General features: G+C 44.1%; 182 protein-coding genes, 12 tRNA genes and 1 pseudogene (2 of these 195 only partly in view). 66 read left to right on the top strand and 129 right to left on the bottom strand.

The window, feature by feature from the left end; translation table 11 throughout:
- Positions 1 to 18: the final stretch of an adenosine deaminase gene (locus tag OCV36_RS03500; RefSeq protein WP_135455987.1), read on the top strand. The gene continues 993 nt to the left of window position 1, outside the view; the window shows 18 of its 1,011 coding nt (coding positions 994–1,011); the start codon falls outside the window, past its left edge; its stop codon occupies positions 16 to 18.
- A gap of 77 nt (positions 19 to 95) precedes the next feature.
- On the opposite strand, the gene OCV36_RS03495 is transcribed toward OCV36_RS03500, so the two are convergent.
- Complete coding sequence (locus tag OCV36_RS03495) at positions 96 to 1,280, bottom strand: NnrS family protein (protein ID WP_017076241.1); 1,185 nt, start codon at positions 1,278 to 1,280, stop codon at positions 96 to 98.
- Between the two features lie 306 nt (positions 1,281 to 1,586).
- On the opposite strand from OCV36_RS03495, the gene OCV36_RS03490 reads away from it, so the two are divergent.
- Positions 1,587 to 2,141: a gamma-glutamylcyclotransferase family protein gene (locus OCV36_RS03490; RefSeq protein WP_017076242.1), complete on the top strand. Its 555-nt coding sequence runs from the start codon at positions 1,587 to 1,589 to the stop codon at positions 2,139 to 2,141.
- 196 nt (positions 2,142 to 2,337) lie between these two features.
- Here the strand turns inward: OCV36_RS03490 and OCV36_RS03485 are convergent, their stop codons facing one another.
- The gene (locus tag OCV36_RS03485; protein WP_017076243.1) at positions 2,338 to 2,670 is read right to left on the bottom strand and encodes a tRNA-binding protein; all 333 of its coding nucleotides are present in this window, start codon (positions 2,668 to 2,670) and stop codon (positions 2,338 to 2,340) included.
- Positions 2,671 to 2,867: 197 nt separating this feature from the next.
- Between OCV36_RS03485 and OCV36_RS03480 the strand changes: the two genes are divergently transcribed.
- Positions 2,868 to 3,869, top strand: a complete 1,002-nt coding sequence (locus OCV36_RS03480; RefSeq protein ID WP_135455985.1) for a substrate-binding domain-containing protein — start codon at positions 2,868 to 2,870, stop codon at positions 3,867 to 3,869.
- 293 nt (positions 3,870 to 4,162) lie between these two features.
- Here OCV36_RS03480 and galM read toward each other — a convergent pair whose 3' ends face one another.
- The 4 genes from galM to galE all read right to left on the bottom strand — a co-directional run bounded on the left by galM (position 4,163) and on the right by galE (position 8,876).
- The gene (gene galM / locus OCV36_RS03475) at positions 4,163 to 5,242 is read right to left on the bottom strand and encodes a galactose-1-epimerase (RefSeq protein WP_135455983.1); all 1,080 of its coding nucleotides are present in this window, start codon (positions 5,240 to 5,242) and stop codon (positions 4,163 to 4,165) included.
- Between the two features lie 111 nt (positions 5,243 to 5,353).
- A complete protein-coding gene (galK, locus tag OCV36_RS03470; RefSeq protein ID WP_135455982.1) occupies positions 5,354 to 6,514 on the bottom strand; it encodes a galactokinase in 1,161 nt (386 codons plus the stop codon).
- Positions 6,515 to 6,697: 183 nt separating this feature from the next.
- Complete coding sequence (locus OCV36_RS03465; protein ID WP_135455980.1) at positions 6,698 to 7,753, bottom strand: UDP-glucose--hexose-1-phosphate uridylyltransferase; 1,056 nt, start codon at positions 7,751 to 7,753, stop codon at positions 6,698 to 6,700.
- A gap of 112 nt (positions 7,754 to 7,865) precedes the next feature.
- Entirely contained in the window at positions 7,866 to 8,876 is a 1,011-nt protein-coding gene (gene galE / locus OCV36_RS03460; RefSeq protein WP_135456099.1) for a UDP-glucose 4-epimerase GalE, read from the bottom strand.
- A 396-nt stretch (positions 8,877 to 9,272) separates the two neighbouring features.
- On the opposite strand from galE, the gene ebgR reads away from it, so the two are divergent.
- From ebgR to ygjK, 7 genes are all read left to right on the top strand, one after another.
- Positions 9,273 to 10,256, top strand: coding sequence for a transcriptional regulator EbgR (gene ebgR / locus OCV36_RS03455; RefSeq protein WP_135455978.1), 984 nt, complete (start codon positions 9,273 to 9,275; stop codon positions 10,254 to 10,256).
- A gap of 324 nt (positions 10,257 to 10,580) precedes the next feature.
- Complete coding sequence (ebgA, locus tag OCV36_RS03450) at positions 10,581 to 13,697, top strand: beta-galactosidase subunit alpha (RefSeq protein WP_135455976.1); 3,117 nt, start codon at positions 10,581 to 10,583, stop codon at positions 13,695 to 13,697.
- Between the two features lie 3 nt (positions 13,698 to 13,700).
- Positions 13,701 to 14,153, top strand: coding sequence for a beta-galactosidase subunit beta (locus tag OCV36_RS03445; RefSeq protein WP_076645923.1), 453 nt, complete (start codon positions 13,701 to 13,703; stop codon positions 14,151 to 14,153).
- Between the two features lie 214 nt (positions 14,154 to 14,367).
- Positions 14,368 to 15,792, top strand: a complete 1,425-nt coding sequence (locus OCV36_RS03440; protein WP_135455974.1) for an amino acid permease — start codon at positions 14,368 to 14,370, stop codon at positions 15,790 to 15,792.
- 595 nt (positions 15,793 to 16,387) lie between these two features.
- Complete coding sequence (locus OCV36_RS03435) at positions 16,388 to 17,821, top strand: amino acid permease (RefSeq protein ID WP_135455972.1); 1,434 nt, start codon at positions 16,388 to 16,390, stop codon at positions 17,819 to 17,821.
- 463 nt (positions 17,822 to 18,284) lie between these two features.
- Positions 18,285 to 19,349 carry a protein YgjJ gene (gene ygjJ / locus OCV36_RS03430; protein ID WP_135455970.1) on the top strand — a complete coding sequence of 355 codons (1,065 nt, stop codon included), beginning with the start codon at positions 18,285 to 18,287 and terminating at the stop codon, positions 19,347 to 19,349.
- A gap of 15 nt (positions 19,350 to 19,364) precedes the next feature.
- A complete protein-coding gene (ygjK, locus tag OCV36_RS03425; RefSeq protein WP_135455968.1) occupies positions 19,365 to 21,758 on the top strand; it encodes an alpha-glucosidase in 2,394 nt (797 codons plus the stop codon).
- Between the two features lie 194 nt (positions 21,759 to 21,952).
- Here ygjK and OCV36_RS03420 read toward each other — a convergent pair whose 3' ends face one another.
- The 4 genes from OCV36_RS03420 to OCV36_RS03405 all read right to left on the bottom strand — a co-directional run bounded on the left by OCV36_RS03420 (position 21,953) and on the right by OCV36_RS03405 (position 28,591).
- Positions 21,953 to 25,069 carry a beta-galactosidase gene (locus OCV36_RS03420; protein ID WP_135455966.1) on the bottom strand — a complete coding sequence of 1,039 codons (3,117 nt, stop codon included), beginning with the start codon at positions 25,067 to 25,069 and terminating at the stop codon, positions 21,953 to 21,955.
- Between the two features lie 220 nt (positions 25,070 to 25,289).
- Positions 25,290 to 26,516, bottom strand: coding sequence for an ABC transporter substrate-binding protein (locus OCV36_RS03415; RefSeq protein ID WP_135455964.1), 1,227 nt, complete (start codon positions 26,514 to 26,516; stop codon positions 25,290 to 25,292).
- 303 nt (positions 26,517 to 26,819) lie between these two features.
- Positions 26,820 to 27,671, bottom strand: coding sequence for a carbohydrate ABC transporter permease (locus tag OCV36_RS03410; protein WP_017076258.1), 852 nt, complete (start codon positions 27,669 to 27,671; stop codon positions 26,820 to 26,822).
- Positions 27,671 to 28,591: a carbohydrate ABC transporter permease gene (locus OCV36_RS03405; protein ID WP_017076259.1), complete on the bottom strand. Its 921-nt coding sequence runs from the start codon at positions 28,589 to 28,591 to the stop codon at positions 27,671 to 27,673. The genes OCV36_RS03410 and OCV36_RS03405 overlap by 1 nt, the downstream gene beginning before the upstream one ends.
- A 296-nt stretch (positions 28,592 to 28,887) precedes the next feature.
- Between OCV36_RS03405 and OCV36_RS03400 the strand changes: the two genes are divergently transcribed.
- Together OCV36_RS03400 and OCV36_RS03395 are read left to right on the top strand one after the other, a co-directional pair.
- Positions 28,888 to 29,970, top strand: coding sequence for an ABC transporter ATP-binding protein (locus OCV36_RS03400; protein ID WP_135455962.1), 1,083 nt, complete (start codon positions 28,888 to 28,890; stop codon positions 29,968 to 29,970).
- Between the two features lie 281 nt (positions 29,971 to 30,251).
- The gene (locus OCV36_RS03395) at positions 30,252 to 31,592 is read left to right on the top strand and encodes an MATE family efflux transporter (RefSeq protein ID WP_135455960.1); all 1,341 of its coding nucleotides are present in this window, start codon (positions 30,252 to 30,254) and stop codon (positions 31,590 to 31,592) included.
- A 159-nt stretch (positions 31,593 to 31,751) separates the two neighbouring features.
- On the opposite strand, the gene OCV36_RS03390 is transcribed toward OCV36_RS03395, so the two are convergent.
- Both OCV36_RS03390 and OCV36_RS03385 read right to left on the bottom strand, forming a co-directional pair.
- Positions 31,752 to 33,449: a solute:sodium symporter family transporter gene (locus OCV36_RS03390; protein ID WP_135455958.1), complete on the bottom strand. Its 1,698-nt coding sequence runs from the start codon at positions 33,447 to 33,449 to the stop codon at positions 31,752 to 31,754.
- 101 nt (positions 33,450 to 33,550) lie between these two features.
- Positions 33,551 to 35,653, bottom strand: a complete 2,103-nt coding sequence (locus tag OCV36_RS03385) for an alpha-galactosidase (RefSeq protein WP_135455956.1) — start codon at positions 35,651 to 35,653, stop codon at positions 33,551 to 33,553.
- A 248-nt stretch (positions 35,654 to 35,901) separates the two neighbouring features.
- Here OCV36_RS03385 and OCV36_RS03380 point away from each other — a divergent pair, with 248 nt between their 5' ends.
- Both OCV36_RS03380 and OCV36_RS03375 read left to right on the top strand, forming a co-directional pair.
- Complete coding sequence (locus OCV36_RS03380) at positions 35,902 to 36,969, top strand: LacI family DNA-binding transcriptional regulator (protein ID WP_135455954.1); 1,068 nt, start codon at positions 35,902 to 35,904, stop codon at positions 36,967 to 36,969.
- A 291-nt stretch (positions 36,970 to 37,260) separates the two neighbouring features.
- Positions 37,261 to 38,358, top strand: a complete 1,098-nt coding sequence (locus tag OCV36_RS03375) for a phosphatase PAP2 family protein (protein ID WP_135455952.1) — start codon at positions 37,261 to 37,263, stop codon at positions 38,356 to 38,358.
- A gap of 30 nt (positions 38,359 to 38,388) precedes the next feature.
- Here OCV36_RS03375 and OCV36_RS03370 read toward each other — a convergent pair whose 3' ends face one another.
- Entirely contained in the window at positions 38,389 to 39,318 is a 930-nt protein-coding gene (locus tag OCV36_RS03370) for a LysR family transcriptional regulator (RefSeq protein ID WP_135455950.1), read from the bottom strand.
- A 101-nt stretch (positions 39,319 to 39,419) separates the two neighbouring features.
- Between OCV36_RS03370 and chrA the strand changes: the two genes are divergently transcribed.
- Positions 39,420 to 40,565, top strand: coding sequence for a chromate efflux transporter (gene chrA / locus OCV36_RS03365; protein ID WP_102551131.1), 1,146 nt, complete (start codon positions 39,420 to 39,422; stop codon positions 40,563 to 40,565).
- 117 nt (positions 40,566 to 40,682) lie between these two features.
- On the opposite strand, the gene OCV36_RS03360 is transcribed toward chrA, so the two are convergent.
- The 12 genes from OCV36_RS03360 to OCV36_RS03305 form a co-directional block, all read right to left on the bottom strand.
- Complete coding sequence (locus OCV36_RS03360; RefSeq protein ID WP_135455948.1) at positions 40,683 to 41,699, bottom strand: tetratricopeptide repeat protein; 1,017 nt, start codon at positions 41,697 to 41,699, stop codon at positions 40,683 to 40,685.
- The gene (locus tag OCV36_RS03355; RefSeq protein ID WP_135455946.1) at positions 41,696 to 42,667 is read right to left on the bottom strand and encodes a type II secretion system F family protein; all 972 of its coding nucleotides are present in this window, start codon (positions 42,665 to 42,667) and stop codon (positions 41,696 to 41,698) included. Before OCV36_RS03355 ends, OCV36_RS03360 begins: the two co-directional genes overlap by 4 nt.
- A gap of 3 nt (positions 42,668 to 42,670) precedes the next feature.
- Positions 42,671 to 43,636, bottom strand: coding sequence for a type II secretion system F family protein (locus OCV36_RS03350; protein ID WP_135455944.1), 966 nt, complete (start codon positions 43,634 to 43,636; stop codon positions 42,671 to 42,673).
- Positions 43,637 to 43,646: 10 nt separating this feature from the next.
- Positions 43,647 to 45,098, bottom strand: coding sequence for an ATPase, T2SS/T4P/T4SS family (locus OCV36_RS03345; RefSeq protein WP_076675725.1), 1,452 nt, complete (start codon positions 45,096 to 45,098; stop codon positions 43,647 to 43,649).
- Positions 45,099 to 45,130: 32 nt separating this feature from the next.
- Positions 45,131 to 46,345: an AAA family ATPase gene (locus OCV36_RS03340; protein WP_017088251.1), complete on the bottom strand. Its 1,215-nt coding sequence runs from the start codon at positions 46,343 to 46,345 to the stop codon at positions 45,131 to 45,133.
- Positions 46,346 to 46,549: 204 nt separating this feature from the next.
- Positions 46,550 to 46,819 carry a hypothetical protein gene (locus OCV36_RS03335; protein ID WP_065682810.1) on the bottom strand — a complete coding sequence of 90 codons (270 nt, stop codon included), beginning with the start codon at positions 46,817 to 46,819 and terminating at the stop codon, positions 46,550 to 46,552.
- Positions 46,809 to 48,266, bottom strand: coding sequence for a type II and III secretion system protein family protein (locus OCV36_RS03330; protein ID WP_135455942.1), 1,458 nt, complete (start codon positions 48,264 to 48,266; stop codon positions 46,809 to 46,811). The genes OCV36_RS03335 and OCV36_RS03330 overlap by 11 nt, the downstream gene beginning before the upstream one ends.
- Before the next feature lie 8 nt (positions 48,267 to 48,274).
- Positions 48,275 to 49,024 carry a Flp pilus assembly protein CpaB gene (cpaB, locus tag OCV36_RS03325; RefSeq protein ID WP_017076279.1) on the bottom strand — a complete coding sequence of 250 codons (750 nt, stop codon included), beginning with the start codon at positions 49,022 to 49,024 and terminating at the stop codon, positions 48,275 to 48,277.
- Complete coding sequence (locus OCV36_RS03320; protein WP_135455940.1) at positions 49,017 to 50,366, bottom strand: P-loop NTPase family protein; 1,350 nt, start codon at positions 50,364 to 50,366, stop codon at positions 49,017 to 49,019. The genes cpaB and OCV36_RS03320 overlap by 8 nt, the downstream gene beginning before the upstream one ends.
- Positions 50,367 to 50,405: 39 nt before the next feature.
- On the bottom strand, positions 50,406 to 50,936 hold the full coding sequence (locus OCV36_RS03315) for an A24 family peptidase (RefSeq protein ID WP_135455938.1): 531 nt from the start codon (positions 50,934 to 50,936) through the stop codon (positions 50,406 to 50,408).
- A gap of 4 nt (positions 50,937 to 50,940) precedes the next feature.
- On the bottom strand, positions 50,941 to 51,093 hold the full coding sequence (locus tag OCV36_RS03310) for a hypothetical protein (protein ID WP_017088256.1): 153 nt from the start codon (positions 51,091 to 51,093) through the stop codon (positions 50,941 to 50,943).
- A gap of 12 nt (positions 51,094 to 51,105) precedes the next feature.
- Positions 51,106 to 51,285: a Flp family type IVb pilin gene (locus OCV36_RS03305; RefSeq protein ID WP_017088257.1), complete on the bottom strand. Its 180-nt coding sequence runs from the start codon at positions 51,283 to 51,285 to the stop codon at positions 51,106 to 51,108.
- 192 nt (positions 51,286 to 51,477) lie between these two features.
- On the opposite strand from OCV36_RS03305, the gene OCV36_RS03300 reads away from it, so the two are divergent.
- Positions 51,478 to 52,221: a helix-turn-helix domain-containing protein gene (locus OCV36_RS03300; protein WP_135455937.1), complete on the top strand. Its 744-nt coding sequence runs from the start codon at positions 51,478 to 51,480 to the stop codon at positions 52,219 to 52,221.
- An 83-nt stretch (positions 52,222 to 52,304) separates the two neighbouring features.
- Positions 52,305 to 53,993, top strand: coding sequence for an AMP-binding protein (locus tag OCV36_RS03295; RefSeq protein WP_135455935.1), 1,689 nt, complete (start codon positions 52,305 to 52,307; stop codon positions 53,991 to 53,993).
- A gap of 143 nt (positions 53,994 to 54,136) precedes the next feature.
- Here OCV36_RS03295 and OCV36_RS03290 read toward each other — a convergent pair whose 3' ends face one another.
- From OCV36_RS03290 to OCV36_RS03275, 4 genes are all read right to left on the bottom strand, one after another.
- Positions 54,137 to 55,519 (bottom strand): vWA domain-containing protein, encoded by a 1,383-nt coding sequence (locus OCV36_RS03290; RefSeq protein ID WP_135455933.1) that lies wholly within the window; start codon positions 55,517 to 55,519, stop codon positions 54,137 to 54,139.
- An 11-nt stretch (positions 55,520 to 55,530) separates the two neighbouring features.
- Positions 55,531 to 56,088 (bottom strand): TadE/TadG family type IV pilus assembly protein, encoded by a 558-nt coding sequence (locus OCV36_RS03285; protein ID WP_135455931.1) that lies wholly within the window; start codon positions 56,086 to 56,088, stop codon positions 55,531 to 55,533.
- Positions 56,089 to 56,098: 10 nt separating this feature from the next.
- Complete coding sequence (locus OCV36_RS03280) at positions 56,099 to 56,593, bottom strand: TadE family protein (protein WP_102511173.1); 495 nt, start codon at positions 56,591 to 56,593, stop codon at positions 56,099 to 56,101.
- 522 nt (positions 56,594 to 57,115) lie between these two features.
- Complete coding sequence (locus tag OCV36_RS03275) at positions 57,116 to 57,307, bottom strand: hypothetical protein (RefSeq protein WP_135455929.1); 192 nt, start codon at positions 57,305 to 57,307, stop codon at positions 57,116 to 57,118.
- A gap of 99 nt (positions 57,308 to 57,406) precedes the next feature.
- Here OCV36_RS03275 and OCV36_RS03270 point away from each other — a divergent pair.
- Positions 57,407 to 58,347 (top strand): annotated as a pseudogene (locus tag OCV36_RS03270) (LysR substrate-binding domain-containing protein).
- A gap of 123 nt (positions 58,348 to 58,470) precedes the next feature.
- Here OCV36_RS03270 and OCV36_RS03265 read toward each other — a convergent pair.
- The gene (locus tag OCV36_RS03265; protein ID WP_135455927.1) at positions 58,471 to 58,677 is read right to left on the bottom strand and encodes a DUF1127 domain-containing protein; all 207 of its coding nucleotides are present in this window, start codon (positions 58,675 to 58,677) and stop codon (positions 58,471 to 58,473) included.
- 103 nt (positions 58,678 to 58,780) lie between these two features.
- Between OCV36_RS03265 and OCV36_RS03260 the strand changes: the two genes are divergently transcribed.
- Complete coding sequence (locus OCV36_RS03260; protein ID WP_135455925.1) at positions 58,781 to 59,731, top strand: LysR substrate-binding domain-containing protein; 951 nt, start codon at positions 58,781 to 58,783, stop codon at positions 59,729 to 59,731.
- Positions 59,732 to 59,776: 45 nt separating this feature from the next.
- Positions 59,777 to 59,989, top strand: coding sequence for a VF530 family protein (locus OCV36_RS03255; protein ID WP_017076293.1), 213 nt, complete (start codon positions 59,777 to 59,779; stop codon positions 59,987 to 59,989).
- 201 nt (positions 59,990 to 60,190) lie between these two features.
- On the opposite strand, the gene fusA is transcribed toward OCV36_RS03255, so the two are convergent.
- Together fusA and radA are read right to left on the bottom strand one after the other, a co-directional pair.
- Positions 60,191 to 62,278: an elongation factor G gene (gene fusA, locus OCV36_RS03250; RefSeq protein WP_017072746.1), complete on the bottom strand. Its 2,088-nt coding sequence runs from the start codon at positions 62,276 to 62,278 to the stop codon at positions 60,191 to 60,193.
- A 234-nt stretch (positions 62,279 to 62,512) separates the two neighbouring features.
- Positions 62,513 to 63,895 (bottom strand): DNA repair protein RadA, encoded by a 1,383-nt coding sequence (gene radA, locus OCV36_RS03245; RefSeq protein WP_017072747.1) that lies wholly within the window; start codon positions 63,893 to 63,895, stop codon positions 62,513 to 62,515.
- A 161-nt stretch (positions 63,896 to 64,056) separates the two neighbouring features.
- Here radA and OCV36_RS03240 point away from each other — a divergent pair, with 161 nt between their 5' ends.
- On the top strand, positions 64,057 to 66,405 hold the full coding sequence (locus OCV36_RS03240; RefSeq protein ID WP_135455923.1) for a PilZ domain-containing protein: 2,349 nt from the start codon (positions 64,057 to 64,059) through the stop codon (positions 66,403 to 66,405).
- A gap of 123 nt (positions 66,406 to 66,528) precedes the next feature.
- On the opposite strand, the gene serB is transcribed toward OCV36_RS03240, so the two are convergent.
- The gene (serB, locus tag OCV36_RS03235; RefSeq protein ID WP_135455921.1) at positions 66,529 to 67,509 is read right to left on the bottom strand and encodes a phosphoserine phosphatase; all 981 of its coding nucleotides are present in this window, start codon (positions 67,507 to 67,509) and stop codon (positions 66,529 to 66,531) included.
- Positions 67,510 to 67,618: 109 nt separating this feature from the next.
- Between serB and OCV36_RS03230 the strand changes: the two genes are divergently transcribed.
- Positions 67,619 to 68,230, top strand: a complete 612-nt coding sequence (locus OCV36_RS03230; RefSeq protein WP_017072750.1) for a YtjB family periplasmic protein — start codon at positions 67,619 to 67,621, stop codon at positions 68,228 to 68,230.
- Positions 68,231 to 68,428: 198 nt separating this feature from the next.
- Here the strand turns inward: OCV36_RS03230 and deoD are convergent, their stop codons facing one another.
- The 7 genes from deoD to OCV36_RS03195 form a co-directional block, all read right to left on the bottom strand.
- A complete protein-coding gene (gene deoD / locus OCV36_RS03225; protein ID WP_029224726.1) occupies positions 68,429 to 69,148 on the bottom strand; it encodes a purine-nucleoside phosphorylase in 720 nt (239 codons plus the stop codon).
- Positions 69,149 to 69,211: 63 nt separating this feature from the next.
- Positions 69,212 to 70,432 carry a phosphopentomutase gene (locus tag OCV36_RS03220; RefSeq protein ID WP_135455919.1) on the bottom strand — a complete coding sequence of 407 codons (1,221 nt, stop codon included), beginning with the start codon at positions 70,430 to 70,432 and terminating at the stop codon, positions 69,212 to 69,214.
- Between the two features lie 76 nt (positions 70,433 to 70,508).
- Positions 70,509 to 71,837 carry a thymidine phosphorylase gene (deoA, locus tag OCV36_RS03215; RefSeq protein ID WP_135455917.1) on the bottom strand — a complete coding sequence of 443 codons (1,329 nt, stop codon included), beginning with the start codon at positions 71,835 to 71,837 and terminating at the stop codon, positions 70,509 to 70,511.
- A gap of 111 nt (positions 71,838 to 71,948) precedes the next feature.
- Positions 71,949 to 72,725, bottom strand: a complete 777-nt coding sequence (gene deoC, locus OCV36_RS03210; protein WP_004734477.1) for a deoxyribose-phosphate aldolase — start codon at positions 72,723 to 72,725, stop codon at positions 71,949 to 71,951.
- A 523-nt stretch (positions 72,726 to 73,248) separates the two neighbouring features.
- Positions 73,249 to 74,511, bottom strand: a complete 1,263-nt coding sequence (locus tag OCV36_RS03205; RefSeq protein ID WP_004734478.1) for a NupC/NupG family nucleoside CNT transporter — start codon at positions 74,509 to 74,511, stop codon at positions 73,249 to 73,251.
- A gap of 204 nt (positions 74,512 to 74,715) precedes the next feature.
- The gene (locus tag OCV36_RS03200; protein ID WP_167853025.1) at positions 74,716 to 75,528 is read right to left on the bottom strand and encodes a TatD family hydrolase; all 813 of its coding nucleotides are present in this window, start codon (positions 75,526 to 75,528) and stop codon (positions 74,716 to 74,718) included.
- Complete coding sequence (locus OCV36_RS03195; protein WP_157935302.1) at positions 75,509 to 75,664, bottom strand: DUF5363 family protein; 156 nt, start codon at positions 75,662 to 75,664, stop codon at positions 75,509 to 75,511. Before OCV36_RS03195 ends, OCV36_RS03200 begins: the two co-directional genes overlap by 20 nt.
- A 244-nt stretch (positions 75,665 to 75,908) precedes the next feature.
- Between OCV36_RS03195 and OCV36_RS03190 the strand changes: the two genes are divergently transcribed.
- Positions 75,909 to 78,275 carry a thioredoxin domain-containing protein gene (locus tag OCV36_RS03190; protein ID WP_261887528.1) on the top strand — a complete coding sequence of 789 codons (2,367 nt, stop codon included), beginning with the start codon at positions 75,909 to 75,911 and terminating at the stop codon, positions 78,273 to 78,275.
- A gap of 96 nt (positions 78,276 to 78,371) precedes the next feature.
- Positions 78,372 to 79,061, top strand: coding sequence for a hypothetical protein (locus OCV36_RS03185; protein ID WP_135455911.1), 690 nt, complete (start codon positions 78,372 to 78,374; stop codon positions 79,059 to 79,061).
- Here the strand turns inward: OCV36_RS03185 and OCV36_RS03180 are convergent.
- From OCV36_RS03180 to ubiT, 6 genes are all read right to left on the bottom strand, one after another.
- A complete protein-coding gene (locus tag OCV36_RS03180) occupies positions 79,058 to 79,888 on the bottom strand; it encodes a LysR family transcriptional regulator (protein ID WP_135455909.1) in 831 nt (276 codons plus the stop codon). The two genes, OCV36_RS03185 and OCV36_RS03180, sit on opposite strands and share 4 nt — an antisense overlap.
- A 106-nt stretch (positions 79,889 to 79,994) precedes the next feature.
- Positions 79,995 to 81,575, bottom strand: a complete 1,581-nt coding sequence (prfC, locus tag OCV36_RS03175; protein ID WP_135455906.1) for a peptide chain release factor 3 — start codon at positions 81,573 to 81,575, stop codon at positions 79,995 to 79,997.
- A 174-nt stretch (positions 81,576 to 81,749) separates the two neighbouring features.
- Positions 81,750 to 82,205 (bottom strand): ribosomal protein S18-alanine N-acetyltransferase, encoded by a 456-nt coding sequence (gene rimI / locus OCV36_RS03170; protein ID WP_029224730.1) that lies wholly within the window; start codon positions 82,203 to 82,205, stop codon positions 81,750 to 81,752.
- Entirely contained in the window at positions 82,198 to 82,596 is a 399-nt protein-coding gene (locus tag OCV36_RS03165; protein WP_029224731.1) for a DNA polymerase III subunit psi, read from the bottom strand. The genes rimI and OCV36_RS03165 overlap by 8 nt, the downstream gene beginning before the upstream one ends.
- Before the next feature lie 217 nt (positions 82,597 to 82,813).
- Positions 82,814 to 83,317, bottom strand: coding sequence for a GNAT family N-acetyltransferase (locus OCV36_RS03160; RefSeq protein WP_017072760.1), 504 nt, complete (start codon positions 83,315 to 83,317; stop codon positions 82,814 to 82,816).
- Positions 83,301 to 83,828 (bottom strand): ubiquinone anaerobic biosynthesis accessory factor UbiT, encoded by a 528-nt coding sequence (gene ubiT, locus OCV36_RS03155; RefSeq protein ID WP_032497634.1) that lies wholly within the window; start codon positions 83,826 to 83,828, stop codon positions 83,301 to 83,303. The genes OCV36_RS03160 and ubiT overlap by 17 nt, the downstream gene beginning before the upstream one ends.
- A gap of 258 nt (positions 83,829 to 84,086) precedes the next feature.
- Here ubiT and OCV36_RS03150 point away from each other — a divergent pair, with 258 nt between their 5' ends.
- From OCV36_RS03150 to OCV36_RS03140, 3 genes are all read left to right on the top strand, one after another.
- On the top strand, positions 84,087 to 86,126 hold the full coding sequence (locus OCV36_RS03150) for a sensor domain-containing protein (RefSeq protein WP_135455904.1): 2,040 nt from the start codon (positions 84,087 to 84,089) through the stop codon (positions 86,124 to 86,126).
- Between the two features lie 186 nt (positions 86,127 to 86,312).
- Complete coding sequence (gene ubiU, locus OCV36_RS03145) at positions 86,313 to 87,326, top strand: ubiquinone anaerobic biosynthesis protein UbiU (protein ID WP_135455902.1); 1,014 nt, start codon at positions 86,313 to 86,315, stop codon at positions 87,324 to 87,326.
- 18 nt (positions 87,327 to 87,344) lie between these two features.
- Positions 87,345 to 88,223: a U32 family peptidase gene (locus tag OCV36_RS03140; RefSeq protein WP_167853024.1), complete on the top strand. Its 879-nt coding sequence runs from the start codon at positions 87,345 to 87,347 to the stop codon at positions 88,221 to 88,223.
- 83 nt (positions 88,224 to 88,306) lie between these two features.
- Here the strand turns inward: OCV36_RS03140 and OCV36_RS03135 are convergent, their stop codons facing one another.
- From OCV36_RS03135 to rlmE, 17 genes are all read right to left on the bottom strand, one after another.
- Positions 88,307 to 89,644, bottom strand: coding sequence for an MATE family efflux transporter (locus OCV36_RS03135; protein WP_017072765.1), 1,338 nt, complete (start codon positions 89,642 to 89,644; stop codon positions 88,307 to 88,309).
- Between the two features lie 88 nt (positions 89,645 to 89,732).
- Positions 89,733 to 90,140, bottom strand: coding sequence for a MarR family winged helix-turn-helix transcriptional regulator (locus OCV36_RS03130; protein ID WP_029224732.1), 408 nt, complete (start codon positions 90,138 to 90,140; stop codon positions 89,733 to 89,735).
- Positions 90,141 to 90,310: 170 nt separating this feature from the next.
- Positions 90,311 to 91,261, bottom strand: coding sequence for a lipoprotein NlpI (gene nlpI, locus OCV36_RS03125; protein WP_135455898.1), 951 nt, complete (start codon positions 91,259 to 91,261; stop codon positions 90,311 to 90,313).
- A gap of 124 nt (positions 91,262 to 91,385) precedes the next feature.
- Complete coding sequence (gene pnp, locus OCV36_RS03120) at positions 91,386 to 93,506, bottom strand: polyribonucleotide nucleotidyltransferase (RefSeq protein ID WP_017072768.1); 2,121 nt, start codon at positions 93,504 to 93,506, stop codon at positions 91,386 to 91,388.
- 379 nt (positions 93,507 to 93,885) lie between these two features.
- Positions 93,886 to 94,155, bottom strand: coding sequence for a 30S ribosomal protein S15 (gene rpsO, locus OCV36_RS03115; protein ID WP_004734493.1), 270 nt, complete (start codon positions 94,153 to 94,155; stop codon positions 93,886 to 93,888).
- 217 nt (positions 94,156 to 94,372) lie between these two features.
- A complete protein-coding gene (gene truB, locus OCV36_RS03110) occupies positions 94,373 to 95,326 on the bottom strand; it encodes a tRNA pseudouridine(55) synthase TruB (protein WP_017072769.1) in 954 nt (317 codons plus the stop codon).
- Positions 95,326 to 95,739, bottom strand: coding sequence for a 30S ribosome-binding factor RbfA (gene rbfA / locus OCV36_RS03105; RefSeq protein ID WP_135455895.1), 414 nt, complete (start codon positions 95,737 to 95,739; stop codon positions 95,326 to 95,328). Before rbfA ends, truB begins: the two co-directional genes overlap by 1 nt.
- Positions 95,740 to 95,873: 134 nt before the next feature.
- Positions 95,874 to 98,564, bottom strand: a complete 2,691-nt coding sequence (gene infB / locus OCV36_RS03100) for a translation initiation factor IF-2 (protein ID WP_135455894.1) — start codon at positions 98,562 to 98,564, stop codon at positions 95,874 to 95,876.
- A 22-nt stretch (positions 98,565 to 98,586) separates the two neighbouring features.
- Positions 98,587 to 100,074 carry a transcription termination factor NusA gene (nusA, locus tag OCV36_RS03095; RefSeq protein ID WP_017072772.1) on the bottom strand — a complete coding sequence of 496 codons (1,488 nt, stop codon included), beginning with the start codon at positions 100,072 to 100,074 and terminating at the stop codon, positions 98,587 to 98,589.
- Between the two features lie 35 nt (positions 100,075 to 100,109).
- Entirely contained in the window at positions 100,110 to 100,565 is a 456-nt protein-coding gene (rimP, locus tag OCV36_RS03090) for a ribosome maturation factor RimP (RefSeq protein ID WP_017072773.1), read from the bottom strand.
- Positions 100,566 to 100,799: 234 nt separating this feature from the next.
- Positions 100,800 to 100,876 (bottom strand) — tRNA-Met (locus tag OCV36_RS03085).
- Between the two features lie 53 nt (positions 100,877 to 100,929).
- Positions 100,930 to 101,014, bottom strand: a tRNA-Leu gene (locus tag OCV36_RS03080).
- A gap of 16 nt (positions 101,015 to 101,030) precedes the next feature.
- A complete protein-coding gene (secG, locus tag OCV36_RS03075) occupies positions 101,031 to 101,363 on the bottom strand; it encodes a preprotein translocase subunit SecG (protein WP_029224780.1) in 333 nt (110 codons plus the stop codon).
- Positions 101,364 to 101,641: 278 nt separating this feature from the next.
- Positions 101,642 to 102,982: a phosphoglucosamine mutase gene (gene glmM / locus OCV36_RS03070; RefSeq protein WP_135455892.1), complete on the bottom strand. Its 1,341-nt coding sequence runs from the start codon at positions 102,980 to 102,982 to the stop codon at positions 101,642 to 101,644.
- 18 nt (positions 102,983 to 103,000) lie between these two features.
- Positions 103,001 to 103,831, bottom strand: a complete 831-nt coding sequence (gene folP / locus OCV36_RS03065; protein WP_135455889.1) for a dihydropteroate synthase — start codon at positions 103,829 to 103,831, stop codon at positions 103,001 to 103,003.
- 92 nt (positions 103,832 to 103,923) lie between these two features.
- Entirely contained in the window at positions 103,924 to 105,900 is a 1,977-nt protein-coding gene (gene ftsH, locus OCV36_RS03060; protein ID WP_135455887.1) for an ATP-dependent zinc metalloprotease FtsH, read from the bottom strand.
- A gap of 107 nt (positions 105,901 to 106,007) precedes the next feature.
- Positions 106,008 to 106,637, bottom strand: coding sequence for a 23S rRNA (uridine(2552)-2'-O)-methyltransferase RlmE (gene rlmE, locus OCV36_RS03055; protein ID WP_017073081.1), 630 nt, complete (start codon positions 106,635 to 106,637; stop codon positions 106,008 to 106,010).
- A gap of 114 nt (positions 106,638 to 106,751) precedes the next feature.
- Between rlmE and yhbY the strand changes: the two genes are divergently transcribed.
- Entirely contained in the window at positions 106,752 to 107,048 is a 297-nt protein-coding gene (gene yhbY / locus OCV36_RS03050; protein WP_004734509.1) for a ribosome assembly RNA-binding protein YhbY, read from the top strand.
- A gap of 125 nt (positions 107,049 to 107,173) precedes the next feature.
- Here the strand turns inward: yhbY and greA are convergent, their stop codons facing one another.
- Positions 107,174 to 107,647, bottom strand: coding sequence for a transcription elongation factor GreA (greA, locus tag OCV36_RS03045; protein WP_017073082.1), 474 nt, complete (start codon positions 107,645 to 107,647; stop codon positions 107,174 to 107,176).
- A 513-nt stretch (positions 107,648 to 108,160) separates the two neighbouring features.
- Between greA and OCV36_RS03040 the strand changes: the two genes are divergently transcribed.
- Both OCV36_RS03040 and dacB read left to right on the top strand, forming a co-directional pair.
- Entirely contained in the window at positions 108,161 to 109,165 is a 1,005-nt protein-coding gene (locus OCV36_RS03040; RefSeq protein WP_108086429.1) for a porin, read from the top strand.
- Between the two features lie 104 nt (positions 109,166 to 109,269).
- The gene (gene dacB, locus OCV36_RS03035) at positions 109,270 to 110,703 is read left to right on the top strand and encodes a serine-type D-Ala-D-Ala carboxypeptidase (RefSeq protein ID WP_135455885.1); all 1,434 of its coding nucleotides are present in this window, start codon (positions 109,270 to 109,272) and stop codon (positions 110,701 to 110,703) included.
- 135 nt (positions 110,704 to 110,838) lie between these two features.
- Here the strand turns inward: dacB and OCV36_RS03030 are convergent, their stop codons facing one another.
- Both OCV36_RS03030 and tyrS read right to left on the bottom strand, forming a co-directional pair.
- Positions 110,839 to 111,684, bottom strand: coding sequence for a magnesium transporter (locus tag OCV36_RS03030; protein WP_135455883.1), 846 nt, complete (start codon positions 111,682 to 111,684; stop codon positions 110,839 to 110,841).
- 394 nt (positions 111,685 to 112,078) lie between these two features.
- Positions 112,079 to 113,266 carry a tyrosine--tRNA ligase gene (gene tyrS, locus OCV36_RS03025; protein WP_004734518.1) on the bottom strand — a complete coding sequence of 396 codons (1,188 nt, stop codon included), beginning with the start codon at positions 113,264 to 113,266 and terminating at the stop codon, positions 112,079 to 112,081.
- Between the two features lie 129 nt (positions 113,267 to 113,395).
- Between tyrS and OCV36_RS03020 the strand changes: the two genes are divergently transcribed.
- Positions 113,396 to 114,685, top strand: a complete 1,290-nt coding sequence (locus tag OCV36_RS03020) for a peptidoglycan DD-metalloendopeptidase family protein (protein ID WP_135455880.1) — start codon at positions 113,396 to 113,398, stop codon at positions 114,683 to 114,685.
- A gap of 134 nt (positions 114,686 to 114,819) precedes the next feature.
- Here the strand turns inward: OCV36_RS03020 and OCV36_RS03015 are convergent, their stop codons facing one another.
- Positions 114,820 to 117,927, bottom strand: a complete 3,108-nt coding sequence (locus OCV36_RS03015; RefSeq protein ID WP_135455878.1) for an efflux RND transporter permease subunit — start codon at positions 117,925 to 117,927, stop codon at positions 114,820 to 114,822.
- A gap of 10 nt (positions 117,928 to 117,937) precedes the next feature.
- Positions 117,938 to 119,062: an efflux RND transporter periplasmic adaptor subunit gene (locus tag OCV36_RS03010; protein WP_135455876.1), complete on the bottom strand. Its 1,125-nt coding sequence runs from the start codon at positions 119,060 to 119,062 to the stop codon at positions 117,938 to 117,940.
- Positions 119,063 to 119,399: 337 nt separating this feature from the next.
- On the opposite strand from OCV36_RS03010, the gene OCV36_RS03005 reads away from it, so the two are divergent.
- A complete protein-coding gene (locus OCV36_RS03005; protein ID WP_261887534.1) occupies positions 119,400 to 120,746 on the top strand; it encodes an ISNCY family transposase in 1,347 nt (448 codons plus the stop codon).
- Between the two features lie 178 nt (positions 120,747 to 120,924).
- Here the strand turns inward: OCV36_RS03005 and erpA are convergent, their stop codons facing one another.
- A complete protein-coding gene (gene erpA, locus OCV36_RS03000; RefSeq protein WP_029224783.1) occupies positions 120,925 to 121,266 on the bottom strand; it encodes an iron-sulfur cluster insertion protein ErpA in 342 nt (113 codons plus the stop codon).
- Between the two features lie 296 nt (positions 121,267 to 121,562).
- Here erpA and hemL point away from each other — a divergent pair, with 296 nt between their 5' ends.
- From hemL to OCV36_RS02930, 14 genes are all read left to right on the top strand, one after another.
- Positions 121,563 to 122,858 (top strand): glutamate-1-semialdehyde 2,1-aminomutase, encoded by a 1,296-nt coding sequence (gene hemL / locus OCV36_RS02995; protein WP_017073091.1) that lies wholly within the window; start codon positions 121,563 to 121,565, stop codon positions 122,856 to 122,858.
- Positions 122,859 to 123,189: 331 nt separating this feature from the next.
- On the top strand, positions 123,190 to 124,275 hold the full coding sequence (locus OCV36_RS02990) for an AI-2E family transporter (protein WP_017073093.1): 1,086 nt from the start codon (positions 123,190 to 123,192) through the stop codon (positions 124,273 to 124,275).
- A 110-nt stretch (positions 124,276 to 124,385) separates the two neighbouring features.
- Positions 124,386 to 125,408, top strand: coding sequence for a 16S rRNA (guanine(1207)-N(2))-methyltransferase RsmC (gene rsmC / locus OCV36_RS02985; RefSeq protein ID WP_135457118.1), 1,023 nt, complete (start codon positions 124,386 to 124,388; stop codon positions 125,406 to 125,408).
- Positions 125,409 to 125,624: 216 nt separating this feature from the next.
- Positions 125,625 to 129,014, top strand: coding sequence for a response regulator (locus tag OCV36_RS02980; protein ID WP_135457120.1), 3,390 nt, complete (start codon positions 125,625 to 125,627; stop codon positions 129,012 to 129,014).
- Positions 129,015 to 129,722: 708 nt separating this feature from the next.
- Positions 129,723 to 131,405, top strand: a complete 1,683-nt coding sequence (locus tag OCV36_RS02975) for an ABC transporter substrate-binding protein (RefSeq protein WP_135457122.1) — start codon at positions 129,723 to 129,725, stop codon at positions 131,403 to 131,405.
- A 169-nt stretch (positions 131,406 to 131,574) separates the two neighbouring features.
- The gene (locus OCV36_RS02970; protein WP_017073097.1) at positions 131,575 to 132,561 is read left to right on the top strand and encodes an ABC transporter permease; all 987 of its coding nucleotides are present in this window, start codon (positions 131,575 to 131,577) and stop codon (positions 132,559 to 132,561) included.
- Positions 132,562 to 132,563: 2 nt separating this feature from the next.
- Positions 132,564 to 133,589: an ABC transporter permease gene (locus OCV36_RS02965; protein ID WP_017073098.1), complete on the top strand. Its 1,026-nt coding sequence runs from the start codon at positions 132,564 to 132,566 to the stop codon at positions 133,587 to 133,589.
- A 2-nt stretch (positions 133,590 to 133,591) separates the two neighbouring features.
- Positions 133,592 to 134,575: an ABC transporter ATP-binding protein gene (locus OCV36_RS02960; RefSeq protein ID WP_017073099.1), complete on the top strand. Its 984-nt coding sequence runs from the start codon at positions 133,592 to 133,594 to the stop codon at positions 134,573 to 134,575.
- A gap of 87 nt (positions 134,576 to 134,662) precedes the next feature.
- Complete coding sequence (locus OCV36_RS02955; protein ID WP_017073100.1) at positions 134,663 to 135,658, top strand: ABC transporter ATP-binding protein; 996 nt, start codon at positions 134,663 to 134,665, stop codon at positions 135,656 to 135,658.
- A 98-nt stretch (positions 135,659 to 135,756) separates the two neighbouring features.
- On the top strand, positions 135,757 to 137,478 hold the full coding sequence (locus OCV36_RS02950) for a glycoside hydrolase family 9 protein (RefSeq protein WP_135457124.1): 1,722 nt from the start codon (positions 135,757 to 135,759) through the stop codon (positions 137,476 to 137,478).
- A 2-nt stretch (positions 137,479 to 137,480) separates the two neighbouring features.
- A complete protein-coding gene (locus OCV36_RS02945) occupies positions 137,481 to 138,365 on the top strand; it encodes an N-acetylglucosamine kinase (RefSeq protein ID WP_135457126.1) in 885 nt (294 codons plus the stop codon).
- Positions 138,366 to 138,377: 12 nt separating this feature from the next.
- Complete coding sequence (locus OCV36_RS02940) at positions 138,378 to 140,336, top strand: beta-N-acetylhexosaminidase (protein WP_135457128.1); 1,959 nt, start codon at positions 138,378 to 138,380, stop codon at positions 140,334 to 140,336.
- Between the two features lie 145 nt (positions 140,337 to 140,481).
- The gene (locus OCV36_RS02935) at positions 140,482 to 142,887 is read left to right on the top strand and encodes a GH36-type glycosyl hydrolase domain-containing protein (RefSeq protein WP_135457130.1); all 2,406 of its coding nucleotides are present in this window, start codon (positions 140,482 to 140,484) and stop codon (positions 142,885 to 142,887) included.
- 72 nt (positions 142,888 to 142,959) lie between these two features.
- The gene (locus tag OCV36_RS02930; protein ID WP_135457132.1) at positions 142,960 to 144,372 is read left to right on the top strand and encodes a phosphoglucomutase/phosphomannomutase family protein; all 1,413 of its coding nucleotides are present in this window, start codon (positions 142,960 to 142,962) and stop codon (positions 144,370 to 144,372) included.
- 155 nt (positions 144,373 to 144,527) lie between these two features.
- Here the strand turns inward: OCV36_RS02930 and OCV36_RS02925 are convergent, their stop codons facing one another.
- The 10 genes from OCV36_RS02925 to hrpB all read right to left on the bottom strand — a co-directional run bounded on the left by OCV36_RS02925 (position 144,528) and on the right by hrpB (position 161,341).
- Entirely contained in the window at positions 144,528 to 145,556 is a 1,029-nt protein-coding gene (locus OCV36_RS02925) for an ABC transporter ATP-binding protein (RefSeq protein WP_135457134.1), read from the bottom strand.
- Positions 145,556 to 147,181, bottom strand: a complete 1,626-nt coding sequence (locus OCV36_RS02920; protein WP_017073107.1) for an ABC transporter permease — start codon at positions 147,179 to 147,181, stop codon at positions 145,556 to 145,558. Before OCV36_RS02920 ends, OCV36_RS02925 begins: the two co-directional genes overlap by 1 nt.
- 246 nt (positions 147,182 to 147,427) lie before the next feature.
- Entirely contained in the window at positions 147,428 to 148,441 is a 1,014-nt protein-coding gene (locus OCV36_RS02915; protein ID WP_135457136.1) for a Fe(3+) ABC transporter substrate-binding protein, read from the bottom strand.
- A gap of 295 nt (positions 148,442 to 148,736) precedes the next feature.
- A complete protein-coding gene (locus OCV36_RS02910) occupies positions 148,737 to 149,966 on the bottom strand; it encodes an ammonium transporter (protein ID WP_017073110.1) in 1,230 nt (409 codons plus the stop codon).
- A 27-nt stretch (positions 149,967 to 149,993) separates the two neighbouring features.
- Positions 149,994 to 150,332, bottom strand: coding sequence for a P-II family nitrogen regulator (gene glnK / locus OCV36_RS02905; protein ID WP_004738200.1), 339 nt, complete (start codon positions 150,330 to 150,332; stop codon positions 149,994 to 149,996).
- A 259-nt stretch (positions 150,333 to 150,591) separates the two neighbouring features.
- Complete coding sequence (locus OCV36_RS02900) at positions 150,592 to 150,960, bottom strand: YacL family protein (protein WP_017073111.1); 369 nt, start codon at positions 150,958 to 150,960, stop codon at positions 150,592 to 150,594.
- Positions 150,961 to 151,214: 254 nt separating this feature from the next.
- Entirely contained in the window at positions 151,215 to 153,803 is a 2,589-nt protein-coding gene (acnB, locus tag OCV36_RS02895; RefSeq protein ID WP_135457138.1) for a bifunctional aconitate hydratase 2/2-methylisocitrate dehydratase, read from the bottom strand.
- 272 nt (positions 153,804 to 154,075) lie between these two features.
- Positions 154,076 to 156,409 (bottom strand): patatin-like phospholipase family protein, encoded by a 2,334-nt coding sequence (locus OCV36_RS02890; RefSeq protein WP_135457140.1) that lies wholly within the window; start codon positions 156,407 to 156,409, stop codon positions 154,076 to 154,078.
- A gap of 37 nt (positions 156,410 to 156,446) precedes the next feature.
- Positions 156,447 to 158,846, bottom strand: a complete 2,400-nt coding sequence (gene mrcB, locus OCV36_RS02885) for a penicillin-binding protein 1B (protein WP_135457142.1) — start codon at positions 158,844 to 158,846, stop codon at positions 156,447 to 156,449.
- A complete protein-coding gene (hrpB, locus tag OCV36_RS02880) occupies positions 158,843 to 161,341 on the bottom strand; it encodes an ATP-dependent helicase HrpB (RefSeq protein WP_135457144.1) in 2,499 nt (832 codons plus the stop codon). Before hrpB ends, mrcB begins: the two co-directional genes overlap by 4 nt.
- A gap of 34 nt (positions 161,342 to 161,375) precedes the next feature.
- Here hrpB and sfsA point away from each other — a divergent pair, with 34 nt between their 5' ends.
- From sfsA to panC, 7 genes are all read left to right on the top strand, one after another.
- Positions 161,376 to 162,119 carry a DNA/RNA nuclease SfsA gene (gene sfsA / locus OCV36_RS02875; protein ID WP_135457146.1) on the top strand — a complete coding sequence of 248 codons (744 nt, stop codon included), beginning with the start codon at positions 161,376 to 161,378 and terminating at the stop codon, positions 162,117 to 162,119.
- 135 nt (positions 162,120 to 162,254) lie between these two features.
- Positions 162,255 to 162,701 carry an RNA polymerase-binding protein DksA gene (dksA, locus tag OCV36_RS02870; protein ID WP_017073117.1) on the top strand — a complete coding sequence of 149 codons (447 nt, stop codon included), beginning with the start codon at positions 162,255 to 162,257 and terminating at the stop codon, positions 162,699 to 162,701.
- 212 nt (positions 162,702 to 162,913) lie between these two features.
- Positions 162,914 to 163,789: a tRNA glutamyl-Q(34) synthetase GluQRS gene (gene gluQRS / locus OCV36_RS02865; protein ID WP_135457148.1), complete on the top strand. Its 876-nt coding sequence runs from the start codon at positions 162,914 to 162,916 to the stop codon at positions 163,787 to 163,789.
- Between the two features lie 183 nt (positions 163,790 to 163,972).
- Entirely contained in the window at positions 163,973 to 165,328 is a 1,356-nt protein-coding gene (gene pcnB / locus OCV36_RS02860) for a polynucleotide adenylyltransferase PcnB (protein ID WP_017073118.1), read from the top strand.
- Positions 165,325 to 165,810 (top strand): 2-amino-4-hydroxy-6-hydroxymethyldihydropteridine diphosphokinase, encoded by a 486-nt coding sequence (folK, locus tag OCV36_RS02855; RefSeq protein ID WP_017073119.1) that lies wholly within the window; start codon positions 165,325 to 165,327, stop codon positions 165,808 to 165,810. The genes pcnB and folK overlap by 4 nt, the downstream gene beginning before the upstream one ends.
- Before the next feature lie 22 nt (positions 165,811 to 165,832).
- Entirely contained in the window at positions 165,833 to 166,627 is a 795-nt protein-coding gene (gene panB / locus OCV36_RS02850; protein ID WP_135457150.1) for a 3-methyl-2-oxobutanoate hydroxymethyltransferase, read from the top strand.
- 8 nt (positions 166,628 to 166,635) lie between these two features.
- A complete protein-coding gene (panC, locus tag OCV36_RS02845) occupies positions 166,636 to 167,526 on the top strand; it encodes a pantoate--beta-alanine ligase (RefSeq protein ID WP_102552091.1) in 891 nt (296 codons plus the stop codon).
- A 92-nt stretch (positions 167,527 to 167,618) separates the two neighbouring features.
- On the opposite strand, the gene OCV36_RS02840 is transcribed toward panC, so the two are convergent.
- From OCV36_RS02840 to OCV36_RS02830, 3 genes are all read right to left on the bottom strand, one after another.
- Complete coding sequence (locus OCV36_RS02840) at positions 167,619 to 168,389, bottom strand: ABC transporter permease (protein ID WP_135457152.1); 771 nt, start codon at positions 168,387 to 168,389, stop codon at positions 167,619 to 167,621.
- A gap of 1 nt (position 168,390) precedes the next feature.
- Positions 168,391 to 169,308 carry an ABC transporter ATP-binding protein gene (locus OCV36_RS02835; RefSeq protein ID WP_135457154.1) on the bottom strand — a complete coding sequence of 306 codons (918 nt, stop codon included), beginning with the start codon at positions 169,306 to 169,308 and terminating at the stop codon, positions 168,391 to 168,393.
- Positions 169,309 to 169,638: 330 nt separating this feature from the next.
- On the bottom strand, positions 169,639 to 171,270 hold the full coding sequence (locus tag OCV36_RS02830) for a SulP family inorganic anion transporter (protein WP_210114726.1): 1,632 nt from the start codon (positions 171,268 to 171,270) through the stop codon (positions 169,639 to 169,641).
- 286 nt (positions 171,271 to 171,556) lie between these two features.
- On the opposite strand from OCV36_RS02830, the gene can reads away from it, so the two are divergent.
- Positions 171,557 to 172,216 carry a carbonate dehydratase gene (gene can / locus OCV36_RS02825; protein ID WP_135457158.1) on the top strand — a complete coding sequence of 220 codons (660 nt, stop codon included), beginning with the start codon at positions 171,557 to 171,559 and terminating at the stop codon, positions 172,214 to 172,216.
- A gap of 114 nt (positions 172,217 to 172,330) precedes the next feature.
- Here can and hpt read toward each other — a convergent pair whose 3' ends face one another.
- Positions 172,331 to 172,861, bottom strand: coding sequence for a hypoxanthine phosphoribosyltransferase (hpt, locus tag OCV36_RS02820; RefSeq protein ID WP_017073126.1), 531 nt, complete (start codon positions 172,859 to 172,861; stop codon positions 172,331 to 172,333).
- A 336-nt stretch (positions 172,862 to 173,197) separates the two neighbouring features.
- On the opposite strand from hpt, the gene OCV36_RS02815 reads away from it, so the two are divergent.
- On the top strand, positions 173,198 to 173,803 hold the full coding sequence (locus OCV36_RS02815) for a LuxR/HapR/OpaR family quorum-sensing transcriptional regulator (RefSeq protein WP_017073127.1): 606 nt from the start codon (positions 173,198 to 173,200) through the stop codon (positions 173,801 to 173,803).
- 193 nt (positions 173,804 to 173,996) lie between these two features.
- Here OCV36_RS02815 and lpdA read toward each other — a convergent pair whose 3' ends face one another.
- The 5 genes from lpdA to ampD all read right to left on the bottom strand — a co-directional run bounded on the left by lpdA (position 173,997) and on the right by ampD (position 182,086).
- Entirely contained in the window at positions 173,997 to 175,424 is a 1,428-nt protein-coding gene (gene lpdA / locus OCV36_RS02810; protein ID WP_004735450.1) for a dihydrolipoyl dehydrogenase, read from the bottom strand.
- Between the two features lie 242 nt (positions 175,425 to 175,666).
- Entirely contained in the window at positions 175,667 to 177,541 is a 1,875-nt protein-coding gene (gene aceF / locus OCV36_RS02805; protein ID WP_135457160.1) for a pyruvate dehydrogenase complex dihydrolipoyllysine-residue acetyltransferase, read from the bottom strand.
- Between the two features lie 26 nt (positions 177,542 to 177,567).
- The gene (aceE, locus tag OCV36_RS02800) at positions 177,568 to 180,231 is read right to left on the bottom strand and encodes a pyruvate dehydrogenase (acetyl-transferring), homodimeric type (protein ID WP_017073129.1); all 2,664 of its coding nucleotides are present in this window, start codon (positions 180,229 to 180,231) and stop codon (positions 177,568 to 177,570) included.
- Between the two features lie 62 nt (positions 180,232 to 180,293).
- Complete coding sequence (gene pdhR, locus OCV36_RS02795) at positions 180,294 to 181,055, bottom strand: pyruvate dehydrogenase complex transcriptional repressor PdhR (RefSeq protein ID WP_017629813.1); 762 nt, start codon at positions 181,053 to 181,055, stop codon at positions 180,294 to 180,296.
- Between the two features lie 482 nt (positions 181,056 to 181,537).
- Positions 181,538 to 182,086 carry a 1,6-anhydro-N-acetylmuramyl-L-alanine amidase AmpD gene (gene ampD / locus OCV36_RS02790; protein WP_135457162.1) on the bottom strand — a complete coding sequence of 183 codons (549 nt, stop codon included), beginning with the start codon at positions 182,084 to 182,086 and terminating at the stop codon, positions 181,538 to 181,540.
- A gap of 134 nt (positions 182,087 to 182,220) precedes the next feature.
- On the opposite strand from ampD, the gene nadC reads away from it, so the two are divergent.
- The 8 genes from nadC (at position 182,221) to yacG (ending at position 189,483) form a co-directional block, all read left to right on the top strand.
- The gene (gene nadC, locus OCV36_RS02785) at positions 182,221 to 183,111 is read left to right on the top strand and encodes a carboxylating nicotinate-nucleotide diphosphorylase (protein WP_135457164.1); all 891 of its coding nucleotides are present in this window, start codon (positions 182,221 to 182,223) and stop codon (positions 183,109 to 183,111) included.
- Between the two features lie 255 nt (positions 183,112 to 183,366).
- Positions 183,367 to 183,792, top strand: coding sequence for a pilin (locus OCV36_RS02780; RefSeq protein WP_135457166.1), 426 nt, complete (start codon positions 183,367 to 183,369; stop codon positions 183,790 to 183,792).
- Positions 183,793 to 185,478 carry a type IV-A pilus assembly ATPase PilB gene (gene pilB / locus OCV36_RS02775; RefSeq protein ID WP_135457168.1) on the top strand — a complete coding sequence of 562 codons (1,686 nt, stop codon included), beginning with the start codon at positions 183,793 to 183,795 and terminating at the stop codon, positions 185,476 to 185,478.
- A gap of 14 nt (positions 185,479 to 185,492) precedes the next feature.
- On the top strand, positions 185,493 to 186,722 hold the full coding sequence (locus OCV36_RS02770; protein ID WP_135457170.1) for a type II secretion system F family protein: 1,230 nt from the start codon (positions 185,493 to 185,495) through the stop codon (positions 186,720 to 186,722).
- A 67-nt stretch (positions 186,723 to 186,789) separates the two neighbouring features.
- Positions 186,790 to 187,659 carry a prepilin peptidase gene (locus OCV36_RS02765; protein WP_135457172.1) on the top strand — a complete coding sequence of 290 codons (870 nt, stop codon included), beginning with the start codon at positions 186,790 to 186,792 and terminating at the stop codon, positions 187,657 to 187,659.
- Positions 187,660 to 187,661: 2 nt separating this feature from the next.
- On the top strand, positions 187,662 to 188,276 hold the full coding sequence (gene coaE, locus OCV36_RS02760) for a dephospho-CoA kinase (protein WP_017073295.1): 615 nt from the start codon (positions 187,662 to 187,664) through the stop codon (positions 188,274 to 188,276).
- A gap of 26 nt (positions 188,277 to 188,302) precedes the next feature.
- Positions 188,303 to 189,043 carry a cell division protein ZapD gene (gene zapD / locus OCV36_RS02755; RefSeq protein ID WP_135457175.1) on the top strand — a complete coding sequence of 247 codons (741 nt, stop codon included), beginning with the start codon at positions 188,303 to 188,305 and terminating at the stop codon, positions 189,041 to 189,043.
- Between the two features lie 242 nt (positions 189,044 to 189,285).
- Positions 189,286 to 189,483, top strand: a complete 198-nt coding sequence (gene yacG, locus OCV36_RS02750) for a DNA gyrase inhibitor YacG (RefSeq protein WP_017056605.1) — start codon at positions 189,286 to 189,288, stop codon at positions 189,481 to 189,483.
- Between the two features lie 237 nt (positions 189,484 to 189,720).
- Here the strand turns inward: yacG and rplS are convergent, their stop codons facing one another.
- The 5 genes from rplS to ffh form a co-directional block, all read right to left on the bottom strand.
- Positions 189,721 to 190,074, bottom strand: a complete 354-nt coding sequence (rplS, locus tag OCV36_RS02745; protein WP_017072548.1) for a 50S ribosomal protein L19 — start codon at positions 190,072 to 190,074, stop codon at positions 189,721 to 189,723.
- A 59-nt stretch (positions 190,075 to 190,133) separates the two neighbouring features.
- Complete coding sequence (gene trmD, locus OCV36_RS02740; protein ID WP_135457177.1) at positions 190,134 to 190,874, bottom strand: tRNA (guanosine(37)-N1)-methyltransferase TrmD; 741 nt, start codon at positions 190,872 to 190,874, stop codon at positions 190,134 to 190,136.
- Positions 190,875 to 190,900: 26 nt separating this feature from the next.
- Entirely contained in the window at positions 190,901 to 191,455 is a 555-nt protein-coding gene (rimM, locus tag OCV36_RS02735) for a ribosome maturation factor RimM (RefSeq protein WP_017072550.1), read from the bottom strand.
- A gap of 24 nt (positions 191,456 to 191,479) precedes the next feature.
- A complete protein-coding gene (gene rpsP, locus OCV36_RS02730; protein ID WP_004735508.1) occupies positions 191,480 to 191,728 on the bottom strand; it encodes a 30S ribosomal protein S16 in 249 nt (82 codons plus the stop codon).
- Between the two features lie 211 nt (positions 191,729 to 191,939).
- Positions 191,940 to 193,334 (bottom strand): signal recognition particle protein, encoded by a 1,395-nt coding sequence (ffh, locus tag OCV36_RS02725; protein WP_029224697.1) that lies wholly within the window; start codon positions 193,332 to 193,334, stop codon positions 191,940 to 191,942.
- Positions 193,335 to 193,534: 200 nt separating this feature from the next.
- On the opposite strand from ffh, the gene OCV36_RS02720 reads away from it, so the two are divergent.
- Positions 193,535 to 194,329: a cytochrome C assembly family protein gene (locus OCV36_RS02720; RefSeq protein WP_135457179.1), complete on the top strand. Its 795-nt coding sequence runs from the start codon at positions 193,535 to 193,537 to the stop codon at positions 194,327 to 194,329.
- A 127-nt stretch (positions 194,330 to 194,456) separates the two neighbouring features.
- Positions 194,457 to 195,728 (top strand): HlyC/CorC family transporter, encoded by a 1,272-nt coding sequence (locus OCV36_RS02715; RefSeq protein ID WP_017072553.1) that lies wholly within the window; start codon positions 194,457 to 194,459, stop codon positions 195,726 to 195,728.
- A gap of 167 nt (positions 195,729 to 195,895) precedes the next feature.
- Here the strand turns inward: OCV36_RS02715 and luxS are convergent, their stop codons facing one another.
- The 24 genes from luxS to pncC all read right to left on the bottom strand — a co-directional run bounded on the left by luxS (position 195,896) and on the right by pncC (position 215,128).
- The gene (luxS, locus tag OCV36_RS02710; RefSeq protein WP_017079953.1) at positions 195,896 to 196,414 is read right to left on the bottom strand and encodes an S-ribosylhomocysteine lyase; all 519 of its coding nucleotides are present in this window, start codon (positions 196,412 to 196,414) and stop codon (positions 195,896 to 195,898) included.
- Positions 196,415 to 196,438: 24 nt separating this feature from the next.
- Positions 196,439 to 197,089: a transglycosylase SLT domain-containing protein gene (locus OCV36_RS02705; RefSeq protein WP_029224698.1), complete on the bottom strand. Its 651-nt coding sequence runs from the start codon at positions 197,087 to 197,089 to the stop codon at positions 196,439 to 196,441.
- Positions 197,090 to 197,099: 10 nt separating this feature from the next.
- Positions 197,100 to 198,668: a glutamate--cysteine ligase gene (gene gshA / locus OCV36_RS02700; protein ID WP_135457180.1), complete on the bottom strand. Its 1,569-nt coding sequence runs from the start codon at positions 198,666 to 198,668 to the stop codon at positions 197,100 to 197,102.
- Between the two features lie 99 nt (positions 198,669 to 198,767).
- Entirely contained in the window at positions 198,768 to 201,626 is a 2,859-nt protein-coding gene (locus tag OCV36_RS02695; RefSeq protein WP_135457182.1) for a M16 family metallopeptidase, read from the bottom strand.
- Positions 201,627 to 201,635: 9 nt separating this feature from the next.
- Positions 201,636 to 202,097, bottom strand: a complete 462-nt coding sequence (locus OCV36_RS02690) for a YqaA family protein (protein ID WP_004735497.1) — start codon at positions 202,095 to 202,097, stop codon at positions 201,636 to 201,638.
- Between the two features lie 6 nt (positions 202,098 to 202,103).
- Positions 202,104 to 203,057, bottom strand: coding sequence for an NADP-dependent oxidoreductase (locus OCV36_RS02685; RefSeq protein WP_135457184.1), 954 nt, complete (start codon positions 203,055 to 203,057; stop codon positions 202,104 to 202,106).
- 228 nt (positions 203,058 to 203,285) lie between these two features.
- Positions 203,286 to 204,416, bottom strand: coding sequence for a sodium ion-translocating decarboxylase subunit beta (locus OCV36_RS02680; RefSeq protein ID WP_017072559.1), 1,131 nt, complete (start codon positions 204,414 to 204,416; stop codon positions 203,286 to 203,288).
- 9 nt (positions 204,417 to 204,425) lie between these two features.
- Complete coding sequence (gene oadA / locus OCV36_RS02675; RefSeq protein WP_029224701.1) at positions 204,426 to 206,210, bottom strand: sodium-extruding oxaloacetate decarboxylase subunit alpha; 1,785 nt, start codon at positions 206,208 to 206,210, stop codon at positions 204,426 to 204,428.
- Positions 206,211 to 206,241: 31 nt separating this feature from the next.
- Positions 206,242 to 206,499 carry an oxaloacetate decarboxylase subunit gamma gene (locus OCV36_RS02670; RefSeq protein WP_004741884.1) on the bottom strand — a complete coding sequence of 86 codons (258 nt, stop codon included), beginning with the start codon at positions 206,497 to 206,499 and terminating at the stop codon, positions 206,242 to 206,244.
- A 375-nt stretch (positions 206,500 to 206,874) separates the two neighbouring features.
- A tRNA-Arg gene (locus OCV36_RS02665) sits at positions 206,875 to 206,951 on the bottom strand.
- Positions 206,952 to 207,034: 83 nt separating this feature from the next.
- A tRNA-Arg gene (locus OCV36_RS02660) sits at positions 207,035 to 207,111 on the bottom strand.
- An 84-nt stretch (positions 207,112 to 207,195) separates the two neighbouring features.
- Positions 207,196 to 207,272: transfer RNA gene (locus tag OCV36_RS02655), tRNA-Arg, on the bottom strand.
- Positions 207,273 to 207,356: 84 nt separating this feature from the next.
- A tRNA-Arg gene (locus tag OCV36_RS02650) sits at positions 207,357 to 207,433 on the bottom strand.
- Between the two features lie 100 nt (positions 207,434 to 207,533).
- A tRNA-Arg gene (locus OCV36_RS02645) sits at positions 207,534 to 207,610 on the bottom strand.
- Positions 207,611 to 207,710: 100 nt separating this feature from the next.
- Positions 207,711 to 207,787 (bottom strand) — tRNA-Arg (locus tag OCV36_RS02640).
- Positions 207,788 to 207,870: 83 nt separating this feature from the next.
- Positions 207,871 to 207,947 (bottom strand) — tRNA-Arg (locus OCV36_RS02635).
- An 84-nt stretch (positions 207,948 to 208,031) separates the two neighbouring features.
- Positions 208,032 to 208,124, bottom strand: a tRNA-Ser gene (locus tag OCV36_RS02630).
- A gap of 48 nt (positions 208,125 to 208,172) precedes the next feature.
- Positions 208,173 to 208,249: transfer RNA gene (locus OCV36_RS02625), tRNA-Arg, on the bottom strand.
- Positions 208,250 to 208,295: 46 nt separating this feature from the next.
- A tRNA-Ser gene (locus OCV36_RS02620) sits at positions 208,296 to 208,388 on the bottom strand.
- Between the two features lie 472 nt (positions 208,389 to 208,860).
- Positions 208,861 to 209,058, bottom strand: a complete 198-nt coding sequence (gene csrA, locus OCV36_RS02615; RefSeq protein ID WP_009847619.1) for a carbon storage regulator CsrA — start codon at positions 209,056 to 209,058, stop codon at positions 208,861 to 208,863.
- Between the two features lie 92 nt (positions 209,059 to 209,150).
- Positions 209,151 to 210,332, bottom strand: coding sequence for an aspartate kinase (locus OCV36_RS02610; RefSeq protein WP_135457272.1), 1,182 nt, complete (start codon positions 210,330 to 210,332; stop codon positions 209,151 to 209,153).
- Between the two features lie 220 nt (positions 210,333 to 210,552).
- Positions 210,553 to 213,135 (bottom strand): alanine--tRNA ligase, encoded by a 2,583-nt coding sequence (gene alaS / locus OCV36_RS02605; RefSeq protein ID WP_135457187.1) that lies wholly within the window; start codon positions 213,133 to 213,135, stop codon positions 210,553 to 210,555.
- Positions 213,136 to 213,457: 322 nt separating this feature from the next.
- Complete coding sequence (gene recA, locus OCV36_RS02600) at positions 213,458 to 214,495, bottom strand: recombinase RecA (RefSeq protein ID WP_029225094.1); 1,038 nt, start codon at positions 214,493 to 214,495, stop codon at positions 213,458 to 213,460.
- Between the two features lie 138 nt (positions 214,496 to 214,633).
- A complete protein-coding gene (gene pncC / locus OCV36_RS02595) occupies positions 214,634 to 215,128 on the bottom strand; it encodes a nicotinamide-nucleotide amidase (RefSeq protein WP_135457188.1) in 495 nt (164 codons plus the stop codon).
- A 124-nt stretch (positions 215,129 to 215,252) separates the two neighbouring features.
- Here pncC and mutS point away from each other — a divergent pair, with 124 nt between their 5' ends.
- Positions 215,253 to 217,814, top strand: a complete 2,562-nt coding sequence (mutS, locus tag OCV36_RS02590) for a DNA mismatch repair protein MutS (protein ID WP_017075369.1) — start codon at positions 215,253 to 215,255, stop codon at positions 217,812 to 217,814.
- 143 nt (positions 217,815 to 217,957) lie between these two features.
- Here mutS and rpoS read toward each other — a convergent pair whose 3' ends face one another.
- The 12 genes from rpoS to relA all read right to left on the bottom strand — a co-directional run.
- Positions 217,958 to 218,938, bottom strand: a complete 981-nt coding sequence (gene rpoS, locus OCV36_RS02585) for an RNA polymerase sigma factor RpoS (protein ID WP_029225096.1) — start codon at positions 218,936 to 218,938, stop codon at positions 217,958 to 217,960.
- A gap of 98 nt (positions 218,939 to 219,036) precedes the next feature.
- Positions 219,037 to 219,951, bottom strand: a complete 915-nt coding sequence (gene nlpD, locus OCV36_RS02580) for a murein hydrolase activator NlpD (protein WP_029225097.1) — start codon at positions 219,949 to 219,951, stop codon at positions 219,037 to 219,039.
- A gap of 35 nt (positions 219,952 to 219,986) precedes the next feature.
- Entirely contained in the window at positions 219,987 to 220,613 is a 627-nt protein-coding gene (locus OCV36_RS02575; protein WP_017075372.1) for a protein-L-isoaspartate(D-aspartate) O-methyltransferase, read from the bottom strand.
- The gene (gene surE / locus OCV36_RS02570; RefSeq protein WP_135457190.1) at positions 220,614 to 221,357 is read right to left on the bottom strand and encodes a 5'/3'-nucleotidase SurE; all 744 of its coding nucleotides are present in this window, start codon (positions 221,355 to 221,357) and stop codon (positions 220,614 to 220,616) included.
- 76 nt (positions 221,358 to 221,433) lie between these two features.
- Positions 221,434 to 222,480 (bottom strand): tRNA pseudouridine(13) synthase TruD, encoded by a 1,047-nt coding sequence (gene truD, locus OCV36_RS02565; protein ID WP_135457192.1) that lies wholly within the window; start codon positions 222,478 to 222,480, stop codon positions 221,434 to 221,436.
- Positions 222,481 to 222,502: 22 nt separating this feature from the next.
- Positions 222,503 to 222,982, bottom strand: a complete 480-nt coding sequence (ispF, locus tag OCV36_RS02560) for a 2-C-methyl-D-erythritol 2,4-cyclodiphosphate synthase (RefSeq protein WP_135457274.1) — start codon at positions 222,980 to 222,982, stop codon at positions 222,503 to 222,505.
- 2 nt (positions 222,983 to 222,984) lie between these two features.
- Positions 222,985 to 223,686: a 2-C-methyl-D-erythritol 4-phosphate cytidylyltransferase gene (gene ispD / locus OCV36_RS02555; RefSeq protein ID WP_135457194.1), complete on the bottom strand. Its 702-nt coding sequence runs from the start codon at positions 223,684 to 223,686 to the stop codon at positions 222,985 to 222,987.
- Entirely contained in the window at positions 223,686 to 223,967 is a 282-nt protein-coding gene (ftsB, locus tag OCV36_RS02550; protein ID WP_004735394.1) for a cell division protein FtsB, read from the bottom strand. Before ftsB ends, ispD begins: the two co-directional genes overlap by 1 nt.
- A 587-nt stretch (positions 223,968 to 224,554) precedes the next feature.
- A complete protein-coding gene (eno, locus tag OCV36_RS02545) occupies positions 224,555 to 225,853 on the bottom strand; it encodes a phosphopyruvate hydratase (protein ID WP_029225101.1) in 1,299 nt (432 codons plus the stop codon).
- A gap of 82 nt (positions 225,854 to 225,935) precedes the next feature.
- Positions 225,936 to 227,576: a CTP synthase gene (locus OCV36_RS02540; RefSeq protein ID WP_017075378.1), complete on the bottom strand. Its 1,641-nt coding sequence runs from the start codon at positions 227,574 to 227,576 to the stop codon at positions 225,936 to 225,938.
- 150 nt (positions 227,577 to 227,726) lie between these two features.
- Complete coding sequence (mazG, locus tag OCV36_RS02535; protein WP_135457197.1) at positions 227,727 to 228,524, bottom strand: nucleoside triphosphate pyrophosphohydrolase; 798 nt, start codon at positions 228,522 to 228,524, stop codon at positions 227,727 to 227,729.
- 228 nt (positions 228,525 to 228,752) lie between these two features.
- Positions 228,753 to 230,686, bottom strand: the 3' portion of a protein-coding gene (gene relA / locus OCV36_RS02530) for a GTP diphosphokinase (RefSeq protein ID WP_029225103.1). It continues 292 nt past the right edge of the window; only the last 1,934 of its 2,226 coding nucleotides appear in the window; its start codon lies off the right edge, out of view; its stop codon occupies positions 228,753 to 228,755.

The raw sequence follows: 230,686 nt of genomic DNA, 5'->3' as shown, positions 1-230,686 counted from the left end.
GCCGAAAATACTCACTAAGAGAATGGAGCTTTGCTGCGATCAAAAAAGGGAAGCTCAGTGCTTCCCTTTCAAAATGGGTTCGAAAATCAATACGCTTAGCCTGGGTGACCATCCACTCTTGGCGTTAATAGCATCATGCCGAACTTCCAGATAAACAGCCCAAATGCTAACGTCCATAAACCCGCGCTGATGTTCACCATCTCAAATAAATACGCAGGGAAAAATGTCACACCTACGCTACGAACCAAAGCCGCGATAAAAATAGCCGAGAACGCTAACGCCATACTTGGTCCTTTATAGATTGCACGACCTGTGTGCCCCATTGTCACGCGCGTAATCATCGCAAGAATTAACCCACTCAAACCGCCAATCGCAAACAAGTGCAGCATATTGTGGCTCGCGAACGGGTTGTCTAATAAACCTCGCAGCAGCAAGCTTAAAGGGATACATAGGTAAGCCGCATGCAGCGACCACACCAAGGGCTCAGATAACGTAGTCCAAGGTTTCCAGCGGATAAAGCGCACCAATTGAGTCACACCTGCAAATACCATTAACTCATTGCCAACTTGAGCAAAAGTCAATGGGAAGAAGCTCAATACAAATAAACCAACCAAAGGTAGATTCGCTAACCATTCTAACCAAACGAGTGGCTGTGCTTTTTCAAAATCAAAACGACGCGCCGTAAAGAATGGAATCACTCGTCCACCCATTACAGACAATAACAACGTAAACCACCACAACATCGCGTGCCATACTGCAGACGATGGAAATGGAGGCATGCCCTTAATGGTTGCATAGCTAGCAAAATTCGCCACGATAGCCAGTATAAACAACGGAACAAAGAACAGGTTCTTCCAGCCTTTTGATTTCACAACTCGGAAACCAATCTCGTAAGCGGCAAAAATCAAGAACAGTGCCTCAACCGATGAGATCAGCCACAAAGGCGCAGGAGTCCAAAATAGAATACGCGGTGCAAGCCATAATCCCACTAGGGCAGCTAATCGATAATGCTTAGTGCCATTGACTCCCGTCCACGTTTGCACCGCCGTTAAAACAAAGCCGACAACAATCGCCATAGCAAAGCCAAACAACATTTCATGTACGTGCCACCAAAGTGCAGGGACTTTTAAAATCTCCGGCTGACCATTTTGGAACATGACAACCCAAGCCACGATAGCGATAACAGCATAGAGACTGCCCAGGAAGAAGAAAGGTCGGAAGCCTAAACGAAGGTAGGCTGGAATTGCGTCTTCTACACTTTTATCTGTGATATTTAACAAACTCGTTCCTCATTTCAGATAACGGCCAAGAATGGCTTATATGGAATTGGTATAAATAGCCAAATTCATGATGCAGTCATCATTATTGCAATATTTCCTTAGACAATGCACGAAGTACGCCAAAGATAGAAACCCAATAAAAACAACCATCAACGTGTTATTCAACATCAAAAAAGAGTCAATTAAACACCCCAGAAAGAAGTCTTTTAGACTCATCAGTGTTAAAAATAAAAACTACTGACATTTTAGAAAGCGGAACATATAGTAAGACTAGTCTCAAATACAAAAGAACAGACAGGGAACGCGATGTATATTTTTGGTTATGGTAGCTTGATCAACTCCTCTTCACGTCAACTCACAGGTCAAACAGGACAAGCTATTCCTTCGATAGTGCATGGCTTAGTGCGGCACTGGAGTAAAATTGATGATAGCTACGTATTGTCTCCTCTGATCGTAAACCCAGGTGATGGCCAAGTGAATGGGGTATTGCTTGAAGTTGATGAGGAAGCACTCGCGGAATTTGATCGCCGTGAACGTGGCTATCATAGAATTCAACTTAGCCCTGAACAGATAGCAAGCGAAACAGGATTCAATGCCAATGCGTCGATCTGGGTTTACATCAAAGACGAAATCGAAGCGCCTTGCGAAAACAGTCCGATTGTTCAAACCTACGTGGATACTGTGCTAGCAGGATGTTTAGAAGTGTCTGAAAGCTTTGCCGCGCACTTTGTGAAACACACACAAGGTTGGCACCATCCATTAGAAAATGATCGCCACCAGCCAAAATACGGCAACCTGGCAGGGGTTTCCGATCACCACCACAGTGTCATTGACGGGCTATTATTGACAGTGCGAAGCTGATCGGCGAACTTCATGCGGACGGTGAAATCCAAATAGCTGATGAGATTCAACTCATCGGCGAAATCCAAATAGTCGGTGAAACTTGTGTAGTAAGCGAAACTTATATAGTTAGCAAACCTTGATAGTTAGCGAAATCTTGATAGTGGCAAAACCTAGATAGTCGGTGAACACATGGACTCACCGACATAAAACTGTCTTAAACGACACGAATACCCGCTGGCATCACACGTTCTGGTGTCAGCAGTACACTTTCCGATTCGTCTTCAGTTTCTGCACATAACAACATGCACTCAGAGGTGTGGCCTCTCATCTTCGCTTTCGCTAAATTACACAGCACAACCACCTGTTTGCCCATTAACTCTTCTTCGGTGTAGTAAGGGACAAGGCTGGTTACCGTTTGTAGCGTCTTCTCACCGACATCTACTTGCACGATGTAAAGCTTGTCTGCGTTTTCATGACGCACAACCTCAATGATCTTACCCACACGCATTTCTAACTTAGCAAAGTCACCATAAGAGACAGTATCCATTTCTCACTTCCTATATTGATTTGTTTTTACCCATTAAAGTATTTACTAAAATTAAGTAAAATGTAAATGTTTACACTAGCACTAAGGTCAATAATTACAAGCGGTAAAGATCGCATTAATGGAAGTAAAATGAGAGTTTCATTGCCTTACCTTCATTGTCGGTGTTAAATAGATACAGCAATGAATAGAGGTTAAAAATGGCAACAATTAAAGATGTAGCAAAGGAAGCTGGTGTTTCAGTTGCAACCGTATCTCGAGTCGTAAACAAGTCTCCGAAGGCAAGTGCAAACTCAATTGAGTCTGTGACTAAAGCCATGACAAAGCTCGGCTATCGTCCGAATGCCAATGCTCGTGCGCTTGTAAGCCAAAGCACGAACACGGTTGGTGTGTTAGTGGGTGATATCTCCGATCCCTTTTTTGGCACCTTAGTTAAAGCTGTTGATAATGTCGCACGCGAGAACGGTAAACATATCCTTGTCGGCAATGGTTCTCACGATCGTGAAGAAGAGAGACAAGCCATTGAGTTGCTGATCAATAGTCGCTGTGATGCCTTGGTGATCCATTCTAAGGGATTAACGGATGAAGAACTCATCGCCTACGCAAAAGAAGTCAAAGGCTTAGTGTTGATCAACCGCTATATTGCCGAAATCGCCGAGCGTTGTATTTTCTTAGACAACAAGAAAGGCGCTTACCTTGCTACAGAATATTTGATTCGTCATGGTCACAAGAACATCGCATGTATCGCTTCATCACACAGCATTGAAGATGCCGATGAACGAGTGCAAGGCTATCTAGCAGCACTCTCTGATTACAAAATCGCGCTCTCTGAAAGCTACATTGAATACTCGGCTCCAACCAGTGATGGTGGTGAGTACGCAATGACGAATCTATTGACCAAGTCTCTGCCTATTACAGGCCTTGTCGCTTACAACGACTACATGGCCGCAGGTGCGTTGTCTGTACTTGATGAAAACGGAATCCAAGCGCCAGATAAAGTCTCGATTGTTGGTTTTGATGACGGCTTAATTGCCCGTTATGTACACCCTAAGCTAACCACGATTCGCTACCCTATTCAGATGATGGCAGAGAAAGCCACTCGCCTAGCGCTTGTGCTTGCTAAAGGTCAAGGTACGTCTTCTGAGCCTATGATGTTCTCGCCCACTCTAGTGCGTCGAAATTCAGTAGAGAAAATCAGTTAGCCTTTGATAAAGAACCGTACTTTCGTATAAAGCTGGCTTTTGGTATAAAGCGGTTATTTAAGAACCGCGATGCAAAGTCGGCTCTGTAATCTCAGCAAGCTATAAAATCTATCGCGACCGCTATAATCTACAGTGACCGCTAAAATCTATAGTGCCCCCTACAATCTAAGAAACAGACTTACAAAAAAAGCCCTAACAGAAGCAGTTCTGTTAGGGCTTTCTCACCATACTCTTCCCAACAAAAATCCCTTTGTTGGAGCCAATTGGCATAAACCGTTTTGAGCTAGAATGGACTAGTTTGAATAATCCCCCGAAAATTCAAACTGGTAACAAGTTCGGTAGTGGTATTCCTGTTCAGGCCTAAGAATACAACTTTCTTGCTTCCACTCTGGGTGGTTAGGTGAGTCTGGTAAGAACTGGGTTTCCAATGCAATGCCTGCATAGTCTTCATAACTGCCACCATTTCGATTAGGTGTTCCACCCAACCAATTGCCGGTATACAACTGCATAGCCGGCTTAGTAGAGAAGACTTTCAAGGTGACAAGTGCATCAGGCGACGTCACTGTAGCCGCGCATTTATCGCGCTTACAGCCATCCGCTAAAAGAAAAGAGTGATCATAACCTTTGGCCGCTTTTTGTTGTTCATCACCCAATAGGCGTTCAGAGATCATCATAGGCTGACTGAAATCAAAGCTGGTTGATTTCACCGCCTTCAAGTTACCTAATGGGATACCAACAGCATTAGTCGGCAAATATTGTGAAGCATTGATACTGACAATATGAGACAAACAGTCGTGATCACTGTTTGCGCCAAGTAAATTAAAATAAGCATGGTTAGTTAGATTCACTACCGTCGCTTTATCTGTGGTTGCAAAGTATTCGATAGACACTCGGTTGTCTTCGGTTAATTCATAATGCACTGATACCGTTAGCTGCCCAGGGAAACCTTGGTCGCCATCCGCCGACACCAAACTATAAACCACAGACAGTGGCGTGTGTTCAGTTAACTCCCAACGACGCTTATCAAAGCCATCGGAGCCACCGTGTAAAGTATTACCGGATTGATTACCATCGAGCTTATAACCCATGCCATCGATTTTAAAACGACCATTGGCGATACGATTAGCATAACGCCCTACTGTCGCCCCAAGGTAACTGGCTTGTTTCTCGAAATTCTCCATTGAGTCGACACCCAATAGAACTTCGCGCTTATTTCCTTTTACTGGCAGAATACAGCTCAACCACGTTGCACCAATATCCATGAATGTCACTTCCATGCCATGCGCATTCGACAGCGTTATCAACTGTGCTGGCTGCCCATCATAGGCCGCGGTTTGTGTCATAGATTGATGCAGGTTTTGCTCTTGGGTCATTCTAAATTCCTTTCTAGTGCCAGCAAAAAGCCTCTACATTGGGTAAAGGCTTTACTATTTGGCCTACCATGATCTTTTTACTTGGTAAGCTTTATTTAAATCTCGAAACAGCTAGATTACTTCAACAAGGCCCGCTCCGTCTTTCGCTTGGCACACATAAATCGATTCTTTTAGCCCCGTCGCCGCTTGATATTCCTGCTCAACGGTTGTTTTAATTTCATCAACCAATGCAGGTGGAACCAATGCCACAATACAACCACCGAAACCGCCGCCAGTCATACGCACGCCACCTTGCTCACCGATCACACCTTTCACTAGCTCAACCAGTGTATCGACTTCTTTAACGGTAATTTCGAAATCATCACGCATTGAAGCATGCGATTCAGCCATCAATTCACCCATACGCTTCATATCGTGATTACGCAGAGCCATTGCCGCTTCTTCAGTTCGGTCATTCTCAGTAATTACGTGACGTGCACGTTTGGCAACCATCTCACCCAGTTCAGACTCTTTCGCCTTGAACTGTTCAATCGTCACATCACGCAATGCTGGAACACCAAAAATACGCGCGGCCTCTTCACACTGCTCACGACGCGTATTGTATTCACTGTCGACCAAGCCGCGTTTCTTGTTTGAGTTAATGATAACCACAGCCATATCTTCGGGCATCGAAACCGCGGTCGTTTCTAGACTACGGCAATCTAAAAGCATCGCGTGGTTCGCACGACCTTCGGCTGAAATCATTTGGTCCATGATGCCGCAGTTACAACCTACAAATTCGTTTTCCGCTTGCTGGCCATTTAATGCAACCTCTGCTTGGCTGATCTCTAGGTTGTAAAGTACCTTGAATGTCTGACCAATCACGACTTCCAATGCCGCAGAAGAACTTAGACCCGCGCCTTGAGGAACATTGCCCGTGACAGAGATGTCTGCACCTTTAAATTCAAAACCACGACCTTTTAAACACTTCACCACACCACGAATGTAGTTCGCCCACATCTTGTCTTGTTGAAATGTGATCTCTTGAGTAAGGTCGAATTCATCAACGGCATTGCCGTAATCCACAGACACAACACGAACGATATTGTCGTCACGCTTTGCTGCTGCCACAACGGTTTGGTAGTTAATGGCGCACGGTAGGACAAAACCATCGTTGTAGTCAGTATGTTCACCAATCAGATTCACACGACCTGGTGCTTGAACAATATGAGTCGCTTGGTAGCCAAGGACTTGCTCAAAAGATGCTTTCACGTTTTGGATTAGATCAGACATAAGTAAACTCTCTGGTTAAACTCTTTGTTCAATTGGTAATGGCCCCTATATGGCACCACTTTAATTCTTATCAATTTCCTATCCCACTCGTAGCTCGCGGTAAGAAATGACGAAATAAACCTTCTGGCTTCTAACGTTTCGTCATTTCAGAATCGAGAGGCGAGATATCTGGAATCTCGCTTTTTACGGCTGTTCTTTATAGTGAACATCGCTCAAGTCACGAAGACGTTGCGCCGCTTGTTCTGCGGTTAAATCGCGCTGAGATTCAGCCAACATTTCGTAGCCAACCATGAACTTGCGAACCGAAGCACTGCGCAACAATGGCGGATAAAACAACGCATGCAGTTGCCAATGGTCGATGTCAGTGCCTTCCTCAAAGAATGGCGCATAGTGCCAACCCATTGAGTATGGGAATGAACACTCGAATAAATTGTCGTAACGGCTCGTTAATTTCTTAATTGCGACCGCTAAATCATCACGTTGCTCGTCCGTCAATTCACTCATACGGCGAATATGCGTTTTCGGCAGTAACATCGTTTCGAATGGCCACGCCGCCCAATAAGGCACAACAGCAATCCAGTGTTCCGTTTCAACCACGGTGCGCGAGCCATCTTTCATTTCAGCTTCAACGTAATCGACTAACAGGTTTGAACCTTGTTGATCGAAGTATTCCTTTAACAGCTTTTCTTTACGTTCAATCTCGTTTGGCAGAAAGCTGTTCGCCCAAATTTGACCGTGTGGGTGAGGCTGAGAACAGCCCATGGTCTCACCTTTGTTTTCGAAGGCTTGAACCCATAGGTAATCTTTACCTAGCTCTTCAATTTGCTCGTTCCAGGTATCAATCACACCACGGATTTTATTCACTGGCAGCTCTGGCAGCGTTTTGCTGTGATCCGGAGAGAAACAGATCACGCGGCTCAGCCCACGCACACCTTGAGTCTTAAATAGAGGGTTATCAGACTCTGGAGCGTCAGGTGAATCAGGCATCAACGCCGCGAAATCGTTACTGAATACGTAAGTGCCGTCGTAATCTGGGTTTTCGTCACCCGAGATACGTGTATTAGTTGGGCACAAGAAACACTCTTTCTCATACGCTGGAAGCTGCGCAGTCGATGGCTTTTCATCTTGGCCGCTCCACGGACGTTTTGCGCGGTGCGGTGACACCAAGATCCACTGGCCCGTTAATGGGTTATAACGGCGATGCGGGTGGTCTACTGGGTTAAATTCAACTTTTGACATGCTACTTACTCAACTCTTTAAAATTCTTTTCTTCAGCACTTATCAATGAGAAAAAGTGCCGATACTAGCTACTAGCTATCAGATAAAAGCACTGTGGCTTCAATTACACTGACTAATAACCGTTTGGATTATTCGACTGCCAATTCCACGTATCCGCCGTCATTTCCATCACGCTGCGTGTCGCTTTCCAACCTAACTCGCGTTCCGCTTTTTCAGTGCTTGCCCAACATTCAGCAATATCACCAGCACGGCGTGGACAAACTTCATAAGGAACAGGTTTGCCTGATGCTTGTGCAAAGGCTTCTACCATTTCCAAAACACTTGAACCTTTACCGGTGCCTAGGTTGTAGATATGTAGACCCGCCTTCTCACCAACCGCTTTTAATGCCGCAACGTGACCATCGGCTAAATCCATCACATGAATATAGTCACGAACACCCGTGCCATCGACTGTTGGGTAATCATTGCCAAATACAGCCAATTTTTCACGGCGCCCTACTGCTACTTGAGCAATGAATGGCATTAAGTTATTCGGGATACCTTGTGGGTCTTCACCCATGGTGCCAGATTGATGGGCGCCTACTGGGTTGAAGTAGCGTAATAACGTCACACTCCAATCATTTTCGGCGTTAAATAAATCACTTAAGCACTCTTCAACCATGTACTTACTGCGACCATAAGGGTTAGTCGTTGCTCCCGTTGGCGAATTTTCAGTAATTGGCACGACTTCCGGATCACCGTAGACGGTCGCTGATGAGCTAAATACGATGCTTTTCACACCCGCTTTCTTCATGCTGCGAGCAAGAACCAAAGAACCATTTACGTTGTTATCGTAATATTCCAAAGGCTTAGAGACCGATTCGCCAACCGCCTTAAGTCCAGCAAAGTGAATCACCGCTTGGATGTTATTTTCAGAAAAAACAGTATCTAGAAAAGCTTCATCACGAATGTCGCCAAGATAAAAAGTTGGTCGCTGACCAGTCAACGATTCTATTCGCTCAAGAACCAGCTCTTTACTGTTGCAAAGGTTGTCTACAATGATTGGTTCCATACCAGCTTGCATCATTTGAATGCATGTATGACTTCCGATGTAACCCATGCCGCCTGTAACCAGTACTTTCACAATCAACCTCTCTTTGTTGTCATTCGTGGCGTCACTCGAACCGATATTCAATTCCAATAGCACCCTATGACAGAAATAGTAGCAGCCATTTTGACTATATTTCTGTGATCAAAACCACGAAGTGTAAACGTTTACACTAACGGTTAAAGTTGATGGCGACTGTGATATAGAAAAACATAATAGTTATTCACATCTAATCCATTGAATTTTAATAAGATAATTATAGATAGTTAATTATGAGATACGGACTAGGCGTTGAGAATTTATTTTACTAAAAGTTAATGCAATGAACTCCAGTTTGATTACAATAGGTCTGTAGAATAAAGAGGTGCATTGCTTTTTTACTAAAGATGGTTTGTTTAAAGCAACGCAATGTTCCAACAACAGGAAGTGAGTATGGCAACGTTAAAAGATATCGCAACTGAAGCGAATGTTTCATTGGCTACAGTTTCACGGGTTCTCAATGAAGATCCTACATTAAGCGTCAAGGAAGAGACCAAAAGGCGTATCTTTGAAATTGCAGAGAAGTTGGAATACAAAACCAGCAGCTCACGAAAAGCCGTTAGCAGTAAAAAACAAAATCACCACTTCCTTGCCTTGTATAACTACAAACAAGAAGCAGAGGTTAACGACCCTTATTACCTATCAATTCGCCACGGGATTGAAACCCAATGTGAAAAGATGGAAGTTAAGCTAACCAACTGTTATGAAAGTAAAATAAATATACATTCAAGCCCTATCACTGGCGTATTGCTGGTAGGAAGAATGACACCAGAAGTTATCGAGCAAGCAAAAAAACTCAGCGACAATATCTGTTATGTCGATTTCACGGATCACTCAGAACCTTATGATTCTGTCGATATTGATCTGGCTTTGATCAGTAAAGAGATCACCAACTTCTTCATCAATCAAGGTTATCAGCGAATTGGTTTTATTGGCGGGCAAGATAACGTCAACACACCTGATATTCGTGAAGTCGCTTTTGCTGAATATGGTGGCCTGAAAAATGTCGTCAGTGAGCAAGACATCTACCGTGGAGACTTCTCTAGCTCATCAGGCTACAAGCTTGCAAAGCAGATGTTAGCAACCGGTGACTATCCGAAAGCGATGTTCATTGCATCAGATTCAATCGCAATTGGCGTTTTACGAGCCGTTCATGAACACGGATTAAACATTCCTCAAGATATTGCGCTCATTAGTGTAAACGACATCCCAACGGCTAAGTTTACCTTCCCATCTTTATCTACCGTTCGTATTCATTCTGAACTGATGGGAATTCAAGGCGTTAACCTACTTATTGAGAAAGTTCGTGACGGTCGCACTATCCCGCTACGAGTCTATGTTCCAAGTAAATTAAAACTGCGTGATACGACTAAATAGCGATTTATATCAGATAGATAAATTAAGGCTGCCTTTATTGTAGGTGGCCTTTTTTGTGCCTTTCACATCGCCAGCGTAAGCATCCCCTTCCCTTTCACCTACCTAAGTTAAACACCAAATAGCATTCTTTTAAGTGGATCACACCGCACCGTAAAAAGCCCACAAAAAACGTGATGAAGTTAAAGTAAAACGTTTTCACCAATTTCATTTAGTAAAACTTTTACTAATAATTACCTCAGTCCAAAAATACTCGTATTCACTACGACCCAATTACGCATAAGAACGTCGGTCAGCAAACTGCATTCAGACCGAGAGAGAGGCAACGTGAACAACTGGGAAAACTTCCTGAACTTACATGAGAACCGTATGGCACCGCGTGCATACTTCTTCTCGTACGCATCAGAAAAAAATGCAAAAACGTTTCAGCGTGAACTTAGCAGCCACTTCCAACTATTGAGTGGCCAATGGAATTTCAGCTACTTCACCAATCCATTATTGGTTCCTGAAGAGTTCTACTCTCAGGAAATGAGCGACTGGGGAAACATCACGGTTCCAAACATGTGGCAAATGGAAGGCCACGGCGATCTTCAATACACAGATGAAGGTTTCCCATTCCCAATTGATGTGCCTTTCGTACCATCAGATAACCCTACGGGCGCTTACCAACGTTCTTTCTTCCTAGGCGAAAGCTGGGACGAGAAGCAAACCATCATCAAATTTGATGGCGTAGAGACCTACTTCGAAGTTTACGTAAACGGTGAGTACGTTGGTTTCAGCAAAGGCAGCCGCCTAACCGCTGAGTTCGATATCTCTAGCCACGTAAAAGCAGGGAAAAACCTACTTTCTATTCGTGTGATGCAGTGGGCCGATTCAACCTACATTGAAGACCAAGACATGTGGTGGACAGGCGGTATCTTCCGTGATGTTTACCTTGTGGGCAAAGAACAGCTGCACGTTCAAGACGTAACGGTTCGCACTGATTTCGACGACGCTTACCAAAGCGCTACCCTATCGTGCAAAGTGGAACTAGAAAACTTAGCAACCGCTGCAAACGCGACCCTTGAGTACGCATTGCTTGATGGCGGCCAAGTTATCTCGCAAGGCTCAGTTGATAACCTAGCCGTTCCTAATCGATTGACTGACGGCAATGCGAATACTCAATTCTCTATTGATGTGGTTAACCCTGTTCAATGGAACGCTGAAAACCCTTATCTGTACCAACTGCTGCTTACGCTGAAAGATGCTGATGGCAAGGTGTTGGAAGTGATTCCGCAGCGCGTTGGTTTCCGTGACATAAAAGTTCGCGATGGTCTGTTCTACATCAACAACAAATACGTGATGCTGCACGGCGTGAACCGTCATGACAACGACCACCTAAAAGGTCGTGCTGTCGGCATGGATCGCGTAGAAAAAGACTTGATACTGATGAAGCAGCACAACATCAACTCAGTACGTACAGCGCACTACCCGAACGACCCACGCTTCTACGAACTGTGTGATATCTACGGCCTATTCGTCATGGGCGAAACCGATGTTGAAACACATGGCTTTGCGAACGTTGGCGACCTAAGCCGCATCACTAACGATGCAGCATGGGAGGCGGTGTTTGTTGAACGTATCGAACGTCATATTCACGCTCAAAAGAACCACCCTTCTATCATCATGTGGTCACTGGGTAACGAGTCTGGCTACGGCTGCAACATCCGATCTATGTACGATGCCGCAAAAGCGATTGATGACACGCGTCTGGTTCACTACGAAGAAGACCGTGATGCTGAAGTCGTAGACATCATTTCAACCATGTACTCACGTGCTCAACTGATGAATGCCTTCGGTGAATTTCCACACGAAAAACCGCGCATCATTTGCGAATACGCACATGCAATGGGTAACGGCCCTGGCGGTTTAACCGAATACCAAAACGTGTTCTACAAACATGACGCAATTCAAGGTCACTATGTTTGGGAATGGTGTGACCACGGCATTTTAGCACGTGATGAAGCGGGTACTGAGTTCTACAAGTACGGCGGTGACTACGGTGACTACCCGAACAACTACAACTTCTGCATGGATGGTTTGATCTACCCAGACCAAACCCCAGGCCCTGGCTTGAAAGAGTACAAACAAGTCATCGCGCCTGTGAAGATCCGTGACTTCAACGCAGAAGACGGCACCTTCACCGTTGATAACAAACTGTGGTTCTCAAACATCGATGATTACACCATCACTGCGGAAATCCGTGCTGAAGGTGAAACGGTTGCAGTACAACACATCAAAGTAGAAGAGCTGGCTGAAAACTCTAGCCGTGAACTAACGCTTAACTTACCAAAGCTAGATGAGCGTGAAGTGTTTGTGAACTTTACGGTTCGTAAGGACTCTCGTACTTCATACAGCGAAGCAAACCACGATATCGCGGTTTATCAATTCCAAGCGAAAGAGAACACAGCACAGCTAGAAGCATTCACTAGCAACAATGCAACGACATTGAATGTTGAAGAATCTCGCCTTTCTTACCTAATCAAAGGCCACAACTTCGCTCTGAACTTCTCGAAAGTGAACGGCAAGCTGACGTCATGGTTAGTCAATGGCGAAGAACTGATTGAGTCGGAGCCTAAACTGAACTTCTTCAAGCCAATGATCGATAACCATAAACAAGAGCACGATGGTTACTGGGAGCCTGCGCATCTACAAATTATGCAAGAGCACTTCCGCACGCTAAACGTTGAAGAGAACAACGGCAAGATTGAGATCACCACCACCAGCATCGTTGCTCCACCGGTATTCGATTTCGGCATGCGTTGTGAATATCGCTACCAGATCAGTGCTGAAGGTCAGCTAAACGTTGAGCTAAGTGGCGAACGTTACGGTGATTACCCTCACGTGATTCCAGTGATTGGTTTCGACATGGGCATTAACGGTGATTTCGACCAAGTTCAATACTACGGCCGCGGACCTGAAGAGAACTACCAAGACAGCAAACAAGCCAACATGATTGATGTGTACCAATCAACCGTAGCTGACATGTTCGAGAACTACCCGTTCCCACAAAATAACGGTAACCGTCAGCATGTTCGTTGGGCAGCGCTTTCAAGCCGCGCGGGTAATGGTATTGCAGTAAAACCACAGCAAGAAATCAATTTCAGCGCATGGTTCTACACCAATCAAAATATGCACCAAGCACAACACACGATTGAGCTAGAGAAAAGCGGTTACATCACGCTAAATCTAGACCACCAAGTAATGGGCTTAGGTTCAAACTCTTGGGGCAGCGAAGTGTTGGATTCTTACCGTGTTTACATGGATGAATTCCGCTACGGCCTAACACTCGTTCCATTCCAAGCGGGTGACTGTAATGCGCAGCACCTAATCAATCACAACTTTGGTGATGAGTTCTTCACGGTGAATACGCCAAAAACTCAACCAAAACTGAACGAGGCATAAGCGATGATCGTTTTAGACAACCTAGAGCAGTTTAAAGTCGTTTACCGCGACGGTCGTAAATGGCAACGCTGTGTAGAAGCAATTGAAAACATAGGCAACATCAAAGATGGCGTGATGTATTCGATTGGTGACTCACTGGCTTACATCATTGAAGACGGTGTGGCTCGTAACACAGAAAACTTCACTGGTAACCGCCGTTACTTCGACGTGCATTACTACCTAGAAGGTCGTGAAACCGTCGAGTTCGCAGCCAAATCAGAGTTAGAGCAAACCCAAGCTTACAGCGATGAAACCGACCGTGAACACCTAATGGGTAACGGTGAGACTTGTGAGTTAGTTGAAGGCCAAGTAGCGATATTTGATAACAGTAAAGCTTACCGATTCCACGGTGATAACCGAGTTCGAAAAGTAGTACTGAAAGTGACTATCGAAGACGGTTACTTCCTTAATAAGTAAGTAACCGAAACTAAGTAACTGAACTAAATAAGTAACCGAAACCAAGCTGCCGAAGCTAAACAGCCGAAAGCAGCAACAACAAGATCTATTCACAGTGTGTACTGAGGCTTGCCGTTCAAGGCTCAGTCACACTGCATAAAGCCTCTCTGCTCCTTCCCTACAAAGTAGCCTAGAGAAATAACGACTATAATTATGTGATTCCTCGGAGGACACTATGTCTGAATCTGTACGCGGTAAGTTAGGTAAATTTGCCTTACTCTCCATGACATTTGCAGCGGTATTTAACGTTCGCAACATCGTAAATAACAACATCGAATTGGGATTGAGTTCAGCCCCTATCTTTTTGCTTGCCACTCTTATTTACTTCATTCCATTCGTATTCATTATTGCTGAGTTCGTATCAGCAAATAAAAATTCCGAGTCAGGCATGTACGACTGGCTTAAACAACCGCTGGGTTCAAAAGCGGCCTATTTAGGTTCGTTCCTCTACTGGTTCGTTAACCTATTCTGGTTTGTGTCACTGCTACCCAACGTTATCTCTTATGCGTCTTACGCGATGTTAGGGTACGAATACGCTTTCTCTCCAATTGTCACCTCGGCAATCTCAATTGGTCTATTTGCGGCTGCGACACACATATCAACCAAAGGCGCGAGCTGGTTAGGTAAGATTGCAGAAATCGTAGCATACGGTGTATTTGCGCTGTTCGCGGTTTACGTTATCGGCGCCATGATGGCACTAGGCGGTAACCATGAACCTGTAGAGCCAATCACTCTTGAAGCCATGACACCAACCATCAACTGGGCAACGCTAGGTATTATGTGTTGGATCTTCCAAGCCGCTGGTGGTGCAGAAACCGCAGCCGCTTACCTAAACGATGTTAAAGGTGGTCATAAGTCTTTCATCAAGGTGATCATCAGCGCGGGTATCGCTATCGGCATCATGTACGCAGTGGGCTCTCTATTAGTTAACGTATTCGTTGCTCGTGACGAATTAACTTATGCTGGCGGTATGGTTGAAATCTTTACTGGTATGGCGAACTACTTCGATATTTCACAATCTCTAACAGGTCGCTTCGTCGGTATTATCCTATTCGTTGCGATGTTCGGTTCGATGATGATGTGGACTGCAGCTCCCGTTAAAATTCACTTCTCTGAAATCCCTCAAGGTGTTTACGGTGAGAAGACAACTGAGCTTAACGAACACGGTGTACCTGTGCGTGCAGCATGGTGGCAGTTTGCGTTCGTATTCGTAATGTTAGTGGTTAACGGCTTCGGTTCTGAATCAGTACAAGACATGATGAACACAGCAATCAACCTCACAGCAGGTACAGCAATGCTACCGCCTATCTTCATCATGGTGGCTTACTTTGTGTTCCGCTTGAAGCACGACGATACACCACGTGACTTCCGTATGGGTACTCGAGTTCAAGGTATGTCTGTTGTGTCAGTACTTATCGGTATCTTCGTTGTGAGCATGACTGCATCGGCATTCCCAACAGGTGTTGACCTAATGCAAGCTTTCTTCGTCAACGTATTCATGACTGCGATATTCTCAGCTCTCGCTTGGTGGTGGATCTCTCGCTTTGAAAAGAAGCAAGCAGGTAAAGAAGCAAAATTAGAAGCCGCTAAGCAATCATAGGCTCAGATCTTCACTAGATGATGAATCGATAAAAACAGCACAAATTCACAAGCGCCTTTATGGCGCTTTTTTGTTTTAAATCAGTAAATTAAAAACAATCCATAAGAATAAAAACACCATTCCGTCAAGGTTTCACTTCACTAAAAGCATTAATTAGATCGTAATAAAACCCGAATAAAAACCAAGGTAAAAAATTAACTAAATTTATTTACCTCACATCACATATTTGATCAATTTCGATTAACTTCCCACCGCTTAATCTTTAATCTTCTTGTTGAAGAGACAAGTGAACTCATAGAGAAAAAACGACAAAAAGCCCCTACAAGCCTGATACATCGTCGTACATGAGAAAGCTAGCCTCTTCGATGAACATCTTAGTGTTGCAGTTTTTATATCAGTAATAAATTTACTGAAACTAACAAGCTAAAACGTCTAAAGATTTGTTCGTAAATCAATACAAAAATAATAAATGAGCCAAACCTGACTTCATAGAGCGGGTGTTTGCCAAACCAACATAACAATAAAAACACGGCCTAGATCTTCCTCTCTAGGACCTAGTAATAATGATCATCAACGTGATTCACCGGAGAACATCATGTCCGATAATAAACGCAGTACGATAGGCAAGTTTGCCCTACTGTCTATGACCTTCGCGGCGGTATACAGCTTCAATAACATCATAAACAACAACATCGAGATCGGCCTGTCCTCAGCTCCGATGTTCTTTTTAGCGACCCTCTTTTACTTTGTGCCATTTTGTTTGATCGTGGCAGAGTTCGTATCACTGAATAAAGACTCTGAGGCGGGTGTTTATTCTTGGGTTAAAAGCTCTCTAGGCGGCCGCTGGGCGTTTATTTCAGCTTACACCTATTGGTTTGTTAACCTATTCTTCTTCACCTCTCTATTACCTAGAATCATTGCTTACGCGTCTTATGCCTTCTTAGGGTTTGAGTACATATTCACACCAATAACCACGGCGATCCTGAGTACCATTTTATTTGCTATCGCTACGCATATATCCAATAACGGAGCGAAACTGCTTGGCCCAATCACCTCGCTAACATCATCGTTAATGTTGTTACTGACGCTCTCTTACATCTTGCTTTCTGGCGGTGCACTAATCGGTGGAATAGAACCTGCTGACCCAATCACCATCGAAGCAATGACACCAAGCTTTAACTGGGCATTCCTTGGTGTAATCACTTGGATCTTCATGGCGGCTGGCGGTGCTGAATCGGTCGCGGTTTACGTCAACGACATCAAAGGTGGCCACAAATCTTTCGTTAAGGTGATCATCATCGCGGGTATCTTTATCGGCGCGCTTTACTCGGTTGGCTCAGTACTGGCAAACGTATTCGTTGCTCGTGAAGAACTGAAGTTTACGGGTGGTTCAGTACAAGTATTTGAAGGCTTAGCAAGACATTTTGGCCTGTCTGAAATAATAATGAATCGCTTTGTAGGCGTAGTTTCATTCACAGCAATGCTTGGCTCCCTGCTGATGTGGACGGCTACACCCGTTAAGATTTTCTTCTCTGAAATTCCTAAAGGTATATTCGGTGAGAAAACGGTCGCTCTAAACAAACAAGGCGTTCCAGAGCGTGCAGCATGGATTCAGTTCTTGATTGTGATTCCACTGATGTTCATTCCGACACTGGCGTCCGACACAGTACAAGATCTGATGAGTACGATTATCAACATGACAGCAGCAGCATCGATGTTGCCACCGCTATTCATCATGATCGCGTACCTTAATCTACGTTTGAAGCTGGATCACTTACCTCGCGATTTCAGAATGGGTTCACGTATGACAGGCATTACCGTAGTCTCTATTCTGATCGGCATTTTCACTGTTGGTTTCTTTGCGTCTACTTTCCCGACAGGTGCTGACATCATGACCATCATCTTCTACAACGTGGGCGGGATTGTTATCTTCCTTGGTTACGCGTGGTGGAAGTACGGTAAATACGAGAAAAGCTTATCTCCAGAAGAGAAAAAATTAGAAGCAAAACCTGAGCCGGCGAACGCTTAGTCTCTTATTAACCTTGATTTAAATCTTAGCTTTGATTTTGTTTGAACTATTACAGGCACTCACCACACGGTGAGTGCTTTTTTTTGTCGATACCTTTTTCTAAAAACCTATCTCCGACCAAATACCTCCTACCAAAACACCCCTCTTCCACCAAAACTATCAAGACAGAACATATTCAATTCAACAATCTATCCGCCCAGACAAGGATTCACAAAAGGAATATTTACAGCCCTAGCCATACCTTTGCAAATTCAACATAAAGTCAAAATAAAAACAAAGTAAATATTTACTAAAAATAGATCACATTTTTAAGGTAATTTAATTTTAAACATGAAAATAATCATTAATATCGGTTTTGCGATCGTAAGTGACCTGACCAAATACGCCTTGAAGAGCACCCCATATTAGAAGTCAGAACTACTTACGAATCTTCATTTACAACCCCGACACAGAAGTGAATAAAATGAAACGTAGTTTTACTAAAAAGACTCTTATTACAAGCTGTATTCTTGCTGCTCTAACTGCCAATGCGAACGCTGAAGAATCAGCAGCAAATCATAGTGATACTCAACCCCCACAAACTCAGGCAGACACCCTATTCAATTTTTATGGTGAGCTTGGCCTTGGTGGTCACGTTGCACTAGAAGGCGATGACAAAGGCCGCTATGCAGACGGCACTTACATTGAAGCTGGCTTAGCGATTGAGCATGGTAATTGGTTTGGTCTTGCTTACATGGAAGGCTGGACAGTACAAGCCGACGACGAAGGTAACGCTTGGGCAACGGGTCATGGTTGGGGCGGCTTCGAAGGTGGTTTTAACCGCTTCTACGCTGGCTACCGCACCGACGCAAAAACAGAATTTATTGTCGGCCGTATGGATTCATCATTGGATGACGTTCAATGGTGGGGTGATGCAACCGTTGAGTATGGCTACGCAATCTCCAACACTCGTGACGTAAACGTGGGTGTGAAAATTCAAAACTTAGAAGGCAAGCTACGCTACAGCGTTTCTTTTGCTCCTGAGTCTGATTTCTCTGAAGACGATGCTCTGCTTCACTTTGGTAAATACGACAGTTTTGCAGACCAATGGAAAGACAAAAACGCCATGGTCAATGGTTACCTCCAATACGACCTAACTGACGACCTAACCCTGATGGGTGGTGGTGAAGTCCGCAACAACGATGGTGGCGAACTGTTGCTATTAGGTGCGGAATACAAAAACGTGGCAGCTCGTGTTTGGCACGATACCGACAAAGGCAACCAAGAATCATTCGGTAGCGAATCAGGCCTTCAAACCAGTGCATGGTATGAAGCAGCGCAAGGTGTTTACCTATCAGCAGCCTACAACTACGCAAACTTTGACGGTGACAACGGCGATAAAGAAATCACGTCTTACGTCAATGCTGGTGTTTGGTACGAATACGGCAACGGCGCGTTTGCGACTGCTTTCGACAGCCGCTTTGGCGTTGGTAGCGACACAGAAACTGGCGACGCACAAGTGTTCGCAATGCAATACTTCTACTGGTAATAACAGGAAATCATCATGAAACTGAATAAATCATTCGCAGCTCTCGCTATTGGCACAGCACTTGTTGTTACTGGCTGTACTTCAAACTCAATCTCTGGCTCGGGCTCTGACACAGAGCAACTGCAAGCTAACGAATTTAAGAACGTTATTGACCGTACTGGTTCGCCAGAATACATGCGTGACTACGACTTCGATGACCACCAGCGCTTCAACCCATTTTTCGACCTAGGTGCATGGCATGGTCACTTGCTGCCAGACACTACTGAAGGCATGGGCGGCTTCCCAGGAACGGCGCTGCTTACTGAAGAATACATCAACTTCATGGCAGATAACTTTGATCGCCTAAGCGTGTTCAAAGATGGCAAAAAAGTCGTATTCACCATGGAAGCATACAGCTTACCGGGCGCATTGGTTCAGACGCTAAAATCGGACGATGTAACGGTAGAGATGACAATGCGTTTTGCTTCAAATCGTACCTCTCTGCTAGAAACCAAAATCACTACCGACTCCCCAGTTGAATTGGTGTGGGATGGTGAACTGCTAGAAAAGACCCACGCGAAAGAAGGCGTGGCACAAACCGACAAAACAATCGCTGAAACTTACCCTGAGTATGAGCGTCAAATCGTCGCAACCGACGATGGCCTGAAGGTCACCTTTGGTAAAGTGCGTTCAACTTGGGATCTGCTGACTTCAGGTGAGTCTGAGTACCAAGTTCACAAATCGATTCCAACACAAACCACAGTAGATGGTTTAGCATTTACTTCAACGGCAAACATTGAAGCATCAACCACCATTTACACCACTTACTCGCATGTTCTAACGGCAGAAGAAGCACAAGCTGAACAGCCTGAAATCAAAAAGATCATGGCAAACCCTACTAACTTCTTAGCGGCATCAGCAGAACGTTGGGAAGGCTACCTAGAGATGGGCTTAACCAACCCGAACGCAACGCCAGAACAAGAACGTGTTGCGGTAAAAGCAATGGAAACCCTAAACGGTAACTGGCGTGGCGCAGCCGGCGCGATGGAGTTTGATTCCGTCACACCATCAGTAACCGCCCGTTGGTTCTCGGGCAACCAAACTTGGCCGTGGGACACATGGAAGCAAGCTTACGCAATGGCTCACTTCAACCCAGATGTAGCGAAAGACAACATCCGCGCGATGTTCGCATACCAAATCCAAGCTGACGATGCAGTTCGTCCTTGGGATGAAGGTTACGTGCCAGATTTGCTTGCTTACAACCTAAGCCCTGAACGTGGCGGCGATGGTGGCAACTGGAATGAACGTAATACAAAACCAAGCCTAGCGGCATGGGCAGTAATGGAAGTCTACAAGACCACCAGCGATGAAGCTTGGCTCGAAGAGATGTATCCAAAGCTAGTGGCATACCACGATTGGTGGCTACGCAACCGTGACAACAACGGTAACGGTGTTCCAGAGTACGGCGCAGCACGCGACAAAGCACACAACACACCTGAAGGCGAAATGTACTTCACTGTGGTTCGTGGTGATAAGCACGAGACAGTCGTAGGCCAAGCAGCACTCGATAAAGTCGTGGCTGAAGGTAACTACGATTACATCGAAAGCCCAGCTCAAACGGCCGCGTCTTGGGAGTCAGGTCGTGACGATGCAGCCGCATTTGGTTTCATCGATAAAGATCAGTTAGACGCGTATGTGGCGAATGGCGGCAAGCGCAGCGATTGGGACGTTGAGTTCGCTCAAAACCGCGCTGAAGATGGCACGCTATTGGGCTACTCACTACTGCAAGAGTCTGTCGACCAAGCAAGCTACATGTACAGCGATAACAAGTACCTAGCAGAAATGGCTGACATTCTTGGTAAAGACGCTGAAGCGAAAGAGTTCCGTGAAAAAGCGGAGCACCTATCGAACTACATCAACACCTGTATGTTCGACGAAGGCACTAACTTCTTCTACGACATTCGTATTGAAGACAAACCACTCGCGAATGGCTGTGCGGGTAAACCGATTATAGAACGTGGCAAAGGCCCTGAAGGTTGGTCACCATTGTTCAATGCTGCTGCCACTCAAGCTAACGCTGATGCAGTTGTCTCAGTGATGAAAGATACTGAAGAGTTCAACACCTACGTTCCATTAGGCACAGCAGCGCTTTCTAGCCCTGCATTTGGCCCAGATATTTACTGGCGTGGACGTGTATGGGTCGACCAATTCTACTTCGGCCTAAAAGGCATGGATAGCTACGGCTACCGTGATGATGCGATTGAAATGGCAGGCGCATTCTTCGATCACGCTGATGGTTTGGTACAAGACGGTCCGATCCGTGAAAACTACAACCCACTAACCGGTGAACAACAAGGCGCGCCAAACTTCTCTTGGAGTGCAGCTCACCTGTACATGCTTTACAACGATTTCTTTACTGACGCAGAGTAAATCGAACCTTTTTACCTGTCCTCTGAGATTCATTGATACAACGGATTAACAAGATACAACGGATCAATAAATTTCAGACTTTGGCACTCAGCATTACGTTGAGTGCCTTTTTTATATCTGAAGCCAAATAATCGAACAAACAAACATTTAGACTATTTGGCCTACTATGATCCTTTTACTCTATTCGCAGCACTTTAACCGTTCTCACCACAATAGAAGCGCACCTGATAATGGTAATGCTCTTTCAATAATTTGAATTCATCATGGACGCTTGGCGTCCAAGAATCATCGCCGCCAACCCCCATATGGAGACCATCCACATAGACAAACAGCTGTTCTTGTTCGATTAAGTCACAAGTGTGCTTCGCCTGCTGCAATTGCTGCTGACCAAATCGACTGACAGAAAAATGGAAGTTTCCTTTCACTTCAAATTCACCAATCTTTGCCTCTCGAACATCACAACGTAAGCCGCTGTCTGACGGGAAAATATAAGGGGTATGCATTTGTTCAATGCTCTGCTGATATCGCCCCATCTGCGCGGACATCTTTCGATCTGGGTAGTTTTCGTGAGGTCCGCGACCAAACCACTCCACACTATTTGGAACATTATTTAGCGCGAAAGTTAAACCAACACGTGGCAGAGAAGGCAAACCTTTCGCCGCTTGAACATGCACTTCAATGTTCACTTCACCATCAGCAAACATTTGATATTGCCACGTAGAGAGCAAACGTACTTGCCCCTCAACTAAGTGGGCAATTCTTGCAGTCACTGACACCGAGTTTTGCTGAGTAGAACATGAAAAATCGATGCACTCAGGAGTTAGCCTGTCTAAGCCCATCGCCTGCCAGCGTGCTATCCATGAGTTAGGGTCGACACGGTTTGCTTCACTGACACCGATATCGTTGTCTAGTGGCGCTCGATAAAAGTTATCTCTAATTCCACTTGCAAGTTGTTCTGCGCCCTTCACTTGCCAGCGTTCTAAAGTCCCCGTTAACACCGAGAACTCAACTTGATAGTCGTCACCGATAACCGTTAGCTGTGTGTCAGTTTCAATCACTTGCGGTGGGTATTGTGAAAGGTTGGCGTCCAACATTAATTGCGGCGGTGTTGGCAGAGTGAATTGCTCAATCGCCGTCACATGACCTTTATTTGCCCACGCGGTATCGGCATTTAGTTCTACTTCCAAATTGATATGATTAAGCGCATTAGCAACTTCAGAAACTCTCACACCATCAAGCTCTATCTGCACACTCGATTCAGGCTCAACAAGCAACTCAATACTGCCATTGCATTGAACAATTCCATCTCGAGTGATATTCCAATTCAACGTTTCAACACTGCTCGCCTTGAACAAATACTCACTACGAATGTCGATAATCAAAGGAGATACTGAGACTAATTTGAATTGATAAAACTGCTGCGCTTTTTTCACTTCATGTAACGTAGGATGCACCGTTCTGTCTGGGAAAACCAAACCATTAATGCAGAACTGACGATCGTTAATATCATCACCAAAATCACCACCGTAGCCCCAATATTCTTTGCCGCTCGCATCGGTTTTGGTTATCCCTTGATCGACCCAATCCCAGATAAATCCGCCCTGTAATCTTGGGTTGTCTCTAAACGCTTGCCAGTATTTATCAAAGCTACCCAGACTGTTCCCCATCGCATGGGCGTACTCACAGAGAATAAGAGGACGTTGCTCGTTTGGCAGAGCAATGGCTTTGCGAATACCGACGCGAGGTGTCACTTCAGGCTGACTAGCGAGAACAGGTAAATCCCAATCAACACGTGCGTACATTGGGCATAATATGTCGGTCGCCGCGGTATCTGCTCCGCCTCCTTCGTATTGAACGGGACGTGTTGGATCGGCTTGTTTCACCCATTGGTACATCGCATGGTGATTGCGCCCAATACCTGATTCATTGCCCAACGACCAAATGATCACACTGGCGTGGTTTTTATCTCGCTCGACCAGCCTTGTCATACGGCGCATGTAAGCATTTAACCATGACGCATCATTTGATAAGCGGCACATCGGAAACTGGCCATGAGTTTCTACATTCGCTTCGTCAACCAAATACAAACCAAATTCATCACACAATTCATACCACAATGGATGATTGGGGTAATGAGCGGTTCGTACTGCATTAAAATTATTCTGTTTCAGCAATTTGATGTCTTGAATCATGCCTTCACGAGTCATGGTATGACCCAGTTCAGGGTGATGCTCATGGCGATTCACACCTCGAATCAGCAAAGGTTTACCGTTAACTTTGAGCAAACCATCCGTTATTTCGACACGTCGAAACCCGACATCGTAGGCCTCACAATCGATAAGCTCATCATGTTCATTAAGCAATGACACCACACAACGATACAAATATGGCGATTCGGCACTCCACCTATTCGGATTTAAGACTGAAATTTTGTGCTCGGCAACGTCCGACCAAGGCCCTTTCTCATCGACATACCTTTCACCAAAACCAACAGTTTGAGGTTCACCAATCAAATGCCCTTGAACATCAAATAGTTCAGCCCTTAACTTATAGGAATTTCCTGCACCATTGCTCTGCTTGGTGATTTGCGTAGAAATATTTAAAACAGCATCGCGATAACATGCGTCCAATTGAGTCACGATACAAACATCCTCAATCGCGACCTTGGGTTTTCTCAACAAGGTCACATCACGGAAAATGCCGCTCAGCCACCACATGTCTTGGTCTTCTAGATAAGAACCGTCCGACCAACGCAGTACCATCACCGCAAGTGAATTTTCTCCAGCGTGTAAGAATGGAGACAAGTCGAACTCGGCAGGAAGGCGACTGTCTTGCGAGTACCCAACCCAACGGCCGTTACACCACAAATGAAATGCAGAATTCACGCCGTCGAAGGTCAGCCTATGAGTGTCTAATAGCTCTTGCTCCGAGCAATCAAAACGCGTTCGATAAAGCCCTGTCGGGTTATCATTTGGGACAAACGGTGGGTTATCGACGAAGGGGTATTTCACATTGGTATAGATCGGTTTATCAAAGCCCTGCATTTGCCAGTTTCTTGGCACCACTATCGACTCCCATAACGAGTCATCAAAATGCTCAGACACTAACTCTTCGACAAGCAACTCTGGCGTATCAAACAGTTGAAACTTCCAAATACCATTGAGAGACAAGGTGCGTGACGAGCTTTTTGTCAGCGCTTCAACCAGCGAAGTGTAAGCACTCAAAGGGGCATGAGCCTCGACAACGTTATGATGGGTAATGTGTTGATTTTCCCATTCACGAGCAGAGATGATTTGAGAGAAAGTTCTCATGAAGCGTTCCTTACGATAAACCGAATATAGTGAATCATTGCAAGTAGTACTGGCCGCGTGGTACTCATAAAATGGCACTTAACACGTGAGAATGGTACTTAACACGTGAGAATGGACACCTAAAGCGCTCAAAAACGACGAACACTAATCAAATAACACTGGCAATGACAAACTGAAAAGGAAGAGAGCCGCAGCAAGAGTCGCTGCGGCTGATGAAGTATTATTTAAAGGTGCGCTTGCTTACCTTATCGAGTTTCTTCAAGATTTTTTCGATACGATCAGGGTGAACCATAAACTCTTGGAAACCCTTCATGCCTTCTTTAGCCATCGCAGGATCAGTGTCTCTATCATAGAACTGAGCAGTACCCTCGGTAGAACCGAGCATCGCAACGCCTTTGTCCAAGAACGGATCAGCTTTCGCTTTTGCTTTGTTGTTAGTTGGGATTTGCAACAGCATCTCATTGATTAGCTGCTGATTTTCTGCACGTGCAACAAACTCTAAGAACTTACGAGCGTCTTCTTTGTTCTTCGCTTTTGAAGGAATATGTAGCGTATCCATTGGCGCATCTTCAGACATAGGTACGCTTGAGTCGATCACAGGGAATTGGAAGAAATCCATTTTTCCATCCAACTCTTCAGGGAAGTTTGGCGTGATAAAGTTACCCATTAGGTACATCGCCGCCTTGCCGTTATACAAGAACGGTTGAGCTTCCTGCCAAGAATAAGAGGCGTGGTTTTCTAGGTAGTAACCCGGTTCAACAAGTTCAGCCCAATTAGCAAAGGTTTTCTTAACACGTTCATCAGAATAAGACACCTTGCCTTCCATCAACTGAATATGGAAATCTAGACCATTGGTACGCATGTTGATGTAATCAAACCAACCCGCCGCCGTCCAAAGATACTTGGTACCAATAGCAAACGGTGCCACGCCATTTTCTTTGAGCGTTGCTGATGCGGATTTCAAGTCATCCCACGTTTTCGGTTCGCCGATTCCATATTGTTCAAATATATCTTTACGGTAGTAGATACCCCATTGGTAATACGTGTATGGCACACCATATTGCTTGCCTTTCACCGTCATAGCTGGCGCCGCGGCTGCGAAATCTTGCTGCATGTTGTTGTCAGTCCAGATATCACTCACATCTTCGAATAAGCCACGATCAACGAAGGCTTTCATTCGGTTACCCGCATACCAAAAAACCACATCCGGCGGCGAAGTCACCAACCAATTACGAATCGTTGTTTTGTACGACTCGTGATCGTACAAATTGTACTTAACCGTAATATCAGGATTTTCTTTTTCAAAGCGGTTGATGATCTCACCCCAAGCTTCTTTTGGTGCAGGATCAGAAGCATCAGAGTTTATGACCAAAGTGCCTGCAAACGAGGTTGCAGATACGGAGGCAGCAAGCACTGCAGTAGCAGCGATATGTTTCACGTATTTCATATTGAGGTCCTTGTTATAGAGCTAACGCTCACTAAGTCCAATTATTATTGTTTTGTCTCGTAGGGTTATGCGTGTTTGATTACTCTTTCATTATCAATCCGATCAGGATTTACGTAGCCAAGATGGTTAACTTCAAACCACCTTGGCATCGTTCGTATTCTCTTTTGTTAAGTTGCTTATCTCGTTACATACTTGGCCTGTAAATAGCTGAATCTGTAAATAGCTGAATCTGTAAATAACTAAGTCTGAAAATAGCTAAGCCTGTAAATAACTAAGCTTGAAAATAACGTGCCCGTTAACCTGTTAGCCCTTTGTTGCACCTAAAGTCAGGCCAGCAATAAAGTGTTTCTGCATAGTGAAGAACAGAACCACAGGTGGAATAGCAGCCACTACCGCTCCGGCAGACATAAACTGCCAAGACGCCAACCATTGGCCTTGCAATGAGCTCAAGCCAGCGGTCACAGGGCGAACATCATCACTTTGAACCAATACCAAAGCCCAAAAATAATCATTCCAAATGAAGGTAAACACCAGTACCGCTAATGCCGCGAGTGCAGGACGAACGAGAGGCAATACGACATGCCAGAAAATCTTCCATTCACTGACTCCCTCCACTCTTGCCGCTTCAATTAACGCATCGGGAATGCCAACAATAAAGTTACGCATAAACAAGGTACAAAATCCGGCTTGGAAAGCGATATGGAAGAAAATCAACGCCCAATGGGTATCGTACAAACCCAATCCAATGGTTAAGTCACGTACAGGAATCATCAAAATTTGAAACGGAACAAAGTTGCCCGCAATAAACATCGCAAAGATCCAAACATTGGCCTTGAAATTGTATTTCGCCAAGGCGTATCCAGCCAATGTCGAGAGAGCAACAGCCCCTGCGACCGCTGGCAATGTAATGATCAAGCTATTGATTAAGTACTGCCCCATTGATGTCGAGGTAAAAACTTGGGTGTAATTCTCAATGAACTGAATCTCACTCGGCCAACCCCAGTAGTTACCCTTGTTGATGTCGTCCATCGAACGAATCGATGTCATCATCACTGCGATAAGTGGCAGTAACCACATCACGATCGAGATAGGTAACGCGACTCGGTAACTGATGTTAGTAAAGCGACCAGCTTTTTGAATTGGTTGCGGAAACATTATTTTTCACTCCTTAACATGCGCCACAAGAAGTAAGCGATATAGATATCCATAATCAGAAACAGCACCACAGAAACCGCCGCACCATAACCCATTCGATAGTTAAAAATAGACTCTTCATACATTTGATACGCCAGTACCGTTGAGCTTCCCCAAGGGCCACCCGCAGTCATAGTCGCAACTAAATCGAATGAACGTAAGGCACCAATCACGGTCACTACAACAGCAATAAAAGTCGCAGGCCTTAATTGAGGAAGAACCACATACCAGAGCATGCGCCACTTCTTCGCCCCATCAAGGCGTGCCGCTTCTAACTGTTCTGGGTCTAGGTTATTCAAACCCGTTAAATACAAGATCATGCAGTAAGAAATTTGTGGCCATAAGCCTGCAGCAATAATTCCATAGGTGACATAATCTTCATCGGCGAGAATTGAAATTGGCTCAAAGCCAAAGGCACCTAACGCGATATTAAAAAGACCAAATGACGGGTCATAGAACCAAGCAAATACGAGGCCGACCACCACTTGGGAAATAACAAAGGGAAAGAAAAATAGAGATTTAACGACTCGAATGCCTTTCACTTGTTGGTTTAGAAAAAGGGCAATCGCTAAGCCACAAGGTGGCGCGAGCATAAAAAAGATCAACCAAAGAAAGTTATTCGTCAAAGAGGTATAGAAGGCCTCTGAATCAAACAGTTCACGATAATTGCCCAACCCTACCCACTCTTTTTCCCCTAACCCATCCCATTCAAAGAAGCTCAGCCAAATGCTGTCCAAGATCGGATAAATAACGTAAAGAGAGAAGATGACAATAGCCGGAGCTAAGAACAGCCAAGGAGACACCTTGGAACTGATGCGTCTTTTCTTCTTCGCTGACGGAGTGCGATTTTCTGGGTATATCGTTTTCACAGATTGCTCCATTTCCCGAAATTCCTTGTCTTTAAAGCTTCATTTACGATTCGATTAATTTCCATCTAGATTTATAAATTTAATCTAGCAACTCAGCATTTATAGTGATTACGTTTAAATATTAGGCTTATTGATAATATTACGCACAGTTATGTTTTAATTTTGTAAACGTTTCCACAAAAATCAATATGATTTGTAAAATTTGTATGACGGGGATCAATTATTCATGCGAGGCATCTAACAAAATTCTGATGGAAGCGTATGTTTTAAAGGCAAAGTGATGTAGCCCAATGAGGCAAGGAGAGAGCATGGCTGATATCAGCTTAAAACAGGTCATCAAACGATATGGTGATATCCAAACGATCCATGGTGTTGATCTAGAAATAAATAACGGCGAATTCGTAGTATTCGTTGGGCCTTCTGGTTGTGGTAAATCAACCCTCTTACGCTTAGTTGCTGGCTTGGAAGAAATCACTGAAGGTGAGATACACATTGGCAATGATCTTGTTAACGATGTCGACCCTGCCGAGCGTGGTGTCGCGATGGTATTCCAATCTTACGCACTTTATCCGCACATGACCGTTGAGGAAAATATGGGCTTTGGCCTGAAAATGAACGGATTTGCTAAGGAAATAGTTGAGAAACAGGTCACTAGCGCCGCTAAAACACTTCAACTAGAGCCTTTATTGAAACGTAAGCCTAAAGAGTTGTCAGGTGGGCAGCGTCAACGTGTTGCAATTGGTCGAGCAATTGTTCGCAAACCAAGAGTGTTCTTATTCGATGAGCCCCTATCAAATTTAGATGCTGAACTTCGCGTCGATATGCGCCTACAAATAGCCAAATTGCACCAAGATCTTCAAAACACCATGATCTATGTAACGCACGATCAGGTCGAAGCCATGACGCTTGCCGACAAGATCGTTGTGCTTAGAGATGGTCGTATTGAACAAGTAGGTTCGCCATTAGAGCTGTATCACTCTCCTCAAAATGAATTTGTAGCCGGCTTTATCGGTTCTCCGAAAATGAACTTCCTACCTTGTTTGGTTAATAGCACCTCAGACACTCACGCCCAACTGACGGTTAATGGCCTTAGTAAAATTACTCTACCATTACCAAATGATGGCCTTGCCGAAGGACAAAAGCTTACGCTTGGTATTCGACCTGAGCATTTAAATATTGATGGCACTTCTGATATCACGATTGAGTTCCAGAGTGAGGTAGTAGAACGACTGGGCAACAGTACTTATATGTTTGGTCAATCTTGTGGCGTAGACAGCTTTAAAGTTCATCTGCCCGGAGATCAAGAGGTCACGCGTTATCAGTCTCTGAATCTAAATTTCTCATCAAAAGATTGTCATCTGTTTGATGCGGAAGGTCAGAGAATCAATTAAGCATTTAAAAACGGTAAAGCTTGCTTGATGTCGCTCGCTTTACCGCTTCATTTCAAACTCATTTTTCATGCCACTTCCAGTAGCCAAAAACTTCCATTTTGATCCTCTTCACCTTATGAAACCTCTCTCAAAAATTTCATAACTCACACCTAAATGTTGTGTTCTTAGGCTTATTTTCATTTTCTTTATCCTTAAGCGCTATCCGGACATTAATTTGATAGTCGTTTACTAAATAATCGCTAAACTATAGTGTCGCCTACCCCTTTTTTTGAGAAACCTAAATGCCTAATGCTGATTCCACCCTAAACAAACGTATGGGAATCGTTGCGCTCACCTGGCCAATTTTTATCGAAGTTCTATTAAGAACAGCACTCAACACCAGTGATGTATTCATGTTATCGGGATACTCAGACAAAGCCGTGTCTGCCGTTGGTGTTATCTCTCAAATATCCTTTTTCCTGATCATCGTCTCGACTATGGTCAGCAGCGGCACGGGCATACTAATTGCGCAATACAATGGTGCATCTCGTGATGAGGAAAGCTCCCATGTAGGTGTGGCGAGTATTGTATTAGCCATTATTACTGGCCTACTATTGAGTATTATCGCTGTTCTTGGCGCAGAATATTTTATTCCGCTTTATCAACTTGAACCTCAAGTTGAACAATACGCTCAAGAGTACCTGTTCATCAGTGGCGCCCTCACCTTCAACGTAACGATTGGTGTGGTGTTAACTACAATTTTACGTAGCCATGGTTACTCTAAGTCACCAATGGTCATCAACCTAATAGCCGGCGTTATCAATGTATTCGGTAACTACTGCGCACTGTACCAACCTTTTGGTTTACCAGTATACGGAGTACAAGGCGTGGCAACGGCGACGGTCATTAGCCAGACCATTGGCCTATTAATTTTAATCGGTGTAGTAAGAAGCAAAGGAATTGATTTACCTCTCAAGCAGTTCAAATCAGTGCCTAAAGCTATCTATCAAAAAATCATGAAGATAGGCTCGATGAACGCCGGAGAAGTACTCTCTTACAACATGGCGCAAATCACGATTACCTTCTTTATTGTGCAAATGGGAACCTCATCACTAGCTGCATTTACTTATGCACAAAACATTGCTCGCCTCTCTTTTGCGTTTGCTTTAGCCATCGGCCAAGGGAGCCAAATTCAAACAGGCTACTACATTGGCAAGGGCTGGGTAGATGAAATAACGAGCCGTGTACAACGTTACTTTGTGGTTGGTTTTATCGCCTCGACCAGCATTACTTGTATGGTCTATATCTTCCGCTTTGAAATTTTAGATCTGTTCACTCAAGATCCAGAGATCATTGCCCTTGCCGCATTGCTCATTGCAGGTTCAATCTTGTTAGAAGCTGGCCGTGTATTTAATCTGATCTTCATCTCGTGCTTAAAAGCGACAGGCGATATTAAATTCCCAGTCAAGATGGGCATACTCAGCATGTGGGGGATTGGCGTCGCTATGAGTTACTTGCTTGGCGTACATTGGGGCTACGGTGTATTTGGTGCCTGGATGGCAATCGCGATGGATGAATGGTTCCGCGGGTTGATCATGGTTCGTCGCTGGCGAGCGAAAAAGTGGACTCGATTCTCTTTGTAACGTTGTAAATTGTAAATTGCCAGACAATAACCAATCATAAAGACCATATGTTAGGCATCTCAATCATCACGATTGAGATGCCTTTTAGTTATTGGCCTACGATGATCCTTTTACTTATCAAGCTCATTCTAAAAGAACGAATAGCAGGCTCAGTGAAGGTTATGCAGCAGCTTCAAGCGCTTTCTTACGCTTTGCTAATCGGCCAAAAATACCGACTAACATTACAATGCCGCACACACCGTACACCTGCATGATGGCTGGATCATCCGAGACAAAACCAACATCAGAGAACATCACGTAAGCACCTAATACCATGTAGAGAATGATAGCCGAAGCTTCGAAACGGAACTTCCAAGGTGTGACATCGATATTTTCATTCACAGGCATCACGTAATCATCTTCACGTGGCATGAAGTAGCCAATGATGAACATCAGCGCTGTACATACAACAAACAGAATCGCCAATTGGTGTAAGAAGTGAATAGGTGTTTTGAACACTAGCTGCATCGCAGCGTATGAACTTACAAATACCACCAATGCCACTTTAGCCGCTAGAGCTGGCACACGTTTAGAGATGTAACCCACAAACACGATAGTAAAGATTGGCACGCTGAAGAAGCCCGCTACCATTTGTAAGTATTGGAACAAGCCTTCAGGCGCATACATGATGAACGGTGCGATGCACACAGAGATAATCGCGATCACAACACCGAAGATACGACCTTTACCCACCAGTTCTTCATCCGTTTTACCTTGGCCAAACAGAGGCTTGTAGACATTCAATGCAAACAACGTCGTAGAACTGTTCAGCACACCGTTGAAGGTACTCAGAATCGCACCGAACATAACCGCAACAAAGAAGCCAACTAAAGGCTTAGGTAATACTTCGTTTACCAAGCGCGTGTACATGGTGTCTGGGTTACCGGCATCCGCGCCAAACATATGAAAAGCAATGATACCTGGAATGATTAGGAACAGTGGCGAGATCACCTTAATTGCCCCCGCAAGAATCACCCCTTTTTGACCTTCTTTTAGGTTCTTAGCACCCAATGCACGTTGGATGATCGATTGGTCAGTGCCCCAGTAATAAAGGTTCACAAGTAAAAGACCGGTAAACAAGGTAGAGAACGGCAGTGGATCTGTCTCTGTACCGACCGATTGCAGTTTTTCAGGTGCAGCGTACAACAACGTATCCAAGCCTGCCCCAAAACTACCCTCCCCTAATGCCATCAAGCCAAAAACAGGGATCATCAAGCCGCCAATAATAAGACCAACTCCATTAATAGTATCGGCAATCACGACCGCTTTGAGTCCACCATAAATCGCGTAAAAGAAGCCAAGTAGACCAATCGTCGCCGAAATGAGTGCTATTGAACTAAACTCTGAAATATTTAGCAACGCTTGAACATCAAAGATCTCCCCCAAAACAACGGCACCGGCATAAAGTGTGGTTGGCAAGATATTGATGACGTACTGGCACAAGAAAAGTAACGTCACAAACTTCTTCACCGACATGTCGTAACGGCTCTCTAAGAAGTCTGGTATCGTCGTGATCCCTTGCTTTAGATAACGCGGTACCAGCATCAACGCAATGATCACTAAGGTAACACCAGACGCCACTTCCCAACCCATGACACTCATATTGTGGGTATAAGCTTGTGCACTCATGCCAACAAAGCTAGTTGCGCTTAAGTTGGTTAAAATTAGTGAGCTGGCAATCAAACCACCGGTTAAGCTTCTTCCGCCAAGAAAGAAACCATCTTGTGAGGTGTCCTTGTCATTTTTAACTTTGTTGTAGGTAAACGCGACAACAAAACCAGTAAATAACAAGAATGACAGCAGAACTGTAATAGACATTTTGTTTTCCTTAAGTTTAGTTATTGCGGCAGCAATTCCTCGCTGCCGATTATATTTTTATATTTAGAATTTTATTTGTAGGGGTACGCAGAGCTAGCGGTTCATATCTTTTTAATATGAAGAATCAAGGCGGACTCAGGGTCTAGAATCGGTAAGGTCAATCCAATTTCCTTGAGGTTATCGCCACTCAGGGTCAACGTTTTGCCGAGCCATTGGGGGCGCTGTTTCATCAATTGGAAACTGGTTTTTGGCATGTCCACTAACTTCACTTGATACATCGCGTTGTCTTCCACACAGCTAATACGAAGTGGAGAAGGCAGAGCATATTCAGGCATCGCTAATTGGCACACGGTGATCAGCATTTCATCGTCATTTTCAACGCCATAAATATTCTGATTTTTGTCCGAAGGATCCATTCGGAAACTACGACCAGAATGCAAAACATGACGAAATTGCTTATGCAGTGAAATGTAACGTGAGAATGCTTGTTTCTCTTGCGGTGACTCTTTAACAGGGTCAAGCTCAACACCCATATGCCCCATGAGTGCGGTTACACCACGCATATTGATACTGTGACGACGGTTGGTTGAGTGGCATTCAGCTGGGCCGATGTGCGCCCCCATCACCTCTGGTGGGAAGAAGTAACTCATGCCTTTCTGAATGGCTTGGCGCTCTAAGGCATCATTACAATCCGATGCCCAGAAACGATGCGTTCGTTTTAGAATTTCAAAATCGATACGGCCGCCGCCCGAAGAACAAGATTCAATCTCGACTTCTGGGTGCGCTAGATTCAACTCATCAACAAGGCGATATAGCGCTTTAGTTTGACCATGCACAGCAGCTTTACCTTGATGCCCAGGTTGAACCAACTCTCGGTTCATATCCCACTTTAAATAAGTGATGTTGTACCGAGTCAGCAGCGCATTAAGGCGTTCATACAAGTAGTTAAAACACGCTTCATTTTGTAGGTCTAACACGTATTGCCAACGACCAGACGGTTGATGATATCCTTGTAAACCAAGCACCCAATCCGGGTGATTTCGGTAAAGATTAGAATCTTGGCTTACCATCTCAGGTTCAACCCAAAGGCCAAACTCCATACCCTGTTGGTTTACATGTTCAATCACAGGCTCTAAGCCATTTGGATATTTCACCTCATCCAAATACCAGTCGCCCAGTGCCGTGCGTTCACCATCACGCCCCACAAACCAACCATCATCAATAATGAAACGCTCAACGCCCATCACGCCCGCTTCTGTTGCCATCTTCATGATGTAGTCAGGCTTGTGATCAAAATAGATCCCTTCCCATGTGTTTAAATGAACGGGACGAGGTTTATCGGTTGGGAATTTAATAATGTTGTCGCGAACAAATTGTTGAAAGCGTTGCGCGATGCCATTTAAACCTGAGTTGCTGTAACAACCGAACAGCCAAGGCGTTTGGTAACTTGCTTGAGATTCTAGAATCGATTCACCCGCTAGCAATAACTCTCCCGCTTGAACAAAGCGGCGGCCATCACTACGAACATCCGCGCGCATTTGGTGGTTACCGCTCCAACCCAAATGAAATCCCCACACCAAACCGTTCTGCTCTGAGAACCCTTGAGTGCCTGCAAACATGCCAGGGAAGTTTTCATGTGAAGTACGACCGCGACGGTTCTCTTGCATGAAGCCGCCGTGTTCAAAACGCTGACGTTGCGTTTGAAATTCATGACACCAACGGCCATGGAACGTCATGAGTTCGTTGGCATGATTCGGCAATGGCAACGTAGAAGAAAGCTTATTCAGGTAGTATTTATTGCTGCCTTTATTGGTGACGGTTACACGCTTTTGGACGACGTCAGATTCGGAATCCAGCTTAATCTCTACCTTAAGGTTCAGTTGAGCAACCTTGTCTTCAAGGAAAAAACACGCCTCTTGATCTTGAGCATCGTAACGAACGGTCTTAAAGACAGGAGCCCAATCACGCCCTTCTCTGTGACCTTCAATGCCTGGAGCGTTAAAGTGTCCACTGCCTAACTCAGGGCAAAGAGAAAGTGGCACATCCACATCAAGTCGAGCTTGAGAAATCGGTCTTTCTGTCGAAAGCAGAAGATCTTCATCAATACTTGCGATCTTTGCCCCCCAATGCAAAACCTCTGGAACACGCCCTGATTTAATGATCAAACTATGGTTTTTACTCTTTAAGTGAATAAATTCGTTCATTACTAATCTCTATTGTTTTCGTAAACATAATATAGAAATAATAGTGAACCCATCACACCAAATTAGTATCCAAAACCGACAAAATCGTGATGTAAATTGGCTTTAACATTCGAGAAACTTGTACAAGATCGACTGTTTCCGGAAACATTTTTAATGTTTTAAAAGACATTTATTTGAAAGTGAGCAGAGTTTAGTTTGGTAAATTTCGGTAGGCTTATTTCACTCTAAAATATTCGATGAGCAGAGCGATGAGTATCACCTTCAAAGACGTAGCAAAACTGGCAGGGGTATCCACCCAGACGGTATCTCGAGTAACCAATGGCTCACAAGACGTCGCGGAATCCACCCGTAACAAGGTTAACGCCGCCATAAAGCAACTGGGATATGTACCCAATAAAGGTGCGCAAATGCTCAGTCGAGCCAAGTCCACCAGCATTGGCTTAGTCACGCTCGATATGGCACTGCATGGCGCAGCAATGATCGCAAATGGCGTGCGAATGCAGGCTCACAATATGGGTTACGGCACCACATTTTCTGTCGTCTCTGAATCAACCGTCGACAGTACACGAGAAGCTATTCGTGAATTACTCGCCCAACAGGTCGACAGTATTATCCTCAACGTTCCTCTAACTAAAGTTGAAGCTGAGTATTTGGTCGAGCAGTATCAACACCTGAACCTTATATTCATTGATGTCCCTTCAGACACACACGTCAATTACATATGTGGTGACCATGCTAAAGGCGCAACAATGGCCGCTCAACATTTAATAGAAAGTGGACGTCGAGATTACTTGCTGATCACTGGCCCAAACGAATCCAGTGCCTCAAAGATTCGTCATCAAAGCTGGTTAGCCGCGTTATCAGATGCAGAGAGTAAGGTGCAGTACCAATATCAAGGAAACTGGCAAGCAGAAAGTGGTTATCTTGGCGTTCGAGAAGCTGTCGCTAAACAAGCCGTATTTGATGCCGTGTTAGTGGCAAGTGATCAGATGGCATTAGGCGCTTTACGCGCGCTACAAGAACTGCAGATTCCAGTACCAGAAAAGGTTGCAGTCGTCGGCTTTGATGGCATCGAGGACAGTGCTTTCTTTAACCCACCTCTCACCACAATCAAACAAGATTTCACTACAATAGGTCAACAAGCCGTAGTACTTGCAGAGAAGCTCAGCGCCAACTCACAAGATGCCCTACTGCAACAACATATTGAAACCACACTGATTCCCAGAGAGAGTAGTCAATCTAAGATTACGGCTCACTATGAAAAACAACAGATAGAGCAACTCCTGAAGAAAATTCAGAGCCTATTACCGGAATAGAGATTGAAAGAAGAAAAAAGAAAAAGCGCTAGGGGGAGCTAGCGCTTTAAGACCAACTAAGTCCGTTTAGCCTGGTAGTTTTTTAAGCTATATCATGAGGATATAACCAACTTTTTTACTTAGATAAATCAAAAAGCCTATTCTTTACGACTGCTTTAAGTCGTAAATTAAGTATAGTCGGGTTGTGAAAAATGGAAGGATTTATTTCGTTTATTTTTACCCCTGACACAAGGTTGAAAAGTAGAAAACCAGCTCAAATGAACTAACCTTTAAGCATGATAGGAAATCGTGATGAAGGGCTATATGGATTCAGAGGCGACCACCGACAAACCCGCTCCTCAAAAAGAACAATCAAACTTGTTATCGTCTTTACTTCATGAATTCAGAAGAAACAAACTGATTCTGTATTATGTTGCATTTACGACACCGTTAACGTTAGTTGTTAATTATTTCGTGCCTCATGAAGTTCGATATAACATATATACCTACTTAGAAATCTTAGCCACTGTCTGTTACGTCACTTTTATTTTATGGGCGACATACTATTACTGCCATTTGTTGTTCAATCGAGAAAAAAGACCCACCAAACAATTCATCAAGAAAATTAAAACTCTGTTGTTTCCAGTATCAAAGCCGATCTACTTTATTTTATTAATGCTCGTCTTAAACATCTCATTCTCTAGCTATACCTTCTTAAAATCAGTCATTCCTTATCTCAACCCATATTTTTTAGATCTTGATTTTTACCATTTAGATAAATGGTTGCACTTTGGCATTTCACCTTGGGAAATCACCCACTTTTTTTTACCTAACTCAATAGCTTCGCTCGCCATCAACATCTTGTACAACTTGTGGTTTTTTATCATGTGGGGAATGCTGCTTTATTTTGTCATTTACCGTAAAGATGACCAACTTCGCAACCAGTTCTTACTCACATTCTTAAGTTCGTGGTTTATCATTGGGAACATACTCGCAACTCTTCTGTCATCAGCCGGCCCTGTTTTTATTAGTCACTTCAATGACCAAGATTTGTATCTTCCTTTGATGCAAAGATTAAACATGCAGAGCGCAGAACTCACTGAACGTGGCTTTATGTCTTTGTGGGCACTAAGTACTCAAGATGCGCTTTGGGCAAGCTACGTTGGAGGAGTTGGGGATATAGGGACAGGCATCTCAGCCATGCCCAGCATGCATGTAACCATATCCGTTCTGATTGCGATGACATCATTCAAATTGAATAAGAAACTCGGTTACATAGCGTGGATTTACGCCTTCTTTATTCAGGTTGGGTCGGTGCATTTGGCATGGCATTACGCTATTGACGGTTATGTCGGCGCAATAATGGTAGTCTTTCTTTGGCACTTGATAGGTTACATGCTTAGAAGATAGGCTAGATACTCAGAAGAAGCTCACCATCAATCACTCAACAGCAATGACAATCTCAACAGCTTGAGAAATCACTTTTCTCAAGTGAGTGTTCTTGTCGTCTAATTGCTTTCCCTTACGATAAACAAGCTGTATATCAAAATCAGGGACGTCTATCGGCGGAGTGACGGCTATCAGTGAACTGTCGACATTAGGGGCGTTTCTAGCAACTAACTTAGGCACAATGCACAATAGCTTTCTGCCACTAATCAATCGTTTTACGGTTAAGAAGTTGCTCGATGCGATTGCCACTTTTCTGGTATAGCCCAACTCAGCCAATTTAGTATCAACTGCGGTTTTTAAGGCACCACTAGGAGACACTAAGGCGTGCTCCACAGAGACAAATGATTGTAATGACATAGGTAACTCAACATCCAACACCGATTCATCAAGCAAACAGACATGTTGCTCAGTATAGAGAAGTTCTGTGCCATACAATTTAGGCACTTCACCAAAACTGCCTATCGCAATATCTAACTTAGCCTCTTCAAATACCTGCTGATAATTGGTTCGATTAACGTTGAAAAACGCGACTTGAGAGCTTGGCGAAACTTGCTTAATAAAGTCAAAGATCATTGGGCCAAACATCTGTTCAGCGTAATCGGTCAGCCCTATTTTCCAGCTGCCTCTATAACTATCAACTTCGAACCTTTTGGACAACAGAACTTCAGATTGAATAGTATTAAGCAACGCATCGACGGTGCTTGATAATTCAATGGCTCGGTCGGTCGCTTCCATCTTGCTACCAACTCGCTCAAACAAAGGGTCATCAAACAGCTTTCGCAATCTTTGTAGGCTATGGCTCATTGCAGATTGGCTAACATAGCAACGCTCAGCTGCCTTGCTCACGCTATTCGTTTTATACAATGCCTGTAGTGCAATCAACAAGTTAAGGTCGATCCCTTTCCAGTTAAAATCTGCCATACATACGAACCCATTTCATTAATAGTTATAATTAAAATAATTAATTTGAATCATAGTTCAACTCCACCTAAATTACGCTAAACATTTATCTGGAATCGATCATGCTTTCAATTTTTAAAACCTTTTTCTGGCTTGGCTGGATCAGCTTTGGTGGACCAGCGGCACATATTGGCTACTTCCGCAAAACCTTCGTTGAGAAACTGAATTGGTTATCCGACGAAGAGTACGGGCAAATTGTCGCCCTCAGTCAGTTTTTACCGGGTCCAGGCTCTAGTCAGGTTGGCTTCGCGGTTGGTTACAAAAAAGGTGGCTTAACCGGTGCGATTGCCGCATTTGTAGGCTTCACCTCCCCTTCTGTCATCCTAATGTTGATATTGGCCTTAGTGAGCAACCAGTTGTTGGAAGCACCTCTTTTCATTTCAATCATCCACGGACTTAAGCTACTCGCGGTCGTGGTTGTAGCTGATGCCACTTTCGGCATGTACAAAAACTTTTGCCAATCAAAGATAGCAACAGCACTGTGTGTGATCACCGCGATTGTTCTACTTTTGATTCCTGGGATCTGGCCTCAAGTCTTAGTACTCCTATTTGCAGCAATCATTGGCAGTAAGTTCTTAACCTCACAAGACTTAAAAACAACGCCTTCAACACATAAGATATCCATAACTCCACTTGTGATTTTTGTAGCACTATTGGTTGGCTTACCACTGTTTAGTGCATATTCTCAAGGTATCGAAGTGTTTGGGTTATTTTACCAAGCAGGCAGCTTGGTATTCGGTGGCGGTCACGTGGTACTTCCGTTACTGCAAAATGGTATTGGCGACCAACTGTCTCAAGATGCATTTCTCACGGGCTATGCCGCAGCACAAGCCGTACCAGGACCGATGTTTACGTTAGCCACTTACCTCGGTTATGTATTAATGCCGTCAGCGCCAATTACAGGTGCTCTATTAGCAACGGTTGCCGTGTTCTTACCGGGCTTCTTGCTGCTACTGGGTGTATTGAAAAACTGGCAGGCAATTGCGAGTAAACCTTTGGTGGCTGGTGCTCTTACTGGTGTGAATGCAGCAGTTGTTGGTCTATTACTTGCGGCTCTATATCAACCAATCTTCACAAGCGCAGTGAGCAGCGGCATAGACTTCGCTCTGATCATTGTTGGCGTTTGGTTATTGAAAACAATGAAGATGCCGATAGTAGGTTTAGTTGGCACCTTTATCGCAGCTGGTGTGGTTCTTAACTATTTATAATTAAGTACTTAGATACAAAACTGAGTGACAAATATTAGCCCCTGATAAGGACACTCATCAGGGGCTAATTCATTTGTGCTATTTACCATAAGGAGAGTAACTCTTCACAGAACAACACTATATTGGTGTGCTCGCCTTCATTTCTCTCACCTCTGCTAGGGCTCGATTTAGGTTTTCATTGGCGATTTTGTAATAAGATGGTTTTTTATCTATGGCTTGTTGCAGGTAAGGAATCGCTTCATCAGGTCGACCTTGAATAATTAAAAAGTAGCCGACATTATTCAGAGCTTCTGGCGCATCCATATGGCGCATGAACACATTTATTGCTTTTTTCACATCACCTGACGCCAAATAAATGAGTGCAAGGTTATTCTGAGCCTTCTCATTGTTAGGTTCTATTTCTAAAGCCGAACGAGTGTATTGGTACGCTTCTTTGTAGTTGCCGTACATGTAATGGGAGTAACCCATGTTCAGTAGAGCTTTCACTGATGTTTTATCGATAGTCAGCGACTTTTTAAAATACTCTTGAGCGATCTGATGCTTACCTTGAACATCTTCCAAAACTCCAATGCCCATGAAAGCCAGAGCTGGAGACATACTATCAACCTTCAAACCTGCTACTTCACTTTGACTTAACGCTTGGTAGTTTTTAATCGTACTACTACTTTTTAAGCGAACTTGGTCTGCATTGATCGCTTTAAAGAAATAACTTCGACCTTCGTCTGTACGGCGCTGCTTAGTATATAAAACACCTAACTGCTCTAAAACTTCAGTATGCGCAGGGTTAAAATCTAATGCCGCCAAATACGCTTTTTCAGCGAGTGCGTAATTGCCTCTCGATGAATGAATTCGACCGATAGTAAATAGCGTTTTATCGTGAAACTCTTGTTCAGGAAAAGACAGAGATCGGATGTACTCATAAAGAGCTAAATCGATGTTGTTGTCTCTCAAAGCAACATCACCACGCATGATTGCTTCTTTTTCACTTACCGGCGGATCGTCACTGGTTAAGGTGTCAATTGGCTTACCCGAATACAATTCGGCATCAAACTGATTAGTAGGCTCATCAGAAGAAGCGCAACCGAGAATTACTAACGGTAGTAAAAGTAAAACCATTCTATTCATTCGCATCATAAACTCGCTCCTGGAGATGTCAGTGCATCCATTACGATCATCATTCCGGGCCCAAGAGCAACGATAAAGAAGCAAGGCCAAATGAACAACAACATGGGAAATAGCATTTTGGTGGGGATTTTGGCTGCAATTTCTTCCGCAGCTTGTTGGCGTTTGTCTCGAAAATCTTCGGTATAGTCACGTAAGGTTTGAGCTAAACCGCCCCCCATTCTTGAAGCATGTGAGAGCAAAGAAACAAGTCCTTCCAACTCACGAAGCCCAGTTCGTTCAACGAGTTGACTCAAAGCATCAGGCATAGTGACACCCGCTTGAATTTTAGCAAACACAGTATCTAGCTCATCGGCAAGTTCGGGTTGTGAAATGTATAACTCGTTGGCGACACGCCCTAGTGCGGCATTAAAACCAAGACCTGATTCCGTACATACCACCAAAAGGTCTAAAGCATCAGGGACACCGTTTCTGATTTTTCTCTGTCTCTCTTTTTGCATTTTACTCAATACAAAATTGGGGAAGAATGTCCCGACAAAAATACATGTCACAATCAATAAGTTGTTGTAGCTGCCACCTATAGCCAAGTAAAACACCATAAATGCACAGACAAACCCTATTAATGTTGAAAGTACTTTAAAGGCGTAAAATACTGAAAGTGCGCTCTTTTCATGATATCCAGCATGCATTAATTTTTCTGAATACGTTTCGTTATCTTTTTTGTTCCCTCTCCCAATAAATGGCGTCAGCGACTCCAAGGTATTGGTAAAGTCATAAGGTTTGCGACTACCAGTATGGTTCCCTCCGGAAATCTGTTTTAACTTTTTATCCAACGGGGAACGAGTACCAACAAAAAGAAACCCTAAAGTAAGAGTAAGTAGCATAGTGGTAAGCAGAATCATCCCGTAAAGCAGGGTCTGGCTAGTGATACCGAACTCAGAGAGTGTTTGTTTCCATACTTCTAAATCAAAGAATTCCATAATCTATATCTCGATATTTATTATTTTTCTTATCCATAACGCCCCAATCGCCAACAAAATCACGCCAACACTGACCATAGATATTCCTCTAGGATCACTGTACAAAGGCTCGATGTATTCAGGGTTTACGAATTTGAGACCGAAAAATAGGGCAAAAGGAGAAAGCGTCAGTATCCAAGCAGAAAGTCGACTCTCAGCTGAAAGGGTTTTGATTTTTCTTTCTAGCTTAAAGCGCGCTCTTAATACCTCAGATACTTTTTGCAGATTCTCAGAGAGGTTGCCCCCCGTTTCTTTCTGCAACATGACCGCACTTGAAAAAGCCAACATAGAAACCGTCGGTACTCTTTCTGTCATTTGTAAGATGGCGAGCCGTAAATCATAACCATAATTCAATAAGTTATAGGTGTTCTTAAACTCAACCCCAATAGGCTCTGGCATCTCTTCGCCAACCTCATTAAAAGACTGAACTAATGGCTGACCCGCTTGTAAGGCTCTTCTTATGATGTCCAAGGCGTCTGGTAACTGCTCCTCAAACCGTGCCATTCGATAGGTCACTCTATTTTGAACAAACAGATAAGCAACAACCCAAACAAAGACGAAAGCGGCAACACAAATGAACCAAACTTGATTGAATACCAGAGCAACCAAAGCCAATAGGATTCCGCCCAAGAATACAATCAGCAAAAAGCGGCTTAATGTGATTTTTAGACCTGCTAATTCCAACATACGCTTTAAGTCGGCAAAAAAAGGAACAACAATCAATTTACGATCAAAGGGAGAAAGTTCTTTGTTGTAATGGTCTTTTAAGAGCGACAAACTCTCTTCATCAATATTTCTTTGTGTCTCTTTTAAACGACGGGATAGCTCTTTGTGCTTAGCTTTTTTCCCGGCAGCTGGCAATAACAAAGCTTGCGAAATAAACAATACCGCAACAAACAATAGGGCCAACGATACAGTTACACTATCCATGATCGGCTCCTCAGCTATGTGACTCGGTAAAGATCTCATAAGGCAAATCAAGACCACGTTTAACTAACTGATCATGAGACTGAGGAACGACACCGGTTGCGGTGTAATAACCTAAGATATTGCCATGCTCATCGATACCTTGACGCTGGAAGTGGAAGATCTCAGACATAGTGATGACCTCTCCTTCCATCCCGTTGATCTCTTGGATACTGACCATGCGACGCTTACCGTCTTCTTGTCTTTCCATTTGAACCACCAAATGAATAGCAGAAGCAATCTGCGCTCTTAGATTTTTCGTTGAAATATTCCACCCCGCCATCGAGAACATATTCTCAACACGACTTAGTGCATCACGAGGTGTATTCGCGTGAATCGTGGCAAGTGAACCATCATGGCCCGTGTTCATCGCCGCTAACATATCAACAGCTTCGCTACCACGTACCTCCCCGACAACAATACGGTCAGGTCGCATACGCAAGGTGTTTTTCACCAGCTCTCGCTGACTGATCTCACCTTTACCCTCAAGGTTTGCGGGGCGTGTTTCTAAACGAATCACGTGTGGTTGCTGCAGTTGTAACTCTGCGGAGTCTTCTATGGTAATAATCCGTTTATCTCTAGGAATAAACCCAGAAAAAATATTCAGCGTCGTCGTCTTCCCTGAGCCTGTACCACCAGAAATAAGGATATTAAGCTCACCTTTTACGGCAGCTTCAATGAACTTTGCCATTTGTGGAGAGGCTGACTTGTATTCCAGCAGATTATCCATGGTTAGGCTATCTACAGAAAAACGTCGTATCGAAACAGAAGGGCCATCTAAGGCCAAAGGGGGAATAATGGCATTCACTCGTGAACCATCAACTAATCGAGCATCCACCATCGGCGACGCTTCATCAATCCGGCGTCCAACCTGACTAACGATACGATCAATAATGTTTCTTAAGTGACGATCATCTAAAAACGTATACGGTGTTTTTTCTAATTTGCCTCGGCGTTCGACATAAACACTTTTAGGTCCGTTGACCAAAATATCGGACACCGTTTTATCGGCGAGCAATGGTTCAAGTGGGCCAAGGCCAAATACTTCATCTTCAATTTGCTTGATGACTCGCTTACGCCCCTCAGCACTTAATGCGTGGCTTTGGTCATCCGCCATTAACTGAACGATCGCTTCATGAAGGTCTACTTTGGCGCGCTCTTTATCTAAGCTAGAAAGTAGCCCTAAATCTAATGTTTCGAGTAACTGCTTATGAAAGTAGTGTTTAATCGACAATTCTTGCTCTAAGACTTTTTTCGCCTCATTCATCGACTTTTCTTGCTCTTCACTCGCCTCTAAACTCTTAGCTTCATGGGATACGTTAGCGACTTTCTGAATGAGGGGCGATACAACGCCGTCTTCCTCTTGGGAAAACTGTTCTACTTTCTTTTCAAACTCCGGATTAATATTTTTTCGTTTAAAGAACATAACGATCCCTCATATATGCTGTAACAAACGTGTTATGAAAATATTTTTTTAAGCCAACCTTTCTCTTCTTGTTCTGGCGGAGAAAGGATATGAGACAAATCAATAATCGACCGTGTAATTGAGCTCTTTTTCTTCGATTCAACCAACGGCAAACCTAAATTAGCGCTCTCAAGAGCCACCTTAAAATCATTAGGCATTAAATGGATGTCATGCTTTCCAACGGTTTGTTCTATGTCTGTTAGCTTAATTGTTTGTCGCTTTTCATAACGATTCACAATGATCTCGATTGAGTCCTGCTGCAACCCGTACTCAAACTTGAGTGTTCGAATTAATCGATTGCTATTTTTAACCGAAACCAAGGTTTGTTGAGCAACAAGTAACACCTTAGTCGCAGGGGAGATAGCCGATGCGAAGATATGATCCAACCCTCGAGAAAAGTCGATAATAATGTAGCGATAGAAGCGACGTAATACGGGCAGTAACTTCCCGATTTTCTGAGCATGTTCATAATCATCTGCGTTATTTTCATGCTTGAAACTTAAAACATGTAATCCTGACGAGTGCTTATTCACCAAGCTACTCAAAGACATCTCATCTAAATCATTTGAGCTATCGATGGCATCCGAAATACTGTAGGTCGGCGTGATATTCAAATATTCAGGAATAACACCAAACTGGAGGTCAATATCGAGCAACAGCACCTCATTCGGGTGATAACTTGCTATTTCTACGGCTGTATTAAGCGCTAAGGTCGTCGCTCCCATACCACCTTTAGTGTTGATAAATAGGAACACTTCTCCGTAGCTCGAATTTTCGATTTTCTCCGCCGCTGTTTTTTTAAGTAAGGGGAGAAGACCAGAAATAGAAATATCGTGAGACAAAAAATCCGAAGCACCGAGTCTTAACGCTATTTTTAATGACCCATTGTCACTTTCATCACCAAACACAACCAAAGATAAATCATGCTCTTCTAACTGCAGATTGTAGCTTTGCAAATCCACCATTTTCTGAGCCCAACCACCGCTAGATTCAACAAAGATTAGATCTGGTGCATCGATATTCTTCACATACTCTTCAGTCATACCTAACAAAGAAAAAGATTCAATATGCACGTTTCGACAACGTTTCAATTGCTGTCTCATATGAGCATGAAAATTATCATTGTTATAAATCAGCCATACATTCAAGTTGGTTTTAAGGCGAATCGCATCGTCCTCATTAGGTAAAATATCAATTGCTTCGCCCATATTCCCACCTGTCTTCATTGTGGACATCTTGTCCTAATATCATCAAGCCTTAACGGTAAACACTAAGTTCATTACGATGATGGCTAACCTATTCACGACGCTTCCTATTCAATCTCGCACCACTGTTCAAAAAATCTAATTTGCCCTAATGAGATAGTCTAAACAGTACTTGTAACTCGATGCATCTGTACCTAATCATTTGCGCTAATTAAAACTATTTAAAACCTGGCTGCTACTTCCGGAAAGTTCTTCGTCACCTTTACCCACATACTTATCGTAACCAGCTTGCATGCGCTCTCCGGTACCATCAGGCAAAACCTGTAAGTTCTCCTGTGTCGCATTAGGGTTGTACGTTTGTTCCATCTTTAACGTGGCCACAGATTGCCCTAGTGGTGCATCATTGGCACAACCGACGAGTACAACTATGAGAAAGGCCATCATTGTTCTAATCATATCTATCTCCTTATAAATCATGACCAAATGAACCTTCACTGCCACCATCAGTTGGCGCGATTCCTTTGTCTGAACTTGTCTTGCTGCTGTCTTCAGAATCAGAAGGCTCCGCAATGTATGCGCTTCTACCTAACAAGTAATATTCCAGATCATTCGGATCCACAAAGACATCAGTTGGCAGTGTGACTTTACTTCGGTCCACCGGTTTAGCGAGCCTCGGTGTAACGAGAATGACAAGCTCGGTTTCACCCGATATGTATTCTTGGCTATTGAAAAGCTGACCTAAAATCGGTACATCACCAATACCCGGCATTTTGTTACTGACATCTCGTACGTTCTCACTCAACAACCCTGCAATACCGATAGTTTGGCCATCAGCAAGCTCAAGCGTAGAAGAAGCACTTCGACGTGTGATTGGTGGGATAAAATAAGTCGCATTCGTCGACCCAGGATCGATAGTCAATGAACTGCTGTTAGCTATCTCACTCACATCAACCGCTAGGTTAAGATTGATTTTTTTATCGCTGAGTACGGTAGGTATGAATTTCAAGCCGACACCGTATTCCTTGTACTCTATGGTAATTCCATCGTCGTCGGGAACAGGAATAGGAAATTCACCACCCGCTAAAAACTCAGCCTTAGAACCACTTAATGCGGTTAAGTTTGGCTCTGCTAATACCTTAGCCACACCGTTTTGCTTCGCGACATCAAGAGCAAAAGTAAACAAGGTATTACTATCGATGAAAGAACCTAGAATTCCGTAATCGGTAGAGGTTGGGATATCGAAAATTGGCGTTGCGCCCAATACACCAGCAGGGACTGATGAAGCGCCCCACGAAAAGTTAGAACCACTGGTTTGGAAGAAATGGAAGTTAGCATCGAACTTTCTCACTAAGCTTCGCTGAACCTCGGCTACCGTCACTTCAAGCATAACTTGTTGTGCGCCACCAATAGACATCAAGTTGATCACACCCGTTGCGGCTGCTTGCTCACTACCACTCTCTTTAGCATCATCCGCCGCTTGTCCTGCCGCATAAGTTTCGGCAATTCGCATCGCTACATTCATTTTTTGTTGATTACTGATTTGCCCACTTAACAGCAAACGGTTTTGCGCACTATGAACCTCAATCGTCTCATCAGGAAGAAACTCGTATAGCTTTGACTTTAAGCTATTAAGATCATGGGTAACTTCGATGTTAATCGACTCAATCAACTGACCTTGCGAATCCCAAGCCATCAAATTTGTCGCCCCTAATTTTTTACCAATTAAGAACAACTCATTAGACTTCAAAATCACAATGTCTAAGACTTCAGGATCTCCAAGAGAAACCTTCGCCGCTTTTCCCGACAGCACCACATGCGTAGATTTATGATGCGGCACCGTGACCGTTTTTCCCGTCTGTAGAGCAGCAACACTGGCCGCTGAAAAACAAATCAGGCTAAAAACACACGCTAATAATATTTTCATATCTCACCTCAATCCTTGACGCGCACACTAGATGTTTCTGTACCTTTGATAATGGTGACACTTGGTCTAGGCACATATCGACGAACCACTTTTTTCTCTACTTCATGTGGATTTCTCAAGGTCAGCTGAATACTACCTTTGCTTTTAGCCGTGAGGAGTTTCTCAGCCTCTTTTGGCGTCATCTCAAGTGTTACCGCACGAACGATAATCGGACTGTTTTCTTTCGTTTTAGCCGTTTGGTCGACGGCTAAAACCTTAATGTCTTTTAATACCGTTTGAGTCGCTGCAGAATTTTTTCCGTAAGAAACAGTATTGAGAATATCAACCTTATTCCCCGGTAATAAGAAACCAGCCACACCAATAACATCATCAACACGTATCGTTACCGCACGTTTATTTTCAGGAATAAGAGCAGCAAGTGTTGACCCTTCTCCTGGCACAGTAAAACGTAACTTATGAAGTACCTCTCCGGCATAAATGGTATTGGCGACTACTTTTCCGAGCAGTTCTGTTTTATCCGAATAGTTGTTTTCATTGATCCAATCGACTTCCATCAACTTAGTTGTTAAATATTGCTCTTCAATTATGGTTCCAGCTTCAATTTCTTGAGATGCCACTACAACCGGATGACGCTCAACTTGCTCGACTTCAATCGTCGGTTGAACTTGGTTGTCCATCCATTGTTTAGCGAAAAATACAGCGGCTAAACCGAATACTACGGACAATAAAAACAGTAGGAAAACTTGACTCTTATTCATTATTCTCTTCCTCGTGTCCATCAGAGGTAAAATAGACTTTCCATGCCATGGCTAGAATGTCGAATGTGATAACGGGTGGGAGTTGCTCAAACGAAAGAATGTCTTTGCTAATACCAACAAGGTCTTTCGGTAAACAAGGGAAAAGCGGTACTTTGTGCAGCGTATGCATTTGAGACAAACGCTCAAAGAACCCATCTTGCAGTTCTATCTCTTTATCAACAGTTACGCTCACCCACAGAGCTTCATAATCTTGCTGATTCAGAGGCTTGAATTCTATTTTGTAGCCCAAGCGACGTAGAAAGGCTGGGTCACTGATCTTTTCAGGATTCAAATTGGTAGAAAATGCGAGCGTTAAAACGAATGGCATGGTGATTTGTTGACCATTCGGTAATGACAGGTGATCAAAGAAGTATTCCATTGGTACGATCCAGCGGTTGAGCAAAGCATCCACTGGCATGGGTTGGCGCCCCAGATCATCAATAACAAAAATGCCGTTATTAGCCATCATTTGTAAAGGTGCTAACCAAACGCGATTATGCTCAGAGTGATTCACCTCAAGCATATCCATGGTGAGCTCTCCGCCCACTTGGATATTAGGACGTTCACAATTGAGCCATCGCTTATCGTATTGATCTCGGAGTGAAACAGTTTGCTCACTGCCATTACGATCTAAAGGAGTATGATGTTGCGCTGAGAAAACCTTAATGACATTCCCTAACGCGTAAACGGCATAAGGGATAAAAACTGAAGTATGAAGCGTGTTCACGATACGAGACGCGACAAAAGTTTTACCTGTCCCAGCGTGCCCATACAACAACAGCGCCCTTCCCGAATTTATTGCAGGCCCTAACACCGAGATCATTTTTTGTACGCCGTAAACATCACTCAATGCGGCTTCCACATCAGGGCGAGTAACAAGCTCTGCCCTTAAATCTTGTTGCTCTACAATTTCAGTGTATTGCTTGAGAGAAACAGGAACTGGACCTAAATAAGCATCTCGTTTGAACGCAAGATCGGCTTCTTCTAAGCCTTTCTCTGACAAGGAATAACGGACATGACTATGAGAAGACGATTCCAAAGACAAAGCAGAAGTAGGTTGAAATACTTCGATAAGAGATTTATTTCTGAGTGCGGCTAGTCCATTCTCTATGACATGTGTAACAACACATAAATAGTTAGACAAATCTAACACATCAGATTTAGGGTAAGCTGATAGGTGCTTTAGCAATAGGTTCTCAACAACAACCTCAGGAACACCAAGCATTTCGATGGAAGTCGGTACCACTGGAGCTGATATTTGAGGCTTTAAATTGCTCGGGGAAGGTATCCCTCTCATATCCATATGTCCTCTCCAACACATCGACTAGTGATTTAGTTTGATCTATGTAAAATAACTGTACATCGCTAAACCTATTACAACTGAAGGAGCAAATGGCATGGTTACTTTATTTGAGTAACGAGAATGCACAACAGGTTCACCTTTAATATCAGGAGATATCCCGCTAACTAGCATTAGTTTTTCTTCAAAGTATCGTCTAACTGTTATCTCACTATTATTGGCTCGATTATAAAGTAAATATAATGTTCCAATTATTCCGGCAGCGATGAGTATGTAATAAGACACATCAAGTAATGAGCCCCACCCAATATACAACCCAATAACACCTAATAATTTCACATCCCCTGCAGACATGGCCCTCAGAAAATACAAAATCAAACCTGAACAGAAAAGAACTACAGCACCTATCAATGAAGCAACTAATGCATCTAAAGAAAACCCACTATTTAACACAGATAAAAAGTACAAAAATAAAAATAAAATCAGTATCTTATTTGGTATACGATGTTTCTCAACATCGTATACCGAAACAACAATAAGCAATGCCCAAAACAATAAAGATTCACTTATCATTAATTTAGATACCCGCCACGATAGAAAGAAACTTACTGATTAGAGCCGTCGCTATTCCAGAAAATATTAACCAAGCGAGAATGACAAGTGAAGCAGCTCCAATAACATACTCGACCGTAGTCAACCCTTTCTGATACCCCACCCTTTTAAGGTTCATTACCGTTAGCTCTTATGAAGTACTAATTTGATCAACAATAGTACTTAGTTTCGTTGATAGCGCTGTACCAATCCCAGTAAATATTGTGGTTAGCCCAAGAACAAGCATGGCTGCGCCAATAACATATTCAATAACCGTAAGACCTTCTTCATCATTCATGAATTCTTTACAATTTTTCAAAAACTTACTCATGAGAATCTCTCCTTGATTTACATTACAGGTTTATTTACCTGTAAACTAAATCTAGAGCTGAACAATATATTAGGTTAGGATTTTCTTGCTATTTACTTGCACTTTTTTGTTGTACTTCTAATCTATTTAATAGATGCCATTTTGATATATATTTCTTACTGTTTATTTTGATATGATACAGGTTCAATAACTATGGAAATAATAACACCACTACTTTCTGATATAGACAGTGATTTCAACTCAGTTATTACCAATAAAATTCGTCATTACTTCCCTATTGAGAACTATAAACAGGATATATCTATAATCAGTAACTTAGATGTAAGGTTAGTATTCTATATATTGAATCGAACGGATGAGCTTCAACTACTTACAATGGCACTGTCTATTTGCGAAAATCTGAACAAGCGAATAGTCATTATTTGTTCAGGTCAGATACCTAATATCGTTCGAAATCATAAGAATATATTCTTTATAATAGAAACGAGCAGTAATCATCTGACCAGTAAGTTCGAAGAACTGCAGCGTAAAACCCAACATATCTTCGAGCCTCACTTTGATCTCGACCGAGATACGAATAACAATAATCAGCTACCTGCAAAGTTGTTTACCTCTGAAGTCGTTAACTTTGTTATGGACAACATAAACAAAGAGATCAGAGAAACTGAAATTGCAGAAAAATGTCACTGTTCTACTACCTATTTTTCTAAAAAGTTTCATCTACACTTTGGGGTAAGCTTCAGGGATTTTGTGTGCGATAAACGAATCCTTTTAGCCAAAAAGTTAATCGAAGCCGATACCGAATCAAAAATCGCTGTTATTTCTTACCTATGTGGATACAAGGATGTGTCGTATTTTTCAAGAATCTTTAAGAAAAGGACTGGAGTTACCCCCGCAAGTTACAGACGTGCCTGCACGGATAACAGAAAACGCTAATTTTACTCCCTAAAATAAAAAATCATGGTACATTTAACATGATCTTAACAAAAATAACTTAGCGAAAAACATGGAGTTAGACAATGATTCAGCCTAACGAGTTTAGCCAAGAAAAAGCAACAGCTCTCTCTACACCCAATGACATGATTTTAAAATGGGCAGAAGAACGCCCAGATGAAGTCTATTTAAAACAAATAATTAACCGCCAATTTGTTGAATTCACTTACAAAGAAGTGGCCGACAAAGCACTAAAACTGGCGTCAGCATTAGAAGGACTCGGAGCCCAACCCGGCGATAGAGTCGCTCTCGTTTCAAAAAACTGTGCAGAGTGGTTTATCTGCGATCTTGCCATGATGTTAGGAGATTTTGTCAGCGTCCCAATCTTTCCAACAGCTGGAGCAGACACCATTCAATACTGTATTGAACACAGTGAAAGTAAAATTGTGATTGCAGGCAAGCTTGACGATCCTAAGGCCACTCAAAAAGTACTCGATGATAACCCGAGTCTAGTCAGTATCTCACTGCCCTACGATACTGCCGCTAAGTGCCAACACACTTTTGAGCAGCTTATCGAGACACACGAACCCTCAACCAAACGACCTCAGCATCACGATGATAAGCTGATGTCGCTTGTGTATACATCTGGTACTTCTGGTTTACCGAAAGGCGCAATGCTCACGTATGGTGCCTTTACTTGGTCAGTTCATCGGTTGATCGACCATATTGGTATCCAACCAGGCGATCGCCTATTCTCTTATCTACCACTTGCCCATATTACAGAGCGCGTTTACATCTTTGGTTCATCAGTAATGGGTGGGGTAGTTACGGCTTTCCCTGAATCTTTAGACACGTTTATTGACGATGTGAAAATGCACCGTCCAACTTTGTTTATTTCAGTTCCTCGCTTATGGACTCTATTCCAACAACGAATTCAGGATAAGCTGCCACAGAAAAAACTGAACTTCTTACTTAAAATTCCATTTGTGAATAACATCATTAAGAAGAAACTGGCTGATGGTCTGGGTTTAGACCAAGCTCGTGTTCTTGGTTGTGGTTCAGCGCCTGTATCACCGGCTTTACTCGCATGGTATGAAAGCGTTGGTTTACACATTACCGAGGCTTGGGGGATGACAGAGTCTTTCGCCTACAGCACGATTAACCACCCGTTTAGATCAGACAAAATTGGTACGGTGGGTAATGCAGGTCCAGGCATCGAACTCAAAATTGCAGAAGACGAAGAAATTTTAGTTCGAAGCAAAGGCATGTTCTCTGGTTATTACAAAAATGACATTGCGACTCAAGAGTCTTTTGACTCAGAGGGTTGGCTACATACGGGTGATATTGGTGATATTGACAGCGAAGGCTACTTAACGATTCGTGGACGTAAGAAAGACACCTTTAAAACAGCTAAAGGTAAGTTTGTTGCTCCCGTTCCAATCGAGAACAAACTCTTTGAATACAGCCGCGTAGAAATGATGTGTTTGATAGGCTTAGGCTTGCCAGGCCCTATCCTGCTTGTTGTACCCCATGACTTCCCTAACTTTGATCGAGCTCGTTATGAGAAAACGACCAAGCGTGTTATCGAGAAGATGAACGAACAACTCGCCTCACACGAGAAGATCAAAGGCGTATTAATGATTAAGGAACCGTGGAGTATTGAGAATGGCGTGTTAACACCAACGCTTAAGATCAAACGACATATCCTTGAGCAAAAATATCACGAAGTCGGTCATAACTGGCCGAAAGATAAATTGGTGGTTTGGGAAGAGTAACCATTAAGCCTAACCACCCCGGTTAGCGCTAAAATAACAGACAGAACTAAGAGGGAGCTGAAAAGTTCCCTCTTTATATTTTGTTCTACTTCTTATCAACAGTCTGTGTGCTCAATATTCAAAAGATACAACCCAAAATAACGCTACAAGGTTAAACGTATAATCACGTCCAACATCTCATCGAAACAAGGGCCTAACGCCTCCTCATCGATGGCATGGCAATACACACCTTCTAGTTGAGCAGGATCATAATCCGCACTTAAATCAGGATCATCCAAAAGCGCACTAGAATTTGCCATTCGTAACAGTAAGTCTTCTCCAAACTCACTATCAGGCCCGGTTGCCGATGTTAATGATGAACCTAACCCCAAGGTAAAGACGTAAATATCTTCCCCTCTCGCGGCTTCAGCAATGTCTTCCACTAAATTACGTGCTACACGATTCACTCTGGTATATAGATCATTTGCTGAATGGCTATCAGGGTCATATTGCGCTACCGGGCGTACTGAATGAGTCGGATTCAATATATTAAACTCAGTGGCACTCGAATCATGAGCCGTATAATAGTCCGGCATCTCACTAATATAATCATCAATGTCACGCCCTTCATACCCACCCGATAAAGTGGTTGCGATAGAGTCATGCCTCCAAAGCCCTCTCGGCGTACCACTGTTACCATCACTTGAGCGAATGGAACCGGTATGGGATCCCCCACCTTCAAAATCGAATGTCGTAGCAAAAGTATTTGGAGCCCCATCAGTAAAGAACACGATCACTTTTAAGTTAGCAGGATCAGTAACCGTTCTTAGCTCATTTAAAGCTCGATAGATCCCCTCCGATGCATTGGTATATTGTGCATTAGACGTACTACCAAAATTAAAACTGTCTATCTCCGATTTAATGGTACTTCGACTATGGCCGCGAGTCGCATTGAACCCCACCGGAACCTCGGCTCCGAAAGCAAATTTAACCAATGAAACCCGATCAAATCCTTCGTGAAAGTTTTCAACGAATGACTTAGACCTGTCGATGACGTCTTGTGTCACGTCACCTATGCTGCCGAGCCTCAAAGAAGTGGTGTTATCAATCACTAACACTAAATCTACTGGGCGACGAATAGATTGCGCAGACACTCCAGGATTGAATGTATCTAACCCAATCAAGGGTAAAAAGAGCGTGGGTACTTGTGCCGTAGCTGAAATATCAATCGAAATATTACCGAATGAATCATAGGAGAAATTGACTGCGCCCAAGCTAGGTGTTGCTGAATAAAAGTCGGCCGGGATATTTGCGGCAAAATATTTTTGAGCGGCGGCACGCCCTGCATCTTCGCCATTGGCAACCGCTCTTGCAGCGGCAATACTGGCAGCATCAACTGCTGCAAATAATTTAGACTTAACAATATAAGCTCGTCCAGCATCAACAGAAAGCCCGACAACTAACAGAATAAAAGGCAGTGCGATGACTGACATCAAAGCCACTAACCCACGACTGTAACGATATTTGATTGGGGTTCCCTTATCCATTTTAACCTTCCTTACATATATGTTGTGTCGCTCAGAATATATTCCTCATCGAATACTCGACTAAAAATCGGCGAATAGTCATAGAATACTTCTACGCTGTACACAATCTCTCCATCATCAAGCGCAACGGCTAAATTGTTAATGAGTGGAGGGTCATCAGCATCCACATCAGAACACTCCCCATCATTTGCCCAATTACTGCAGCTCGACCAAATAGCACTATTTTTACTCAGCCCGTGTTGATTCCATCGGTATTGGCTTTTAATGTAGGGCGAAGCATCTTCTTGCCCAACGACCTCGGTGATGTAAATGACACCGTCTTGCGTCAAATCCAATGTTCCCGATGTCGTAGCGATGATGTCCATCACTTCTTGGGGGGTGTCAGTATTACTTCGAGAAATAATATTTCCACCTTCTCGACTTATACTAATAATGATGTGGTTGGCTTGAATGAGGTGCGTGATATCGACAGCCGCAACAATAAGCAACATAAACAATGGTGCTATTAACGTCATTTCGATTGCCGCAAACCCTTTCTCAGCGGCTTTTTTTATCTTAAAAGGAAACATCCTGTCCTCCCTAAAACGCTTCGTTTTTCATTGCTGCGCTAACGGTAAATTTAAACTTCCCGTCATCGAGCAAAACATACATATAGGGGTTTACAGATGGCCACTCGCAATCAAGATGAATAGAAATAATGTCCCCTGAACCACCAAACCCGGTAACAGCGTTGCCGTAAACATCTTCAACACGTATGTTTTGGACATCCATCACTTTGTCGAGCAAGCCACTCGAAGATTGCGAGATTTTTTCTAATATAGCGGCTTCGCGGTCACTCGATGCATCAGGATCCAGATCAGAACGACCAGTGATGGCATATCTTGCACCCTCTCTTGCCGAATGTTGCATGGTCAATTTAACAAACCCGTATATACCAAGATCAACAACCGTTAAAAAAAGCGCAAAAAACAGACTCACCACGATCGTAAACTCGATAATAGCGATGCCTTTTATTTTAGATTTAAAGCCGTTTCGATAACGACTACGCTCCGAACCTCTTGAAATAGATTTCATACAGCCCCCACCCTCTCGTCTTTCTATTCCCTCTATCTGCCCAATAGAAAACCCAAGGAGATATAGAAAGACTGAACATTAAAGATATAGAATTGATAAACGAGTTGTTCAAGTTTTATACACGCAGGGGATTTTAAGTAGTACCATAGAAGGGTAAATCAGACTGAAAGTTAATTAAGTCTTTTATTTTTCTAAAGTTAAATAAATTAAAAATCCAAAAATACAGTAGAGTTGGAACCTTTATTTATTTATCATTAAAATAACTGGTTGTTTTATATCCATTAGAAAAATAAATGAAATATGGAATACAATGCTTGTTTCTAAATAAATCAGAGTTAAAGTCTCAAAAATAAGACAGAATCATTTCAAAGTAAGCATTTAGTTTAATAGTAAATAGAATTATAAAAATACTCGACAATTAATGAGTAAAGTCATATTGAGCCAAACCAATACAGATGAAAATTATGACTGAGATAAAGCCAGCGAGACCCGACTTCACGCTATTGACTACATAAGTCAGAATTATAAGTATTTCGTATAATCAGAAGAATCGTTGTTCTCATATTCTAACCCTATGTCTTCTTTCACTCGTCGGCTCAGTTGTTCTGCACATAAAACCTGATTCTGTTTCGCCTTAACTTCACCTAATTTTATCTTCTTATTTTTAAACAACTTAGCACCATAAAGTCTCGTCCAACTGATTAATACTTCCATAATTACTCTCTTGTATTTGCCATCGTTCTGTCGTTATTATGAAAACAACCTGTTCGATAAGCGAACAACCATTCCTAACAAGAACTATAAGAAGAAGTTATGGACAATAGACTACGCCACCTTTCCGGACTTCGTTACTTCGAAGTCGCAGCTCGCTTGAGTAGCTACAGCAAGGCAGCAGAAGAGCTCTTTGTTAGCCAAGCTGCTGTCAGCCAAAAGAGCTCTTTGTTAGCCAAGCTGCTGTCAGCCAAAAGATCCGTCAGTTAGAGGAACAATTGGAGTGTAAGCTGTTCATCAGGAAAGGGCGTGAAATGGCGCTGACTCAAGAGGGGCGGACTCTCTTCCAGCATGTGTCAGATGGATTTAAAGAGCTTGTTGTCGGATTGAATAAGATTCAGTCTGAACCCCTGCAAGGCGTTATCGTTGTTCGAAGCCCTCCCTCTTTTGCATCGCGTTGGTTATTGCCAAGGCTGTGGAAATTCTCAGTCAGACACCCAGAGATCCCAATTAAGGTGCTAACAGCGTCTGATACCCCAAATTTAAAACATGGTGAGATTGATGTGGCTATTCTGCAAGGCGAAGAGCTATGTGTTGAGGAAGGCTTGACTCTTGAGATGCTAATCAACGAACCCATCTATCCTTTTTGCTCACCTGAACTCGCCAACTCTTTAAAGTTCACGTCACCAGAACAATTACTCAAATGTTGGTTGATTCAATTTAATAGCGGATGCTTCCCTTGGGAGGAGTGGTTCAAACAAGCCAACATATCTACTCAAGGTAGTACCATAGAGTGGATGGAAGTCGGTACCTTTGATATGGGGTTAACCACTGTGATGGCGGGTCATGGAGTTTGCCTCGCAACGGACAGCCTTGCCGGTGATTTCATTGAACGCGGGTTACTCGTTAAACCCTTTAATATTGGGATGACACCTGGCGTTCAAGTTAACTTATGTTTTGATCCTAGCTCGCCAAGAAAAGAGCGTATTGCGGCATTTACTGAATGGTTGCATGAAGAAGTTTCTGAAATATCAAAGATCTAGCTTTGGCTTTGGCTTTGGCTTTGGCTTTGGCTTTGGCTTTGGCAAGAGAATAAACATCATGTTCCTTACTAACCGTAACGTAACTCTTAAAAATCAGAAAGAGTTACGTTACGGTAAGCTTAATCACTCCCAAAATGGTTTTCTCACTTCTTCGTTGGCCTGACCTCGGGTAATACCAACATCTTCAAGTAAATAATCAGATAGTTCAGCTAGGTGCTTTCTCGTTCTACGCTTCTGAAGATAAAGTCTAAATTTAGAATAGAATTTCTTAACTGATAACGATGACAAAAATGAATGGTTGGTATTTTCGGTTGCTGTTATCGTATTCATAGCCTTTCTCCTGTTGATCTCTCGCTTTGTTATGGTCAATAATCGACCAACAACGCACTAACGACAAACGATAGATATTGGCATTCAGTTAAGGAAAACTAATGTGAGAGAGCGAACCCCACCTTTCCAAGGGATCTACTATTTTTATACTGCAGCTGAAACTGGCAGCTTTAAACTCGCGGCTGAGAAGCTGTTTGTCACGGCAGCTGCCGTCAGCCAACAAATTCGTCAACTTGAAGTGTGGTTAGGTGCAGACTTGTTTATTCGTCAGCACCGAAAAATAGTACTCACTCACGAAGGTGAAGTGCTTTACCTGCAAGCTAAGAAAGGCTTTGCCCACATTCAAGATGGCGTGAGGCGAATTAACCAAGATCCAAACCCTACTCAACTGTCTATTTCAACCGTGCCATCATTTGCCCAACACTGGTTGGTACCTCGAATTGGCGACTTTCGCGATCGCCACCCTGATCTATCCATGTTGATTGAACCAACCAATAAGCTAGTGACGTTTGAAGACTCTAATGTCGATGTCTGCGTTCGCTATGGTCATGGTAGTTATCCAAACATTGAATCGCGTTGGTTAATGGACGAGGTGGTTTACCCAGTTTGCCACCCTATTTACCAAGAAAAGCATGGTATTTACGATATCGGTGATCTGCACAAAGCTGAGTTAATTGAAGACCGCTGGCCGGATATGGATTGGAATCTATGGCTAGAAATTGTCGGAGCGAGAGCTGGCCGTACATCGTTGCAATTTGATGGCTCGCACTTTGTTCTAGAAGGCGCACTATCAGTTCAAGGAGTCGCACTCGTTAAGCACAGCTTGGTGTACCGCTATCTACAGGAAGGGAAATTAGTTCGAATAGGCAACATCGCACTCAAGCCTAAATACAATTACTTTTTATGCGCACCTGCTGGTTACTTTCATCGAGAGAAAATAAAACGCTTTGAAGCTTGGATGCAAGGTCAGGTTCAGTTATTTGGAAATAAAGGTCGGGAAGAGCTTTCTATTATCGATACCGATTACGAGCTTAAATGGTCCGATAATTCATAAAGCGAAACTGATATACTGAGCTCAAACAAATGGCGAGAACATCTCATGACACAAGAAAATAACCCACTTCACGGTATCACTCTGCAGAAACTACTGACTGAATTGGTTGAGCATTACGGCTGGGAAGAGTTGAGTTACATGGTAAACATCAACTGTTTCAAAAAAGACCCTAGCATCAAATCCAGCTTAAAATTTTTGCGTAAAACGGACTGGGCACGTATTAAAGTAGAGCAGATCTACATTGATTTGAAACGTTAGTCCCTCTCTGTTTAAGCTGTATCTGAATTTGTCCCGTATCCATTCAGTACGGGGCCACATCAATCTCGCATCTCGCATCTCGCATCTCGCATCTCGCATCTCGCATCTCGCATCTCGCATCTCGCAGTATATGACAAGCAACAAAAAGCCCCGCAAGCTTTCACTTGCGGTGCTTTTTTAGTTAACTTAGAAAAGAGCTAATTACTTACCAGCTGCTTTTTCTGCTTTAACTTTAGCGATTACTTCTTCTGCCACGTTCGTTGGACATGGAGAGTACTGTGCGAATTCCATAGAGAATTGGCCACGGCCTGAAGTAATTGTACGTAGGTGACCGATGTAACCAAACATTTCTGAAAGTGGTACGTCAGCTTTAATACGAACGCCAGTTACGCCAGCTTGTTGATCTTTGATCATGCCACGACGACGGTTAAGGTCACCGATAACATCACCAACGTGATCTTCTGGAGTAAATACGTCAACGTTCATGATTGGCTCAAGAAGTTGCGCGCCAGCTTTAGGCATAGATTGACGGAATGCACCTTTCGCTGCGATTTCAAATGCGATTGCAGATGAATCGACTGCGTGGAAACCACCATCGTAAAGTTCAACTTCAACGTCTAGCGTAGGGAAGCCAGCTAGTACGCCGTTTTCCATCATGCCAGCAAAGCCTTTCTCAACAGCAGGCCAGAATTCTTTAGGTACGTTACCGCCAACAACTTTTGAAGAGAACGTAAAGCCAGAACCAGGTTCGCCAGGCTTGATACGGTAATCGATCTTACCGAATTGACCAGAACCACCAGACTGTTTCTTATGCGTGTAGCTATCTTCAATTGCTTGAGTGATAGTTTCACGGTAAGCAACTTGAGGAGCACCAACTGTTAGGTCAACGCCGTAAGTACGCTTAAGGATATCTACCTTGATGTCTAGGTGAAGCTCACCCATACCTTTCAGGATAGTTTCGCCAGTTTCTTCGTCAGTTTCAACTTGGAAAGATGGATCTTCTGCAACCATTTTACCGATCGCGATACCCATTTTCTCAGAACCGCCTTTATCTTTTGGAGATACAGCGATAGAGATTACTGGAGTTGGGAAAACCATTGGCTCAAGCGTTACTTGATCTTTAGGATCACATAAAGTGTGACCTGTTTGCACGTTCTTCATACCAACGATCGCAATGATGTCACCAGCTTGTGCGCTAGTTAGTTCGTTACGGTCATCAGCTTGCATCTCAACCATACGGCCAACACGCTCAGTTTTACCTGTGAATGAGTTAAGGATCGTGTCGCCTTTGTTCAATTTACCAGAGTAAATACGAACGAAAGTTAGAGCACCGAAACGGTCATCCATGATTTTGAATGCAAGCGCTTTAAATGTTTCTTCAGTAGAAACAACAGCGTGGTTACCAGTTTCTTCACCGTTCTCATCCATTAGAGGTTGAGGATCAACTTCAGTTGGAGAAGGTAGGTAATCTACAACAGCGTCAAGAATGATTTGAACACCCTTGTTCTTGAATGCAGAACCACAGTAAGTTGGGAAGAACGCTAGGTCACGAGTACCTTTACGGATACAACGCTTGACGTCTTCGATAGAAGGCTCTTCACCTTCCATGTAAGCTTCAAGTAGGTCATCGTCTTGCTCTACAGCAGTTTCGATTAGCTCTTCACGGTATTGCTCAACGTCATCAACCATGTCCGCAGGAACATCTTTGATTTCGAAGTTTTCAGGAAGACCAGTGTCATCCCAAACGTATGCTTTACGGCTTAGAAGGTCTACAACACCCACGAATTCATCTTCGCGGCCGATTGGTAGAACCATAACTAGAGGAGTTGCGCCTAGAACGTTTTTAACTTGGTCAACAACGTTGTAGAAATCTGCACCCATACGGTCTAGTTTGTTAACGAAGATCAGACGAGATACTTCTGATTCGTTAGCGTAGCGCCAGTTAGTTTCTGATTGTGGTTCAACACCACCAGAACCACAGAATACACCGATACCGCCATCAAGTACTTTAAGAGAACGGTATACTTCAACTGTGAAGTCAACGTGTCCAGGAGTATCGATAACGTTTAGACGGTGACCGTTCCAGAAACAGCTTACAGCTGCTGATTGGATAGTAATTCCGCGCTCAGCTTCCTGTTCCATGAAGTCAGTAGTTGATTCGCCATCATGTACTTCACCAGTCTTGTGGATCTGACCAGTTAGCTTAAGGATACGCTCAGTGGTAGTTGTTTTACCCGCATCAACGTGCGCGAAAATACCAATGTTTCTGTATTTCGATAAATCTGCCATTGTCTTACTCTGTTAATAGGATATAAAATGCGCGCAGAGTATATCACAATCTGTGAGGACTGATAGCTTTGCATGCATTTGGGACTAAAAAACTTTGCCTTTTCGTAACAAAAACGAAAAGGCAATCTGTAGAAACAATCTAAATGATTGTTAGGTTTAGTGCTAACTTAAAGCGTAATTAACGTTCAAGTTAGACTGATTTTCTGCTGTATAGAGTAGCTGAAGTGAGCTCAATTACAACTCATCAAAAGCATTAATTGCCTCTGATAATTTTTTGACCCCATGGATCTGCATTCCAGGAATGCCGCCCTTAGGCATGTTCGCAGCAGGCACTATCGCTCTCTTGAAACCATGCTTAAACGCCTCATTAAGACGCTCTTGCCCACTCGGTACTGGACGAATCTCACCCGCGAGGCCTACTTCCCCAAATACCACCACATCTTTTGGCAATGCACGGTCTCTGAAACTCGAAAGTAAAGCGATCACTAATGCAAGATCGGCACTGGTTTCGGTTACTTTAACACCACCAACAACATTCACAAACACATCTTGGTCAGCCATTTGTAAGCCGCCATGTTTATGCAGCACTGCTAATAACAATGACAATCGATTTTGCTCAAGACCAACCGCGACACGACGTGGGTTTGCCAACTGGGAATAATCCACTAACGCTTGGATTTCAACAAGAAGCGGACGTGTCCCTTCCCAAACCACCATCACTGAACTGCCTGATGTTTCTTCTTCGCCGCGAGACAAGAAAATAGCAGATGGATTGCTGACTTCTTTAAGGCCTTGGCCTGTCATTGCAAACACGCCTAATTCATTGACCGCACCAAAACGGTTCTTGTGACTACGCAGCGTTCTAAAACGGCTATCCGTTCCGCCATCTAACAGCACGGAACAGTCAATTATGTGTTCAAGTACTTTTGGTCCTGCCAACGTACCATCTTTGGTTACATGTCCAACTAAGAACACAGCAACGTTATTCTGTTTCGCGTAGCGCGTTAATGCTGTTGCTGATTCACGAACTTGTGCAACACTGCCTGGCGATGATTGAACATCGGCGACATGCATAACTTGGATTGAGTCGATGACCATTATTTTAGGTTGTTCCCTTTCGGCAACCTGACAGATCTTATCGACATTGGTTTCAGAGAGCATTTTAAGATGCTCTTTCGGTAATCCTAATCGAGAAGCACGCATCGCGACCTGTTGAAGAGATTCTTCCCCAGTGACATAAAGTGTCGGTAGTTGAGAAGAAAGCTGACACATGGTTTGCAATAACAGCGTTGATTTACCGGCACCAGGGTTACCACCAATCAGGATAGCGGCACCAGGAACAACACCACCGCCTAAAACACGGTCGAGCTCTTTAAAGCCACTGCTGAAACGTGGGACCTCTTGCAAGTTGATTTCAGAGAGAGTTTGAACCGAAGATTCCGTTGCGCCACCCGCGTAGCCACCACTTAATCGTTCATTACGCGCAACTTGAGGTGAAGCAGCTAACCTAACTTCTGTAATCGTGTTCCAAGCACCACATGCATTGCACTGTCCTTGCCAACGTGGAAAGTCAGCGCCACAGTCATTACACACATAAGCTCGTTTTGCCTTAGCCATAAAACCTCAATAATTTGCTTGGTAACTGGTAAATGTTGCGATTCTGTGACCCCGTTGACCGTACGCATGAAAATAAACGTTGCAGTAGGGTCACGAATATCTAAAGATCAAATACAACTTGTCGATAACAATAACGCACCGGCCATTCTAACAAGAAAAGTATGCAGCAATCTGAAATTCTATCTGTAGCAGAACGACTAATCCCGGCTTACCACGCCGAAGATTTCGAATTCCTTCTTTCTCAAATGACAGAAGACGAATCGCCGTCTCTAAAGCTGCTCGTTAAAATGGAACTGAATCGTATCATGGCTCCGTGTACAAAGAGCATTGATTTACGTGGACGTATTGATAATGAATGTCGCCAGTTCACGCTAGATGGTCGTAAACACTGGCTTGATGACATAGCTTTGAACGCATATCAACGTGGCACTAAAAAATTTAAAGGCTATACAGAAGGGGTGTGGGAGTTGGTCATGACGCCACGAACTCAGCCACTTCGTAGTGTCGTTAATACCTCATCTCAAAATAACCACGACATAACTAGCGCGAATAGCCCATACGAAGCAGAGGCTATTAACTTAGGCTACGATTTAAAGCGTAAAGAAAACAGACTTAAGATCAGTTCACAGGTTGAGGTTACAACATCTAAAGGTCAAAGCTTGCATGGTGTTACGGTTGATATCTCTCCTTCGGGTGCAAAATTCAAAGTACCGAGTGCTTTTCGATACAATCTTGGTGAGATCATCAGTGTCAAATTCACAGAGCTTGTTGAGAAGTCACTAGAAATCGATGTTAACCAAGCTGTTGAATTCCGAGTTCTGGGCATTGATGAATCTTATGAGAACAACGCAGTCAAGTTTCTAAGAACCATCAAGATAAGCGATAACAATATTGTGGGTCGCTTACTCGGTGAGTCTTTAAATAGCTCAAGTAAGAAAACTAGCCATGAGAATCAAGATAGGGTTATTCGAACCCGCACTCGAGGCATCGAACACACCTATTTAAAACACACCTGTAACCTTCCTCTGTTCTTCAATGGCAGCGAACTAAAGCTTGCCCTACTCACGGATAACAACCATCCGTTGTGGCAATATTGGCATGATGAACGCAACCAGCAAGCTCTGGGCACCCTGTTCAACGAACAAAGAATGAATTTACTGGCTAAACCTGGGGTGAAAGGAACCAGTAACGTTATTTACTCTTTTACTCACGAGCATCAGAACAAGACTTTGTTCTACTCGATGATGCTACCTGAGGCCTCTCGCGAACAGAGACAATTGTTCTGGCATATCGGTGGTAAACGTAAAAGCTGGAAAGCGTTCAAGTTCTCTGTTTTCGAACTATCCGATACCGAAAGACAAGCACTAGCGAAACATTCGGATACGTTGGCTCAAAGCTCAGAGCAGTTGACTCATTGCGGCATCTTGCAAGAGATCGGTGATCACGAAAGTGCGGCTGATTATCTATTAAGTGAAAAACCTCGCATTCCAAGCAGTGAACTGAACCGATTCCGTCATCCACGAACAGTGGTTGGGAATATTCAGAGTATTTATTTTGATTCTCTTACTCGTCGTAAAGAACCGAGATACCAATTTAAATCTCCGTTACAGCTTACCTCGCAAGATGGTGCGGCAGCGAACGGACATACCTTAGACATCTCGAAACGCGGGCTAAGCATTACCCTTGAGCAGCCAATGGTCCTCAAGATCAATGACCCAGTATTGGTGAATTTTAATGAGCTGCAACTCTATGATAAGAACTTGCCATTAAGCACTGTGCCTTATCTCGTGATTCGAGTAAGCCCTAACGGTCGAAACGTACAATTGGTTATCGCAGAGAACGCTAAGACAATGCGCACCATTGCCTTTCTAAACGGGCTTATCGATCAGAACCAAAGCAAGCTGATTAAAAAGAAAGAAATACTGCCAACGCATTCACTGCTCGAATCACTACACAATATTTTACTTAGCAAGATGGTCAGTAATCCGATATTCATCGATAAGCCAAGTTCAACACTGCGTTGTAAGATTATTGGCGTGAACTTCCCATTGAATAAGCACTTAGCGTTACTCGCGAAACTTGGGCACAACCAAAAGTTCTCACTTGAGCCCATTTTCAAAGGACACTCTAACTCTCTATTGGCTGAACCACTGAAAAGAATTGAAGGTGCAGTACCCAAACACCACGATGTATATATTGCTGCAGTTAAGTTTGGTGACAAGATCCAATCCGTGCACACTAAATTGGTCAAAGATTTCGCTTCTGCAAAAGAGCGAATCTTATTCATCAAGAAAGCCCAGCACTTAGGGGACGTGTACGTACTGCGAGTCACAACCGCTCCCATCTTTAACCCGCTAACGAGTTTATTCCAACTGGATTTAGAAGAGCTTTCAAAAATTAGCATGCACCAAGCGAAGAAGTTAGAGAATGAGGTCACCGCTTTTGTCGGTTATGGTGAGATAGAAGATATTACCGATGAAGTATTGATTCGGTTAGAGCTAACACGCTAGCTAACGCCGTAGATACACCAGAATTAAAAATAAAAAAAGCAGGCTGATTGCCTGCTTTTTTGTGTCTGAACTGTCATTGAAATGAGCAATAAAGCTTAAAAATTCAATATATAAAAAGAACCTTTAAGGTTTCGCTTGCCAACTAATTTTCTGTTGTTTAGCCAACACGCCCGACAGAATACAAAGTACCCCACCTAAACCAGCATAACGCACAGCGGCTTGAGCTTGCTGCTCTACCTTCGGTTTCGCATGGTAGGCAATGCCTAAGCCCGCAGAGCCCATCATAACCAAGTCATTAGCACCATCACCTACGGCTACCGTGTTGTGCAGTTCAAGCTCATACTCTTCAGCCAGTTCAACTAAGATGTCGGCCTTGGTTTGCGCCGAGACAACATCACCTAAAACTTCACCCGTCAATTTACCATCGATAATCTCTAGGGTGTTTGACTGAGCATGGTCAAGATCGAGCGTATCTTTTAGGTAATCGGAGAAATAAGTAAAGCCACCAGACGCGATAGCCGTTTTCCAACCAAGTTTATTCAGCGTGTTAACAAGCCCAACTAAGTCTGGCATGAATGGCAGTGATTGGCGCACTTGCTCAAGAATAGCTTCATCAGCACCTTTAAGCGCCCCAACACGCTGACGCAGGCTCTGTTCAAAATCGAGCTCACCTTGCATTGCGCGCTCTGTAATTTCAGAAACTAACTCACCTACTCCAGCTAACTTGGCTATCTCATCGATACATTCAATCTGAATCGCTGTGGAATCCATATCCATTACGATCAAACCTGGCTTAGATAGGTCAGGAACCTCGCTAAGGCAAGCATAATCAAGTTTCAACGCTTGTAGGATTTCTTCGTGTGCTGGGGTTAAGTTTCCAGACATCAATGCCACTTCGTATTTACCCACTTTCCATGTATCTAGAATAGTGTTGTATGTACCGGTGAAGAAATCGACGTCATCGAAAGATTGTGGTGATAAATACTCACCAAATACAATCCAATTGGCTTTAGCCTTCGCGAGTTGAGAAGCAAAACGAGTCTCGGGGAGTCGGGTTAATAATGTCGTATGCCTTTTAATCGGCAGATATTTATGATCGTCCATGTGTATGATTCCTAATTAACTATGCTAAACGTTAACCTATTGCAATTTGAAAACGCAAGTCTCAATATGTCTTAATCATAACATTTGTTTATTTCAGGCTTCGTGAAACATGAATGAATCATTGTTCTCAATACGTAACGCTTTACGAATGCTAGCCTTAATTTTGTTGGCTACCATGTTCGTCGTAACGATCAAAAATACGGTTGTTATCAGTAAAGGTAACGAAAAAATCCAAGCAAAACAGCTAGAGACACTAACTAAGGTTCTTATCTCTCAGGCATCGCTTTCGGCTAGCAAGATGATCACCCAACAAGACCAAGAACGATTACTTGAGCTGACTAATCAGCTATCTCAAGACCGACTGGTATTTGATACTACGATCTATGATGCAGAGGGTATTCGTCTAGCTTCGAGCGAAAAAGCACTCTCGGTACGCGAAGTTCTTGGCTTAGACACGCCACTTTCAACAGCAAGTATCGGCAGACAGCAGTTAGTCGAACCTATTTACTCGCCCGAAAAAACGATCATCGGCTTTATCCGTGTGACTTTTGAAACAGGTAAAATGACGGCGATTTCTGATCACCATTATCGTAAGAGCGATCGTTACATGATCGGTATGGTCTTAATGGGCTTCATCAGTGGTGTTTTATTCATCATGCTGATTCGAAAAAGACAAACCAAATCTGGCGAGAACTTACTGCTTAAAAATGTGAGCTCATAAGCTAGCCTATCGCGCCTTGGAATCACGAAATAAAAACCTCAGATTAGGCAATATGAATTATTTCGATTGAGATCACGGGGCCTTCTAGAAACCAAGAATAGCGCTCAATAATAAATCATTGCCAATAAAAAGCCCCGACGCTCAGGCAGCGTCAGGGCTTTTTGTTATCTGTTAGCTTATCGAGCTATAGAATAATGATTACTCTTGATCACCAAGAAGAACAGAATCTAAGGCAATTACCATCATGTCGTTAAAAGTCGTTTGACGTTCATCTGATGTGGTTTGATCGCCTGTTTTGATGTGATCAGAAACAGTACAAATAGTCAGAGCTTTTGCGCCATATTCAGCACACACACCATAGATACCTGCCGCTTCCATCTCTACGCCAACAATGCCGTACTTATCCATTACGTCGAACATTTCAGGATCTGGCGTGTAGAACAGTTCAGCTGAGAATAGATTACCGACTTTAACGTCGACACCACGAGCTTTAGCTGCATCTTCAGCAGCGCGTACCATTTTGTAATCTGCGATTGCGGCGAAGTCATGGCCTTTAAAGCGAATACGGTTCACTTTTGAATCCGTACATGCCCCCATACCGATAACGACATCACGAACTTTGATATCTTCACTCACTGCACCACAGCTACCTACACGAATGATCTTTTTAACACCAAAGTCTTTGATCAACTCAGTCGCGTAAATAGAACAAGATGGAATGCCCATACCGTGCCCCATTACAGAGACCTTACGACCTTTGTAAGTACCCGTGTAACCAAACATGTTGCGAACGTCGCACACCTGAACCACGTCTTCTAAGAAGGTTTCAGCGATGTATTTAGCACGTAGCGGATCGCCAGGCATTAGAACTACGTCAGCGAAATCACCCATTTCAGCATTAATATGTGGAGTAGCCATTGAAAATATCCTTAATCTCAAACAAAAAAGAAGAGAGAGGTTTCCCTCTCTCTTCGTTAACTATTATAGAAAGCTTGTACCGTGTCCCATTGGCGATGTGCCAAAGTATGACGCTAAGCTTTGACCGATATCAGCGAAGGTATCACGACGGCCTAGAGAGCCTGCTGGAACCTTGTTACCGTAAACAATCACAGGGATATGCTCACGAGTATGGTCGGAACCTGGCCATGTTGGGTCACAACCGTGGTCTGCTGTCAGGATAAGCACGTCATCTTCTTTCATCATATCGATGATTTCATTGATACGGCCATCGAAGTACTCAAGCGCAGCTGCGTAACCGGCAACATCACGACGGTGGCCGTATGCTGAGTCGAAATCAACGAAGTTAGTGAACACGATAGTGTTGTCGCCCGCTTCAGTGATCGCTTCTTTGGTTGCTTCAAATAGCGCTGGAATACCTGTTGCTTTCGTTTTCTGAGTGATACCACAACCTGCGTAGATATCAGATATCTTACCGATTGAGTGAACGTTGCCGCCCTTCTCATCAACCAGCTTCTGAAGTACCGTCGCCGCTGGTGGCTCAACAGAAAGGTCACGACGGTTACCAGTACGTTCGAATTGACCTTTACCTGCACCAATAAACGGACGAGCGATAACACGACCAATGTTGTAGTCAGCTAGCTCTTCACGAGCAATCTGACAAAGGTCTAATAGGTTTTGTAGGCCGAATGTCTCTTCATGACATGCGATCTGGAAAACAGAGTCTGCAGAAGTGTAGAAGATTGGCAGGCCAGTCTTCATGTGTTCTTCACCTAGGTTATCTAGGATTTCTGTACCCGATGAGTGGCAGTTACCTAAGAAGTCAGACAGACCAGCACGCTCAAGGATGCGGTCAGTCAGTTCTTTTGGAAAGCTGTTCTCTTTGTCAGTGAAGTAGCCCCAGTCAAACAATACCGGCACACCTGCGATTTCCCAGTGACCTGATGGCGTGTCTTTACCAGAAGACAGCTCAGCAGCATGACCGTAAGCGCCAATGATCTCAGCGTCTGCGTCCATACCAGGAGCAAAGCGACCTGTCGACTCTTTGTGAGCCATCGCTAAACCTAGCTTAGACAGGTTTGGCAGCGTTAGTGGACCTTTACGATCCGCGTTGTCTGCAAGGCCTTGATCACAATGGTCAGCAATGTGACCCATTGTATCCGAACCTACATCGCCGAATGTGTCAGCATCCGCTGTTTCACCGATACCGAATGAATCTAAAACTAAAATAAATGCTCTTTTCATTTTCTTCACCAACTTATTGCTCTTTGCACCAGAACTCTGTTTATCGGTATACACGAGGTATACCGATATCTGTTATTTACACGTCTTCAGAACGAATCTGACGGTAAACATCTGGCGTTGCTGTATATTCTCCGCCCACAGTGATTGCATTTTGTAATGCCGTCGCAGCTTCTTGCCACTGTTGTTCATTGCGAGCATGAATCATTGCTAATGGTTTATCGTCGCTTGCTACTTCGCCAAGGCGAATGAAGCTATCAAAACCGACTGCGTAATCAATGCTGTCTGTTGCTACGCGGCGACCACCACCCATACCAACGACAGCCATACCAATTGCACGCGTATCCATCGCTGATACTACACCGCTTTCGAGGGCGTACACTGGTTTAACAATTTCTGCTTTTTCTAGGTAGTTATCGTAGTTCGTTACGAAATCTGCTGGACCACCAAGGCCCGCAACCATCTTACCGAAGCACTCTGCTGCTTTACCGTTATCCAGTACTGTCATCAGTTTTTCACGCGCTTCATCTGAATCTTTTGTTAGGTTACCCAGCACCAACATTTCCGCACACGATGCTAGCGTGATTTCCAACAAACGTGGGTTACGGTATTCACCAGTTAGGAATTGAACCGCTTCACGGACTTCAACTGCGTTACCCGCTGAAGAAGCCAGAACTTGGTTCATGTCCGTTAGGATTGCTGTTGTTTTAGTGCCTGCACCGTTTGCTACTGCAACGATAGATTTTGCTAGTTCTTCAGAAGCTTCATACGTTGGCATGAATGCGCCTGAACCGACTTTTACGTCCATCACTAGAGAATCAAGGCCAGCAGCCAGTTTCTTAGATAGGATTGAAGCGGTGATTAGCGAGATGTTATCTACTGTTGCTGTGATATCACGAGTCGCGTAAACACGCTTGTCAGCCGGTGCTAGGTCGCCGGTTTGGCCGATGATCGCCACGCCAGCTTCTTTGGTTACGGCACCAAACACATCGTTGGTTGGTGTAATGTTGTAACCAGGGATAGATTCTAGCTTGTCTAGCGTACCGCCAGTGTGGCCTAAACCACGACCAGAGATCATTGGAACGAAACCGCCGCATGCTGCCACCATAGGGCCAAGCATCAAAGAAGTTACGTCACCAACACCACCAGTGGAGTGTTTATCAACGATTGGGCCATCAAAGTTCATGTGGCTCCAGTCAATCACCATGCCTGAATCACGCATTGCACATGTTAGTGCGATACGTTCTGGCATCGTCATTTCATTAAAAAAGATAGCCATTGCGAATGCGGCAATTTGGCCTTCAGAAACCGTGTTTTTAGCGACACCTTGGATGAAAAAGTTAATTTCTTCTGTGGTCAGTACTTCGTTATCACGTTTTCTGCGAATAATTTCTTGAGGTAGATACATTAGTGCCTCCCAAACTCTAGTGAGTATGGTGTGTAGGGAAAGAGGTAATATGGAGTGACTTAACGCCACTCCATCAAACAGACTTAATTGTTATATACCCGAATGGGTAAATTAGTATGCTGCTGGATCAGCAGTCTGGTCTGTCACTTCTAATGTATTAAGAAGGTTAGTTAGTAGGCTTGAAGCACCAAAACGGTAGTGCATGTTGTCTGCCCATTCAGCGCCTAGTAGCTCATCAGCCATTGCTAGGTAAGCTTGAGCATCTTCAGCTGTACGTACGCCACCAGCTGGTTTGAAACCAACAGTTTTAGCCACGCCCATGTCACGAATAACTTCAAGCATCATGCGCGCGAATTCAGGAGTCGCGTTTACTGGCACTTTACCTGTTGAAGTTTTGATGAAGTCTGCACCTGCTTCGATACAGATCTGAGAAGCTTTCTTGATCAGTGCTTCTTCTTTTAGCTCACCAGTTTCGATGATCACTTTAAGCGTGATGTCACCACAAGCGGCTTTACATTGCTTAACTAGCTCAAAGCCAACTTCTTCGTTGCCAGCAATAAGAGCACGGTATGGGAATACTACGTCAACTTCGTCTGCTCCGTACGCTACCGCTGCTTTCGTTTCTGCAACAGCAATTTCGATGTCGTCATTACCATGAGGGAAGTTAGTTACAGTCGCGATGCGTACTTCTGGAGTACCTTGCTCACGCAACGCCTTCTTAGCGGCTGGGATGAAGCGAGGGTAAATACAGATTGCAGCGGTGTTACCAACTGCAGTCTTCGCGTCATGACAAAGCGCCACTACTTTTTCAGTAGTATCGTCATCATTTAGCGTCGTTAGGTCCATAAGTTTAAGTGCACGTAGAGCTGCTGCTTTTAAATCGCTCATTTCTATCTCCGATCAATATATTCAAATAGTTAACTACTTCGCCACCCATCCAGTATAGATGGATATTTTAGTAATGCTCAGTAGTCACAAATGAACGGACTTGGTTCCCTGAAGACTTGATAACTTTCGCTATCAATTGCAATCCTTGTCACCGCACAGTACCAGTTTGGTCTATGGCACAACAAATCAGTCATGTTGTGTCTAACATCTATAGCGTATCGCTAAGTTTGGCTTAATCCCAGAAGAATAACCTTTAGATAAATCCAAGCAGTTACTTTCTTGCCAACAAGAGACATCCTGTCCCTTAAGCTTATACATTATAGGTATCCATCAATAAATTGTAGTGCTCCTTAGAACGCAAACGGTTTGTATCTCAAAAAAACATTCTAGACCCATTTTCGACTCCAAGCATTCACTCATGCTAATGCTCAAAATCACTAGGCCCAAAAACAAAAAAGCCCCGCAGCAATTTCTTGCTACGGGGCGATATTATTATGGCGTCTATATATCGATTTCTAACTGATTAGAAAGACAGGAAGAAGCCAGCAATTGTTGCTGCCATCAGGTTAGATAGAGTACCAGCTACAACCGCTTTAACACCCATACGTGCGATGTCGTGACGACGGTTTGGAGCAATACCACCTAGACCACCTAGAAGAATCGCAATTGAAGAAAGGTTTGCGAAACCACATAGAGCGAACGAGATAATTGCTTGAGTCTTAACAGACATTACTTGACCAGTCGCTTCAACGATTTGAGCGTTGTCACCGATGTATGGTACGAAGTTTAGGTATGCAACGAATTCGTTAACAACTGTCTTCTGACCAATGAAAGAACCAGCAATAGTTGCTTCTTCCCATGGAACACCAATGATGAATGCTAACGGTGCGAAGATCCAACCTAGAAGAAGTTCTAGAGTTAGGTTTTCCATACCGAACCAACCACCGATGCCACCTAGGATACCGTTGATAAGAGCGATTAGACCGATGAATGCTAGTAGCATTGCACCAACGTTAAGTGCTAGTTGTAGACCAACTGACGCACCGCCAGCAGCTGCATCGATAACGTTAGCAGGCTTGTCGTCGCCACCGTCGATGTCTGAACCTAGGTTCTCGTCAACTTCATCAGTTTCAGGTTTGATGATTTTAGCGAATAGTAGACCACCAGGTGCTGCCATGAATGACGCTGCTACTAGGTACTCTAGAGGTACACCCATAGATGCGTAACCCGCTAGTACACCACCAGCAACAGATGCTAAACCACCACACATTACTGCGAATAGTTCAGAGTTAGTCATTTTAGGAACAAATGGACGAACTACTAGAGGTGCTTCAGTTTGACCAACGAAAATGTTTGCTGCTGCAGACATTGACTCGGCGCGAGAAGTACCTAGAGCTTTCTGAAGACCACCACCAAGAACCTTGATTACAACTTGCATCGCACCAATGTAGTAAAGTACAGAGATAAGAGCAGAGAAGAAGATTAGTGTTGGTAGAACTTGGAATGCAAAGATGAAACCGATACCGTCAACTGAGAAGTTAACAAGGCTACCAAATAGGAAGCCAGTACCATCTTTACCGTAGTCGATCACGTTTGCTACACCAGCAGAGAAACCTGCAAGTAGATCACGACCCCAAGGGATGTAAAGTACGAATGCACCAAGTGCGAATTGGATAGCGAAAGCGCCACCCACTGTTCTGATATTAATTGCTTTGCGGTTGTCGGATAGTAGTACTGCGATTGCAATCAGTGCAACCATTCCGACGAGGCTCATAAACAGGCTCATAGTTTATGACTTCCTTATTAGTTATTTATTGGCGTGTTACAAAATGGGGCTATAAAGCGGAGGCAATTATACTCATGCGACCACTAATAAAGTAATGCCGTCCTCACACTTTCGTACAAGATTCATGTACCATTCACACGCAAATGTGAACCAAATCACAAGCTCAGTGCAATTTACGCAAACGATAAACAAAAACCTTCGATTTTATTCACATATACCGAATGCACGATGGCTATTTTGCCAAATTTGCGCTGCAACCGATTGCTTTGGCTCTTTTCTAAGCAAAAATAGTTCATTTAAGATCGTAACTAAATGTTTGGAATGATTAACATTTCCTTGGTTTCCATACATGGGCATGTCCGGAGCATCCGTTTCCAATACCAAGCATTCAAGAGGCAGTTTTGCGATGGTTGTGCGTGTTTTTTGTGCTCTTGGGTAAGTAATCGTTCCACCGACACCAATATAGAAACCGAGCTTGATCCACGCCAAAGCTTGCTGCTCACTCCCAGAAAAACCGTGAATCACCCCACCAAAAGTGAACTTGTGCTGCTTTAATAGTTCAATGAGTCGGTTATAAGACTTCCTCTCATGGATGATCAAAGGCAGCTCAAATGCCTTCGCTAGCTCCATTTGTTGGATAAAAAAGCGCTCTTGCTTCTCCCGCTCGACATCGACAAAAAAGTCGAGACCACACTCTCCTATCGCAACGCATTGACTGTTTTTTGATGAGAGTAATTGGCGAAGATCTGAGAATTGCTCGTCATTGGCTTGCTCTAAAAAGTAAGGATGGAAACCTAAGGCGTAGTAAACATTAGAGTAAGATTTGGCGATTTTATCGAGCTTCCTCCAGTTACTTTGGCCAATAGAAGGGATGATTAACTTTTCGACTTGCGCTTGTTTCGCTTCTTTAAGATAGCTATCAATACTTTGATCCGGTGTATAACCTTGCTCAAAAGCCTCAAAATCCGCATGGCAATGAGTATCAAACAGCGGAAAGTCATTTATTTGCTGTGTCATCTTCCCTACTCTCTGTTTGTTTACCTTGAGGATCACGACGATAAGCAACACAACTGCGCTTGTTCTCAGGCGTTAAACCAAGCTCTTCACACCACTTATCGTATTTCTTAATCCAAGCTTTTATCCAACCCAACATACTTACCTCAAGTCTTGTCTTAACGCTCACAAAAAAAAATACATAAAACAAAGCATCAAAACTACACATACAAATTACATTAAAGCTCAACAAACAACCTTAAAACCGTAAAAACATAAATTAGATTTATACATCAACACTAGCTGGCTTGCTTGTAGAAAATCTCACCACAGCGAATAATAAACGCACTTGCCAAGGAGGCATTGATAGCAAGACGCTCCATTCAATAACGAGATCCTACTTTATGAAAGCATCACTCTTAGCCATTTCAATTTCTAGCATATTAGCAGCACCTGTTTTTGCTTCTGCACCTCAAGTTGACGTAGAACTAGCTAACCAGCAAACACTTCAACTTATTGACGGGCAGATAAGCGCTATCGATGCTTCTGTCCAGTATAAGTTAAACGAACAATATGCCAATGCAACTCCAGGCACGACAGCTACTGTCGATGACGTGACCTACGAGAAACAATCGAATGGTACTTGGGCAGCTGTTGGTGCAGCTTCCGCAGCATTAGTAGCGGGGTTGTTTTCAAGTAGTTCGAGTTCATCTTCTGATACTGACGAAGCTACTCCTTCATTCCCCGTATACATTACCCCAGACAATGACCTCCCTGAATACGGCGAAGGTGACTGGGGGCAAAATGCAGTGGCTGTTATTGGCGACCAAGTTATCGTTAACGGCGAAACGGTCGGCACAATTTCTAAAGTAAACAACGGTTATGTCATTACTGGTAATGATGGGCAAGTAATGTCTGGCATTCAAATGGGTGGCACTGAGTACTACGTTATCAGTAATGGTGGTGAGCTCTCTCTAGTTCATATCGCTGAAAACGGCATGGCTCAAATCATCTCTGGCGACCGTGTTGCTGATGCTATCAAGTCTGCTGACTTGGGTTGGGGCAAACCAGGCACACCAGACAATGACCTTCCTGAATACGGCGAAGGTGACTGGGGGCAAAATGCAGTGGCTGTTATTGGCGACCAAGTTATCGTTAACGGCGAAACGGTCGGCACAATTTCTAAAGTAAACAACGGTTATGTCATTACTGGTAATGATGGGCAAGTAATGTCTGGCATTCAAATGGGTGGCACTGAGTACTACGTTATCAGTAATGGTGGTGAGCTCTCTCTAGTTCATATCGCTGAAAACGGCATGGCTCAAATCATCTCTGGCGACCGTGTTGCTGATGCTATCAAGTCTGCTGACTTGGGTTGGGGCAAACCAGGCACACCAGACAATGACCTTCCTGAATACGGCGAAGGTGACTGGGGGCAAAATGCAGTGGCTGTTATTGGCGACCAAGTTATCGTTAACGGCGAAACGGTCGGCACAATTTCTAAAGTAAACAACGGTTATGTCATTACTGGTAATGATGGGCAAGTAATGTCTGGCATTCAAATGGGTGGCACTGAGTACTACGTTATCAGTAATGGTGGTGAGCTCTCTCTAGTTCATATCGCTGAAAACGGCATGGCTCAAATCATCTCTGGCGACCGTGTTGCTGATGCTATCAAGTCTGCTGACTTGGGTTGGGGCAAACCAGGCACACCAGACAATGACCTTCCTGAATACGGCGAAGGTGACTGGGGGCAAAATGCAGTGGCTGTTATTGGCGACCAAGTTATCGTTAACGGCGAAACGGTCGGCACAATTTCTAAAGTAAACAACGGTTATGTCATTACTGGTAATGATGGGCAAGTAATGTCTGGCATTCAAATGGGTGGCACTGAGTACTACGTTATCAGTAATGGTGGTGAGCTCTCTCTAGTTCATATCGCTGAAAACGGCATGGCTCAAATCATCTCTGGCGACCGTGTTGCTGATGCTATCAAGTCTGCTGACTTGGGTTGGGGCAAACCAGGCACACCAGACAATGACCTTCCTGAATACGGCGAAGGTGACTGGGGGCAAAATGCAGTGGCTGTTATTGGCGATCAAGTTATCGTTAACGGCGAAACGGTCGGCACAATTTCTAAAGTAAACAACGGTTATGTCATTACTGGTAATGATGGGCAAGTAATGTCTGGCATTCAAATGGGTGGCACTGAGTACTACGTTATCAGTAATGGTGGTGAGCTCTCTCTAGTTCATATCGCTGAAAACGGCATGGCTCAAATCATCTCTGGCGACCGTGTTGCTGATGCTATCAAGTCTGCTGACTTAGGTTGGGGCAAACCTGGCACTCCAGATAATGAACTGCCAAGCATCGATGGTGGTATGGAAAACAATCACTACCAAGTATCTGGTGTTCGTGAAGAAGAACAAGGTCATTACGGATACTTCTCTGTTAACGGTGAAGAAGTTGCATATCTAGAATACAAAGATGGTCAACTTACTGTGAACCCTTATAACTCAGAGGCTGGTAAAAAGTTTGATGTAAAAGTTATCGATAATGAAACTGATGGCAGCAAAATTGTACGAATAGGTGGTGACACAGCAACAGAAGGAAAATTAGTACATATCAACGCTAATGGTGTGGTGACACCAATTGATGGCAACGAAATCAAGTCTCGTATCAAGTCTATCGACCGTAACAAGCTCAAAAACATTGACCCAGCTAAACTACAAAAAGCTAAATCCGCCATTCAACAACGCTTACGCGGTTAATCTAAAACCAAGTTAAATCCTCTCACCCGATAATAGTAAACGCTATTATCGGGTGTTTTTACTCACTAGCTAAGGAAAGCGATTCGGAATTTAATTATGAAACGCCTTCTACTAATACTTGCTTCCACCTTTCCTTTTCATTCATCTGCAAATGACACCCTTGTTGAATCTATTGAGCGTTTTACAGATATCTTTTCCGTCAGCTTATCTCAAAGCCCAGACAATGATAAGACAGTCGCCACACTTGATATAAACTATCAAATCAATGATAAATTGCGTGTTTTTGGAGAGGTTGATACTCAAGACTACTGGCAAGCAGGGTTGGGATATTCATTCTGGCAAGGGGACACGTACTACACTGAAAACACATTAAAAGTCAGTGAAGATGAGATTACAACCGGTATTTTCGTAGCAAAGCTAATCCACGATAATTGGACTTTAATCGGAGATATCAATTACAACTACGCTTTTGATCAAGAGTATTGTAAGTCAAATGTATGCGTAGAAAAAATAGCTGCAGATTCTATAGACTATAGTGCTGGCTTTCTGTGGAGCCCTATTAGCTATGCTGACTTTCTTGTTAAGTACAATCAAGAAATAGGCATTAAAGACGATGAGTGGCACTGGCAAGATAGAAGCCTCGATAGGTTGAGTTCAAGACAAAACTCCCACTACTACGAAGTCGCTACATTCATAAACCTAAAATACATAAAGCCTTCCGTCACTTACACCATAAGACCTGAAGCCGATAATTACGTTGAATTCGGATTAGCCTTCGATTTCTAATTGTTTAATAACTCTTTTATCTTCTCTCGTAATTCTTGGTGTTGCCCATTAGTTTGATACTTTTTGTGGTAGAACAATTCGAATTCCACCGGGCGCATCGCAAATGGAGGTTCGTGGATTTGTAAACCGAAAGTTTTCGCTAAATGGATCATGCTAACCGGGATAGCTGCAATATAGTCGGTCCCTTTTACTGCTAAGATTAAGTTCGTTAGGTTTCGAACTTCAATCGCCACATCACGAGTAAAGCTCTTTTCAGAAAGGAAGTCGACAATTTGAGTATCTTGTCGCAGTAGCTTCAAGGTTACATGCCGTGCTGCAAGAAACTCTTCCATGGAAATTCGTTCACCAAATTTACTCACTTCAGGGTCACTCATAAGAATAATCCTGTCAGTAGTCGCAAATTCAGACTCTAGACTCGCCTGCTTTGGTAAACCAGTATCCACAACTAGGTCGACCCGATTCAATCGAATATCTTCAATTATATGATCGACAGATATGGGTGATTCAACTAATTGAACGCCATTGAGCATAGGTAGTTTATGGAGAAGGTTAACAGGGATGTAAACCGTAAAGTCTCGCTTCCTAGATACAGCACCTTCCATCAACTCTAACGCACTTGACAGTTGGCCTGCTAATTTGTGCGCCATCGAGGTTGGTTCTATTGAGCGACCCACTCTAACAAATAATGCATAGCCTACGACCGCTTCAAACCTTTTGATTGCAGCACTGACTGCAGGTTGAGTTAGCCCTAATGATTCAGCAGCTTTGGTGATCGATCTTTGTTGATATACAGAGAGAAATGGCTTTACTAAATTGAGGTCAAACACGCTTTACTCCATCAAAACGGTGTACTCTTAGTGTAACAAAAAAGCCGAATGCTAGAAGCAATTCGGCTTTAATATTATCCAACTGTGTTATGTGGAACTGTCACTATTAGTGCTCGCGCGTCGCTCGGAACTGAACGTCAGGGAAACGTTCAGAAGCCAGGTTCAAGTTCACCATTGTAGGTGCGATGTAAGACAGGTTATCACCACCATCTAACGCTAGGTTAGCTTGGTTCTTACGTTTGAACTCTTCTAGTTTCTTCACGTCATCACATTCAACCCAGCGAGCTGTTGCAACGTTAACACCTTCGTAGATAGCTTCTACGTTGTATTCCGCTTTCAAGCGCGCTACAACCACGTCAAACTGAAGTACACCAACCGCACCAACGATCAAATCGTTGTTCTGCATAGGACGGAATACTTGTACTGCGCCCTCTTCAGAAAGCTGAACCAAACCTTTTAGAAGTTGCTTCTGCTTTAGTGGATCGCGTAGACGAATACGACGGAATAGCTCAGGCGCGAAGTTTGGAATACCAGCGAACTTCAAGCTTTCGCCTTGAGTAAAGGTATCACCAATCTGGATTGTGCCATGGTTATGCAAGCCAATGATGTCACCAGCATACGCTTTTTCAGCTCGCGCACGGTCGCCCGCCATGAAAGTTACCGCATCCGAAATACTTACGTTCTTGCCAGTACGAACATGATTCATCTTCATACCTTGGTTGTAAGTACCCGAAACGATACGCATGAATGCGATACGGTCACGGTGTTTTGGATCCATGTTTGCTTGGATCTTGAAGACGAAGCCAGAGAACTTCTCTTCTGTCGCTTCAACATCACGCTCGTTAGCTTGACGAGTTTGAGGGCCCGGAGCCCACTTAGTCAAATCATCTAGCATGTGGTCAACACCAAAGTTACCCAATGCCGTACCGAAGTAAACAGGCGTTAGTTCACCAGCAAGGAACAAATCGAGATCAAACTCAGGACATGCGCCAATAACCAATTCAAGCTCTTCACGAACACTGCTCGCCAGATCTTCGCCAACAGCTTCGTCTAGTTCAGGGTTATCTAAACCTTTAATGATGCGAACTTCTTGGATCTCATGGCCGTGGCCAGATTCGTACAAGATCGTTTCATCACGATGAATGTGATAAACACCTTTAAACTCTTTACCACAACCGATTGGCCATGAGATTGGAGCACAAGCCATACCTAGCTCGCTTTCCACTTCATCAAGCACTTCCATTGGGTCACGAACATCACGGTCAAGTTTGTTCATAAACGTTACGATTGGAGTATCACGTAGGCGCGTTACTTCCATCAGTTTACGAGTACGATCCTCGACACCTTTCGCAGCATCGATAACCATCAAACAAGAGTCAACCGCTGTTAGTGTACGGTACGTATCTTCCGAGAAATCTTCGTGTCCTGGAGTATCGAGTAGGTTTACTAGGCAATCATTGTATGGGAATTGCATTACCGACGTGGTTACCGAAATACCACGTTCTTTTTCCATCTCCATCCAGTCAGATTTAGCGTGCTGGTTAGAGCCACGGCCTTTTACGGTACCCGCTTTTTGAATTGCGTTTCCGAATAAAAGAACTTTTTCAGTAATCGTGGTTTTACCCGCATCCGGGTGAGAGATAATCGCAAACGTTCTACGTTTGCTCACTTCTTGTTGGAAAGACATAGTCGCCCTTTGCTGATCTAAAGCGTAAAAAGGGCAAGTAGATAATACTTGCCCTTGAATTCTGTGTGCGGATTATACAGAAAGCGAGTCACTTTCTAAAGGGTCAGTTTACACCCAATTTCATCGCTGATTCTGTGGTTAGCTATCTAGGGTTAGCCAAAAGACATAATATGACTAGCTAAACGACATAAAAAGATAGCTCATAATGATCGCATCTTCATTGCCTTGCTTGGTTGGATAATAGTTACGACGGCGGTCGACTTCATTAAAGCCAGCCTTCTCGTAAAGATGAAAAGCATTAACGTTACTTTCTCGAACTTCCAACCAAGCACTTTCAGCGTCAGCTTGCTCACACATATCGAGAAAGTGCTCCACCAAAGCTTTACCATAACCTTTACCTTGATGCTTCGGATCAACCGCTATCGTAAGCAAGGTCACTTCACCAACAATATTTTGTGCGTAGAAATAACCGACAACCTCTCCACCCACCTCTAAAACACGGTGGCTGCCTCCACGGCTATTAAGATCACGGATCATGTTTTCGGACCAAGGATGAGAATGCGCGCTCTGCTCAATCTTCCAAATAGCGTCAAGGTGTTGTTCTGAAGTCGGTAATAATTGATTAGTCATAAGCACAAATTTGTTGCCATAAGTCGCGGCGATGTTGGTTGTTTCCGTTAATGTCAGACAGTAATGGAGATTGAAGTGTCTTTGCATTCAGTTCATGACTGGAGTCACAACCAGCAAACCACACCCATTCAACCGCGCCTAGATCAAGGGAAGATAAATGTTGAGGTTGAATATGTAATGCTTGAGATAAGTCGAGCTTAATACTTTTGAGAACTCGCTCAAACATCACGGCGAGATCTTCCTGCGGTTTTTCAGGAGAAACTAGTAATAACTTGCAGTCATTAGAGAGCGGAGTCAGTTCAGACTCGTAACCAGCCAAACGTTCAGGGTGACTAAGCTCCCATTGGCTGATGCCCATCTCTTGCAGGTATTGCGCGTGTGTTTGTGACATATCTAGCGGTTGTAACCTTAAGTTTGTTAGATCTGAGTTTGTTGAAGCTGTATTTATTGGTACTGAACTAATTGAAAGAAGCTTATTAGAACGGGCTGATACTAACAAAAAATAAAGGAGCATCAAGCTCCTTTATTTATACTGAATCAGTTCATGTAGTTTAGCGCTATCTTCTGATGCGCATGGCTACTTTAGCACTGCATCTAAGTGTCGTTGGTTATAAGTCATCAAACTCTGGGCTATAAGCAATCTCACCCGAATGACCAGCCAACGTACCTTCGACCAGTTCAATGGCTTGGAACGCCCCTTCAGGCACATCCCAAACACAACTAAGGCCAAATTCATTCGCTGCTTTGAACCCAAAGCGACCATAGTAAGCAGGGTTACCTAGCACAACACAGGCTGGATAACCAAAATCAACTAAAGTAGAGAAAGCTTCTTCGACCAAAGACTTCGCAATACCTTGATTACGATACTCTTCTTTCACAGCTAGAGGCGCAAGGCCCTGCCAGTTATGATCGTCACCGTCGAGGGTGATAGGGCTAAACATCAGGTGACCAACCACCTCACCGTCATCAGAACAAGCCACCAGCGATAGCGTTAAATGACTATTCTCACGCAAGCTCATAACCAAATTAGCTTCTGCATCCGTATCAAAAACAGATTTCAATAAACGATCAATGACAAGTATATCTGCCGGTGCTTCAGTTCGAATAAGCATTCATTACCTCACTTTGTGTATCTGGGGATTGTACCCCCTTCTGCACAAAATCAGCTAATTGATTTAACAAAGTTTTCATAGGAGTCGGCAATAAGTCCAAATCTACGCTATCCATCAAGTTTTTGACTTCTAAACCTAGCTCAGTATCACCCTCAATAGACAGTCTACGTTGGAAGAAAAGCGTATCAGGGTCTTCTTTACGGCCCGCAATGAGTACAAGATCGTTCAGATTACCGCTGAAGCTTACATCTTCATCAACATCTTTATCAGCTACAACTAGTTGCTCATTTTGGTAGCTAATACACCAACTTAATCCCATATCTTTTATTGAGACCTTAAGCCACTTGTCTTCTAAGAACTCAAAGTCACCGTCTTCTAAAGCTTCCTTAAAAACATTTTTCAGTGCTTCTAATAAGGCTCTTTTTTGTACTGTTTTAGGCAATAACTGGACTGGAGATCGCAAAATTGATGCGGCATTTTGAACTAGTTGAGTGCGAATCTTGTTTATCACGTGACTTATCCGTAACTTTGTCAATAATATGGAATGCATCATAGATGATGTTGAAATCTCAGTTACTGTTATGTATCAAATTAACTTCTCTTTGATACTCGACCTTTAATATCCTGAAAATCACAGTTATAGTAACTCAGGTAATGAGAATTACAGCGGATCGCTGCACTCACAGGTAAATATCGATAGCCACACAAAAAGTAATAAATATTTATCGATAGTGAATATTCAAGCTCTTGGAGAATTGGTAGTACTTTGATGCCACCCCAACAACTACAACATTGGTTTACCCAGCTAACGGCAAACAGTCCGTTTTTTTTTGCTGTCCTTGATGCTCAACATAATTATTTTATGGTTAATGAGCGTTATTGCGATATTGCTGGTTTAAGTCAAACAGAGCTTGCTGGCATGAATGACCGCCAAACACTGGGCGAACAATTCTACCAACACCTTAAACCGTATTATGAGCGTGCGTTCAATGGCGAAGCGATTGAGGCCGAAGTCACCCTCAACGAAACCGATCTCGATACCAGTCTGCATTTCAGCATATCCCCTCTTACTCACGGCAACAAAACCGACTACATCGTCTTTCACGCCTTCGACACCTCAGAGAACCAAGTGCTTGTCCGTTCTTTAGAGGAATCCGAAGCAAAATTCCACAAGCTATCTCAACTGCTCCCAGACGGGTTACTCCTAGTCGAAAGCGACTACATCTTGTCGTCAAACCCGGCCGCAGCACGATTGCTCGGGTTCAACTCGACCACTGAATTAATTGGCGAAGAATTAGGTCGCTTATTTATCGATGAACAAACCAAAACAGTCTTCAATAATAACCTGAGTTCTATTATTTCTGAGTCTGGTTTAGTTTGCTTAACGGGCGCCAGATGTGGTTTTGAACGTAAAGTTCAATTGCATATCGACTCAACTTCCATTCTTGGAAGTAATACGCAACTTGTTCTTATCCAAGACGCGCAAGAGACTGCAAAGCAGTTTACACCGGCTAACAGTGAAGACGCCTACATTGATGCGCTGACGAAGCTTTATAATCGAGTAGGATTTACCAAGCGCCTTGAGCAGTTCATTCAGAATGACACTCCTGTTGTGATGCTCTATTTGGACATTGATAACTTTAAAAATATCAATGACTCACTGGGCCATCACATCGGTGACAAGGTGATTAAAGAGGTCGCTTCTCGCTTAAAACGCCTACTACCTCGACAAGCTGTTATTGGTCACTTAGGTGGCGATGAATTTGGTATCATTCTGCCAGAACCAGAACACCCTCGAACGCCAGAGACGCTCTCAGAAAAGATCATCGCGTTGATCAATCAGCCCTTCGATCTTCATCACTTTAGTAAGCGCTTGGCCTGCTCGATTGGCAGCGTGAGCTTTCCTCAAGATGGTACAGACGCACGTATCTTGCTGCAAAATGCAGACACTGCGATGTATGAAGCCAAAGATCGTGGTCGTAACCGCTTGATTAAGTTCAACGAACAGATGAACAAAGAAGCGCGTATGCGCCTATGGCTTGAGATAGAACTACAAAAAGCACTTCAACAGAACGGACTCGAAGTTTGGTATCAACCGAAGGTGAATGCGCGTGACTTCACCATCAATGGCGCTGAAGCTCTGGTACGTTGGAAGCACCCTGTAGAAGGCTATATCAGCCCTGCGGCATTCATCCCAGTAGCAGAACGTGCCGGCCTTATCGAGCAGCTTGGTCGTGTGGTTATGCGTGAGGTATTTGCTACGGTTAAACGCTGGAAGATGCAAGGTATCCTTCCAGGCCGCGTAGCGATCAACCTTTCGCCAGAGCAATTTGGCAACCCAAAACTGATTGATTACGTTGAAAAACTACTGCGTTCTACTGAGTTAGATCCAAGTGCAATTACGTTTGAGTTAACAGAAAGTGCAGTAATGAGTGATAGTGAGCACACACTTCAAATGCTCAATGCTATTAAAAAGCTGGGCTTTGCTCTGTCCATCGATGATTTTGGTACGGGTTACTCTTCTCTGTCTTATTTGGCTCGCTTCCCAATTGATGAGCTTAAAATTGACCGAGCTTTTATCTCTGATATCGATACGCTACCAAAGCAAATCACAGTAATCGAAAACATCATCAACCTTGGTAAATCTCTCGATTTAACAGTGGTTGCGGAAGGTGTCGAAACCAGTGAACAAGCGACGCTACTGTCCAACCTCAACTGTAGCTCCATTCAGGGATTCCATTTCTACCGCCCTCAGCCAAAACAAGATGTTGAAGAGCTATTTGCCCAGAATCGCCGTCATAAAAACTAGTTAAGTAATTCGACTCAAACTCCCCTTATAAATCAAACCCACAAAACCAAGCAAAATGGTCACGAGTCAGTACCTCAAACGGAGTAAAAGTAGATTTATCCATCTAAACCTGCCTTACATCAATTCTGTCATTCATAATTCTTCATAAAATGCTCGCCTCAACTTATTTCTACTGGTAGTGAGCAAATGGAACTCTTATGCCCAGCGGGTAACTTACCTGCTTTGAAAACCGCCATTGATTGCGGTGCGGATGCTGTCTATATCGGATTCAAAGACGATACCAATGCCCGACACTTTGCAGGCCTAAACTTTGCGGGTAAAAAGCTCGATCGTGCTGTGCAGTATGTGCATGACCGCAACAAGAAAATTCATGTTGCCTTAAATACTTTTGCTCACCCAAATGGCTTCGAACGCTGGACCAATGCCGTAGACAACGCAGCTGCACTTGGGGTTGATGCCTTAATCATCGCTGATATTGCGGTTCTCGAATACGCAGCAAATAAGTATCCAGATTTAGAACTGCACCTCTCGGTACAAGCTTCTGCAACCAATGCAGCAGCAATCGACTTCTATCACAAAAACTTCAACGTTAAACGTGTGGTATTGCCTCGCGTATTATCGATTCATCAGGTCAAACAGCTTTCTCGTAATATCACTTCTGACGTTGACCTTGAAGTATTCGCTTTTGGTAGTTTGTGCATTATGGCTGAAGGTCGTTGTTACCTCTCTTCATACATGACAGGTGAATCACCCAATACGGTTGGCGCATGCTCTCCAGCAAAATACGTCCGCTGGCAAGAAACAGAAACTGGCCTAGAATCGCGATTGAATGAGATCCTTATCGACAAATATGTAGCCGGTGAGAACGCAGGCTACCCAACACTGTGCAAAGGTCGCTTTGAAGCGAACATTGATGGTGAACGTAAACGCTACCACGCACTTGAAGAGCCAACTAGTCTCAATACGCTGTCAATGTTACCAGAGCTTTTTGCCGCTGATGTAGCCTCAGTTAAAATTGAAGGTCGCCAGCGTAGCCCAGCTTATGTTGAACAAGTAACTAAAACTTGGCGAGCAGCTATCGACCGCTACTTAGCCAATCCAGAACAATACCAGGTGGAACAAGCTTGGAATGCGACACTGGCGAATGTATCGGAAGGTACACAAACTACGCTTGGCGCTTATCACCGTAAATGGCAATAGAGCCACATGGAGAACTCAATGAAATACGCATTAGGCCCTCTGCTTTATTTTTGGCCAAAACAAGACGTTGAAAGTTTCTATGAGCAAGCGAAATCAAGCTCTGCTGATATCATCTATCTAGGTGAATCGGTTTGCTCAAAACGTCGTGAGATGAAAGCCAAGCATTGGATGGATATCGCCAAAGAGCTGTCGGCCTCAGGTAAGCAGGTGGTGTTATCGACCATGGCCTTGCTGGAAGCATCAAGCGAAGTCAACATCATGAAGAAGTACATTGATAACGGCGACTTCGCCATTGAAGCCAATGACGTGTCTGCGATTCAGCTAGCAAGCGAAAGCAAAGTACCGTTTATTGTCGGCCCAGCAGTCAATACCTACAACGCTCGAACTCTGAACCTATTCTTAAAGCAAGGCATGACCCGTTGGTGTATGCCTGTTGAGCTTTCTCGTGATTGGTTAAACAACGTGATGACCCAATGCGAAGAGTTGAACATCCGTAATAAGTTTGAAGTGGAAGTGTTTAGCCACGGCTATCTGCCTCTTGCTTATTCAGCACGCTGCTTTACCGCTCGTGCAGAAAACAAAGCTAAAGACGACTGCGAAACTTGCTGCATCAAGTATCCAACAGGGCTACAAGTAGATAGCCAAGAAGGCCAGTCTGTATTTAACCTTAATGGTATCCAGACACAATCAGGCTACTGCTACAACCTAGTGAATGACTTACCCAACATGCATGACTTAGTTGATGTTGTACGTTTAAGCCCACTCGGTATCGATACTTTCTCTGAGATCAACAACTTCAAAGCCAATGAGCACGGCCAAAAGCCAATGCCAATCGAAAGCCGTCAATGCAACGGTTACTGGCATCAACTCGCAGGCCTAGACGTTAAGAACATCTAGCACAGCGATTAAGCCAACAAATTACGCATACAAAAAGGTCTAGCATGCGCTAGACCTTTTTAATTCAATTCAAGAAAAATGCCCTACGCTGCTGCCGCTTCCAGCGTCGAGGGTTCGAGCTTTTTTACATCTTTATACAACATCACCATCACGACTACACTCAACGCAATATTCGATAGCGGATACGCAATCCATATTCCCGGAACACCATATAACTTAGGCATGATGTACAAGAAAGGTAACTGGATAAGCATGTTACCTATCGTCACAAACATCGCCTTACTGCCCTTATTCACTGCCTGATAATAAGCACCAGCCACAACCAAGAAACCATCTAGAGCCAATGCAAACATATGAAGTCGAATACCCAGTACCGTGTATTCAATCAGTTGTGGTTCATCAGAACTAAACACTGAGACAAACTCTCTCGGGAATAGGTTCAAGAGCAACACAAAAGCGATACCAATCAATACTGAACTCACCATCGCAATCTTTAACAACTTACGAATATTGGCTTGATTACGAGCACCATGATTGTAGCTTACTAATGGCTGCATCCCGTTCGCGATACCTTCAGCTGTGAGGTAATAAACCGTCACGATGTAGCCTAATATAGCGTACGCACCAATCATCAATTGGTTACCATACTGTGCAAATAAAGCATTATGCAGAGCGACCATCATCGAGCCATAGGCATACATAAAGAAGCTTGAAGTACCGATAGCAAAAATTTGAGGAATCACATCGAGCTTCAGCCTTAGTTCACTCCAACGTAAACGAAGGTTTGCTCTACGAGAGAAGAAATACGCTAAGCCTAAACCTGTTACCACAAATTGAGCAATGGCAGTCGCCACTGCTGCGCCCATCAACTCCCAACCAAACAATGCGATAAACAAGTAATCAAGAACGATGTTAATCACCGCACCGACGATCATCAGTATTGTAGCTAAGTTGGGGCTGTCATCGTTCCGCAGCAAAAACGGCATAGCGATAGAACCTAAGGTAAATACACTCGCTCCAATAAGAATGTGTAGATACTGCAACCCAAGATCAAACACCCTGCCTTCAGCACCCTGCCATAACAGGAAATTATCAGCAAACAAGAACAGCACTATAGAGACAATTGGTGTTATCGCTAACAACAAAGTTAAACCCGTCGCTAAGATTTGCTTAGCACCTTGGGTGTCCTTTTCTCCTTGACGAATAGAGACAAGCGCACCAGTACCAACACCCACGAGCATGCCAATACCCAAGATCGAACCAATCACAGGCCACGCGACATTAATACCCGCAAGTCCATCGGCACCAACATAACGACCAATGAAAATACCATCCACCACTTGGTAGAGGCCATTCACTAACATAGCCGCAACAGTAGGAATTGTGTATCGCCAAAACTGACGACTAATTGAGTTACTCATTTCTTACTCTACTTTCATCTGTGAGCCACCTATCATTAAGATGCGGCTCGAAAATTAGTTAACAAGGCTAATTAAATATCTAAATTGTTTACTTCAAAGCTTTATCTAACAGCTGGTTTAATTGTAAGGATTCCTGCTCAGACAAACGACTTTCTAATATTTGTGCCATTACCTGATAGATCTTACTTTCTTCTTCCAACCCCACTTCTGCCTTATCGGTCAAAATTACCAATTTGGATCTCGCATCTTCTAGAGAAGCTTTACGTTCAACGAGACCTTTTCTTTCTAACCTTTGAACCATGGTAGTCGCTGAAGGCTTAGTCACTTGCATCTCAATGGCAAGGTCGGTCAACCTAATTGGCTCTGGCGCAGCCTGAATGACCTTCAAATAATCATACTCATTGAAACTCAACTGGCAGATAGGATCTTCATTAGTTTGAGTTCGCCATATCTTAGAAGCAAAGCGTTCAATTTTTTCTAGATTTTGGTCCAGCATAGATTTCCAACCACAGAATTCACATTTAATTAGCAAGGCTAACTATTTTAATGTTGTTTAAATAAAAAGCAATCAAAAACGAGCTCCCCGTTTATAAAAAAGGAGCATAAAAAAGGGCCATAAAAAAACCGCTGACAGGCAGCGGCTTTTCGGAATCAAAATGTATCGCTTTACTTAGCGTTAGCTTCTTCTTCAGCTTCTTCTTCAGCTTCTGCCAATTTAGCGGCCGCTAATTTAGATTGCGCCAAATGTTCGGCTTTAAGCGTAGTGAAGATACGGCTTAACTCTAAGAAAGAGTAACGGTGTTCTACGTATTCATACACGTTAAAAGAAACCGCTAACTTGTACAAAGAGATAGCATTCGCGTAATCACCATTCATGTGGTGACGCTTAGCAAGGTAGAAGTACGTCTCTGTTAAGCGTTGAGCAAGAAGCGTGTTATCACGAGTACCAGTTAGGATAGCTTTGAAAGCCTGTTCTTCAGTAATGTCGTCAAGCATGATTGCAACTAACACCCAACCCCATTGCTCATCACGACTCTCATAACGGGTTTGCAAATCAATCTTAGCTTGTTCAGGCGTGAGTTCATGCTGGATGATGTAAAGCCAAAGCGCACGGAATGGATCACTTGGATCATCGGCGTAATGTTTCATCATCTCTTCGTTAGCTAAGTCGTAACGCTCACCATAATAGAGTGCGATAGAGCGGTTTCTTTCTGCGTACGAGTTTGCAGGATCAAGCTCTAACGTAGAATCAAAAGATTCATAAGCGGCATCAAACTCCCCTACTTGCGTAAAGTAAACACCCAAAAGGTTGAAGATATTAGGTTGAGCGGGGTTCAATGAAAGAGACTGATTGAAATCAAGACGCGCTAAATCACGCAGGCCAACGCTGTCGTAATAGTTACCGCGCTCGAACAACATTTTAGCTCTAACTTCATCGTTCAAATCTGGACGCTGCAGTAACTGACTAAGGCGTGCAATTTGAACTTCTTGTTGAACGCTTGGTTGCAGTGGCACAGCCATTGGTGGATACACCCAACGTGAGGTGTTATCTGATGTTGTCGCACAACCAGTTAGTACAAGCAGTAAACACATACTCGCGGTTTGAAACCATTTCACAAATAATTACTCCTGTTATGACCGCAATAAAAAAGGGGAGCGATATGCTCCCCTTTATAACATGCTTTTTTACCAATGGGTTAGAAATCACTAAAAAGCGATATTCCCATTAATACACTAAGAATTACTCAGCAGCAGGTGCTTCGCCTTCAACAGGCGTTTCAACTGCTTCTTTCATGCTTAGACGTACACGGCCTTGACGGTCAATTTCAAGAACCTTAACAGGAACTTCTTGACCTTCAGTTAGGTAGTCAGACACTTTCTCAACACGCTTGTCAGCGATTTGAGAGATGTGTACTAGACCATCTTTACCTGGAAGGATAGTAACGAATGCACCGAAGTCAGCTAGACGAGCAACTTTACCTTGGTAGATGCGGCCAACTTCAACTTCAGCTGTGATCTCTTCGATACGACGGATAGCTTCTTTAGCAGCTGCGCCTTCAGTAGCAGCAATCTTGATTGTGCCATCGTCTTCGATTTCAATCGTAGTACCCGTTTCTTCACAAAGAGCACGGATAACTGCACCGCCTTTACCGATAACATCTTTGATCTTATCAGAGCTGATTTTCATTGTGTGGATACGTGGAGCGAATTCAGAGATATCGTCACGAGCACCAGAGATAGCTTCATCCATTACAGAAAGGATGTGCTTACGTGCACCTTGCGCTTGGTTAAGAGCAATTTGCATGATCTCTTTAGTGATACCTTCGATCTTGATGTCCATTTGAAGTGCAGTGATACCAGCGTTAGTACCTGCTACTTTAAAGTCCATGTCACCTAGGTGATCTTCATCGCCAAGGATGTCAGAAAGAACAACGAAGTCGTCGCCTTCTTTAACAAGACCCATTGCGATACCCGCAACAGAAGCTTTGATTGGAACACCAGCATCCATAAGCGCTAGAGATGTACCACATACAGAAGCCATTGAAGAAGAACCGTTAGATTCAGTGATTTCCGATACAACACGAACTGTGTATGGGAATTCATCAACAGAAGGCATTACTGCTTGGATACCACGTTTAGCAAGCTTACCGTGACCAATTTCACGACGCTTAGGAGAACCAACGAAACCAGTCTCACCTACACAGTATGGAGGGAAGTTGTAGTGTAGAAGGAAGTTGTCTTTCTTCTCACCCATTAGGCTATCGATGATTTGTGCATCACGTTGTGTACCAAGCGTTGCAGTAACAAGTGCTTGAGTTTCACCACGAGTAAATAGAGAAGAACCGTGTGTACGAGGAAGAACACCAGTACGTACGTCTAGCGCACGAATCATGTCTTTTTCACGGCCATCGATACGTGGGTTGCCAGCAATGATGCGGCTACGTACTACGTTTTTCTCTAGAGAACCAAGCATGCCGCGGATTTCGCGCTCATCTAGGTTTTCATCTTGTGCAATTAGAGTTTCAACAACGTCGCTCTTGATTGCTCCAACTTGCTCGTAACGAGCCATTTTCTCAGTGATCTGGTACGCGTCAGATAGACGAGTTTCAGCTTGCTCAGCAACTTTAGCTTTAAGCTCAGTGTTAACTGCAGGTGCTTCCCAGTTCCAAGATGGTGTTGCAACTTCAGCTGCAAACTCGTTGATCGCTTTGATTACAACTTGTTGTTGGTCGTGACCGTAAACAACAGCTGCAAGCATTTCTTCTTCAGATAGGTTATCTGCTTCAGATTCAACCATTAGTACTGCGCCTTCTGTACCAGACACAACTAGGTCTAGTTTAGAACTTTCAAGCTCAGTATTTGATGGGTTAAGAACAAGTTCGCCGTCGATGTGACCAACACGTGCAGCACCGATAGGACCATTGAATGGAGCACCAGAGATAGCAAGAGCAGCAGACGTTGCGATCATAGTGATCATGTCTGGGTTTACGTCAGGGTTGATAGAAACAACCGTAGCGATAACTTGAACTTCGTTTTTAAACGCACTTGGGAAAAGTGGACGAATTGGACGGTCAATCAGACGAGCTGTTAGCGTTTCGCCTTCAGAAGGACGACCTTCACGCTTGAAGAAACCACCTGGGATTTTACCCGCAGCGTATGTACGCTCTTGGTAGTTAACTGTTAGAGGGAAGAAATCTTGACCCGCAACAGCTTCTTTCTTAGCAACAACAGAAACGAATACTGATGTATCGTCCATAGTTGCCATTACAGCAGCAGTAGCTTGACGTGCCATTACGCCCGTTTCTAGAGTAACGGTGTGGTTACCGTACTGGAACGATTTTACAACTGGTTTTTCAAACATTGTATATCCTTAGCTCTAAAGTCATGACTTTAGATTAAGTGAATAATGACTCAAGATATTACCAATCGCGACTAGTAAAAAGGGACTCGGGAATGATGCTTCTTTGTATGAGTTCATACGCCGAATTAAGACCAAATCCGCCTTTGAATAGTCGCGACCTATTGGCCGACATCTGTGACTGTAACGTCTTGAGAGGTTGATTGCCCAGCGTTGAAAACGCATAGGCGGGCGTAGTATAAACTATTTTTATTAGGAGAGATATTTCCTATCAGAAAAAGCCAGATGATATTCTGAGCATCCGGTCAAACATTTTCTTACAGGCACAAAAAAAGGAGCATAAATGCTCCTTTTCTTCAAACTGTCTTTGCAGACATCGCTATTAGCGACGTAGGCCTAGACGCTTGATTAGGTCTTGGTAACGAGTAAGGTTTTTGCCTTTCAAGTAATCAAGAAGCTTACGACGGCTAGAAACCATGCGTAATAGACCACGACGGCTGTGGTGATCGTGTTTGTGTGCTTTGAAGTGACCTTGTAGGTGGTTGATAGAAGCAGTAAGTAGTGCTACTTGTACTTCTGGTGAACCTGTGTCGCCTTCAGATTGTGCGTATTCTGCAACGATTGCTGCTTTAGTTTCTGCATTCAGAGACATAAATCTCTCCTGATAAGAGTAAGTTTATATTTGTAGCAGCCAATCTCTGATTCAGCCGCTACGCGAGCCGAGGATTATAGGGAAGTTTATGAATTGGTGCAATAACAATCGAACACCTTAAAAACTAAAAAAGCGAGCCACTTAATTTAAGAGCCCGCTTTCTGAATTATTTGATCGCTTTAAACACGAACAGCTACTACCTGATTCGACTTAAGCGCTAAGCTTGTGGTTCTTCATCTCTGAAAACAACCAAACGCTTAGGTGCGACACGGCCATCATCAGCAATATGAGCAACACCAACAAACAGCTTTTCTTCACCACTTGTCATGCGAACCGTACCTTCAGTTGGAGCACCAGAAACCTGAACTGGCATACCGTGCTGAACTAGGTCAGTCAGTTCCGCATTCAGATTAACTTCCGGTAGATCTTCCACTGCGGTATCCATTGCCATAAGCAGAGGATCAAGCAACTCTTTAGGCGCAATTTCTTGCTCCTGTGCTTGTTCTAAGATCTCATTTAGTTGCTCTAAAGTGACCATACGCTCGTATGGATACTTTGCAACGCCAGTACGACGAAGCATGGTAACGTGAGCACCACAGCCAAGCATTTCACCAAGATCGTCAGTGATTGTGCGAATGTAGGTACCTTTAGAACAATGTACTTCCATCTCAACTTCATCACCTTCAAAGCGAAGTAGCTCAATAGAATACACGGTGATCTTGCGAGACTCACGAGGAACCTCGATACCTGCACGTGCATATTCATACAAAGGTTTACCTTGATACTTCAATGCAGAGAACATTGATGGAATCTGATCCGTTTCACCTTTGAAGCTTGCAATGCAGCGTTCAAGTTGTTCTTGAGTCACATTAATATCACGCGTTTCAACCACTTCACCATCAGAGTCAGAGGTGTTGGTACGCTCACCAAGCTTCGCGATCACAACGTAGCGCTTATCAGAATCCAATAGAAACTGAGAAAACTTCGTTGCTTCACCAAGACAAATTGGCAGCATGCCAGTCGCAAGAGGATCCAGAGCACCGGTGTGCCCAGCCTTCTCTGCAAAGTAAATACGTTTTACTTTTTGCAGTGCATCATTAGATGAAATGCCCGTAGGCTTATCTAATAAAATTACCCCATTTATAGGGCGACCTTTACGACGGCGAGCCATTACTCTTCGTCCTTAGACTGAGTTTCGTCAGTACGGCCTGCTTCTTCTTGCTTACGCTTGTCGTCGCTTAGTACTTCGCTTACTAGGTTAGACATACGCATGCCTTCTACCAAAGTGTTGTCATAAGTAAAACGAACCTCAGGCGTTAGGCGGTGACGAATACGCTTACCAAGAGCCATACGAACTGGTACTTCATGCTCTTTAAGAGCAGCAAGACATGATTGAGGTGTTTGCTCACCGATACATAGGAAAGTCACAAACACTTTTGCGTATGCAAGATCACGAGACACTTCCACGTCTGAGATAGTTACCATACCAATGCGTGAGTCACGAACTTCACGTTGTAAGATAAGTGCTAGCTCTTTTTGAAGCTGCTGAGACACACGTTGTGTGCGGCTAAATTCTTTTGACATTTTCTTTTCTCACTTAGAAAGATGGGGGGCTTGGTAATAACCAGCCCCCCATGGTGTATTCAACAACCGATTACTTATTACCTATACGAGTAATGTTAGTAACTTTAGTCAATATGTCGAGTCGTACAGACTGGTTAGTCTAGAGTACGTTGAACCTCAACGATTTCGAATACTTCGATCTGGTCACCAACGCGAACGTCGTTGTAGTTCTTAACGCCAACACCACACTCGTAACCATTCTTAACTTCTTGTACGTCATCTTTAAAGCGACGAAGTGACTCAAGTTCACCTTCGTAGATAACAACGTTTTCACGAAGAACGCGGATTGGGTTGTTACGCTTAATGATACCTTCAGTCACGATACAACCAGCGATTGCGCCGATCTTAGGTGACTTGAACACGTCACGAACTTGAGCAAGACCAATGATTTCTTGACGGAATTCAGGAGCAAGCATACCGCCCATCGCCTGTTTCACTTCGTCGATCAGTTGGTAGATGATTGAGTAGTAACGTAGATCTAGGTTTTCATTCTGAACAGTACCACGCGCAGTTGCGTCAGCACGAACGTTGAAACCAAGGATGATAGCGTTAGAAGCTGCTGCAAGAGTTGCATCAGTTTCAGTAATACCACCAACACCAGAACCTACGATGTTCACTTTAACTTCGTCAGTTGACAGTTTCAGTAGAGAGTCAGCAATAGCTTCTACAGAACCTTGAACGTCAGCTTTAAGTACAACGTTAAGCTCAGCAACTTCGCCAGCCGTCATGTTCGCGAACATGTTCTCTAGCTTCGCTTTTTGTTGACGAGCTAGTTTAACATCACGGAATTTACCTTGACGGTAGTTCGCAACTTCACGAGCTTTACGCTCATCACGTACAACCGTTGCTTCGTCACCTGAAGCAGGAACGCCAGAAAGACCTAGAATTTCTACAGGAATAGATGGACCTGCAGTTTCAATGTCTTGACCATTTTCATCGCGCATTGCACGAACACGGCCGTACTCTTGACCACAAAGAACGATATCGCCTTTGTTTAGAGTACCAGACTGTACTAGTACTGTTGCAACTGGACCGCGACCTTTATCAAGACGAGATTCAACAACAACACCAGATGCCATGCCTTCTTTAATCGCTGTAAGCTCAAGAACTTCAGACTGAAGAAGGATAGCTTCTAGAAGACCATCGATGTTTGTACCCTGTTTTGCAGAGATGTGAACGAAGATGTTCTCACCGCCCCATTCTTCAGGGATAACGTCGTATTGAGCTAGCTCATTCTTAACGTTGTCTGGGTTTGCACCCTCTTTATCGATCTTGTTCACAGCAACAATCAGAGGAACACCTGCCGCTTTCGCGTGCTGGATTGCTTCGATTGTTTGTGGCATTACGCCATCGTCTGCTGCAACTACAAGTACAACGATATCTGTCGCTTGAGCACCACGAGCACGCATAGCGGTAAACGCCGCGTGTCCAGGAGTATCAAGGAAAGTGATCATACCGTTGTCAGTATCTACGTGGTAAGCACCAATGTGCTGCGTGATACCGCCAGCTTCGCCAGAAGCAACGTGTGCTTTACGAATGTAGTCAAGTGTTGAAGTTTTACCGTGGTCAACGTGACCCATGATAGTAACAACAGGAGCACGACCTTCAGCAACTGCATCGTTATCACGGTCAGCTAGTACTGCTTCTTCAAGTTCGTTTTCTTTACGTAGGATTACCTTGTGACCCATTTCTTCAGCAACAAGTTGTGCTGTTTCTTGGTCAATCACTTGGTTGATAGTCGCCATAGCGCCCATCTTCATCATTACTTTGATAACTTCAGTTGCTTTAACTGACATTTTGTTAGCCAGTTCAGAAACAACAATAGTCTCACCGATAGCAACGTCAGATTTAGCAACAGTCGCTGACTTATCAAAGCCTTGCTGCATTGAAGTTGGTTTAGCAAGCTTACCTTTACCGCCACGACCACGTTGGTTACGACCACCACGGTTATTGCTAGGTTGAGTTGCTGGAGCAGGTTTCTTCTTGCGACGACGAGGAGCTTTCTCATCTTTTTTATCAGCCGCATCTTCTGCTTCACGAGCGTAAGTAGAAGTAGTCACATGGTAATCCGCAGATTTCTCTTGCTCTTTCTTCTTCTTCTCTTCTTCAGACCAACGTTCTTGGTTCTCTTCTGCTAACTTACGAGCCTCTTCAACAAGCTTAGCTGCTTCAGCTTCTGCTTTACGAGTTGCTTCTTGCTCTTGACGAGCTTTTAGTTCATCCGCTTCTTTTTTCGCTTGTGCGTTAGCGTCTGCATTTTTTGAATTCATGTCTTTTTTAGCCTTTTCAGCTTGTGCGCGTTGAGTCTTCTCTTCAGCATCACGTTTTGCATCCGCTTCACGTGTTACTTTTTCTTCGACTTCGCGCTGTGCTTTCTCTGCAGCATCACGTTTCGCTTGCTCTTCAGCATCGCGTTGTGCATTCTCTTCCGCTTCACGATTAGCTACTTCCTCAGCTTCACGTTTCGCTTCATCTTCAATAGTGCTGCGCTTCACGTACGTACGCTTTTTACGTACCTCTACTTGAACATCCTTACTCTTACCGCCTCCAGCAGCAACACTTAACGTGCTGCGGGTTTTGCGCTGAAGAGTTAAACGAGTCGGTTCTGCTTCACCAGAAGTATCGCCATGCTCCTTTTTAAGGTGCGTTAGCAATGATTGCTTCTCTGAATCAGTAACTTGATCCGAATCTGTTTTCTTCATGCCTGCATCAGCAAGTTGTTCAATTAAGCGGTCAACTGGCGTACCAATCTCTTCACTCAGTGCTTTAACTGTTAATTGTGTCATACCGCTCTCTCTCCTTGCTGAGTTATTCTTCGTCGCCGAACCAACAGATGTTACGCGCAGCCATAATTAGCTCGCCCGCACGCTCTGTAGTTAGGTCTTCAATGCCTTCTAGTTCATCAACGCCTTGGTCAGCTAGGTCTTCCAATGTTGCCACGCCTTTTGCCGCTAGTTTGTAAGCCATTTCACGCTCTAGGCCTTCAAGTGCTAGCAAATCTTCAGCAGGTTCAACACCGTCGAAAGCTTCTTCTTTCGCTAGCGCGAGAGTAGTTAGTGCATCTTTTGCACGGCCACGTAATTCTTCAACGATACCTTCATCTAGACCATCTACTTCAAGTAGTTCGTTTACTGGTACGTAAGCGACTTCTTCTAGCGTAGAGAAACCTTCTTCAACAAGCAGTTGAGCAAAGTCTTCTTCGATGTCTAGGTGCTTCATGAAGTTTTCAATAGAAGCAACTGCTTCTTCTTGGTGTTTCTTCTGAAGGTCAGCAACCGTCATTACGTTTAGTTCCCAACCAGTAAGTTGAGATGCTAGACGTACGTTTTGACCACTACGGCCGATCGCTTGTGCTAGGTTGTCCGCTTCAACAGCGATATCCATAGAGTGTGCGTCTTCATCAACGATGATAGAAGCAACATCAGCAGGAGCCATTGCGTTGATTACGAACTGAGCCGGGTTATCGTCCCAAAGAACGATATCAATACGCTCACCGCCAAGATCGTTAGAAACCGCTTGTACACGTGCACCACGCATACCAACACACGCACCAACTGGGTCAATACGTCTATCGTTTGTTTTAACAGCGATTTTAGCACGAGAACCCGCGTCACGTGCAGCACCTTTAAGTTCGATTAGCTCTTCGCCAATTTCAGGTACTTCAACACGGAATAGCTCAGCTAGCATTTCAGGCTTAGAACGAGTAACGAAAAGCTGGAAACCACGAGCTTCTGGTTTAACTGCGTATAGAAGGCCACGAACACGGTCACCTGGACGGAAGTTTTCACGAGGAAGTTGATCATCACGAAGGATTACTGCTTCAGCGTTGTTACCTAGGTCTAGAATAACGGTATCACGGTTAACTTTCTTAACTGCGCCAGTGACTAGCTCGCCTTCGTTATCAATAAACTGTTCAACGATTTGAGCGCGTTCAGCTTCACGTACTTTTTGTACGATAACTTGCTTAGCCGTTTGAGTCGTAATACGGTCAAACGTTACTGATTCGATATCATCTTCGATGAAACCGCCAAGTTCGATCTCTGGGTCATCGTACTTTGCAGCTTCAATAGAGATTTCTTTTGTTGGGAATTCAACTTCCTCAACAGCTTCCCAACGGCGGAAAGTTTCGAAATTACCCGTTTTACGGTCAATCTCAACACGAACTTCAATTTCTAGTTCGCTTTTCTTTTTTGTTGCCGTTGCAAGCGCGATTTCAAGCGCTTCAAAAATACGCTCACGAGGAACTGCTTTCTCATTAGAAACAGCTTCTACTACCGCCAAAATTTCTTTGTTCATTAATCTAGCCTCTTAAGCTCATCTCTCTAGGAGAACTAAAATTTAGGGATCAGGTTAGCTTTCGCAATATTGCTAAGGACGAATTCTTCTTCTTGTCCTTCAACCAATACTTTTACTGTCTCGCCTTCAATAGATTGGATATCACCTTTCCATTTACGACGGTTGCCGACAGCCATTTTCAAAACGATGCTTACCTCGTGACCAATAAATTGTTGGTAATGCTCTGCTTTGAACAGTGGTCTCTCTAAACCTGGTGAAGACACTTCAAGGTGATAAGCCACTGAAATTGGATCTTCAACGTCCATTACGGCACTTACTTGGTGACTAACTTCAGAGCAATCATCTACATTGATACCATTTGGTGAATCGATGTAAATACGTAGCGTTGAGTGCTCACCAGCACGAATAAATTCTAATCCAACTAACTCATAACCTGATGCTGCTACTGGAGCGTCAAGCATTTCAGTAAGTTGTCTTTCTAAACCAGTCATTTAACCACTCCAGAAACAAAAAAAGGGCTCAAAGCCCAATTTAAATTCCAAGCAAACATTATCTAAACGCATTTACAAATGCTTAGATAACAAAAAACCCCGTATAAACCGGGGTTTTTGTTGCTGGACCCTTATATGTTAAGTGCCATCACATTGGATATCACACTTAACTCACAGTGAGGTTCACACTGTGCAAACTTGCTACCAATACAAGCTATATAATAGCATTGAAATTGGTTGCGGGAGCCGGATTTGAACCGACGACCTTCGGGTTATGAGCCCGACGAGCTACCAAACTGCTCCATCCCGCGTCCGACTTGCGAGCATTATACGCCCAACAAGATGTTTTACAAGTTTGTAAACATGGTGCCGAGAGAGGGACTCGAACCCTCACACCCTAAGGCACTAGCACCTCATGCTAGCGTGTCTACCAATTTCACCATCTCGGCATCAAATCTTTACAGATTATTGTGGAATTTCGTCGCCTTGCGCCGGAACTTCACTCACTGCATCATCAGCTTGCTGAATTACCTGACCTTGAGTCGGGTCAATCCATTGTGACTCAGTTTTATGTGTAGACATATTACCAAGCACTAAGCTAAGAATAAAAAATGTAGTTGCAAAAACTGCAGTCATTCGGGTAAGGAAATTTCCTGAGCCACCAGCACCAAACACAGTGTTTGAAGCGCCAGCACCGAAAGAGGCTCCCATATCTGCGCCTTTACCTTGTTGAATCAACACTAGGCCAATTACACCAAGCGCTGCCAACAGGTAAATCACAAGTAGAACTGTAAACATTTTTCCACCTATGTTCCTAATTGTTGAGCCAGCGCCGTTCAAAAAACTATTTTTAAGAACAAGGCTAGCGACCTCCTAACTGAAGGCCGAGCAATACTAGCGAATGAGGCGAAGGCTGACAAGGAGAATTTGCTAAAAAATAAGCCTTTACCAAGTGAATGGTCAAAAAAAGGTCAAAAGCGACACAAAACTCATTTGGGCCTCTTTTAACCTTCATATAACTCAACCACTTCTGATAACAGACGCAATTCATTGTGTCCGTTAAAGTTAAGGCTAAATTAACAGTTCGCTTTTACCGCATCTGCAATCTTAAGTGCCGACGCTTGAACAAGCTCTGCATCTTCACCTTCTACCATCACACGCAGTAATGGCTCAGTGCCAGACTTACGTAATAGCACACGGCCTTTATCACCAAGATCAGCTTCTACTTCAACAACGGCAGCTTTAACTGCTTCTGCTTCTAGTGGGTTTGAATCACCACTGAAACGAATGTTTTCTAGAACTTGAGGGTATAAAGTCATACCTTGAGAAAGTTCGTTTAGTGTCATTTCACTATCAACGACTGAAGCCAGCACTTGAAGCGCAGCAACAATTGCATCGCCCGTCGTTACTTTGTCCAATAGAATAACGTGACCAGAGTTTTCAGCACCGATCTTCCAACCTTTAGCCTGCAGTTGTTCCATAACATAACGGTCACCAACAGCGGCACGAACAAATGGAATACCCAATTGCTTAAGCCCGTTTTCCATACCAAGGTTCGTCATTAATGTACCAACAACACCGCCTTTCAATTCACCACGACGTAATGCATCACGAGCAATGATATAAGCGATTTGGTCGCCATCAACCTTGTTACCTAACTCATCAACCATAATGATGCGGTCACCGTCACCATCAAAGCCAAGACCTAATGCTGCTTTTTCTTCAACGACTTTCACTTGCAGAGCACGTACATCTGTCGCGCCTACTTCGTGGTTAATATTAGTACCATTAGGTTCAACGCCCATAGCAATCACTTCTGCACCCAACTCTTTAAATACAGCAGGAGCAATGTGGTAAGTTGCGCCATGTGCACAATCGACAACAATCTTCATTCCCGCTAACGTCATTTTGTGTGGGAATGTACTTTTACAAAATTCAATATAACGGCCTGCTGCATCATTTAAACGTACGGCTTTACCTAATGCTGAAGATTCCACGCACTCGATATCTTTGTCTAATTCCGCTTCGATAGCCAATTCAATTTCATCTGACAATTTAGTACCTTCAGAAGAGAAGAACTTGATGCCGTTATCGTAATATGGGTTATGCGACGCAGAGATAACGATCCCGGCTTCCGCACGAAATGTTTGTGTTAGGTAAGCAACAGCAGGTGTTGGCATCGGGCCAGTAAAAGTAGCCTGAAGACCAGCAGCAGCAAGACCGGCTTCTAACGCAGATTCCAGCATGTAGCCTGAGATACGAGTATCCTTGCCAATAATCACTTTCTTCGTGCCTTGTTTCGCAAGAACACGGCCCGCGGCCCAGCCAAGCTTCAGAACAAAATCAGGTGTAATCGGGTACTGGCCTACTTTGCCACGCACACCATCTGTGCCGAAGTAACGTCTTTTATCAGACATATTGATTTTCCTTAATTATTAGTGATTGTTATTCATCACTTCGATTATTTTCATCGCTTCCAACGTATCTTCAACATCGTGGACGCGAATAATTTGGGCACCTTTCATTGCGGCGATCGTGGCGCAAGTGACACTTGCTACCATGCAGTCAGCCGGTGCTTTGTCCAACAGCTTAAAGATCATCGATTTTCTCGACATCCCAGCTAAAATTGGCAACCCAAGCTTATGAAATTTATCAAGTTGTGCTAATAGGTGGTAATTGTGTTCAATGGTTTTACCAAAACCAAAACCGGGGTCAAGAATCAGTTTCTCTTTAGAGATACCTACAGTTTCACAAGCTTCAACTCTTTCTTTCAAAAAGCCTTCCACATCTGTTAGCACATCATCGTAACTTGGGTTAGCTTGCATGGTTCTTGGTTGGCCTTTCATGTGCATCAGGCAAACAGGAACATCAGCATTTGCGGCAGCTTCTAAGGCTCCGGGCTCTTGTAAAGCGCGCACATCATTGATCAGATCTGCGCCGACCTCAACAGCTTGGCGCATCACTTCCGCTTTACTGGTATCAATAGAGATCCAGACATCAAACTTAGCACGAATTGCTTTAATCGCAGGAATCACTCGGGATAGCTCTTCTTCTAAGGTAACTTCCGGAGCACCAGGACGGGTCGATTCGCCACCAATGTCAATAATGCTAACGCCAGCTTGAATCATTCGTTCAGCTCGCAGTAAGGCATTATCTAATGAACTGAATTCCCCACCATCAGAAAAAGAATCAGGGGTGACATTGAGGATACCCATTACATGTGGGCGGTCTAAAACGAGCGTTTTATTGTTTGCTTTTAATATCATGAAAGGCAGGTCTTAAAGAGTAAAAAAAACACCTTGAGCTATAAACAGAAAAACCCTGAGCGTACTCAGGGTTTTAATTTATAGCTTAGCGATTAAGAATCTTTGTTTTGAGTATCATCTGATTCAGATTTAACGTCTTCAACTTTCGACTCTTCAGCTTCTGGTTCGGCTTTAGCTTGTTCTTCAGATTTAACTTCAGCTTCAGGCTTGGCTTCTTCCTTTACAGGTTCTGCTTTTACTTGTTCACCCCAACCAGCAGGCTCACGGATCTCGGTTTTACGATCCATCAAATCATCAATTTGACCCGCATCAATCGTTTCATACTTCATTAATGCATCTTTCATTGAGTGCATTAAATCCATATTGTCTTCGAGTATTTGTTTCGCTCGAGCGTAATTACGATCAATTAAGATACGAATCTCTTCATCGATAAGTCGAGTGGTTTCATCCGATACGTGTTTAGCTTTGCTCATTCCGCGACCTAAGAAAACTTCACCTTCTTCTTCTGCATAAAGAAGAGGGCCTAGTTTTTCAGAGAAGCCCCATTGAGTCACCATCTTACGAGCAATATCAGTGGCACGTTCAATATCGTTTGATGCACCTGTCGATACCTTGTCTGAACCGTAAATCAATTCCTCAGCAAGACGACCACCGTATAGGCTAGAAATCATCGATTCTAGGTGTTGACGGTTCATACTTACACGATCTTGTTCTGGTAAATACATAGTAACACCAAGCGCTCGACCACGAGGGATGATAGATACTTTGTACACTGGATCGTGCTCAGGCACTAAACGACCAACAATTGCATGACCAGCTTCATGGTAAGCCGTCGATTCTTTCGTTTCTTCAGTTAGAACCATTGAACGGCGCTCAGCACCCATCATAATTTTGTCTTTCGCTAATTCAAACTCAACCATAGAAACATTGCGCTTGTTACCGCGAGCAGCGAATAGAGCGGCTTCGTTCACAAGGTTCGCAAGGTCTGCACCAGAGAAACCTGGTGTACCACGAGCAATCAGAGATGGTTCAACATCACCTGATAGTGGAACCTTACGCATGTGTACTTTAAGAATCTGTTCACGACCACGTACATCCGGTAGACCAACCACTACTTGACGGTCAAAACGGCCTGGACGAAGCAATGCTGGGTCAAGTACGTCTGGACGGTTAGTCGCAGCGATAACGATAATACCTTCGTTACCTTCGAAACCATCCATCTCAACCAGCATTTGGTTTAGTGTTTGTTCACGCTCATCGTGACCACCACCAACACCAGCGCCACGCTGACGACCAACAGCATCGATTTCATCGATAAAGATAATACAAGGTGCTGCTTTCTTCGCTTGTTCGAACATGTCACGCACACGAGATGCACCGACACCAACAAACATTTCAACAAAGTCAGAACCTGAGATAGTAAAGAACGGTACTTTCGCTTCACCGGCAATCGCTTTTGCAAGCAATGTTTTACCAGTACCAGGAGGACCAACCAACAGGATACCTGTCGGGATCTTACCACCTAGCTTTTGGAAACGACTTGGGTCACGAAGATAATCAACAAGCTCTTTAACGTCTTCTTTTGCTTCGTCACAACCAGCAACATCAGCAAACATCGTTTTGATTTGTTCTTCGCTCATCATTCGAGCTTTACTCTTACCGAAAGACATCGCGCCTTTACCGCCGCCGCCGCCTTGCATTTGACGCATGAAGAAAATCCACACACCAATCAGTAAGATCATTGGGAACCAAGAGATGAAGATAGTGCCAAGCAGGCTCTGCTCTTCAGGTGGTGTACCCTGAACTTTTACGTTTTGATTAATTAAGTCATCAAGTAGCTTTTGATCATAAACAGGCATGTAAGTTACATACTTAGAACCACCGCCACGACGTGTGAAAGTAATTTCGCTGTTATTGAACTGTGCGTCTTGAATCTGGCCTTGGCCAACTTCCTGTACAAACGTGGTGTAATCTACTGCTCTGCCGTTACTTTCCCCAGGGCCAAAGCTCTGGAATACCGACATCAACACAACCGCGATAACAAGCCACAGAATTAAATTTTTTGCCATGTCACTCAAGGTGTAAGCCTCTCGATAACTAATTGTAATTAAAGGTAGGGTACTACAGTTTGTAACCTGTAGCCATGTTGTTAACTCTCACTCTTGGAAGAGAATCGTTAACCTTTGTAACCAGTTGCTACGATAAACACTTCACGAGATCGAGCTCGAGAAGAGTCGGGTTTTCTCACTTTGACTGTTTTAAACATCTCACGGACGTCCTTAACATATTGGTCAAACCCTTCGCCTTGGAATACTTTTACAACAAAACTACCATTGGTAGCTAGAACTTGTCGACACATATCCAAAGCTAATTCAACTAAATACATAGCTCTTGGCTGATCCACAGAATTATTGCCAGCTATGTTAGGCGCCATATCAGACATCACTACATCAACCATGTTTGGTTGTATACGTTCCAATAAAGCTTCTAGCACAGCTTCTTCACGGAAATCGCCTTGCAGAAAGCTCACTCCTGCAATCGGGTCCATTGGCAACAAATCACAAGCAATGATTTGTCCGTTGTCTCCAATAATCTTAGCAGCATATTGAGACCAACCGCCAGGCGCTGCCCCTAAATCCACAATGGTCATTCCAGGAGTCAGCAATTTATCTTTAGTTTGAATCTCTTCCATTTTGAAATAAGCACGCGAACGATAACCTTTTTTTCTAGCTTCGTTTGCATACTTGTCGTCGAAGTGTTCCTTCAACCAACGGCCTGAACTGGCCGAGTGTTTCTGTTTACTCATTGGATACCTAAATTGGAGGAAAGTACTAATTGCTGAATAAATTATAGTCTTCAGCTTTAGATGGCGTTAAAATAGGTTTTTTCAACCCTAATACTAAATAAAATTGGCCGCGTAATGAACCTAAGTACCAAACAAAAGCAGCATCTAAAGGGCCTAGCTCACAGTTTAAAACCTGTCGTGCTAATGGGCGCAAATGGACTTACTGAAGCTGTTCTAGCGGAAATCGAATTGGCTCTAGACCACCATGAACTGATCAAGATTAAAGTTGCATCAGAAGACCGTGAGACTAAGCAACTGATTATCGATGCAATTGTACGTGAATCTAAAGCTGAGAAAGTACAGACTATCGGTAAAGTTCTAGTACTGTTCCGTCAGTCAGAAGCACGTAAAATCGAGATTCCACGCAAATAAGCGAGCTTAATAATAAGCTAACTTCACTTAGAGAAAACCATAGCGTTTGTCTTTTAGTGTAGCGTGAGAAACGAAAAAGGTCGCATTAGCGACCTTTTTACTTATCAGAAACAAAGCAAATTCAATTAGATGTATTCAACTTTGTCAATTTCGAAATCTTTATCGCCGCCAGGGGTAGAGATGTGAACTTCGTCGCCTTCCATCTTACCGATAAGACCGCGAGCAATGGGTGATTTCACAGAAATACGACCCGTTTTAATCTCGGCTTCATCTTCAGAAACGATTTGGTAACGGAATTCTTCGTCCGTATCCACATCAACCAAAGTCACTGTCGTACCAAAGATAATCTTACCCGTGTTGTCCATCTGGGTTACATCGATGATCTGAGCCAGTGATAGCTTATATTCGATATCTCGAATTTGAGCTTCACAGATACCCTGCTCTTCACGAGCTGCGTGGTATTCAGCATTCTCTTTCAAGTCACCTAGTTCACGTGCTTCACCGATAGCTGCTGAGATAACAGGGCGTAGCTTAAGTAGGCGATCTAATTCGTCACGTAGCTTTTGAGCGCCACGTACTGTCATTGGAACCTTTTCCATTTTTTACCTCTATGCCAAAGCTTTCTTTGGCCAACATAAATCCACCCAACATAGTTATTGGGTGATAGAAACAAAACGATTTGGCTTAGTGTAAACAAACTTTATGGCTAAATCACCTTTATTCCACTTTGCGTTATAAAAGCTTTATCTAGGTCTAAATTACAGACATCACAAAAATGAATAATAACTCCCTCACCAATAAGTAGAGAGTTAAATACCTAAAAAAACAAAAAACAAACAAAATAAACACAGATCACACTTTTGTAAAAACCAACTTAAAACATACACTTAAACAACAATAGATATAATAAAACAGTGTTCATTTTTTAGTTTTATATCATTTTACTAACTGACTATGGAACTTTAGAGGTAAAAAGTAACCCATGGATTGCACTGGCATTTTTCAGACTTCTGTTCTAATCATGATTATGAAGCTTGATTAATACAGGCAATACGCAAAAGGGTTCAAATCCTTGATAAAACTTCTATGGACAGTAATTAGGAATTAATAACATGAACAACAAGACTCTGATCGCTCTAGCAGTAGCGGCAACAGTATCAGCTGGCGCAAATGCAGCAAACGTATACAGCCAAGATGGCACTGAACTAAACGTTGGTGGTCGCGCGGAATTCCGTGGCGATTTCATTGGTAACGGTGGTGAAGAAATTGAAGGCACAATGGCTAACAACAGCCGTTTCCGTCTTAACGTTGGTGGTACTACAGAAATTAATGAATCACTAAGCGGCTTTGGTTTCTACGAAGCTGAGCAAACAGTGAACTCTTCAAGCGACAACACTGCTAATGAAGACTTCAAACAGCGTTACATGTTTGCGGGTCTTCAAGGTGATTTCGGTGCAGTATCATTTGGTCGCCAAGATACAGCAGCAGTACAAATCTCTCAAATGTCTGATGTAACGACATTTACTGGTGCTCAAAAAGAATTCATCAACGCTGGTAACGAGCAAATCAACAATACAATCCTTTATACTGGTAACTTTGTTGATGCTCTAACAGTTAAAGCAAGTTTGGTTGCTGGTGAAGATAAAGACACTGATGCTTACGGTGTATCTGCTATCTACACTCTTCCTATGGGTCTAGGCTTCGGTCTTGGTTACTCAGCAGGTGACAATGGTGAAAACGCAGGTACTGGTAACGCTATCATCGCTGGTGTTAACTACACACTAGACTCTCTATACCTAGCTGGTACATACACTACTGGTGAAGCAGACGATAAATACAACTCTGACTTCAGCGGTATGGAATTTGCTGCAACTTACGGCTTTGGTAACGGCTTCACTCTAATGGGTGCATACCAGAAAACTGAAGAAGATAACCTCCTAGGCAAATCTCAAGATAAAAGTGATTTCTTCGAAATCACAGGTGACTACGCATTCAACAAAAACCTAAACGCTTATGTTGCTTACGCACTGAACAATCTTGATAGCGTATCAAATGCTCAAGGTGTTAAAGTCGAAGGCGAAGACACTATGCGTCTAGGTCTAAAATACGCATTCTAATGTGTTAACAAGTTTCCTTGTTATATAGAATCAAAACGCCCGCTATCTAGCGGGCGTTTTTTATATCTGTATACTGAAAACATCAGCCATCCAAGAAATCTTCTATGCGCCTTCTACCCACCCTACTTCTATGTGGCTTATCACTTAGTAGCTACTCACTTACCGCTTTCGCTTACGCCCCTTTAAATAAACTACCCGATGGCAGTAGTACAAGTTTAATCTTGCAGTCACTGAGTGGCGATTCAAATGAAATGGACACTAATAGTGATGGCTTTTATCCACCCGCCAGTACTTTAAAACTAGTTACAGCTTTGGCGGCTAAATTGGAGTTAGGGGATAGCTTCCACTACACGACTAGCATTGCTCGTTCTGGTAATGATTCAATCATTTCATTTAGTGGCGACCCGACGCTACAACGAGAGCAGCTAAAAAGGCTTTTAGCTCGATATGCTAAATCGCAATCAAGAACTATCAAAGGCAACTTATACCTAGATAACTCGACTTTTACGGGCTATCAGCGAGCGGTGGGTTGGCCTTGGGACATTCTAGGGGTTTGTTACAGCGCGCCTTCGAGTGCGATGACCTTAGACAGCAACTGCGCACAAGCCTCTATTTATACAAAAGATAACGGCAGCACTCGTGTCTATATTCCCGCTCACTATCCGATAGACGTGACAACCACCGCAGCCACCGTAACTCGATCAGGGCAGAAGGCGACACAATGCGACTTAGAGCTCATTACCACTCCAGACAACGCTTACAAGCTCTCTGGTTGCTTAGTAGAGCGTAAGAAGCCACTACCACTCAAGTTCGCGATTCAAAATCCAGAGCTTTACACTTATCAAGTCGTTGCATCGCTTCTCAAAGAACTGAAAATAGAAGTAAAAGGTGATGTGATTATTGGTAAAAAAGCGAAAGCAGACAAAACCACGTTAGTCGCTAGTCACAACTCAGAAAAGCTTCCTGAACTGCTCGATATCATGCTGAAGAAGTCGGATAACCTTATCGCAGATAATCTAACTAAAACGCTAGGAGCGACATTTTATGTTCAACCAGGCAGTTTCAATAACGGTACTGAAGCGATAAAACAGATATTGCTGACCAAGGCTAATATTGACCTCAGTAAAGCGCAGCTCGTCGATGGTTCAGGACTATCCAGAAATAACCGAATGAGGTCACAGACCATGGCTCAGGTTCTGCGTTATATCTGGGAAAACGATCAACAGCTCAACCTGATTGAGGCTATGCCTACATCTGGCACTAATGGAACGCTCAAATACCGTCAGAGCATGAGAAAAGCACCAATCCAAGGTAATATTATTGCGAAAAGTGGGTCTTTGTACGGTAGCTACAATATGGCAGGTTTTGGTTTAGATAAAGCGGGCAATCCAAACTCTCTGTTTGTGCAGTTTGTGCGTGATTACTTCCCAGAAGAGCAAGATCCAGACAAACCTGTAGAAGCACCAATCACCCAATTTGAACGTGCTTTCTACACAGATGTAGTCGAATTCAGTCAAATACAAAGCAAACCTAAGTAATGTTTGGCTCTCTGTAAGCTTCTACTTAAAAAATAAAAATGGCGCTGAAGATTTAAGATCTTCAGAGCCATTTTTCTTTCTAAGATGTTTTTCTTCGACGATGCTTTTTATTTTCAGAGTCTTTATTTAAAAGCGTTAAGCAATACCCAAGAATGAATTCACTACCGTAAAGTAAATCCACATCCCTGAAATATCGACAATTGAAGCCAGTACAGGGCTCACCAGCACCGCAGGATCTAACTTGAATAACCGAGCAACAATCGGCAATCCAGCGCCAAGCACGGTTGATATTGTCACTTGAATAAACAGAGCGACAGCAATCGCGTAAGCAATCATATTAATGTCGTAACCACCCGTTGATTGGTTGTCACTGAACAGTAAGATGCGGCCTATCATCACCAAGGCAATCGCAAGTGCTAAGCAAATCGCGACTCTAAGCTCTTTCCATAGAACGTTGGCCCACTGGCGTTTCTTCAACTCGCCTGTGGCTAAGGCCCGAATGACCAAAGTCGCAGCTTGTGTTCCTGTATTGCCACCCGCAGCAGCGATCACCGGCATATAGATCGCCAGAAGTACTAGCTGACTAAGAATGTCTTCATACTGAGCAATGATAAGCCCAGAGACAATACCCAACAGCGCTAAGGCAATAATCCAACCGATACGCTGCCTAACATGACTCATTACCCCTGTTGAAAGGTAACCCTGTTGAGGTTCAACCTCTGAGTAGATCAGCCCTAGTTGGTGAGCTAGATGTCGAGAGCGCTTCTCAAAACCCTGCACCTCTAACTCACTAAGTAAAGTCTGAATCGTACTAAGAGAACATTGCCCAAGTACTAGCACCGCATCTTCAAGCGGCATGCGGTTCAAAAGGTTAATTTGTTGCTCACGTCCGTACTGTTGAAATGCATTCGATACAGCTTGGATGTCTTGATCTGAGTATAGAGCTTCAATAGATAAAAAAGTGTTGTTCATTACCGTCATGGCGAATCTCCCGATTGGCAAAGGTAACGACCATCAAAACAAATAGCATAAGTTTATAGATTTATGCGCACCAAGAGCTGAAGCTACTGGTGTGTCTATTTGTTAGAATCTAGTGTGTGGAAAAGAATGAGGGGGAAAAACAAAGATACCCTACCCGAACGGCAGGACAATAGATCAATACCGAGACGGGTTATTCTTCTCCATTCAAACTAGGAGGATGGTCGGTATTGTTCATAAAAATCTCCAGAATTACTGTCAATATGACAGCGCGCATAGTGTAGCAATGCACGTTCAAAAACTTCGTCAACTTTCTGTCAATAAATAGGGGGCAATAAAAAAGGCATCCGTAGATGCCTTTCGGTATAACTATCACAATTTAATATATAGATTGATATTATTTGATAGTGATACGAGCAAACTTACGTTTACCAACTTGGTAAACCGCAGTACCTGCTTCAGGTACGAATTTGCTGTCTTCAATTTTTTCGCCTTCAAGCTTAGCCGCACCTTGCTTGATCATACGCATCGCATCAGAAGTAGAGTTTACTAGACCCGCTTCTTTTAGAACGTTGGCAATTGGCAGGCCTGCTTCGAACTCGAATTCAGGCATTTCGTCTGGTACTTGATTCTTAGCAAAACGGTTAACGAACTCTTGCTCAGCAGCTTCAGCATCTGCTTCACTGTGGAAACGAGCAATGATTTCTTTAGCTAAAAGTACTTTAACGTCACGAGGGTTTTTGCCCGCCTCAACGCCAGCTTTCAGTTCCGCAACTTCTTCAAGTGGACGGAAAGACAGTAGCTCGTAGTAGCTCCACATTAGATCATCAGAAATAGACATGATCTTACCAAACATCTCGCTTGGTGCTTCGCTGATACCAATGTAGTTATGCGCAGACTTAGACATCTTCTTAACGCCGTCTAGACCAACAAGTAGTGGCATCATTAGTACCGCTTGTGGCTTTTGACCTGCTGCTTTTTGCAGTTCACGACCCATTAGAAGGTTAAACTTCTGGTCAGTACCGCCCAGCTCTACATCACTCTCTAGTGCAACAGAGTCGTGGCCTTGAAGAAGTGGGTACATGAATTCGTGGATTGCGATCGGTTGACCACCAGCGTAACGCTTTTTAAAGTCATCACGCTCAAGCATACGAGCAACTGTTTGGTTAGAAGCAAGACGAATCATGCCTTCAGCACCAAGCTCAGATAGCCACTCAGAGTTGAAACGAATTTGAGTTTTCGCAGGGTCTAAAATTTTGAATACTTGTTCTTTGTAAGTTTCAGCATTCTTCAATACGTCTTCACGGCTTAGCGGCGGGCGTGTTGAGTTCTTACCTGATGGATCACCAACCATTGCAGTGAAATCACCAATAAGGAATGTCACTTCATGACCAAGCTCTTGGAAAGCACGAAGCTTGTTAAAGATAACCGTATGGCCTAGGTGGATATCTGGAGCAGTTGGATCGGCACCCAGCTTAATGCGTAAAGGACGACCTTCTTTTAATTTAGCAATCAGTTCGTCTTCTGGAATTAGTTCTTCTACGCCACGTTTGATCTCGGCTAGTGCAGCTTCAATACTCGCCATTCTTGTTCACTCCCACAGATTTGGCAAAAATATAATAATTAGACATCTTACTTGAATAGCGATGTATTTTGAAACCAGTTACACTATTCCGTCGCCTATTTTCATAATATTTACAGAACGAACCGGAACATGTTGTCTATTTTTGCACGCCTTCCTATTTTGCACCGGGCTTTTATCGCATTTTTTAGTGCCGTAATTTTCGTCGCGATCTTCTTACTCCCCGATGTCAGCAGTTTGCGTGACGATACGGGCGCTTTAGTGGTGGGGAAACATTACCCACTGACTATTAATGCATCCGCGCTTGTTAGTTCAAGTGACGCGCCGCCAACAGCTGTGCTCAATTGGGAGAAATACACCGTTCGCTCAGGCGAAAGTACCTCTGTTTTATTCGAACGTATTGGGCTCTCATATCGCCTGCTAATCACGCTACTCAATACCAATAACGATATTAAGAAACAGCTATCGAATCTAAGACCTGGCGATGTATTGCAATTCGGTTTTGATGAAAACAACGACCTCATTCAGTTAAAACGACAACTTAGTGCGTTTGAGAACTTTAAAATTACTAAATCTGGTGATTCATTCTCTTCCAGTTTCGACAAAAAAGAAGTGGCCTACCAGTACAACTATGCCGAAGCCAACATCACGTCTAACTTCTGGAATGCAGGCGTCAATGCAGGCCTAACTGCAAACCAAATCATGGAACTGGCGGGTATATTCGGTTGGGATATCGACTTTGCGTTAGATATTCGCAACAACGACAGCTTCAAAATCTTGTACCAAGAGAAAGTGGTTGAAGGCGAAGTTGTTGGTCGCGGTAAGATTATGGTGGCCGTATTCAAGAACCAAGGTGATTCATTTACCGCGGTATTGGATGATAAGAGTGGCAACTATTTCGATGAGAACGGTCGCGCAATGAAGAAAGCCTTCCTGCGCTCACCGATTGATTTCCGTCGTGTGACATCCAACTTTAACCCTAACAGAAAACACCCAGTAACCGGTAAAGTTCGAGCTCACCGAGGCACTGACTACGCAGCCCCTGTTGGCACACCTATATGGGCAGCCGGTGACGGTATTGTCCAGAAGTCTGGTTATAACCAATTTAACGGTAATTACGTGTTCATTCGACACAGCAACACCTACATCACCAAGTACCTGCACATGAAGCGACGCATGGTGAAAACGGGTCAACGCGTAAAACAAGGTCAAACCATTGGTACTCTAGGTGGTACAGGCCGAGTGACAGGCCCTCACTTACACTATGAATTCTTAGTAAATGGCGTACATAAAAATGCGCGTACCGTGAAATTACCTCAATCTAAGTCGTTAACGGGTAAAGCAAAAGCAACCTTCATAGCCAACTCGGAAATTCGACTCAATAACCTTGAGCGGTATGGCCAGTTACTAGCAACTAATTAGGTTGCTAGCGACTAATTAGATAGTGCATAGGTTTCAGGCATTTCACAACGAAGCCGCTCTATGAAAGAAAATGCTATATAAAAAGAGCGCCCACCTAGGCGCTCTTTTTATTTCCGTCGAATTAGGACTTATCTTTAACCGTCGTTGCTTGGGAGCACATCGGGCTTCTTATCTCGCCCTAACATCAACAGACAAGGTGTCAGGACCAAGGTTAGTACCGTTGCAAAGGCCAAACCTCCCGCAATTGCCGTAGCGAGTTGCGACCACCACTGCGTGCTCGGCGCTCCGAATTCTATCTTTTGATTAATCAGATCGATGTTCATTTCTAACACCATCGGCATCAAGCCTAAAATGGTGGTAACCGTAGTGAGCATTACTGGTCTTAAACGCTGAACACCTGTCCTGAGAATCGCATCTCGCTTGTCCAAGCCGCGTTTTATCAGTTGGTTATAGGTATCAATCAGCACAATATTGTTGTTTACCACAATTCCTGCCAGCGCTATCACTCCAATACCGGACATCACAATGCCAAACGGACGCTGGAAGATAAGCAAACCAACAAACACACCAACCGTTGAGAACAGCACCGCACTAAGAATCAAAAACGCTTGATAGAAGCTATTGAACTGAGTAATCAGAATCAGCGCCATCACCGCCAGTGCAACCAAAAACGCACTTTGCAAAAAAGCTGACGAGTTCTCTTGCTCTTCATTTTGACCTCGGATACGGAACTCCACGCTACTTGGTAAGCCCAACTCACTTAACGCTTGCTCAATCTTTGGCAGTTCGAGCGCAAGGTTATAGCCCTCTTCCATATCTGCCATTATGTTCACCACACGCTTGCCATCAAGGCGCTTAATCGTGTCTTGCTTATGGTCAGGAACAATCTGCGCAAAGTTGGTAATCGGAACCAAGCCAGCCGGTGTTTTGACTCTTAACTGGTCAAAGCGGCCAATGTCTCTCTTATCATTCGGGTAACGCACTAAGATATCGACCTCTTCTGATGAGTCATCAGGGAGGTAGTCACCAATCTTTAACCCGTTAGTCACGAATTGGACGGTATTACCCACCAAAGTCGCGTCTGCTGCAAAACGCGCGGCATCGTCTCGGCGAATATCCACCTTCCAATCAATACCATCTTTGCTCGCAGTATCGCTGATGTTAGTCAGTGCCTGATTACCATCCGCCCAGTTTCTGACGATCTTGGCCGCTTGACTAAGTTGCTCTGGCGTTCTTGCTGACAGTTCAATAACTAGGTCATTCTCAACCGGAGGCCCTGCATCTGGAAACTTATATTCAATCTCAACCCCAGCATATTGATCGGTTTGCACCTTTAACTCTTCAATGATCGCCTTAACACTGCGGCGATATTGCCAATCAACGGGAGTAATTGATATCAAACCAATTTGGTCGTCACCACCTGTTCGCGTGTAAACCGTATCGAACTCATCATGATTGAGCATCGTTAGTTCAATATCACGCATGATCAGGTCTTTTTCTTGGATAGATAAATCACCATGAGAACGAACTTTTACATTGAAAAATGGAGGATCAACCTCAGGGAAGAACTCTGCACCGAGCCCTGCCTTTGAGTAGGTAAAACCAACTGCGATAGACAATACAATCGCACTGATCAGAATTTTAAATGGATGCTTAATCGCAATCGACAGTGTCTGGTAATACGCTTTCGTTAAACCTGTTGCTTGTGAGAAGTCACCATTGTGCAGTGCTACCATTCGAGCTTGGTTTTTAGGCGAAACGTATTGAGGTTTACCGATCAAGCCACCTAAAACTGGAACAAACAGCAACGCCATAATCAATGAAGCCGTTAACGTGGCAATCAGTGTTAATGGCAGGAATTTCATGAACTCCCCTGTCACATCAGGCCAAAAAAGTAACGGAGCAAACGCAGCTAATGTCGTTGCCGTTGATGCCGTTATCGGCCATGCCATACGCTTGGCGGCATCTCGGTAAGCGGCTTTTCGATTTTCCCCTTCTTGCATTCTCCGGTCGGCAAATTCGGTCACCACAATCGCACCATCGACCAACATACCCACAGCCATGATCAGAGAGAACAAGACCACGATGTTGACGGTTAAGCCAAACACCGACAGCACCAGCAGCCCTGTCAGGAATGAGCCGGGAATTGAAATGCCCACCAACAAGGCGGTGCGAACACCAAGAATCGCGATGATAACAATCACCACTAAAATAATGGCTGATAAGATATTATTTTGAAGATCATTAAGCATGATCTTCACATCTTTAGATTCATCCCACGTGTACTTAACTAGCAAATTATTTGGCCAGCCCTCTTGCTGCTGAGCACCCGCCATCACGGCTTTCACTAGCTCAACGGTTTCGATGATATTTTCACCCGCTCGTTTCTTGATATCCAAGACAACCGCTGATTTACCGTCCAAACGAGCAAAACTCTCAGGATCTCGAAACGCTCGACGAACGGTGGCCACATCACCAAAAGTCACTACCTGTTTGCCATCCACTTTAATAGGCAATTCAAGTACGTCTTTTAAGGAGTTAAACACCGAAGGGACCTTGACCGAGAAACGTCCGTAGCCTGTATCAACAAAGCCTGCGGCCACCACTCGGTTATTCAAAGCAATCAGGTTATAGATGTCCGCTTGATCTAGGCTGTAACTCTCCATCAATAATGGATCAACGATGATTTCCACGATGTCATCGCGATCGCCTGCAATGTCGACTTCAAGGATCTGACGATAGCTTTCGAGCTTATCTCCGAGCTCTCGAGCTATTTGTACTATGGTGCGTTCAGGGACAGTTCCGAATAAAACCACCGAAAGTACCGGTTGTTCCGATGCGAGCGTCACCTCATTCACGGTTGGCTCATCGCTATCTTCTGGAAGCTTGGGTTTAGCCAGATCAACGGCGTCGCGAACATCAGCCATTGCTTTGGTGAGGTCAACACCGACATTAAATTCCAACACAACAGAGGCATGGCCTTCTGCCGCCGTTGCCGTCATTTCTTTTACGCCTTCAATAGACCTAAGCTCTTGTTCTATTGGTCGAACCAATAAACGCTCGGCATCAGTAGGAGAGATACCTTGATGCCCTACAGAAACATAGATAATAGGAATCGTGATGTCAGGGCTCGACTCCTTAGGGATCGTAATATAAGTCACAGCACCCGCGACAAGGATCAACGCTAGAAGGGAAAGCATTGTTCGAGCGCGAGACAAGGCTGCATCAATAATTGAATACATCGGCTATCTCCTACTCAGCTTTCGCTTTAGAAAGTTCAGTATTTTGCTCAACAGCAATCACCGCATCACCATCGCGTACAAAACCTTGCCCGACGGTGATGATATCGACTTGTTGACCTAATCCAGTAAGCCATACTCCGTCTTGCTCAGCTTTGACTAATTGAATACCGACAAACTTCACGGTTGGAGAGTCATCAATAGAGATTAAGGTTTTGACCCCAAGATTACCTGCCTCATCCAGTGCCAGCATTGCAGGTGTAATCTTGATTGCATCGCTTGTTTCTAGGTTGAGTGTTACTTCTGCACTGACCCCCGCAGGTAAGAAACCTTCGGAGTTATCAATTTCAATCTCTATTGGGAAGGTGTTCGTAGAAGTAGAAGAAATTCGAGATACATAACGCAAACGACCTTGAGCTTCTTCTCTCCCTAGCAGGCGAACCGACGCAGATTGATCAACTAATAAATGTTGAATATGGCGCTCGCTAACATCGGCTTCGATGACTAAAGGATCGAGATCGATCACTCCCGCAACTGGGTCTCCAACGCCAACAAAATCTCCGAGTTCAACCATCAAGTCTTGAACCACACCAGAAAAAGGCGATGTAATAACCGTATTTTTTAAGGCCAGTTCAGCATTGCGCTTCATGGCTTTGGCTTCGGTTAGGGAAGCCTCTGCGGTGGTATAAGCGATTTCTCCTTGAAGCCCTCTTTTCTTCAATGATTGCGCGGCCTTAAATTCTTTTTGTTTTAATCGATATAAAGCAGAGGCTCGTTCCAGTTGAATCTCTAAGTCGCCTTTGTCGATTTGAGCAATGGCCTGCCCTGCTTTGACCATATCGCCTTTAACCACGTTTAATTTGACCACTTTACCAGCCACTTCAGCCCCCAAACGAGCATGCCTATCTGGCGCAGTTCGTCCGTAGAGATCAATCGTTTTAAAGGTCGGTGAAGACGTGAACGCTTGAAAGGAGACTTTTGCCATCGGGATTTCTGTCGACTTTTTTACAGGCGATTCTTCAGCTTTCCCTACACCTAAGCCAAGCCAGATCGACAATAAAATGACGAGAACGAGTGAAACTAACCAAGGCTGCTTAAATTTCTGAGAAAGCGATGAGCCAGAAAATTGAGTAGGCATAACAAATCCTTTTGTGCAGTGTGGTTGAAGCGTGCGATTTTATTGCACAACGTAATGTACAACATCCTGATGCACAAAGAGTTACCTTAACAGAGCAACACCGATCGAAGTTGGACGCTCTCGACAATTTAAAAAATATGGCGTCTACTATAATTAAAGTAAATAAAACAAACGCAATACATCACAATTCAACATAACCCATAAGATGCGCGAATAGAATGTAAGCGCAAAGTTGTAATGTCACTATTTTCCAAAGTTAAAATGTCCCTTTAGCTCATCACCACTAGGCTTAATTGATATTGGTAAACGCTATGGACATAACAACATGCTGGTGACTATGAGTGATTCAGAGATCAATCGTTTTAAAGTAATTGAAGATGTGTGTCAGCGACGGATACGTCGGGCCGATGCTGCCGAGATCCTCAGCTTGAGTGTCCGTCACATCCAACGCCTGATGAACCGACTTCGTAAATACGGTGCGAACGGATTGGCTCATCGCGCTCGCGGTAAGCCTAGCAATCATCGTTATTCAAGTGGTTATCGAAACTCGGTGCTAAGCCTTGTCCGTGAAAACTACAGCGACTTCTCACCAACACTCGCTCAAGAAAAGTTATCTGAGCTGCACAACTTGCCCATATCAAACGAAACTTTACGTCAATGGATGATCGCCGACGGACTGTGGCTTCCACATTCACAACGCAAACCTCGGGTCTATCAGCCTCGTTACCGTCGTGATTGCTTGGGTGAACTTATCCAAATTGACGGCTCCCATCATGACTGGTTTGAAGGCCGCTGTGACAAATGCTGCCTATTGGTGTTCATTGATGATGCGACTAGCCGTCTGATGAACCTAAGATTCAGCGAGACAGAATCCGCGTTTGACTACATGATGACCACGCGTGAATACCTCAATGAGCACGGTAAGCCCATCGCATTTTACAGTGACAAGCACTCTATTTTTCGAGTGAATCAGGAGAAACACAAACAAGTTGGCCAAACTCAATACGGGCGCGTGTTGAAAGAACTGGCGATAGAACTCATCTGTGCCAACAGCTCCCAAGCCAAAGGCCGCGTTGAGCGAGCCAACCTCACGCTGCAAGACCGACTGGTTAAAGAGATGCGCTTACAAGGTATCGACACCATCGAACAAGCCAACGCCTGGCTTCCCTACTTCATCGCCGATTTTAACCATCGCTTTGCTAAGCCCGCTCAATACCCAAAAAACATGCATCGTCCGGTTCGAGAGTCCAAGCAAGAACTCGACGATATTTTCAGTTGGCAAGAAACCCGCAAGCTCTCAAAGTCGCTGACATTTCAATACGATAAAGTGATTTATCTCATTGAACCTACTGAAGAAAACAGCCGACTAGCGCACGAACATGTCAAGGTACTCGACTACCCAAACGGTGAAATCGCCATCCAATACGGGCATCGAAAACTCGAATTCAAAACCTTCGACAAACTCGAGCACGTTCAACAAACCCAAATCGTCGACAACAAACGCCTCGGCCAAGTTTTAAAATTTGCTCAGCAACAACAAGAAGAATTCGAACAACAACAGCAACGAACCCGCAGTAAGAAAGCGCCCAAGCGCCGTGCACAACAAAGAGCCCTTCAAACAGCCCCTCGAGCCATCAACCCAGTGCTCACCGAACCATTCAAAACCTCCAGTCGAAAGACCTAACAACGGGACATTTCTATTTGGGACAAATGAGGACATTTTAAAATGGGATTGACATAGAAGAAATGAACTTACCCTCTGTTTTATATGATGTATTCATAAAAAAAAACGCCGAACATAAGTTCGGCGTTTAACAGTATTTCTAAGATAGCTTTCAACTCAAGCTATCTTTCGGTCCAAGCTATACGCTAAATGATGCGCCACAACCACATGTTGTCGTTGCATTCGGGTTATTTACAAAGAAACGTGCGCCTTCTAGGCCTTCTGTGTAATCAACCATGCCGCCCATTAAGTATTGCAGGCTCATTGGGTCAACAACCAGCGTTACGCCGCTGTTGATAATAGTAGTGTCGCCATCATTTACTTTTTCATCAAATGTGAAGCCGTATTGGAAACCACTACAACCACCACCTGTAATGTATACACGTAGTTTTAGTTCTGGATTTTCTTCTTCTGCAATCAACGTTTTTACACGGATGGCAGCAGCATCAGAAAATGACAATGGGATATTTACTTCGCTCACAACAACCTCTCTTACCTGTGTCAAAAACAACATGATACAAATCTAATTCGAGACCATAGTTGTTGAGTATTTTCTTATATTCTGATGATTATCTAATACCTGACTGAAACGTTCAAGTATTCACCACAGGATCATTACTTTTACTGCCGTAAACTCGTCAATATCTGAGCATTAAAACGTGTAACCACACAAAACAACCAGATTCGGGGGATTATATCAGCGAAAGCATTCCTAGTTGGATTGTGGATAGGTACAATGCGTGCCAATTGGTCCGACAGTCAAAAGAGGATATATCAATGACCAAATCAGCAGAACTGTATCAAAAGGCACAGCAAACTATTCCGGGTGGCGTTAACTCTCCAGTGCGCGCTTTTAACGGTGTAGGTGGCTCTCCAATCTTCGTTGAGCGAGCTGACGGCCCACTTATTTTTGATGCTGATGGTAAAGCATATATCGATTACGTTGGCTCTTGGGGCCCAATGATCCTAGGTCATAACCACGGAGTTATCCGTGAGGCTGTGATTGATGCAGCACAACGTGGCCTAAGTTTCGGTGCACCAACAGAAACTGAAATCAAAATGGCTGAACTTGTCTCTGAAATGGTTCCTTCTATGGAACAACTTCGTATGGTGAGCTCAGGTACAGAAGCGACAATGAGTGCAATTCGCTTAGCTCGTGGCTTCACTGGTCGTGACAAAATTCTTAAGTTTGAAGGTTGTTACCATGGCCACGCAGACAGCCTACTAGTAAAAGCAGGTTCTGGTGCATTGACTCTAGGTCAACCAAGCTCTCCAGGTGTTCCTGCTGATTTTGCTAAGCTGACGCTAACAGCAACGTTCAACAATCTAGACTCAGTACGTGAAATCTTCGCTGCAAACAAAGGTGAAATCGCATGTATCATCGTTGAGCCAGTAGCAGGCAACATGAACTGTATCCCACCAGTAGAAGGCTTCCACGAAGGCCTACGTGAAATCTGTGACCAAGAAGGTGCATTGCTAATCTTTGATGAAGTAATGACCGGCTTCCGTGTTGCAGAAGGTTGCGCTCAGGCTTATTACAACATCAAACCCGATCTAACGTGTCTTGGTAAAGTTATCGGTGGTGGTATGCCAGTGGGTGCTTTTGGTGGCCGTAAAGACGTGATGCAATACATCGCACCAACAGGTCCAGTTTATCAAGCAGGTACGCTTTCAGGTAACCCGGTAGCAATGGCTGCAGGTTACGCGTGTCTGAGCCTTTTAAGAGAAGAAGGCAACGAGAAGCGTCTTGCTGCGAAAACCAAACAGCTCGCAAGCGGTTTCAAATACCTAGCTGAAAAGCACGGCATCCCGATGCTTGTACACCAAGTTGGTGGCATGTTCGGTTTCTTCTTTACTGATCAAGAATCAGTAACGTGCTACGAAGATGTAACTAAGTGTGATGTAGAACGCTTCAAGCGCTTCTTCCACCTAATGCTTAAGCATGGTGTTTACCTTGCACCATCAGCATTCGAAGCAAGCTTTACTTCTCTTGCTCATGGTTCAAAAGAAATTGATGCAACATTAGAAGCCGCTGACCGTTGTTTCGCTATCATTGCTTCTGAAAGCAACTAATCAAACCACGAGCATTTAAGCTAAGCGTTTGAATTTAGGGCTGCATTACTGCAGCCCTTTTTAATACATCGCACTCATCAATCACGCATATTGTCGCTTGGGTTCTCCTGCCTTTCGACTCAGAAACGCTTAACGTTCCCAAAAAAGAAAAACCAACAACATGATTGTACCGAGGAACATTCTGAACCAAGGGATCTCTTTTTTTGTTTGCTGTTCTTCGTCTTGGCATTTCTTATCTTTATTACAGCATCCCATAATCAAAACTCCTCATTGCTAACTCTCTGTTTTGCAGCCATTATAAACTCAGAATGCCAATATAGAGACCATTACCGTGTCAGAAAAACTTAAAATTAATTCCAGTCACTGGGTGATCATCATTGCCCTGCTCGCGGCGGCTTATGCTTGTTATTTACTTATCGAGCCGTACGTTAACTCAATCGTGATGGCATTTATCATTTCACTATTGATGTTCCCGATCCATGAATGGCTTGAAAAAAAACTCCCTAATAAAGAAAACATCGTATCCCTACTATCATGTGTGATCCTGACCTTTATTATTGTTATTCCTTTATTAGCCGTATTTGCAGCCATTGTTCAACAAGGGTCTCTATTCTCTCAAAACACCTATCAATGGGTGACACATGGCGGTATTCAAACTCTATTTGCGCATCCTCTGGTTGTTAAAGCCCTGTCGTTTGTAAATAACTACCTACCTTTTGACAACATTGAACCACAAGCTATCGCACAGAAAGTGGGCGAGTTCGCGACGAGCTTCGGTTCGAAACTTGTCGGTATCAGTGCAAAAATTCTTGGTGATGCGACCAATTTCTTAATGGACTTCTTCTTGATGTTGTTTGTTCTGTTCTTCTTATTAAGAGATCACGACAAAATCATCAGCGCAGCTCGTCACATTCTTCCACTATCTCGAAGCCAAGAAGACAAGCTTCTAACTGAAATTGAGCAGGTATCGAAGTCAGCTGTAATGGGGTCATTCTTAACGGCAATCGCGCAAGGTTTTGCTGGCGGTTTAGGTATGTGGATAGCAGGCTTCCCTGGTCTATTCTGGGGCACCATGATGGGCTTCGCCTCTTTCATTCCTGTAGTGGGTACCGCATTAATCTGGATTCCAGCGGCAACGTACTTGTTCCTAACAGGTGATACAACGTGGGCGATTTTCCTAACGGTTTACTGTGTAGCGATTGTAGGTTCAATTGACAACCTTCTACGTCCACTGCTGATGCAAGGCAGCGCTGGCATGAATACCCTAATGATTTTCTTCTCGCTATTAGGTGGTATTCAACTGTTTGGCTTAATTGGTCTTATCTACGGTCCATTGATTTTTGCTATTACCATTGTCCTATTCAACATCTACGATGAAGAGTTTAAGGACTTTTTGAACCAGCAAGACAAGAGTTAAGCAACTCTTCAGCAACTTGGTTGCCGAACGAGTATTAAACACTTCAAGCTTTGGGCGGATTGTGCGAAAATCCGCCCTCATTTTTTGCTAACGATTCAATAGAGTGTCCTATGTCAGCTTATATTGCACCAAGCCAGATTGCTCAACGTCAACTCGCCTACTTTGAAGGCAAACATGTTTTAGTTGCTGGTGAGGCAGAAGACTTATTCCCTGTTGAATTAGCGAAACATTGTGAATCAGTCACAGTGTTTACTTCTAATTACAGCTACTACCGTCAATTAGAAGGCTGCAACACAATTCAACGTTTTTATGGTGCTGAATTTACAGACGAAACGAAAGCAGACCTAGTGATGCTTTACTGGCCAAAAGCAAAAGCTGAAGCTGAGTTTCTGTTGGCGATGTTATTTGCCAAGCTAGGCAAGGATACAGAGATCGTCGTTGTTGGTGAGAACCGTTCAGGTGTGAAAAGCATCGAAAAGATGTTCGCTCCTTACGGCAAAGTCGTGAAATACGATTCGGCGCGTCGTTGTTCTTTCTACTGGGGTCAATGTTTCGAACAACCTGAAACTTTCAACCTGCAAGACTGGTTTAAAACCTACACGGTTAATATTGATGAGCAATCACTTACCGTAAAAAGCCTTCCTGGCGTGTTCAGCCATGGCGCATTCGATGTGGGTAGCCAACTTCTGCTTGATACTTTACCGAAACTAAAAGGTAAGGTGCTGGACTTTGGTTGTGGAGCCGGTGTTTTAGGTGCTGTTATGGCGTCTCGCAACCCTGATATCGACCTGGAGATGTGTGATATTAGTGCCTTCGCAGTAGCGTCAAGCCAAGCCACTTTAGAAGCGAACGGTTTGACAGGTAATGTGTTCGCCTCTGACGTCTATTCTGACACCTCAAAAGACTATCAGTTTATCATTAGCAACCCACCATTCCACTCAGGGTTAGATACCAGCTATAGCGCCACTGAGACCTTGCTTACACAAGCGCCTAAGCATTTAAAGCGAGCGGGTGAGATGATTATTGTCGCAAACAGTTTCTTAAAATACGTTCCAATTATTGAACAAGCTTTTGGAAAATGCGCGACTCTAAATAAGACCACTAAATTCGCGATATACCACACAAGTAAATAGCCTATCTAGCACAGCGCAGGGTCATTATCTGCGCTGTCTGTTCATATTTTTATCAAAAGCCTATAAAAGTGAGCTTTTGCACACGCTTTAAATACCACTTACTTGTCAAAGTAAAAAAACTCGTTAATTTCGTTAAATTGGAACCCGTTAATTCTATTCTCTGTACTTGTTTTCGCCCCTTTTAGCAGTACATCAAAGGAAAGTAGTACCCAATTTATGTTTAGATTCTATCGTAAGCAGAAGTTTAAGCGCCTTCAAAATACCCTAATGCTGGCATTTCTTGTCCTCAGTATTACCCCAGTGACACTTATCGCGATATTTTTCCTCCAATCGCACAGTCAGGACCTTCAGGAACAAAGTACCTCACACCTTGTTTCCGTTCGTGATACTAAGCAACAGCAAATTGTCGATTATCTACAAGCTCAAGAGTCTCAAGTGATGGGCTTTGTGCGTTCAGAACTCGCCAATGCCAGTGGTGGGCGATTTTACGGCTTAATCAATGCCTTCCAACGACTTGGTTTAGATATTGACGAAGCACGCAGTAATGCGCAGCAGCGCTACATTCAAGGTTCTGGCGATCAAATAAAAACATCGATTCTTCCAGAGTCCACCAGTTTTATTGGCAGCGAGCGTTATCGTCTACTGCACAAGCGCTACCATAATGCCTACTTAGAGCTGCTTAAACGCTCCGATTTTGACGATATTTTATTAGTCGATATCAATGGCAATATCGCTTACTCAGTCTTTAAGCATGATGACTACGGCACCAACTTATTAACCGGCAAATACAAAGATTCAAACCTAGGCCTGACGTTTCAACGACTAGCAAAAGACGTGACCGATAGACGTAGATCTAACGAAGATTACACGCCCGTTATTGTCTCTGACTTCAAAGACGAAGACGGAAAACAAACCGCATGGCTTGGTGCGCCAATCGTACAACAAGGTTACTTACACAGTTATGCGATGTTTAGACTTCCGATTAACGGCATTACTAAGCTGATTGCCGACGTAAATAAGCGTTCAAACATTCAGACGTTATTGGTCGGTGACGATCACTTGCCCCGTAGCCTCGCGCATTCACAAGAGTCGATCAATTTAAGCTTAGATGTTGTTAATAAAGCACTTGCAGGTGAAACAGCCGTTGGGACATTCAACAACACTCAAGATCAAGCGATCATCGCGGCATACACTCCTATTGAACTAAAATATGCGACATGGGCTTTGGTCGTGGAGCTTCCAGAGAAAGAAGCTTTTGCTCGTATTCATCAGCTAGAAAAGATCTTCGTGATCGTAATGCTAACAGCGATCATTCTTGTGTTTGTCGCATCACATTATCTGTCCAATTTCATCACTTCCCCTCTCCTCAAGCTCACGTGGGCTGCCGAGAAAGTCTCTGCAGGTGATCTTGACGAAACCATGATTAATACCGAACGCAAAGACGAAATAGGCCGCTTAGCCGTCAGCTTTGAACGGATGCAGCGTTCGATTCGCGAAAAAATGCAGCTAATTAGAAGCCAAAATGATGAGCTTGAGGACAACCTAAAGACCATTCAAAAGCAAAACGAAGAGCTGCAGTTGGCCAACAAGCTTAAAGATGAGTTCTTAGCAACGACCTCACATGAACTAAGAACACCGCTACATGGCATGGTTGGTATTGCTGAAGCGCTAATATCCGGCGCAAATGGCCCTATTCCTGCTAATCAGAAATACCAACTGGATATCATCATCAATAGTGGACAGAGATTGGCAACACTGGTTGATGACCTGCTTGATTACCATAAAATGCGTTATGGCAGCTTGGACATTAAAAAGTCTGCCGTTGATTTGTCTGCCGCCACCAACTTGGTTCTTGAGCTTTCTCATCACCTATTAGGTAACAAGCCAATCCGCATCATTAACCAAGTGCCAAGTGATTTAGGCCTAGTTTCATCGGACCCTCAACGACTTGAGCAAGTGATGTATAACTTGGTTGGTAATGCCATCAAGTACACATCCGAAGGTAAGATTGTTATCTCAGCAAGCGTTATCGACGACAACATTCGTGTACAAGTTGTCGATACAGGCCAAGGAATACCGGCAGAGTACCTTGAACATATCTTTGAACCACTGATTCAAGCTGGCCAAGATGCCAGTAACTACCGCCAAGGTGCAGGGCTTGGGTTATCTATTAGCCGTCAGCTGATTGAGCTAATGGGAGGTTCACTGTACGTGAGTAGCCAGCCAATGCTAGGCACGACTTTCAGCTTTACTCTGCCTGTAGCTACCCAACAAGAACTGGATAGCTATAACGAGTCTGGAAACTACTCACACTTCCAAGCGCCAGATTTGATAGATAATAGCCAACAAGAAAACAGCATTATCAGTGAAGATCCTAATGGTCCATTATTAGTTATCGCTGATGATGAGCCAGTCAACCTGCGCGTATTAGACAGCTTCTTGAAATTAGAAGGTTATCGAGTTCGTACCGCATGTGATGGCCCAGAAACCATTGAACTGATTGAAAAAGAGAAACCAGAATTACTGTTACTCGACATCATGATGCCAGGTATGAGTGGTTATCAGGTTTGTGAAGCGCTACGTAAGCAATATGATCACGCACAATTGCCAATCATCATGCTTACGGCATTGAACCAAGCAGAAGACCGAGTACGAGGCTTCGAAGCGGGTGCCAATGACTACTTATCCAAGCCATTTAATAAACAAGAACTTGCAGCTCGAATCACAGCGCACTTATCGGCAAGTAAAGCCGAGCAAAGGCGTCTTGAGAATGACCAACTGCAATTAGAGCTCAAACATAGAGCCATGGTTGAGGCCAACCTGTTAGAAACTCAAGGACGCTTGCTAGAACAGTTGGAGTCAGCTCCAGAGGCGATCATCTGTATTCGAGATGACCAACGTATTCGATTTGCAAACGAAGCGGCTGCTAAGCTATTTAGACGCGGACAAGAACAACTTAAGCGTTCAATGGCCGACGAGATCATCGCACCTAAATACCTTAAAGTGGAACAAGCCCACTACTGTGGTGATATTGATATCTACATAGATGACACACGTCAGCGCATTCCAAGTGACATCCTCAAGCTACCTGAAGGCTCAGGGCTCGATACCATGTATATCTTCAATGTGGGTGGTGGCGTTAACTCAAACCGAGTTAATAACCTTGAAACGGCGGTTGAGGCACTTTCAAGCTACGCCTTTGAAGGTGACAAAGATAAGCTGCAACAACTGAAGGAGCTTGGTGGTGAATTTACTCGTCTTGCTGATAAGGCAACCGGTGAAGGTAAAAACAAACAAGAGCTGATGCGTGAAGTATTAGTCGATGTCATGACCAATGCCATTATCTACTGGGAGTCTGTTACAGGGGAAACCAAGTTTGCTTTCGCAGAGAAAAGTGGCTTGTGGCGAGTCTATTTAGACCGCAGCACACTTCAAACTCGAACCTTAGATAAGTACCTTCGTGTAGAAACACTACCAAGAACGCCTCGCTGGAGAACGGTATTGAGCTCTATTGAGTTTATTCTCGAACATTGTAAAGAGCAGACCCCCGAAAGAACTCATATCGAGATGCTAAGGGATAAACTGCAGAAATTACTGACCAGCTAACCCCGAAGAAATATCACGATACAGTGAGTAATGCAGCCCACCTTGAGTGGGCTTTTTCATGCCTAATCGTTCAATAAAAGCACAACATTTAGTCTACGCTATTACTTTTTTTTTCTAGTTAAACAAGCCAAATCATACGTCACGTAAGCTTAAACAATCACCTGTTCAATCGATACTTAAGAGCTTATTCTTGGCTGAATTTCACATTCCTCCGACTCTTTGTTGCAGTTTGAGAAGCGAGTCACAACAGAACGGCAGATTTAATTTTCTAGGGAAATTTAACGTAGAACCAGTAAGTGATAGAGATCTACAATTACATTAAAATGGAATAACCCATTACAATTAAAAGCCAGAAAAGTAAGTAACCACTAACGTACCGGTACTACTACAAAATCAATTGCGAGTCACATCACCTTAACAACTGCGCGCAAAAAACCATCAAAGCGCCATGTTTTGACGTTAATGACGTGTCGATGTGTGTTTTTAACGTTTTTGACGGGAAACGAGTTTGATTAATTCATCGATAAGGTGTTTTCTTACTCCTGCCAAAGGCCTACAGGCCACTCTTACCACTTCTCAGAAGAAGCAACAAATCTGGAGCAATGAAGAAGAGGTAGGCCTTTAACTAGAGTGTGTATCTACTAAACAATTAGCGACAGATAACATTCAATCCATTAGTGAAATGAAAGCAAATAGTAAGGAACAGCTATGCTTGCCAATATAAAAAAAACAGCAATAGCAACAGCAATTATTGCAACTGCTACAACAGGTTTTGCATCAGTAGCAACCGCTGCAGAACGCAGTGAGTTGACTATTCACCCGAAAGAGTACACTACATTCGTACGTAACTTTAACCCGTACCTTGGTGCTACTAACCTACATACTACAACCGACTTCCTTTATGAGCCGCTAGTAGTATTTAACGAAATGCACGGTAACACTCCAGTGTTCCGTCTAGCTGAAAACTTCACAATGTCAGATGACCTGATGAGCGTAGTTTTTGACATTCGTAAGGGTGTTAAATGGTCTGACGGAGAAACTTTCTCTGCTGATGATGTTGTTTTTTCTTTCAACCTTGTAAAAGAGAAGCCAGAACTTGACCAATCTGGTATCAACTCTTGGGTAACTTCTGTAGAAAAACTGAACGACAACCAAGTTAAGTTTACCCTAACAGAAGCTAACTCAAACGTACCTTATGAGATTGCTAAAGTACCAGTAGTACCTAAGCACATCTGGAAAGACGTACAAAATCCATCTACGTTCACCAATGAGAACCCTGTAGGTTCAGGTCCGTTTACAGAAATCGATACGTTTACAGCGCAACTATACATCCAGTGTGCAAACCCGAACTACTGGGATGCAGACAACCTAGATGTTGACTGTCTGCGCGTTCCACAAATTGCTAACAACGACCAGTTCCTAGGTAAAGTTGTAAACAGTGAAATGGATTGGACGTCTTCTTTCGTTCCTGATATCGACCGTACCTACGCAGCAGCGAGCCCGAAACACCACTACTGGTACCCGCCAGCAGGTACGCAAGCATTCATCGTTAACTTCAAGCACCCTGATGCTGCGAAGCATGAAGCATTGAGCAACGTTGAATTCCGCCGTGCTTTCTCAATGGCTCTTGATCGTCAAACTATCATCGACATCGCATTCTACGGCGGTGGTACTGTGAACGATTTCGCATCAGGTCTTGGCTACGCGTTTGAAGCTTGGTCTGATGAAAAGACTCACAACAAGTACAAAGGCTTCAACACATACAATGCTGAAGGTGCTAAAAAGCTTCTTGCTGACGCAGGCTTCAAAGATGTAAACAAAGATGGTTTTGTTGATACTCCATCAGGCAAGTCTTTCGAACTAATGATTCAATCGCCAAATGGCTGGACTGACTTTAACAACACAGTTCAACTTGCGGTAGAACAGCTAAACGAGATCGGTATTAAAGCGAAAGCTCGTACACCTGATTTCTCAGTGTACAACCAAGCAATGCTTGAAGGTACATACGACGTAGCATACACAAACTACTTCCATGGTGCGGATCCATACACATACTGGAACAGTGCTTACAACTCGTCACTACAATCTGGTGATGGTATGCCTCGTTTCGCAATGCACTACTACCAAAATGATAAGCTAGATGGTCTTCTAAACAGCTTCTACAAAACAGCTGATAAGAACGAACAACTAGATATTGCACATGGTATCCAGCAAATCATCGCTGCGGACCAAGTGACAATTCCGGTGATGTCTGGTGCTTACATGTACCAATACAACACAACTCGCTTCACTGGTTGGTGGAACGAAGAAAATCCAAAAGGCCGTCCAAACATTTGGGCTGGTATTCCAGAGCGTCTACTTCATGTACTGGACCTAAAACCAGTTAAATAAGTAATCGTTCAATTTTTGCGGCGTAACTTCTTACGCCGCTTATAAAAATCCCCACACTATCAATTGAAAGTATGGCGCTAGTCGTCAGGGGATTTTTCGTTCCAAATTTCGCTAGGAGCGACCTGAATCCAGAAACAGGGAAACAATCTGGGTGAGTAAGGTGTGAGTTATGGGTTATTTTTTTAGACGTTTGTCATTCTATTTTGTCGCGCTATTAGTTGCTGCGACGTTAAACTTTATTATTCCAAGAGCAATGCCTGGTGACCCAGTTACCATGATGTTTGCGAACGCTTCTGTACAAGTTACTCCAGAGCGTATAGCTGCAATGAAAGAACTATTAGGCTTCGTTGATGGTGGCTTACTCGTTCAATATGTAGCGTATATGAAAAACATTCTTAGCTGGGAGCTTGGTACATCAATCCAATTCTACCCACTCTCAGTAAATACATTGTTGGGCGGAGCATTTGGCTGGTCGCTTTTCTTAGCTGGGACCGCAGTTGTTCTTTCTTTCTCTATTGGTTCAATCCTAGGTATTTTTGCAGCATGGAAACGTGGCAGCAAATACGATGCATTTGTTACACCGGGGATGCTTATTCTACAAGCCGTTCCTCAGGTAGTTATTGCGATGATTGCACTATTCACCTTCGCCATTGGCTTAAAGTGGTTCCCGACAGGCTACGCCTATACCGCAGGTACGATACCTGACTGGACAAGTTGGGCATTCATAAAAGACGTTGCGTACCACGCTTTCTTACCCTTGGTGTGTGCATCCATAGTTCAAATTGGTGGCTTCCTAGTAAACATGCGTAACAACATGATCAACCTGCTAGCAGAAGACTACATAACTATGGCTAAAGGCAAAGGCCTTAGCGAGAACCGAGTGGTATTCAACTACGCAGCTCGTAACGCGATGCTACCAAGTGTTACAGCCCTTTCAATGTCTTTAGGCATGGCAATCGGTGGTCAATTAATCATCGAAATCATCTTTAACTACCCAGGCCTTGGCAGCGTACTTTTCAACGCAATTAACGCTCGTGACTACCAAGTATTGCAAGGCCAACTGCTTATTATGACGCTATTCATGCTGTTCTTTAACCTAGTTGCCGACATGCTTTACGTTGTTCTTGACCCTCGTCTTCGTAAGGGTGGTAAATAATCATGAAAGACATTCTAAAACTCATTTGGCGTAACCCGATGGCCCTAACTGGCGTCATCATCCTAAGTATTTTTATTCTTGGCGCTATTGCTGCCCCTTTAATTACCAAACATGTACCAGACAAACGTACAGGTAACCCGCACGAATACCCAGGTTTCATCGTGAAGTCTGCACAAACTAACCCTGACGGCTGGGTTGCTCAAAACTTAGCAGACGACCGTCGTACATTAATTATGTCTAAGAAGGCAGACCACGTACTCGGTACAACTCGTATGGGGCGTGATGTTTGGTCACAAGTGGTATACGGCGCACGTGTATCTCTTGCGGTAGGTTTTGGGGCTGGTCTAACCGTATGTTTATTAGCAACTGTTATCGGTGTTTCGGCTGGTTACTTTGGTGGCCGTGTGGATGACATACTGACCGCAGCGATGAACATCATGCTGGTTATTCCTCAATACCCATTATTGTTCGTAGTCGCGGCCTTTATCGGTGAGGCAGGGCCACTCACCATCACCTTAGTTATCGGCTTTATGTCCTGGGCTTGGGGGGCCCGTGTTGTTCGCTCCCAAACTTTAGCACTGCGTGAAAAAGAGTTTGTAAAAGCAGCTGAAGTTTTGGGTGAATCTTCATTCCGCATCATCTTCGTAGAGATTCTACCAAACCTTATCTCTATTGTCGGCGCAAGCTTCATCGGTTCGGTGATGTACGCAATCATGATGGAAGCAACAATTTCATTCCTAGGTCTTGGTGACTCAAACACAATCAGTTGGGGCATCATGCTTTACAACGTTCAAACGTCTTCATCTATGCTGATTGGCGCTTGGTGGGAACTGTTGGCTCCTTGTATCGCACTGACACTACTAGTAACAGGCCTTGCTTTGCTTAACTTTGCTGTCGATGAAATTGCTAACCCTCAATTGCGTTCTCACAAAGGTATGAAACGTTGGAAGAAACTAGCGGCTCAAGACAAAGAAGAACGTGAACCAGAACTACCACCACAAAATGCACTTTGGAGCGGAGATAAATAATCATGTCTGAACCACTAATTTCTATCCGCAACTTATGCGTGGATTACATCACAGAGTCAGGCGATGTTCGTGCTTGTAACAATGTAAGTTTCGATATCGCTCCGGGTGAAGTATTCGGCCTAGCTGGAGAATCTGGCTGTGGTAAATCAACGGTAGCTTTCTCTCTTATGCGTCTTCATAAGCCGCCAGCTTATATCAGTGGTGGGGAGGTTATCTTCAACGGTGAAAACATCCTTGAATACAGTGATGAACGCATGCAATCGTTCCGTTGGAGCGAGATGTCCATGGTATTCCAGAGTGCGATGAACGCACTCAACCCAGTACTACCAATGGAAGAGCAGTTCTGTGACGTAATTATGCGTCACACTAATATGACCCGTGAGCAAGCTAAACAACGAGCTGAAGGTCTACTTGAAATCGTCGATATTCATCCAAGTCGATTAACTGACTACCCTCACCAATTCTCTGGTGGCATGCGTCAACGTTTGGTTATTGCTATCGCACTAGCGCTGAATCCAAAGCTGATCATTATGGATGAGCCAACGACAGCACTGGATGTGGTCGTTCAACGTGAAATCCTACAAAAGATTTATGCATTAAAAGAAGAGTTTGGCTTCTCGATTTTGTTCATCACCCACGACTTATCATTGATGGTCGAGTTCTCTGACCGAATCGGCATCATGTACTCAGGTGAGCTTATTGAAGTTGCTAACTCTCAAGATATTCTAGAAAACCCTTACCACCCTTACACCAAAGGGTTGGGTAGTTCTTTCCCTCCACTGACAGGGCCAAAGACAAAGTTAGCAGGAATTCCAGGCAACCCCTTAAATCTATTAGAAATACCTGAAGGATGTCGTTTCCAAGCTCGTTGTGACCGTGTACATGAAACCTGTACAAAAGTACCAACCAAGTTGCGTTCTATCGAACCGGGACACTTGTCTAACTGCCACCTGTACGGTGACCCAATAGTACAAAGGAAGCTATAGCTTGCACGTTGACACAGCGTGAATAACTAACAAGGCGGTTCGACTGCCCAAAAGCAAGCAAAGCGAACAAGGATTCTGGAGACAATTATGAGCAAAGATTTCGGTCAATTATTGGTAGAAGGTAAGAATGTCGTAAAAGACTTCCCGATAAGCAGTACCACTATTCAAACCCCAATGATGCGTGCGATTAACGACGTGTCATTCAAAATGTACAAGAGCCGTGGCCTAGCGGTGGTTGGTGAATCAGGTTCAGGTAAATCAACGACAGCAAAAATGATCGCAAAAATGTATGCGCCTTCGGGCGGTAGCATTGAATACAAAGGCCGTGATATCCAAGAGATTTCAAGCCGAAAAGATCTTATGCATTACCGTGAAGGTGTGCAGATGGTATGGCAAGACCCGTTTGGTTCGCTAAACCCTACTCACAATATCTTCCACCATATTGCTCGACCATTGTTGATCCATAAAAAGGTCGCTCCGGGCAACAAGAAAGAGCTTGAAGAACGAGTTTATGATCTATTGGAACAAGTAGGCTTAGTTCCGCCGAAAGAGACTTCGCAAAAGTATCCTCACCAACTTTCTGGTGGCCAACGTCAACGTGTCAATCTAGCACGCAATATCGCGGTAGGTGCTGAAGTCGTTTTAGCGGACGAACCAACCTCAATGCTAGACGTTTCGATTCGTGCTGGTGTTTTAAACCTGATGGAAGAGATGAAGTTTGAGAAACAAATGTCTCTGCTATATATCACCCACGACATCGCAACCGCTCGCTACATAGCTGAAGATCTTTCAGTGATGTACGTGGGACACATGGTCGAATGGGGCGATACCGATGATGTAATTGCTAACCCTCAACACCCTTACACGCAACTTCTTGTTTCTGCGGTTCCAGACCCTAAGAAATCGATCCACGAAAAACTAGCAGGTAACAAAGGCGAGATCCCGCTCTGGACTCCGGCATCAGTAGGTTGTCCATTTGCGGGGCGTTGCACTCAAGCGATGGACAAGTGTAAAGAACAGCTTCCAGGAGTTACACAATTAGCTGATAACCACTTTGTACGTTGTTACCTACACGAAAGCTAAGCAATAAAGTCCAAGTTAGGGTCTGCGGACCCTAACTATTTATATCCAAAACATTCAAGTACCTAGCCAATAGAAACTAGGACCTTTGGAGAACATTGATGTTGTTATTGACCAACCATATTGGCTACGAATCCACCGCTCCAAAGCAGGCTATCTTACAAACAAAGAAAGCTCGTCTATCGAGCACTACGGCTTTACTCGTCTGTGCAGACAATCATATGACTGTCGGAAGCTTTGATGTGGTTAAACAAGGCCGCGTAGCAAATTGGCATCAAGGGCAATTCTTCACTATCGATTTCAGTTCAGTTACTGAATCTGGTCGCTACTACCTACGTTTTGACAACCTGCGTTCAGAAGTATTTGAGATTGGTAGCAACCTATTAATGAACCACACATTCTCTGATGTGCTTCATTACTTTAAGTCACAACGCTGTGGCGGTATTTTCGACAAAAAAGATCGACAAGCACAAATTCTAGGTACCGACAGATACGTCGATGTCCACGGAGGATGGTATGACGCATCAGGAGATGTCAGTAAGTATTTTAGCCACCTGTCTTATGGTAACTACCTAAACCCACAACAAATTCCAATGGTCGTTTGGAACATGCTAAAAAGCGTGCGCTTGACTAGCCATAATCCAGACTTCCCTAAATTCTCCATGACTCGTCTAACGGAAGAGGCTCTGTTCGGTGCCGACTTCTTAGTGCGTATGCAAGACGCCGACGGATACTTCTATATGACGGTATTCGACAAATGGAGCAAAGATATCAATCAGCGCGACATCTGCGCTTATGCGACTCAAGACGGTCATAAATCAACAGACTTACAGGCGGGCTACCGACAAGGTGCAGGCGTTGCTATTGCAGCACTGGCTGCTGCATCTGAGCTTGAAACCTCTGGCAGTTACTCGAGCCACACCTACCTTGAAACGGCTGTTAAGGGTTACTGGCACCTAAAAGAGTACAACCTCCAGTACCTAAACGATGGTGAAGAGAACATCATTGATGAGTATTGTGCCCTACTCGCAGCCAATGAACTTTACCGAGTAACGCAAGACGAACAATATCTTTTAGAAGCAAGAATTTGGACTGCTCGTTTAACCTCTCGTCAGCAGTCCGATGAATCTTTCGAAAACTTTTGGTCAGCGAACTCTGACGGCAGTCGACCGTACTTTCATGCTGCGGAAGCTGGCCTTCCGGTGATTGCGCTATGCGAATACATCGACAATGAAACTGACCTTAAGTTGAAAGAACAAGCTCGAGTTGTGGTTGAGCAAGCTTGTCAGTTCGAAACCAACATTACCGACAAAGTCACCAACCCATTTGGCTACCCAAGACAGTACGTTAAGTCTGTCGACGGTGATAAGCGTGATGCCTTTTTTGTCGCTCAACAGAACGAAACTGGTTACTGGTGGCAAGGTGAAAATGCACGCCTCGGCTCATTGGCTACTATGGCTTACTTAGTTCAACCTCATATTAAAAATGTAGACCTTCAAAAACGCCTAATTCAACTTTCACAAAACAGCCTTGATTGGATTTTGGGTCTCAACCCATACCATATGTGCATGCTCGATGGCCACGGCCATAACAACCCAGACTACCTGCCACAGCTTGGTTTCTTTAATGCGAAAGGCGGAGTTTGTAACGGCATCACAGCGGGCTTTGACGATGAGCAAGACATCGCGTTCAACCCACCAGCACAAAAAGATGACATGCTTCAAAATTGGCGCTGGGGCGAACAATGGATCCCTCATGGCGCATGGTACTTACTGGCCACAGCTGCGCAGTTCAACTTCCTAACACAACGTAAGGAGCAATAACGATGGCTCTTTACTACGTAGGTATTGATGGCGGCGGTACATCTTGCCGAGCTCGAATTCGAGATGACCAAGGCAAACTCATTGGCGAAGCAAAGAGTGGCAGCGCCAACATTCTGCTCGGTGTTGATGTTGCGATGGTATCCATTGTTGATGCGATTACGTCAGCAGCAAGACAAGGTAATCTCGACTCAAATCACTTTTCTGATATGCATATTGGATTGGCATTAGCTGGTGCTGAGCAAAAGTCGGCATGGCTCGAATTCATGGCACAAACCCATCCTTTTGCAAGCATGACGCTAAACACAGACGCTTATGGGGCATGTGTTGGTGCCCACAATGGCCAAGACGGCGCAATCATGATTGGTGGTACAGGCTCATGTGGCATCTACTTAAACAACGGCGAGCAACATGTTGTTGGCGGTCGTGAATTCCCAATTTCAGATCAAGGCGGCGGCGCAGTGATGGGCCTTCGTTTAATTCAGCAAGTTCTACTCGCTGAAGATGGCATTCGTAACAAAACACCACTGACTCAACATGTAATGGCGCATTTTAATCACAATGTTGATGCGATCGTGGCGTGGTCGAAAGTCGCAATCCCAAAAGATTACGGTCAATTTTCCCCTGTCATTTTTCAACTGGCTAATGAAGGTGACGAACTGGCTATCGAAATGCTCAAACTAACCGCAGCAGATATCGAAATGTTTGTCTTAGCTCTTCATCGAAAAGGCGCTGACAAGGTGTGCTTAATGGGCAGTATTGCAGAACGTATTCTCAATTGGTTGTCACCACCAGTACAGCAATGGATCGTTAAACCTCAATTTGATGCTATCGAAGGTGCATTGATGTTTGCTGGTCAATCACAACACAACCTGTACCAACAGGCTTAGCAGGGAAGTTATATGAATTATCGCATCGACTTAGCCGTTCTTTCCGAACAAAAAAATAACTGCCGATTTGGCCTTACGGTACATAACTTAAGTGACCTCGACGTACAAGATTGGTCACTGCATTTTGCCTTTGACCGATTCATTCTTCCAGAGAGTTTATCGCAAGGTGAATTGGCTCAAGTTGGGAGCTATTGTTCGTTCAAACCAAGCTCGCCTGTATTAATGGCGAACAACCACTACTACCTTGAGTTCAGTATTCAAAGCGCCCCGTTCCGCTTCTATTCGGATGGCCTTAATGATGCCTTTATCCAATCGCATCACGAGGGCGAAACATCGGTACTGCCAGTGGCGATATCTCCGATAGTTTTGGCTTCGCCATATCGTGAACGTAATCAAATACCACAAGTAAGTGCGGCTGAAGTGGCTTTGATCCCTCAAGCGAATAAGATCGAACTGACACAAGATAGCTTCGAGCTAGGCAGCGCATGCAAGATTGAGGTTCAATCTCACCTTGCAGATAAAGCCGTATCTTGGCTGCAACAAGAATTACTTTCTTCCTTTGAAATATCTCTTTCGAATGAGCTTTCAACTAAACGTTCACCAGGACTTCTAACAGAAGAGAACAGCGACATTCTATTTCGCAGTAATCCGACGTTAGACGAAGCCGAGTACAAGCTCACCGTCACGTTACAACAGATAATGGTTGAATCAGGCAGCCAGTCTGGCTTCACACACGCCGTGGCAAGCTTGATTCAGTTGGTACAGCAACTGGATGCAGAGAACTTCTCTGTTCCATGTTGCAAAATCGCTGATCAGCCTCGCTTCAAATACCGCGGCATGATGTTGGACTGCGCTCGCCATTTCCACTCAGTGGAGCAAGTTAAGCGTTTAATCAACCAGTTGGCGCACTACAAATTCAACGTTTTTCATTGGCATCTAACCGATGATGAAGGCTGGAGAATTGAGATAAAAAGCCTCCCTCAACTGACTAAAATCGGTGCTTGGCGTGGACCTGACCATCCGTTAGAACCACAATACACACACCTTGCTGAGAACTATGGTGGCTTCTACACGCAGCAACAGATTCGCGAAGTGATTGAATATGCGGAGCAGCGCAGCATCACAGTCATCCCTGAGATCGATATCCCGGGACACTGCCGCGCTGCAATAAAGTCACTGCCTGACCTGCTGGTAGAGCAAGCAGACACCACACAATACAAGAGTATTCAGCACTACAACGACAACGTGCTAAATCCAGGTTTACCGGGTACTTACCAATTCCTAGATGCCGTTATTGAAGAAGTGGTAGAGCTGTTCCCTAGCGAATTGATCCACATGGGCGCAGATGAAGTACCACCAGGAGTGTGGAGCAACAGCCCTGCCGCTCAAGCACTGATGAAAGAGCACCAGTACCAAGACAGCAAAGACTTGCAAGGTCACCTATTCCGCTATGCCGAAAACAAACTCAAGCAGTTAGGCAAGCGCATGGTGGGCTGGGAAGAAGCGCAACATGGCGACAAAGTCAGTAAAGAGACCATCATCTACTCGTGGCTAAGTGAAGAAGCTGCTATCAATTGCGCTCGCCAAGGCTTTGATGTGGTGCTGCAACCTGCACAGTTTACTTATCTTGACATGACCCAAGATTATGCACCGGAAGAACCGGGCGTAGATTGGGCTGCCGTTATCCCATTAGAACAAGCTTATACCTACGAAGCGCTTGCTGAGATATCCGACACCGACCCAATTCGTAAGCGGATTCGCGGAATTCAGTGTGCTCTCTGGTGTGAGATCGTCACCAATCAAAAGCGTATGGATTACATGGTATTTCCAAGAATTAGCGCTTTAGCTGAAGGATGTTGGACACATAAAAACAACCGAAACTGGCTAGATTACCTATCTCGCCTAAAGGGCCACCTGCCATTACTCGACAGACTCAATGTTGATTATCGCAACCCTTGGAAAGCTCAATAAAACAAAACCAAAGCAACACTCATATAGAGCGGTTACTGCTCAAATTAAGTTGCTGACTCAAATTAAGGTACTCAGTTAGATAAGACTCAGCATCACTATTTAAAAATTAGCTGCATAGATGCAGTTTGTTAAAAAGGAAATGACAATGAAATACGGCTATTTCGATAACGACAATCGCGAATACGTCATCACTCGCCCTGATGTACCAGCACCTTGGACCAACTACCTAGGTACTGAAAAGTTTTGTACCGTAATTTCGCACAATGCGGGCGGTTACTCGTTCTACAATTCTCCGGAATACAACCGTGTTACTAAGTTCCGTCCAAACGGCACATTCGATCGTCCAGGGCACTATGTTTACCTACGTGATGATGAGACGGGTGATTACTGGTCTATCTCTTGGCAGCCAGTGGCAAAAAGTCTAGATGAAGCGAACTACGAAGTTCGTCATGGCTTGTCATACTCAAAGTTCAAATGTGAATACAGCGGTATTACGGCAACTAAAACACTATTCGTTCCTAAGGGTGAAGATGCGGAAGTTTGGGATGTCGTACTGAAGAACAACACAGATAAGCCAAGAACCATCAGCACTTTCTCATTTGTTGAGTTCTCTTTCAGTCACATTCAATCAGATAACCAAAACCATCAGATGTCTTTGTACTCTGCGGGCACGTCTTACCAAGAAGGTGTTCTGGAATACGACCTGTACTACAACACCAACGACTTTGAAGGCTTCTACTACCTAGCATCCACCTTCTCGCCAGACAGCTACGACGGACAACGTGACAACTTCCTTGGCATGTACCGTGACGAAGCCAACCCAATTGCGGTTGAAAATGGCAAGTGTTCTAACAGTGCGCAAACTTGTTACAACCACTGTGGTTCTCTGCATAAGCAATTTACGATTCAGCCGGGTGAAGAGGCTCGCTTTGCGTACGTACTAGGTATCGGCAAAGGCAACGGCGAGCGTCTACGTGAGAAATACCAAGACACAGCCAACGTAGACGCAGCATTCCAAGGAATCAAAGATCACTGGGACGAACGCTGCAACAAGTTCCAAGTTAAGTCTCCAAACGAAGGCTTAGACACCATGATCAACACGTGGACGCTTTACCAAGCGGAAACCTGTGTGGTTTGGTCACGCTTTGCTTCATTCATCGAAGTTGGTGGTCGTACTGGCCTTGGTTACCGTGATACGGCGCAAGATGCTATCTCAGTACCTCATGCCAACCCACAAATGACCAAGAAACGTATTATCGACCTGCTTCGCGGCCAAGTTAAAGCGGGCTACGGTCTACACTTGTTCGATCCTGACTGGTTCGATCCAGAGAAAGCTGACGTTGAACCTTCAAAATCGCCAACGGTTGTTCCAACACCGTCAGACGACGACAAGATCCACGGCATTGACGATACCTGTTCTGATGATCACTTGTGGATCGTACCAACCATCATCAAGTACGTGATGGAAACGGGTGAACACGATTTCTTTGACGAAGTGATTCCATACGCAGATGGTGGCGAAGCAACGGTTTACGAACACATGAAAGCGGCACTGAACTTCTCTGCAGAATACGTAGGTCAAACGGGTATCTGTAAGGGTCTTCGCGCAGACTGGAATGACTGTTTAAACCTAGGTGGTGGTGAATCTTCAATGGTTTCATTCCTACACTTCTGGGCGCTACAAGAATTTTTAGACCTAGCTAAGTTCCGTAATAACGATGCTGACGTTACTAAATACACTGAAATGGCAGCGAACGTTCGCGAAGCGTGTGAAACGCACCTTTGGGATGACGAGGGTGGCTGGTACATCCGTGGTCTGACTAAAAATGGCGACAAGATCGGTACCGCTCAACAAGCTGAAGGTCGAGTTCACCTTGAGTCAAACACGCTAGCGGTTCTATCTGGCGCGGTATCTCAAGAGCGTGGCGAGAAAGCGATGGACGCAGTTGATGAGAACTTATTCTCTGAGTACGGCTTACACCTAAACTCTCCATCATTTGCTACACCAAACGACGATATCGGCTTTGTGACTCGTGTTTACCAAGGCGTTAAAGAGAACGGCGCTATCTTCTCTCACCCGAATCCATGGGCTTGGGTAGCAGAAGCGAAGCTAGGTCGTGGTGACCGTGCTATGAAGTTCTACGACGCACTTAACCCGTACAACCAAAACGACATGATTGAAACGCGTTACGCAGAACCATACTCGTACGTGCAGTTCATCATGGGTAAAGATCACAAAGACCATGGTCGTGCAAACCACCCTTGGTTAACAGGTACCTCTGGTTGGGCTTACTTCGCGGTAACCAACTTCATTCTTGGTGTTCGTACAGGCTTTGAAGGCTTAACAGTTGATCCATGTATCCCGACTGATTGGCCAGAGTTCGAGGTTACTCGTCAATGGCGTGGCGCGACTTACAACATCACAGTGCAGAACCCGAATGCAGTAAGCAAAGGCGTTGCCTCTATCACTATCAATGGTGAACAGGTTGAAGGTGCAATTCCAGTGCAAGCAGAAGGCAGCGTGAACGATGTTGTCGTTGTTCTAGGCTAGTCACTCAATTTGACGAACAGCTCCTGTCTCAAGCCTTCCGGTTTGAGACAATGAGACTAAAAGGATTTTCTAATGATTAAATTTGGTACAGGTGGCTGGCGCGCGTTTATTGGTGAAGAGTTCACTAGAGAAAACGTGCGCTTAGTAGCGCAAGCACTAGCAAACATCATCAACAATGAAGGAGCGGCAAAGAACGGATTTGTGATCGGCTATGACCGCCGCTTCCTTTCAGATAAAGCCGCGTGTTGGTTTGCTGAAGTGTTGGCCGCTAACAATATCAAAGTAAGCTTTATCGACAAATTCGTTCCTACTCCTATCGTGATGTTCCAAGCGAAAGAGATGGGGTGTGTCTACTCAGCCTGTATTACCGCTTCTCACAACCCTGCTGATTACAACGGAATCAAGGTTTTCATTGAAGGTGGCCGTGATGCTGATGAGATCATCACAGAGAAGATTGAACAGCAAATCGCATCACTGACCAGCGAAGACGTTATCCGAGTCGACTTCGAACAAGCATTAAACGACAAAGAAATCGAGATCATCAATCCGATGAACGCCTTTGTTGACTCGATTATCAACGCCATTGATATCGAATCGATTAAGAAAGCGAACCTACGTGTACTGATTGACCCGATGTTTGGTGTGGCGAAAAACGCACTTCAAACCGTTCTAATCAGTGCCCGCTGTGATGTCGACGTAATCAACGATGGTAAGAACCCAGATTTCGGGGGCCTAATGCCATCTCCTAATGCAGCTACGCTCTACCGATTGAAGCATTTGGTAGCAGCAGAAGGCTATGACATTGGTATTGGTACCGATGGCGATGCCGACCGTTTAGGCATCATCGATGAGAAAGGTCACTTCATTCACCCTAACGAAGTGTTACTGCTTCTTTACTACTACTTATTGGAATACAAAGGCTGGAAAGGCTCTGTAGTGCGTAACATCGCCACCACACATCTGCTCGACAAAGTAGCGGCAGATCATGGTGAAAAGAGCTTTGAGGTTCCTGTAGGCTTTAAGCATATCAGCTCTCAAATGGAAGCCGATGATTCACTGATTGGTGGTGAAAGCTCGGGCGGTTTAACCATTCGAGGTCACATCAAAGGTAAAGATGGTGTCTTCGCATCAAGCTTGTTGGTTGAGATGATCAGCGTAACAGGTAAGAAGCTCTCAGAGCTGCTTGATGAGATCTACTCTAAATATGGTTATGCGTATACGGCTGAAGGGGATTGCAAGTTTAAGCCTTCAGAGAAGGAAGCTCTCTACACCAAGATTTACGTCGAAAAACAACTGCCTGAATTTGAATACGAAATTGAAAAAGTCAGCTATGAAGATGGTGCCAAGGTGTACTTCAAAAATGGCGGCTGGGTGATTGCTCGTTTCTCAGGAACAGAGCCGTTACTACGAATCTTCGCAGAAATGGAAGATAAAGATACTGCAGAACATGTTCTTCAAAAAGTGAAAGACTTCCTCTCTCTATAGGCTTATAGAGTGCAGCAGTCTTGTATGGGATTTAATAAATCACTGCCTTGTTAAACCTATAGATGAAGAGCTTTTGCCCAGTACTTTCGATTAAGTGCTGGGCTTTTTTATAACTGCGTTTTATTTTTTGGCAAAACTGTTTTGGCGGCTCGTCGTTAAAACGCTAATACGCCTTTGGTATCCACTTTTACAGTTACCGGCATGCCCACTTCAAGAGCTTCTGAAGAAGTCGCTAATAACTTCTGACCATTAGCTTCAATTACATAGCGACAATGGTCACCCATGAACTGCTGCTCCAATACAGATAGGTTACTATCTACATCATGAGTGGCTACGATATGTTGAGGCCTTAACAACAACGCACATTGAGCACCAACTTCTATTTCAGTTTGCGCCTTCGCTTCGATCGAACCTAAGCTTGTTTCAAATTCAATATCTGAAATACGCCGTGCATTCAAGTAGCTACCGCCACCCAAGAAGTCAGCCACAAACTTGCTTGATGGGTGGAAGTACAATTCCGATGCCGAGCCATATTGCTCAATCACACCGTGATTCATTACTGCCATTTTATCAGCAAAGGCAAAAGCCTCTTCACGGCTGTGAGTAACAAAAATAGCCGTCACACCCTGCTTCTTAAAGATTTTACGAATCTGAGAAATCAGTTCGTGACGTACTTGGGTATCAATGTTGGAAAACGGTTCATCCAATAACAGTAGGTCTGGCTTATAAGCTAAAGAACGCGCAATCGCGACACGTTGCTGTTGTCCACCAGAGAGCTGATGAGGATAACGATCACCAAATTGATCAAGATGAACAAGCTCAAGCATCTCTTGAACTTTCTCTGCCTTATCTTGCTCAGACATATCACGCAGACCAAATGCCACGTTCTGATTCACCGTAAGGTGTGGAAACAAAGCATAGTCTTGAAAGATCATACCAATGTTACGCTGCTCTGGCGGCAACCAATTTGCAGCATCATCAATGACTTGGCAATTCAAGCTCATAACGCCACTGCTCAATGGAAGCAGGCCGGCAATCGCTTTAAGCAGCGTTGTCTTACCACAACCACTGGCACCAAGCAGACAAACAATTTCACCATGCTCGACTTCTAAAGAAAGAGATTCCAAAATAGTTTGGGACTCATACTTACAAGTCAGATCTTTAATTGATAATGCACAACTCATTAGTGTTTCTGCTCCAAGGAACGGTTTACGATGATCAGCGGAATTAAACCCACCAAAACTAACAACACAGCAGGCATGGCTGCTAATTCAAGATGCTCATCTGACGCATAGTTATAAACATAAGTCGCGAGCGTTTCGAAATTAAAAGGACGCAGCAGCAATGCCGCGTTTAACTCTTTCATTGATTCAATAAACACCAATAAGCCTGCAATCAGTGCACCACGCTTAATCAAAGGTAAGTGTACCCGACGCAACATCTGGTTGGCATTGCAACCCATGGTTTTAGAAGCCATATCCAATGAAGGTGATACCTTACTTAAGCTACTTTCGATACTACCAATAGCAACAGCTGAAAAACGCACGACCATGGCAAATATGAGCGCAAACATAGAACCAGAGAAAATTAAACCTGGTCGTCCCCACTCCATCGCTTTCGCTATGTCATTAACTAAATGGTCCATAAACAGCACAGGTACCATCACGCCAATCGCTAACACGGTTCCAGGAACGGCGTAGCCCATTGAAGCGAACCTCATGTAAGCCAAGTTTTTCTTACCAGGACTAACACGTTGATTAAAATTGACAATCAACGCAACAATCACACCAATAATCGCAGCGACAACAGAGACGTAAAGACTATTAAGTGCATACTCTCTGAATTCTGGGGTCCAGCTTTGAGCAAAATACTTGTAGGCATAAATGATCAACTGCGCGAGAGGGAATAAGAACGCAATACACACTAATCCCCAACACCAAAAGAGTGCCAACCACTTTTTCCAGCCGATGAGTTCATAACGAAAGTCTTCACGGCTACTGAATTGATTCTGAAACAATTTCTGTTTACGACGGCTGTATCGCTCGGTACTCAATAATAGAATGACGATCACCAGCATTATTGCCGATATTTTTGCTGCGGCCGTTAAGCTTGAATAGCCCAACCAAGTATCGTATACCGCTGTCGTCAACGTGCTTACGGCAAAATAACTTACCGTACCAAAGTCACCAATAGTTTCCATCGCAACAAGAGACAAACCTACCGCCATCGAGGGGCGAACAAGTGGTAATGAAATACGACGAAAGCTTTCCCAAGGAGAGCACTTTAATAAGCGAGCAGATTGTAATAGAGATACGTTTTGCTCCATGAACGCCGCACGGCAGAGCAAATAAATATAAGGGTAAAGAACGAGAGACAGAACAATAATAGCGCCCGATAAGGTTCTAATATCGGGGAACCAATACTCACCAGGTCCCCAGCCAGTTAGATCTCGTAACAGGATTTGAACAGGGCCAGCGAAGTCAAACCAGTCGGTAAAAATATAGCCCACGATATAACCAGGCATTGCCAATGGCAGCACCAAAGCCCATTGCAAAACGCGTTCTCCAGGGACACGACACATTGCCATGATCCATGCAGATGGAATACCAAAAATCAAAGACAGGAACATAGTTCCTATGACTAAAACCACCGTATTGTAGGCATAGGTGGGCATTACTGTGGACATAAGATGAGAAAAGAGCTCATCTGTTTCTCCAACAGCAGTCGTAAAAATCGCCAAGATTGGTAAAACAAGCAGTACAGCGATTATTCCGCTACTGGTGTTCCATAAATAATTCTTTTCTTTCATCAACTAACTACAACGAGGCTTAATGAAACACAAATACATTTGCAAATACATCTCATATCCTTTTAATGGTGGGGGTATTTATACCCATATACCGTAATGACTTCAAGGTGAGATGCGAATAACTCAATGGTTCAAGAGAGAGCTTTGTATCAAAAAGTGATTTATCCAAAAACAAACAACCCCAAGAAGCCTAAAATAGCTACTTGGGGTTGTAATTTTATGTGGGCCGAAGCCTACAATAATAAATTAAAGATCAAATTTAACTTCGTCTAATAGCTTGATTGCAGCAGCATGGTGATCTGCAATTTCATCTAGAGAAATCGTATCCGCTTTGAACTCACCCCAAGATGCAACAAGCTCTGAAGGCTTAACGTCTGCTTTAACTGGGTATTCGTAGTTCACTTCTGCATACATGCCTTGTGCAGTATTGCCTGATAGGAACTCCATTAGCTTAACCGCGTTCTCTTTGTTTGGAGAGAATTTAGCCATAGCCATACCAGAGATGTTTACGTGAGTACCCGTTGTTTCTTGGTTCGGGAAGTTAATGTAAACAGAGTCAGCCCAAGCTTTTTGCTCTTTATCATTAATCATCTTACCTAGGTAGTAGCTGTTACCTAGAGCAACATCACATAGACCTTCTTTAATCGCTTTAACTTGTGCACGATCGTTGCCTTGAGGCTTACGCGCTAGGTTTGCTTTTACGCCTTCTAGCCACTCTTTCGTTTCAGCTTCACCTTTGTGAGCAATCATCGAAGATACTAGAGAAACATTGTATGGGTGCTTACCGCTACGAGTACAGATTTTGCCTTTGAATTCTGGTTTAGTTAGATCGGCATAAGTGAACTCTTCACCTAGACGACCAACACGGTCACGTGAAGAATAAACACTACGTGTACGAGTTGTTAGAGCAAACCACTCATTAGCGGAATCTTGGTACTGAGCTGGAATGTTCTTTTCAAGTACATCACTCTCGACAGATTGAACTAGATCTTGTTTTGTTAGCTCAGATAAACGACTGATATCTACAGTTAAGACAACATCCGCAGGGCTGTATTCACCCTCTTGAGCTAATTTTTCTGCTAAACCTTTTTTAGCAAACTTAACGTTTACTTTAATGCCAGTCTCTTTCGTGAATTCCTTGAACATTGGCTCAACTAGGAAAGGTTGACGGTAAGAGTATACGTTTACTTCTTCCGCAGCCATTGCTGTCGGGGCAATTACACCACACGCTAGAGCTGAAAGTGTTAGCAGTTTCTTCATTGTAAAATCCTTTATATCGAAATGATAATGTCTATCAGTTGCGTTATTATATTCATCATTAACATAATTACAATGACGAGCGACAAAAAATCCGTCTACTCAGACCATTAAAACCCTCACATTTGTAACAAAGCATTTCCAAAAAAACACCTTGTCTTCGCTTTAAATGAAACCTGTTTACCCCTTATTCCCTCTTGCAATGTTCGACCATAAATACAACAAAACCCCACAACCATGAGCTGTAGGGTTTTGTTTTTATGGCCTGATTTTTATCAGGTCAAAAGATTACTGCTGATTATTTTACTGATACAAACTCAGGGTAAGCGCCTACACCACAATCGTGCATGTCCATACCTTCAAGTTCTTCATCTTCAGTTACACGAATACCGATTGTCGCTTTAAGCACAGCCCATACAACTAAGCTAGCACCGAATACCCATGCGAAGATTACCGCAGCACCCAATAGTTGAGCACCAAATGTTGCATCAGCGTTACTTAGTGGCACAGCCATTAGACCAAAGAAGCCACATACACCGTGTACCGAGATAGCACCTACTGGATCATCAATCTTAGCTTTGTCTAGAGCAATGATACTGAACACAACAAGTGCACCAGATACCGAACCAATTGCAACAGCAAATAGAGGTGATGGTGATAGAGGATCTGCAGTGATTGCTACTAGACCAGCTAACGCGCCGTTAAGGATCATTGTTAAGTCAGCTTTACCCCACGTTGTTTTACATACTAGTAGTGCTGCAATCGCACCTGCTGCTGCTGCTGCGTTAGTGTTCAGGAAAATTTGGCCCACCGCTGTTGCGTTCTCAAAATCTGAAACCATAAGTTGAGAACCACCGTTGAAACCGAACCAACCGAACCAAAGGATAAATGTACCTAACGTTGCAAGTGGCATGTTTGAACCAGGAATCGGGTAAATTTCACCGTTCTTACCATATTTACCTTTACGAGCACCCAGTAATAGAACACCCGCTAATGCTGCTGAAGCGCCTGCCATGTGTACAATACCAGAACCGGCAAAGTCACTGAAACCAGCTTCTGATAGGAAACCACCACCCCAAGTCCAGTAACCTTCCATTGGGTAAATAAACGCTGTTAGTACCACAGAGAAGATAAGGAATGACCAAAGCTTCATACGCTCAGCAACTGCGCCAGAAACGACCGACATTGCTGTTGCAACAAATACTACTTGGAAAAAGAAATCTGATTCTAATGAGTGGTCTGCACCTTCACCTTGAGTACCAATTAGGGCACCAAATGATGGTAGCCATCCACCTTCACCGTTATCGACATACATGATGTTGTAGCCAACCACTAAGAAAGTCGTACAAGCAATCGCGTACAAACAGATGTTCTTAGTTAAAATTTCTGTGGTGTTCTTTGAGCGAACTAAACCAGCTTCTAACATTGCGAAGCCTGCTGCCATCCACATGACCAACGCACCTGAAATGAGGAAGAAAAAAGTGTCTAGTGCGTAACGTAGTTCCATTACTGTTGTTGTAAGTTCCATATTAAAGTCTCCAGTCCTTGTAATTCTTTAAAGTGCTTCAGCATCCATTTCACCGGTACGAATTCGTACGGCTTGGCTTAGGTCATACACAAAAATTTTGCCATCGCCGATTTTTCCGGTGTGTGCCGCTTGGCTAATCGCTTCAACAACTCGGTCAACATTTTCAGCTTGGGTAGCAATCTCTAGCTTCACTTTTGGTAGGAAATCAACTTGATACTCCGCACCACGATACAATTCCGTGTGTCCCTTCTGACGACCAAAACCTTTCACTTCAGAAACTGTCATACCTTCAATACCCACATCAGAGAGCGCTTCGCGTACATCGTCTAATTTGAATGGCTTAACAATGGCATTTATTAATTTCATATTCGTTCCTTAAATTCTTCACTTAATCCGTTAATTCTCTTAATACAATCCAAGTAGCGTGCCAAAAAGTTAAGATGTTGATTTTAAACAATATACTATTCAATCGACCGTAAAAACGAAAAAGGCCGCACCAATGTGGTGCGGCCTTTTCACTATCTTAATGCGTTGCGCTATTGTTGCTCCAGTTTTGGGCAACCGAGCCTTCAAGGCTCTAGATTACTCAAGAATAGGGGCTAACTAAAGATTAGAAAGTTAAACTTTAATAGCCTAAAAAATCCATCCAGCGTTCGATGAGTCGCTCGAAGTCATCGATTCCACAGCTTGCTTGGCTCTCACAGTTATAGAAGTCGAACTCGCTGCCCTCTTCCATCTCTTGCTCATGCGCTAGCACGTTTTCTTGAATCGTTACGTCATCTTCATTGATAGCAAGACTGATCTCTTTGCCAAGTAGCGTCACTTCATTGCTCAGATCTTGTCGAGATTGATCAATCAACGCCATCACATGATCCAGCTTCTGCTTATCTTTCCCGATCTCTTCTTGAAGCCAGCGGCCAACAATCTCATGGCCCATGCTACATTTCACATAGTATTCACCCATTAGAGTGTTTCTAGTAAATTCGAATTCCATAAGGCTCCAAAGCTCTAATAAAAAGAAGGTTCAATAAATAGGTAGTAGCAAAAATGAGGCGAGAGTATATAGCTAAGTCTACGAGAGATCGAGTGTGTTGAATGCTGCACTAAACCACCAATAACAAATCACTAAGAACAAGCCACCAGCAACACGCATAAACAAAAACGCCCTCTCGTATAGAGAAGGCGTTGTATTAACAGTGAGTACGTTACCGCAATGCAGTAAGTACTGACTTACTATCTATAAAGTGCTTATGCGGGCTCTTGGAAGATAACAGTGTCTGCTTTTTCCGTGTACTGACCCATTTTATGGAAATTCAGGTAACGGTATGTATCTGCAGCTGTTGCATTAATCTTCTCAGCGTACGCTAAGTACTCTTCTTTAGTTGGAATACGACCAAGAATCGCACCAACAGCAGAAAGCTCAGCAGAAGCTAGATAAACGTTCGCACCATTACCCAAACGGTTCGGGAAGTTACGAGTAGACGTAGACATAACCGTCGAAGCATCAGCAACACGAGCTTGGTTACCCATACATAATGAACAACCCGGGGTTTCAATACGAACCCCAGCACGACCGAAGATGCCGTAGTAGCCTTCTTCTGTCAGTTGGTCTTTATCCATCTTAGTTGGCGGAGCAACCCATAGGCGAGTATTCAAAGAGCCATTAAACTCTTCAAGCATCTTACCTGCAGCACGGAAGTGACCGATGTTCGTCATACAAGAACCGATGAACACTTCTTGAATCTCAGTACCTTGAACGTCAGAAAGAAGACGAGCATCATCTGGATCATTCGGTGCACATAGGATTGGTTGGTCAATGTCAGCAAGATCAATCTCGATAACATGAGCGTATTCAGCATCTGAATCAGCAGCAAGCAACTCAGGGTTCGCTAGCCACTCTTCCATTGCCGTAATACGACGTTCGATAGTACGAACATCACCGTAACCTTCCGCGATCATCCACTTAAGCATAACGACGTTCGAGTTCAGATACTCTTCGATAGACTCTTGAGACAGCTTAACGGTACAACCCGCAGCAGAACGCTCAGCAGATGCATCTGAAAGTTCAAATGCTTGCTCAACAGACAGGTGGTCAACACCTTCAATCTCTAGTACACGACCAGAGAATTCATTGATCTTACCGGCTTTTTCAACGGTCAGTAAACCTTGCTTGATACCGTAAAGAGGAATTGCATGTACAAGGTCACGTAGCGTGATACCCGGCTGCATTTCACCTTTAAAGCGAACCAAGATTGATTCAGGCATATCAAGAGGCATAACACCTGTTGCTGCAGCAAATGCTACTAAGCCAGAACCTGCTGGGAACGAAATACCTAGAGGGAAACGAGTATGCGAATCACCACCTGTACCAACAGTATCAGGCAGAAGCATACGGTTTAGCCATGAGTGAATAACACCATCACCCGGGCGAAGTGAAACACCTGCACGGTTCATGATGAAATCAGGCAGCGTATGGTGAGTGTTTACATCAACTGGTTTAGGGTATGCAGATGTGTGACAGAAAGACTGCATAACAAGGTCAGCAGAGAAACCAAGACAAGCCAGATCTTTCAGCTCATCACGCGTCATAGGACCCGTAGTATCTTGAGAGCCTACTGTTGTCATTTTAGGTTCACAGTACTGACCAGCACGTACGCCTTCAACGCCACATGCTTTACCTACCATTTTCTGAGCTAGCGTGTAGCCTTTGTCAGAAGCTGAAGGGTCGATTGGTTTAGCAAACAAATCAGTTTCAGCTAGACCTAGAGCGTCACGAGCACGACCCGTTAAGCCACGACCAATGATCAGTGGAATACGACCACCAGCACGAACTTCATCTAGCAATACTTTGCTTAGTTCAAAGTTTGAAATCACAGAACCGTTTTTATGCACAACACCTTCATATGGGTAGATATCAATGATATCGCCCATGTTCATGTCTTGAACGTTTAGTTCAATTGGTAGTGCGCCAGAATCTTCCATTGTGTTGTAGAAGATTGGGGCAATTTTACCACCTAGGCAAACACCACCCGTGCGCTTGTTTGGTACGAATGGGATATCTTCACCCATAAACCAAAGCACTGAGTTAGTTGCCGACTTACGTGAAGACCCGGTACCAACAACATCACCAACGTATGCCAGTGGAATGCCGTCTTTTTGCATTTCTTCAATTTGATTGATTGGACCAACGTTGCCCTGCTCATCAGGATTGATACCTTCACGTTCCATCTTCAGCATCGCTTTTGCGTGTACTGGGATATCTGGGCGTGACCATGCATCAGGAGCTGGAGATAGGTCATCGGTGTTCGTTTCACCCGTGACTTTAAATACTTTAACGGTGATTTTTTCAGCTACTTTGTTTTTCGCTGTAAACCATTCCGCATCAGCCCAAGATTGAAGTACTTGTTGTGCTGAAGCGTTACCTGCTTTCGCTTTCTCTTCTACATCGTAGAAAGCATCGAACATAAGCAGAGTATGAGAAAGAGCTTTAACAGCAATTGGAGCAAGCTCTGCATCTTCTAGTAGAGATACTAGAGATTCGATGTTGTAGCCACCTTGCATAGTACCAAGCAGCTGAGCCGCTTTTACTTTGCTCACTAGTGGAGAGGCTACTTCACCTTTCGTAATCGCCGTCAAGAAGCCAGCTTTTACATAAGCAGCTTCATCAACGCCTGGTGGAATTCGGTTTTCTAGTAGGTCAAGAAGGTATTCTTCTTCACCTTGAGGTGGGTTCTTTAGAAGTTCAACTAGGCCAGCGACTTGCTCAGCATCTAGTGGTCTTGGAACAACTCCCTCGGCAGCACGTTCTTCGACGTGTTTACGGTAGGCTTCAAGCACGACTTTTTTCCTCTCATTGCGGTTCACTTCTTATCTTCATAATTATTAGTAAAATAAAGAAGTGAACATCCTTGGAAACTTGGCTCTCCATTGCCATTTTTGTCATTCAATTTGTATTGATGAGCGGCATCATAGAGGCCAAACTGTGGGCGGTAGAATAGCAAATTTAACGTTAAATTAAAATCTTATCATTTTGACCAACATAGCAAGTTAAGACGAAAGTCCTACGATTTTTGCCTATTTAGTCGGAAAAAGAGCTATCCCACGCATGTTTATTTGTAAGATGTTCCGATAATTAAGTAAACCGAGTCGTAGTTATCTTCGGTTCTACCATAAGCCAAAATAATTGGTCCTACAGGGGAGTCGACTCCGGCAAAGACCGAGCCAGCGGTGAACATTGGCGCTTCGTCAATGCTCAGATCATTGTTCGACCATACACCACCATGCTCAATGGACGCACCCACGTAGAATGGCGACTTAAAGAGGCCAAAGTCATTTTCAAACCACTTATAACGATAGATCAAACTCGTATAGGCTAAGTTCTGGCCTATCATGCTGTTTCTTGGGATACCGGACAAGTTAAGGAAACCACCGAGCTCTTTAGGGTCGATTGGAAAGATAGAGTTCTTACTTTCAACAATACCGTAATCCAACTTTGCGACTAAAGTATGCTTCTCAATACTTTGTGCCGCCATAAAATTAGCTGAAAACTCATAGACGGTATCGCTTTCTGTCGTCAACGCCGTATCAGAGATCGTTGTATCTGAATCAAATTCATCATGGGTAATCAGGTATTCCAGGTCAACAAAGTAACCTTCCGTCGGCAAGCTAAAGTTATCGAGGGTATCTAATCGATAACTCATAAAAGCACCGGTACGTTTATAAGAACCACCGCCAAGTGACGGCAAAGATGCAACTTCAATATCACCATCCGTATATCGAAGACCTACTTTCAACTCTTGCCATAGCGTTGGTTGATAACCTAATGCTAACTCGCTAATAAACTCTTTATACGTCATCGGCAAATAATCTTGAGTTACTTCAAGACCCGGCTCTTCGATATCGTCAATATTGGCAGGCAGGTTTCGTTTTTGATTGCTATAGACCAGTGATGCCGAGGTAAATAGCTTATGGCTTGAGAAAAAAGGAGAAAACAGCTCTGCCTCGATGAGCTTATCTGTGCCCATTTCTACATTCGTTCTTAGCTCCGCACCATGTGAATTAATATCCGTAAAGTTCGCAGACATCCCTATTGAATACTGGCTCTCGGTAGCAAAATCATCTTCAAGATAAAATCGAAAGTTAAGGTAATTAGGGCCCCATGATTTTTCATTCACATCAACCTGCAGTTGATCTTCACCATCGACATTTTCAAACTCATAAGTAATCAATTCAAAACGATCTAATGCATAAAGATCTTTAACCTGAGATTCAATTTCACTGGTTTTAAGGATCTTTCCAGGGTCGAGGTGCAAACGATTTTCAATCAATTTATCGGAATAGTGGCTGTTATTATTGATAACTACCTTATCGACGACGGTTTGATCACCGTGTTTTAATTGTTTTCGAGCTTGTTGTTTATGCTCGATATACTTCTGATAATCCGCGTTAGAGAGTGATAGCTTAGAAAGCTCAGAGCTGTACTCGCGCGCTGCATCATAACCCGCTTGATAGGCACCCGGCATTTTATCAAATTCCGTGGTGTCCATTTGCCCAACATCAGGGCGTAAGAACACATCGTCGTCTGTTAATGTCTCAGCTTGCTCTTGAGTGCTACGACGAACCAGGTAGTTGGAGAGTTGGTCAGCCGCAGATAGGAAGGTCGTGAAGTCTTCTTTGTCTTTGTAGTTCGAACTGATATCGACCGCAATAACGATATCGGCTCCCATTGCTCTGGCAACATCAACCGGCATGTTGTTGGTTACACCACCATCGACCAGCATTCGTCCATCAACTTCATAAGGCGGCAAAGCACCTGGCACAGACATACTTGCCATCATGGCATCAACTAGATGGCCATGGTCGATAACGACTTCTTCGAGTTTGATAATATCGGTGGCAACCGAACGGTAAGGAATTGCAAGTTGATCAAAGGAATCAAATGGAGATAAGTTACCTGTAGTTTCACGTAGAATACGCAACATATTCTGACCTTGAACCACACCTTTCCTTGCTTTGATTTCTCCCCAACCTAAACCAAGGTCGGTATTCAGTTGATAGCGGTCTTCATATTCTTTGTCACGCACACGACGATCACTACGGTTAACGCGGTCACGGTAGCCGCGATTCCAATCAACCGTATAAATAAAGCTCTCGATCTCGTCTGCGCTCATACCTGTCGCATAAAGCCCACCAACATAGGAGCCCATACTAGTGCCAGTAATATAATCGACAGGGATTTGCATCTCTTCTAGGGCTTTAAGAACGCCAATATGAGCAGCACCTTTTGCTCCGCCACCGGCAAGAACAACGGCAACCGTTGGTCTTTTATGAGCTTGTTCAGCCTGTTGAGATTGATCAACTTTTGTCACGGTAGATGCAAACAGCTGGAAACTGATCACCGTACCGACAATACCTAAGCCGCTCACTAACCAACGAGAAATCATTATTTAACTATCCTTGTCATTCTTTTCTGTTATGACTTTACCACTGAAAAAGCTTTTTTAGCCACTGTTTTGGTTGACTTTCACAACCCTTTTTAATATTTCCACTCTCATCCCACACCGGCAATTTAACGGCGCCATCGCAGTCTAATTCTAAAGCGCCTTCCGGCGTTCGAGTAAAGTGGGCTGTCGCGATTCCGGTCGGCCAAGGCAATAGTAGTTGCTCTGGCGTTCTCTGTTTCAAGTAATCAGCATAAACACGTAATGCACCACTAGAGCCTGTCAATTTGGTCGGTTTATTGTCATCACGTCCTAACCAAATTGTGGTTACTTCACGTCCATCCACACCAACAAACCAACTGTCTCGGCTATCGTTACTGGTTCCCGTTTTACCGGCTAATCCAGCCCATGCAAACTGACCTTGTAAGAAACGACCAGTACCTTCCGACACACCACGCTTCATCGCATAGGTTGTTAGCCAAGCGGCTTGCTGATCAACGCTTTGTGACACGCGAGGAATCGACTGATACAAAACCTCACCTTCATTATCAACCACAGAACGAAGCGCAGACAAAGGCGCAATACGGCCAGAATTGGTAATCGTCTGATACATCTGTGCTACCTGAAACGGTGTTAGTGAAAATGAACCCAAAAACATCGATGGCACCGGACGAATCTCGTTTTTATCTACACCCAATTTTCCGATCGTTTCTGAAACACTATCAATGCCTAACTGCATCCCTAAGCGAACGGTTGGCACGTTATAAGACTTAGAAAGCGCCACATATAATGGTACTTCGCCACGGAACTTACGGTCGAAGTTCCTAGGGCTCCATACACTGCCTTTACTGCCTTTCAAACTCAATGGCGTATCCATCAAGGTTGTCGCCAATGTGTACTTCTGTGGTTGTTCTAATGCTGTCAGGTAGATTGCAGGCTTAACTAATGAACCAATAGGACGACTTGCATTTAAAGCGCGATTAAAGCCATCGTAACCGGTACGTTTACCGCCTACCATAGCTCGGATTTCACCGGTATTTCGATCAACTGCAATTGCAGCTGCTTCAAGCTTATTACCCGCCGTTTTTGACAAGTCAGGCACTTTACGCGCTATCGATTTCTCTAGCTTGTCTTGGGAGACCGGATCGAGAGAAGTAAAGACTCTGATACCTTTTTGAGCCTCAAATCGATCGCCAACATATTTCTTAAGTTCAATATTAACTTGTTGGAAGTAAGCTGGCTGACGGCTGGCAATACGAGGGTTATCTTGAATGTCCAGGTCGCGACTTGCCGCTTCTTCATACTGTTTAGATGTCAGTATGTCTTGTTGCATCAACAGACGCAGAACCAAATCACGTCGTGCTTTTGCGCGTTCAGGGTAACGAACTGGGTTGTAATACGAAGGTCCTTTCACCATACCGACAAGCAGTGCTAGTTGGTCGATTCGGAGTTCTTGAATGGGTTGTCCGAAGTACAAGCGAGATGCTAAACCAAAACCATGAATCGCTTGTCCACCATTTTGCCCAAGATAAACCTCGTTTAAGTAGGCTTCTAAGATGCGGTCTTTGCTGTAACGATGATCCAAGATAAGTGCAATATAGGCTTCGCGAACCTTACGCCACAGTGTGCGCTCACTGGATAAGAACAGGTTTTTTGCCAACTGTTGAGTCAGCGTACTGCCACCTTGCACCGTTCTCCCTGCTTTAACGTTAACCACCATCGCACGTGCTATCGCGAGCGGTGATACACCATCATGTTGATAGAAGTTTCGGTCTTCGGTGGCCAATAATGCATCGACCATCACTTCAGGGAACTGGTTGCGTTTTAAGAACAAACGCTGCTCATCATTACTTTTTTCAAGCATTCCAAGCATTTTCGGTTCAACACGCAGGTAACCCATGTCGCCTGTTTTCTCTAGCGACTGAATACGAGTTAATTCGTTGCCATTGAAATGCAGCATCACATGGCGGTCCGCTTCTGGCCCATCAACAAACTCGAACGGTCGACGAATCATTTCAATCTTGGTTGAGGATGAAGAGTACTCTCCTGGATGACGAGGAGAATTCACCTTCCGATAGTTAAGTACATCCAGCTCATTCTTCACTTGTATCAAGTTAACTTGAGTACCCGGAGATAGATCCAACACACGAGCATACACAATGGTTGGCAGGTCAAATAACTGGCCTTCAAAGCGTTGCTTAACCACGGAATCTAAATAAATTCCGACGAACAACAGCAATGCAGCAAGTGCCAAACCTGCTTTCCAAGAAATGCCCCACAGGATCTTCAACCAACCTCTCTTGCCAGACGGCTTAGCTTTAGGTTTAGTCTTTTTCGCTGCTGCTCTTGGCTTTCTAGGCTTGGTTTTGGTCGCTGGTGACTTCTTTGCTGGCGCTTTTTTAGGTGGTGCCTTTTTTGGCGTTAACATTTTGGTCATCATCGATTCAACTGTCGTTTGGTTTTAGTGGTTGCTACATGGTTAGCAGGGTCATCTGGCCAAGGATGTTTTGGGTAACGGCCTTTCATTTCTTTTTGTACTTCTTTGTACGCACCAGCCCAAAAGCCAGCTAAATCTTGAGTGATTTGCAATGGTCGTTGAGCTGGAGAAAGTAGCTCAAGCACCACTTTCTTACGCCCTTGCGCTATCAATGGCGAGTCTTGTTCACCAAAGACTTCCTGCATTCGAACTGAGATCACAGGCTCAGACTGATACTGGTAGCGAATCGCCTTTTTACTGCCTGTTGGCATCAGGTGGTTCGTTGGCAGCCATTGGTCGATTTCTTGATTCAAAGGCCATCCAAGGTATGCCGACAGTGCTTGTTCAATCGATACATTCGACAGCCCTTTGGCAGACTTAATGCCATTCAAATACGGCGAAAGCCACTCATCAATATGTTCAATTAAGCTCGCATCATCCATCGCTGGCCAATCATGTTCAGACATCCAAAGATCTGCACAGCGTACACGCTCAACGAGCTGCCTAGCCGAAGGTGTCCAATGTAAGCGATCTAGTCCGCATCGAGCGATATAATTGAGTAGCGCTTTGCTCGCCTGATTAGCATCTGGCTCAGGTAAAGCTTTGGTGCTGATAATCAACTTACCCAAAGACACTCGCTGCTCTGCCACTAAGCGGCCACGTTTCTCATCCCAATCGGCGTAATCTGAACGCACAAACAGTTTTGGGAATTCAGCTTCTAGCTGCGAAATATCAACGGCAGTGGCTAAGAAAATCTGGCTGGCTCGCCCTGTGCTACGCATCAAATCAATCACTACGATATAGTCATTGTTCGCCAATGGGTCATCATCACGAACCTCAGCACCGTGGCCGTTAGCAAGAAGAAAAGCATTACCAGTTACACTTCTTGATTGAGCTATACGATCTGGAAATGCAAAACAAAGCACTAATGGTAGCAATGATTCGTCAAGTTGTGACAAATCTAAGTGATGTTTGAGTTTGCTGGCGAGACTTTTCGCTCGCTGCATCACAACGCTATTTTTTGAGTGTTTTCTTTGCTTCAGTCGGTGCAACGAATGCTGAATATTCGTCACGTTGCGTTCTGGCTCTTCAAGTAAAGCGGCAGCAACAATCGCGACATTCAATAGTTCTTGGCTGCTTTGCTGCGCTTTAACCAACATACTGGCGATGCGAGGTTCAAGCCCTAAGCGTTGAGCCTGTTTTCCTAATGCCGTAAATTGACCATTACCGTCTAACAGTTCCAGGTTTTGTAAGAGTTGCTTGGCTTGTTCTGTTGAGGCTTTCGGTGGGAGGTCTAACCATTGTAATTCATCAGCACTTGAGGCTCCCCATTGCGTCAATTCAGACACCAACGAAGACAAATCAGAATGAAGAATCTCAGGTTCTGGCACAGCAGGTTGCTGCATCAGCTGTGTTTCGCTGTACAAACGTACACACAGCCCCTCTTCAATTCGTCCCGCTCGCCCTGCTCTTTGTTCAGCAGAAGACTGCGAGATTTTCACTTGTTCAAGCTTAGTAATACCCGTTTTCAAATCAAACTTTGCAACTCGTTCTAACCCTGAATCGACGACTAATCGAATGCCTTCAATCGTCAAAGAGGTTTCAGCAATGTTAGTGGCCAACACCACTTTTCGACGCCCTTGTTTCGATGGCGCGATCGCTTTTTGTTGTTGAGGAAAGCTGAGTTGCCCATACAGAGGGCACACATCGATATCTCTGGCGAGTTGTTCTAGTTGAGATTCGACCTGTTTAATCGCCGAGACACCCGGCAAGAAAGCCAAAAGTGAGCCGGACTGTTTCTCCATCAGAGAGCGAATCACGTTGGCCATCTTAGGGGCCAAGTAATCATTTGAGTTAAGAGGTTGATAGCGAAAATCAACAGGAAAGGTGCGTCCTTTAGATTCAACGTATTTGGCGTTGGGTAACAATGATTGCAAAGCTTGTTGATCTAACGTCGCCGACATCACCACCACTTTTAGATCATCACGCAGTGCTTCTTGGATCTCGAGACTAAAGGCCAGCGCGGTATCTGCATGGATACTGCGCTCATGAAACTCATCAAAGATCACCATATCAACCCCAGTCAATTCAGGGTCGGTTTGGATCATTCTCGTCATGATTCCTTCGGTAACGATTTCCAAGCGCGTCGAGCTGCTGGTTTTAGATTCACCACGAACTCTAAAACCAATGCTTTTCCCCACCTTCTCTCCCAATTGGCTCGCTAAGTAAGTCGCAATATTCCTTGCGGCTAAACGCCTTGGTTCAAGCATGATAATTTTGCCTTGAACGGCATTGGTCTTAACAAGCTGTAAGGGAAAGAATGTTGACTTACCTGCACCGGGAGCGGCCTTTAGAATAAGTTGAGTGTGTGTTTTTATACCAGCGAGCAGATCTGGTATCACAGCTTCAATGGGCAGTTGTGGCAATGGGAGAACCTTGTGGTGTAATGTTGGCAACATTGTACATAAAAACCTACCTGTCTAAATAAGTAATATGCACTTCAATCCTCCATTAGAGCCAGCGACTCTTATCAAACGCTATAAACGTTTTCTCACTGACATCAAACTTCCAGACGGCAGCGAGCGTACTATTCACTGTGCTAACACCGGAGCGATGACGGGATGCGCTACCCCAGGCAACACGGTGTGGTACTCAACATCAGATAACGCAAAAAGAAAATACCCAAACAGCTGGGAGATCTCAGAAACAGACAAAGGTCACCGTATTTGTGTAAATACTGCGCGAGCAAACCAGCTTGCAGTGGAAGCAATTGAAAATGGGACTATAGTTGAACTCTTAGGATACAACGCGTTACGGACTGAAGTTAAGTATGGCAGTGAGAATAGTCGAATTGATATTCTGCTTGAAGATAACGAAAAGCCGCCTTGTTATATTGAAGTAAAAAGCGTCACTTTGCTCGACGAGCAACAAACGTCAACTAAACAAGAAACGTCTACGAAGGGGCAAGGTTTTTTCCCTGATGCAGTGACAACCAGAGGCCAAAAACATCTGCGTGAACTCACAGAAATGGTCGAATCTGGAAATAGAGCCGTACTTTTATTCACTGTTTTGCATTCAGGCATTGAAAAAGTGTCCGCGGCACACCATATAGACGCCAAATATTCGTTATTACTAAAACAAGCACAAGACGCTGGAGTTGAAGTGCTTTGCTATAAAGCAGAGCTCAGCAGTACTCAAATACAACTAAAACAAGCCGTTGAATTTATCAATAGCTAAGCAAAGATGCTGAACTAATCACATTGATTGCAAGTTTGTATAAGAGTATTTGCCACCATTCGTTCTTTCTGCTATAGATACCCGCCTTAAAATTAGCTGCTTTGCAGTTGACTAGGTGTAAATAGGAGATGCTGTATGCCAGAATCTAAGAAAAAAGCGCTAGGCATCCTAGCCATCGCAGGTGTTGAACCGTACCAAGCAAAGCCAGGTGAAGAGTACATGTCACCTGAGCAAACGGAACATTTTACAAAAATTTTAGCAGCTTGGCGCAACCAGCTCAGGGAAGAAGTTGATCGTACTGTGCACCATATGCAGGACGAAGCAGCGAATTTCCCAGACCCAGTTGACCGTGCTTCTCAAGAAGAAGAATTCAGCCTAGAGTTACGTAACCGTGACCGTGAGCGTCGTCTTATCAAGAAAATTGAGAAGACACTAGACAAGATCGAAGAAGACGATTTCGGCTTCTGTGACTCTTGCGGTGTCGAGATTGGCATTCGTCGTCTTGAAGCTCGTCCAACTGCTGATCTTTGTATTGACTGTAAAACACTTGCAGAGATCAAAGAGAAACAGATGCAAGGTTAATTCTTGCGGATGTAAAGAAAGGGAGCTTTGGCTCCCTTTTTTGTTTGCTATCTAAGCGAAAGATTTCACGCTACTAGTAACAAATAAACGATTTAACTTCGTTTATTACTGCGATTGTTAAGCGTATTAAACGATAGCTAAACGTACTACCCAATAGTTAAACGTCTTAAGAATCGGCTACTGCGGTACCCTCTAGATTAGGTTGTTCACTCATGAATTATATCGGGCGCTTTGCACCATCACCGTCAGGTCCTCTTCATTTTGGTTCACTTGTTGCTGCGCTTGGTAGCTACTTTCAAGCGAAATCTAACCAAGGACAATGGCTCGTTCGTATGGAGGATCTAGATCCTCCAAGAGAAATGGCCGGAGCTGCAGACCTTATTCTTAAGACGCTTGAGGCTTACCACCTATTTTGGGATGGCACAGTCGTTTATCAAAGCCAGCGTCATGAATTTTATCAGGCGCAAATCAACCAATGGGTCGCGGACAGCCAGGCTTATTACTGCCAATGCACCCGCAAACAGATAAAGTCCTTAGGAGGGTTTTATACTGGCCGTTGTCGACATGCCGGTTTGATTGATTCAGGCGAACAAGCCGTGCGCTTGTGCATGGACTTTCCAGTCGAGTCTTTTGACGATGTTCGTCACGGCAAGATTGAAATCCCTAAAGCGTTGGCTGAAGAAGATTTCATTATCAAACGCAGGGATGGATTGTTTGCCTATAACTTGGCCGTGGTTCTTGATGACGTAGAACAAGGAATTACTGAGGTAGTGAGAGGCGCAGACTTAATAGAACCAACAGGTCGACAAATTAGTTTGTATAAAACACTCAAACAAAAAACCGTGAGTTACTTGCACTTACCATTGGCAACCGATGACTTGGGGAATAAACTGTCAAAACAGAACCATGCCACCGCGATAGACCTCGACAATCCAAAACCAACGTTAATCAACGCCATGCGATTCTTGGGTTTTGATATACCGGAAGCCCTAAATGAGGCCTCAATGGATGATATTTTATCGTGGGGCAGTCAACAATGGAACGTCAGTCAATTACCTGATAGTTTACAAAAAGAGCACTGTAATTAGCTCGAAATGAACGGCAAATAGTAAAAACGACACATAAAAATGCCATAACCAACAGCAGCGGTTAAGCAGACGATGTTCTCAAATGGCTCGCGCTAAGTTATTATTAGCCGCAATTACACCCTGCACTACCACTTTGGACTAAGAGAAAAACAGAGTTGGCGATACCTACTTTGTTCTAAACTAATGAATACAAACGACAATACCCCAAGCGAACAACGCGGATTCCACGAATTAGCACTGAATATTTATACTCGTCAAGAGCACAGTATTTCACGCAAGCAGATCAGTGATAACGCACTAAAAGTGTTATATCGCTTAAATGGTGCGGGTTTTGACGCGTTTTTAGTTGGTGGTGGTGTACGCGATATCTTATTAGGCTCTCAGCCAAAAGATTTTGATATAGCGACCAACGCAACGCCAGAACAAATCAAGCACCTCTTCAGAAACTGCCGCCTCATCGGCCGCCGTTTCCGCTTGGCGCATATCATGTTTGGTCGTGACATCATTGAAGTAGCCACTTTCCGTGGTCACCATCAAGAGCCATCAAAAAACGAGTCTGCGCAATCTAAAGAAGGCATGCTGTTACGCGATAATGTGTACGGCAGTGTTGATGAAGATGCAGAGCGTCGTGATTTCACGATCAATGCCATGTACTACAACATTGCAGACTACAGCATTCACGATTACGCGGGTGGTGTTGAAGATTTAGAAGATAAACTGATCCGCTTAATTGGCGATCCAGAAACTCGCTACCGCGAAGACCCTGTACGTATGTTACGTGCGATGCGCTTTGCCGCAAAACTGGATTTCGATATTGAAGAAGACACAGCTGACCCTATCGAAGAGCTTGCACACCTGCTAAAAGATATCCCAGCAGCGCGCCTTTACGAGGAATCTCTGAAGTTACTTCAATCAGGTCATGGTTTAGAAACCTACCACCTGATGCGTGAATACAACCTGTTCCAACAGATGTTCCCGTCTATCGCTGAGCACTTCACTGAAAGTTACGATTCTCATACCGAACAGATGCTTGATTTGGTCCTCGACTCAACCGATCTTCGTATTGAAGAGGGTAAGCGAGTAAATCCAGCATTTATGTTTGCAGCAATTCTTTGGTACCCAATGAATAAGCTCGCTGACAAACTTGTTGATGAACAAGGTATGGCTCATTACGATGCGATCATGGAAGCGAGCAACATCATCCTTGATCAACAAGTAAAATCGATTGCGATTCCTCGTCGTCACACTGCAACCATTCGTGAAATTTGGCAACTGCAACTGAGACTGCCTCGCCGTAACGGTAAACGTGCCGTTCGCCTGATGGAACTCAACAAGTTCCGTGCTGGCTACGATTTCCTAGAAATGCGTGGCGAGATAGAGGGTGGCGAAACCAAAGAGCTAGCAAAATGGTGGGAGCGTTATCAAACCGCAGGTCGCAACATGCGTCAAGCGATGGCTAACGACGTTGCTGCACCATCAAAATCAGGTCATCGTCGCCGTAAGACTTACCGAAATAAAAAAAGTAAGCCATCCGAATGATAACGGCTTATATTGCGGTCGGCAGCAACCTTGCCGACCCTGTTAGCCAAGCGAATTTGGCTATCGAAACGCTAAAAAGCCTACCGCGATCAACGTTTATTGCGACCTCTCAGCTATATAGTAGCACTCCAATGGGACCGCAAAACCAACCTGACTACATCAACGCGGTAGTCGCAATCCAAACCGAATTAACGCCAATTGAACTACTTGATTGCACTCAAACAATCGAATTAGAGCAAGGGCGCGTCCGTAAAGACGAACGTTGGGGACCAAGAACCTTGGATCTCGACATTGTATTGTACGGCAATGAGGTGATCGATTCAGAGCGCTTAACCGTTCCTCATTATGGAATGAAAGAACGAGAGTTTGTACTCTACCCGCTTGCTGAAATCGCACCAAGTTTACAACTCCCTGATGGGACTGAGCTGTCGGACTTACTCAAGTTAGTTGATAAGAACGGGCTCAATGTTTGGCAACAATAGCCAAACGCATTAAGGAAAACCAATGAAAAAAGTAACCATTAACGACCTTATCAAATGTAAACGAGAAGGCCGTAAATTCGCGACTTCGACAGCTTATGATGCGAGCTTTGCTCAATTATTCGAAAGCCAAGAAATGCCAGTACTGCTTGTCGGTGACTCACTGGGTATGGTTCTACAAGGCCATAACGACACACTGCCAGTAACCGTTGAAGAGATTGCTTACCATACGCGCTCAGTGCGTGCGGGTAGCCCAAACTGTCTTCTTATGGCTGACATGCCTTTCATGAGCTATGCAACGCCAGAGCAAGCCTGTGAGAGCGCAGCAACCTTGATGCGTGCTGGTGCGAACATGGTAAAAATCGAAGGCGGAAGCTGGTTGGTTGATACTGTGAAGATGCTTACAGAACGCGCAGTACCAGTATGTGCACACTTAGGTTTAACGCCTCAATCTGTGAACATTTTTGGTGGTTACAAAGTACAAGGTCGTGACGACGAGCAAGCTGACAAAATGGTTGCTGACGCTCTAGCACTGCAAAACGCAGGAGCTCAGATCGTACTGCTTGAATGTGTGCCGGCTTCATTGGCAAAAAGAATTACAGAAGCTTGTGACGTACCGGTTATCGGTATAGGCGCAGGTAATGTTACCGATGGTCAGATCTTGGTTATGCATGACATGTTCGGTATTTCTGCGAACTACATGCCGAAATTCTCTAAGAATTTCCTAGCTGAAACAGGTGATATACGTAAAGCCGTCGCTCTATACAAAGAAGAAGTAGAGAGCGCACGTTTCCCTGATGATGCTCATACAATCGCTTAGGAGTAACTATGCAAACTTTTGCTGAAATAGCGGCTCTTCGTGAGCAGATTAAACAGTTTAAGCGTGATGGACGTACGGTTGCTTTTGTCCCTACAATGGGAAACCTGCATGAAGGTCACCTGACTCTGGTCAAAAAAGCTCGTGAACTGGCTGATATTGTTGTGGTAAGCATCTTTGTTAACCCAATGCAGTTCGAGCGTGCCGATGACTTGAACAACTACCCTCGTACGTTAGAAGCTGACCTAAACAAACTCACAGGTGAAGGCGTTGAGCTAGTGTTTACACCGACGCCAGAAGTCATGTACCCAGATGGGTTAGACAAACAGACGTTTGTTGAAGTCCCTGGTATATCTCACATGCTTGAAGGCGCGTCTCGTCCGGGTCACTTCCGCGGCGTATCAACGATTGTCACTAAGCTGTTTAATATCGTTCAGCCAAACTTTGCATGCTTCGGTGAGAAAGATTTCCAGCAACTTGCTGTTATTCGCCAGATGACAACAGATTTAGCGTTAGACATTGAAGTTATCGGCGTAGCGACCGTTCGTGAAATGGATGGCTTGGCAATGAGCTCTCGCAATAGCAATTTGACAATTGATGAGCGTCAACGAGCACCTGTTCTAGCGCGTACTATGCGTTGGGTCAGCAGCGCAATTCGTGGCGGTCGTGATGACTACGCATCTGTTATTGAAGATGCGACAGACCAGCTTCGTGCAGCCGATCTTCAACCCGATGAAATCTTCATTTGCGATGCTAAAACGTTGCAAGCTATCACTTCAGAATCCACGCAAGCCGTGATTCTGATGTCAGCTTTCCTAGGTAAGACGCGTCTTATCGACAACCAAGTTCTCGATTTGGTAACGGAAACTAAAGAAGAAGTGAAAGAAGAAACGGCGGAGTAATCAGCCTCTAGCTTGAACGCAAGACATAAAAAAGGTCGATGTAATATCGACCTTTTTCTTTGTCTGTCATTCAGAGCTTAATCCGCTATTTATTAACTACGCAAGCCGATACCTTTTGTCACCAAGTAGTGTGCAATGCCATACAGCAAGACGATAAACACACCCAGTACACCAAACGACGTGGCAATACCGACATCAGACACGCCTAAGAAGCCATATCTGAACGCGTTTACCATATAAACGATAGGGTTCAACTTCGATACACTCTGCCAAACTTCAGGCAGCAGACTGATTGAGTAAAACACACCACCAAGATACGTCAACGGCGTTAAAATAAAGGTCGGGATAATAGAGATATCATCAAACGTACGTGCAAATACCGCGTTAATTAGACCACCCAATGAGAACACAACTGAAGTCAGGAACACTGTTGCAATAATCACACCCCAGTGATCAACTTGTAGATCGACAAAAAACAGTGATACAAACGTTACGATCATACCGACCAACAAGCCACGCACCACACCACCCATTACGAAACCAGCGATAATCACATAGTTAGGAACTGGCGCTACAAGTAGCTCTTCAATATTTTTTTGGAACTTGGCACTAAAGAACGATGAGGCCACGTTGGAATATGAGTTAGTGATAACCGACATCATGATCAAGCCGGGAACAATGTATTCCATGTAGCTAAAGCCGTTCATTTCACCAATACGCGCACCGATAAGGTTGCCAAAGATGATGAAATACAGCGTCATGGTAATCGCTGGCGGGACAAGCGTTTGCACCCAGATACGAGTAAAGCGATTGATCTCTTTGGTCAACAAGCTACAGAAAGCGGTCCAATATAGGCTGTACATATTATTTACTCCCCTCACGGACAATACTCACAAATAGCTCTTCTAAACGGTTTGCTTTGTTACGCATAGAGCGAACTTTCACCTGCTGTTCACTCAATTGAGCAAAAATCGTGTTCAAACCTAGGTTCTTGTCGATTTCGATTTCCAAAGAGCCATTCACCATCACTTGGCTATTTACACCTTCAAGCTTGGGCTCAGGCGTACCCTCTTCAAGATCAAGAATAAAGGTCTCTGCACTCAACTTACCCAGCAACGACTTCATTGTCGTATTCTCAATCAGCTCACCGCGGTTGATGATACCAATGTTGCGACACAGCATTTCCGCTTCTTCTAGGTAATGCGTAGTCAAGATAATGGTAATGCCCTGCTCCTCATTGATCTCTTTAAGAAACCCCCACATTGAGCGGCGCAGTTCTATATCAACACCAGCAGTTGGTTCATCAAGAATCAACAACTGTGGTTCATGCATCAGTGCACGAGCGATCATCAAACGACGCTTCATACCACCAGACAAGTTACGTGCACGTTCGCCACGTTTTTCCCACAAATCGAGTTGAGATAAGTATTTTTTCGCTCGCTCTTTCGCCAGTGATTTTGACACACCGTAGTAGCCAGCTTGTTGCAATACAATCTGCTCAACCGTTTCGAACGGATTAAAGTTAAACTCTTGAGGTACTAAGCCTAAATTCTGTTTTGCCAACTCCAAATCGGTATCAATGTCGAAACCGAACACTTTAACCTTGCCTGAAGTTTTGTTAACCAGTGAAGAGATAACACCAATGGTGGTTGATTTACCTGCACCATTTGGACCAAGCAGTGCGTAAAAATCGCCTTTTTCTACTTGTAAACTAACGCCTTTAAGAGCCTCAAAGCCCCCAGCATAAATTTTTCTTAATTGCTCAATTTCTAATGCATACATAGAGATAGACTGCCATTGCTATAGATAGGTGTTGTTAGCCGCGCATGAGGAAGGGTGTGAAGCTTTAAGCGAACAGGTTGAAAGCACCAACCCATACTTATCTGCACGGCCATTTTGCAAACAAGTCTATCGTTGAATTACGATTAATACAAATAGCGATTACCAGTTTATTTTGATGGAACATCATCATTTAAACTCTCTAATAACAAAAAATGCCGTCAAGTCATTAACTTAACGGCATTATTCACCTATTAATAGAATCGGTTCAACAACTTAAATCTATTGCGCGACCAATTCAGTTAAAGCGAATAGGTCAATTTAGGCTAAAGGTTAGACCGAGCCAAACTGATGCTCATCTCTATCCACATAACTTGTTGCCGCGGTCAGCGCTTCATATCTAAATCGATAGGTATTGGACTCAGGTACGAGATCAAGCACGTGGAATTTCTCTAATTGTTGACGAGTATTCTCATTAGGACAAAGCAGGTACACTTCGCACTCTGCATCTAAAGCATCTTTAATGGCATTTTCTAATGCAAGCCCAACCGTCACATCAATCATCGGCACATCAGTCAGATCCAAGATCATGGCTTCATAGTCAGAGATACTTGAGTGCTGGCGTGAAATCGCCTTTGAAACACTGAAAATCATCGGGCCAGAAAGATAAAAGAACAACACCTTGCCATTGGCACTATCTAACAATTGACGTTCACTATCGGTCAAAGGGATATCGTCTTCATCATCACCATCACTAATCGCTTTAACTTGTCTGGCTTGTTCTCTGCTTAATCGTTCAATAATCAGAATGTTAGAAATAAAAACACCCAGTCCGACAGCTATAATCAAATCAACAAATACGGTCAGCAGCATCACGCCATACATAACGCCCATGCCTGCATAGCTCACCTTATGCGCACGTTGGATGAAACTCCAATCAAGAATATTGAAACCAACATACATCGCTATGCCAGCCAAAACCGCCATAGGAATAGGTTCGGTTAAGCCACCAGCAACCAATACTACTAATGCCAGCACCAAGGCTCGAATGACACCAGAAAGCGGAGAGCGAGCACCCACCTGAATATTGGTCACGGTGCCCATAGTCGCACCAGCACCGGGGAGCGCACCAAACAAACCGGAAATCATATTCGCGATACCCTGCCCGCGAAGTTCTTTGTCCGAGTCGTGTTCCTTACGAGTTAATGAGTCTCCAATCACAGCGGTAAGAAGCGTATCAATACAACCAAGCGTACCCAGCACCAAAGCGTCGATAACCATGGTAGTAAATTGCTCAGAGCTAATAGTAGGAATAACAAGAGAAGGTAAACCCGCTGGGATTTCCCCAATACGGCGAATAGAATCGGTATCAAAAATGATGACTGATAACAGAGTAACGGTAACCAAAGCAACGAGCTGAGCTGGCACATACTTGCGGTATTTAGCTGGAAAACCGAAAAGAATGCCTAACGTTAATGCTCCTAAGAACAACTCACTTATTTTCAAGTTGGCCAACGTATCAGGTAGCGCAGAAAGCGTGCCCATCACCACGCCAGCTGGAGCTGCATGACCTAATAATGGAGACAATTGCAAGATAATAAGAATAACGCCGATACCGGACATAAATCCGGAGATCACGCTATATGGCATCAAAGTGACGTACTTTCCGAGCTTTAATGTACCGAGTAATATCTGAAAAGCACCCGCCATCATTACCACGGTAAAGGTCATTGCCATTCCGGTTTCAGGGTACTTCGCCACCATGCTCGTCATCACTGCCGTCATGATCACCGTCATTGGCCCGGTAGGTTCTGATATCAGACTGCTCGAACCGCCAAACAACGCCGCAAATAGACCGACCATGATAGCGCCCCATAAGCCTGCTTCAGCACCCGCCCCAGAAGCGACACCAAATGCCAACGCTAAAGGCAATGAAATGATGGCTGTAGTCACACCGCCAAACATGTCACCTTTGAGATTGATATCCGCAAAACGACTTCCAAACAAAACACACCTTCCTGATGATGAAATGACAAACCGTATAACTTTAACAAATGAGTTGGTCAGACAGAAAGTGTTAATTCAATCACATTATTCATGACTTATAACCAGATAGTAGCTTCTGTGCTAAGTTAATGATTTTAACGACTAGAACACGTCAGATGAGTGCGTGTTGACGCAGTTTTTACGGGATTGAATTTGTAACATTGTGTATAGTTACAGTTCTTAATAAAGGGATGTAAGACGCAAAATGCCAGAGATTAAACAGCTTTTTGAAAACAACTCTAAATGGTCTGAAGAAATTCGCTCTCAAAGACCTGAGTATTTTACAACGCTTGAAGAGGGTCAAAGCCCTGGTTTTTTATGGATAGGCTGCTCAGATAGCCGTGTACCGGCCGAGCGTCTCACTGGTTTATATTCTGGAGAATTGTTTGTTCACCGAAATGTGGCTAACCAAGTAGTTCATACCGACCTCAACTGCTTATCGGTTGTGCAATACGCGGTTGACGTCCTCAAAGTTAAACACATCATTGTGTGCGGCCACTATGGTTGTGGTGGTGTGAATGCGGCCATTGATAATCCTAAGCTAGGCCTAATCAATAACTGGCTGCTCCACATTCGTGATAACTACCTTAAGTACCGCAAACAGATCGAATCTCTACCTCGTGAACAATGGGGTGACAAGCTGTGCGAAATTAACGTTGCGGAGCAAGTCTACAACCTCGGTAACTCAACCATCATGCAAACCGCATGGGAACGTGGACAAGATATTGAAATCCACGGTGTTGTTTATGGTATTGGCAATGGAAAACTACAAGACCTTGGCGTTCGTTGCTCAAGCAATGACACGTTAGAAAACAGTCATTTAGAAGCGCTGCATAACATCCTATCATCCCCAATCCTTGGTTAACTGTTAGCTCTTAGATCCAATATATAATGCTAAATCGCAGATAACGCTTAAGCACAGATATAGAAAGGCTCGCATTATGCGAGCCTTTTTTGTTCGAGTTCAACAGAGCGATAATTACTCTTGAGGCACAACTTTACCGATGTATGGTAGGTGACGATATTTTTGTGCGTAGTCGATACCCACACCAACAACGAATTCGTCAGGAATTGCAAAACCAATCCACTTAGTATCAACAATCACTTCACGGCGAGAAGGCTTGTCGAGTAGCGTACAAATTTCGATAGATTTAGGACCACGTAGGCTCAGAATCTCTTTCACTTTAGTCAGAGTATTACCTGTATCGATAATGTCTTCTACAAGTAGAACGTCTTTGCCTTGAATATCATCATCAAGATCTTTCAGAATACGTACATCACGCGAGCTTTCCATGCCATTGCCGTAGCTAGACGCGGTCATGAAATCAACTTGGTGAGTTAAATCGATAGCACGAGCAAGATCTGCCATAAAGACAAAAGATCCACGTAATAAGCCAACTAAAACAAGATCTTCACTACCTTTGTAGTGCTCCGTGATCTGTTTACCTAGTTCGTTCACTCGATCCTGAACTTCTTGCTCAGAGATCATGACTTCAACTGTATGCTTCATACTGCTCTCATTTTATTTGGTGATTGCGACAAGTTTAGACAGTTCTGCCATTGGTGCCGCTCATTTCGTGCGTAAGTCTAGCATTGCTCAAATACCCACACCACCTTATGGTTCGAATTTACTGTTAGATTCTCAGTGAAATGTGCACAGATGCCTTATCCAATACTCGCTTTCTTTCTCATCCATACTGATCACGCTTTATGTATCAAGTTTGACGTAACTGTCTATAAAAGAAGCTCAAAGGATTGACCATTTGCATATGCACCATTACACTCATCTTGGCTTAAATAATAATAAAATCATTAATATAAAAAATTCGTTGGCAAGGAAAACAAAATGGACTCAATATCTAAGAGACCTAGAACTAGGCTTTCACCCTTAAAAAGAAAACTTCAATTGATGGAAATCGCACTTGAGGTGTTCTCTCGTCGTGGCATTGGCCGCGGTGGACATGCTGATATAGCAGACATTGCTCAGGTATCAGTGGCAACCGTATTTAACTACTTCCCAACTCGTGAAGATCTTGTTGATGAAGTGCTTAATCACGTGGTTCGCCAATTCTCGAACTTCCTTTCAGACAATATCGATCTCGATATTCACGCAAAAGAGAACTTACATAATATTGCGACTGAAATGGTGACTTTGGTGGCTCACGATTGCCATTGGCTGAATGTGTGGTTCGAATGGAGTGCGTCTACTCGTGATGAAGTATGGCCTCTATTCGTAACAACCAACCGCACTAACCAAATGTTAGTACAAAACATGTTTAGCAAAGCGATTGAGCGTGGCGAAGTTTGTGACGATCACGATCCTAAGCATCTTGCGAATCTGTTCCACGGCATTTGCTACTCACTATTCATTCAAGCGAAACGTGTAGAAACAAATGAAGAGCTGTCTAACCTGACAGACAGCTACCTGAACATGTTGTGTATTTATAAGTAGATTCGAATAAAACTAAAGGATTGACGTACTGCGTCAATCCTTTTTTATTTCCGTCCACCTTGATGTGTTGTCCTTTCGTATCCCGATGCGAGCACACTCTAATCTCAGAGCGTAGTGCCCTTCCCAACAGATACAAAAAAGCCGCTGACGAATCAACGGCTTTTAGAAACATTAGCGAGTGGCTAAAAAAGAATTACTTCTTCTTTTTCACTGCTTTTTTGTTTGGAAGGTCAGTGATTGAACCTTCGAATACTTCCGCAGCTAGACCAACAGACTCATGTAGAGTTGGGTGAGCGTGGATAGTCAGTGCGATATCTTCTGCATCACAACCCATTTCGATTGCTAGGCCGATTTCGCCAAGAAGTTCACCACCGTTAGTACCAACAACAGCACCACCGATTACGCGATGAGTATCTTTATCGAAGATCATCTTAGTCATACCGTCTGCACAGTCTGAAGCGATTGCACGACCAGAAGCAGCCCAAGGGAAAGTAGCAACTTCGTAGTTCAGGCCTTCCGCTTTCGCTTCTTTCTCAGTCTTACCTACCCAAGCAACTTCTGGCTCAGTGTACGCAATTGATGGAATTACTTTAGGATCGAAGTAATGCTTCTTACCAGAGATAACTTCAGCAGCTACGTGACCTTCATGCACACCTTTGTGAGCAAGCATTGGTTGACCAACAACGTCACCGATCGCGTGGATGTGAGGAACGTTAGTACGCATTTGCTTATCAACATTGATGAAACCACGCTCATCAACTTCGATACCCGCTTTTTCAGCGTCGATAAGTGCACCGTTTGGAACACGACCGATAGCAACAAGAACAGCGTCGTAGCGCTCAGCTTCAGCTGGTGCTTTTTTGCCTTCCATTGAAACGTAGATGCCGTCTTCTTTCGCTTCAACAGCAGTCACTTTAGTTTCAAGCATTAGCTTGAACTTGTTCTTGATGCGTTTAGTGAAGACTTTAACGATGTCTTTATCCGCAGCTGGGATAACTTGATCGAACATCTCAACAACTTCAACTTTAGAACCTAGAGAGTGGTAAACCGTACCCATCTCAAGACCGATGATACCGCCGCCCATGATAAGCAGTTTTTCTGGTACTTCGTTTAGTTCTAGTGCATCCGTAGAATCCCAAATACGTGGGTCTTCATGTGGAATGAACGGAAGTTTGATTGGGCGAGAACCCGCTGCAATGATTGCATTATCAAAGTTAATTGTTGTCGTTTCTTCGCCAACAACTTCGATGCTGTTAGGACCAGTAAACTTACCGAAACCGTTAACAACAGTAACATTACGCATCTTAGCCATACCGCCAAGACCGCCAGTCAGTTGATCAACTACTTTATCTTTCCAGATACGAACTTTGTTGATGTCCGTTTGTGGCTCGCCGAATACAACGCCGTGCTCTGCCATCGCTTTTGCTTCTTCAATTACTTTAGAAACGTGAAGAAGTGCTTTTGATGGAATACAACCAACGTTTAGACATACACCACCAAGAGTGCTGTAACGTTCAACTAGTACTGTTTCTAGACCTAAATCCGCACAACGGAATGCCGCTGAGTAGCCAGCAGGACCTGAACCAAGTACAACAACTTGGGCTTTAATTTCTTTGCTCATTGTGACCTCTTGTAGTCATTATCCCTAACAGGCTGAGTAGATGTTCTTAAAATTATTGGGCTTTCAAACAGGAAACATTTTACAGAGATGTTAACAGTGTGAAAGTAGCTTTAAGTTAGCCTGTGAGCTAGACAACAATTCCCCCGCAGTTTATGAGAAATGCCGGAAACTGTTCTCTAAAAATAGTCTTTATATAAAGAATTAAGGTGACCCGAAAGTCACCTTAATAATTACTTTCTCAATTACAGTACTAGACGACGAATGTCAGATAGTGCGCTGTTTAGGAAAGTAATGAAGCGTGCACCTTCAGCACCATCGATCACGCGGTGATCGTATGATAGAGAAAGTGGAAGCTGTAGACGTGGTTGGAACTCTTTACCATTCCAAACTGGCTTAATCTCAGACTTAGATACACCTAGGATACCTACTTCTGGAGCATTTACGATTGGAGTAAATGCAGTACCGCCAATACCACCAAGGCTAGAGATTGTGAAACAACCGCCTTGCATGTCTGCCGCTGTCAGCTTGCCTGAACGCGCTTTCTTAGAAATAACCATTAGTTCTTCAGATAGCTCGTAAATGCCTTTCTTGTTCACGTCTTTGAAGACAGGAACAACTAGACCATTTGGTGTATCAACAGCGATACCCACGTTTACGTACTTCTTAAGAATGATGCTTTCGCCATCGTCAGAAAGAGAAGAGTTAAATGCTGGGAATGCTTCTAGTGCTTTCGCAACAGCTTTCATGATGAACACAAGTGGAGTGATCTTCATGCCAGTGTCTTTCTTCGCTTCGATTGCGTTCTGTTCTTTACGGAATGCTTCTAGCTCAGTGATGTCTGCGTTGTCCCACTGTGTAACGTGCGGGATCATTACCCAGTTACGGTGTAGGTTAGCGCCAGAAATTTTCTTAATTTTAGAAAGCTTCTTAATTTCAGTTTCGCCGAACTTACTGAAGTCAACTTTTGGCCATGGTAGTAGACCAAGAGCAGAACCGTCGCCGCCTTTGCCAGATGCTGCAGCACCAGACTCTAAACGCTTAAGTGCATCTTTAACGTAAGACTGAACGTCTTCTTTAAGGATACGGCTCTTACGACCAGTACCTTTAATCTTAGAAAGGTTAACGCCAAATTCACGAGCAAGACGACGAACGACTGGAGATGCGTGCGCGTAGTCACCGTTCTCTTGGAAGTCGCCAGCTGCTGGAGCTACTGCTTCAGCTTTAGGAGCCGATGCCGCCGCTGGAGCTGCTGCTTGTGCTGGAGCTGAAACAGCTACCGCTACAGGCGCTGCGCCTTCAACAACGAAAGTCATGATTAGAGAGCCAGTTGACACTGTATCACCAGCTGCAATCTTGATTTCTTTCACTGTACCAGCGAAGGGTGCAGGAACTTCCATTGAAGCTTTGTCGCCTTCAACAGTAATTAGAGATTGCTCTTCTTCTACTGTATCGCCAACCGCTACCATGATTTCAGTAACTTCTACTTCGTCGCCGCCGATATCAGGAACGTTCACTTCTTTCTCAGCAGATGCTGCTGGAGCGGCTGCAACTGGTGCGCCAGAACCTGCCACTTCAAATACCATTACTAGAGAACCAGTAGATACTGAATCACCAGAAGCGATCTTGATTTCTTTAACGATACCAGCGAATGGTGCAGGTACTTCCATTGAAGCCTTGTCACCTTCAACAGTAAGAAGAGATTGCTCTTCTTCTACTGCGTCACCAATAGCTACCATGATTTCAGTTACTTCAACTTCATCACCGCCGATATCAGGAACGTGAACTTCTTTCAGTTCGTTCGCAACAGAAGGGGCCGCCGCTGCAGGAGCAGCTGCAACTGGTGCCGCCGCTTCAACTGCTGGCGCAGCCGGTGCTGCTGCAGCACCTTCCGCTTCGAAGATCATGATAAGAGAACCAGTAGAAACAGAATCACCTTCTGAAATCTTGATTTCTTTAACGATACCCGCTTGAGACGCAGGAACTTCCATTGAAGCTTTGTCGCCTTCAACAGTGATCAGTGACTGCTCTTCTTCAACCTTGTCGCCAACGTTTACAAGAATCTCAGTTACTTCAACCTCGTCAGCACCGATGTCTGGTACATTAATTTCGATTGTCATTGTATTTACCTACCTTAATGCCAGTCTTATGCGTATTGCGGGTTAGTTTTTTCAGTGTCGATATCGAACTTAGCAATTGCTTGTGCAACTACAGACTTCTCGATATCACCACGTTTAGCCAGTTCAGTTAGAGCTGCAACTACGATGTAGCCAGCGTTAACTTCGAAGTGACGACGTAGGTTTGCACGGCTGTCAGAACGGCCGAAACCATCTGTACCAAGTACTTTGTAAGACTCAGTTGGCATGTACGCACGTACTTGCTCAGCATAGTTCTTCATGTAGTCAGTCACTGCGATTGCAGGTTCTGCACCAAGAACAGTCGTGATGTACGGTACTTTATCTTCAGCTTCTGGGTGAAGCATGTTGTCACGCTCTACCGCTTGGCCGTCACGAGTTAGTTCGTTGAACGACGTTACAGAGAATACGTCAGAGGCTACGCCGTACTCTTCGCTTAGAATTTCAGCGGCTTTACGCGCTTCGTTCATGATAGTACCAGAGCTCATTAGTTGAACTTTGCCCTTAGCACCAGCGTGAGATTCAAGCTTGTAGATACCCTTACGAATGCCTTCTTCAGCGCCTTCTGGCATTGCTGGCATTGCGTAGTTCTCGTTCATTACTGTTAGGTAGTAGTAAACGTTCTCTTGATTCTCACCGTACATGCGACGGATACCGTCTTGCATGATAACCGCTAGCTCGTAAGCAAACGTTGGGTCGTAAGAGATACAGTTAGGGATCGTATTCGCTTGAATGTGCGAGTGACCATCTTCGTGCTGTAGACCTTCGCCGTTCAGTGTTGTACGACCCGCAGTAGCACCTAGTAGGAAGCCACGAGCTTGTTGGTCGCCTGCTAGCCATGCCATGTCACCAATACGTTGGAAACCGAACATTGAGTAGTAGATGTAGAACGGGATCATCGGTAGATCGTTTGTGCTGTATGAAGTTGCAGCAGCAACCCATGAAGCCATAGAACCTAGTTCGTTGATACCTTCTTGAAGAACTTGACCAGACGTTGCTTCTTTGTAGTAAGAAACGATGCCTTTATCTTCAGGTGTGTATTCTTGACCGTGTGGGTTGTAGATACCAACCTGACGGAATAGACCTTCCATACCGAATGTACGAGCTTCATCACAGATGATAGGAACAATGTTCTTACCAATGTTCTTATCTTTAAGAAGGATGTTTAGCGTACGTACATAAGCCATAGTTGTAGAGATATCACGCTTCTGCTCACCGAGTAGAGGTGCGAATGCGTCTAGCTCTGGAACCTTGAACTCTTGAGTAAACTTAGGAAGACGCTTAGGCGTGTAGCCGTGTAGCGCGTTACGACGAGCATGCATGTATTCATACTCAGGCGTACCTTCTTCCAGTTTCAGATAAGGAAGCTCAACGATCTTCTCATCTGAAAGGATGTCTTCTAGGCCTAGGCGATCACGTAGGTGTTGAACATGAGTCATGTCCATTTTCTTAACACCGTGTGCAATGTTCTTACCTTCAGCTGCATCACCCATACCGTAACCTTTAACAGTCTTAGCTAGGATTACAGTTGGCTTACCGTTTGTCTCTTGGGCATTGTTGAATGCAGCAAACAGTTTAGAAGAATCGTGACCACCACGCTTAAGAGCGAAGATTTCGTCATCAGTCATGTCTGCAACTAGTGCAGCTGTTTCTGGGTACTTACCAAAGAAGTGCTCACGTACGTATGCGCCATCTTTAGATTTAAATGTCTGGTAGTCACCATCGATAGTTTCGTTCATTAGTTGAAGAAGCTTCCCAGTCGTGTCTTTAGCCAGTAGTGAATCCCAGTTGCTACCCCAGATAACTTTAACAACGTTCCAACCTGCGCCTTTGAATAGGCCTTCAAGTTCTTGAATGATGCTACCGTTACCCATTACAGGGCCGTCTAGACGCTGTAGGTTACAGTTGATTAGGAAACATAGGTTATCTAGCTTCTCACGCGCAGCGAAAGAGATAGCACCGCGTGATTCTGGCTCATCCATCTCACCGTCACCTAGGAACGCGTATACGCGTTGCGCTGAAGTTTCTTTCAGGCCACGGCCGTCAAGATACTTAAGGAAGCGCGCTTGATAGATAGCAGAGATAGGGCCAAGACCCATAGATACTGTCGGGAACTGCCAGAACTCAGGCATCAGTTTCGGGTGCGGGTAAGAAGGGATACCTTTACCATCAACTTCTTGACGGAAGTTATCTAGCTGTTCTTCAGTTAGACGACCTTCAACGAATGCACGAGAGTAGATACCTGGAGAGATGTGACCTTGGTAATAAACTAGATCGCCACCGTCCGTCTCATTTGGAGCACGGAAGAAGTGGTTGAAACATACTTCGTAGAACGCAGCAGCTGACTGGTAAGAAGCCATGTGACCACCAAGGTCTAGGTCTTTCTTAGAAGCACGCAATACAATCATGATTGCGTTCCAGCGAATAATCGAACGAATACGACGCTCAAGAGTTACGTCACCAGGGTAAGCTGGCTCTTGTGCTGCTGGAATTGTGTTGATGTAGTTTGTGTTGATGCCTGTAGCCATATCAACACCATCTAAACGCGCTTTATCTAGAACTTGTTCTAGTAAATACTGTGCACGTTCTACACCTTCTTCACGTACTACTGACTCAAGAGCTTCTAACCAATCTTGAGTTTCCAGAGCATCAACGTCATGCTTCATGTCAGACATGGCGATCTATCCTTTTTGTTAGTTGGATTCTACTAAACACGTAAAAAGCCGAAGTATTACGGCTATTTACCCTGTTGAATTCGACGTAAAGAACGTTCGCGACGCGATTCTTCTTTGGTCAAATCCAGCAATGTTTCTTCGATGTAAGCTAAATGAGAATGTGACATTTCACGTGCCTGTTCTGGCTGCCCTGAAACGATCGCATCTACAATGTTAGCTCGATGTATACTCACTTTCTCCACAACGTCTTTACGACGATGCAACAGCTTTAAATTTTCTAAGACGTTTTGTTCGAGTAACGGAGCCAAACTACGAACAATGTGCAATAACACCACATTGTGCGCTGCCTCTGTCAAAGCAATAAGAAAAGCCATCACCGCTGCAGATTCGGCTTCAATATCACCTTTATCTTGCGCACCATGAATCTTATCTTGGCATGCTTGAATTCGAGCAAAGTCTTCATCAGTACCACGCAATGCCGCGAAGTAAGCCGAAATCCCTTCCATCGCATGACGCGATTCCAACAAGTCTAGTTGGGTTTCAGAATGGGATGACAACAAATTAAGCAAAGGATCTGAAAAGCTTTTCCAGATATTTTCGCTAACAAACGTACCTCCACCTTGACGGCGAGTAAGCAAGCGTTTTGCTTCTAAACGTTGTATTGCTTCTCGGATTGAAGGACGAGACACATCGAACTGTTTCGCCAGTTCGCGCTCTGGCGGCAGTTGCTGCCCAGGAGCCAGTGTTCCTTCCACTATCAACCTTTCTAACTCTTGCTCGATAACATCGGAGAGTTTTGGCTGACGAATCCTTTGATAAGCCATAGTTTGTTGTTCTTCTTTTTCTTCGCTGACAATTGGTAATACCAATTTTAAGTTGCGCAGAAATTAACATAATTAAAACGCCACTGTCCAGTCTAAAATTGACCTGCATCATAGAACACAGCGTGAATTAACCGTGATTTAACAAATGAAATTTAAAACAGCAACCAAATTGGTCTTACCATTTACAGGGGTAATACTTTTGGGGAGGTTTCGTGCTAGAAAGTTTCAGGATAAAAATGAATTGTTTCAGAAAGATTAGTCAAAGTCGGTTAAAAATCGAACCAAGCGCACATTAGAGGTAGAAATCCTGTTCATAAGTTTTAATATTTAAGCGTTTGATAAGCTCGTCACACTCTCTATTTATTGATGCTCCTCTCTCAACCGCTTTCTTTACATAGCAACAACAAAAATTCACAAGTCATTATGCCAAGCGTTGACTATTCAGGCTCTGCAACAAGCAAAGCCATATTCAAATTTCAGTTCTAGGCGTTGAGTTTTTCTTTAAACTTGTGCCAATCGAAAACTAAACCGGGATCCGTTTTTCGTAAAGGGGCTATATATTGATGTCCAGTGATGCGTTGGCTTGTAATCTCTGGGAAGTTCAACATTAGAGCCTCCGTCAGTTGCGACAAAGATTGATATTGTTGCTCGGTATACGCGACAAAGTCGCTGCCCTCTAGCTCAATACCGATCGAGTAATCATTGCACCTTTCACGCCCAGCAAAACTCGACTGGCCAGCATGCCAGGCTCGATCAAAAAACGAAACAAACTGCACCACCTCACCATCGCGCCGAATCAAGCAATGTGCTGAAACACCCATTTGATGTATCACCTTGAAAAAGGGATGCTCAGCAGCATTCAATTTTCCAGTAAAAAATTGTTCGATATACGGCCCTCCAAATTCACCGGGAGGCAAACTGATGTTATGAACCACCAGCAAAGAAACATCTGCGGCATCCGGCCTAGTATCAAAATACGAGGAAGGAACATGCCGAGCATTGTCATACCATCCGTTGGAGCTGATCGTCATCTTAATCTCACTTTATTTTCCGCTAGCACAATAGATTGTGACTTTGCCCATAGAGCAGTCACGCTAGCCTCTTTAATTTGAAGTTAAGCAAGAGTATCATTCCATTCCCACTCCCTTTCAAGATTAGATTTGCGATGAAAAACACACATAACAGCCACCAACGCCTTGATTACTTAAAAGAGCAGTTGCCTCTAGAGATCACTCGTGCAGTCGCTGAGACCATCCGAGAAGATCTAGGTGGAACGTTAGATCCGGCGGCTGATATTACAGCAAGTCTAATCCCAGTTGATGCAATCAACAGCGCAACCATCATTACTCGTGAGCACGGCGTGTTCTGTGGTAAAGCTTGGGCTGATGAAGTGTTTAAACAATTGGGCGGTGAAGTCACTATCGAGTGGAACGTAGAAGATGGCGACAAGGTTGAACCCAACCAAACGCTTTGTACCCTTACAGGCCCTGCACGCGCACTATTAACCGGTGAGCGTAATGCAATGAACTTCATTCAAACGCTATCTGGCTGCGCGACGGCAACTGCAATCTATGCAGACAAAATCAAACATACGGAATGTCGCCTGTTAGATACACGTAAAACAATTCCTGGCCTGCGCAGCGCACTAAAATACGCTGTCGCTTGTGGTGGCGGTTTCAACCACCGTATTGGCGTTTTCGATGCGTACCTAATCAAAGAAAACCACATCATCGCCTGTGGTGGTATTGAGAAAGCTATCTCGACAGCAAAAGAACTTAACCCGGGTAAACCTGTGGAAGTTGAAACGGAAAGCCTAGCAGAGCTGGAGCAAGCGATCAGCGCTGGTGCAGACATCATCATGCTAGACAACTTCACCACAGACATGATGCGTGAAGCCGTGAAAATCAACGCTGGCCGCGCAGCATTAGAAAATTCAGGCAATGTAACTTTAAACACGATTGCAGAGTTCGCTGAAACGGGTGTTGATTACATCTCAGTAGGCGCACTAACTAAGCACTTAAAAGCAATGGATCTTTCAATGAGATTCAAAGCGTAATTCACTGAATAGTAAATAACTTATTGCGAAGGCACTGTTAATGACAGTGCCTTTTTTATTGCTTGTTTTATCAGTATATCAAGTGGTTAATTTAAGTTGATCGCATAATTTTGCTCGCCATATGAAACACCACACTAATAAATACCAAACCGCTCGCGACCACACCTGAACACCATTCCACTTCCCCATTCCGACTTCTATTCTTTCCATCAACCAGTGCTTGCGCTGAAACAAACTAAACAATGGAATAGAACAATGAATAACAAACACAAAAGAACAAGTCAGAAAGGCTTTACGTTGATTGAGCTGATGATTGTAGTGGCCATTATCGGGGTATTATCAGCGATTGCTGTACCTGCGTACAAAGATTACGTATCTAAAAGTGAGGCATCGTCTGCTCTTGCCACTTTAAAATCACTGCAAACACCAGCAGAACTTACCTTTCAAGAAGAGGGAGCTCTTAGTAGCGCAATCTCAGCTCTTGGAGTTTCTTCGGGATCAAACACATTAGGAACTTTAAGCATTAGCAACGTAGGTTCATCAACAGTTTCTCCTACAATTCTATTTACATTTAACGGTGGTTCATTAAACAGTGCCACATTAACATTATCTCGTGATGCGACAACTGGTTGGGCTTGTGCTAAATCAACAACAGTCCCCGATTTAGATGGTTGTCGATAAGTGCTAACCAACCTCCCAGCAATTCTCCGTCAGGCTAATTTACTTAGCCTGACTCAAGAACAAGCTGTTACAGATCACATGCAATCTTCAGGTGTATCTACACCTGAAGCTTTGCTCGCTCTTAATTTCTTCAGCGGAGATTCCTTAGCAAGCAATATCAAAACCATTTTCGGTTTACCGTTAGTACAACTAGCCAGTACTGACTATGAAGTATTGTGTGAACAACTAGGGCTTCGTGAGCTGATCACCAAGTATCGCGCTATCCCGATTTCAGTATCTAGTTCAACTCTCACACTCGCTTCGGCCGACCCAACCGACTTACAGGCTGAAGACGATTTCCGCTTTGCTACTGGATTGCAGATTGAGTTGGTTGTCGCTAACTACTCAGAACTAGAAGGTGCAATACGAAAGCTGTATGGCCGTTCGATTTCCGGGCAAGATTCGAAACGCAAAGAGATCACCCAAGATGAACTCGCCAATCTCGTACAAGTATCTGACGACGAGATAACTTCGATTGAAGACCTCAGCCAAGATGACTCCCCTGTCAGTCGCTTTATCAATCAAATCCTGGTTGATGCTGTACGTAAAGGCGCATCGGATATCCACTTCGAACCTTATGAAGAAAACTACCGCGTACGTCTACGTTGCGATGGCATCCTTGTCGAAATTCAACAGCCAGCCTATCATTTAAGTCGTCGCTTATCGGCTCGCCTAAAAATCCTCGCCAAGCTCGATATCGCCGAGCGTCGCTTACCTCAAGATGGTCGTATTAAATTACGTTTAAACGACGAACTGGCGATTGATATGCGTGTATCGACGCTGCCAACATTATGGGGAGAAAAGATCGTTCTTCGACTTCTAGACAGCAGCGCTGCCAATCTCGATATCGATAAGCTCGGTTACAGCGAGGATCAAAAAGCACTCTACCTTAATGCATTGAAACGCCCGCAAGGGATGATCTTAATGACAGGGCCAACCGGCAGCGGTAAAACGGTTTCTCTTTATACTGGCCTTCGAATTCTTAACACCACTGAACGCAACATCTCAACAGCCGAAGATCCTGTTGAAATTAACTTGTGTGGCATCAATCAGGTACAAGTGAAGCCTAAAATCGGCTTTGGTTTCGCTGAAGCGTTGCGATCATTTTTACGACAAGATCCTGATGTGGTGATGGTCGGAGAGATCCGTGATTTGGAAACCGCCGAGATCGCGATCAAAGCCTCGCAAACAGGTCACTTAGTACTTTCAACTATCCACACCAACTCCGCAGCAGAAACCGTCACCCGGCTTGCTCATATGGGGATAGAGCCCTTTAACCTCGCCTCATCACTGAGCCTGATCATTGCGCAGCGCCTCGCGAGACGTCTATGTAATCACTGCAAAACAAAAGACGACTCACCGGACATATTTCTGCGTCACTCGATTCCCAATAGCCAAATCATCTACAAAGCCAGCTCACAAGGATGTATTGAGTGTAACCAGGGATACTCTGGGCGAGTCGGTATCTATGAAGTCATGCCGTTTAGCGACCAACTGAAAAATAGCCTGATAGACAAACCGAACGCGTTAGCCATTGAAAACTTGGCACGTCGAGAAGGCATGCGAACACTACAAGAGTCAGGGCTAGATAAACTGCTTGAAGGCACCACCAGCTATCAAGAGCTACAACGTGTTCTATACCTATAATTCACGGAGCGAAAATGAGTAGCAAAAGCAAACAATCACAACTAAAAAACTACCATTGGAAGGGAATCAATAGTTCTGGCAAGAAAGTATCAGGGCAGAGCTTAGCGCTCACCGAATTAGAAGTGCGAGAGAAGCTCAAAGAGCAGCACATTCAGATTAAGAAGATCAAAAAGAAAAGCATCTCAGCAATCACTCGTTTAACTCATCGAGTCAAAGCCAAAGATATCACTATTTTGACTCGCCAACTGGCTACCATGTTGGCTACTGGTGTGCCGATCGTGCAGGCCATCAAGTTAGTGTCAGACAATCACCGCAAAGCAGAAATGAAATCGATTTTATCGCACATCTGCAAAGGTGTAGAAGCCGGCACGCCAATCTCAAAAGCGATGCGAACCGCAAGCCGCCACTTTGATGACCTCTATACCGACTTGGTCGCGACAGGCGAACTCTCCGGCAACCTTGCACAAGTATTTGAACGCTTGGCGACCTATCGAGAAAAGAGTGAGCAACTAAAATCCAAGGTTATAAAGGCTCTCATCTACCCAGCAATGGTTGTAGCAGTCGCCCTTACCGTTTCCTATTTAATGCTGACCATGGTCATCCCTGAATTTGAATCGATGTTTTCTGGTTTCGGAGCAGACTTACCTTGGTTCACCCAGCAAGTGCTTTATCTTTCCCATTGGATGCAGGCTTATAGTTTCTATAGTGCCATCGGTATTGGTTTATTAATTCTGTCTTTTCAGCAGCTGCGTCAGCTATCCTACTCGATTCGACTTTCAACCAGTCGTCTTGGTTTACGCTTCCCTATCTTGGGTGCTGTCATCACTAAGGCATCAATTGCAAAGTTCAGCCGAACGCTATCAACCAGTTTTAGTTCTGGGATTCCTATCTTAACCAGCCTTAAAACAACGGCTAAAACGGCGGGTAATCTACATTATGAATCGGCAATCATCGAGGTTCACCGTGAAACAGCTGCTGGTATGCCTATGTATATCGCGATGCGCAATACCAACGCCTTCCCTGAAATGGTTTTACAAATGGTTATGATCGGGGAAGAGTCAGGCAATCTTGATGACATGCTCAATAAAGTGGCCTCTATTTACGAATTTGAAGTAGACAATACCGTCGATAACTTAGGCAAGATTTTAGAGCCACTGATCATCGTCTTTCTAGGCACAGTTGTAGGGGGGCTAGTTGTCGCGATGTACTTACCGATCTTTAACCTTATGAGTGTGTTAGGATAGCAAAAGCAACTAAACACCCCTGAGTAGCAAACCTCTGCTCATATTGATCAAGTGGTAAAAAAACACTATGGAAGTATTTCACTACTATCCTTGGCTATTCCCTGTATTAGCTTTCATTTTTAGCCTTCTTATTGGCAGCTTTCTCAACGTTGTGATTCATCGACTGCCTATTATGATGGAACGCGAATGGCAACAAGAGTGCTCGGAATATTTTTCTCAATATAAAATCCCAGCACCTGAAGGTACATTCAATCTCAGTGTTCCGCGATCTACCTGCCCGAAGTGCAAAACTCAATTAAGAGTCATCGACAACATCCCGGTATTAAGCTGGTTACTATTAAAAGGTAAGTGCCACAGTTGTACTAATCCGATCAGTGCTCGCTACCCTTTAGTCGAACTGCTTACCGCAACACTTTGCACCGTCGTCGCTAGTCACTTTGGTTTCAGCTATTACGCTATTGCTCTGATATTTTTCACATTCGCATTGATCACTGCGACCTTTATCGATCTCGATACTATGCTGCTGCCGGATCAAATTACCTTACCTTTGGTTTGGTCTGGTATCGCATTAGCTCTGTTTAATATCAGCCCGATATCCCTTCAAAACTCCGTAGTAGGTGCAATGGCAGGCTACCTAGCTCTTTGGTCTGTTTACTGGCTATTCAAGCTACTCACGGGAAAAGAGGGGATGGGTTACGGTGACTTTAAATTATTAGCAGCACTTGGGGCGTGGCTTGGTTGGCAGCATCTGCCTATGATCATTCTCTTGTCTTCGCTTGTCGGCCTTGTTTTTGGGTTGATTCAGCTTCGATTGAAACAACAAGGCATTGATAAAGCGTTCCCATTTGGGCCGTACCTCGCCATTGCTGGTTGGGTAAGCTTGATGTGGGGCAACGACATCATGGGTTGGTATTTCACTTCTGTACTAGGAATTTAACCATGGCAACGATTATCGGATTAAGTGGTGGTATCGCAAGTGGCAAAACCACAGTGGCTAACCTCTTCAATGAACATTTTAATATTGATATTGTCGATGCTGATATCGTGGCACGTGAAGTTGTGGCACTAGGCAGCGAAGGCTTGAAACAAATTGCGGCTCATTTTGGGGACGCTATCTTACTTGAAAATGGGACTCTAAATCGAAGTCAGTTACGTGAACTAATCTTCTCTAATCCCAAAGAGAAACAGTGGCTCAATGATCTTCTTCACCCAATGATCCGCGACAAAATTGACAGTGACCTGTCTAAAGTCACATCTCCTTATGCTTTATTAGTAGCGCCTCTATTGGTTGAAAACCAGATGCAAGGCATGGCCGATCGCGTATTAATCGTTGATGTGCCAGCTGAAGTGCAAATAGAACGCACAATGAGTCGTGACAATGTCTCTAGAGAACAAGTTACATCAATTTTAAAATCACAAGCATCAAGAGAACAACGCTTAGCAGTTGCAGATGACGTGATTAAAAACCATACTAAAAACCAAGAACTTTTGCTTCAAATCACAGATTTACATCAAAAGTATCTGGCAATCAGTACAGTAGATAGGTCAGAATAGAACTATGTTGAATGAAGGTTTGCTCGATGATCACCCACAAATTTGAACATCCTCTAAATGAGAAAACACGAATCTACTTAAGAGTTGAGTCACTCTTGAGGCAGTTACACTTGTCTTCTACATTTTCTGATGCTCAACAGTATCAACTCTTTTTCCGTTCGATCTTCGATCTGATTGAAATCTTTGAGCAGATCCAACTCAAAAGCGAACTCGCAAAAGACATTGAGAAGCAACGTGTAACCTACAAAAGCTGGTTAGATGTTGAAGGTGTCGATCAAGAGATGCTTACATCACTGCTCAACGATATTGGTAATATCTATCGTGAATTGATGCAGGCAGAGCGTTTTGGTCAGTCACTTAAGGAAGACCGTTTCCTAAGTGCTATTCGTCAACGTTTTAATCTACCAGGCGGTTCATGCTGCTTTGATTTACCCGCACTGCATTATTGGCTACACCTTCCTCTAGATAAGAGAATGAGAGATGCCAAAGCGTGGATGGATAGCCTACAGCCTTTGTATGAAGCGCTAACGCTATGGTTAAAGCTAACCAGAGAGACTGGGCACTTTAAAGAGAAAATTGCTCGGGCTGGCTTCTTCCAGAGCGATGCTGATGAAGCGAATATCCTTCGCCTATCTATTCCAATGCAATACGGTGCCTACCCGATGATCTCGGGACATAAAAACCGTTTTGCCGTCAAATTCATGAGCTTTGAAACAGGGCAAGCCTGTACTCAAGATATCGAATTTGAATTGGCTATCTGCACCTAAAATTTCCTTTTATAGTTTGGCTTGAGTACCTACTCGAGCCTAAACGAACTCTTATGCCAATCACAGTAAGTAAGTGTTCATAAATAGCGTAGGAAAAAGGTTTGAGAACAAGACAGAAATTTTCGATAAGTAGTTATTCTACAATCAAAATTTCTAACGAAGTTATCGAGCGTTTTAACAAGCTAGGATGACCAGTTATTTACTACGATTGGTATTATTACACCTTCAAATTAAGAATCACTATGTCGAAAAAAATCACCATCGTTAAATGCCCTCAATGTAATACTGACGTTGAATGGGGTGAACAAAGCCCACATCGCCCGTTTTGCAGCAAACAATGTCAGATGATTGACTTTGGTGAATGGGCAGATGAAGAAAACAGCATCGCTGGCGCACCAGATATGTCTGATAGCGATGGTTGGTCAGAAGACCCACACTAAGTGGTTCGAGATTCGAGTAAAATGAAAGGGTTGGCGTTTAACGTCAATCCTTTTTTATTGGATTAAGGATCTTAAAGGTTTAACAACCCCGAGGTCAGAGGTTCCGATTCCTTACTCCGTCATCCTCAAGAATGATGAACGAGCGAGTTGAGGAGCTATTGTCTGCGAAACTCTAAATAACAGGCACAAAAAAGCGGAGCCAATGGCTCCGCTTTTATCGATAGAATGCAAAAAGAATTACTTTCTAGTAAGTTTCTCTTTAATACGAGCTGACTTACCAGAACGCTCACGTAGGTAGTACAACTTGGCACGACGTACTGCACCACGGCGTTTAACTTCGATGCTATCAACCATTGGAGAGTGAGTTTGGAACGCACGCTCTACGCCTTCACCGTTCGAGATCTTACGAACTGTGAATGCAGAGTGTAGACCACGGTTACGAATAGCGATTACAACGCCTTCGAAAGCCTGTAGACGCTCACGGTCACCTTCTTTTACCTTAACCTGAACTACAACAGTGTCACCTGGTGCGAATTTAGGAAGGTCTGATTTTAGTTGCTCTTCTTCAAGAGCCTTGATGATGTTGCTCATTTGTATAAATTCCTAGAATAAACTGATACTAAATTTAATAGGTTACTGCTTGCTTTTCGTTAAGAGCGATGCTCTTTAATGAATTCAGCCAGTAATTGTTCCTGTTCGTCAGTCAGAGCTAGGTTTTCCAGGAGTTCTGGTCTTCTTAGCCAAGTTCGGCCCAACGATTGTTTCAATCGCCAGAGACGAATATCCTTGTGGTTTCCAGATTTCAGTACACTAGGTACATCTTTTCCATCTAACACTTCAGGACGCGTATAATGAGGGCAATCTAACAAGCCATTAGCAAAAGAATCTTCTTCTGCTGACGCGAAATCGCCAAGTACACCCGGAACAAACCGAGAGACTGAATCAATCAACGTCATGGCTGGCAGTTCACCACCCGTCATCACAAAATCCCCAATTGACCATTCTTCGTCAACTTCAGATTGAATGATACGCTCATCTACCCCTTCATAGCGCCCACAAATTAGAACGATGTTCTCGTTTGTAGCCAGCTCTTCAACACCTTTCTGATCGAGTTTACGACCTTGAGGTGAAAGATAGATAACTTTCGTCTTACCCGGTGCTGCTTGCTTGGCTGTTTTGATAGCATCGCGCAAAGGCTGAACCATCATTAACATGCCAGGACCACCACCGTAAGGTCTGTCATCAACAGTGCGATGTTTATCATGAGTGAAATCGCGAGGATTCCATGTCTCAATAGATAAAAGACCATTCTTAACCGCTTGACCTGTTACTCCAAAATCAGTAACAGAACGGAACATTTCAGGAAACAGGCTAATTACGCCAACCCACATGTGTTCTCTCGCTCTGTAATTTGGAGTTAGAATCCAGGATCCCAGTCAACTTCGATCCGGCGAGCTTCGCGATCAACTTTCTTGATCACTTGCTCTTCAAGGTACGGTACTAACCGTTCCTTTTGGCCAAAAGCATCTTTAAGATTTGCTTTGATTACTAGAACATCGTTCGAGCCAGTTTCTAATAGGTCAGTGACCTCACCAAGGTCGTAACCTTTAGTGGTAAAAACTTGCATACCGAACAATTCGCGCCAGTAGAATTCATCTTCTGACAATTCAGGTAACGAAGCAGGGTCAATAGCAATTTCAAAGTTAGTCATCAGTTGTGCGTCTTCACGAACATCTAATCCCGCTAGCTTACATACATAACCTTGGCCATGACGTTTCCAGCTTTCAACTTTGTACTCAACCCACTTGCCCTTTTGGTTTAAATACCAAGGGCTGTAATCAAATATGCTTTCAGCATTGTCTGTGTAGGAGAACACTTTAAGCCAGCCACGAATACCATAGGTAGACCCAAGTTTACCCATGACAATTCTATTGTTTTGCTCGCTCATAGTTTCTGTACCCTTCATCGACATAAGCTATTTCTCTTTAAAAAAGAATTAAGCCGCTTTTTGAGCGTCTTTAACTAGCTTAGCTACACGATCAGATAGAGATGCGCCTTGACCAACCCAGTGGTTAACACGATCTAGGTCTAGACGTAGACCTTCTTCTTGACCTTGAGCTGTAGGGTTAAAGAAACCTACTTTCTCGATGAAACGGCCAGTTACAGAGTTACGGCTATCCGCAACTACGATTTGATAAAATGGGCGCTTCTTTGCACCGTGACGTGCCAAACGAATGGTTACCATGTCGTCCTCTTTGCTTTCTTAATAAAATAATTAACCCCAAGTATAGTAAATAGCTTGGGGTCTCGTGCCAAATTAAAGCCCCGGAATTTTACTCTTATTCCGGTGCAATGCAAGGGCTTTAGCTATTTTTTCACCAACATAGCAACCGTACACTTTCTGTGACACGGCTAACACTATGAAAAGTAACGTAGCTAAAGCTTACATTTGTAGATTATCGACCAAACGGGTTAAAACCACCACCCATTCCGCCCATACCTCCACCGCCGCCCATCATGCCTTGCATGTTGCGCATCATGCCTTTCATTCCACCTTTCTGCATTTTCTTCATCATCTTCTGCATTTGGGTGAACTGCTTAAGCATACGGTTTACATCTTGTACCTGCGTACCAGAACCTGCAGCAATACGCTTTTTGCGTGAGCCTTTAATTAGGTCTGGGCGCTGACGCTCTTTCATTGTCATAGAGTTGATGATCGCTTCCATTTGCTTGAACATCTTGTCATCAACTTTATCTTTAACGTTGTCTGGTAGCTGAGACATGCCTGGAAGCTTATCCATCATGCCCATCATGCCACCCATGTTTTGCATCTGACCAAGCTGTTCACGGAAGTCTTCAAGGTCAAAACCTTTCTTCTCTTTAAACTTCTTAGCCAGCTTCTCTGCTTTTTCGGTATCAACGTTTTTCTGTAGGTCTTCAATAAGAGACAGTACGTCGCCCATACCTAGAATACGAGAAGCAACACGATCTGGGTGGAATGGTTCTAGTGCGTCAGTCTTTTCACCCACACCTAAGAATTTAATCGGCTTGCCTGTGATATGACGAACAGATAGTGCAGCACCACCTCGCGCATCACCATCAACTTTCGTCAAGATAACACCGGTTAGTGGTAGCGTATCACCAAAGGCTTTAGCCGTATTCGCGGCATCTTGACCAGTCATTGCATCAACAACGAACAGAGTCTCTACTGGTTTAATAGCAGTATGAAGCTCTTTGATCTCGCCCATCATCTCTTCATCGATAGCCAAACGACCGGCAGTATCGACAATTAGCACGTCGTAGAATTTCTTCTTCGCGTGGTCGATTGCAGCGTTGGCAATATCAAGAGGCTTTTGGTCAGCTGAAGATGGGAAGAAATCAACGCCAACATCACTAGCTAACATTTCAAGCTGTTTAATCGCGGCTGGACGATAAACATCGGCAGACACAACCAAAACTTTTTTCTTGTCACGCTCAGTCAGGAGCTTAGATAGCTTACCTACCGATGTGGTTTTACCCGCACCTTGTAGACCGGCCATTAAGATGACTGCTGGCGGCTGTGCTGCTAGGTCAAGAGCCTCGTTAGACTCACCCATCACCGCTTCAAGTTCAGCTTGAACGATCTTAATGAATTCTTGGCCAGGTGTTAGAGATTTAGACACCTCAACACCCACAGCGCCTTCTTTTACGCGCTTAACAAAATCGCGGACAACTGGCAGTGCAACGTCGGCTTCAAGCAGCGCCATACGTACTTCACGCAGCGTCTCTTTAATATTGTCTTCGGTCAGGCGACCTTTACCGCTGATATTCTTCAGCGTTTTGGATAGACGATCCGTTAAATTATCAAACATAGTTTTCTCTTCGCTCAATCCTGCGACTATTACTGTGAGTATACATTAGCGTGGATTAGAGTCATACCCGTTGTAGAGCGTTAATCATCCGCGCTTGTGATGTGAGACATTGTTCACTTGGAATTGAGTGAGGTTCACCATAGCCCCAAAGAGCGATGCGAGGTATAATTCGTCAATTAGTAATCATTTAAATGGATACCATGGACAGTCTTATTGCGATCGCAGCAGCCTTTCTTTATTCAATGGCGATTTCCACGATCATTCCAGGTCTCGTGCACCAAACAGGAATCCGTGTAAAAACGGTGTTTATCAGCGCATTACTTGCTTTAGCTTTCCATGCTTGGTTGCTAGGCGATTTAATCTTTAATGCCAGTGGTCAAAACCTCAGTATTTTGAACGTTGCTTCATTAATCAGTTTAATCATATCTCTGGTGATGAGCGGTGCTATGCTCAAAACCCGACTATGGTTCATTTTACCCGTCGTTTACAGCTTCGCTGCCCTGAATTTAATGGCTGCCACATTTCTTTCAAGCACCTTCATCAAGCACCTAGAAAACGATCCAAAACTGCTAGTGCACATCTCTTTGGCGTTGTTCTCATACGCGACGTTGACTATCGGCGCACTATACGCGCTGCAACTTGCGTGGCTAGATCACAAACTTAAAAAGAAGAAAGCGTTAGTAATCAACCCTAACCTACCTCCATTAATGATGGTGGAAAGACAGCTTTTCAAGACCATTCTTATTGGTAATGGCTTATTAACCGGCACCTTGTTGACTGGCCTTATCTTCGTGCAAGATATGTTTGCTCAAGGGAAGGCACACAAAGCTGTGCTATCTTTTATTGCTTGGGTTATCTACTCCATCCTTCTATGGGGTCACTATCAAAAAGGTTGGCGTGGACAAAAAGTCACTTGGTTTGCCCTTGCTGGCGCCAGCATGCTCACATTAGCCTACTTCGGTAGTCGCTTCGTTCAGGAAATCATCCTGAGCTAATCGGTAAAATAAAGGCAAGGTCTCACATACCTTGCCTTTAAAATATTGAGTGCGATACATTCAATTGACATCTCGACCATGTTCGGTCATAAATTAATCAAGATACACAAATAGGAAAAGAATAGTTTTGGACGACATATCAACGGGTATCTTATTTGCGCTACTCGCGTGTCTCATTGTAATTTCTGGTTATTTCTCGGGTTCAGAAACGGGCATGATGTCCCTGAACCGCTACCGTTTAAAGCACTTGGCCCAAACGGGTCATAAAGGTGCCAAACGCGTAGAAAAACTTCTGAACCGCCCAGACAGATTGATTGGCCTCATTCTAATCGGCAACAATCTTGTCAACATTCTTGCATCTGCGATCGCGACCATTCTTGGTATGCGCATTTACGGGGATATCGGTGTAGCTATCGCTACCGGTGTCCTAACTCTCGTGATCCTCGTGTTTGCCGAAGTAACGCCAAAAACCATCGCCTCTCTATTTCCAGAACGCGTCTCCTACGCCAGCAGTATTTTATTAATAATACTGATGAAGGTATTGTCGCCATTAGTGATTTTGGTTAACTTTATTACCAACGGTTTCATTCGGATATTAGGTGTCAAAGCCAGCCATAATGCGACTGATCACTTAAGCTCAGAAGAACTTAGAACGGTAGTAAATGAAGCAGGAAGCCTGATACCGCAGCGTCACCAAGATATGTTGGTCTCTATTCTAGATTTAGAACATGTCACCGTGAATGACATCATGGTCCCACGTAATGAAATCACCGGCATCGACATCAATGATGACTGGAAATCTATCGTCCGCCAGCTCACCCACTCACCTCATGGCCGTATCGTATTATACCGAGACCAAATAGATGAAGTGGTTGGTATGCTTAGGCTACGAGAAGCTTACCGTTTGATGCTTGAAAAAAATGAGTTCAATAAAGAGACACTTTTACGTGCGGCAGATGAGATCTACTTTATCCCTGAAGCGACACCACTCAACATTCAACTACTTAAATTCCAGCGCAATAAACAACGAATCGGTTTAATTGTCGATGAGTACGGCGATATCAATGGCTTGGTTACACTCGAAGATATTTTGGAAGAAATTGTCGGTGAATTTACGACCTCAATCACACCAAGTTTATCTGAAGAGATCACACCTCAAAGCGATGGCAGCTTCTTAATTGAAGGCAGCGCCAACATCCGAGATATTAACAAAGGCCTGCAGTGGGCACTGCCTACCGATGGCCCAAGAACACTTAACGGCTTGATATTAGAGTACCTTGAGGAAATCCCCGAGAGTCACCTTAGTGTTCAAGTAGCCAGCCATCCGATGGAAATCGTTGAGCTAGAAGAAAACCGTATCAAATTGGTACGCGTATTTCCGCAGGTTGCTAACGGTTAATCGCGAATGGTTAAGTGATTATTGACTAAATGAGTCATACCACCGACTCACTTAACGACGAAAGAAAAGGCCCGGTTCATTGAACCGGGCCTTTTAGTATCTAAAGCGCTTTGTCTCTAGAGTGATATGTATCTGAGTGAAGCGTATTCAAGGTGAACTAACAATGGCTAGTCGATTTTAAGCTCTTGAAGCATCGACTCTGGCAGTGCCAGTTCATCATTTTTGTTTACAGAGATACCTGCAGCGATGATCGCGTTGGCGATATCTTTCGCTTCATCCAAAGAGTGCATTGCCGCAGTACCACATTGGTATTCGTTCAGTTCAGGGATCTTATTTTGATTCTCAACTTTCAGCACATCTTGCATTGCAGCCAACCAACCGTCTGCCACTTGTTGCTCTGAAGGCGTACCAATCAAGCTCATGTAGAAACCAGTACGACAGCCCATCGGTGAAATATCGATGATCTCTACATCGGAACCGTTCAGTTGATTACGCATAAATCCTGCGTATAGGTGCTCTAGAGTATGAATACCTTTCTCAGATAGGATATCTTTGTTTGGCGCAGTAAAACGCAGGTCAAACACAGTGATGGTATCCCCTTTAGGGGTTTGCATTGTTTTAGCAACACGAACGGCTGGTGCGTTCATGCGTGTGTGATCAACAGTGAAACTATCTAATAAAGGCATTGCTATTCTCCATGACGGTTGGCTTTAAAAAAACCAACTTCGATTGTCTTCTAGTTCTTTGCGGCACTGTTTAAGTTGCCAGCCATAATCTTTTGCTTGTTGTTCGACTTTGCGTGCCACCTTAATCAAAGATGGTTTGCTGTTGTATGATTTGCGCTTATAGCCACCACGACCTTCGTGATAAGCCAAGTATTGGTTATATGGGTCCCATAAAGAGACCCCAAGCTGACGACGCGTCTCACTGGTGTACCAACCGATAAACATCAATGCATCATCAAAGTTGGTTCTTGAACCACCGTTATTCGTCGCCTTTTGGAAATCTTCCCAAGCAGGGTCTTGAGCTTGTGCATAGCCGTAGGCACTACTGACACGTCCCCACGGAATAAAGCCCAGAATGTAATCTTTAGGTGGGCGGGCATCATGACGAAAGCTACTCTCTTGCTTAACAAAAGCCATCGCTACGTTGATCGGAGTGCCCCACTTTTCTTGCATATCTAATGCATCGTCATACCACGACGGGTGTTCTCTGAAGATGCTACACAGATTATCTTGCTGTTTAGGCGGTGGCGTTGCACATCCAACCAAAAGGCTAGAGACAACACCAACAGTCACTACAGGTAACCACTTACCACTCGTATGAGTAGGTTGACCTAATAAGGCTTGCTTCCTTTCCACCAAAGTCTCGCTATGCTTTTAGATACGAAAAATAATCCGCTAAGAAACCATCAAAATCTTGAGTGCTGGCTTCTTCACTTTGTTGCTGAGCGATCATAGAACGTTGGACTTCTGCTTCCATCAACTCAGCTGAATAAACTTTATATTGGTGCGCTTTATGCTGTTGAGCGTAAGTTGTTCCTAACGCACAGCCTACTTTACCCAAACCACCTAATTTTTTGGTCTCTTCAAGCAACTGGCCTGAAATAGTCAGCTCTGGGTTGTCGATCCAAGTTTCAAGCGTATCGCAAGTCTCTTGGTAAGCTCGGCCACCTTGCTCATCATCCATCATTTCAGCAATAGAGCGAAGGTCTTTAAATACGCGTTTAGCCCAATTTTGTAATGATAATCTCTCGCCGTCACAACCAATTTTTAGCTCTAAACCAACCTGGCGACCTTCTAAGATTACCTTGTTCCAGTTATCACGCCAGCATTCCAGCTCACAATTATCCATCTCAGCAGAGTCAGTTAACACACTCCACGTTAGGAAGAGATCAAGGAAACGAACTTGCTGTTCATTGATACCAACTGAACTGAATGGGTTTACATCTAAAGAACGAACTTCAATGTACTCGACACCACTGCGAGCTAATGCTTCAGACGGTTTCTCACCGTTTTTAGCTACACGCTTAGGGCGGATTGGCGCGTAAAGTTCGTTCTCGATTTGAAGAACGTTAGTATTAAGCTGACGGTATTCGCCATCAACCTTAGTACCAATCTCAGCAAACTCTTCTGACGGCGTGCGAATCGCCTCGTTCAAGCCTTCAAGGTACTGTTCGAGACTGTTAAAGCCAATTTTCAATACACTTTGAGCGCTGTTGGTGTAGCCAAGATCGCTCAGACGGAGTGCTGTTGCTTTTGGTAGGTATAAAGTTTCACCAATCTTTTCAAAAGGTAGATTTGTTTCTCTTCCTTTAATGAAAGAAGGGCACAACGCCGGTGATGCACCGAAGAAGTATGGGATTAGCCAACCAAAACGGTAATAGTTACGAATCAAACCAAAATAAGCATCGGACTTAGCTTCACAACGCGCTTCTTCTGTTTGCTCTCCAAACAGGCTATCCCAAAAACTTTCTGGGAAAGAGAAGTTGAAGTGAACACCAGAAATAATTTGCATCAGGCTACCGTAACGGCGCTTTAGGCCTTCACGATATAGCGTCTTCATCTTACCGTTGTTAGACGAACCGTATTGCGCTAGCTGAATGTAATCTTCACTGCCTACGTAGCAAGGCATAGAAAGCGGCCACATTTTTTCGCCATCTAACTTGGTTTGAGTGAAATGATGGATATCAGACAACTGATTCAAAAGAGTCGGGACATCGTTAGAAACCGGTGTGATAAATTCCAGTAACGACTCAGAGAAATCGGTCGTTACCCATCCGTTCATTAACGCCGATCCCAAAGCCTTAGGGTGCGGCCCAGTAGCAAGGTGCCCATCTTCCGTGTAGCGTAACGTTTCCCTTTCAACACCACGACCAAATTGAGAGAAGGTCTTAGGGTTGGTTGCAACTTGCTTTAGTCGCGCAGCAAAATCAGTCAAAATTCAGTTCACTTATCTTATATCGTTCTGATTAGAACTATCATAAATTAGGTTGGAGGAGAAAAGTAGAGTCTCTTCCCTCCCCCTTTAATGTGTACTCTAACGAATGATTTCAAGCTCTTCTATTGGAATATCTAACTTTTCTAATTGAGGACGAAGCGAAGTCGCATCGCCAACAACGATTATTTGATAATCATTCGGGTCAAACCATTTCTTCGATAGCTCGTTTAACGTCTCTTTCGAGACGGTTTCAACTATCTGATTACGTTGTTGTAAGTAATCTTCATCAAGGCTCAATGCGACAATGTTACTCAACAAACCAGCCTTTTGACTTGGCGTTTCGTATTTAAGCGCATCTTGTTGACCGACCGCAAGGCGCATAAATTTCACCTCTTCGTCAGTTAATCCACTCTGACTAAACTCATTCAGTTCATTAATAAACTCTTGAATCGATGGAACCGTCGCATTTGCCCTTACTTGGGCGCTAAATACCACGGCACCGGTTTCTCGAGTACTCGCAAAGTAACCGCTTGCACCGTAAGTGTACGCCTTGTCTTCACGTAGGTTTTGGTTAATACGACTATTGAAGTTGCCCGCTAAGTTAAAGTTAGCAAGTTGGCTCAAATACAATTCACCAGTGGCATCAAAAGGTAAACCTTTACGAACTAAACGAACAATACTTTGTGGCGCACCTGGCTTGTCCACTAGATACAAGCGTTGCTCAGAAAGCTCTTTGATGATCTGAGGGCGCGTTAATGGTGCTGCGTCGCCTTGCCATTGCTCAAAGAACTGGAGCTGTTTGCTAACCTCTTTCTTCGAGATGTCCCCTACAGTAACAATATTAGCCCCCTCAGGAGTATAGTGCTGACTGTAAAACAGTTTTACATCGTCTAGGGTCAATGACTCCAGGGAGGTCTTAGTACCATCACTCGCTCGACCAAAGATGCTGTTACCGAACAACACTTCGCGAGTTGCTTGAGAGGCCATCCAGCTTGGTTGTTGATGTTGGTAAACAATGCCTTCTAGCATTTGTTTCTTAACACGTTCGAAATCTTGACTATCAAACTTAGGCTTAAACAGAACCTCTTGCACTATCGCTAAGGTTTGAGGCAGATTTTTCTCTAACGTTGAGATAGAAATATCCGTGGTATAGCTACCCGCGCTAATGCTAACGCTACTGCCAAGCTTATCTAAGGTAGCCTGCAACTCTTCCACCGTTCGTTGAGTGGAGCCTTCTTCCATCATCGCTGCGGTTAAGTTTGCTAAGCCTTCTTGACCTTGACGAACATAACGCTCACCTGCAGGAAGTTGAATCTGTAACTGCACTGTCGGCGTTTCGTTGGTCACAGTACCAATCAAGTCGATGCCATTTGCATAATGCATGCGATACAACTCAGGCATAGTCGCTTCAACACCAAAGCTCACCTCTGGCATCACGCTTCGATCAAAGGTGTTCGGTGCTTTTCTGAAATTCAGTTGGTCTTCCGTCACCTTACTGTACTCAGGAAGCGTGCGAGCAGGCGTGCTGAAAGTAGCTTCACGTACCGCTAAATCTAACTGTTTTTTAGGAACAACACTCAAAATAACCTTATTCTTGCCTTCAATAAAATCTTGATAGGCCTTGCTCACACTTTCAGGTGTTACTGCTCTAATTTGATCCAGTTGTGATTCAATGCGATCCGGTTGACCATAGAAGGTTTGGTTAGACGCAAGTTGGGAAACCTTACCCTTTACGCTTTGCAGTGCAAACACCGCATTTGCTTCCGCCATACCGGTAATCTGATCTAAACGTTCTTGCTCAACACCCTCTTTCGAGAATTGCTCTAAGGTATCCATTAGCTCTTTGTTCAGAACCGTTAAATCGCCTTTTTCACCCGAGTTACCCATCGCATAAACATACATGGTACAAGCCAGTTCAGCACAATCATGGAAAGATCCTGCACTCACCGCTTTTTGAGTTTTGACTAAGTATTGATACAAGTAACTGTTGGTACCTGAGCCTAGAACATTGGACAGCGCATTTAATGAAGCTTGTGTCTCTTCACCGCGATACGTTGTTGGCCAACCAACTAGCACCATTGGTTGACGAATATTATCTTCTAAGGTGATGTACTTATCTTCAGTCAGTACCGCTGGCTGTTTCTCAGCAGCATCAACTTCCGGGCCTTTAGGGATAGGGCCAAAGTACTTGTTAATCCACTCTAGCGTGTCATCAACATCGATATCACCACCGATAGTTAATACCGCATTATTTGGGCCATACCAACGCAAGAAGAACGCCTTAAGATCATTAACGTCAACACGATCAAGATCTTCAATATAACCAATTGGCTGCCATGAGTACGGATGACCTTCTGGATACAGTGCTTCACCCATGCGTTCCCACATCAAGCCGTAAGGGCGGTTTTCATAACTTTGAGCTCGTTCGTTTTTAACCGTGCCTCTTTGAACCTCAAACTTCTTCTGAGATACAGCGTCCAATAGAAAGCCCATTCGGTCTGATTCTAGCCACAACATTTTCTCGAGTTGGTTAGAAGGAACGGTTTCAAAGTAGTTAGTACGGTCGCGGTTAGTGGTGCCATTTAACGAACCACCCGCTTCAGTAATGATCTTAAAGTGTTGCTGGTCTCCGACATTCTCAGAACCTTGGAACATCATGTGTTCAAAGAAGTGAGCAAAGCCTGATTTGCCAATCTGTTCACGAGCAGAACCGACGTGATAGGTCACATCTACATGAACAAGTGGATCAGAATCATCAGGAGAAAGAATAACGGTCAAGCCGTTTTCAAGCTGATATTTCGCATAAGGAATCACGACTTTATCTTTAGAAGGCTTAACCTCTTCTAACAGAGTGACGCCTTCCGGTAACGAGGAAAAGAAGGGTGTTGAGCTAGGTACATTGTAAGAACAGCCAGCAATGGCGATAAGAGAAAATGTACCAAGTAAAACCTTTTTCATAGGTTCTCCTTAGAAAAAACCGAAGTAGATAGCAGCAAGTAAGCTGTAGCGAGCGGCTTTGCCAATCGCTATCAAAATAACGCTAGGGATAAATTTCATTCTCAGCCAACCCGCAGCCAGACATAAAGGATCACCAATGATGGGTAACCAACTGAATAACAATGTCCAGTAACCATAACGGCTCAGCCAAGCCATAGCCTTATGACCATGCTTTTCAGATTGAGTTCGATTAGGCAACCACAAACCAATCCAATAGTTGGTAAGGCCCCCCAAAGTATTACCGAGTGTCGCCAGAAGAATGATCGATGATGTTGAGAACTGATCTAAGCTCAAGGCAGCCACAAGGCTCGCTTCTGATCCCCCGGGCAACAATGTGGCACTCAAGAAGCCACTGATGAAGAGTACCCACAGCGCCGAGTCAGAGAACCACAGCGCTATATTTTCGAAAAGAGAATTAAAAAACTCTAGCACTGCATATCAACCTTCTTGCATCTTAAGCAGTACCTTGCCTCTGGTGTGCCCGGTTTCAACCTGTAGATGAGCTGACTGCGCTTCATCTAGCGGGTAGATACCTTGAATTTCTGTTTTGAGCAATCCGACGCTGACCATGTAAAGCATGGTGTCCATTTGCTCTGGGTTTGGCGCAACCAGCATACCTGATGCAGTAAAACCCAGTAGTGTGGCTTTTTCACAGATCAGTTCTGCAGACAAGGTTGGGACTGTCACGACTCTCGCGCCATCTTTCAGGCACTTCAATGCATCAAGTGCCGTATCGCCACCGACCAAATCAATCAGTACATCAACATCGGATACTCTTTCTGATGCTGGAGCAAACCTATAGTTAATCGCATGAGCGCCTAACGTTGCTAAGTAATCAAGATTGGCTTCGCTACAAGTAGTGTAAACCTCGGCTTTCGCTGCCACGGCAATTTGAACCGCTAGATGACCAACGCCGCCTGCGCCCGCCAAGATGAGTACGCGATCGCCCTCTTTCACTTCAGCTTTGTTGAGCGCTTGCGCTGCCGTTTGGCTGGCTAGTGGTAATGCAGCTGCCGCTTCTAGAGTGACCGAATCAGGAACCATGCTTAATGCCGTTTCTGGGACACACACATATTGGCTGTAACCGCCGCCTTGCAATGGAAAGCCAATAAAGCCGGCAACGTTATCACCAACAGTAAAACACTCTGCCTGTTCGCCTAGGGTGACAATTTGCCCTGAAATGTCATAACCAGGTACCCAAGGCAGGTTATCTTTGTTCTGTGCTGCAGCCCAACCAAGGCCAGCACGGGTTTTGACATCAATCGGATTAATGCCTGAAAAAGAAACTTTAACCACGACCTCCCCGGCTTTAGGCTCAGGAATAGCACTGGTTTGAATACTTAGGTTTTCGACGCCGCCGAATTGAGTAATCGCTATCTGTTTATTTTCCATTTCCACATTTCCTTGATTGATAAAAGCCCTAGTGAGCAAACACCCTAATTGATAAAAAGAAAGGGATGCGAAAGCATCCCTTTGACTATAAACCATTTAATAAGGCGAAGTTAACCGCTCATTCGTAAATTGACGACCAATTAACGTAACGACTAATTAACGTAACGAGTAACGAGCTAAAACCTAAAATAAACAATAAGTCCATTTGGCCATTAACTCGTTATCCTGTTAACCCACTAAGGCTAAAAGGATACCCGCCGCAACGGCACTACCAAGTACACCAGCCACGTTCGGGCCCATCGCATGCATCAACAAGAAGTTCTGAGGGTTTGCCTCTAAACCAACCTTGTTCACAACACGAGCCGCCATCGGAACCGCTGATACACCAGCAGCGCCAATAAGTGGGTTAATGTCTTCTTCCGAGAAGCGATTCAGTACTTTCGCCATCAATACACCACCCGCAGTACCAATACTGAACGCTACCGCACCTAAACCTAAGATACCTAGGGTTTCTAAGTTCAAGAATTGTTCAGCCTGCAACTTAGAACCAACACCGAGGCCTAAGAAGATAGTCACAATATTAATCAGCTCGTTTTGCGCTGTTTTCGACAGTCGATCAACCACACCAGCTTCACGCATTAAGTTACCCAGACAGAACATACCTACTAGAGGTGTCGCTGAAGGTAGGAACAAAATCGTCATCAATAGTACAGCCAGCGGGAAAAGAATCTTCTCCGCTTTGCTAACATGACGAAGTTGAGCCATCTTAATTTTGCGTTCTTCCGGAGTCGTCAGCGCTTTCATGATTGGCGGCTGAATAATAGGAACCAAAGCCATGTAGCTATATGCCGCTACTGCAATTGCACCTAATAAATCAGGAGATAACTTACTCGCCAAGAAGATCGCGGTTGGGCCATCGGCACCACCAATAATCGCAATTGACGAAGCATCTGCCATTGAGAATTCCATTCCTGGAACATAATTCAACAATATCGCACCAAACAGCGTTGCGAAAATACCAAATTGAGCCGCAGCCCCTAACCATAATGTTTTAGGGTTAGCAATCAACGCACCAAAGTCCGTCATTGCACCAACACCCATAAAGATCAGTAGCGGGAAAACACCTGTCTCAATACCTATGTAATACACGTAGTAAAGCAATCCACCTGGATCGGTAAATCCTGCATTTGGAATATTCGCCAACACAGCACCGAAACCAATCGGTAATAGCAGCAATGGTTCAAATCCTTTGCGAATTGCCAAAAATAACAATAAGCAACCAACCAACATCATACAGATCTGGCCGAACTCAAAGTTCGCAATCCCAGTTTCAGACCATAAGGTCATCAATCCTTCCATGGTACTCCCTTACGCTAAGCTTAGTAGTGGAGCGCCTACAGTAACTGCATCGCCTTCTTTAACATTCAGTTCTTGCACGATGCCACTGCGAGCAGCACGAACTTCCGTTTCCATCTTCATCGCTTCCAAGATAAGTAGCACATCGCCTTCAGCAACTTCAGAGCCTGCTTGAACTATTACTTTGAAGATATTACCTGCCAACGGTGCTGGAACAGCTTCTGCGTCAGACGCAGCCACAGGTGCAGCTTGAGTTGCTTGAGCAGGCTTTGCCGATGGTGCTACAGATGTGAGTTCACCTTGAGGACCAACTTCGACATCATAAACTTGCCCGTCAACCTTCACGCTGTAGCTTTCAATGCTACCAGAAGCTTGTACCGGAGCTGCTGCAACTGGAGCCGCTGTTTCTAACGTTGGTGCAGGCTCAAATGCTTCAGGGTTACGGCGATTCTTAAGGAACTTAAGACCGACCTGTGGGAACAGCGCGTAAGTCAGTATGTCATCAACGGTGTCTTCAGCTAAAGAAATGCCATCTGATTTAGCTTTCTCTAAAAGATCTGTCGTTAACGTATCCATCTCTGATTTAAGTAAATCAGCAGGACGACAAGTAATTGGCTCTGCACCATTTAGAACTTTTGCTTGTAGTTCAGCATCAACCTCAGCAGGAGCTTGACCGTATTCGCCTTTCAGTAGACCCGCCGTCTCTTTAGTGATGCTCTTATAGCGCTCACCAGTTAAAACGTTGATAACCGCTTGAGTACCGACAATCTGAGAAGTTGGCGTTACCAAAGGGATGTAACCGAGCTCTTTACGTACGCGAGGGATCTCTTCCAGAACTTCGTCCATACGATCCGCTGCGCCTTGCTCTTTGAGCTGGCCTTCCATGTTCGTCAACATGCCACCAGGAACTTGAGCAATCAAGATACGTGAATCCACACCTTTAAGTTGGCCTTCCCACTTCGCATACTTTTTACGTACATTACGGAAGTAAGCGGCGATCGGTTCGATCTGATCAAGCTTAAGATTAGTGTCACGCTCTGTACCTTCTAACATCGCTACAACCGTTTCGGTTGGCGTGTGCCCGTAAGTACAGCTCATTGAAGAAATTGCGGTGTCTAAAATATCGATCCCGGCTTCAACTGCTTTAACCGCAGTCGCTGTCGATAGACCCGTTGTTGCGTGGCTATGTAGCGCTAGAGGCACGTCACACGATGCTTTGATACGTGTAATCAACTCTTCCGCTTCATAGGGCTTTAATAAACCAGACATATCTTTGATACATAGAGAATGACAACCTAAATCCTCTAGGCGCTTAGCCAAATCAACCCACGTATCTGAGTTGTGTACCGGACTGGTTGTGTAAGACAACGTACCTTGAGCGTGGCCACCAACGTCAATCGTTGCTTTCACTGCTGTTTCAAAGTTACGTACGTCATTCATCGCATCAAAAATACGGAAGACGTCCATGCCATTCTTGTGGGCACGTTCAACAAACTTTTCTACTACATCATCCGCGTAGTGACGGTAACCTAACAGGTTTTGACCACGCAGTAGCATCTGCATTGGTGTATTTGGCATCGCTTTTTTCAGTTCACGCAAACGCTCCCAAGGATCTTCTCCAAGAAAACGGATACACGAATCAAACGTCGCGCCGCCCCAAGTCTCTAATGACCAGTAACCGACTTTATCCAGTTCTGCCGCAATAGGCAGCATATCTTCGATACGCATACGAGTAGCAAATAGTGACTGGTGCGCGTCACGAAGTACCACATCTGTGATAGCTAGTGGTTTAGACATGCTCATAAACTCCTTTTTAATCCTTTAAATGCTACTTAGCAGTAGACGCACGGTATTGATGAACCGCGGCCGAAATTGCTGCCACAACTTGTGGACTAACAGCAGAAGGGTTTGATTGTGATTTTTGAATTTTTTTAGGTGCTGCGATCGGTTCAGGTACTTCTTCTGGTACCAGTTTTGACATCAACCGAACGAGGTAAACTAGAATAGTTAGGAAAATAAAGACAACGGACATTCCCGTTATCATTAGAGTTGCTGCATCTCCTAGCAGGCTTCCAATATTAGTCATGTTGCTTCCTTTCTTCGTCATCCTGACATAAGTGCAGGATTTCAGCGAATAGTGATCCCGACCCATGGATTATCTCGATTGGTAAAAGTTTGTCAATTTTGTTTAAGGTTCTGTTACGGATAACGCACACATAAGGTTAATTATTCGCCTATCAGATCACATAAATCTGTCAAATACGTCATTTTTAGATATTTAAACTGTGACTTAAACGGAGCTTTTCTTGGAAATGATATGAGAAAGGTGGAATAACAAAGAAGCAATCAAGAATCACTTTAAATACAACAAGTTAAACAACGACAAAATTTAACATTATCGCAACAAATTTACAGCAGACATAAAAAAAGCCTCGTATAAACGAGGCTTTTTTTAATAAGGTGGTGCGCCCTGGAGGATTCGAACCTCCGACCGCCTGGTTCGTAGCCAGGTACTCTATCCAGCTGAGCTAAGGGCGCAACGGTTTCGATATTAATTATAAAGTAAGGCAGTTAAGCCAAACTAAACCATCAACATCAGGGTTAGTGAAAACCCTAAATAGTGGTGCGCCCTGGAGGATTCGAACCTCCGACCGCCTGGTTCGTAGCCAGGTACTCTATCCAGCTGAGCTAAGGGCGCAACGGTTTCGATATTAAGCTTTCAGTTAAGGCAATAAAGCAAAACTAAACGTTCAACATCAGGATTAATGAAAACCCTAAATAGTGGTGCGCCCTGGAGGATTCGAACCTCCGACCGCCTGGTTCGTAGCCAGGTACTCTATCCAGCTGAGCTAAGGGCGCAACGGTTTCGATATTAAGCTTTCAGTTAAGGCAATAAAGCAAAACTAAACGTTCAACATCAGGATTAATGAAAACCCTAAATAGTGGTGCGCCCTGGAGGATTCGAACCTCCGACCGCCTGGTTCGTAGCCAGGTACTCTATCCAGCTGAGCTAAGGGCGCAACGGTTTCGATATTAAGCTGTTAATTAAAGCAATAAAGCCGTTAAGACAATAAAGCCAAACTAAACGTTCAATATCAGGGTTAGTGAAAACCCTAAAAGTGGTGCGCCCTGGAGGATTCGAACCTCCGACCGCCTGGTTCGTAGCCAGGTACTCTATCCAGCTGAGCTAAGGGCGCAACGGTTTCGATATTAAGCTGTTAATTAAAGCAATAAAGCCGTTAAGACAATAAAGCCAAACTAAACGTTCAATATCAGGGTTAGTGAAAACCCTAAAAGTGGTGCGCCCTGGAGGATTCGAACCTCCGACCGCCTGGTTCGTAGCCAGGTACTCTATCCAGCTGAGCTAAGGGCGCAACGGTTTCGATATTAATTATGAAGTAAGGTAATTGAGCCAAACTAAATCATCAACATCAGGGTTAGTGAAAACCCTAAATAGTGGTGCGCCCTGGAGGATTCGAACCTCCGACCGCCTGGTTCGTAGCCAGGTACTCTATCCAGCTGAGCTAAGGGCGCACGGTGTCTTCAAAAGAAGAAGTTGTGAAATATATCACATTCTGTTTCTACGAAACAAAAAAAAGGCCATAGGCCTGTAATGAATGGCGGTGAGGGAGGGATTCGAACCCTCGATGCGGCTACAAACCACATACTCCCTTAGCAGGGGAGCGCCTTCGGCCACTCGGCCACCTCACCTAATTCATTATTCTAATCTATCACTTCTTAACAAAGTAATATTAAGAATGGTGCGCCCTGGAGGATTCGAACCTCCGACCGCCTGGTTCGTAGCCAGGTACTCTATCCAGCTGAGCTAAGGGCGCACATTGTTACTTCTGTGTTTGCGTGCAAATTCAAACGTGCAAGAAATGGCGGTGAGGGAGGGATTCGAACCCTCGATGCGGCTATAAACCACATACTCCCTTAGCAGGGGAGCGCCTTCGGCCTCTCGGCCACCTCACCGTCTTGCGGAGGCACATATTACGTTTTACCGAAAATATGTCAAACACTTTATTGAAAAAAATAGGACAAAAACATCCAACCGTTTGCTATTTAATCAAAGCGCTTGCAAATTGAACTTATAAGATCAATTTAACGCTTTTTCCCTTAAAAATTAAGGTGAAAGATTAGCCATAATAAACAACCGAAAACAATTATCTAATTTATCCAGCAGCAAGTGCTACCGCTGTTTGCACAATACTACGGGATGCGTAATTGCGCCATAGGGTAAGCTAACAAATCTTGAACTTTGGCAAACAAAAACAGATAAACGATCGTACTCAGCATGTTTGCATTTCACCGATTAATGAAACCGGCGCTTCGCCAGTTCAAAACAAAGCAGTTATACAACCAATGTATATCCAAACGTTCTTTTCTGTTCCTCAAGATCAAAAAAGGCTAGCAACAATGCTAGCCCTTTCTCTACGCAAAAGTATTAGTAGTTGCCAGGTGCAACGTTACCATTACCTTTTTCAGCTTGAATGCGCATGTAGATCTCTTCACGGTGAACAGATACTTCTTTAGGTGCGTTAACACCAATACGTACTTGGTTACCTTTAACGCCAAGTACAGTAACTGTTACTTCATCACCAATCATCAGTGTTTCGCCAACGCGGCGAGTCAAAATTAGCATTCTTTGCTCCTTGAGTAATCTCTAAATTTATCTAGCTACGAGAGCATTATCCAACAAAAGTTATATTTTCGTAAACTATCGATTGAGTTTATTTAACCAAAATGCACTTCTTTTTTAGGATAACCCTGTGTTTCACGCGCTACGATGTATGCATTGTGTAATATGTTAGCAGCCATATCGACTTGCGTTGGTGATATCACCAAAGTTAAAGACTGCTGCTGCAATAAGTGATGTTGTACATCAATTTCGCCTTCAGACAACAATCCATGTGAACTGACCACAATATCTTGTGTTCGGCTTCCTACCACAGTTAACAAACTAACCTGTTCACTATTACGGATTTTTTCTGCAAAAACTAGTTTTAATTTAGCACTTATGTCTTGTTTAATAATGAGTGCTGCTCGTTCTGTTTCCTCGATCACACTACAGACTTCGATCCCTAACAGTTGGCAATGCGATATGAAAGATGGTAAATCTTCATTCAAACACTCAATACGCACCATATCTCTTTGAATGGCGATACCAGCAATATCATTCAAACACTGGTGACCCGCGATCAACGTGCCCTCACCTTCTTCAAAACTTGAAAGCACTCTCAGTGGTACATTGTGGTGCCACGCAAACTGAACACACGGCAGGTGTAATACCTTTGCGCCTCTACGAGCCATTTCTTCCATAGACGGAAAGTCCAAGGTATCTAATTTTTTCGAATGCTTCACGACTCTGGGGTCGCAAGAGTAAACACCATCAACATCAGTATAGATCTGACACTCTTTCGCTTGAAGTGCTCCAGCCAACGCAACCGCAGTGGTATCTGAACCACCTCGGCCTAATGTCGTGATATCGCCTTTTGCATTAACGCCTTGAAAGCCTGCAACAATCACAATCTGGTCGTCATCTAACAGCGCTTTAATAGGAGCGGTATCAATACGCTCAATCGTCGCATTATTATGATTCGCATCGGTGTGTATTTTGGCTTGATAGCCAGTCATCGATGTCGCTTCATAACCCAACTTGTGCAACGTCATCGCCAACAAAGCCATAGAAACTTGCTCTCCAGCCGTTAACAACACATCCAATTCTCTAGCGTTTGGTACGCTATCAATTTGTGAGGCCAAGTTAACTAACCGATTTGTTTCACCTGACATAGCAGAAACGACAACCAGGATCTGGTTCCCTTCATTTTTCGCTTCAATGATTTTCTCTGCTACATGATGGATTCGTTCTATTGAACCCACCGACGTTCCACCAAATTTCTGCACGATAAGAGGCATTTTCACCCTTCCTCACCTTCCCAAGACCAATGTCTATATATGACAAAAAAACACATGCTCCGCGTCATGGCGAAGCAATAAAAAATTAACCAAGGAGTCTAACGTTATCACTAGACTTCTTGGTTAATCTCAATCAAACCTTATTAAGACAAGCTTCCAATAGGCAAAATAAAAGATGCCCAATCAACGGATTGGGCATCTTTATATCAGTTACTTAAGCTTAAAGACGCTCTTCTAGCCAAGTACGTACCGATTTTAAAGCTTCAGGTAGCGCTTCAACGTCTGTACCGCCCGCTTGAGCCATATCTGGACGACCGCCGCCTTTACCGCCAACTTGCTCAGCAACCATCTTAACGAGGTCACCCGCTTTTACTTTACCGATAAGATCTTTCGTTACGCCAGCAATTAAGCCAACTTTTCCGTCCGCTATATTGGCAATAAGGATGATACCGCTACCCACTTGGTTTTTAGCGTTATCAACCATAGTACGTAGGTTCTTGTTGTCTGCGCCTTCAATTGCAGCAACCAGTACTTTAGTACCTGAGATATCTTCCACTTTACCCATGATGTTTGCGCCTTCAGCAGCAGCCATCTTTTCTTTAAGTAGTTGGATTTCTTTCTCTAGCGATTTCGCTTTCTTAGCCGATTCAGCCAATTTCTCTTCGTAAGCGTTATTCTGTGCATCCACAGCATCTAAAGCAGCTTCACCGGTTACCGCTTCAATACGACGAATACCCGCAGCAATACCACCTTCAGAAGTGATCTTGAATAGACCAATATCACCTGTGTTGCTCGCGTGAATACCACCACAAAGCTCAGTAGAAAAATCGCCCATAGACAGAACGCGAACTTCATCATCGTACTTCTCGCCAAACAGTGCCATCGCACCTTTTTCTTTCGCTGACTCGATGTCCATGATGTTCGTTTCAATCACATGGTTCTGACGAACTTGTGCGTTAACTAGACGCTCTACTTCTTTAATCTGTGCTGGTGTTACCGCTTCAAGGTTAGAGAAGTCAAAACGTAGGTTGTCTGGCTTAACTAAAGAACCTTTCTGAGCAACGTGCTCACCTAGCACTTCGCGCAATGCAGAGTGAAGTAAGTGAGTTGCAGAGTGGTTTAATGAGATAGCAGAACGACGCTCAGCATCAACGCGCGCTTCTACTTTATCGCCTTGAGCAAATACACCTTCAACGAGCTCGCCATGGTGTGCAAATGCGCTACCTAGCTTCTGAGTGTCTTGCACTTTGAATAGACCCGACGCAGTGCTTAGCGTACCAGCGTCACCACATTGACCGCCTGATTCAGCGTAGAATGGTGTCTCTTCAAGGATGATGATTGCTTTGTCGCCCGCCGATAGTGAAGATACTTCTTCGCCGTCAACAAATAGCGCAGAGATTTCACCAGCACCTTCAGTAGTGGTGTAACCACAGAACTCAGTGTTCGTGTCTACTTTGATAGTCGCGTTGTAATCCGTACCGAATTGACCTGCTTCACGTGCACGCTTACGCTGTGCTTCCATCGCTTTTTCAAAGCCTTCTTCATCGATAGTAAAGTCGCGTTCACGAGCTACATCGTTAGTAAGGTCAGCTGGGAAACCGTATGTGTCGTAAAGTTTGAATACTGTTTCACCATCAAGCTCTTTGCCTTCAAGTGCGTCTAGCGCATCATTCAAGATAACCATGCCGCGCTCTAGAGTTCGACCAAAGTTCTCTTCTTCAATGCGAAGTACTTTTTCAACAAGCTCTTGTTGTTTCTTAAGTTCTTCAGCGGCAGAGCCCATCACTTCAGCCAGTACACCCACAAGTTTGTGGAAGAACACGCCTTGAGCGCCGATCTTGTTGCCGTGACGAACTGCACGACGAATAATACGACGTAGAACGTAACCACGACCTTCGTTTGAAGGCATAACGCCATCAGCGATCAGGAATGAACAAGAACGGATGTGGTCAGCAATAACGCGCAGCGATTGGTTAGATAGGTCATCATGACCAACCACTTCTGCTGTTGCTTTGATTAGCTTTTGGAATACATCAATTTCGTAGTTAGAGTGAACGCCCTGCATGATTGCAGAAATACGCTCAATACCCATACCAGTATCTACAGCTGGTTTAGGTAGCGGTTCCATTGTGCCGTCAGCGTGACGGTTGAACTGCATGAATACGTTGTTCCAGATCTCGATGAAACGGTCACCATCTTCTTCAGGTGTTCCAGGACGGCCGCCCCAAATATGCTCACCGTGATCGTAGAAGATTTCAGTACATGGACCACAAGGACCTGTGTCACCCATTGTCCAGAAGTTATCAGACTCAAACTTCTTGCCGCCTTCTTTGTCGCCGATGCGAACAATCTTGTCAGCTGGGATGCCTACTTTCTTGTTCCAGATTTCGAATGCTTCGTCATCTGTCTCGTAAACCGTTACTAACAGGCGATCTTTTGGCAGACCTAGTGTTTCAGTCAGGAATTCCCAAGCAAATCCAATCGCTTCTTCTTTGAAGTAATCGCCAAAGCTGAAGTTACCTAGCATTTCGAAGAATGTGTGGTGACGAGCCGTGAAACCTACGTTTTCAAGGTCATTGTGTTTACCACCCGCACGTACACAACGCTGAGCCGTAGTTGCTCGTGTGTAGGCACGCTTTTCGGCGCCTAAAAAGCAATCTTTGAATTGGTTCATACCTGCGTTAGTAAATAGCAGGGTTGGATCGTTATGTGGAACTAACGATGAACTGTCTACGATTTGGTGTTCTTTGCTCTCAAAGAACTTAAGGAACGCGTTGCGAACCTCGTCAGTGCTCATGTACATGCAGCTCTTCCTGAAAATAGTCGAGTTAGAATTTTGCCGTATTGTAGATCATGGTTAAGGCTTCGACTAGTTTTCTTGTAGAAAAGACACCCTTGGGTAGGATTTTAGTTGGAATTAGATAAAACGAAGAATATTCCACTAGCTCAGATAGGAACAAACAAAAAATTGGCAAGCTACCTCAAACAACCAAATAGATCTAGCAAGGCGCTGCAAGGATGGGGACAGATACTTTGACAAAAAAAGCCCCGCATAAAATATGCGAGGCTTCCTATTCTTTCAAAGCGGATGTTCCTTTCAAACACCCGCTCTATAAACCGTTAGCTTATAGCTCTTCGCTTTCTTCTTTCTCTGCGCCTTTTTCTTCAAGAACGGCAGGAGTCAAAAGCAATTCACGTAGCTTAGTGTCAAGTTCCAGAGCGATCTCTGGGTTTTCACGTAGGTGCTTACAAGAGTTCGACTTACCTTGGCCAATCTTGTCGCCTTTGTAGCTGTACCAAGCGCCCGCTTTTTCTACCAACTTATTCTTAACACCTAAATCGATAAGCTCGCCTTCGCGGTTGAAGCCTTTACCGTAAAGAATTTGAGTCTCAGCTTGCTTAAATGGCGCTGCAATCTTGTTCTTAACAACCTTAATGCGAGTCTCGTTACCAACAACTTCATCACCATCTTTGATCGCACCCGTACGACGGATATCTAAGCGAACAGATGCGTAGAACTTAAGTGCATTACCACCGGTTGTTGTTTCTGGATTACCGAACATCACACCAATTTTCATACGAATTTGGTTAATGAAGATAGCCATACAGTTAGACTGCTTAAGGTTACCTGTCAGTTTACGCATCGCTTGAGAAAGCATACGAGCCTGAAGACCCATGTGGCTATCGCCCATTTCGCCTTCGATCTCAGCTTTAGGTGTTAGTGCAGCAACCGAGTCAATAACAAGAACATCGATAGCACCTGAACGAGCCAGTGCATCACAGATTTCTAGAGCTTGTTCACCGGTATCAGGTTGAGATACAAGCAAAGCATCGATATCAACACCAAGCTTTTGAGCGTAGATAGGATCAAGTGCGTGTTCCGCATCAATGAATGCACACGTTTTGCCCACTTTCTGAGCTGCGGAAATAAGCTCAAGAGTTAGCGTTGTTTTACCTGATGATTCTGGACCGTAAACTTCAACGATACGTCCCATAGGTAAGCCACCAGCACCCAGTGCGATATCTAGAGATAGAGAACCTGTAGAAATAGTTTCTACGTCCATTGTACGGTTATCACCAAGACGCATGATCGAACCTTTACCAAATTGCTTTTCAATCTGACCAAGGGCTGCAGCTAACGCTTTCTGTTTATTATCGTCCATTTCTATCTCCACATAATCGGTTGTCTAACAAGCGATTTAGAATCTATTTCTAACCCACAAAGGGGTGACTAATTGACTTTTATTATACTGTTGATTCATACAGTGTCTATACCTGTATGAAAATAATTTGTACAAATGTTACTTGTCTTCCATTGAGAGGTAATCATAAATAACTTGCAAGGCATGATGCGTGGCTTGTTGACGTACTTGTGATCTATCGCCTGCAAATACATTCGTTTCTACTTTATTCCACCCACTTGACGCCTTCCAAGCAAAACACACAGTACCTACGGGTTTATCTTCAGTGCCACCACCAGGACCAGCGATGCCGCTGATCGAGACAGAAATCGTGCCATTGGAATTCTGTAACGCACCATCGGCCATTTCAATTACCACAGGCTCACTCACAGCACCAAATTTGGCTAAGGTTTCAAGCTGAACTCCGATCATCTCTTGTTTGGCTTCGTTACTGTAAGTCACAAAGGCACGATCAAACCACGCAGAGCTACCTGCAATATCTGTCACAGCACTCGCTACGCCCCCGCCAGTGCAGGATTCAGCCGTTACTAGCATGTGTTGGTGTTTCGCAAGTAAATGTCCAAGCTGCTCACTAAGTTCTTGAGTCGTATGCATTGTCGGCTTCCCTTTATTCACAGTCATATCATTTGGATTTGCATCTTTTCGCATGTGTCGCTTTTCGCACGAAACGCTTTCACGTATCCTAAGCCGCAATAGAAATAAACGAAAGAAGTTAACTGTGAAAGCCGATCAAAAACATACTCCCATGATGCAGCAGTATCTAAAACTCAAAGCAGAAAACCCAGAAATTCTGTTGTTCTACCGCATGGGCGATTTCTATGAGCTTTTCTACGATGACGCTAAAAAAGCCTCTCAACTCCTAGATATTTCACTGACTAAGCGTGGTTCTTCGAATGGCGAGCCAATTCCTATGGCAGGTGTTCCGTACCACGCCGTCGAAGGTTACCTTGCGAAATTAGTGCAGTTGGGAGAATCCGTAGCGATTTGTGAACAGATTGGCAATCCAGCGACTTCAAAAGGCCCCGTTGATCGCGCTGTCGTGAGAATTGTGACACCAGGAACCGTGACAGATGAAGCATTGCTTTCTGAGCGTGTTGATAACCTGATTGCCGCTATTTACCACCATAACGGTAAGTTTGGCTACGCAACACTTGATATAACCTCTGGTCGATTCCAGCTATGTGAGCCTGAAACTGAAGAAGCGATGGCCGCGGAGCTACAAAGGACATCACCACGTGAGTTGTTGTTCCCTGAAGATTTCGAACCTGTAACCTTAATGGCAAGCCGCAATGGTAATCGCCGTCGTCCAGTATGGGAATTTGAATTAGATACAGCGAAACAGCAGCTAAACCAACAATTTGGTACTCGTGACCTCGTTGGCTTTGGCGTTGAGGGCGCGAAACTAGGCCTCTGCGCAGCTGGCTGTCTAATCCAATACGTGAAAGATACGCAACGTACTGCCCTTCCGCACATCCGTTCACTCACAATGGATAAACAAGATCACTCAGTGATCCTTGATGCGGCGACCCGTCGAAATCTAGAGATAACTCAGAACTTATCTGGTGGCACTGACAACACCCTTGCCGAAGTACTTGATCACACTGCAACAGCTATGGGCAGCCGTATGTTGAAGCGTTGGTTACATCAACCAATGCGTAATATCTCAGCACTTGATCAACGCTTAGATGCAATTGGCGAAATGAAAGACTTGTCTCTGTTTACGGAGTTACAGCCAACACTGAAACAGATTGGTGATATCGAACGTATTCTTGCTCGCCTTGCACTTCGTTCAGCTCGCCCTCGTGATATGGCGCGACTTCGCCAAGCAATGGAATACTTACCAGAGTTAGCAGAAACACTTACGCAACTTAAGCATCCTTACCTTACTCAGCTTGCTCAGTATGCATCACCTGTGGATGAAGTTTCAGAACTGCTTGAGCGTGCGATCAAAGAGAATCCACCCGTCGTGATTCGAGACGGTGGCGTGATAGCAGAAGGCTACAACGCTGAACTAGATGAATGGCGCGATCTTGCAGCCGGTGCAACCGAGTTTCTTGATAAGCTAGAGAAAGAAGAGCGTGAACGTCATGGTATCGACACGCTTAAAGTTGGCTACAACAACGTACACGGTTTCTTTATTCAAGTAAGCCGCGGACAAAGCCACCTTGTGCCGCCACACTATGTTCGCCGCCAAACGCTAAAAAATGCTGAGCGTTACATCATTCCAGAACTGAAAGAGCACGAAGACAAAGTTCTCAGCTCTAAATCGAAAGCCCTAGCTATTGAGAAGAAGTTATGGGAAGAGTTGTTTGATTTGTTACTGCCTTATCTAGAGCAACTACAAAACATCGCTTCTTCAGTGTCTCAACTTGATGTTCTACAAAACTTAGCGGAACGTGCAGACACTCTTGATTACTGTCGTCCAACGATGACAGAGTCGGCAGGCGTGCAAATTCAAGCGGGTCGTCACCCCGTTGTTGAGCAAGTGATGGACGAACCTTTCATTGCTAACCCAATTGATCTGAATGACCAACGTAAGATGCTGATCATCACAGGTCCAAACATGGGCGGTAAGTCGACCTACATGCGCCAAACAGCGCTCATCGCATTGATGGCTCATATTGGTTGTTATGTACCAGCAGAAAGCGCAACAATTGGCTCTATCGATCGTATTTTTACTCGTATTGGTGCGTCCGATGATTTGGCGTCTGGTCGCTCAACTTTCATGGTCGAAATGACAGAAACTGCGAATATTCTGCACAATGCGACACCAAATAGTCTTGTGTTGATGGATGAGATCGGCCGCGGCACCAGCACTTATGATGGCCTATCACTGGCTTGGGCAAGTGCTGAATGGCTAGCTAATCAAATCAATGCGATGACACTGTTTGCAACGCACTACTTTGAACTAACTGAATTACCAAACCAAATTCCAACCTTAGCGAACGTACATTTAGATGCGGTTGAACACGGCGATAGCATTGCATTTATGCACGCAGTTCAAGAAGGTGCTGCCAGTAAATCTTACGGCCTCGCGGTAGCTGGATTGGCTGGTGTACCTAAAGCGGTAATCAAAAATGCACGCGCTAAACTAACCCAGTTAGAAGCACTCAGTATCGATTCACCGACGTCAAAGCCAAGCGGCGTTGATATCGCGAACCAACTGAGCCTGATACCTGAACCGAGTGAAGTGGAACAAGCACTAGCGAATGTAGACCCAGATGATTTAACACCTCGCCAAGCATTAGAAGAGCTCTACCGTTTAAAGAAACTGCTTTAGTCTTTTCCAAGTAGCTTCTTTCTGTCGTTTGGCAATGTCGTGTTGATTAGGCGACATAAAATACAAAAGCCACAAACAAAAAAACGCTGACTTAAGTCAGCGTTTTTATTTGTCTTCTATTCAAAGAAACGTCATCAGTTCATTTAGTCGTTTTCTACGTTGAACAGATTTTCCATGTTCAAGCCTTGCTTGATTAGAATCTCACGTAGACGACGAAGACCTTCAACTTGGATTTGACGAACACGTTCACGAGTCAGGCTGATTTCACGGCCCACTTCTTCTAATGTTGACGGTTCATACCCTAGTAGTCCAAATCGACGTGCCAATACCTCTTTCTGCTTAGGATTCAGTTCATCAAGCCAGAAAATCAACGAGTTCTTAATATCATTATCTTGAGTTGAAACCTCAGGATCTGAATTGTTGATGTCTGGAATAATATCCAACAGTGCTTTTTCACCGTCACCACCTATTGGCGTATCGACAGAACTCACTCTTTCGTTTAGACGAAGCATCTTGCTCACATCACCAACAGGTTTATCTAACTTAGAGGCAATCTCTTCAGCTGTTGGTTCATGGTCAAGCTTTTGAGATAGCTCTCTTGCCGTACGTAGGTAGATGTTCAGCTCTTTCACAACATGGATTGGCAAACGGATGGTGCGAGTCTGATTCATTAAAGCACGTTCAATGGTTTGACGAATCCACCATGTCGCGTAAGTTGAAAAGCGGAAGCCACGTTCAGGATCAAACTTCTCTACGGCGCGAATCAAACCTAGGTTGCCTTCTTCAATTAGATCGAGAAGTGCAAGGCCACGATTGCTGTAACGACGAGAAATTTTCACTACCAAACGCAGGTTACTTTCGATCATGCGTTTGCGTGCTGCTTCATCACCGCGTAGAGCTCGACGTGCATAAAGCACTTCTTCTTCAGCGGTAAGTAATGGTGAGAAACCGATTTCACCCAAGTAGAGTTGAGTAGCATCTAAACTTTTAGATGTAACTTCGGTCTCTTCTTTCGTTTCGGTTTTCTTAGTGACAGCTCGTTTTGCTTTTCCAAGTTTTTCCGGTTCCGTGGTTGCTTGGTTAAGATCGAACTCTTGTTTGGTTACTGCATTGCTTATACTCATAACGCCTCCCCCTGGCGAAATTAGCATGACATTTCAACTTCATATGTCGCTAAATGACTATGTCACTCAATACAATACGTTATTAATTCATATTGTATTTAAGGCAAATACCGTTTTGGATTAACTGATTTGCCTTGGTAACGAATCTCAAAGTGCAGCCTAACACTGCTGGCTCCAGAGCTTCCCATTGTTGCAATTTTCTGCCCTGGTTTCACACTTTGCCCTTCAGATACTAATAGTCGGTCGTTGTGCGCGTATGCACTTAAGTAATTATCATTGTGCTTCACAATCACTAGATTGCCGTAGCCTCTTAATGCATTACCCGAATAAACAACCGTTCCCCCTGCAGTCGATACTATTGGCTGACCTCGCTGTCCTGCTATGTCGATGCCTTTATTTCCTTGTTCGCCTACAGAGAAATTCTTAATCACTCTCCCTTTCGTTGGCCATAACCATTTGGATACTTTATCACTTGTTGGTTTGGTGGACGGTGTAACATTCTGTTTACCTTTAGAACCAACATACTCCTTTGATTTGGATTGTTCAACCTTCTTTGGTGGATCTTTTTTAACCACTTTAGTCGTAGTTTGAGCTTGTGCAGATTTAGAGTTTTTACTCTTTTGTGGAGTGGTTTTAGGTTTACTTGCTGTAGATGAAGTTGTGGATGCCGCGACAGGAGCAGCAACGGCTGCTACCGCTACCGTTGATTTACCATACGCTGGTGCGTTGTAACTCGGACGCCATAACTTAAGCTTCTGCCCTGGATGGATAGTGTAAGGAGCAGCAAGCTTGTTATAACTCACAAGATCGTTAACGTCTTTATTCGTTACATAAGCAATAAAATAAAGTGTATCGCCTTTTTTCACTTCGTAGTAACTACCGCGATAGCTGCCACGATCAATCGAGGAATATTTTTTATTTAGGCTTGAAACTGGCGCAGGCGAATTAGCTGCACACCCAATAAGTGCACAGCTAAGCAGTAAAGTACTTACTTTTAACAACTTCGAACGCATCGACTCTCTATCCACCTACACCATTAGTCTTTTTATTAAGCTAGCTCACCAGGAACAAGAGGTACAAATCTCACCATCTCGATAACACTGGATAGGAACTCATCTCCATGGCGAACGATCTTCAATAACTGTTGTTCATCATCACCGACAGGAATTAATAAACGACCGCCATCTTTCAACTGCTGCAAAAGCGCTTGAGGAATCGACTCCGCGGCGGCGGTTACAATAATGGCATCAAAAGGCGCTTTGGACGACCATCCTTGCCAGCCATCACCGTGCTTAGTTGAAATATTATAGAAATCGAGTTGTTTTAGGCGGCGTTTAGCATCCCATTGCAGCGATTTTATTCTTTCAACCGAATAAACATGATCAACCAGTTGAGCCAATACTGCGGTTTGGTAGCCAGAGCCGGTTCCAATTTCCAAAACACGACTACCCTGTTGCAACTCAAGTAACTCTGTCATTTTAGCAACAATATACGGCTGAGATATTGTCTGGCCCTGCCCAATCGGCAGCGCATTATTATCATAGGCTTGATGATACATTGCCTGTGATAAAAAACTCTCTCTTGGCAGTTGGTAAATAGCATCAAGAACCTTTTGGTCCTGAATACCATTTTCAATCAGAAAAGTGACTAAGCGTTCTGCTTGTGGATTACTCACTTACTTCTCTCCTAACCACGTTGCCATCGCACCCAACGACTCATGTGCCGTAAGATCAACTTGTAATGGTGTTACCGATACAAAGCCACGTTCTATCGCACAGAAGTCAGTGCCTTCGCCAGCATCTTGCTCTTTACCCGGAGGGCCAAGCCAATAGATATCATGACCACGAGGGTCTTTTTGCTTAATCATATCTTCAGCATGATGCCGCGCACCTAAGCGTGTCACCTGAGTATCAGACAGTTGTTCCAAGGCTAAATCAGGAACATTAACGTTTAATAGACGATTAGTAGGGATTGGATTTGCTAAATGTTGTTCGACGATACGACGAGCTATAGTCGCCGCTGTCTTAAAATGTTTTTTTCCAACCAGAGAAAACGCCACCGATTGAACACCTAAAAAGTGCCCTTCCATTGCCGCAGCTACCGTACCCGAATAAAGCACGTCATCACCAAGATTTGCACCGTGATTAATGCCCGTTAAAACTAGGTCAGGCATGTCATTTTTTAGAAGTTCATTTAACGCAAAATGTACACAGTCGGTTGGTGTCCCTTGTACCGAATAAGTATTTTTAGCAATCTCTTGAACACGCAGAGGTTGTTCTAAAGTTAATGAATTTGAAGCACCCGAGCGATTACGATCAGGTGCAACAATGATAACTTCAGCAAGATCACATAGTTCATTTGCAAGCTCATGAATACCTTGAGCATGCACACCATCATCGTTGCTGAGTAAAATCTTCATCTTTTATCCTTTCTTTTGTTCCAATTCCAAGTGACTTAAATTCCAATATCAAGTCACTTAGATCCAAGCAGAGTCGTTATTGATCGTAGCTTCTCTCTACGTGTACTTCTTCAACCAGTTCACGAACAATAGCGGTAGCGAAACAACCAGCATCTAAAGAGAACTTGAGAGTCACGTTATCTTCGCTCACTTCCCACGTTAAGCCAGTAGGTTTAAGCGACGCTTCACGGCGGTCATGACGCATACGATTACCGCAAATCAGAGCCATAAGATCAGGTTCAGAATCAAGATGCTTCTGCTCTAAAGCTTGAGGTTCACCCGCTGTTGGCAAAGCATTATCACCAGCTAAAGCGACAGTAACAAATGCAGAGTCGTTCGCAATATCTTGGTTTAACGCTTCAATGTTGTCAGCTGTCACAATAAGTTGAGCACCGTCTTTAAACACGATGTCACCAACCAATGCTGATGCAAAAACACCTTGTTCAATACGGTCTGAAAGGATCAGGTTGTAAATCCACGAGCGTGCTGAAGAAAGATACAAGCTACGCTTATTTTGGTTACGAGTACGTACATTCTCTCGGCCCCAACGGCGAGCCTCAGTAAGGTTATTACCTTCATTACCAAAACGCTGAGCACCGAAGTAATTTGGCACACCTACTTGAGCGACTTTTTCTAAACGTTTTACCACATCATCGCAATCTGTTACTTCAGACAAGGTCAGCTCAAATTGGTTGCCAACTAAATCACCTGGACGTAATTTTTTGTTATGACGTGCAGTCGCTAAAATATCAATGCTTGGGTACTGTGCTAAGAAAGCTGAAAAGTCAGGTTCACCTTTAGGTAAGTGCACACTCAACCACTGTTCTGTAACAGCGTGACGGTCTTTCAAACCCGCCCAGCTCACGTCTTTCGACTTAACACCGCATGCTTTAGCCAGTTCGTTTGCAACGAAACTCGTATTTTCACCCGTTTTACGAATACGAACCATTAGGTGTTCGCCTTCACCAGTGAACTCAAAACCCAAGTCTTCATTAACGACAAAGTGTTCGGCTTTTGCTTTTAGTTTTGCTTTCGCAGTTGGTTTACCGTTTAGGTAAACCAATGAAGATAAAATATCTGACATGCTGTTCTTTTCGTGTTGGTGCTTACGCACTTTTGGTAATTAGGACCACCGCTTCACACGCGATGCCCTCTTTGCGACCTGTAAAACCTAAACGCTCGGTAGTCGTCGCTTTTACATTCACATTACTAATGCTAGTTTCTAAATCTTGTGCAATAGCTTGGCACATAGAGTCTATATGAGGTGCCATTTTAGGAGCTTGCGCCATGATAGTAATATCAGCATTACCGATCTCATAACCTTGCTCTTTGACTCGACGATATACATCTTTAAGCAGTTCACGGCTATCCGCACCTTTCCACTCATCATCAGTATCGGGGAAATGACGACCAATATCACCCGCAGCAATAGCACCTAGCAAAGCGTCACACAACGCATGAAGGGCGACATCTCCGTCTGAATGTGCCATAAGCCCTTGCTCGTAAGGAATGCTCACGCCACCAATAATTACTGGGCCTTCACCGCCAAACTTATGCACATCAAAGCCATGACCAATACGAATCATCATTATTCCTTATTCTGACTTAAATAAAACTCAGCCAAAGCTAAATCTTCAGGCTGAGTAATCTTAAAATTATCTGAACGCCCAGCAATCAATGCTGGTGATAAACCCTTCCACTCAAATGCAGAGGCCTCATCGGTAATCGAAACGCCTTGTTGCAAGGCTTCACTCAAGACTTTCCTTAAAGGCTTAGATCGAAACATCTGAGGGGTAAGCGCATGCCAAAGATCGACACGATCGACCGTGTGTTCAATTTGTCCTTGCACACCACGTTTCATTGTATCGCGAACCGGCGCAGCTAAAATCGCGCCCACATCATGGGTCATGGCCCCAGAGATCAGTTTGTCGATATCGCTCAGCTGGATACAAGGCCTAGCGGCATCATGCACCATCACCCAGTCACTGAGTTGCTGTTGAGCAATATAATCCAGAGCAGAAAGCACCGAATCGGCTCTTTCCGTTCCGCCTGAAACTCTGATCACCTGCGGGTTAAGGTTAAGCGGTAATTCAGGGTAGTAAGGATCATCGTCGCTGACCGCTACCACAACTTTAGACACCTGAGGGTGAGACAACAGTTTTTCAACGGTGTGCTCTAAAATCGTTTTACCGTGAATCTGAAGATATTGTTTGGGACGGTCTGCCTTCATTCGGCTGCCGACGCCCGCAGCGGGGACCACTGCAATAATGCTTTGAAGTTGGTTCGACATTAATGAGATTCCTCACCAATAATACGATAAAACGTTTCGCCTTCTTTCACCATTCCCAGCTCATGACGTGCGCGCTCTTCAATCGCGTCTAAGCCTTGGCGTAGATCGTCGATTTCCGCAAACATCTCAGCATTACGAAGATGAAGCTTTTCATTTACTTGCTGCTGAACTTGGATTTCATTGTTCACACCGTAGTAATCAGAAATACCATTTTTACCGAGCCACAGTGTGTGTTGTAGCCAGCCAAACACTATGAGCAGTACTAAAGCAAAAATTCGCATAACACCTTTCGCCGGTTGAAAAAGAAGGAACTAGAATAAGGCACATATATACCATAATGCGCTTATTGGTGCGAGATATGTGGTGTCAGGGAATCAATAAGTCGAAGAATTATTCGGCAGAATAGTGGGTTGTAAGAATGAGATTCCCACGAACCTCCTCCGTAAAACTAAAAGAATGATAGAACAATCGAAGATAGAGCACTTATCCGCTCGGCTGTTATATCGTCATTCTCAAGAAGGAGGAACGACTGAGTTGGGCATCTATAACGACAAACGTTAATAAGGGATTCCCTACTCCTTCTTTCGTCAGCCAGGGGAATCACGAATTTCAGGCAAAAAAACGCCCTACCGGAGTAGAGCGTTTTTCAAAAGCTTAAGTTAACAATTCGCTAGGCTTTAAGTCTTGAAGAAAGTGCTGAAGAAAGTGCTGACCTTTAACTTCCTTGAGACCGCTTTTGTTGTAAAAGGAGGAACTTTAGAACCTAGAGCTTCTTTCCCTCAGTTTTCTACAGACAAAAAAATGCCCCGCATTAGCGAGGCATTCAAAGCTTAGATTAACAATTCCTTTGGTTTAAAAACCAGAGAGATTATTGACCTTTAACTTCTTTAAGACCGTTGAAAGGAGCTTTAGAACCTAGAGCTTCTTCGATACGGATTAGTTGGTTGTACTTAGCAACACGGTCAGAACGGCTCATAGAACCAGTTTTGATTTGACCTGCAGCTGTACCTACCGCTAGATCAGCGATAGTTGCATCTTCAGTTTCGCCAGAACGGTGAGAGATTACTGCAGTGTAGCCAGCGTCTTTAGCCATCTTGATAGCAGCTAGAGTCTCTGTTAGAGAACCGATTTGGTTGAACTTGATAAGGATAGAGTTAGCTACGCCTTTCTCGATACCTTCAGCAAGAATCTTAGTGTTTGTAACGAATAGATCGTCACCAACGATTTGAAGCTTGTCGCCTAGAAGTTCAGTTTGGTGCTTGAAGCCATCCCAATCTGACTCGTCAAGACCGTCTTCGATAGAAACGATTGGGAAGTTGTTCGCTAGGTCAGCTAGGTAGTGGTTGAACTCTTCAGAAGTGAAAGTTTTACCTTCGCCCTTCATGTTGTAGATACCAGCTTCTTTGTCGAAGAACTCAGATGCAGCACAGTCCATAGCAAGAGTAACGTCTTTACCTAGTTCGTAACCAGCAGCTGCAACAGCTTCTGCGATAACTTCTAGAGCTTCAGCGTTAGACTTAAGGTTAGGAGCGAAACCACCTTCATCACCAACTGCAGTGCTGTAGCCTTTAGACTTAAGTACTTTAGCTAGGTTGTGGAATACTTCAGCGCCGATACGTAGACCTTCTTTAAGAGTTTTAGCGCCAACTGGTTGGATCATGAACTCTTGGATGTCAACGTTGTTATCAGCGTGCTCGCCACCGTTGATGATGTTCATCATTGGTAGAGGCATAGAGAACTGACCAGCAGTACCGTTTAGCTCAGCAATGTGCTCGTATAGAGGCATGCCTTTCGCAGCAGCAGCAGCTTTTGCGTTAGCTAGAGAAACAGCAAGGATAGCGTTAGCGCCAAACTTAGACTTGTTCTCAGTACCGTCTAGATCAAGCATAACTTGGTCAACGTCAGCTTGTGCTTTAGCGTCAGAACCAATTAGAGCTTCAGCGATTGGGCCGTTTACAGCTTCAATAGCTTTAAGAACACCTTTACCTAGGAAACGTGATTTGTCGCCGTCACGTAGCTCAAGAGCTTCGCGAGAACCAGTAGATGCGCCAGATGGAGCAGCAGCCATACCTACGAAACCGCCTTCTAGGTGTACTTCAGCTTCTACAGTTGGGTTACCACGTGAATCGATGATTTCACGACCTAGAACTTTAACGATCTTAGACATTGAATGTTTCCTTCTCGTTGAATATATAAATGTCAAATTTAAAAGGTAGCAGCACAACTTACGCTACTACCTGTATTCCTTTTTACTTTTCTAATTCGCCGCGCTGATATTCACCAGCTGCTTTAACGAAACCTGCAAACAATGGGTGACCATCGCGAGGTGTTGAAGTGAACTCTGGGTGGAATTGAGCAGCAATGAACCATGGGTGGTTAGGGTTCTCAATAACTTCAACCAGTTTCTTGTCCGCAGATAGACCCGATACTTTTAGGCCCGCTTTTTCAATTTGTGGACGAAGATTGTTGTTCACTTCGTAACGGTGACGGTGACGTTCGTGGATCGTCGCACTACCGTATAATTCGTAAGCTTTTGTCCCCTTAGTTAGGTGACAAAGTTGCGAACCTAGGCGCATAGTACCACCTAGATCAGATTTTTCAGTACGCTCTTCAACTTTACCTTCACCGTCAATCCACTCAGTGATTAGGCCAACAACCGGGTATTTAGTTTCTTTGCAGAATTCAGAAGAGTGTGCACCTTCCATTTTCGCAACATTACGAGCGTACTCAATAAGAGCAACTTGCATACCTAGACAGATACCTAAGTAAGGTACTTTGTTTTCACGAGCGTATTGTGCAGCAAGGATCTTACCTTCAACACCACGATCGCCAAAGCCACCAGGAACTAGGATTGCATCTAGGCCTTCTAAAATCTCTACGCCTTTTGACTCAACATCTTGAGAGTCTACGTATTTAATTGTGACGCTTAGGCGGTTTTTCAAGCCTGCGTGCTTAAGTGCTTCATTTACTGATTTGTATGCATCTGGTAGTTCAATGTACTTACCAACCATACCAATCGTTACTTCACCCGTTGGGTTAGCTTCTTCGTAAATTACTTGTTCCCATTCAGACAGATCAGCTTCTGGAGCATCGATACCGAAACGCTTACATACAAGATCATCAGTACCCTGTGCACGGATTAACTGTGGAATCTTGTAGATTGAATCTACGTCTTTCATAGAGATAACTGCTTTTTCTTGTACATTACAAAAAAGAGCAATTTTCTTACGTTCGTTTGCTGGGATAACACGATCTGAACGACAAACTAGAATGTCAGGTTGGATACCAATAGACAGTAGCTCTTTTACAGAGTGTTGCGTTGGCTTAGTTTTAAGCTCACCCGCTGCACCTAAATAAGGAACGAGAGTTAAGTGCATAAACATCGCGCGTTCACGACCTAATTCTACAGCTAACTGACGAATCGCTTCCATGAATGGTAGAGATTCGATATCACCAACAGTACCACCAACTTCAACAAGCGCGATATCGTGGCCTTTAGCACCAGAGATTACGCGTTCTTTAATAGAGTTAGTAATATGTGGAATAACCTGGATAGTTGCACCTAGGTAATCACCGCGACGTTCATTACGTAGAACGTCAGCATAAACACGACCTGCAGTGAAGTTGTTACGCTTGGTCATCTTGGTGCGAATGAATCGCTCATAGTGACCAAGGTCAAGGTCAGTTTCAGCGCCATCTTCCGTAACGAACACTTCACCGTGCTGAGTCGGGCTCATAGTGCCTGGATCAACGTTGATGTAAGGGTCAAGCTTCATCATAGTCACTTTAAGACCACGAGCTTCTAAAATAGCCGCAAGAGATGCTGCTGCAATACCTTTACCTAGAGAGGATACAACCCCGCCAGTAACAAAAATGTAATTTGTCGTCATGTTTAACCTGAAATTGGTTGAATGAGGGAAATGGATTACTTCTGGACGGGATGAAAATATACCAGAAGCCCCTTATCGCCACAACGTGAAATCTATCACACTGCTATTTTTTATTTTTTGCTTCAAATCAATTCATGATAAATGCTTTGGTTATCTTTTCTCCGCCACTTTGACCTCATCCCACATGGAATCAAGCTGTTGTAGAGAAAAATCGGTTAAATTCTTATCTTGTTGGCGAACTATTTGTTCCACCCCTTTAAAACGACGTGAAAATTTCAAGTTCGCTTTTGTCAGAGCCGATTCCGGATTTTTGCCCAGATGTCGAACCAAATTTACCGTTGCAAACAGTAAATCACCCAGTTCTTCTTCAACTAACTCTTCGTTTGGTGTTACTTGAAGCGCTTCTTCTAGCACCTCATCCACTTCCTCTAAAACCTTATCCGCTACTGGTCCAATAGAGTCCCAATCAAAGCCAAATTTTGCGACTTGTTTCTGGATCTTTGTAGCACGCGAAAGTGCAGGCAGAGAGTTTGGTATTGAGTCTAGAATACTTTCCTGAGTTTTTCCTGCCTCTGCTTTTTCTTTGGCTTTTTCAGCTTCCCAATTAGCATTAATTTCTTCGTCGTTAGTAAACTCGGCATCAGAGAATACATGCGGATGGCGGCGTGTCAGTTTCTCATTGATACCGTCTACCACATCAGAAAACTCAAACAAGCCCTGCTCTTTCGCCAATTGGCTATAGAAAATCACTTGAAACAACAGGTCACCTAACTCTTCTTGTAAGTTTGGCCAATCTTTATTGTGAATCGCGTCCACCACCTCATAGGTCTCTTCGATAGTATGCGGCACAATTGTTTCAAAATTTTGTTTTAAATCCCTAGGACAGCCACCTTCTGGATCGCGCAGCTTAGCCATAATCTGTTCAAGTTGTTCAATCGGGTGATTCATCGTTTTCTTCCTATTCACTGTCTTTGATTTTAAATTTATAACGTCTTCTAAAACTAAAAAAGGTGAGTAGCCAAAACCACTCACCTTTGTTGATACTGTCTAATTCTCTAAATAATTGAAACTGTGGCTAGGCGACAAGCAAACGAGACTCCTGAGCATAGCTTGTCTATGTGATTGAGCGAGTGCGCGCAGGCAACAACGCCATCAGCTTCAAGTATGACGAGAATTTTAGCCTAGGCGTTTTACGCTCATTACATCTTTGATTTGTTCTACTCGGCTGGTCACTCGACTCAGAATCTCAATATTGGTCACTTCCAAATCGAAATCCATAACCGACAGCTGACGTTTATAGTCAATACGGCTCTTCATTGTCGTTACACTGACTTTTTCGTTCAAGAACAATGATGTGATGTCTTTTAACAAACCGTTGCGCTCTAGCGCTTCTACACGCAGTGTTAGGATATATGAGCCTACAAAACCATGTCCCCAGACTGTATCGATAATACGCTCAGGTGCATGTAAATTAAGCTCACTTAACTGCTCACAATCGCTGCGGTGTACCGATATACCACGACCTTGAGTAATGTAACCTTTGATCACATCGCCCGGGATCGGCTGACAACAACGAGCCAAGTGGGTCATTAGGTTATCGACCCCTTCTACGACCACGGCATCTTTTTTCGGGCGGCTCTGATGAGCGGGCTTATTATCAGATTCAAGCAACTTCTCTAGCGCTTTCTTATCTTCTTCTTCCGCCGTCGGCTTATTAACTAGGGCATTGATGTGATTCACGACTTGGTTAATACGCAAATCGCCACTACCAATACCCGCATACAACTCATCGGGCGTGTTGACGTTGAATCGTTTCAGCGCATATTGCTCAGCATCTTTCAATGTTGCACCGACTCTGCCGAGTTCGACTTCTAAGATATCTCGTCCGGCTTCAAGGTTTTTCTCTCGACTCTGAGCTCGGAACCATGCATTAATCTTTGCTCTTGCACGGCTAGAGTGAACAAATCCTGTGGTCGGATTTAGCCAATCACGTGATGGGTTCGGTTCTTTTTGAGTGATGATCTCAACTTGATCGCCCATTGCGAGCTTATGAGTAAACGGAACTATTCGACCCGCTACTTTTGCACCGATACAACGGTGCCCGACCATCGAGTGGATGTGGTAAGCAAAATCCAACGGTGTTGCACCCATTGGTAGATCAACGACATCACCGCGCGGTGTAAAGGCATAGACACGGTCATCAAAGACTTGGCTGCGCACTTCATCCAGCATTTCGCCAGAATCCGACATCTCTTCTTGCCAGTCGATAAGCTTACGCAACCAAGTGATTTTTTCGTCGTAGCCGCTACGTACGTTGCTAGATGCACCTTCTTTGTATTTCCAGTGCGCAGCAACACCAAGTTCAGAGTCTTCATGCATCTGCTTGGTACGGATCTGAATCTCAATGGTCTTGCCTTCAGGGCCAAGAACCACGGTATGAATTGATTGGTAACCATTTGGCTTGGGATTCGCCACATAGTCATCAAATTCACTGGGTAGGTGTTTGTATTTGGTATGAACCACGCCCAACCCGGCATAACAGTCTTGCAGTTGGTCGGCGATAATACGCACCGCACGTACATCAAAAAGCTCATCAAACTCTAAGCCTTTTTTCTGCATTTTACGCCAAATGCTGTAGATGTGTTTTGGTCGGCCGCTGACTTCAGCATTGATGCTTGAACGCTTCATTTCTGCCGTTAAATCATCAACGAAATCTGTAATGTATTGTTCGCGCACGATACGACGCTCAGACAGCTGTTTTGCAATCTGTTTATACGTATCAGGTTGTTGGTAGCGGAAAGCGTAATCTTCAATTTCCCACTTTAGCTGACCAATACCCAAACGATTTGCAAGCGGAGCATAGATGTTGGCACACTCTTTTGCTGCCGCACGGCGCACAGCATCAGGAGCCTTTTTCACTTCTATAAGGTTACAAATTCGTTCAGCTAGCTTGATGACTACGCAGCGGAAGTCATCCACCATTGCGAGTAGCATTCGACGAACATTATCGACTTGACCCGAGGCTGCACTGCCTTCAAGGGTAATATTTAGCTGGCCCAAAGCCGCCATTTCTTCCACGCCATCAATCAGCTTTACGGTTTCTTTCCCGT

Source organism: Vibrio echinoideorum (assembly GCF_024347455.1).
Lineage (GTDB): Bacteria > Pseudomonadota > Gammaproteobacteria > Enterobacterales > Vibrionaceae > Vibrio > Vibrio echinoideorum.
The sequence above is the reverse complement of the archived record's forward strand: the minus strand, read 5'-3'. Positions and strand labels throughout refer to the sequence as shown.

What these genes read in the sequence shown, in the direction of transcription:
- OCV36_RS03490 (WP_017076242.1), top strand. Translation starts at nt 1,587, where the DNA reads ATGTATATTTTTGGTTATGGTAGCTTGATCAACTCCTCTTCACGTCAA.
- OCV36_RS03485 (WP_017076243.1), bottom strand. Translation starts at nt 2,670, where the DNA reads ATGGATACTGTCTCTTATGGTGACTTTGCTAAGTTAGAAATGCGTGTG.
- OCV36_RS03480 (WP_135455985.1), top strand. Translation starts at nt 2,868, where the DNA reads ATGGCAACAATTAAAGATGTAGCAAAGGAAGCTGGTGTTTCAGTTGCA.
- galM (WP_135455983.1), bottom strand. Translation starts at nt 5,242, where the DNA reads ATGACCCAAGAGCAAAACCTGCATCAATCTATGACACAAACCGCGGCC.
- galK (WP_135455982.1), bottom strand. Translation starts at nt 6,514, where the DNA reads ATGTCTGATCTAATCCAAAACGTGAAAGCATCTTTTGAGCAAGTCCTT.
- OCV36_RS03465 (WP_135455980.1), bottom strand. Translation starts at nt 7,753, where the DNA reads ATGTCAAAAGTTGAATTTAACCCAGTAGACCACCCGCATCGCCGTTAT.
- ebgR (WP_135455978.1), top strand. Translation starts at nt 9,273, where the DNA reads ATGGCAACGTTAAAAGATATCGCAACTGAAGCGAATGTTTCATTGGCT.
- OCV36_RS03445 (WP_076645923.1), top strand. Translation starts at nt 13,701, where the DNA reads ATGATCGTTTTAGACAACCTAGAGCAGTTTAAAGTCGTTTACCGCGAC.
- OCV36_RS03440 (WP_135455974.1), top strand. Translation starts at nt 14,368, where the DNA reads ATGTCTGAATCTGTACGCGGTAAGTTAGGTAAATTTGCCTTACTCTCC.
- OCV36_RS03435 (WP_135455972.1), top strand. Translation starts at nt 16,388, where the DNA reads ATGTCCGATAATAAACGCAGTACGATAGGCAAGTTTGCCCTACTGTCT.
- ygjJ (WP_135455970.1), top strand. Translation starts at nt 18,285, where the DNA reads ATGAAACGTAGTTTTACTAAAAAGACTCTTATTACAAGCTGTATTCTT.
- ygjK (WP_135455968.1), top strand. Translation starts at nt 19,365, where the DNA reads ATGAAACTGAATAAATCATTCGCAGCTCTCGCTATTGGCACAGCACTT.
- OCV36_RS03420 (WP_135455966.1), bottom strand. Translation starts at nt 25,069, where the DNA reads ATGAGAACTTTCTCTCAAATCATCTCTGCTCGTGAATGGGAAAATCAA.
- OCV36_RS03415 (WP_135455964.1), bottom strand. Translation starts at nt 26,516, where the DNA reads ATGAAATACGTGAAACATATCGCTGCTACTGCAGTGCTTGCTGCCTCC.
- OCV36_RS03410 (WP_017076258.1), bottom strand. Translation starts at nt 27,671, where the DNA reads ATGTTTCCGCAACCAATTCAAAAAGCTGGTCGCTTTACTAACATCAGT.
- OCV36_RS03405 (WP_017076259.1), bottom strand. Translation starts at nt 28,591, where the DNA reads ATGGAGCAATCTGTGAAAACGATATACCCAGAAAATCGCACTCCGTCA.
- OCV36_RS03400 (WP_135455962.1), top strand. Translation starts at nt 28,888, where the DNA reads ATGGCTGATATCAGCTTAAAACAGGTCATCAAACGATATGGTGATATC.
- OCV36_RS03395 (WP_135455960.1), top strand. Translation starts at nt 30,252, where the DNA reads ATGCCTAATGCTGATTCCACCCTAAACAAACGTATGGGAATCGTTGCG.
- OCV36_RS03390 (WP_135455958.1), bottom strand. Translation starts at nt 33,449, where the DNA reads ATGTCTATTACAGTTCTGCTGTCATTCTTGTTATTTACTGGTTTTGTT.
- OCV36_RS03385 (WP_135455956.1), bottom strand. Translation starts at nt 35,653, where the DNA reads ATGAACGAATTTATTCACTTAAAGAGTAAAAACCATAGTTTGATCATT.
- OCV36_RS03380 (WP_135455954.1), top strand. Translation starts at nt 35,902, where the DNA reads ATGAGTATCACCTTCAAAGACGTAGCAAAACTGGCAGGGGTATCCACC.
- OCV36_RS03375 (WP_135455952.1), top strand. Translation starts at nt 37,261, where the DNA reads ATGAAGGGCTATATGGATTCAGAGGCGACCACCGACAAACCCGCTCCT.
- OCV36_RS03370 (WP_135455950.1), bottom strand. Translation starts at nt 39,318, where the DNA reads ATGGCAGATTTTAACTGGAAAGGGATCGACCTTAACTTGTTGATTGCA.
- chrA (WP_102551131.1), top strand. Translation starts at nt 39,420, where the DNA reads ATGCTTTCAATTTTTAAAACCTTTTTCTGGCTTGGCTGGATCAGCTTT.
- OCV36_RS03360 (WP_135455948.1), bottom strand. Translation starts at nt 41,699, where the DNA reads ATGATGCGAATGAATAGAATGGTTTTACTTTTACTACCGTTAGTAATT.
- OCV36_RS03355 (WP_135455946.1), bottom strand. Translation starts at nt 42,667, where the DNA reads ATGGAATTCTTTGATTTAGAAGTATGGAAACAAACACTCTCTGAGTTC.
- OCV36_RS03350 (WP_135455944.1), bottom strand. Translation starts at nt 43,636, where the DNA reads ATGGATAGTGTAACTGTATCGTTGGCCCTATTGTTTGTTGCGGTATTG.
- OCV36_RS03345 (WP_076675725.1), bottom strand. Translation starts at nt 45,098, where the DNA reads ATGTTCTTTAAACGAAAAAATATTAATCCGGAGTTTGAAAAGAAAGTA.
- OCV36_RS03340 (WP_017088251.1), bottom strand. Translation starts at nt 46,345, where the DNA reads ATGGGCGAAGCAATTGATATTTTACCTAATGAGGACGATGCGATTCGC.
- OCV36_RS03335 (WP_065682810.1), bottom strand. Translation starts at nt 46,819, where the DNA reads ATGATTTATAAGGAGATAGATATGATTAGAACAATGATGGCCTTTCTC.
- OCV36_RS03330 (WP_135455942.1), bottom strand. Translation starts at nt 48,266, where the DNA reads ATGAAAATATTATTAGCGTGTGTTTTTAGCCTGATTTGTTTTTCAGCG.
- cpaB (WP_017076279.1), bottom strand. Translation starts at nt 49,024, where the DNA reads ATGAATAAGAGTCAAGTTTTCCTACTGTTTTTATTGTCCGTAGTATTC.
- OCV36_RS03320 (WP_135455940.1), bottom strand. Translation starts at nt 50,366, where the DNA reads ATGGATATGAGAGGGATACCTTCCCCGAGCAATTTAAAGCCTCAAATA.
- OCV36_RS03315 (WP_135455938.1), bottom strand. Translation starts at nt 50,936, where the DNA reads ATGATAAGTGAATCTTTATTGTTTTGGGCATTGCTTATTGTTGTTTCG.
- OCV36_RS03310 (WP_017088256.1), bottom strand. Translation starts at nt 51,093, where the DNA reads ATGAACCTTAAAAGGGTGGGGTATCAGAAAGGGTTGACTACGGTCGAG.
- OCV36_RS03305 (WP_017088257.1), bottom strand. Translation starts at nt 51,285, where the DNA reads ATGAGTAAGTTTTTGAAAAATTGTAAAGAATTCATGAATGATGAAGAA.
- OCV36_RS03300 (WP_135455937.1), top strand. Translation starts at nt 51,478, where the DNA reads ATGGAAATAATAACACCACTACTTTCTGATATAGACAGTGATTTCAAC.
- OCV36_RS03295 (WP_135455935.1), top strand. Translation starts at nt 52,305, where the DNA reads ATGATTCAGCCTAACGAGTTTAGCCAAGAAAAAGCAACAGCTCTCTCT.
- OCV36_RS03290 (WP_135455933.1), bottom strand. Translation starts at nt 55,519, where the DNA reads ATGGATAAGGGAACCCCAATCAAATATCGTTACAGTCGTGGGTTAGTG.
- OCV36_RS03285 (WP_135455931.1), bottom strand. Translation starts at nt 56,088, where the DNA reads ATGTTTCCTTTTAAGATAAAAAAAGCCGCTGAGAAAGGGTTTGCGGCA.
- OCV36_RS03280 (WP_102511173.1), bottom strand. Translation starts at nt 56,593, where the DNA reads ATGAAATCTATTTCAAGAGGTTCGGAGCGTAGTCGTTATCGAAACGGC.
- OCV36_RS03275 (WP_135455929.1), bottom strand. Translation starts at nt 57,307, where the DNA reads ATGGAAGTATTAATCAGTTGGACGAGACTTTATGGTGCTAAGTTGTTT.
- OCV36_RS03265 (WP_135455927.1), bottom strand. Translation starts at nt 58,677, where the DNA reads ATGAATACGATAACAGCAACCGAAAATACCAACCATTCATTTTTGTCA.
- OCV36_RS03255 (WP_017076293.1), top strand. Translation starts at nt 59,777, where the DNA reads ATGACACAAGAAAATAACCCACTTCACGGTATCACTCTGCAGAAACTA.
- fusA (WP_017072746.1), bottom strand. Translation starts at nt 62,278, where the DNA reads ATGGCAGATTTATCGAAATACAGAAACATTGGTATTTTCGCGCACGTT.
- radA (WP_017072747.1), bottom strand. Translation starts at nt 63,895, where the DNA reads ATGGCTAAGGCAAAACGAGCTTATGTGTGTAATGACTGTGGCGCTGAC.
- OCV36_RS03240 (WP_135455923.1), top strand. Translation starts at nt 64,057, where the DNA reads ATGCAGCAATCTGAAATTCTATCTGTAGCAGAACGACTAATCCCGGCT.
- serB (WP_135455921.1), bottom strand. Translation starts at nt 67,509, where the DNA reads ATGGACGATCATAAATATCTGCCGATTAAAAGGCATACGACATTATTA.
- OCV36_RS03230 (WP_017072750.1), top strand. Translation starts at nt 67,619, where the DNA reads ATGAATGAATCATTGTTCTCAATACGTAACGCTTTACGAATGCTAGCC.
- deoD (WP_029224726.1), bottom strand. Translation starts at nt 69,148, where the DNA reads ATGGCTACTCCACATATTAATGCTGAAATGGGTGATTTCGCTGACGTA.
- OCV36_RS03220 (WP_135455919.1), bottom strand. Translation starts at nt 70,432, where the DNA reads ATGAAAAGAGCATTTATTTTAGTTTTAGATTCATTCGGTATCGGTGAA.
- deoA (WP_135455917.1), bottom strand. Translation starts at nt 71,837, where the DNA reads ATGTATCTACCTCAAGAAATTATTCGCAGAAAACGTGATAACGAAGTA.
- deoC (WP_004734477.1), bottom strand. Translation starts at nt 72,725, where the DNA reads ATGAGCGATTTAAAAGCAGCAGCTCTACGTGCACTTAAACTTATGGAC.
- OCV36_RS03205 (WP_004734478.1), bottom strand. Translation starts at nt 74,511, where the DNA reads ATGAGCCTGTTTATGAGCCTCGTCGGAATGGTTGCACTGATTGCAATC.
- OCV36_RS03200 (WP_167853025.1), bottom strand. Translation starts at nt 75,528, where the DNA reads ATGACACAGCAAATAAATGACTTTCCGCTGTTTGATACTCATTGCCAT.
- OCV36_RS03195 (WP_157935302.1), bottom strand. Translation starts at nt 75,664, where the DNA reads ATGTTGGGTTGGATAAAAGCTTGGATTAAGAAATACGATAAGTGGTGT.
- OCV36_RS03190 (WP_261887528.1), top strand. Translation starts at nt 75,909, where the DNA reads ATGAAAGCATCACTCTTAGCCATTTCAATTTCTAGCATATTAGCAGCA.
- OCV36_RS03185 (WP_135455911.1), top strand. Translation starts at nt 78,372, where the DNA reads ATGAAACGCCTTCTACTAATACTTGCTTCCACCTTTCCTTTTCATTCA.
- prfC (WP_135455906.1), bottom strand. Translation starts at nt 81,575, where the DNA reads ATGTCTTTCCAACAAGAAGTGAGCAAACGTAGAACGTTTGCGATTATC.
- rimI (WP_029224730.1), bottom strand. Translation starts at nt 82,205, where the DNA reads ATGACTAATCAATTATTACCGACTTCAGAACAACACCTTGACGCTATT.
- OCV36_RS03165 (WP_029224731.1), bottom strand. Translation starts at nt 82,596, where the DNA reads ATGTCACAAACACACGCGCAATACCTGCAAGAGATGGGCATCAGCCAA.
- OCV36_RS03160 (WP_017072760.1), bottom strand. Translation starts at nt 83,317, where the DNA reads ATGCTTATTCGAACTGAAGCACCGGCAGATATACTTGTCATTGATCGT.
- OCV36_RS03150 (WP_135455904.1), top strand. Translation starts at nt 84,087, where the DNA reads ATGCCACCCCAACAACTACAACATTGGTTTACCCAGCTAACGGCAAAC.
- ubiU (WP_135455902.1), top strand. Translation starts at nt 86,313, where the DNA reads ATGGAACTCTTATGCCCAGCGGGTAACTTACCTGCTTTGAAAACCGCC.
- OCV36_RS03140 (WP_167853024.1), top strand. Translation starts at nt 87,345, where the DNA reads ATGAAATACGCATTAGGCCCTCTGCTTTATTTTTGGCCAAAACAAGAC.
- OCV36_RS03135 (WP_017072765.1), bottom strand. Translation starts at nt 89,644, where the DNA reads ATGAGTAACTCAATTAGTCGTCAGTTTTGGCGATACACAATTCCTACT.
- OCV36_RS03130 (WP_029224732.1), bottom strand. Translation starts at nt 90,140, where the DNA reads ATGCTGGACCAAAATCTAGAAAAAATTGAACGCTTTGCTTCTAAGATA.
- pnp (WP_017072768.1), bottom strand. Translation starts at nt 93,506, where the DNA reads ATGTTTGAAAAACCAGTTGTAAAATCGTTCCAGTACGGTAACCACACC.
- rpsO (WP_004734493.1), bottom strand. Translation starts at nt 94,155, where the DNA reads ATGTCTCTGAATGCAGAAACTAAAGCAGCAATCGTTGCAGAATACGCA.
- truB (WP_017072769.1), bottom strand. Translation starts at nt 95,326, where the DNA reads ATGGCTCGCCGTCGTAAAGGTCGCCCTATAAATGGGGTAATTTTATTA.
- rbfA (WP_135455895.1), bottom strand. Translation starts at nt 95,739, where the DNA reads ATGTCAAAAGAATTTAGCCGCACACAACGTGTGTCTCAGCAGCTTCAA.
- infB (WP_135455894.1), bottom strand. Translation starts at nt 98,564, where the DNA reads ATGACACAATTAACAGTTAAAGCACTGAGTGAAGAGATTGGTACGCCA.
- nusA (WP_017072772.1), bottom strand. Translation starts at nt 100,074, where the DNA reads ATGAACAAAGAAATTTTGGCGGTAGTAGAAGCTGTTTCTAATGAGAAA.
- rimP (WP_017072773.1), bottom strand. Translation starts at nt 100,565, where the DNA reads ATGACTGGTTTAGAAAGACAACTTACTGAAATGCTTGACGCTCCAGTA.
- secG (WP_029224780.1), bottom strand. Translation starts at nt 101,363, where the DNA reads ATGTTTACAGTTCTACTTGTGATTTACCTGTTGGCAGCGCTTGGTGTA.
- glmM (WP_135455892.1), bottom strand. Translation starts at nt 102,982, where the DNA reads ATGTCTGATAAAAGACGTTACTTCGGCACAGATGGTGTGCGTGGCAAA.
- folP (WP_135455889.1), bottom strand. Translation starts at nt 103,831, where the DNA reads ATGATATTAAAAGCAAACAATAAAACGCTCGTTTTAGACCGCCCACAT.
- ftsH (WP_135455887.1), bottom strand. Translation starts at nt 105,900, where the DNA reads ATGGCAAAAAATTTAATTCTGTGGCTTGTTATCGCGGTTGTGTTGATG.
- rlmE (WP_017073081.1), bottom strand. Translation starts at nt 106,637, where the DNA reads ATGAGTAAACAGAAACACTCGGCCAGTTCAGGCCGTTGGTTGAAGGAA.
- yhbY (WP_004734509.1), top strand. Translation starts at nt 106,752, where the DNA reads ATGAACCTAAGTACCAAACAAAAGCAGCATCTAAAGGGCCTAGCTCAC.
- greA (WP_017073082.1), bottom strand. Translation starts at nt 107,647, where the DNA reads ATGGAAAAGGTTCCAATGACAGTACGTGGCGCTCAAAAGCTACGTGAC.
- OCV36_RS03040 (WP_108086429.1), top strand. Translation starts at nt 108,161, where the DNA reads ATGAACAACAAGACTCTGATCGCTCTAGCAGTAGCGGCAACAGTATCA.
- dacB (WP_135455885.1), top strand. Translation starts at nt 109,270, where the DNA reads ATGCGCCTTCTACCCACCCTACTTCTATGTGGCTTATCACTTAGTAGC.
- OCV36_RS03030 (WP_135455883.1), bottom strand. Translation starts at nt 111,684, where the DNA reads ATGACGGTAATGAACAACACTTTTTTATCTATTGAAGCTCTATACTCA.
- tyrS (WP_004734518.1), bottom strand. Translation starts at nt 113,266, where the DNA reads ATGGCGAGTATTGAAGCTGCACTAGCCGAGATCAAACGTGGCGTAGAA.
- OCV36_RS03020 (WP_135455880.1), top strand. Translation starts at nt 113,396, where the DNA reads ATGTTGTCTATTTTTGCACGCCTTCCTATTTTGCACCGGGCTTTTATC.
- OCV36_RS03015 (WP_135455878.1), bottom strand. Translation starts at nt 117,927, where the DNA reads ATGTATTCAATTATTGATGCAGCCTTGTCTCGCGCTCGAACAATGCTT.
- OCV36_RS03010 (WP_135455876.1), bottom strand. Translation starts at nt 119,062, where the DNA reads ATGCCTACTCAATTTTCTGGCTCATCGCTTTCTCAGAAATTTAAGCAG.
- OCV36_RS03005 (WP_261887534.1), top strand. Translation starts at nt 119,400, where the DNA reads ATGAGTGATTCAGAGATCAATCGTTTTAAAGTAATTGAAGATGTGTGT.
- hemL (WP_017073091.1), top strand. Translation starts at nt 121,563, where the DNA reads ATGACCAAATCAGCAGAACTGTATCAAAAGGCACAGCAAACTATTCCG.
- rsmC (WP_135457118.1), top strand. Translation starts at nt 124,386, where the DNA reads ATGTCAGCTTATATTGCACCAAGCCAGATTGCTCAACGTCAACTCGCC.
- OCV36_RS02980 (WP_135457120.1), top strand. Translation starts at nt 125,625, where the DNA reads ATGTTTAGATTCTATCGTAAGCAGAAGTTTAAGCGCCTTCAAAATACC.
- OCV36_RS02975 (WP_135457122.1), top strand. Translation starts at nt 129,723, where the DNA reads ATGCTTGCCAATATAAAAAAAACAGCAATAGCAACAGCAATTATTGCA.
- OCV36_RS02970 (WP_017073097.1), top strand. Translation starts at nt 131,575, where the DNA reads ATGGGTTATTTTTTTAGACGTTTGTCATTCTATTTTGTCGCGCTATTA.
- OCV36_RS02965 (WP_017073098.1), top strand. Translation starts at nt 132,564, where the DNA reads ATGAAAGACATTCTAAAACTCATTTGGCGTAACCCGATGGCCCTAACT.
- OCV36_RS02960 (WP_017073099.1), top strand. Translation starts at nt 133,592, where the DNA reads ATGTCTGAACCACTAATTTCTATCCGCAACTTATGCGTGGATTACATC.
- OCV36_RS02955 (WP_017073100.1), top strand. Translation starts at nt 134,663, where the DNA reads ATGAGCAAAGATTTCGGTCAATTATTGGTAGAAGGTAAGAATGTCGTA.
- OCV36_RS02950 (WP_135457124.1), top strand. Translation starts at nt 135,757, where the DNA reads ATGTTGTTATTGACCAACCATATTGGCTACGAATCCACCGCTCCAAAG.
- OCV36_RS02945 (WP_135457126.1), top strand. Translation starts at nt 137,481, where the DNA reads ATGGCTCTTTACTACGTAGGTATTGATGGCGGCGGTACATCTTGCCGA.
- OCV36_RS02940 (WP_135457128.1), top strand. Translation starts at nt 138,378, where the DNA reads ATGAATTATCGCATCGACTTAGCCGTTCTTTCCGAACAAAAAAATAAC.
- OCV36_RS02935 (WP_135457130.1), top strand. Translation starts at nt 140,482, where the DNA reads ATGAAATACGGCTATTTCGATAACGACAATCGCGAATACGTCATCACT.
- OCV36_RS02930 (WP_135457132.1), top strand. Translation starts at nt 142,960, where the DNA reads ATGATTAAATTTGGTACAGGTGGCTGGCGCGCGTTTATTGGTGAAGAG.
- OCV36_RS02925 (WP_135457134.1), bottom strand. Translation starts at nt 145,556, where the DNA reads ATGAGTTGTGCATTATCAATTAAAGATCTGACTTGTAAGTATGAGTCC.
- OCV36_RS02920 (WP_017073107.1), bottom strand. Translation starts at nt 147,181, where the DNA reads ATGAAAGAAAAGAATTATTTATGGAACACCAGTAGCGGAATAATCGCT.
- OCV36_RS02915 (WP_135457136.1), bottom strand. Translation starts at nt 148,441, where the DNA reads ATGAAGAAACTGCTAACACTTTCAGCTCTAGCGTGTGGTGTAATTGCC.
- OCV36_RS02910 (WP_017073110.1), bottom strand. Translation starts at nt 149,966, where the DNA reads ATGGAACTTACAACAACAGTAATGGAACTACGTTACGCACTAGACACT.
- glnK (WP_004738200.1), bottom strand. Translation starts at nt 150,332, where the DNA reads ATGAAATTAATAAATGCCATTGTTAAGCCATTCAAATTAGACGATGTA.
- OCV36_RS02900 (WP_017073111.1), bottom strand. Translation starts at nt 150,960, where the DNA reads ATGGAATTCGAATTTACTAGAAACACTCTAATGGGTGAATACTATGTG.
- OCV36_RS02890 (WP_135457140.1), bottom strand. Translation starts at nt 156,409, where the DNA reads ATGATTTCTCGTTGGTTAGTGAGCGGCTTAGGTATTGTCGGTACGGTG.
- mrcB (WP_135457142.1), bottom strand. Translation starts at nt 158,846, where the DNA reads ATGATGACCAAAATGTTAACGCCAAAAAAGGCACCACCTAAAAAAGCG.
- hrpB (WP_135457144.1), bottom strand. Translation starts at nt 161,341, where the DNA reads ATGTTGCCAACATTACACCACAAGGTTCTCCCATTGCCACAACTGCCC.
- sfsA (WP_135457146.1), top strand. Translation starts at nt 161,376, where the DNA reads ATGCACTTCAATCCTCCATTAGAGCCAGCGACTCTTATCAAACGCTAT.
- dksA (WP_017073117.1), top strand. Translation starts at nt 162,255, where the DNA reads ATGCCAGAATCTAAGAAAAAAGCGCTAGGCATCCTAGCCATCGCAGGT.
- gluQRS (WP_135457148.1), top strand. Translation starts at nt 162,914, where the DNA reads ATGAATTATATCGGGCGCTTTGCACCATCACCGTCAGGTCCTCTTCAT.
- pcnB (WP_017073118.1), top strand. Translation starts at nt 163,973, where the DNA reads ATGAATACAAACGACAATACCCCAAGCGAACAACGCGGATTCCACGAA.
- folK (WP_017073119.1), top strand. Translation starts at nt 165,325, where the DNA reads ATGATAACGGCTTATATTGCGGTCGGCAGCAACCTTGCCGACCCTGTT.
- panB (WP_135457150.1), top strand. Translation starts at nt 165,833, where the DNA reads ATGAAAAAAGTAACCATTAACGACCTTATCAAATGTAAACGAGAAGGC.
- panC (WP_102552091.1), top strand. Translation starts at nt 166,636, where the DNA reads ATGCAAACTTTTGCTGAAATAGCGGCTCTTCGTGAGCAGATTAAACAG.
- OCV36_RS02840 (WP_135457152.1), bottom strand. Translation starts at nt 168,389, where the DNA reads ATGTACAGCCTATATTGGACCGCTTTCTGTAGCTTGTTGACCAAAGAG.
- OCV36_RS02835 (WP_135457154.1), bottom strand. Translation starts at nt 169,308, where the DNA reads ATGTATGCATTAGAAATTGAGCAATTAAGAAAAATTTATGCTGGGGGC.
- OCV36_RS02830 (WP_210114726.1), bottom strand. Translation starts at nt 171,270, where the DNA reads ATGTTTGGCGGTGTGACTACAGCCATCATTTCATTGCCTTTAGCGTTG.
- can (WP_135457158.1), top strand. Translation starts at nt 171,557, where the DNA reads ATGCCAGAGATTAAACAGCTTTTTGAAAACAACTCTAAATGGTCTGAA.
- hpt (WP_017073126.1), bottom strand. Translation starts at nt 172,861, where the DNA reads ATGAAGCATACAGTTGAAGTCATGATCTCTGAGCAAGAAGTTCAGGAT.
- OCV36_RS02815 (WP_017073127.1), top strand. Translation starts at nt 173,198, where the DNA reads ATGGACTCAATATCTAAGAGACCTAGAACTAGGCTTTCACCCTTAAAA.
- lpdA (WP_004735450.1), bottom strand. Translation starts at nt 175,424, where the DNA reads ATGAGCAAAGAAATTAAAGCCCAAGTTGTTGTACTTGGTTCAGGTCCT.
- aceF (WP_135457160.1), bottom strand. Translation starts at nt 177,541, where the DNA reads ATGACAATCGAAATTAATGTACCAGACATCGGTGCTGACGAGGTTGAA.
- aceE (WP_017073129.1), bottom strand. Translation starts at nt 180,231, where the DNA reads ATGTCTGACATGAAGCATGACGTTGATGCTCTGGAAACTCAAGATTGG.
- pdhR (WP_017629813.1), bottom strand. Translation starts at nt 181,055, where the DNA reads ATGGCTTATCAAAGGATTCGTCAGCCAAAACTCTCCGATGTTATCGAG.
- ampD (WP_135457162.1), bottom strand. Translation starts at nt 182,086, where the DNA reads ATGACGATCAGCTCCAACGGATGGTATGACAATGCTCGGCATGTTCCT.
- nadC (WP_135457164.1), top strand. Translation starts at nt 182,221, where the DNA reads ATGAAAAACACACATAACAGCCACCAACGCCTTGATTACTTAAAAGAG.
- OCV36_RS02780 (WP_135457166.1), top strand. Translation starts at nt 183,367, where the DNA reads ATGAATAACAAACACAAAAGAACAAGTCAGAAAGGCTTTACGTTGATT.
- OCV36_RS02770 (WP_135457170.1), top strand. Translation starts at nt 185,493, where the DNA reads ATGAGTAGCAAAAGCAAACAATCACAACTAAAAAACTACCATTGGAAG.
- OCV36_RS02765 (WP_135457172.1), top strand. Translation starts at nt 186,790, where the DNA reads ATGGAAGTATTTCACTACTATCCTTGGCTATTCCCTGTATTAGCTTTC.
- coaE (WP_017073295.1), top strand. Translation starts at nt 187,662, where the DNA reads ATGGCAACGATTATCGGATTAAGTGGTGGTATCGCAAGTGGCAAAACC.
- zapD (WP_135457175.1), top strand. Translation starts at nt 188,303, where the DNA reads ATGATCACCCACAAATTTGAACATCCTCTAAATGAGAAAACACGAATC.
- yacG (WP_017056605.1), top strand. Translation starts at nt 189,286, where the DNA reads ATGTCGAAAAAAATCACCATCGTTAAATGCCCTCAATGTAATACTGAC.
- rplS (WP_017072548.1), bottom strand. Translation starts at nt 190,074, where the DNA reads ATGAGCAACATCATCAAGGCTCTTGAAGAAGAGCAACTAAAATCAGAC.
- trmD (WP_135457177.1), bottom strand. Translation starts at nt 190,874, where the DNA reads ATGTGGGTTGGCGTAATTAGCCTGTTTCCTGAAATGTTCCGTTCTGTT.
- rimM (WP_017072550.1), bottom strand. Translation starts at nt 191,455, where the DNA reads ATGTCGATGAAGGGTACAGAAACTATGAGCGAGCAAAACAATAGAATT.
- rpsP (WP_004735508.1), bottom strand. Translation starts at nt 191,728, where the DNA reads ATGGTAACCATTCGTTTGGCACGTCACGGTGCAAAGAAGCGCCCATTT.
- ffh (WP_029224697.1), bottom strand. Translation starts at nt 193,334, where the DNA reads ATGTTTGATAATTTAACGGATCGTCTATCCAAAACGCTGAAGAATATC.
- OCV36_RS02720 (WP_135457179.1), top strand. Translation starts at nt 193,535, where the DNA reads ATGGACAGTCTTATTGCGATCGCAGCAGCCTTTCTTTATTCAATGGCG.
- luxS (WP_017079953.1), bottom strand. Translation starts at nt 196,414, where the DNA reads ATGCCTTTATTAGATAGTTTCACTGTTGATCACACACGCATGAACGCA.
- OCV36_RS02695 (WP_135457182.1), bottom strand. Translation starts at nt 201,626, where the DNA reads ATGAAAAAGGTTTTACTTGGTACATTTTCTCTTATCGCCATTGCTGGC.
- OCV36_RS02685 (WP_135457184.1), bottom strand. Translation starts at nt 203,057, where the DNA reads ATGGAAAATAAACAGATAGCGATTACTCAATTCGGCGGCGTCGAAAAC.
- OCV36_RS02680 (WP_017072559.1), bottom strand. Translation starts at nt 204,416, where the DNA reads ATGGAAGGATTGATGACCTTATGGTCTGAAACTGGGATTGCGAACTTT.
- oadA (WP_029224701.1), bottom strand. Translation starts at nt 206,210, where the DNA reads ATGTCTAAACCACTAGCTATCACAGATGTGGTACTTCGTGACGCGCAC.
- OCV36_RS02670 (WP_004741884.1), bottom strand. Translation starts at nt 206,499, where the DNA reads ATGACTAATATTGGAAGCCTGCTAGGAGATGCAGCAACTCTAATGATA.
- csrA (WP_009847619.1), bottom strand. Translation starts at nt 209,058, where the DNA reads ATGCTAATTTTGACTCGCCGCGTTGGCGAAACACTGATGATTGGTGAT.
- OCV36_RS02610 (WP_135457272.1), bottom strand. Translation starts at nt 210,332, where the DNA reads ATGCCTCTTATCGTGCAGAAATTTGGTGGAACGTCGGTGGGTTCAATA.
- alaS (WP_135457187.1), bottom strand. Translation starts at nt 213,135, where the DNA reads ATGTACATGAGCACTGACGAGGTTCGCAACGCGTTCCTTAAGTTCTTT.
- recA (WP_029225094.1), bottom strand. Translation starts at nt 214,495, where the DNA reads ATGGACGATAATAAACAGAAAGCGTTAGCTGCAGCCCTTGGTCAGATT.
- pncC (WP_135457188.1), bottom strand. Translation starts at nt 215,128, where the DNA reads ATGCATACGACTCAAGAACTTAGTGAGCAGCTTGGACATTTACTTGCG.
- rpoS (WP_029225096.1), bottom strand. Translation starts at nt 218,938, where the DNA reads ATGAGTATAAGCAATGCAGTAACCAAACAAGAGTTCGATCTTAACCAA.
- nlpD (WP_029225097.1), bottom strand. Translation starts at nt 219,951, where the DNA reads ATGCGTTCGAAGTTGTTAAAAGTAAGTACTTTACTGCTTAGCTGTGCA.
- surE (WP_135457190.1), bottom strand. Translation starts at nt 221,357, where the DNA reads ATGAAGATTTTACTCAGCAACGATGATGGTGTGCATGCTCAAGGTATT.
- truD (WP_135457192.1), bottom strand. Translation starts at nt 222,480, where the DNA reads ATGTCAGATATTTTATCTTCATTGGTTTACCTAAACGGTAAACCAACT.
- ispF (WP_135457274.1), bottom strand. Translation starts at nt 222,982, where the DNA reads ATGATTCGTATTGGTCATGGCTTTGATGTGCATAAGTTTGGCGGTGAA.
- ispD (WP_135457194.1), bottom strand. Translation starts at nt 223,686, where the DNA reads ATGTCGAACCAACTTCAAAGCATTATTGCAGTGGTCCCCGCTGCGGGC.
- ftsB (WP_004735394.1), bottom strand. Translation starts at nt 223,967, where the DNA reads ATGCGAATTTTTGCTTTAGTACTGCTCATAGTGTTTGGCTGGCTACAA.
- eno (WP_029225101.1), bottom strand. Translation starts at nt 225,853, where the DNA reads ATGTCTAAGATCGTTAAAGTTCTAGGTCGTGAAATCATCGATTCACGT.
- OCV36_RS02540 (WP_017075378.1), bottom strand. Translation starts at nt 227,576, where the DNA reads ATGACGACAAATTACATTTTTGTTACTGGCGGGGTTGTATCCTCTCTA.
- mazG (WP_135457197.1), bottom strand. Translation starts at nt 228,524, where the DNA reads ATGAATCACCCGATTGAACAACTTGAACAGATTATGGCTAAGCTGCGC.